General features: G+C 41.9%; 154 protein-coding genes and 1 tRNA gene (1 of these 155 only partly in view). 52 read left to right on the forward strand and 103 right to left on the reverse strand.

Features of this window, described 5'->3' with window-relative positions; genetic code table 11:
* Together ACE38W_RS20355 and ACE38W_RS20360 are read left to right on the forward strand one after the other, a co-directional pair.
* On the forward strand, positions 1-571 hold the 3' portion of the coding sequence (locus ACE38W_RS20355; protein ID WP_375833923.1) for an SMI1/KNR4 family protein. It extends 17 nt beyond the left edge of the window; 571 of the gene's 588 nt are visible here — the last part of the coding sequence; the start codon falls outside the window, past its left edge; its stop codon occupies positions 569-571.
* Between the two features lie 249 nt (positions 572-820).
* Positions 821-1,135, forward strand: a complete 315-nt coding sequence (locus ACE38W_RS20360; protein WP_375833926.1) for a hypothetical protein — start codon at positions 821-823, stop codon at positions 1,133-1,135.
* Positions 1,136-1,234: 99 nt separating this feature from the next.
* Here ACE38W_RS20360 and ACE38W_RS20365 read toward each other — a convergent pair whose 3' ends face one another.
* The 3 genes from ACE38W_RS20365 to ACE38W_RS20375 form a co-directional block, all read right to left on the reverse strand.
* Entirely contained in the window at positions 1,235-1,699 is a 465-nt protein-coding gene (locus ACE38W_RS20365) for a DUF983 domain-containing protein (RefSeq protein ID WP_375833929.1), read from the reverse strand.
* 19 nt (positions 1,700-1,718) lie between these two features.
* Positions 1,719-2,597, reverse strand: a complete 879-nt coding sequence (locus ACE38W_RS20370) for an AraC family transcriptional regulator (RefSeq protein WP_375833932.1) — start codon at positions 2,595-2,597, stop codon at positions 1,719-1,721.
* 141 nt (positions 2,598-2,738) lie between these two features.
* Positions 2,739-5,132 (reverse strand): alpha/beta hydrolase family protein, encoded by a 2,394-nt coding sequence (locus ACE38W_RS20375; RefSeq protein ID WP_375833934.1) that lies wholly within the window; start codon positions 5,130-5,132, stop codon positions 2,739-2,741.
* Between the two features lie 165 nt (positions 5,133-5,297).
* Here ACE38W_RS20375 and ACE38W_RS20380 point away from each other — a divergent pair, with 165 nt between their 5' ends.
* The 13 genes from ACE38W_RS20380 (at position 5,298) to ACE38W_RS20440 (ending at position 17,315) form a co-directional block, all read left to right on the forward strand.
* Positions 5,298-6,083, forward strand: a complete 786-nt coding sequence (locus tag ACE38W_RS20380; protein ID WP_375833937.1) for a glycine-rich domain-containing protein — start codon at positions 5,298-5,300, stop codon at positions 6,081-6,083.
* A gap of 56 nt (positions 6,084-6,139) precedes the next feature.
* On the forward strand, positions 6,140-6,811 hold the full coding sequence (locus ACE38W_RS20385; RefSeq protein ID WP_375833940.1) for a FadR/GntR family transcriptional regulator: 672 nt from the start codon (positions 6,140-6,142) through the stop codon (positions 6,809-6,811).
* A gap of 74 nt (positions 6,812-6,885) precedes the next feature.
* A complete protein-coding gene (locus ACE38W_RS20390; RefSeq protein WP_375833943.1) occupies positions 6,886-8,118 on the forward strand; it encodes an MFS transporter in 1,233 nt (410 codons plus the stop codon).
* Between the two features lie 46 nt (positions 8,119-8,164).
* Positions 8,165-9,052 (forward strand): DMT family transporter, encoded by an 888-nt coding sequence (locus ACE38W_RS20395; RefSeq protein WP_375833946.1) that lies wholly within the window; start codon positions 8,165-8,167, stop codon positions 9,050-9,052.
* Between the two features lie 143 nt (positions 9,053-9,195).
* Positions 9,196-9,846, forward strand: coding sequence for a tetratricopeptide repeat protein (locus tag ACE38W_RS20400; RefSeq protein ID WP_375833949.1), 651 nt, complete (start codon positions 9,196-9,198; stop codon positions 9,844-9,846).
* 118 nt (positions 9,847-9,964) lie between these two features.
* Positions 9,965-11,911 (forward strand): TonB-dependent receptor plug domain-containing protein, encoded by a 1,947-nt coding sequence (locus tag ACE38W_RS20405; RefSeq protein ID WP_375833951.1) that lies wholly within the window; start codon positions 9,965-9,967, stop codon positions 11,909-11,911.
* A gap of 15 nt (positions 11,912-11,926) precedes the next feature.
* Positions 11,927-12,523: a DUF6580 family putative transport protein gene (locus ACE38W_RS20410; RefSeq protein WP_375833954.1), complete on the forward strand. Its 597-nt coding sequence runs from the start codon at positions 11,927-11,929 to the stop codon at positions 12,521-12,523.
* Positions 12,524-12,733: 210 nt separating this feature from the next.
* The gene (locus tag ACE38W_RS20415; RefSeq protein WP_375833957.1) at positions 12,734-14,065 is read left to right on the forward strand and encodes a DUF5074 domain-containing protein; all 1,332 of its coding nucleotides are present in this window, start codon (positions 12,734-12,736) and stop codon (positions 14,063-14,065) included.
* An 8-nt stretch (positions 14,066-14,073) separates the two neighbouring features.
* Positions 14,074-14,595 carry a bifunctional adenosylcobinamide kinase/adenosylcobinamide-phosphate guanylyltransferase gene (locus ACE38W_RS20420; RefSeq protein ID WP_375833960.1) on the forward strand — a complete coding sequence of 174 codons (522 nt, stop codon included), beginning with the start codon at positions 14,074-14,076 and terminating at the stop codon, positions 14,593-14,595.
* A gap of 41 nt (positions 14,596-14,636) precedes the next feature.
* The gene (cobT, locus tag ACE38W_RS20425) at positions 14,637-15,668 is read left to right on the forward strand and encodes a nicotinate-nucleotide--dimethylbenzimidazole phosphoribosyltransferase (RefSeq protein ID WP_375833962.1); all 1,032 of its coding nucleotides are present in this window, start codon (positions 14,637-14,639) and stop codon (positions 15,666-15,668) included.
* The gene (locus ACE38W_RS20430; RefSeq protein ID WP_375833965.1) at positions 15,665-16,441 is read left to right on the forward strand and encodes an adenosylcobinamide-GDP ribazoletransferase; all 777 of its coding nucleotides are present in this window, start codon (positions 15,665-15,667) and stop codon (positions 16,439-16,441) included. The genes cobT and ACE38W_RS20430 overlap by 4 nt, the downstream gene beginning before the upstream one ends.
* Positions 16,426-16,983 (forward strand): alpha-ribazole phosphatase family protein, encoded by a 558-nt coding sequence (gene cobC, locus ACE38W_RS20435; RefSeq protein ID WP_375833968.1) that lies wholly within the window; start codon positions 16,426-16,428, stop codon positions 16,981-16,983. Before ACE38W_RS20430 ends, cobC begins: the two co-directional genes overlap by 16 nt.
* Before the next feature lie 125 nt (positions 16,984-17,108).
* The gene (locus ACE38W_RS20440) at positions 17,109-17,315 is read left to right on the forward strand and encodes a twin-arginine translocase TatA/TatE family subunit (protein ID WP_375833971.1); all 207 of its coding nucleotides are present in this window, start codon (positions 17,109-17,111) and stop codon (positions 17,313-17,315) included.
* A gap of 87 nt (positions 17,316-17,402) precedes the next feature.
* Here the strand turns inward: ACE38W_RS20440 and ACE38W_RS20445 are convergent, their stop codons facing one another.
* The 4 genes from ACE38W_RS20445 to ACE38W_RS20460 all read right to left on the reverse strand — a co-directional run bounded on the left by ACE38W_RS20445 (position 17,403) and on the right by ACE38W_RS20460 (position 24,380).
* The gene (locus ACE38W_RS20445) at positions 17,403-18,728 is read right to left on the reverse strand and encodes a DUF5690 family protein (RefSeq protein ID WP_375833974.1); all 1,326 of its coding nucleotides are present in this window, start codon (positions 18,726-18,728) and stop codon (positions 17,403-17,405) included.
* A gap of 152 nt (positions 18,729-18,880) precedes the next feature.
* On the reverse strand, positions 18,881-20,461 hold the full coding sequence (locus ACE38W_RS20450; RefSeq protein ID WP_375833977.1) for a SusD/RagB family nutrient-binding outer membrane lipoprotein: 1,581 nt from the start codon (positions 20,459-20,461) through the stop codon (positions 18,881-18,883).
* 10 nt (positions 20,462-20,471) lie between these two features.
* Complete coding sequence (locus ACE38W_RS20455) at positions 20,472-23,681, reverse strand: SusC/RagA family TonB-linked outer membrane protein (protein WP_375833980.1); 3,210 nt, start codon at positions 23,679-23,681, stop codon at positions 20,472-20,474.
* Positions 23,682-23,795: 114 nt separating this feature from the next.
* A complete protein-coding gene (locus tag ACE38W_RS20460) occupies positions 23,796-24,380 on the reverse strand; it encodes a helix-turn-helix domain-containing protein (RefSeq protein WP_375833982.1) in 585 nt (194 codons plus the stop codon).
* A gap of 96 nt (positions 24,381-24,476) precedes the next feature.
* Between ACE38W_RS20460 and ACE38W_RS20465 the strand changes: the two genes are divergently transcribed.
* Together ACE38W_RS20465 and ACE38W_RS20470 are read left to right on the forward strand one after the other, a co-directional pair.
* A complete protein-coding gene (locus ACE38W_RS20465) occupies positions 24,477-25,043 on the forward strand; it encodes a MarC family protein (RefSeq protein WP_375833984.1) in 567 nt (188 codons plus the stop codon).
* A 48-nt stretch (positions 25,044-25,091) separates the two neighbouring features.
* Positions 25,092-25,163 (forward strand) — tRNA-Arg (locus ACE38W_RS20470).
* Positions 25,164-25,220: 57 nt separating this feature from the next.
* On the opposite strand, the gene ACE38W_RS20475 is transcribed toward ACE38W_RS20470, so the two are convergent.
* The 5 genes from ACE38W_RS20475 to gmd all read right to left on the reverse strand — a co-directional run bounded on the left by ACE38W_RS20475 (position 25,221) and on the right by gmd (position 32,331).
* Entirely contained in the window at positions 25,221-27,122 is a 1,902-nt protein-coding gene (locus ACE38W_RS20475) for an ABC-F family ATP-binding cassette domain-containing protein (RefSeq protein ID WP_375833987.1), read from the reverse strand.
* A gap of 287 nt (positions 27,123-27,409) precedes the next feature.
* On the reverse strand, positions 27,410-28,996 hold the full coding sequence (locus tag ACE38W_RS20480; RefSeq protein WP_375833989.1) for a hypothetical protein: 1,587 nt from the start codon (positions 28,994-28,996) through the stop codon (positions 27,410-27,412).
* A gap of 197 nt (positions 28,997-29,193) precedes the next feature.
* Positions 29,194-30,276 carry a mannose-1-phosphate guanylyltransferase gene (locus ACE38W_RS20485; RefSeq protein ID WP_375833991.1) on the reverse strand — a complete coding sequence of 361 codons (1,083 nt, stop codon included), beginning with the start codon at positions 30,274-30,276 and terminating at the stop codon, positions 29,194-29,196.
* Positions 30,277-30,278: 2 nt separating this feature from the next.
* Positions 30,279-31,217, reverse strand: coding sequence for a GDP-L-fucose synthase family protein (locus ACE38W_RS20490; protein WP_375833993.1), 939 nt, complete (start codon positions 31,215-31,217; stop codon positions 30,279-30,281).
* A 1-nt stretch (position 31,218) separates the two neighbouring features.
* A complete protein-coding gene (gmd, locus tag ACE38W_RS20495; RefSeq protein WP_375833995.1) occupies positions 31,219-32,331 on the reverse strand; it encodes a GDP-mannose 4,6-dehydratase in 1,113 nt (370 codons plus the stop codon).
* A gap of 144 nt (positions 32,332-32,475) precedes the next feature.
* Here gmd and ACE38W_RS20500 point away from each other — a divergent pair, with 144 nt between their 5' ends.
* On the forward strand, positions 32,476-33,762 hold the full coding sequence (locus tag ACE38W_RS20500; RefSeq protein WP_375833998.1) for a hypothetical protein: 1,287 nt from the start codon (positions 32,476-32,478) through the stop codon (positions 33,760-33,762).
* A gap of 94 nt (positions 33,763-33,856) precedes the next feature.
* Here ACE38W_RS20500 and ACE38W_RS20505 read toward each other — a convergent pair whose 3' ends face one another.
* The 20 genes from ACE38W_RS20505 to ACE38W_RS20600 form a co-directional block, all read right to left on the reverse strand.
* Positions 33,857-34,633 carry a glycosyltransferase family 2 protein gene (locus ACE38W_RS20505; protein WP_375834001.1) on the reverse strand — a complete coding sequence of 259 codons (777 nt, stop codon included), beginning with the start codon at positions 34,631-34,633 and terminating at the stop codon, positions 33,857-33,859.
* A 75-nt stretch (positions 34,634-34,708) separates the two neighbouring features.
* Positions 34,709-35,269, reverse strand: coding sequence for a WcaF family extracellular polysaccharide biosynthesis acetyltransferase (locus ACE38W_RS20510; protein WP_375834003.1), 561 nt, complete (start codon positions 35,267-35,269; stop codon positions 34,709-34,711).
* Between the two features lie 70 nt (positions 35,270-35,339).
* On the reverse strand, positions 35,340-36,230 hold the full coding sequence (locus ACE38W_RS20515; RefSeq protein WP_375834006.1) for a hypothetical protein: 891 nt from the start codon (positions 36,228-36,230) through the stop codon (positions 35,340-35,342).
* 148 nt (positions 36,231-36,378) lie between these two features.
* Positions 36,379-37,461, reverse strand: coding sequence for a DegT/DnrJ/EryC1/StrS family aminotransferase (locus tag ACE38W_RS20520; protein WP_375834009.1), 1,083 nt, complete (start codon positions 37,459-37,461; stop codon positions 36,379-36,381).
* 11 nt (positions 37,462-37,472) lie between these two features.
* Positions 37,473-38,150, reverse strand: coding sequence for a hypothetical protein (locus tag ACE38W_RS20525; RefSeq protein WP_375834012.1), 678 nt, complete (start codon positions 38,148-38,150; stop codon positions 37,473-37,475).
* Positions 38,151-38,219: 69 nt separating this feature from the next.
* A complete protein-coding gene (locus ACE38W_RS20530) occupies positions 38,220-38,591 on the reverse strand; it encodes an FdtA/QdtA family cupin domain-containing protein (protein ID WP_375834015.1) in 372 nt (123 codons plus the stop codon).
* Positions 38,592-38,593: 2 nt separating this feature from the next.
* Complete coding sequence (locus tag ACE38W_RS20535) at positions 38,594-39,655, reverse strand: glycosyltransferase family 4 protein (RefSeq protein WP_375834018.1); 1,062 nt, start codon at positions 39,653-39,655, stop codon at positions 38,594-38,596.
* Between the two features lie 193 nt (positions 39,656-39,848).
* On the reverse strand, positions 39,849-40,922 hold the full coding sequence (locus tag ACE38W_RS20540; RefSeq protein WP_375834021.1) for an EpsG family protein: 1,074 nt from the start codon (positions 40,920-40,922) through the stop codon (positions 39,849-39,851).
* 4 nt (positions 40,923-40,926) lie between these two features.
* Entirely contained in the window at positions 40,927-42,357 is a 1,431-nt protein-coding gene (locus ACE38W_RS20545) for a lipopolysaccharide biosynthesis protein (protein WP_375834023.1), read from the reverse strand.
* A 12-nt stretch (positions 42,358-42,369) separates the two neighbouring features.
* Positions 42,370-43,446, reverse strand: a complete 1,077-nt coding sequence (locus ACE38W_RS20550) for a TDP-N-acetylfucosamine:lipid II N-acetylfucosaminyltransferase (RefSeq protein ID WP_375834025.1) — start codon at positions 43,444-43,446, stop codon at positions 42,370-42,372.
* Positions 43,447-43,539: 93 nt separating this feature from the next.
* Positions 43,540-44,697, reverse strand: a complete 1,158-nt coding sequence (gene rffA / locus ACE38W_RS20555; protein ID WP_375834028.1) for a dTDP-4-amino-4,6-dideoxygalactose transaminase — start codon at positions 44,695-44,697, stop codon at positions 43,540-43,542.
* Positions 44,698-44,765: 68 nt separating this feature from the next.
* Positions 44,766-45,398, reverse strand: a complete 633-nt coding sequence (locus ACE38W_RS20560; RefSeq protein WP_375834030.1) for an acetyltransferase — start codon at positions 45,396-45,398, stop codon at positions 44,766-44,768.
* Positions 45,399-45,414: 16 nt separating this feature from the next.
* Complete coding sequence (locus tag ACE38W_RS20565; RefSeq protein WP_375834033.1) at positions 45,415-46,062, reverse strand: HAD family hydrolase; 648 nt, start codon at positions 46,060-46,062, stop codon at positions 45,415-45,417.
* Positions 46,063-46,077: 15 nt separating this feature from the next.
* On the reverse strand, positions 46,078-47,058 hold the full coding sequence (locus ACE38W_RS20570; protein ID WP_375834035.1) for a hypothetical protein: 981 nt from the start codon (positions 47,056-47,058) through the stop codon (positions 46,078-46,080).
* A complete protein-coding gene (locus ACE38W_RS20575) occupies positions 47,037-47,885 on the reverse strand; it encodes an NAD-dependent epimerase/dehydratase family protein (protein WP_375834038.1) in 849 nt (282 codons plus the stop codon). The genes ACE38W_RS20570 and ACE38W_RS20575 overlap by 22 nt, the downstream gene beginning before the upstream one ends.
* Positions 47,886-47,945: 60 nt before the next feature.
* Positions 47,946-49,619: a hypothetical protein gene (locus ACE38W_RS20580; RefSeq protein ID WP_375834040.1), complete on the reverse strand. Its 1,674-nt coding sequence runs from the start codon at positions 49,617-49,619 to the stop codon at positions 47,946-47,948.
* 56 nt (positions 49,620-49,675) lie between these two features.
* Positions 49,676-50,851, reverse strand: a complete 1,176-nt coding sequence (gene wecB, locus ACE38W_RS20585; protein ID WP_375834042.1) for a non-hydrolyzing UDP-N-acetylglucosamine 2-epimerase — start codon at positions 50,849-50,851, stop codon at positions 49,676-49,678.
* 21 nt (positions 50,852-50,872) lie between these two features.
* Entirely contained in the window at positions 50,873-52,162 is a 1,290-nt protein-coding gene (locus ACE38W_RS20590) for a nucleotide sugar dehydrogenase (RefSeq protein ID WP_375834045.1), read from the reverse strand.
* 22 nt (positions 52,163-52,184) lie between these two features.
* Positions 52,185-53,267, reverse strand: coding sequence for a hypothetical protein (locus ACE38W_RS20595; protein ID WP_375834047.1), 1,083 nt, complete (start codon positions 53,265-53,267; stop codon positions 52,185-52,187).
* A gap of 26 nt (positions 53,268-53,293) precedes the next feature.
* Positions 53,294-55,771 carry an SLBB domain-containing protein gene (locus ACE38W_RS20600; RefSeq protein WP_375834049.1) on the reverse strand — a complete coding sequence of 826 codons (2,478 nt, stop codon included), beginning with the start codon at positions 55,769-55,771 and terminating at the stop codon, positions 53,294-53,296.
* A 565-nt stretch (positions 55,772-56,336) separates the two neighbouring features.
* Between ACE38W_RS20600 and ACE38W_RS20605 the strand changes: the two genes are divergently transcribed.
* Positions 56,337-56,834 carry an RNA polymerase sigma factor gene (locus ACE38W_RS20605; protein WP_375834051.1) on the forward strand — a complete coding sequence of 166 codons (498 nt, stop codon included), beginning with the start codon at positions 56,337-56,339 and terminating at the stop codon, positions 56,832-56,834.
* 296 nt (positions 56,835-57,130) lie between these two features.
* A complete protein-coding gene (locus ACE38W_RS20610; protein WP_375834054.1) occupies positions 57,131-58,291 on the forward strand; it encodes an acyltransferase family protein in 1,161 nt (386 codons plus the stop codon).
* Here the strand turns inward: ACE38W_RS20610 and ACE38W_RS20615 are convergent, their stop codons facing one another.
* From ACE38W_RS20615 to ACE38W_RS20665, 11 genes are all read right to left on the reverse strand, one after another.
* On the reverse strand, positions 58,292-59,500 hold the full coding sequence (locus ACE38W_RS20615; protein WP_375834057.1) for a sterol desaturase family protein: 1,209 nt from the start codon (positions 59,498-59,500) through the stop codon (positions 58,292-58,294).
* A 221-nt stretch (positions 59,501-59,721) separates the two neighbouring features.
* The gene (locus ACE38W_RS20620) at positions 59,722-61,140 is read right to left on the reverse strand and encodes an RtcB family protein (protein ID WP_375834060.1); all 1,419 of its coding nucleotides are present in this window, start codon (positions 61,138-61,140) and stop codon (positions 59,722-59,724) included.
* Positions 61,141-61,159: 19 nt separating this feature from the next.
* Positions 61,160-62,239, reverse strand: coding sequence for an AAA family ATPase (locus ACE38W_RS20625; protein WP_375834063.1), 1,080 nt, complete (start codon positions 62,237-62,239; stop codon positions 61,160-61,162).
* A gap of 705 nt (positions 62,240-62,944) precedes the next feature.
* Positions 62,945-65,188 carry a DUF3857 domain-containing protein gene (locus ACE38W_RS20630; protein ID WP_375834065.1) on the reverse strand — a complete coding sequence of 748 codons (2,244 nt, stop codon included), beginning with the start codon at positions 65,186-65,188 and terminating at the stop codon, positions 62,945-62,947.
* Positions 65,189-65,205: 17 nt separating this feature from the next.
* Positions 65,206-67,089 (reverse strand): transglutaminase family protein, encoded by a 1,884-nt coding sequence (locus ACE38W_RS20635; RefSeq protein WP_375834068.1) that lies wholly within the window; start codon positions 67,087-67,089, stop codon positions 65,206-65,208.
* 137 nt (positions 67,090-67,226) lie between these two features.
* Complete coding sequence (locus ACE38W_RS20640; RefSeq protein ID WP_375834071.1) at positions 67,227-67,793, reverse strand: DinB family protein; 567 nt, start codon at positions 67,791-67,793, stop codon at positions 67,227-67,229.
* 575 nt (positions 67,794-68,368) lie between these two features.
* The gene (locus ACE38W_RS20645; protein WP_375834074.1) at positions 68,369-69,451 is read right to left on the reverse strand and encodes a PA0069 family radical SAM protein; all 1,083 of its coding nucleotides are present in this window, start codon (positions 69,449-69,451) and stop codon (positions 68,369-68,371) included.
* A gap of 73 nt (positions 69,452-69,524) precedes the next feature.
* The gene (locus tag ACE38W_RS20650) at positions 69,525-71,303 is read right to left on the reverse strand and encodes a hypothetical protein (protein WP_375834077.1); all 1,779 of its coding nucleotides are present in this window, start codon (positions 71,301-71,303) and stop codon (positions 69,525-69,527) included.
* Between the two features lie 91 nt (positions 71,304-71,394).
* The gene (locus ACE38W_RS20655; protein ID WP_375834080.1) at positions 71,395-72,828 is read right to left on the reverse strand and encodes a glycoside hydrolase family 125 protein; all 1,434 of its coding nucleotides are present in this window, start codon (positions 72,826-72,828) and stop codon (positions 71,395-71,397) included.
* 205 nt (positions 72,829-73,033) lie between these two features.
* Positions 73,034-76,435, reverse strand: coding sequence for a methylmalonyl-CoA mutase family protein (locus tag ACE38W_RS20660; RefSeq protein ID WP_375834083.1), 3,402 nt, complete (start codon positions 76,433-76,435; stop codon positions 73,034-73,036).
* Positions 76,436-77,230: 795 nt separating this feature from the next.
* The gene (locus tag ACE38W_RS20665) at positions 77,231-77,941 is read right to left on the reverse strand and encodes an NUDIX domain-containing protein (protein WP_375834085.1); all 711 of its coding nucleotides are present in this window, start codon (positions 77,939-77,941) and stop codon (positions 77,231-77,233) included.
* Between the two features lie 178 nt (positions 77,942-78,119).
* Here ACE38W_RS20665 and ligA point away from each other — a divergent pair, with 178 nt between their 5' ends.
* Positions 78,120-80,225: an NAD-dependent DNA ligase LigA gene (gene ligA, locus ACE38W_RS20670; RefSeq protein WP_375834088.1), complete on the forward strand. Its 2,106-nt coding sequence runs from the start codon at positions 78,120-78,122 to the stop codon at positions 80,223-80,225.
* A 12-nt stretch (positions 80,226-80,237) separates the two neighbouring features.
* Entirely contained in the window at positions 80,238-80,675 is a 438-nt protein-coding gene (locus ACE38W_RS20675) for a nucleoside deaminase (protein WP_375834091.1), read from the forward strand.
* A gap of 71 nt (positions 80,676-80,746) precedes the next feature.
* Here ACE38W_RS20675 and ACE38W_RS20680 read toward each other — a convergent pair whose 3' ends face one another.
* The 3 genes from ACE38W_RS20680 to ACE38W_RS20690 all read right to left on the reverse strand — a co-directional run bounded on the left by ACE38W_RS20680 (position 80,747) and on the right by ACE38W_RS20690 (position 83,066).
* Positions 80,747-81,679 carry an SPFH domain-containing protein gene (locus ACE38W_RS20680; protein WP_375834094.1) on the reverse strand — a complete coding sequence of 311 codons (933 nt, stop codon included), beginning with the start codon at positions 81,677-81,679 and terminating at the stop codon, positions 80,747-80,749.
* 175 nt (positions 81,680-81,854) lie between these two features.
* Positions 81,855-82,064, reverse strand: a complete 210-nt coding sequence (locus ACE38W_RS20685; RefSeq protein ID WP_375834097.1) for a hypothetical protein — start codon at positions 82,062-82,064, stop codon at positions 81,855-81,857.
* A gap of 297 nt (positions 82,065-82,361) precedes the next feature.
* Positions 82,362-83,066 (reverse strand): LuxR C-terminal-related transcriptional regulator, encoded by a 705-nt coding sequence (locus ACE38W_RS20690; RefSeq protein ID WP_375834100.1) that lies wholly within the window; start codon positions 83,064-83,066, stop codon positions 82,362-82,364.
* 263 nt (positions 83,067-83,329) lie between these two features.
* Here ACE38W_RS20690 and ACE38W_RS20695 point away from each other — a divergent pair, with 263 nt between their 5' ends.
* Together ACE38W_RS20695 and ACE38W_RS20700 are read left to right on the forward strand one after the other, a co-directional pair.
* Positions 83,330-83,932: a superoxide dismutase gene (locus ACE38W_RS20695; protein ID WP_375834103.1), complete on the forward strand. Its 603-nt coding sequence runs from the start codon at positions 83,330-83,332 to the stop codon at positions 83,930-83,932.
* 78 nt (positions 83,933-84,010) lie between these two features.
* Positions 84,011-84,721 (forward strand): FkbM family methyltransferase, encoded by a 711-nt coding sequence (locus ACE38W_RS20700; protein WP_375834106.1) that lies wholly within the window; start codon positions 84,011-84,013, stop codon positions 84,719-84,721.
* A gap of 84 nt (positions 84,722-84,805) precedes the next feature.
* Here ACE38W_RS20700 and ACE38W_RS20705 read toward each other — a convergent pair whose 3' ends face one another.
* Together ACE38W_RS20705 and ACE38W_RS20710 are read right to left on the reverse strand one after the other, a co-directional pair.
* Positions 84,806-85,594 (reverse strand): DUF1080 domain-containing protein, encoded by a 789-nt coding sequence (locus ACE38W_RS20705; RefSeq protein ID WP_375834109.1) that lies wholly within the window; start codon positions 85,592-85,594, stop codon positions 84,806-84,808.
* Positions 85,595-85,612: 18 nt separating this feature from the next.
* The gene (locus ACE38W_RS20710; protein WP_375834112.1) at positions 85,613-86,995 is read right to left on the reverse strand and encodes a Gfo/Idh/MocA family protein; all 1,383 of its coding nucleotides are present in this window, start codon (positions 86,993-86,995) and stop codon (positions 85,613-85,615) included.
* A gap of 268 nt (positions 86,996-87,263) precedes the next feature.
* Between ACE38W_RS20710 and ACE38W_RS20715 the strand changes: the two genes are divergently transcribed.
* Positions 87,264-87,578, forward strand: a complete 315-nt coding sequence (locus ACE38W_RS20715; RefSeq protein ID WP_375831153.1) for a hypothetical protein — start codon at positions 87,264-87,266, stop codon at positions 87,576-87,578.
* A 23-nt stretch (positions 87,579-87,601) separates the two neighbouring features.
* A complete protein-coding gene (locus ACE38W_RS20720) occupies positions 87,602-88,420 on the forward strand; it encodes an IS3 family transposase (RefSeq protein ID WP_375834114.1) in 819 nt (272 codons plus the stop codon).
* 50 nt (positions 88,421-88,470) lie between these two features.
* Here ACE38W_RS20720 and ACE38W_RS20725 read toward each other — a convergent pair whose 3' ends face one another.
* The 21 genes from ACE38W_RS20725 to ACE38W_RS20825 form a co-directional block, all read right to left on the reverse strand.
* On the reverse strand, positions 88,471-90,153 hold the full coding sequence (locus tag ACE38W_RS20725; protein WP_375834117.1) for a S41 family peptidase: 1,683 nt from the start codon (positions 90,151-90,153) through the stop codon (positions 88,471-88,473).
* A 42-nt stretch (positions 90,154-90,195) separates the two neighbouring features.
* A complete protein-coding gene (gene yidD / locus ACE38W_RS20730; protein WP_375834120.1) occupies positions 90,196-90,426 on the reverse strand; it encodes a membrane protein insertion efficiency factor YidD in 231 nt (76 codons plus the stop codon).
* An 18-nt stretch (positions 90,427-90,444) separates the two neighbouring features.
* Positions 90,445-90,876, reverse strand: a complete 432-nt coding sequence (locus ACE38W_RS20735) for a ribonuclease P protein component (protein ID WP_375834322.1) — start codon at positions 90,874-90,876, stop codon at positions 90,445-90,447.
* An 11-nt stretch (positions 90,877-90,887) separates the two neighbouring features.
* Positions 90,888-91,043, reverse strand: coding sequence for a 50S ribosomal protein L34 (rpmH, locus tag ACE38W_RS20740; RefSeq protein WP_012788729.1), 156 nt, complete (start codon positions 91,041-91,043; stop codon positions 90,888-90,890).
* 198 nt (positions 91,044-91,241) lie between these two features.
* Positions 91,242-91,751 (reverse strand): OmpH family outer membrane protein, encoded by a 510-nt coding sequence (locus ACE38W_RS20745; RefSeq protein WP_375834126.1) that lies wholly within the window; start codon positions 91,749-91,751, stop codon positions 91,242-91,244.
* A gap of 52 nt (positions 91,752-91,803) precedes the next feature.
* A complete protein-coding gene (locus ACE38W_RS20750; protein WP_375834129.1) occupies positions 91,804-92,319 on the reverse strand; it encodes an OmpH family outer membrane protein in 516 nt (171 codons plus the stop codon).
* Positions 92,320-92,388: 69 nt separating this feature from the next.
* Positions 92,389-95,148: an outer membrane protein assembly factor gene (locus ACE38W_RS20755; protein WP_375834131.1), complete on the reverse strand. Its 2,760-nt coding sequence runs from the start codon at positions 95,146-95,148 to the stop codon at positions 92,389-92,391.
* Positions 95,129-95,890, reverse strand: a complete 762-nt coding sequence (locus ACE38W_RS20760; protein WP_375834134.1) for an isoprenyl transferase — start codon at positions 95,888-95,890, stop codon at positions 95,129-95,131. The genes ACE38W_RS20755 and ACE38W_RS20760 overlap by 20 nt, the downstream gene beginning before the upstream one ends.
* Positions 95,891-96,107: 217 nt before the next feature.
* The gene (locus ACE38W_RS20765; RefSeq protein WP_375834136.1) at positions 96,108-96,974 is read right to left on the reverse strand and encodes a DUF6089 family protein; all 867 of its coding nucleotides are present in this window, start codon (positions 96,972-96,974) and stop codon (positions 96,108-96,110) included.
* A gap of 64 nt (positions 96,975-97,038) precedes the next feature.
* Positions 97,039-97,935, reverse strand: coding sequence for an NAD kinase (locus ACE38W_RS20770; protein ID WP_375834139.1), 897 nt, complete (start codon positions 97,933-97,935; stop codon positions 97,039-97,041).
* A 13-nt stretch (positions 97,936-97,948) separates the two neighbouring features.
* Entirely contained in the window at positions 97,949-99,367 is a 1,419-nt protein-coding gene (locus tag ACE38W_RS20775; protein ID WP_375834142.1) for a POTRA domain-containing protein, read from the reverse strand.
* Positions 99,368-99,415: 48 nt separating this feature from the next.
* On the reverse strand, positions 99,416-100,078 hold the full coding sequence (locus ACE38W_RS20780) for a CBS domain-containing protein (protein WP_375834144.1): 663 nt from the start codon (positions 100,076-100,078) through the stop codon (positions 99,416-99,418).
* A gap of 119 nt (positions 100,079-100,197) precedes the next feature.
* Positions 100,198-100,974: an alpha/beta fold hydrolase gene (locus ACE38W_RS20785; protein ID WP_375834147.1), complete on the reverse strand. Its 777-nt coding sequence runs from the start codon at positions 100,972-100,974 to the stop codon at positions 100,198-100,200.
* Positions 100,975-101,046: 72 nt separating this feature from the next.
* Positions 101,047-101,589, reverse strand: coding sequence for a CvpA family protein (locus ACE38W_RS20790; protein ID WP_375834150.1), 543 nt, complete (start codon positions 101,587-101,589; stop codon positions 101,047-101,049).
* Positions 101,590-101,631: 42 nt separating this feature from the next.
* The gene (locus ACE38W_RS20795; RefSeq protein ID WP_375834153.1) at positions 101,632-102,081 is read right to left on the reverse strand and encodes a GatB/YqeY domain-containing protein; all 450 of its coding nucleotides are present in this window, start codon (positions 102,079-102,081) and stop codon (positions 101,632-101,634) included.
* Positions 102,082-102,099: 18 nt separating this feature from the next.
* Positions 102,100-102,456, reverse strand: coding sequence for a gliding motility protein GldC (gene gldC / locus ACE38W_RS20800; RefSeq protein ID WP_375834155.1), 357 nt, complete (start codon positions 102,454-102,456; stop codon positions 102,100-102,102).
* A gap of 30 nt (positions 102,457-102,486) precedes the next feature.
* The gene (locus ACE38W_RS20805; protein ID WP_375834157.1) at positions 102,487-103,689 is read right to left on the reverse strand and encodes a glycosyltransferase; all 1,203 of its coding nucleotides are present in this window, start codon (positions 103,687-103,689) and stop codon (positions 102,487-102,489) included.
* A gap of 36 nt (positions 103,690-103,725) precedes the next feature.
* The gene (locus ACE38W_RS20810) at positions 103,726-104,142 is read right to left on the reverse strand and encodes a hypothetical protein (protein ID WP_375834160.1); all 417 of its coding nucleotides are present in this window, start codon (positions 104,140-104,142) and stop codon (positions 103,726-103,728) included.
* A gap of 71 nt (positions 104,143-104,213) precedes the next feature.
* A complete protein-coding gene (locus ACE38W_RS20815) occupies positions 104,214-105,344 on the reverse strand; it encodes an ABC transporter permease (protein WP_375834162.1) in 1,131 nt (376 codons plus the stop codon).
* A 12-nt stretch (positions 105,345-105,356) separates the two neighbouring features.
* Complete coding sequence (locus tag ACE38W_RS20820; RefSeq protein ID WP_375834165.1) at positions 105,357-106,499, reverse strand: glycosyltransferase; 1,143 nt, start codon at positions 106,497-106,499, stop codon at positions 105,357-105,359.
* Positions 106,500-106,505: 6 nt separating this feature from the next.
* Positions 106,506-107,282: an alpha/beta fold hydrolase gene (locus ACE38W_RS20825; protein ID WP_375834168.1), complete on the reverse strand. Its 777-nt coding sequence runs from the start codon at positions 107,280-107,282 to the stop codon at positions 106,506-106,508.
* A 188-nt stretch (positions 107,283-107,470) separates the two neighbouring features.
* Between ACE38W_RS20825 and ACE38W_RS20830 the strand changes: the two genes are divergently transcribed.
* Positions 107,471-109,264 (forward strand): acyl-CoA dehydrogenase family protein, encoded by a 1,794-nt coding sequence (locus tag ACE38W_RS20830; RefSeq protein WP_375834171.1) that lies wholly within the window; start codon positions 107,471-107,473, stop codon positions 109,262-109,264.
* A gap of 116 nt (positions 109,265-109,380) precedes the next feature.
* Complete coding sequence (locus ACE38W_RS20835; protein WP_375834174.1) at positions 109,381-111,123, forward strand: N-acetylmuramoyl-L-alanine amidase; 1,743 nt, start codon at positions 109,381-109,383, stop codon at positions 111,121-111,123.
* A 119-nt stretch (positions 111,124-111,242) separates the two neighbouring features.
* Here the strand turns inward: ACE38W_RS20835 and ACE38W_RS20840 are convergent, their stop codons facing one another.
* Positions 111,243-113,453: a transferrin receptor-like dimerization domain-containing protein gene (locus ACE38W_RS20840; protein WP_375834176.1), complete on the reverse strand. Its 2,211-nt coding sequence runs from the start codon at positions 113,451-113,453 to the stop codon at positions 111,243-111,245.
* Between the two features lie 233 nt (positions 113,454-113,686).
* On the opposite strand from ACE38W_RS20840, the gene ACE38W_RS20845 reads away from it, so the two are divergent.
* Complete coding sequence (locus ACE38W_RS20845) at positions 113,687-114,031, forward strand: carboxymuconolactone decarboxylase family protein (protein WP_375834178.1); 345 nt, start codon at positions 113,687-113,689, stop codon at positions 114,029-114,031.
* A 65-nt stretch (positions 114,032-114,096) separates the two neighbouring features.
* Entirely contained in the window at positions 114,097-115,131 is a 1,035-nt protein-coding gene (locus ACE38W_RS20850; RefSeq protein WP_375834181.1) for a 2-oxoacid:ferredoxin oxidoreductase subunit beta, read from the forward strand.
* Between the two features lie 81 nt (positions 115,132-115,212).
* Here ACE38W_RS20850 and ACE38W_RS20855 read toward each other — a convergent pair whose 3' ends face one another.
* Both ACE38W_RS20855 and ACE38W_RS20860 read right to left on the reverse strand, forming a co-directional pair.
* The gene (locus ACE38W_RS20855; protein WP_375834183.1) at positions 115,213-115,851 is read right to left on the reverse strand and encodes a LysE family translocator; all 639 of its coding nucleotides are present in this window, start codon (positions 115,849-115,851) and stop codon (positions 115,213-115,215) included.
* A gap of 30 nt (positions 115,852-115,881) precedes the next feature.
* Positions 115,882-117,420 (reverse strand): GH3 auxin-responsive promoter family protein, encoded by a 1,539-nt coding sequence (locus ACE38W_RS20860; protein ID WP_375834186.1) that lies wholly within the window; start codon positions 117,418-117,420, stop codon positions 115,882-115,884.
* Positions 117,421-117,530: 110 nt separating this feature from the next.
* Here ACE38W_RS20860 and ACE38W_RS20865 point away from each other — a divergent pair, with 110 nt between their 5' ends.
* Both ACE38W_RS20865 and thiL read left to right on the forward strand, forming a co-directional pair.
* Positions 117,531-118,301: an inositol monophosphatase family protein gene (locus ACE38W_RS20865; protein ID WP_375834188.1), complete on the forward strand. Its 771-nt coding sequence runs from the start codon at positions 117,531-117,533 to the stop codon at positions 118,299-118,301.
* Between the two features lie 2 nt (positions 118,302-118,303).
* On the forward strand, positions 118,304-119,338 hold the full coding sequence (gene thiL / locus ACE38W_RS20870; RefSeq protein ID WP_375834190.1) for a thiamine-phosphate kinase: 1,035 nt from the start codon (positions 118,304-118,306) through the stop codon (positions 119,336-119,338).
* A 57-nt stretch (positions 119,339-119,395) separates the two neighbouring features.
* On the opposite strand, the gene ACE38W_RS20875 is transcribed toward thiL, so the two are convergent.
* The 15 genes from ACE38W_RS20875 to ACE38W_RS20945 form a co-directional block, all read right to left on the reverse strand.
* Positions 119,396-121,060: an ArnT family glycosyltransferase gene (locus ACE38W_RS20875; protein WP_375834192.1), complete on the reverse strand. Its 1,665-nt coding sequence runs from the start codon at positions 121,058-121,060 to the stop codon at positions 119,396-119,398.
* 36 nt (positions 121,061-121,096) lie between these two features.
* Positions 121,097-122,194, reverse strand: coding sequence for an N-acetylglucosamine-6-phosphate deacetylase (nagA, locus tag ACE38W_RS20880; protein WP_375834194.1), 1,098 nt, complete (start codon positions 122,192-122,194; stop codon positions 121,097-121,099).
* A 4-nt stretch (positions 122,195-122,198) separates the two neighbouring features.
* A complete protein-coding gene (locus tag ACE38W_RS20885) occupies positions 122,199-122,597 on the reverse strand; it encodes a VOC family protein (RefSeq protein WP_375834196.1) in 399 nt (132 codons plus the stop codon).
* Positions 122,598-122,671: 74 nt separating this feature from the next.
* The gene (locus tag ACE38W_RS20890) at positions 122,672-123,469 is read right to left on the reverse strand and encodes an amidohydrolase (protein WP_375834199.1); all 798 of its coding nucleotides are present in this window, start codon (positions 123,467-123,469) and stop codon (positions 122,672-122,674) included.
* A 62-nt stretch (positions 123,470-123,531) separates the two neighbouring features.
* Positions 123,532-123,996: a regulatory protein RecX gene (locus tag ACE38W_RS20895; protein WP_375834201.1), complete on the reverse strand. Its 465-nt coding sequence runs from the start codon at positions 123,994-123,996 to the stop codon at positions 123,532-123,534.
* A 5-nt stretch (positions 123,997-124,001) separates the two neighbouring features.
* A complete protein-coding gene (locus ACE38W_RS20900; protein WP_375834325.1) occupies positions 124,002-126,347 on the reverse strand; it encodes an ATP-dependent helicase in 2,346 nt (781 codons plus the stop codon).
* A 412-nt stretch (positions 126,348-126,759) separates the two neighbouring features.
* Positions 126,760-127,260, reverse strand: a complete 501-nt coding sequence (locus ACE38W_RS20905; protein ID WP_375834203.1) for an RNA polymerase sigma factor — start codon at positions 127,258-127,260, stop codon at positions 126,760-126,762.
* A 284-nt stretch (positions 127,261-127,544) separates the two neighbouring features.
* On the reverse strand, positions 127,545-128,075 hold the full coding sequence (locus tag ACE38W_RS20910) for an HdeD family acid-resistance protein (protein WP_375834205.1): 531 nt from the start codon (positions 128,073-128,075) through the stop codon (positions 127,545-127,547).
* Positions 128,076-128,710: 635 nt separating this feature from the next.
* Positions 128,711-130,243, reverse strand: a complete 1,533-nt coding sequence (locus ACE38W_RS20915) for a M28 family peptidase (RefSeq protein WP_375834207.1) — start codon at positions 130,241-130,243, stop codon at positions 128,711-128,713.
* A gap of 107 nt (positions 130,244-130,350) precedes the next feature.
* Positions 130,351-130,809: a ribose 5-phosphate isomerase B gene (gene rpiB / locus ACE38W_RS20920; RefSeq protein ID WP_375834210.1), complete on the reverse strand. Its 459-nt coding sequence runs from the start codon at positions 130,807-130,809 to the stop codon at positions 130,351-130,353.
* A 48-nt stretch (positions 130,810-130,857) separates the two neighbouring features.
* Positions 130,858-131,721, reverse strand: coding sequence for a twin-arginine translocase subunit TatC (gene tatC, locus ACE38W_RS20925; RefSeq protein ID WP_375834213.1), 864 nt, complete (start codon positions 131,719-131,721; stop codon positions 130,858-130,860).
* A gap of 781 nt (positions 131,722-132,502) precedes the next feature.
* Positions 132,503-133,765: a hemolysin family protein gene (locus ACE38W_RS20930; protein ID WP_375834216.1), complete on the reverse strand. Its 1,263-nt coding sequence runs from the start codon at positions 133,763-133,765 to the stop codon at positions 132,503-132,505.
* A gap of 42 nt (positions 133,766-133,807) precedes the next feature.
* Positions 133,808-134,377 carry a guanylate kinase gene (gmk, locus tag ACE38W_RS20935; RefSeq protein WP_375834218.1) on the reverse strand — a complete coding sequence of 190 codons (570 nt, stop codon included), beginning with the start codon at positions 134,375-134,377 and terminating at the stop codon, positions 133,808-133,810.
* Positions 134,378-134,470: 93 nt separating this feature from the next.
* Complete coding sequence (gene murA, locus ACE38W_RS20940; RefSeq protein ID WP_375834221.1) at positions 134,471-135,778, reverse strand: UDP-N-acetylglucosamine 1-carboxyvinyltransferase; 1,308 nt, start codon at positions 135,776-135,778, stop codon at positions 134,471-134,473.
* The gene (locus ACE38W_RS20945; RefSeq protein WP_375834224.1) at positions 135,778-136,494 is read right to left on the reverse strand and encodes a DUF4290 domain-containing protein; all 717 of its coding nucleotides are present in this window, start codon (positions 136,492-136,494) and stop codon (positions 135,778-135,780) included. The genes murA and ACE38W_RS20945 overlap by 1 nt, the downstream gene beginning before the upstream one ends.
* Before the next feature lie 366 nt (positions 136,495-136,860).
* Between ACE38W_RS20945 and ACE38W_RS20950 the strand changes: the two genes are divergently transcribed.
* On the forward strand, positions 136,861-137,568 hold the full coding sequence (locus ACE38W_RS20950) for an alpha/beta fold hydrolase (RefSeq protein WP_375834227.1): 708 nt from the start codon (positions 136,861-136,863) through the stop codon (positions 137,566-137,568).
* Here ACE38W_RS20950 and ACE38W_RS20955 read toward each other — a convergent pair whose 3' ends face one another.
* Positions 137,569-138,501, reverse strand: a complete 933-nt coding sequence (locus ACE38W_RS20955) for a tryptophan 2,3-dioxygenase family protein (protein ID WP_375834230.1) — start codon at positions 138,499-138,501, stop codon at positions 137,569-137,571.
* Positions 138,502-138,558: 57 nt separating this feature from the next.
* Positions 138,559-139,026: an Lrp/AsnC ligand binding domain-containing protein gene (locus tag ACE38W_RS20960; protein WP_029465139.1), complete on the reverse strand. Its 468-nt coding sequence runs from the start codon at positions 139,024-139,026 to the stop codon at positions 138,559-138,561.
* A gap of 518 nt (positions 139,027-139,544) precedes the next feature.
* Between ACE38W_RS20960 and trmB the strand changes: the two genes are divergently transcribed.
* From trmB to ACE38W_RS20995, 7 genes are all read left to right on the forward strand, one after another.
* Positions 139,545-140,255 carry a tRNA (guanosine(46)-N7)-methyltransferase TrmB gene (gene trmB, locus ACE38W_RS20965; protein WP_375834234.1) on the forward strand — a complete coding sequence of 237 codons (711 nt, stop codon included), beginning with the start codon at positions 139,545-139,547 and terminating at the stop codon, positions 140,253-140,255.
* Positions 140,227-140,427 carry a DUF5522 domain-containing protein gene (locus ACE38W_RS20970; protein ID WP_375834236.1) on the forward strand — a complete coding sequence of 67 codons (201 nt, stop codon included), beginning with the start codon at positions 140,227-140,229 and terminating at the stop codon, positions 140,425-140,427. The genes trmB and ACE38W_RS20970 overlap by 29 nt, the downstream gene beginning before the upstream one ends.
* 213 nt (positions 140,428-140,640) lie before the next feature.
* A complete protein-coding gene (locus ACE38W_RS20975) occupies positions 140,641-141,084 on the forward strand; it encodes an IPExxxVDY family protein (protein ID WP_375834239.1) in 444 nt (147 codons plus the stop codon).
* An 87-nt stretch (positions 141,085-141,171) separates the two neighbouring features.
* Positions 141,172-141,402 carry a 4a-hydroxytetrahydrobiopterin dehydratase gene (locus ACE38W_RS20980; RefSeq protein ID WP_375834241.1) on the forward strand — a complete coding sequence of 77 codons (231 nt, stop codon included), beginning with the start codon at positions 141,172-141,174 and terminating at the stop codon, positions 141,400-141,402.
* Positions 141,403-141,422: 20 nt separating this feature from the next.
* Complete coding sequence (locus ACE38W_RS20985) at positions 141,423-143,507, forward strand: histidine kinase (RefSeq protein ID WP_375834244.1); 2,085 nt, start codon at positions 141,423-141,425, stop codon at positions 143,505-143,507.
* Between the two features lie 34 nt (positions 143,508-143,541).
* A complete protein-coding gene (locus ACE38W_RS20990) occupies positions 143,542-144,288 on the forward strand; it encodes a LytR/AlgR family response regulator transcription factor (protein WP_375834247.1) in 747 nt (248 codons plus the stop codon).
* Positions 144,289-144,574: 286 nt separating this feature from the next.
* The gene (locus tag ACE38W_RS20995) at positions 144,575-145,180 is read left to right on the forward strand and encodes an outer membrane beta-barrel protein (RefSeq protein WP_375834250.1); all 606 of its coding nucleotides are present in this window, start codon (positions 144,575-144,577) and stop codon (positions 145,178-145,180) included.
* 207 nt (positions 145,181-145,387) lie between these two features.
* Here the strand turns inward: ACE38W_RS20995 and rho are convergent, their stop codons facing one another.
* Complete coding sequence (gene rho / locus ACE38W_RS21000; RefSeq protein ID WP_375834252.1) at positions 145,388-147,115, reverse strand: transcription termination factor Rho; 1,728 nt, start codon at positions 147,113-147,115, stop codon at positions 145,388-145,390.
* Positions 147,116-147,586: 471 nt separating this feature from the next.
* Here rho and asnS point away from each other — a divergent pair, with 471 nt between their 5' ends.
* From asnS to chrA, 4 genes are all read left to right on the forward strand, one after another.
* The gene (gene asnS / locus ACE38W_RS21005) at positions 147,587-149,026 is read left to right on the forward strand and encodes an asparagine--tRNA ligase (protein ID WP_375834254.1); all 1,440 of its coding nucleotides are present in this window, start codon (positions 147,587-147,589) and stop codon (positions 149,024-149,026) included.
* A gap of 162 nt (positions 149,027-149,188) precedes the next feature.
* A complete protein-coding gene (locus ACE38W_RS21010) occupies positions 149,189-149,713 on the forward strand; it encodes an ExbD/TolR family protein (protein ID WP_375834257.1) in 525 nt (174 codons plus the stop codon).
* 108 nt (positions 149,714-149,821) lie between these two features.
* Positions 149,822-150,778, forward strand: coding sequence for an isopenicillin N synthase family dioxygenase (locus tag ACE38W_RS21015; protein WP_375834260.1), 957 nt, complete (start codon positions 149,822-149,824; stop codon positions 150,776-150,778).
* 386 nt (positions 150,779-151,164) lie between these two features.
* On the forward strand, positions 151,165-152,325 hold the full coding sequence (chrA, locus tag ACE38W_RS21020; protein ID WP_375834327.1) for a chromate efflux transporter: 1,161 nt from the start codon (positions 151,165-151,167) through the stop codon (positions 152,323-152,325).
* Here chrA and ACE38W_RS21025 read toward each other — a convergent pair.
* The 4 genes from ACE38W_RS21025 to ACE38W_RS21040 all read right to left on the reverse strand — a co-directional run bounded on the left by ACE38W_RS21025 (position 152,317) and on the right by ACE38W_RS21040 (position 155,543).
* A complete protein-coding gene (locus ACE38W_RS21025) occupies positions 152,317-153,660 on the reverse strand; it encodes a sigma-54-dependent transcriptional regulator (RefSeq protein WP_375834262.1) in 1,344 nt (447 codons plus the stop codon). The genes chrA and ACE38W_RS21025 overlap by 9 nt on opposite strands.
* Positions 153,661-153,766: 106 nt before the next feature.
* Positions 153,767-154,369, reverse strand: coding sequence for a DNA polymerase ligase N-terminal domain-containing protein (locus ACE38W_RS21030; protein WP_375834264.1), 603 nt, complete (start codon positions 154,367-154,369; stop codon positions 153,767-153,769).
* Positions 154,366-155,172: a Ku protein gene (locus ACE38W_RS21035; protein ID WP_375834266.1), complete on the reverse strand. Its 807-nt coding sequence runs from the start codon at positions 155,170-155,172 to the stop codon at positions 154,366-154,368. The genes ACE38W_RS21030 and ACE38W_RS21035 overlap by 4 nt, the downstream gene beginning before the upstream one ends.
* 164 nt (positions 155,173-155,336) lie before the next feature.
* On the reverse strand, positions 155,337-155,543 hold the full coding sequence (locus tag ACE38W_RS21040) for a hypothetical protein (protein WP_375834269.1): 207 nt from the start codon (positions 155,541-155,543) through the stop codon (positions 155,337-155,339).
* A gap of 221 nt (positions 155,544-155,764) precedes the next feature.
* Between ACE38W_RS21040 and ACE38W_RS21045 the strand changes: the two genes are divergently transcribed.
* Both ACE38W_RS21045 and ACE38W_RS21050 read left to right on the forward strand, forming a co-directional pair.
* Positions 155,765-157,216: an ATP-binding protein gene (locus tag ACE38W_RS21045; protein ID WP_375834271.1), complete on the forward strand. Its 1,452-nt coding sequence runs from the start codon at positions 155,765-155,767 to the stop codon at positions 157,214-157,216.
* 66 nt (positions 157,217-157,282) lie between these two features.
* Entirely contained in the window at positions 157,283-158,722 is a 1,440-nt protein-coding gene (locus ACE38W_RS21050; RefSeq protein WP_375834274.1) for an ATP-binding protein, read from the forward strand.
* A gap of 107 nt (positions 158,723-158,829) precedes the next feature.
* On the opposite strand, the gene ACE38W_RS21055 is transcribed toward ACE38W_RS21050, so the two are convergent.
* From ACE38W_RS21055 to ACE38W_RS21065, 3 genes are all read right to left on the reverse strand, one after another.
* The gene (locus tag ACE38W_RS21055; RefSeq protein WP_375834276.1) at positions 158,830-160,263 is read right to left on the reverse strand and encodes a sigma-54-dependent transcriptional regulator; all 1,434 of its coding nucleotides are present in this window, start codon (positions 160,261-160,263) and stop codon (positions 158,830-158,832) included.
* A gap of 66 nt (positions 160,264-160,329) precedes the next feature.
* A complete protein-coding gene (locus tag ACE38W_RS21060; RefSeq protein WP_375834278.1) occupies positions 160,330-160,755 on the reverse strand; it encodes a response regulator transcription factor in 426 nt (141 codons plus the stop codon).
* Positions 160,700-162,973: a glycosyltransferase gene (locus ACE38W_RS21065; RefSeq protein WP_375834281.1), complete on the reverse strand. Its 2,274-nt coding sequence runs from the start codon at positions 162,971-162,973 to the stop codon at positions 160,700-160,702. Before ACE38W_RS21065 ends, ACE38W_RS21060 begins: the two co-directional genes overlap by 56 nt.
* 555 nt (positions 162,974-163,528) lie before the next feature.
* Between ACE38W_RS21065 and ACE38W_RS21070 the strand changes: the two genes are divergently transcribed.
* Positions 163,529-163,807 (forward strand): hypothetical protein, encoded by a 279-nt coding sequence (locus tag ACE38W_RS21070; RefSeq protein ID WP_375834283.1) that lies wholly within the window; start codon positions 163,529-163,531, stop codon positions 163,805-163,807.
* A gap of 248 nt (positions 163,808-164,055) precedes the next feature.
* Here the strand turns inward: ACE38W_RS21070 and ACE38W_RS21075 are convergent, their stop codons facing one another.
* The 6 genes from ACE38W_RS21075 to ACE38W_RS21100 all read right to left on the reverse strand — a co-directional run bounded on the left by ACE38W_RS21075 (position 164,056) and on the right by ACE38W_RS21100 (position 170,965).
* The gene (locus ACE38W_RS21075; protein ID WP_375834286.1) at positions 164,056-165,084 is read right to left on the reverse strand and encodes an NAD(P)H-dependent glycerol-3-phosphate dehydrogenase; all 1,029 of its coding nucleotides are present in this window, start codon (positions 165,082-165,084) and stop codon (positions 164,056-164,058) included.
* A 100-nt stretch (positions 165,085-165,184) separates the two neighbouring features.
* Positions 165,185-166,564 carry an efflux RND transporter periplasmic adaptor subunit gene (locus tag ACE38W_RS21080; protein ID WP_375834289.1) on the reverse strand — a complete coding sequence of 460 codons (1,380 nt, stop codon included), beginning with the start codon at positions 166,562-166,564 and terminating at the stop codon, positions 165,185-165,187.
* Between the two features lie 23 nt (positions 166,565-166,587).
* Positions 166,588-168,039, reverse strand: coding sequence for a TolC family protein (locus ACE38W_RS21085; protein ID WP_375834292.1), 1,452 nt, complete (start codon positions 168,037-168,039; stop codon positions 166,588-166,590).
* 148 nt (positions 168,040-168,187) lie between these two features.
* A complete protein-coding gene (locus ACE38W_RS21090; RefSeq protein WP_375834294.1) occupies positions 168,188-168,853 on the reverse strand; it encodes an ABC transporter ATP-binding protein in 666 nt (221 codons plus the stop codon).
* Between the two features lie 140 nt (positions 168,854-168,993).
* Positions 168,994-169,683: an ABC transporter ATP-binding protein gene (locus tag ACE38W_RS21095; RefSeq protein WP_375834296.1), complete on the reverse strand. Its 690-nt coding sequence runs from the start codon at positions 169,681-169,683 to the stop codon at positions 168,994-168,996.
* 34 nt (positions 169,684-169,717) lie between these two features.
* Positions 169,718-170,965, reverse strand: coding sequence for an efflux RND transporter periplasmic adaptor subunit (locus ACE38W_RS21100; protein WP_375834299.1), 1,248 nt, complete (start codon positions 170,963-170,965; stop codon positions 169,718-169,720).
* Between the two features lie 209 nt (positions 170,966-171,174).
* Between ACE38W_RS21100 and ACE38W_RS21105 the strand changes: the two genes are divergently transcribed.
* From ACE38W_RS21105 to ACE38W_RS21125, 5 genes are read left to right on the forward strand one after another with little or no spacing between them, the layout of a single operon-like run.
* The gene (locus ACE38W_RS21105) at positions 171,175-172,530 is read left to right on the forward strand and encodes a sigma-54-dependent transcriptional regulator (protein WP_375834302.1); all 1,356 of its coding nucleotides are present in this window, start codon (positions 171,175-171,177) and stop codon (positions 172,528-172,530) included.
* Between the two features lie 2 nt (positions 172,531-172,532).
* The gene (locus tag ACE38W_RS21110; protein ID WP_375834305.1) at positions 172,533-173,873 is read left to right on the forward strand and encodes a PAS domain-containing sensor histidine kinase; all 1,341 of its coding nucleotides are present in this window, start codon (positions 172,533-172,535) and stop codon (positions 173,871-173,873) included.
* A 14-nt stretch (positions 173,874-173,887) separates the two neighbouring features.
* Positions 173,888-174,571, forward strand: coding sequence for a lysoplasmalogenase (locus ACE38W_RS21115; RefSeq protein ID WP_375834307.1), 684 nt, complete (start codon positions 173,888-173,890; stop codon positions 174,569-174,571).
* Between the two features lie 57 nt (positions 174,572-174,628).
* On the forward strand, positions 174,629-176,227 hold the full coding sequence (gene nadB / locus ACE38W_RS21120) for an L-aspartate oxidase (protein WP_375834309.1): 1,599 nt from the start codon (positions 174,629-174,631) through the stop codon (positions 176,225-176,227).
* A 51-nt stretch (positions 176,228-176,278) separates the two neighbouring features.
* Positions 176,279-177,166: a lysophospholipid acyltransferase family protein gene (locus tag ACE38W_RS21125; protein ID WP_375834312.1), complete on the forward strand. Its 888-nt coding sequence runs from the start codon at positions 176,279-176,281 to the stop codon at positions 177,164-177,166.
* Positions 177,167-177,327: the final 161 nt, after the last annotated feature.

Consider the following 177,327-nt stretch of genomic DNA (forward strand, 5'->3'; position numbering starts at 1 on the left):
AAGATGGGAGAACTGGATGCACCATCACGCCCCAAAACTGGTTAGTATCCTTAATCCCGGCGCATCATACGACGATATCGCTGAATTGGAAACCATTACTGGCATTGCCATGCCAGACGCGTTCAAAGTTTTCTATGCGATCCACGATGGGCAACAGGTTTCCCGGGCGGGCCTCGTCAATGGCGACAAGTTACTCAGTATCACTGAAATAACAGATGAATGGATCACCTGGAAAGAAATGCAGGATAATGGCGCCTTTATTCATAATGATGAAACGCTGAAATCAGAACCTGATACAGGTATCAAAGATGACTGGTGGAATTCACGTTGGATACCATTTACTTATGATGGCCTCGGCAACCACCTCTGCCTGGATTTTGACCCAGCACCTGGCGGCCAATACGGACAGGTTATCGCCTTCTGGCACGAAGATAACCACCGCGAAATCATCGCTCCTTCCTTTGAAGAATGGATACAAAACTACATTCAGGCGATGGAAAATGGAGCATACGTCTACCAGAAAAAATGGGGAATCGTCAGGAAAGATAGTAGGTACAATTTTAAAGATTAAATCCCAGGCACCTATTTCCCTTCTCCATAACCTCTCCGATTATACGAAAACCACCCACCTTCATAACCCTGCCCCTAACCTGCTGTAATTAACAGGCAGGAGAAAACTATAATTTATTACAGGGAGATCTATTTTTTAGTAAATCATCAAGTGTTCTGTTTTTATTTTTTTAACAATTAATTGATAATCAATTATTCATTTCTTCTGGCATCATTGTTGAACTTATTTGATCAGCTAAAACCAAAGTTTATGCACACTCCAAAGCATTTACCATTGTTTCTGATTGCAGCAGCCGTTGGCTTAGTTACGTCATTATCAGGTCAGCGGGCATTCGGACAAGGAATCGAAAAAGCCGCGAAGAAAGTAGGTAATGCTACCGCTTCCGTCGCAGTAAAAGGCACCTCAGCAATTACAGACAAAGTTTACAAAGGAAAGGAAGGTCCAAACGGTGAAGTAGTCTACATCGATAAAAAGGACCGAAAGTTTATTGTAGATGATAAAGGAAAGAAAGTTTATCTGAAACCAAATCAGATACACAACAAGCCGAGTAAAAAAGACAAATAGAAAAGTAGGTGCTCTCTAGCCATCGCCAGTTTTAGTCGAATATAAAAAGCCGCCTCTACTCAGTAGAGACGGCTTTTTCGTTTAATATCATACAGACTATTACACCACGCCATTAAAAGTTGCGTTCGTTCTTCCACTTCCTTCCGGAGGCCCCTGATGCCAGTCTTCATCATAATACACAAAGAATGCCATCCAGATAGTGCGGGATAAACGCATAATGATCGGTTGTAAAATCAATAGCAATAAACCATTGAATCCTAACCACCAGAAAATTCGGTTATCATTTATGGAGAACCCTATGAATAACCACCAAGCTATCAAACTTGCTACGCAAATCGCAATAGACAAGGCATAACTTACATAACCGGTACCATAGTAAAATCCTACTTCTACTTCTACCTTCTGTCCGCACACAGGGCAAACTTCAGGCATTTTCATGAAATTCTTTAAATCATAAGGATTCTTAGTTTCATAAATATCTCCACGGCGACAACGGGCACATTTATTTCCCAATAAAGCTTTAAAGAAATTAGGTTTTTTGTCGTGACTTTTATCTGCACACATTGCTAAATGTTTTATATAATCAAATGATATTCTTTCTAAACTCTTCCGGCGTAACACCAGCATATTTCCTGAAGAACTTCGTGAAGTAGGAATTATCTGCAAAGTTAAGCTGGTAGGCGATCGACGAGATGCTCGTATCTGCCATTACCAGTAACCGTTTCGCTTCCAGCAATACCCTGTCGCGAATAACCTCTCCTGCAGATTTCCCTAACATATGCTGACAAAATGCATTCAGATAATTAGGTGTTACATATAACATGGCGGCATAGTCTTTCGGTAATCGTTGCTGCATGTAATGCTGTTCTACCAACTTTCGGAAGTTGCGTAACAGCAGGTTATTATGCAGCATCTCCTGTTTTATAGGACCATGATGGGTAAACCTGCTTACTTTGATAAACAGTTCCAGTAAGAGCAATCGAAGCATATCGAGGTTATAGGGCTGATCAGTGCATACTTCACGCAGCATGCCTTCAAATAAGTGCGCGATCTCTGGTACGTGCTGCTGTGTTAATTGCACCACGCCTTCCGTGGCCACTCCACTGAGGAAAGGAAAACGCTCAATATAATCGGCATCTTTCAGGAATACATTGAAGAAACCCGGGGAGACATTGATTACATAACCTTCCAGCTTCCCTTCAAAATACCAGCCATGTACCTGGCCAGGCACCATGAAGTATAATTGCCCTGGTTCCACAGAAAATCGCTCAAAATCTATAGTGTGCGTTCCGTGACCACTGGTAAAAAGTGCCAGATGGTAAAAAGAATGACGATGCGGGAAATGAATATCCCTGTGCGCCGCCAAATAATCTGAAAACCTGGCTACCACCACATCTTCCTGATTAGGCTTCCCCATTACAAGGGAACAGATATCATATGTTGGAATCGCTGCCTTTGCCATGATGATACAAAGGTACTGCGCGTAAGACAAGGACTATTGTGAAATTAGGGGCTTTAATGGTACTTTTTACCTATATCCGACATTTGGGGTATAAAAAGCCGATCCCTGATTAGTAGAGATCGGCCCAATATGATATTTTATTTATTTAACATACTTCATCAACCACTCGTCCATTTCCCACAGCATGTGGAGAATGCTTTCTTTAGCGGCATAACCATGGCTTTCCTGCGGCAGGAATACCAATCTTGCAGTACCGCCATTTCCTTTGATAGCATTATAAAAACGCTCGCTTTGAATAGGGAAAGTACCGGAGTTATTATCTGCCTCACCATGAATCATCAGGATTGGCGTTTTCAGTTTATCGGCGAAAGAGAAGGGCGCCATGTTATAGTATACATCAGGTGCCTGCCAATAAGAGCGCTGTTCGTTCTGGAAACCGAAAGGAGTCAAGGTACGATTGTAAGCGCCACTACGTGCAATACCGGCTTTAAACAGATTCGTATGTGCCAGCAGGTTAGCTGTCATAAATGCGCCATAAGAGTGACCTCCAACCGCAATGCGGTTTCTGTCGCCCACACCCATATCGGAAATCTTGTTGATTGCCGCTTCAGCATTCATCACCAACTGGTCCAGGAAATTATCATTTGGCTCTTTATCACCTTCACCAACGATAGGCATTTCAGTAGCATCCATAACCGCAAAACCGCGAGTCACCCAGAAGATCGGAGAACCGTAAGTAACACGGGTAAATTTATAGGCAGATCCTCTCACCTGTGCTGCATCGCTTGCTGATTTGTATTCACGTGGATAAGCCCACATCAGCACTGGCAAACGGCCATCTTTCTTAGGATCATAACCTTTAGGCAGGTACAGCATTGCTGTCAGGTCCACGCCATCTTTACGTTTGTATTTCAACAGTTCTTTCTGGACGCCTAGCAGTTGTGGCTGCGGATGAGGGAAAGCAGTTAATGCAACAGTTGATTTCTTTTTCAGGTCCTGTAAATAGTAGTTTACGGGAGATGATACGGACTCGCGCGCAGTAACTACCACGAGTTTAGCCGGATCGATCACATCTTCTACCTGCTCATAATATGGAGCCTGGCTACGCCAGAGAATATCTTGTTTTTTAGTATTGATGTTATAACGTGACAGGAAAGGACGGTCACCTTCCGGAGAAGCGCCAGCAGCACGCATCAGGATATCGCCGGCAGGAGTAACATACAGTACTGATTTGTTGTATTGATTCTTCACCAGTACAGGCGTGCCTGGATCGTTATAACGGTCATTCTCAGATCTGTCGATTACCAACACTGGCGCCTGACCTGGATGTGAAGGATCAATTTTGCTCACTTTCACGCGTTGCTGGCTGCTATTCATTTCTGTGATCAGCGCCAGCTGATTGTTTGCCCAGGTAACATTTGCAAAACGTTCAGGTGTTTGCACCAACACTACTGGCTCTGCGCTGAAAGGCGCTTCCAGGCTATTCAACGCATCTCTGAAAGGAACTGATTTTTTTGGATCACCACCATCCAAGGCTTTTACCCAGGTAATAGTAGCCGCGGCATCTGCACGCCAGCCAAAACGACGAGGAAAGTTAGATGTAGCATCAAATCCTTTAGGACGGCTTTCATCCAGAGGTTTATTAGATAAAACTTTTACTTTTTCGCCAGTGAGTTTCCAGATTTCTGTGTTAGTTGGGAAACGATCTTCACCCACGAGATAAGAATAAGGACGATGACGCTCTTCTACCAACAAATATTGTTTGTCCGGAGAAGGCTGAACACTGGCGAAGATACCAGGCTTGCTGATCACCTCTTCTTTATTACCATCGGTTATTACCAGTTCAGACTGGAAATAATAATCGAACAGCTGCTCATCAAAAGGATTTTTGAGCATATCCTGGAAAGTAGCTGCAGGAGCTGCTTTGCCAGATGTTTGCTGTACAGTAGGCCCTTCTGGTGTTTGCGGTTGTAGTGGCGCTTTACCGATAGTAGCAGGAACTGCAGACAGAAGGAATTTATTTTCATCTAGCCATGCATAAGCATTTCCTTCTATACTGTTCAGTTTACGTGCGCTTACCTGCTTAGCTACACCGGTATTAACATCAGCCTGCCATAAGGTTACGCTGTTATTGTCGCTAACGAGGAAAGCAATACTTTTCTGTGCCGGCGACCAGGTAATGTTGCTGATACGTGCATTAGCCGGAAGTCCGGTTACTGCAAATTCTTTCTTCGACGCGATTTGCTTGATTTTGATTGCAGTCACATACGGTGAGCGGCTTAGACTAAAGTTAGCAGGATTGATACGGGAACCCGCCAGGCGGTATTCCGGTTGCGACAGCTCTTCGATAGTTGGATAACTGGAACGGTCCATGATCAGCATAATATCTCCTTTTCCGCTGAAATCAACAGTAGGAGAAGGCGTTGCCATGGCCAATTCCAGAATGCTTTGCGGAGGTGTTTGATATTTTAGTGCCTCCTGTCCATATACCCTGAATGTGATCAATAGGGATAATGACAATACAAATTTTCTCATATAGCAGTTAAATTAATAAGCAGTTAGCATTTGTACGTAAGTACACATAGGTCGATCTGGACAAAATAGAACTAAATGCCTGGAATACAAAATGATTTGTGATGAGTGCAGATTGTGATTTATTGGATGAAAAATAATAGCTTGCAATAACCTATACTATGTTATATGATGACGAATGCAGAAGATGAACTGTGGCAAAAGCTGCAGGCATTCCAATTTGATGAACCCGACACCTCTTTTACTTTCGTAAAACGTTTAGCCAGAGATAATTACTGGAATGATGAATTTGCACAGCGGGTACTGGAAGAATACAGGAGATTTCTGTTGCTCTCTGCTACCACCAAAAATAGCCTAACCCCTTCCGATCATGTAGATCAGGCCTGGCATCTCCACTTATCTTATACAGATAACTATTGGAATAAGCTATGCAGGGAAACTTTACAAAAGGAACTCCATCACAATCCTACCAAAGGAGGTGCGCAGGAAAATGACAAGTATGCTGATTGCTATGACTTTACTCTCCTGCAATACGAGGTTAAATTCGGGCATCCGCCTCCTGCAGACATCTGGCCCAAAGGTGATGAACGGTTTTCGGACATTGATTTTGTGCGGATAAACAGGCGGCATTTCAGGTTGGTACGACGTCCGCTGTCCAGCCAATTCCAGTTTCAGGTATTGGTTGCTGCTGTCACAGCTGCTATGTTGCTAACGTTATTCACACAATATTTCATTTTTATTCCACTGGCACTAGTTTTCAGCATAATTTTTTACATAGTCAGTATCAGCAGGCCGTACGACTATGAACCGATCCCCGTTGGTGATTCTGGTGGTTTCGGATGCGGTACAAGTGGCTGTAGCGACGCTGGTGGCGGCCATGGATGTAGCAGTGGCCATGGATGCTCCTCGTCGGGTTGCAGCGGCTGTTCTTCTGGTTGCGGCAGTAGCCATTGATTTTTTTGTTTGCATTTCTCCGGAAAAAATAAATACTTTTGCAAACATCAGATGATATGATGAATATAAGTACTCCAGTAAAAAGATTATCGCTGGCCGAAGAAGTTGCCGGCAGGATACAGGACCTGATCGTTTCGGGTAAGATCGTTGTGGACCAGCAGCTACCTACGGAACCTGAGTTGATGGCGCAATATGGTGTTGGAAGGTCTAGCATCCGGGAGGCAATAAAAGTACTGGTAAACAGAGGATTCCTGAAAGTACAGCAAGGCCTGGGCACTTTCGTAATTTCACAGTCGGGCTCGGGAGAGCCGCTGACGACTTTATTACAGCGTGCCGACTTTGAAGACCTCAATGAAGTACGATTGATCCTGGAAGTGAAGATAGCCGAAAAAGCTGCTATGCTTCGCTCCCAGAAAGATGTGGAAAAGATGAAAGGCTTCCTCAAAAAGCGATATGAATATGCTGTTGCCAATAATCTGGAAGCTTGTATTCAGGCAGACATCAACTTTCACAAGTCGATCGCTGACGCAGCCAGAAATGAAGTGATGATAGACTTATATGCCAGTGTTGCCGATATGTTGAAGAAGTCGTTCGTATTGCGGTATGGCACCACAAAAACCTTTGTAGATACGCAACACCTGCATGATGCGCTGCTGCAGGCTATTATCGACAAAGACCCTAAAAAAGCCTGGTCTTGCGCCACCAGGATTACCACTCACGGGAAATGATCATATAGCAGATAAATAAGTAGCCTAAAATTTTATCTTTAAACATCAGATGATCTGATCACAAAAAACAGACAATGTCAACAACTTTAACCGAGCAACAACAGGAAACCCAATCCGCTGCCGAAAAGGTAGCCCAACAAACGGTATTCTCGATATTGATTGCGCTGAGTTTTACCCATTTACTGAACGATGCCCTGCAGTCATTAATTCCTGCGATCTATCCACTGGTAAGAGATTCCCTTAAATTATCGTATTCTCAGGTAGGTCTGATCACCCTTACCTTCCAGATGTCTGCATCTATTTTGCAGCCGTTGGTAGGATTTTTTACAGACAAAAAACCGCAACCTTATTCCCTGGCTATAGGCATGAGCTTCACCTTATTAGGATTGGTAAGTTTGTCTATGGCACATAGCTTCCCAATGGTGCTGGTATCAGTTGCATTGACTGGCGTTGGTTCAGCGATATTCCATCCAGAAGCTTCAAGGCTGGCACACATGGCTTCTGGCGGCCGTCATGGTATGGCGCAATCCTTATTCCAGGTAGGCGGTAACGCTGGCAGTTCCCTGGGACCATTACTGGCAGCGGCCATCATCGTACCTTTTGGTCAGTTCAATGTGATCTGGTTTTCGCTGGCAGCGCTGCTGGCTATTATCGTAATGTTGCGCATCAGCAAATGGTACATGGCACAGCCTCAAAAGCCCAAAGTGAAAAAAGCAATTCAGCATACAGACAGGCAGCAGTTATCCACGCCTAAAGTGGTTTTCTCGCTGGGTATTCTACTGGTACTTATCTTCTCCAAATATTTCTATATGGCGAGTATGACCAGCTATTATACGTTCTACCTGATCAATAAATTCCATGTCAGTGTACAAGGCGCGCAGATATACCTGTTCGTATTCCTCTTCTCTGTAGCTGCGGGTACTTTTATTGGTGGCCCTGTGGGCGACCGCATTGGCCGTAAGTATGTCATCTGGATCTCTATCCTTGGCGTAGCGCCGTTTTCCTTGCTGCTGCCACATGTAAATCTCGCCTGGACAGCCATACTAAGTGTATTCATTGGAATTATACTTTCTTCTGCCTTTTCCGCTATTCTCGTATATGCGCAAGAGTTAGTACCAGGTAAGGTAGGCATGATTGCAGGCTTGTTTTTTGGGCTGGCCTTTGGTATGGGAGGTGTAGGTTCTGCGCTGCTGGGCCGCCTGGCAGATCAAACCAATATTGCATATGTATATCAGGTATGTGCTTATCTCCCGTTAATAGGACTGTTAACAGGATTCCTTCCTAACCTGGAAAAGCGTAAAAAATAGCTATTCGGCGATTTCAGCTACATTCGCAGCAAATTATTGAATCATCATGTGGAAAGGGATATTGCTCGTGTTATTAGGTGCATGTAGCTTTGGAATATTATCGACAATAGTTAAACTAGGATATCAGCAAGGCTTTACGTTGGGAGAACTTTGCAGCGTACAAGCCGGCTTCGGGATGGTAGCACTCTGGTTCATACATATGATCTCTGGTGCTACCACCTATGGGCTTAAAAATAAAGATGCAAGAACATCGTTTATACTGGGCAGTTCTACTGGGCTGGTAAGTATCACCTATTATCAGGCGGTACAATATATTCCTGCCAGTCTGGGTATCATTTTGCTCATGCAGTTTACCTGGATGAGCATGATGGTAGAATGGTTAATTTATAAGAAGAAGCCCACTGGTCGCCAATGGCTGGCAGTGGTGCTGATACTGACCGGCACTTTCCTTGCCGGAGGGATATTGAACAGTAATGGCGCTACCCTGAACCTGAAAGGCCTTGGCTTTGGTTTGCTGGCAGCCTTCTTTTATACCATATTCATCGTGGTGAGTGGCCGCGTAGGCCGTGCGCTTACCCCGGTGTTGAAAAGTGCCTGGATCGTTACCGGGGCTTTCATCATAATCACCCTCATCTTTCCGCCGCTTTACTTAGTAAATGGTCGTTTTACGGAAACCGGACTTTGGATGTGGGGAATGCCGCTGGCCTTATTTGGTACGGTACTTCCCCCCTTCCTGTTTTCTAAAGGTATGCCACAAACCGGCGTGGCATTAGGAGCCATCCTCAGTGCCGCCGAGCTGCCAGTAGCCACCATCGCAGCTACCATCTTTCTACATGAAAGAATAACGCCTGTCCAGATACTGGGTGTGGGCATTATCCTGGGCGCAATTGCACTGGCAAACCTTAAATTCGGTAAGCGCCAGGCCACAACATAAGCCGAAAACCAGACTGACAAAGGCTAGAACATAGTCATTAAATTAATATTTCCCCCGATCTGCTCCTGGCAACACTAGGGTGTATTTTTTAATTATCTTTGCTGCCTCGTATTAGAATTAAGTGAATTACGAACAGAATTTCCATGAAAGCATTTAACTTTTTTATTTTATATCGTTTCCCAATCGGCATTGTGCTGTTTTTGGGCGGTATTGCCCTGGGATTTACAGTTGGCTGGTGGGAAGCTTCCCTTGTATTGCTGCTCGCCGTGATCTGTATTGTAACACATGTGCTGTTTGGACCAATGAGATTGGTGCAGGAAGCTGTGGAAGCTGGTGACCTGGAAAAAGCCACCGGGCTTATGAATCAAATTAAATGGCCTAGCCTCCTTTATAAACCTATCCGTTCCGTATACTACTTCATGCAGTCTAACATGGCCATGTATACCAACGACCTGGATAAGGCCGAATCTACTATTCGTCAGAGTATCAAATCCGGCAGCCCAATGAAGGAATATGAAGGTATGCAGTATTTCCAGCTCGGAAATATCGCTTACCAGAAAAATGACCTGAAATCAGCTGACCAGAACCTGAAAAAGGCCATCCGTATGGGTTTACCTGATAAAGAGAATACCGCTGCTGCCCTGCTGACCCTTTCCGGTATAGCCATGAGCCGCCGCGAATTCAAATCTGCAAAAGAATACTTCCGCAGAGCAAAAGCACAAAAACCTACTACCTCACAGATCGTGAATCAGATCAAAGAAATGGAGAAACACATCTCTCGTCTCCCTGGTTGATCCTACCATATTCAAAGGGATATCGACAGATATCCCTTATTTTTTGATTACGAATTACTGATTTTTTCGCAAGGGCGTCCGACCGAGTTAATCTGTAATTCGTATTTTTTTTATCAAGATGTTTACGAGAATACTTACAGCAACCATCATCTTATCCGCCGCGGCACCTGCCATGGCACAGGATTCTACCGCTAGCCGACAATTATCAGAAGTTACGGTTACCGCTTCTAAAGTACCGCTGAAAGCCAGCGAAACGGGCAAAGTACTGACCATCCTCTCCCGCCAGTATCTGGAAAAAAATAATGGCAAAACAGTAGCTGATATCCTCAATACGCAGGCCGGATTAGTCATCAATGGCGCTAACAATACGCCAGGAACCACGCCCAGTGTATTTATGCGCGGTGCAAGCGCTGGTAATACACTCATACTTGTAGACGGTATGCCTGTTAACGATGCTTCCCAGATCTCCGGCGCATTTGATCTCAATTTCATTTCCCCACAGGAAATAGAACGTATTGAAATCCTCCGTGGTAGCCAGTCTACACTTTATGGTTCCGATGCTGTTGCGGGTGTTATCAATATTATTACCAGGAAAGCCGGCGATAAAAAATTCGGCGCCAATGCCTCTTTGGGTTTCGGCAGCTATAATGATAAACAAGCAGGCATCAATCTGCATGGACATCTGCAAAAATTCTCCTACCTCCTCGGGTATAAATTTGAGAAAACAGATGGCTTCTCCGATGCCACCGACACTACCGGACATGGCAACTTTGATAAAGACGGATTTCGCCAGCACAGCGTATTTGCAAAGCTTGGATTGGAAGCTGGCAAAAGATGGAACCTCCAATACCTCTTTAACTTCAACGACTACCATCATGCGCTGGATGAAGGCGCCTTCATCGATGACCGCGACTATAACGGCAAATACCAATATCTCCTCAATTCTTTCAGCAGCACCTATAAATTCAAAAAAGGAGAATGGCATTTGCTCTATAGCTACCAGCAAAATAAACGTAACCTGATCAACGATAGCGGCTATGTGGCCCCTAATGGTTATTCCAAATACGACAACACCCATTTGCTGGCACGCACTCACCAAATAGAGAGTTATGCCAATGCAGATCTCACCAACCAGATACGCGTAATCGGCGGAGCGGCATTCACAACCTCCCGCACCGGCCAGGATGATTACCTCATCAGCTCTTATCCAGCCAATGCGGCACCTTATATCACCAGCATTCCAAAAGACAGCGCCCATGTAAACCAGGTGAGTGCCTACGCATCCTTGTTGCTACATAATATGGGCGGCTTCAACCTCGACCTGGGCGGCAGATATAATCACCACCAGTTATACGGTAATAATTTCACTTATTCCATCAATCCATCTTTCCTACTGAACAACCAACATAAGTTCTTTGTCAATGTGGCTTCTGGGTATAAGGTACCTACATTGTACCAGCTGTATGCGCCTGGATATGGCAACAGTGGCCTGAGTCCGGAGGTTACCACCAGTTATGAAGCAGGTTATCAGCTGTACCTGCATCGTGTCAATTTCAGGGTAACAGGTTTTTGGAGAGATACAAAAGACCTGATCATATTTTATTCTGACCCGGTAACCTGGATTGGCGGTTATAAAAATGCTAATAAGCAACAGGCATCTGGGTTAGAGGCAGAGTTTAGTGCAGAAATTATCCGTGGCCTGGACTTTACCATCAACTATAGTTATACCGATGGTCATGTTACGGAAACGGCATCAAACGGTAGTAAAACGACTTCTTATAATTTGTATAGGATTCCCAGGAATATGGGAAATGCTACTTTGGGATATCAGATTACGCCTGCATTTTATGCAAGCGCATCCTATAAATATATAGGCCAGCGTTACGAAGTAAGCCATCCAATGGGAGATTATTACACGGTAGATCTGTATGGTGAGTATAAATTTGGTAACTTGCTTAAAATTTTTGCCGGTTTCCGAAATATAACGGATTATAAATATTTCGATATAACAGGATATAATTCGAGAGGCTTTAATTTCAATACAGGTGTTATCTTTAACCTTTAAATACTAAACCAACATATGTCTTTAAAGAATCTTAATCCGCAATTTGGTGTGCTGTTGCTGTTTATTCTGGCAGCAGGTGTTATCAGAGTTGTGTTGGGCGCAGATGCTAGTATGTCGCCGATTGCAATGTTTTCACCATTAGGAGCGATGGCGCTGTTTGGCGGTTCTACTTTCGCTAAAAGCTGGAAAGCATTTGTATTTCCTTTGCTGGCGCTGTTCCTCAGTGACTTAGTGCTGATGCAGGTGTTTAACAAGCAATATGCACAGGGCTTGCTGTATAGCGGCTGGTATTGGACATACCTGAGCTTTGTACTGATCGTATTGGTAGGTCAGGTGATGATTAAGAAAATTGCCGTTGGCAATATCGTGGCGGCTTCTATTGTTGCGGCTATCGTTCATTGGGTAGTTTCTGATTTCGGCGTTTGGATTGCTGGTGGTACTGATATGACTACCATGCAGCCATACACTAAGAACATGGCAGGCTTTATCAGCTGCTATGCCCAGGCAATTCCTTACATGAGATTTTTCCTCGCTGGTACCCTCATCTATTCTGCTGTTTTCTTCGGCGGTCTGGTACTGGTTCAGGGCAAAAAGCTGCGTACTGCGCAGTAATGCCTGTTAGCGATAAATATTAGTTAAGTTTAGAGATTTATTACGCGTAGTACCCTAAAGGTTTTACACGTAATGAATCTCTAAATCTTTTTTGGGGAAACCCGATTTCCTATCTTGCATAAGTTCAACTCTGTCTATAGCACCGGGTATGCACGTTTCCAACGACAACGGGTATACGCATCGGAAAATCGTATAAAAAATCAATAGCTCATGCGTAAAATTTCACGCTCACTTCAGTTTCCCCTGGTACTCGTAGCATTGGCCATGATGGGAATCACCGCCTGCCAGAAAAACGAGGCGGGTATTACTGTACCTGCGGTTGTTTCCCCGGGATTGAATAATAATGGGAATGGAAATGATACTATTTATATAGGCGATTCCAGGACTATTCGTCCGCAGCTGGGCAATGTTACTGGCACGCCAACTTACCAATGGCTTGTAAATGGTGTTGAGAAAGGAACAGATTCTACTTTCACCTTTAAACCTACCGAAAGAGGTGATTATACTATCTCCTTTAAAGTATTTTCAGGTAACAGTCTTTCTGGTTACTACTATCGTATTAAAGTACTGGGACCATGGGAAAACGGCTTCTATATCGTGAATGAAGGCAACTGGCCTTCTACCGGTGAGCTGAATTTTTATCGTAATGGTGCAGACAGCGTTTATCAGAATATCTATGGAAAAGTAAATGCCGGTAAACAACTGGGTGTTACTTCCGAATATGGTGCGATTTATAACGGCCTGTTATATATTGTTTCCAAGCAAGGTCCATTGGTGATTGCGGATGCTTATAACCTGCTTGAGAAAGGCCGTACTGCTCCACTGCCAGCTGAAGGACATGCTTTCTGCGGCGTGGATAATTCCCGTGGCCTCGTAAGCACTACTGACGGTGTTTACATTATGGACCTGAACAGCTTCACCCTTACCGGTAAAGTAAATGGTATTACCGGAGAAGCTGGTAGTATGCTGAAATCAGATAATTATGTGTTTGTATTAACAGCAAACGACGGTGTGGTTGTATTAAATGCATCAGACCTCAGTGTTGTCAATAAACCAGTGAAAGCTTCGGTAGGATTTGCGAAAAGCCGTGATGGCCGCATCTGGGCTGGAGAAGGTAAAAACCTCTATGCAATTGATGGTGGTACCCTGGCCGTACAGACTTACCCTATCAGCTTTGATATTTACAGTACCTGGGGCTTCTGGAATGCAGGCTCTTTCTGTGCATCACGTGCTGAAAATGCGATCTTCTTTGCACAAACCGGCCAGTATGGTGGTGGTTCCAATGTTTATAAATTTGTACCAGGTATAGATAGTACCCTTACTGTTCCTATCGTGAAACTACCGGCAGACAGAGAACTCTATGGCGCTGGTGTTAGATACAACCCGATAGATACTACACTGGTAATTACAGCCATGAAACCAGGCTATGGTGTGAACTCTAAAGAGAACACGCTGTTTATATATAACGCAGTAACAGGTGCTTTGAAAAAGAGTGTTCCATATAGCGGATACTTCTTCCCTGCCATGCCAGTATTAAACTAAACTTATTCATGATATATTTGATCACAGGCGGTGTTAGGTCCGGAAAAAGCAGGTATGCACAAAACCTTGCGCTTTCATTAAGTGCCAATCCGGTTTATGTAGCCACTGCGCATATCTGGGATGATGATTTTGCAGAAAGAGTGCAGCGGCATAAAGATGACCGTGGCGCCGCCTGGATCAATTATGAAGAAGAAAGAAAAGTCAGCAGCTTACCCCTGGAGGGCCAAACCGTTGTAATAGACTGTGTCACACTTTGGCTTACCAATTTATTTGAAGATTCGTCGCACGATATAACACCAGCCATGGAAACCATACAGGCTGAGATAGATGCAATTCACCATAAAGCCGGTACCTATATCATCGTATCCAATGAAATCGGAATGGGTATCCATGGCGAGACTGTTGTCGCCCGCAAGTTTGCAGACATGCAGGGATGGACCAACCAATACATAGCCCGTTTAGCCGATACTGTTATACTGATGGTTGCCGGGATTCCCGTTATTATTAAAGATGAAGCTGGCAAGCGATAGCGAATTATTTTTTGTGTTGATATAAAAAGAGGAGAAATAAGATGATTACACCCGTATCTACCTTACTGAAGGAACCCTTGCAAGAGAAAATTAATCAGAAAACAAAGCCTCCAGGCTCTTTGGGCAAACTGGAACAAATAGCGCTCCAGGCCGGCTTAATCCAGGAAACACTTACACCAGCATTGCATCATCCGGCCATCATAGTATTTGCCGGCGATCATGGCATTGCGGAAGACGGACTTGTAAACCCTTTCCCACAGGCGGTTACCGCTCAGATGGTGTACAATTTCCTGAACGGAGGCGCTGCAATCAATGTTTTTTCCCGACAGCATAAACTGGACCTCAGAATAGTAGATGCCGGCGTTAATCACAGCTTTGGTACCCATCCACAGCTTCGCGACCGGAAGATAGGTATGGGCACAAAGAATTACATGCACCAACCAGCCATGAGCAAAGAGCAGTGCGCCGCAGCTATGGACGCGGGCGCAGAAGAAGTATACCAGTTATTTCAAGAAGGCTGCAATATCATTGGCTTTGGTGAAATGGGTATTGGCAATACCTCATCAGCGGCATTGCTGATGAGTCATTTTACCGGCCTTCCCATCGATGAATGCGTAGGCATTGGCACAGGCTCAAATATCCAGCAACTGGAGCAAAAAAAGGCCATATTACGTCAGGTACAGGCATTCCACCCAACACCAGGTTCACCTGTACAGGCATTGGCGACTTTCGGAGGCTTCGAAATTGCCATGATCTGTGGCGCTATTATCCAGGCCGCAGAATTTAAGATGATGATCGTGATAGATGGTTTCATCGTGTCGGCAGCCCTGCTGGCGGCAGCAGCGATGTACCCTGCAGTATTGGAATACTGCATATTTGCACACTGCTCCAATGAGAAAGGTCACCAGGCCATGCTCAAATACCTCCATGCCGATCCACTACTCCAACTGGATATGCGCCTGGGCGAAGGCACCGGCGCAGCATTAGCTATTCCACTGGTACAAAGCGCAGTAGCCTTCCTGGAGGAGATGGCCAGCTTTAATAGTGCTCAGGTTTCAAATAGGTCGATATGAGGAAGCAATGGCAACTGATCCTTACTGCCCTCATGTTCTATACCCGTTTACCCGTTACCGTTAGCGAACCTTATGATCCCGAATCACTAAATAAGGCCACCCGTTATCTGCCACTGGTAGGATGGATTACCGGCGGATTTATGTTATTGGTAGTATGGGCACTGGGAGATATAGCCCCCAAAACACTTACCGCATTACTCTGCATTTGTGTGAGTGTATGGGTTACAGGCGCCTTCCACGAAGATGGCTTCGCCGATATGTGCGACGGCTTCGGCGGCGGATGGACCAAAGAACGTATACTGGAAATCATGAAAGACAGCCGTATAGGAACTTACGGCATGCTAGGCCTACTCCTACTCATAGCCACCAAACTGGTGTCGTTGATGTGCCTGCCCTTACATGTACTCATGATGGCCATCATTGCTGCTCAGCCACTGAGCAGGTTTACAGCCATCACCATCATCTATACACAACAGTATGTAAGAGAAGATGAACTGAGCAAAGCAAAACCTATTGCAAAAGGTATTACAGGAGCAGATATGGTGATCGCCTCCTTCTTTGGGATCACCCCTTTCCTGGCAGTTACCTTCCTTTTACATAATTATTCCTTATTACTGACTATCCCCGCCCTGGTGTTGGTGAGGATGTATATGGCAAGACTGATGCTCAAATGGATAGGCGGCTATACCGGCGATTGCCTGGGTGCCGTACAACAGGTAGCAGAAACAGTCATATATTTGTGTTTTTGCATTCTGGCATGGAAATATACCTGATCCGGCACACCACTCCGGCCGTAGAACGTGGAATTTGTTATGGTTTTGCTGATATAGATGTAGCGCCAACTTTTGAGACAGAAGCTGCCCGTATAAAGGGCCTTATGCCTGATATGCCGCTGGTAGTATATTCCAGCCCGCTCCAACGCTGCTTTAAACTGGCCACTTACCTTTTTGGGGACCAATTTACCACAGACGACCGCCTCAAGGAACTGAATTTCGGAGAATGGGAAATGAAGCGATGGGATGATCTGGGACCGGATGCCCTCCAGAAATGGATGGACGATTTTGTTTATGAAAGGGTGCCTGGCGGCGAAAGCTATGTAGACCTGAGAGATCGTGCAGTGGCCGTTTTAAACGAAGTCATCAACAAAGGAGAAGATGCAGTTATAGTAACGCATAGTGGTATCATCCGGGCTTTGCTGGCTCATATCACCGAAACACCCTTGGAAAAATCGTTTGAGCGCCGTACAGAATATGGTAGGGTAGCCCGCTTAAAAGTGGAAAATAAAGAGGTAAAGATTGATTTTTATAATTCATAATCATCTGAAATATAAAAATTTATATATATCATTGTAAATATCTCGGCTAAACTCTGAAAAAACAAGATTTCGTACTAACTTTATACAAATATTTACCGTAAAAGAACACACTAAAACCTGGTATAATGACAACATCATTCTTGAATATTCCGCTTTTGTTTTTGCAGGAAATTGGTATCAAGGAATTACTGCTGATTGCTTTGGTAATTCTGTTATTGTTTGGTGGTAAGAAGATTCCTGAATTGATGCGTGGCTTAGGTAGCGGCATTCGCGAATTCAAAGACGCGAAAGACGAGCCTACCACTAAAAAGGCTTCAGCTGACAAAGAATAAGATCAGTAATCTCTTTCAATAAAAAAAGGTAAATCGTGCATGAATCAATCACGATTTACCTTTTTTATTTTCGCCTGACTCCTCATTTCAGGCTGCTATCTGCACCTCTCCATTGATGATTGGATGCGTATCGTTGTTCACTGTCAGATATTTATTTCTAAAATAGAAGGAAGACACCACCATCAGCACCATTCCCACCAAACTCACTCCCAGCAAGGCATCTATAAAAAACTCGCTCCACGACATCTTCATATTATAAAAATTCCTCGCCAGCATTACCAATACGCTTCCCAGGTATCCAAAAGAATCCGCTACATACATGATAAAACCCACGTTGCTCACGTATTTAAATACGGCTATCAAACGTTCAAAGAAAATACAGTTAAAAGGGATGTAGCCCATATATAAACCGAGTCCGGTCAGGGTCATCCACCAAACAGGCCCCATATGATGAGCCTTGAATAATATCGTACTAGCCAGCGCTATCCCAAATCCCAGCACTACGATAAAGTGATTCAGCATAAACGCTTTATAGTTATTCTTCACAAATACCAGCATACTCATAATCGCTATAATGGCCAGCGAAACTGGTATTTCTGTTTGTGTGAAAATCCCAGAGGTAGCGCCATAGCCAAGATCTTTCCAGATATCCGCAGAAAAATTATCTCTGATATCACGTAATACTGTTAGCATCACATAACTGGCAATGAGAAGGATAAGCCCTGGTAAGAATGCACGCAGAAACTTGCGACGCTCTTCTTTGTCCATGGGGGCGCGTTTCGTGCGCAACTGCTCATCTTTCGCGGATGGTGGCGGGATTTGCTCCAGTAACAACACAAAAATCAATATGGGAACAATGAATACCAGGCCGGTCACAAAAGGCATCCAGTTTTCTTTAACGCCCCAATCAAGGATGGTGGACTTACCTACCGATTTCACAAATCCTGAAGAGAAAATAAAACTGATAGAGAGTACAGCACCCATAAACTCCGTGCTGCGGCGGCCTTCCAGATAGCTGAATACCAGCCCCCAGATCATTCCCAGCGGAAATCCATTGATAAACAGGAAAGGAATATTGTAAGGCGCCGGAACGATGGCAAATAACAGTAATGATATCCAGGAAATAAGTATCAGCATCAGGATGCTGGCTGCTCTGCGCTGGCCTTTCATCTCAGCAATAAATCTTATCCCATAAAATTTACTTGCTGCATAACCCAGGGTTTGACTGATAACCAGCCATATTTTGTAGTCAATACCACAAAAGCTCATCCCTTCAAAGATGGCAGCGGTGAATGGCTTCCTGAAGGCATACATGCAGGAATAGGTGCCAAAAGCCACCAGGGCGGCATATAGCGAAAAGGTCAGGTTGCTGGCCCCTTTCAGCCGTTGTTCAATCCATGGGATTTTCATCATTAATATTCACTGTTTGAATCAAAGTTGCCAATCCAATGTGAACTTAATGTTAACCCATGCTAAACTAATTGTTAAGTATTATTAAACAAAAAAGACTTTCCCGGTACATGGGAAAGCCTTTTTGTTTAGTATTCCTAAAATATTGCCCTGCCTTATTTAATCAGCCACATAGCGGCATTGATATCGTCAGTTCCGCTACCAAACTGGCTTTGCAGCGAAGTAGTCCAGTTAACGGTATTGGCTGTACGCTCACTGTCAGGATATTTCCAACGAACAGGGATCACACCACTGTTACCCGTACCTGTACCCATACTGAAGGTAGGTACTCCGGTACGGCGATAGTTGAAATACGCCTCCCAGCCTGAGTTTTCAAAGAATGCCAGGTATTTCTGCTGTAATATCTGCGTTAAGCCCTGTGCATTATTGCCACTATACTTCACCGAAGCCTGCGTATAGTAGGTACCCTCAAAATCGAAAGGAATGGTGTAATTAACGCCTCCATATGTTTTGGAGACATTACCCTGCAATGGGATACCATAGAAGCCCAGAGAGGCTTTAATGCCGTTTTTATAATATGATTCGGCATCGCCTGTAATCCAACCACGGTTGATTGCCTCTGCAATGTTGAAGCAAACTTCCGGATAACCGATCAATACACCAGGTTCCGCGGCATAGCTGCTGTAATAACGCGCCCTGCTGCGTACAGAGTAAGTCGCAGTATCCACGCTGGACATCGCCGAAGACATATCTTCCTGGCTTTGGCCGGAAGGTGCGCCCACATAAGCAGTGATATCTGCCGGTGTTTTATGCTTTACATTCACCTGCTCGGTTGCCGGTTCGGCAGTAATATAAGCTCTTGGATCGTTTAAGGATACCAATGTATTCAGATAAGTTGCAGACATATTATAACGTGTAGCATCATTACCCAGGTTGTCCGGGTTAGATGGATATTTGTTAATACCGTTATAAATGAATTGCAGGTTTCCGTCCATACCTTCTATCACTGGATATTTGGTAGGATTGGTAAACATATTCTTGAACTGTGCAGCCACCTGCAGGTCAGTGTCGGCGGTCTTTTTGCTTAATGCAATCAGTACACGCATATGGAAACTATTCACTGCACGTTGCCATTTAGTAAGGTCGTTGCCAAAATAGATATCACCTTTTAACACCTGGCCTTCAGCAGTATTACTTTTATCAGGATTAGCGATCATCGTGCCCAGATCGGTGTTGGCATCTTCCAGCCATTTGAGTATCTGCACAAAAATCTCTTTCTGAGATGCATATTTAGGAGAAGCTGTGGTTAGTCCTTGCAAGGCGTCGTTCAGTGGCAGATCTCCTACCAGGTTGGTCATTCTGTAATAGAAATACGCACGGAAAAACTTACCCAGGGCGCTATATGGATTCACCGTTTTACCTCCCAGGCGGGTTGCTTCTTTTTCCATCTGCAATACGTTGGTCAGGGAAAAGAAGCTACCCAGATCGGCACCGCCCCAATCATAGCGCTGGTCACCGTAATAGTTATAGTTACAGCAATCGAACTGGTTCCAGCGCATTACACTGCTCCATGGTTTGTCAACGTTCATATCTGCCAGTACGCCACCGATAACCATACTTGGCGGCACCGCAGCAGGGCGGTTTTGGTTTACACCATAATCATCGAACTTTTTATTGCAGCTGCTAAATGCAATGCCGGCAAGTACTGCGAGTGATAATATTTTAAGAGATTTCATTGTCAGATAATTAGAAGGTGAGGTTTACATTAAAGCCATAGCTGCGGGTTGTAGGTGTCTGCAGCGTTGAAGAACCCTGATCTGCACCTGGATACTGGTCCATGTCCACATCTTTGTGTTTAGCGAAGTACAGGAGGTTACGGCCTACAAAAGAGACATTCGCGTTGCGGATGAAAGTGCCTCTCAGTAAGGTTTCTGGCAGTGCATAACCGATGGTTACCTCACGTAGTTTCGCAAATGTTTTGCTTACGAGGTTGGCTTCATTGGTTTTGTAATACACGCTGATATAATCTTGCAGGAAGGTTTTGGTAGAATTTGGCGCAAACTGCATCTTATCTGCGTTGGTAACATTACCATTATTATCATATTGGATAGGTACACCGTTTGAAATCACGACACCTTCTCCCTGCCATGATTTAACGCCTTTATAATCCTGGTAACGGGCATCACCCATTGCACCTTGAACGGTAAGAATATTACGACCACCGCGGAAAGTCTGCTGCTGGATATAATCGATCATGTTACCACCAACACGTCCATCAAACTGGAAGCTCAGTGATACGCCTTTATAGCGGAAAGTATTATTAACGCCCCAAACCCAATCTGGATTTGCATAACCAAGTTTTTGGTTGGTTGGATTTACAATAGGACGGCCATCGTTACCATTGATAATTTGTCCATCTGGCGTACGAACGAATTTAGTGCCATAGAATGCATCCACCCTATCCCCTACACCAACAAATGGCGTCAGCTTTGTCTGATTTCCATAGATACTAATATAATGTTCTTTAAATGTAGACCAGTTGGCGGTTACATCCCATGTAAACCCTTTCTCTGAACGGATTGGAGAGCCATTCACTGCAACTTCCCAACCTTTCTGGCGAGTAGTAACACCATTCACCAAAGCACCGGAATAACCAGTAGAAACAGGTAAAGGCAGGGTATAAATTCTTGGGCCATTTGTATTATTATAATAAGTAACGTCTACGCCTAAACGATTTTTCATAAATCTCAAATCCATACCAGCCTCATATACCTTACTGGTAAATGGTTGCAGGCTCGGATTCGGGATCAGCTGCGTATAATAAGCACCTGCCTGGGTTTGATAAATTGGTGTTACTGAATAGTTTGCAGAGTTCTGGAAGGTAGGACCATCATAAGAAGATTGATACTCTGTACCATAACCTAAAGGATAGGAAGCCATTGGTGTAGCACCGATCGTTGGTTGAGTAAGACCGCCTTTTACGTTAGCATAAGAACCTCTGAATTTCAGGAAAGAAATAAACGCCGGCAGGTTTACATAATCGGATACTACGGTGCTCAAGGCCACAGATGGATACCAGTAGCTATTGTGACCGGAAGGCAGGCTGGAGTTCTTATCCAGACGATCTGTCAAGGAGAGCGTTGCATATTTTCCTAAATCAATATCTACAAAACCATAAGTACTCAACACAATCATTTTAGCTAGATAGTTGGTTGCATACAACGGATCGCGGGAGTTAGCGAAGCTATACCATCCTGGTGCATTGAGGTAGTTAGTAGAAGTAAAGCTGCTATTGAATTTATAAGAGCGGATATTACCACCTACAGAAGCGTGCACACCAATTTTATGCGGGAAGATATTGGTGTAAGTTACCAATGCATCTGTGTTGTTTTCAAACAGGGTGCGTTTATCTTCTCTATAGTCGCCCTTGCCTTCTTCGCGGCCATAAGGGTGTGCAGAGTAAGGCATTTTCTCATTACGCATCAGGTCATAGGCAGTCACCTGGGTACGCACGAGGGCTTCTATCTTATCAGTAATTTTATAGTTCAGTTTCACATAGCCGTTGAGGTCAGTTTTATAGTGACCGCGCAGCCATTCATAGGTCATGAACCAAGGGTTGTGATAACGCTGATATTCAGCGTAGATAGACTGAATACCTTCTTTACCAGGCTGCCAGTAGTTGCGCATATCGTCCATGCTCCAGTCGGCGCCTGCCCAGATGAGTGTATTATAGATAATACTGTTTGGCCCGTAGGTCACATCAGGGAAGTTGTCTGTGTATTGGCGGTTATAGTTCAAATAGGCATCCAGTCGGAGGCGTGGGTTGAAGTTATAACCAGCAGAGATATTGAAGTTGGTGATATTCAGTTGTGTATTTGGCACCAGACCTTTCTGGTAGGAATGAGACAGGGAGAATCGGAGATCTGCTTTGTCTGTATGACTGGAAACCGCGAGGTTATTGGTGCTGAGCATACCTGTTTGCAGGAAGCGCTGGAGGTTATTTTTACCGCGTGCGATCCATGGCGTACCTGTTCTTTTACCAGTGGTAGGGTCTACAGGGCTATCATATTGAGGGATCAGCTGACCTTCGAATTTAGGTCCCCAAATATCGTAATCGGCATCATTGATACCGCCGCCTTTACCATCACCGAATGCATATTTACCGTGGTCGCCGGGGCCGTATTCATCCTGTACTTTAGGGATGGCGATAAAGCCTTTATTGAACATGGTACTGGAGTTGAAGTCGATGGAGAAGCCGCGTTTATCTTTAGATCCTTTTTTAGTGGTGATCATGATAGCGCCATTCACGCCGCGGGAGCCATAAAGAGCGGAGGCGGTAACGCCTTTAAGTACAGTATAGCTTTCGATATCATCAGGAGAGATGTTCCAGGTATCGGAGTTGATGGGCACACCGTCTACTACATAGAGGTTGATGTTGTTACCACGGAGGAGAACCAGTGGTGGGCCTAACAGTTCGGCGGAAGCGCCTACGGTGAGGCCGGCTACTTTACCTACGAGGCCATTGACAGGATTGGGTTCGCGGGCTTTGATGAGGTCCGCGCCTTTAACTTCCTGAACGGCATAGCCTACACGTTTTACTTCTTTACGTATACCCAGTGCCGTTACCACTACTTCATCAAGGGCTTTTTTATCGCCCTGGAGTTCGATGGTAACATTGTTTTGTCCATTGAGTTTGTACTGTTCGGCGGTAAATCCGATGAAGCTCACCAGCAGGGTGGCATCGGGAGCGGCATTGATAATAAAGTTTCCGTTTACGTCACTAACAGTTCCTTTGGAAGTGCCTAGTACTTTGATGGAAGCGCCAATGATGGCTTGTTTATCTTCCTTACTAAGCACTTTCCCACTGATGACCTGCGCGTTTGCTGTGGCTGCGGTCAGTAACAGCAATAGAAAAGTGCATAGCCGTGCTGCGGCTCGTTGTAGATTTGAATGCATGGCAATTTAGATTAGGGGGGTAAAATTTACCATGCAAAGGTTATGGTCGAATATGACCAAAATGTTAACCTATACTAAAATTTATGTTAAGTATTTATAAATACACTTCCCTCCTTATTTATCATTATCGAGGAAGAAATACACGACGAGGATTTGGGCATCTGTATCGCCGATATTGGCGGGTTTGTGGCCCAGACGGCCATCGAAGAAGAGGGAGTCGCCCTCTTCGAGGAGGTATTTTTCGTTATCGATGAGATATTCTACCTGTCCTTTAATGATATATTTATACTCGTAGGCATCTGTTTTAACGAGTTGTGATCTTCGGGCACCTTTTTTTAGCTCCAGCAGTACGATATCAACCGGGAAGTTCTTCACATTTTTTGTGAGGACTCTTTTGTATTGAAATCCTTTAGCCGGTTCTTTTTCAAAAGCCTGATAGGAGGCTTTTTGTTTTACGATGACTTTAGCGCCTTGTCCTTGCTGATCGATTTCGTTGAAGAATTCGTTCATATCCAGGTTGAGCGCTCGGATAATATTGATTAGCACCAGCAGAGAGGGCACGGTACGGTTATTTTCGATCTGCGAAATCAGGCCTTTACTAACATCGGCTTTATCAGCCAGTTCCTGAATGGTAATGCCTTTAGATTTTCTTTTTTCTTTGATTTTATTGCTGATCTGAATAATAATATCCTCTGTCATATTCACACTTATATTAAACAAATATAACCAGAATTGGGACTGTACTATAGGAATTCTGGGCGTTCTGCATATATTTAGGGAACTAAAATAACCTTGATGTTCAATATTGGCCAAATTCTGACTATTACCTTTACGTTATTTGCGGTAATTGATATTTTAGGATCAATCCCAATTCTTGTATCCTTAAAGGAAAAGCTGGGCCACATAGATGCCGGCAAAGCCACTTTGGCTTCGGGAGTGTTGATGATATTGTTTTTGCTGGCGGGCGAGCCATTTCTGCGGTTGATGAGTGTGGATGTAAATTCATTTGCTTTGGCGGGATCTATTGTGATCTTTATCATTGGTTTGGAAATGATATTGGGCATTGAACTTTTCAAGAGCGAGAAAGATGCCAAGGCTGGAAGTGTAGTCCCAATTGCATTTCCGTTAGTGGCTGGGTCTGGGACGCTTACAACTATTATGTCTTTGAAAGCCAATTTCGACACTTACAATATTCTTACAGGTATTGTGATAAACCTCATCCTGGTGTACGTTGTGTTGAGGAGTCTGAGTTATATAGAGCGGCTGTTAGGCAAGGCTGGCCTGATGGTTATTCGTAAGTTTTTTGGGGTAATTCTGCTGGCGATTGCAGTGCGGATATTCAAGGCAAACATCAATCTTTAATGTAATTTGGGATTATTGGGCAGAAAATGTAGTTTTGCCATCCTTCATGGCCTCGTAGTACAATGGATAGTATAAGAGTTTCCGAAGCTCCAGATCCAAGTTCGATTCTTGGCGAGGCTACAAAAAAACCGGTTTCAATGAAACCGGTTTTTTTATTTTATAATAATTCAACATCTTTTAACCAGCCATCTCACTTAATTCCAGCCAGCGCATTCCTTTTTCATCCAGGAGAGCGATTACTTCTCCAATGCGGCGGGACAGCGGTTCTATCTGTTCATAAGGTAGTGTTCCGGAAGATAATTGCTCATCGAGCTGCTTTTTCTCTGCTTCTAAAGATTCAATTTCTTTTTCTAACAACTCCAGTTCTCTTTTCTCTTTAAAAGACATCTTCTTGGCTTTAGTATCTACAACAGGAGTAGTTGCAATACTGGCTTGCTTTTCAGGCTCTTTCCTTGCTTCCGTAATTTTACGTCTTTCGTCTTCTCTCTCTGCTTCTCTATATTGGGTATAGTTTCCAGGATAATCTCTGATATTTCCTTCTCCTTCAAAAACAAACAAGTGGTCTACTAGTTTATCCATGAAATAACGGTCGTGGCTCACGATAATCACACAGCCTTGGAAATCCTGGAGGAATGACTCAAGTATGCTAAGTGTTGGCAGGTCAAGATCGTTGGTAGGTTCATCTAGTACCAGGAAATTCGGATTGCGGAAAAGTATACTCAGTAGGTGCAGACGGCGTTTTTCACCGCCACTGAGTTTAGATATAAATGTATATTGCTTTTCTGCAGGGAACAGGAACAATTCCAGGAACTGCGCTGCACTTACTTTGGTGCCATCCGCCAGTGGAAAGTTTTCGGCGATATTTTTCACAAATTCTATCACGCGCATATCTTCCTTAATTTCCAGGCCAGACTGTGAATAATCACCAAATACAATGGTTTCACCCACATTGATTTTACCAGAATCTGGTTGTTCCTTTCCGAGGAGCATATTGATAAAGGTAGATTTCCCTACGCCATTTTTACCAACTACACCAACACGTTCACCTTTTTTGAAAGTATAGTCAAAACCTTTCAGGATAACGAGATCGCCATAAGCTTTATAAACTTTTTTAAGTTCAAGGATTTTACCACCGAGTCTCGTCATTTTCACGTTCAGTTCCAGCTGTTGATCCTGAATGCGTGTAGTAGCTTTTTCCTTTACTTCATAGAAATTATCCTGTCGGGATTTAGATTTGGTGGTACGGGCTTTAGGTTGTTTACGCATCCACTCCAGCTCTTTGCGATAGAGGTTACGGGCTTTTTCTACAGAGGCTTTATCACTATCTTCTCTGGCAGCTTTCTTCTCCAGGTAGTTTTCGTAATCACCTTTGTAAATAAAAAGCTGTTCCTGATCCAGTTCCATAACCTCATTACAAACACTATCGAGGAAATATCGATCGTGGGTTACAAGCAGCAGGGTTACTTTTTCCTGGTCGAGGTAATTTTCCAACCATTCGATCATTGCTACATCGAGATGGTTGGTAGGTTCGTCCATAATGAGGAGAACGTGTTTATGTTCAAATCCTATATCAATCAGTACTTTGGCCAGGGCTACCCTTTTTTGCTGGCCTCCTGACAATGAACCGATAGGTTGATCAAGTTTATGAATATTAAGTTTACCAAGAATCTGTTTCACTTTAGAATCGAAGTGCCATGCATTCAGCTCGTCCATTTTTGTTATGGCAGCAGATAACTTTTCAGGGTCAGGTTCTAATCCTTCTTCTGTGAGTAGTTCATATTCTTTGATGGCATTCAGTACCGGATGAGAATGATCGAATATATTTTCAATAACAGATTTAGAAAGATTGAAGTCTGCCTGTTGTTCCAGCATGACAACAGTTACATCTTTATGAATCCAGACTTTCCCTTCATCCGGAGCTTCTTTTCCGAGGAGGATTTTAAGCAATGTGGATTTTCCTGCCCCGTTTAAGGCTACCAGGGCTATTTTATCGCCTTCTTCTATATGGAATGAAATATTCCGGAATAAAGGTTTTACTCCGAACGATTTTGTAAGTCCTTCTACTGTAACGTAATGCATTTGGCGAAGTTATAAGGATAATTTCAATAATCCAGCTTAGCACCCAATGAGAAATGGAGGGGGACCTTGGCTATTCGGATATTTTTCGTATATTCCATAAAGGATATGTGAAGATTGGTCGCTGGTTTCTATCCTGCACCTATTGATTAAGTTTTTTCTTAATAAATATAGTTCTGCTACGGCAGCAATTAGCATCGGCCTTAGTCCATTATCCTTGCCCCGATCCGCTCAAGATAAAAAGCCCTTACGTAACAACGTAAGGGCTTGCGTACTTTTATAAAGGACTGTTAAAAATCGTAGTAGAACTGCCTGAAGGTGCTTCTCAATCCGATACTGAAGATGAGGTCAGTAGATTTATTAAGATCATTAGTCACTTTTCTTGCTGCTAAGGAGGTTTCTATTCTCAGGTTGTACTTAGGGTTAAGTACATAAGCGATAGTACCTTGTGCATAAAGCAGGTTGGTTTTTACGCCTTGTCCGATGTAGTTACCATAATCATGCACCCTGTTTGTATAAGGTTTGGAGATGTCGTGTCCGTAATTGGTAGAGGGATCTGGATCATCACCATATTTGGAGTACATGATTTCTCCTCTGCCATACCACCTTTTATATTTATAAGTTGCGATACCCAATACTTCCCAGAAATTGGCTCCTAGTGGGTGAGCCAATGATTGGTTATAATGCTCATAGTTAATCAATGTGCTCTTATACGAGTATGTATAAGGTCTTACAGCGTTATATTCTCCTTGCAGGTCTAAGTTTTTCACTTTAAACAAGTCAAATGAGCGGAAACCTAACTGCCATGATTGTTTGTTGGCCCACCAGCCTTTACCGCTAGTCACCTCTTTCAGTTTGAATTCGTCTAGTACCAGTTGCCCATATAGTGTGGTTTTGGGCAAGACTTTGTATTTCATATTTGCTCCTACCAGTGCATTATCTGAAGAACCTTCAGAGAATTCAGCTGAGCGGAGGAAGATGATTGGGTTCATATAACTCCAATCAAAGCCTCTTTTTCTTCCGGAGGAATCTGCATCTGGCCAGATAACGGCGTCGAACAATCCGATTGTAACTTTCTTGCTTACATTCCAATCAAGGAAGTGGAAAACGCCCCATTTCTTATAATATCCAAGATCATCATATGCCTGAGCGAAGTCTTTGCTATGTTTATCCATGAATTGCGCCCACATGGCTGTGTATTGTACGCTTCCCAGTGTTCCGGTAATTTTCAGGTAAGGATAGCTGAAAGTAATATCGGAGAGGATAAGTGATCTGTAACCATCACCGATGAAGTTAGTACCATAACCTGCGGTCAGGTTAAGGTATTTATTAGGTGTATAGGATAGTAATGCATTGGCATAGTTGAAGTCAAAAGCTTTACCGTCGCTATAGTCTTTGATACCACCTTGTCCTGGAACGATTTGGTTTTTCCTGATATATTGATCAAGATAATAAGGGAATTTTCCCTGGTTCTCGTAGAAAGAAGATTCGAAATAAAATTTGGTCCCAATATTTGCCTGTATGATAGCTCCACGGGTATTCAGCCAATTGGTTCTGCTTCCGTCTCTGGACTTACCTACTTGAAAATCCGGGAGGAAATCTATGAATACGTTAAAGTCTGGCTGGCGGAATTCCAGCAGATGTTCATCAAATAATTTTCTGTGGACAAGGCTTCGTTTAGTCGTATCCGGATGGGTATACATAGCGCTTGTATCCACATGAAGTATTGGTTTAAATGCCGTATGATGATTACTGGTATCGATATACAGTTCACGAATATTCTGATAATTATACGGCAGGATAACTGGTAATTTTTCTTGAGCGAATGCTGCATTGGAGAGGAGTAGTAATACTACAACCCTGGCTAGATACTTCATTAATTTTGTTTTGAGATAAAGGATTGGCTACACAGAATCAGGCTACACAAACACATATTTGACAATCGCTGGTATGACGTAACAGTCTTCCAGTGCTTCAAAGATAATGTTTTCGTAAGAATGAAGTGACAGTAAGGGATCAATAAACAAATATCGTACATCCGGTAACGTTACCGAATGTACGATAAAAAAATATGTTAGAGGAATTTCTCCAGGTTTTGGTTTTTCAGTATTTCAGTAACTTTTTTGATTTCCTGTTCATCCTGTTTGGGATAGATGAGCAGGACATCACCATCGTCGACAACGATATAATCTTTTAAACCTCTTATTACGCCGAGTTTTCCGGCAGGCAGATGGATTATACTGTTATAAGTATCCTGGAGCTGAATATCTGGAGCGCTGCTTACGTTTTCCTGTTCATTTTTTTCTGCCACATCATACAGCGATGCCCAAGTACCTAAGTCGCTCCAGCCGAAGTCTGCAGGAATGGTATATACGTTATCTGCTTTCTCCATGATGGCATAATCAATAGAAATATTAGGGGATTTTGGATATTCCTGATTGATAAAATGCTGTTCCTGGTCGGTATTATACTGATTATTTCCTGCGGCGAAGAGGTCATATATTGCCGGCGCATGGTGGCGGAAAGCATCCAGGGCTGTTTTTACATTCCAGATGAAGATACCACCATTCCATACATATTCGCCACTGGCAAGGAATTCCTGTGCTTTTTCCAGGTTAGGTTTTTCTGTAAATTGTATTACTTTATGAACGCCGTCGGTTCCGGTTTTATCATATTTAATATAGCCGTAACCGGTATCAGGACGTGTTGGTGAAATCCCTAACGTTACTAAATATGGTTGTTGGGCTGCTGCTGCAAGACCTTTTCTAATATTCTCTATAAAGATATCTTCATAGAGAATAAAGTGATCAGAAGGGGCCACTACCATATTAGCATCAGGATTCATGGCAGCCAGTTTGCTGGTTGCATAGGCGATACACGGAGCGGTATTATTCCTTGATGGTTCACAAAGAATATTTTCATCTTTTATACCTGGCAATTGTTCTTTCACCAATGCTTTGTAGGTGCCATTGGTAACGATGTAGATGTTGTCAGCCGGACATAGTTTAAGGAATCGGCTGTAGGTAAGTTGTAATAAGGATTTACCTATGCCAAGAATATCAATAAACTGTTTGGGAAAGTTATTCCTGCTTTTAGGCCAGAAGCGGCTTCCCACTCCTCCGGCCATTATAAATACATAGTTTCCAGTGTTTTCCATACTTATTTCGTGGACCAATTATTATTTTTAACTTCTTCGTAAACTTTTCTTATTCCTTCTTCCAGGCCAATAGTAGCTTTCCATCCATAACTATTTAATTTGGTAACATCCATTAATTTGCGTGGTGTACCATCAGGTTTGGAGGTATCAAATACTAGTTTTCCTTCAAAACCAACAATTTTTTGGATAAGGCGAGCCAGGTCACCGATACTGATATCTTCTCCTACCCCGATATTAACAAGGCCTTTTTCATTATAATGCTGCATCAGATAGAAGCAAGCATCGGCCATATCATCTGCATGAAGGAATTCACGTTTAGGAGTTCCTGTTCCCCAGATTACAACTTCTTCCTGATTATTCACTTTTGCCTCGTGCATTTTTCTAAGCATTGCAGGCAGCACGTGGGAATTATTCAAGTCATAATTATCGTTAGGGCCATACAAGTTGGTAGGCATTACAGAAATGAAGTTACAGCCATATTGATCGCGGTAAGAGTCGCACATTTCAATTCCTGCAATTTTTGCAATTGCATATGGCTGGTTGGTTGGTTCCAGGAGACCGGTTAGCAGATATTCCTCCTTTAGTGGCTGTGGCGCCAGCTTAGGATAAATGCAAGAAGAACCCAGGAACATTAATTTTTTGACGCCATTAAGATAAGCATGATGGATCACGTTATTCTGGATCATCAGATTCTCATAAATGAACTGGCCTCTGTAGGTATTATTGGCGATAATACCTCCTACTTTTGCTGCCGCTAAAAATACATGATCTGGCTTTTCTTCGCTGAAGAACCTGGCAACTGAAGCCTGATCTCTCAGGTCCAGTTCAGACGAAGTTCTTACAACGATATTATTAAACCCATCTTTTTTCAGTCTTCTTACAATGGCAGATCCCACCATTCCTCTGTGACCGGCAACATAAATTTTATCCTGACTGTTCATGTTATTCAAATTGATTTAATACTTTATAGCCATTATCCTTCAGCAATTTCTCTCTTCTGAACAGTTCTACGTCTGCCTCCATCATTTCTTTTACCAATGCTGGCAGGTCATATTTAGGCTTCCAGCCCAGTTTGGTAGAAGATTTGGTAGGATCTCCTATTAAGAGTTCTACTTCCGTAGGTCGGAAATAACGAGGATCTATCGCTACTACTTCCTGTCCAGGTTTCAATGGACAATCCGCATTTTTATTTGCTTTTACGATACCTTTCTCATCAACGCCTTCCCCTATAAATTCAATTTCTACACCGACTTCCTCAAAAGCCATGCGGATAAAGTCTCTTACAGTTGTTGTTACGCCGGTAGCGATAACGAAATCCTCTGGCGTATCCTGTTGGAGGATCAGCCACATTGCCTCAACATAGTCTTTAGCGTGCCCCCAGTCTCTTTTTGCATCCAGGTTACCCATAAAGAGTTTGTCCTGCATACCCAAGGAAAGCTTAGCAACACCACGGGTGATCTTCCTTGTTACGAAAGTTTCGCCGCGGAGCGGGCTTTCGTGATTAAAAAGAATACCATTGCAAGCAAACATTTTATATGCCTCACGATAATTAACCGTGATCCAGAATGCATACATTTTAGCAACAGCGTATGGAGAGCGAGGATAAAAAGGTGTTCTTTCTGATTGAGGAACTTCCTGTACCAGGCCATATAATTCGGACGTAGAAGCTTGGTAGATACGGGTTTTATCGGTAAGTCCAAGAATACGCACGGCCTCCAGAATCCTCAACGTACCAATGCCATCCACATCTGCGGTGTATTCAGGGGCTTCAAAGCTTACCTGAACATGGCTCATGGCTCCAAGGTTATAAATTTCGTCAGGTTGAACTTCCTGTATAATTCGGATTAGATTAGTACTGTCTGAGAGGTCTCCGTAATGTAATTTGAATCGAACATTACTTTCATGCGGATCTTGATATAGATGGTCTATTCTATCGGTATTGAATAAAGAGCTGCGCCGCTTGATGCCATGAACTTCATAATTTTTTTTCAAAAGAAATTCGGTTAAATACGCGCCATCCTGGCCAGTTATACCTGTGATAAGGGCTCTTTTCATTAAAAAGATATTTAAAAATTTATGCTGACAAATTTAGGGCATTATAGTTTTTATTCAATAGTTATAATAAAAGGTCCCCAATTTTAACGGAGTTGCTTTAAATTTGAATAAATATTCTCCAAATATAGCTCAAAGTAAAGTCTTATGAATAAAAAAACAGTACTCCTTGGATTAAACGAATTAAATTTTGAATATATCAAGATTTATTGTGAGCAGTCTCTTTTACCAACTTTCAACTATTTATTTAAAAATTTTGGCTTTACTGAAACGACCTCGGAATCTGAGTACAAATTGCTGGAACCTTGGATCCAATGGGTTTCTGTGCATACTGGAAAAACATACGCTGAGCACCAGGTATTCAGATTAGGAGATATTACTGAAAGAAAAGACCTCAAACAGCTGTGGGAGATATTGGAGGAGAAGAACAAATCTATCGGCGCTATTTCCCCATTCAACGCGGATAACAGGCTGAAGAATCCAAAATTCTTTGTACCAGATCCATGGACGTCCGCTCCTTCCAGCGGTAGCTATTTACTCAAGAACTTGTCCATGGCGGTGCAACAAGCCGTAAATGACAATGCCCAGGGCAAACTTACGGTTAAATCTCTGCTCACCTTATTGGTTGCCTTAGGCACCTATATCTCCCCGGCTCGTTATAAAGCTTACCTGTCCTTGATAAAGGATCGTAAAAAAGCGGGTGCTAAAGCCATCATTCTGGACAATATGCTCAGCGATGTATTCATTTACCAATGGAAGAAACATCAACCCGATTTTTCTTCTCTTTTCCTGAATGCAGGCGCTCATATTCAACATCACTATCTTTTCAACTCCAGTTCTTATGATGGACAATTTACAAACCCTGAATGGTATTGTCCTAAAGGCGAAGACCCACTGCTTACAGTTCTTACGCATTATGACAACACCCTCAAACAATTACTGTCACTGGATGTAAATCTTTATATCGCCACAGGGCTTCATCAGAAACCTCACAAACACTTGACATATTACTGGAGGTTGAAGAACCATATTGAGTTTATGAATATCATAAATATCAAAAACTACACAACACTTCTTCCAAGAATGTCCAGGGACTTTCTGATTGAGTTTGGAACTCCCAATGAGGCCTTGCAAGCAGCGGAATTACTGGCATCCTTTACCGCGACTACAGATGGTAAAACCATTTTTGAAATCGACAACAGAGGCAACAGCTTATTCGTAGAATTAGTATATCCTGAAAATATTGAGAAAAACTTCAGTATCACTTCTCCCAAAACTGGTGAAATAAAGAATTTTGAAAACTACATCGCATTTGTAGCCATCAAAAACGGAGAGCATGATGGTATCGGATACTTAATGGCTAATAAAAAATTAGATGTCAAACCGCAGATACCACTGACCGAAGTACACCATTTATTACTCAACGATATTTAATTTAACTACAACAAAAAGGGAAAGCTGAAATACCGGAGATGATCTCCTGTTATTTCAGCTTTCCCCTTTTATATTTTATTACGTGCCTAATTTATTATCTTACCCGCTTTGAAGCAAATACCGGGTTAATAACCTCAAATACTTTCCGGAAATATTTAAGCGAGAGGATAAACATATTTGTTGAAATACCATTTTCCTTACAAGCACGTACGATTTCCTGATTCAGTACATATCTGCTCTTAATAGAACTATTACTCACGCCGCCTGTACGCATATATACGAGACAGTCATCAATGTATTTATACCGAACTTTGTTAACATAGATGAAGCGAATTAACAACTCATAATCGGCACAAATTTTATAATCAGGTTTGTAATCACCCAATTGCTTATATAATTCTCTTTTTACATAAAAAGATGGATGCGGAGGCATAAACCCTAGTCCAAACTTTCCAGGCTTCCAACCTTTGGAAGAATAATATCTTACAACCTTGTCTAACCGGTTTGGATTGACAAAGGCAATATCAGCAATGACAGCATCCAGTTTCGTGTCTTGATTAAATGCATCAACAATGTTCTTCACTACGTTCTGATGTACAAAGAAATCATCTGCATTCAAAATCCCCACTATATCTCCAGTTGCCATAGCAATTCCTTTGTTGATGGCATCATATAATCCGTTATCTTTTTCAGAGACATACTTTGCGATACCATCTTTATATCGCTCAACAACGGCCATGGTATCATCTTTAGATTTACCATCAACAATAATGTACTCTATATCATTATGCGTTTGAGATAATACAGATTCAATGGTAGAAGCTATAGTGCTAGCTGCATTATATGAAACTGTAACAATTGAAACCTTCATACACTTTTTTTGTGGTGGTCATTTCATTTAAGTTTTAAAAATGCCCGCTTATTATTATAGTAATCTATTTCAGCATTAACCTTCAATCTTTCTTTTTCTAACCAATACAGCAGGAACTCCAGTATAGATACCATATGCTTCCATATGTTTACTGGTCATTGAATTGACTGTCAGAATTGAATGTGATGCACAAGTAACTCCAGGACAAACGGTACTTTTTGCCCCTATCCAAACGCCATCTGCAAGGGTAATTTCGCCTACGATCAGATCAAAGGATGCTTTTTTATAATCATGGTTCCCTGTGAGCAACATTGCTCCTTGAGAAATACAAACATTATTTCCAATGGTAACCTGGACTAGGTTATCAATCCAAATATTTTCTCCAAGCCATACATTGTCTCCAATGGTAAGTCTCCAGGGATATTTGATATTAACACCAGGTTTAATAACAACATTTTTCCCCACCTTTGCTCCAAACAATCTTAACAATCTTACTTTAATTCCTGACAACGGATTCAGTGGATTGATAAAACACAAGCAGTTTACAAAATACCATAAAGTCTGAACCAAGGTCGACTTTCCTGGGACATAATCTCTTTTAGTATAAATGTCGAAATTGACATTTCCTTCCTGCATAAAATTGATTCTTTTTAATAGTCTGAAATTCATTTCAGATTAAGATGGTTCTACAAAAAGCTCCATTGTCTTAGATGCTGCCCCCAATGCCTTTGGGCTGATCGTATCTGGACTTCTTTACTGCATAAAAAATCGATCTTACGATTTTAAAGCGTTTAAGCTTTAGCTTAACGAATGCTGATATAGATTTGGAGACTGTTCTTGTAAATATAATGGTCCTTTCTACAGGTTTTTTCCCAGTAACCATATCTTGTGCAGCAGCAAGTAATTTTATGTAGGGAGTGTACGTATACTTTAACCAGTCTGAAGAGATTTTCATGAAAGCAGCATCAGCCTTAATTTCATTGCCATCATCTACAAATTTAAGTCCTTGATAATGATAGAAAATTACAGGCATTGTTTGAATCGGTGCTTTCTTTGTTGTTAACAATACCTGACCATTACTTTCATGGGCTTTAAATAATGCAAAATTCCAGGGAGCAACGCCTACGCCCGGATGCGTAATTACACATACATTATTGAATTTTTCTTCAAAGTATTCCAGGTATTTCTGATCGCCATAGCGCACATCTTCCAGTCGGGCGTAACACCACTCAATGCAGCTTTTTCGCCACCAGTCAAGTGCAGCCATTCCATCTTTATCATTTCTGAAGAAAACGAATTGTACACAATATTTACCATATACCATGTAGGATTTTTGATCTGGGCTAAAATTGTGAGAAGTAATACCTACAGACTTATTTTCAAGTTCCTGGTAGATGGGATCTGGAGAGGAAAAAAACAGCATATCAGCATCCAGATAAGCACAGTTATCAAGGCCGAAGTGTTTGATAGCGTGCCATATGGTAGATGCAGTGCATGTCCAGCAGTATTCCGCAATCGTCCTGTCGGATTTTACTGCTAATAATTCTGGTGTTTCAAATTCAGCTTTGCTAATTATTGTTGCATGTTTCAGATTCAAGCTATTCAGAATTGAAACGGCTTTATCATCAAAGGCGAAGATATAGAGATGAAAATCTTTGCAATGCTTTTCAAGTGATTGATATAAAGTGATTCCCCTAGTTAGGTAATAAGAATCAAAAAGTGTACAAAAGTTATATCTCATCGTCTTAAAAATTATTTGCGGTTTCAATTACTTTCATCACATCCTCTTTTGTATGAAAATATGAGATGGGTAAACTTAAAGTGGTAGCATGAATTTCTTCTGAAATAGGGAATTCTCCTTCAATTATTCCTTTCATGGCTAATTGCTTATTAGGAGAGATTGGATAATGAATTTCTGTTTTAACCCCATTTTCAAGCAAATAATTGCGAAGTTCATCTCTTCTAGGATGTCTGATATTAAAGATGTGGTAAACATCGAAGTAATCAGGATGCACAACTGGCTTAATGAAATCGTTGTTCAGATGTTTCAGATATAGATCAGCTAATTCCCTTTTATGAACGTTAATAGAATTTAAGGATGCTAGTTTAACAGATAGAAACGCAGCTTGCAATTCGTCGAGGCGGGAATTGAAGCCAACATAATCGTTGACATATTTTACTTTGGAGCCATAATTGCGCAGTGCTTTTAATTTTTCAGCATGTGCATCATTATTAGTAGTAACTGCACCCGCATCACCCAAAGCGCCAAGGTTTTTGGTAGGATAAAAACTATGAGCACCAAACGCACCGAAGTTACCAGCCATTGTTGATTTGAATGTGGCTCCCTGTGCTTGGGCGCAATCCTCGATTACATGAAGTTCATATTTTTTTGCAATAGCCAATATGGCATCCATATCACAGCATTTGCCATAAAGATGAACAACCATAATGGCTCTTGTTGCTGGAGTAATTTTTTCTTCGATCTTTAGCGGATCAATATTATAAGTATTAATGTCTGGTTCTACGAGTACAGGTTTCAGTTGATTTTGAACTATTGAAAGGATTGTAGCGATATAAGTGTTTGAAGGAACAATTACTTCTTCACCTTCATTTAAATCTAAGCTCCTTAGCGCAAGACTAAGAGCGTCGAGGCCAGAGGCCACCCCGATACAATGGCGGGAGTTGGTAAAACCGGCATATTCTTTCTCAAATGTACTTACACTGTTACCTAGGATATACCAGCCAGAATGCAGTACATCCTTAAACCGGGATGTGTATGATTCAAAAAACGGCTGGTTTAGTTTGCCTAGATTCTCGTACTCAATCATTAAAATAATTTTTATATTTTCTTTAAAAAATAAAATTCACGATCTGTGAAACATTCTTTTGAAATAGTATAATATCCATTCCACAGTTTACTAAAGGCGGCCTTACTCCGAGAATAACCGCAAAAAACCCTTGATTTTCCTTTTAGCAAACTTATTAGAATGACTTTTACTTCTGACAGCACAGTGTTGGAAGTAAGGAGTTGTGCCGGGATAAAACAGATATTTTGGATGTTGGATTTACTGCAATTTTCAAAAATTGCTTTTAATTGTTCATCTTCAAATTCTGTATCGATCCGAGGGAACAAAACCAATGTTTTATGATCAGCAGGCAGAGGATCCTTCAATGCATCATACCTAATTACATCATCAAAAATACCAAAAGTTTTCAGTCTTGATACGGATGGATTATAATCAGATACCACCACATGCAGGTCTGATTGATTCTTGATCTGATATTCCTGCGCCGCTATACCTGAGCCTATGGAAAATACTTTATCAATTCCCAATCCAGCGGCTTCATTAATAATTACTTTTGCGGTTTCAGCATGCAATCCACAGCCCATTTGTTTGATATACTCTTCCCGCTTATGTGGGAGAAAATAAGAAGGCTCGGTTTCATCATTTCGTAAATTTTCCCAATTAAGTGTTTTGTGCTGTTTGTTGAATACGCCGTAGTGTTTTATTTTCATAAGGAAGTAATTTTCAGATTTAACGAATAACCTCAAAATCCTCAAATGCACTCCCTCAGATGGTATATTCTATTTATAAGGTTCATGGATGTAGTCGTTCGCATCAAAATAATCTGAGGCGAAAACCATTAGGATACAGTCCTTGGTGAAATTATCCATCCAGTGATAATCTTCAGGATTAATGATTAGACATTTTGAAGGCGTGTCTAAATGAAATGCTTCAGCTGGTAATCCATCTCCGGATTTGTTCATAATCCTGCAAGCTCCTTGAATCGCAATTGCAGCCTGAATAGTTTTCTTGTGTCTATGGTTTCCTCGTACAGAATCGTCAACCCCGTAAATGTAAAATACTCTTTTTATGTCAAAAGGAATAACTTTTTCTACAACTGTAAGGTTTCCTCGTGCGTCTGTATACGTTTTCAGATCAATTATGTTAGCCATGCCTATTTTGATTTTACATAGTTTATTGCATCTACAAACCCAGCAACCATATGTTCTGGGGTGCGGTTATTATAATAGAATTCCTTTGCGCTTTCTCCCATTGTAATATACTTCTTACCATTATCCTTGATATCAGAAAGTATTTGTACTAAATCCTGATATTCTCTATAAAGTATTCCTGTTTTATTATTATCAATGTTTAAGCGTTCGCCTCCTGTTATTGCATCATGGCGGGTAATAAAAGGCACACCATAAGCCATACTGGTCAGCACCGAAAGTCCTGCCTGACTGGGTGAAATACAAGCAAAAGCCCTCATGAAGTAAGATTCAAGCACGGTATTATCGTAAATAGGGCCCAGTAACTTAATCTGATTCTCTAACCTATTTTCCTTTACCCAATTTGAAATATTCTCTAATTCATCACCACCACCGATAATATTCAGTATTGGTAGGTTGGTAGATTTATTAAATGCTTCCTGATAAGCTTCCAGCAATTCGGAAATTCCTTTTTCTTTATACAGGGTTCCTACAAATAGGATACTGTCCTTTGTCGGTGTATCCTTTATTGTAGGGTTAACGGCCACCGTGTTGTGGGCTACAAACAAACTTTCTTTGGAGAATCCTTTCTGAGCATATTTTTCCACGGGATAATTGGAATAAAAAACCAAAGCATCCGCTTTCCGCATAAAGTAATAACGAAGAAAATCCCATCGCTTATTTTCATCAAATTTATTTTTGTAGGATGCCGAAACACCAATACCCCAATAAATCAATTTATATTTTCTTTTACCTCGCCCTAGCCCCATGAGCGACAACCAGCGTATATCTCCCATACAGATAACTACATCATAATTATCGGCTATTTCGCGTATATTCTCCACAGAAAATTGAAACGGACCTTTCTGCTTATTCTGTAATACGATTTCCTCAAACCCTTTTTTACTATCCTCCTTCTTCCCATAATGTGCAACAGTCAAGGAAATGCCTGGTTCGTTGCTTAATAAATTATATATTGGCAAATTATACCTGGCGATAATATTTTGGATAAGTAAAACTTTGATCATAATTAAAAGATGTTTGCATTCAAAATAGCGTAATTCAAATGAGCGCCCGCCCATTCACAGGCATAGATATTTTCAGCAAATATACAGCAGCCGCTGCTGACAACATATCTCTGACTTCCCCCTATTATCACTTCACTTAAATACTTTCAATAATTCATTTAAAATAAATGCAGTCAAATACTGATGTAAAAAACTAATAACCTTGTATTAATCTGATTGTCAGCATGATAGCACAATAAAAAATCAATAATAAAGTCCCAATAAACCTATTATAATTCCATTCCAGTGATTCAATGTATTTTGCAATGATCATGAATTTGAAAAACACAAAAAAGTAGTTCAATCTATATATAAATGTATATAAATCAAATAGATATATATAAATAAAAATATACAGTATTGCAAAATTGAAGCATACATTCAGGAATGAGTCATATTGGCCTTTCTTGATTAGCTCCTTTCTAGCCCAAATCAACAAACAAAATACGATTGCATTTTCGAAAATACCCTGTGTAAACTTGCTCGGAGCGCCAAGCTGTTTATTCTGAAATAAGTAGAATACAAGCTTATCGCCAATAGAAGGGAGGAAAATGTTTGCAGTTCCTTCTAAAAGCGTAAGTGGTGAGAACGGGATTATCTGCATATATATCATTAACCCAATCCCAAAGATGATCCACAACAGCCGGTTAGAAAACTTTCTATTTGCTAAAAAATAGAGTGGTAAAAGGAATAATGCAGTACGGTGAAATAGCCCAGCTAATATAATTCCAATTGCATATCTCCAAAAATCTTTGCTTATAATAAACCTGATACAAAAGAAAAATATGGCGATGGAAATCGCTTGACGTATAATACCAACTTGTATAGAGATAAAAACAAAAACAAAATAAGGTAGTAAAACCTTGTAACTATTCAGTGTTTTTTTCCTGATAAAAATATATATGAGTAACAGGATGAAAGCATTCGAAAATATGTATAGGATGGCCACATGCGCTGTAAACATTTTAAAAAAAGAGTTCAGCAGCGCATACCCGATTTCAAACTTTTCTTCTGTATCGAAAGAAGAAAAATCCCAATGTCTTAATACGGTATATAAGGGTTGTACTTTTTCATAATAACCTTCATAAATAGGAAAGTCGGAAGATTTGGAAGATAGAAAAATAGATATGCCGGCCAGGAATATCATGACCAGTTTGATCGTCAAGCCATTATCCCTGCGATAAAAACTAAATGCTGATAAAATGAGGAATATAATAACTATTAGCATATCACTATTTTTCCGGAGCCTGGGACTTAAAAATTAACGGCTTCAGATCATGCAGAATATTCTTGAAATAAAAGATTACAATAAGTCCAAGCAGCCCAACACCAATGATTGTATTAAAGATATTCCAATCAAAAAATGTACTATACCATGCGTATCCAAACATAAGCGCCAATAGCATATAAACTTTGCTAAGCTTATAGTCTACCGCAAAATATTTTATCGAAAATTGTGTACGTAATATAAAAAATAAGATGGAAGACACTGCAATGGAAATAGCGGCACCTTTTCCTTTATAAATAGGTACCAGTAAGTAGTTTCCTGCCACAGCCACCAATAGGGTAATTAATGAAATAACCATTATCACTTTTACCTTCTTGTAGAAGTTCAACCCTATAGTTGTAGTTTCTGTAAGTGTATACATCACTGGCATGAAAACCAGGAACGGAATAAGCGACACTCCGGCCTGAAACTGCTTGCCAACAATCCATCCAAACATTCCTTTACACATAATCAGTAGCACGCCTCCTGATAACATGACTAATGTGGCACCCTGGCTAACTTTACTAAAAAATGTTTTATTGGTTTCTTCTTCTCCATATTTATGGAATCGTTCATAAGAAAGCGGGATCCAATAGGTTGTAAAGGAAGTCTGCACAATCTGCAATACCAATACGATACGAAATGCCGCGGTGTATATTCCCAAATCAGTAATTGTAGCTGCTTCTTTTAATGCGAGTTTGTCAATAGACTGCAAGGCCCAGGCAATAACATTCGTAATTGCAAGCGGGTAGCTGAAATAGAAAATTTCAGATAAAGAATGTTTGCTGTCTTTATGATTGAAACCAACTCCTGCCCAGGTTTTCTTGGTAATGAACATGGCATAGAGTGTTACAACCAACAACGTTACAGACTTTGCATATACCATTATGGTATAATCCTTTTTCATAAACAGCAGAAACAGTACAATGAACACAAGCTCAAACAGTCTCAATCCAATTTGGATCATAGAATATAAGAACCCTTTTTGTTCCATGCGGACAATAGAAACTGCATAACTATTTAACACATTGATGATAGTCGTTAGCCCTAGCAAAAGGATCATCTCAGGCACGTATTCATCAAACAAATAAATAGATATCTCTCGTCTGAAAAGGAATAGGAATGCATTAATTACCAGGTATACGCCTGATGTCAGTATTAAGCATTTACTTAATAATTTATCTGTCTCTTCTTCATAAAAAAAACGGATAAAAGCCTGGTCAATACCAAACAAGGTGAACAACATCATCATGTTCAATGCCAAAGCAAACATTGATGCTTTGCCAAAGTCTGCAGGCGAGAAAAAATGCGTCAGTAAAGGAATAGTGATAACCCCAATGATGGCACCAATCCATGTTCCTATTGAAAAAGAAAGAAATATTTTTAAAACCTTCATAAATGTAAAAGGCTACTTATTAAATAAAGCGGCCCATAAATTAATAATATGTTCTTCTTTCAGCACCGCAGACACCATTTGTTTATTTTGTGCTGCAATATTATCATTAAGCGAACTGAAAGTTTGAAAATCGAGTGTTTGTATAGATGAAGTCTGGAGTAGATTAATTTTATACTCCTCTGTAAATGTATACCACAGGGTACTTTCCTGGTTAAAGAAAATCTTTTTTTTCAGGTAGGTAGCGAGAAATAGATTTCCTATAGCCTGCTGCCTGCGATGATTAAATATTACTATATCCATCTGATTCATGAAACTTATGAAGTCATTGAAATTCATATAGTCCCGAATTGCTACAAACTTATCGCCAAAGTATGCTTTACCCTGTGCAATAACGTCATCCGCATATTGATCTACCACACCATATGAGAGCAATGCGAATATTTTAATGTTCTCCTGCTGATATGGCTTAAGTAATTCCAGCATTTCAAAATGGTTATTTTCGGGAGCAGCCGAATTGCCAATCTGAATATGGAGGACGTCTCTCTTTTCCTGTTGTACAGTTGCCGCTACATTGTCTATTTCCTCCGTCTTTAAGGGAGTTGAGTACATAGCATGTTTATATGCACCAGTAGCGTTATACCATTTTTTCGCCAGATCATAGTCTCCCTTAATGGTAATCAACTCCGAAAAACGCTTAATACAAAATCTTCTGAGCCGCTCCTCAAACTTATCTTTGAGACTAATTTTCGGATATTGATATCCATATAAATCACCTCCCCAAACTGCCCAACTAGACTTTCTCAACAACCAGGGTTGTAATCTTAATAGTAGCAAGAGCAGGGGGCCAAATAAGCCATGTATGAAGATTTTCTTACTGCTATTCAGATTCCTGATAAGTCGGAAACCATACTTTAAATTTCCGAGCTTATTAATAGGATATACATTATCCTGTACAGGTATTTTTACCTTGTCCTCTGACCAACCTCGTATCACAAAAAACACATGTTCAGAAGAGTCGAAATTCTGATTTATTAAAGTAATAAAAGGAGCCGTATAAGCAGTATTTACAATTACATGCACATATTTCATTTTCCCATTGTTTTTTGTCTTTATTGTAAAACTGTCAGTTTAAAAAATACTGAGCAATGACTCCTTTCAGGTGTACAATTTGCTGAAGATTTATCAATCAGCATATTCATCAAAGAATGTTTTAATTGTATTAATGATGTAGGTAACATCCTCCTTGCTTAACTCGAAGTAAAATGGCAACCTTAGCAGACAATCAGTAAAGTTGTCGCTTGCTGGCAATACCCTTGCTGCCTGCAATGGATTTACTGTGGTATTATATTCACTTTTATGTAAGCTGAGGTAGTGGAATACACTGAAAACATTTCTTTCTTTAAGGTAGGTAATGAGATTACTACGTGTTTGCAGATCATTACATACTATATAAAACATATGCGCATTGTTGGTTGCATAGTCTGGGATCTCAGGTAATATCAGTTCTCCTTTTGCTGCAAGTTCCGCCAATCCTTCTGCATACATTTCCCAGATTTCTTTTCTTTTATGTTGAATAGCATCCAGGTTTTCCAGCTGGGCATACAGGAATGCTGCTACAATCTCTGACGGTAAAAATGAAGATCCAGTATCTACCCAACCATATTTATTGACTTCGCCTCTAAAGAATTGTGCACGGTTAGTACCTTTTTCCCAGATAATTTCTGCTCTTTCAGCAAAACGTGGATCATTTACTACCAGCATTCCACCTTCTCCAGAAATAATATTTTTGGTTTCATGGAAGGAAAAGGCTGCCATATGGCCTATAGAACCTAAAGGTCGGCCTTTATAAAATGCATCAATTGCCTGCGCAGCATCTTCAATAACCAAGAGGTTATATTTATCTGCCAGCGCCATGATTTTATCCATATCACAGGCAATACCAGCATAGTGTACCGGAACAATAACACGTGTCTTTTCCGTTATCAGTTCTTCCAAAGCATCAGCATCCATGTTAGGATTGTTCTTACCACTATCCGCAAACACAATTTTTGCACCCTCACGAATAAACGCAATTGCGGATGAGACAAAAGTGTAAGAAGGTACAATCACTTCATCTCCCGGCTGAATATTAGCTAATATTGCTGCCATTTCCAGGGCATCTGTACAAGAAGTTGTAAGTAATGTTTTTCTAAAGCCATAACGCTCTTCAAAAAATGCCTGACACTTTTTAGTATAAACACCGTTACCAGAAATTTTTCCAGAATAAACTGCCTGGTAAATGTAATGCGCCTCTTTTCCTGTTAAATATGGCTTATTAAATGGTATTAATGTGTTTATCATTGCTATATTATTACTAAACAATAAATATCAAGATGGTATTATAATCATCCCAATCTGAAGGGATATGCTTATCGGACAAAACGAGCAGGCGTTCCAACATAAAGGCCTGCTTGTGTTAGGTTATTGATTACAGTAGTTCCGCCACCTGTCTGAACCATATCCACAATTTTCAAGTTGTCGATAATAGTTGAGTTGATACCGATATTGCAGCAGGAACCTATCTCCACAAAACCCGCTACGGCAACGCGTGGCGATAAAAATGAATGGGCACCGATAACGGTATCATGTGCAATACAAGACCCTACATTGATCAATACGTTATCCCCGATCACTACCTGCTGGTCCAGCACTACTCCAGGTAAAATAAATACGCCTTCTCCAATGGTGCAGGAAGGGTCCACATAACTGGCAGTGTGCAATACTTTTCCGAATGGGATTATACCTTTCCAGGTATTAAAGCATTCTTTTCTTTTTTCAAAATGTTTATAGCCTATCCCAATCATTAAACAATCAAAATCCCCTTGGCTAAACAAAGTAGCTATATCTCCGGATTTCCCCAGTATCACATGTTCTCCGACTTTTTCGCCAGCATTTTTGAAATCATCAAAAAAACCTGCGATTTCATAATGGCCATCTGTAGCTGCATGATATGCAATCTGCTGTCCTAAGTCGCCAGAGCCGATTATAGCCAATCTCTTCATTTTGATGGAATTAATTTTATACAATTTCACTTAACGCGTTCAGGGAAGAAATTGACAATCCCCCTGCGGTGAATAACTCCAGACGATCGATCAGTAAAACACGCCATCCCATTTGTTTTCCGGGTATTATGTCCAGAGACAACGAATCGCCGATATACAATATTTCATCCGGTTTTAAACCAACAGCATCTTGCGCCAATTGGTAAAAAGCCAGATCAGGTTTTCTCAGTTTTTTTTCTTCAGAAACAATAATATCTTGGAATCTATTTCCGAACAAGCCATTAAGTATCCCAGACAAGCCATTGTTGAAATTGGACACCACACCAACTGGAACGTTTAATTTATCCAATACATTTGTATCTTCAAACTTCTCCCATGGCAGGTAAGTGCAATACTCAAAAATGCAGTTTAATAGCTCCTCTTCCGGAATAATTCCCAGTGACAAAAGCAGATCTGCATTGAATTTACGATAGAAATCTGCCGAAGTTTTATCAGGAAACTCGATTACTTCAGACAATAATTTATGATTCGTTTGTAAGCGTTTCATATCTACCTCGATTCCAAACTTCTGAAATGCGGCATCCATCTTTGTCCATAATTGTGGTTTATGGATAAGGGTATTGGCCGCATCGAAAAGTATATATTTAATTGTCTCTTTTCCCATTATTTTACTACATTCTTAATACAAGTAAAATCCTGCACTACTGTCCTTACAGTCTGCATAGTCTTCTTTCCCTTGGTAGATAACGTCCATCAGTATCCTTACGGCTACGCCGGCAATAATTGCTGGCTGGTCGGGTTGCTGATTGTATAAATATTCCTGAAGCGTGTATTTAACATCTTCAAACCCGAAATTGGCACGAATAGAATTTGTTCCAGAAATACGGCAATTCACTTCAAATGGTACGATTGTTCCGTCTTCCGTTACAATAGCCTGTAGATTGGCTGCTCCGCGGAAGTTAGTATGTGCTATCATTTTCTCCAGCATCGGTTTTAATGCTGCATCATAATCAAATACTACCTTACACTGCGCTGTTGCGCCATTCTCCAAGGATCTCAGTAAAGTGATGAACCCGTGCAGTTCACCAGCTTTATTAACATAAAATGCAGTCGTAATTTCCTTTCCTTTATGGAAAGGTTGCACCATATACTCTTCATCATTAAAGCCCACCCAGCTGGTTGGGTTTATGTGTAGTCCTCTTGATCCACGACCTTTTCTGGGCTTCAGAATAAATTCATTAAAAGACCCATCATATGCAGAAGGCAACACAGACATTGCAAATGGAATATCATGCTGTTGATGATGTTCCCAACTCAGGTATTTATCCAGATAGATGGCGGCGGTATCTGCCTTTGAAGCAGCCAAAGCCGCACCTAATATTGCTTCATTTGCGGCAAGATAGTAGACCTCATAATCAGTTGATGGAATAATAAGGTCAATCTTTTCTTTTTCTACTATCTCACAAATTGTCGGAATAAAGTTTTCATCATAGGCATATGGTACTTTGTAGAATACATCACACAAATGATTTCCCGCAGAAAAGTCGCTGATATTTGTTCCTACTATTGCTATGTCAAATTTTGTTTTAGCAATATTGCGAATAATCCCCTGACCAACATTACCTCCGACGCCTGTAACTAAAACTTTTTTTCTTTCCATTTTATCATTTCTTTGATTCCTTCCGAAAGGGATATAATTGGACGATAATTTAATTCTTGATTAGTGGTGCTATTATTGTAGCGAAAAGATAATGCGTGATCATTACCATTAAATGTCACCGTACTAGCAGTCTGACTTGCGATCAACTCTGCCAATGCACGATTACTTACACTCTCCGTTGCACACGCCAGTAGAATCTCATTCTTGTTATGATTAGCTGCAGCTATCAGATAATTCACTGCATCCTGGACATGAAGATAATTCTGTAATCTTTCTCCCTTTCCAAACACTACTATTTCTTTTTTTTCTGTCGCCTGATCAATATATGCAGGTATTATGGTGCCGGGGTTCATGCCTTTACCATAGATTGAAGAAAAGCGTACAATTGCATGGTTTGGAGTTGCTGCTACAATCTTTTCACTCCATCGTTTAGATATACCATACTCATTGAGTCCCCCAATGCTGCTGTTTTCCGATATGATACCTGGTTCTAAATCATAAACAGAAACAGAAGAGCATAATATAATTCTGGCATTGCTGAAACGTCTGCATATCCGCGCTACCATTTCTACATTTACCTTATACAGTTGTTCCCGATCTTCATCAGAAAGTGTTCCTGTTCGGATAAATGCACTGACAATATAGACATGATCAAAGTTTGGTTCAAGCTGATAGAGCTCACCAATTGAAACATAGGGGACATCAGCTACAAGGCGATCTCTGGAATGGTTATAAACGCCAGTAACATCACTTGTTTCAGCCAAGGATGTTATCAAATTACTACCGATAAAACTGTTGGCGCCAATCACCAAAGATCTTGCATTCATATGTACAAATTTGAAAGTCAACTGAATGCTAATAATGTTCTGTTAGCAGACTTTAATAATCTAAAGTCCATTTAGCAAAGTATTTCTTGTGGCATCTGCCATATTAATATCATCAGGATTTGACAGTACTTTTCTGCTAAGCTCTTTGGCCGCATTAAGGCCGTGCTTTTGGGCATACATGCTTAATATATAATAGTCTTCCATTCCAAGTCTGAATGCCTCCCATCTACGACTATTAATGAAGGTGTTCTTATAATCATACACCGCATTATAAGGTTCATATTTGCCTTTAAAATCATTCCATGCAGATCCTCCAGTCGGAATATCTGCGAAGTTCCAGAATCCAATACCTCCATATCCTTTATAAAAAGCTTCCCAAGCCATTAAACGGAAGGAGGTATAAGGAGGCATGGTTTTGTTTTTGGTATCATAGATCCAGATCTTACGCATATTGCTGGCGGTAGCCTGTACACCCAGCACAGTATTACTGTAAATCTGTACTACGTCCAAAATTGGCAGTAGAATAGCCGTGCAAGTGGCGTTATTACTTGTAGAAAACAATTTTGCATCTGGAGCAGCCGTACGTATCCAAGCAGTAAACTTGCTCATATAGTCCATCTCATCTGGAGTTGGCTCATCAGACAACATCAGCATTATCTTTTCTTTGGGTATGCCAAATGATTGATAACGATTAATTGTAAAAGCATACCATTTTAAAAATTGTGCCTTCCATGATGGCGAAAGGTAATCGGCAGCTTTTGCTTGTCGTCTTAAATCGAAATCCAGAATCAGATGCTGGTAATCCTTGCAGAGCAATGCGTATTCATCAAAAGCTGCCGTGTTGGATAAATCCTGAAATAAGGGCAGTTTGTTTACAGTAACCACCAATGAATTGATATAATGTGTCTGCAGATTTTCTGAAGCCGCTTTTTCTTTACCATTCATAATTGGGTAAAAGAAGTAAGGCCAGGTTATAGCATTCAGATTAATGGCACTACGAGTTACGGTAATACCGAAATTTTGAATACTCAATGGTATAATGCTACTTCCATACTTGCCGGAAATAATAACCTGATTACTTTCAGTTCCTGGTTTTACACCATCCACAGCAACATAAAATACCTTTACTTCACCTGGCGCCATTACACTGGAGCTAACAGGTACCAGGGCATCTGGAATGTATTTCAAATTTCTGCTAAGCTGAAATTGGGCGTCATAAAAACTTACCTGGGATAAGCCCCCTGTTTTGGCACATTTAAGCGTTACAGTTTGTGGTGCATTATCCAGATTACATACCCAGAAAGCAGCATATTGCCTTCCTTTAAGGATATTTTTTATTTGAATACCCTTACTAACAGCAGCCGTATTGTTAACAGGAAATAGATCAGTCGAAATATCTTTCCACGGACTAACGAGTTCAGTATAAAGTTTGTTGGTTGGTATACTTATCTTTTTCTTTAACACATCAAGATAAGCCAATCTGGTTTGCTGCATTAATGCAGCATATTGCTGATCTGTTAAGTTCTGTTGTTTGTTTCGTGTTACACTGTTTACCTGCGATAAACCTGAGGCATCTCCCCCCATCGACTGGATTGCAGTCCATCTGTTCGCCAGATTTTGTTTGTAGGCTTCATTCTCTGTTAAATTTTGAGAATGTAAAGTACAACTCACTAATAAACACTGCAGCAGAAATACCACAGTGCCAAAACAGTAAGAACCTTTAATTGTCTTCATACAATAGTGATTGGGAGCAAATTTGTAATTATTCGCAGGTTTAATCGGACCATCAATTAATCCGTGATTGGTTCACATGCCTTTTTCGTTATACTTTCAATTTGTCTGACGATTCGTTGCGCAGTTTTTCCATCCCAGAAGTTAGGAACTTTACCTTTTTTTCCTTGTCCATTCAGTATCAGAGATACCTCCTCAAGAATATCTTCGATTTTGATCAGCTTATTACTTCCTTCCCATACTGTGACAGGTCTTTCTGTATTAGGTCTTACGGTAAGGCATGGAATATTCAGGTAAGTAGTTTCTTCCTGTATTCCTCCAGAATCCGTGAGTACGAAACGAGCATTTCTTATAAGTGAAATGAATTCAAAATAACCTAAGGATTCGATGAGAAATAATTGATCATATTTATTGACCTCCTCTAACAATCCGAATTCTTTAATATGCTTAAAGGTTCTTGGATGGATGGGGAAAATCAGCGGTATGTTTTTACTAACTTCTCCCCAAATATTAACTAATTGGGAGAGTTGTTCTTTATCGTCCACGTTGGAAGGACGGTGGAAAGTCATTACAGCATAGCTTTCCGCAGGGAAGTCTGTTGCCAGGTTTATTTTACGATCTTTGTTAAGTAGTGCAAATTCAGTAGCAGCGCCATTTACATGCGGAAGGTTTGTGATGAGCGTATCAATCATCAGATTTCCTACCATATGGATTTTGTTAGGATCAACACCTTCACGAATGAGATTTTCATCAGCATCAGCACTGGTTGTAAAGAAATAATCACTGATACTGTCAGTAACCAGGCGATTAATTTCTTCTGGCATAGAACGGTCATTGCTTCTTAAGCCAGCTTCATAGTGTGCAGTGCTGATTCCAAGTTTTGAGGCGACTAGTGTACAGGCGACTGTACTATTTACATCTCCTACTACCAGCACCATGTCTGGTTGTTTCTGAAGACATACTTTTTCAAATCCTTCCATTATCCTGGCGGTTTGTACGGCATGTGATGCAGAGCCTACTTCCAGGTTAATATCAGGCATTGGGATGTTCAATTGTTTAAAAAACAAATCAGACATCTTTTCATCATAATGCTGTCCAGTATGAACAAGTATTGGTTGGATAAACGGATGACCATTTAACGCTTGCATCAGTGGAGCAATCTTCATAAAATTGGGTCTTGCTCCTGCGATCAATATTAATTTATATTTTGAATTATCCATCTCAATTTGTTTCATAGTGTTATAATTAAGAGCAACTTATAATCTTCCATCTACAGCTTCCCTTTCCAGGAAGGATTTCGTATCAAACACTACGGTGTTGTCACCAGATTTCAGTTCGGAAAGATCAATGCTTAAAAATTCTTTGTGCGCTACAGCCAAAATTATTGCCTCATAGTCTTTACCAATGTCGGATGTCAATTTTATTCCATATTCATGATTCACATCAGCAGCATGCGCGTGTGGATCATAGATATCTGTTTTAATGCCGAACTGTACTAATTCTTTATAAATATCTATCACTCTTGAATTGCGTACATCCGGGCAATTCTCTTTAAAAGTAAAACCTAAAATCAGTGCGCGGGAGCCATCAATTCTGTGACCTTTTTTGATCATCAGCTTAACAACTTTATTAGCCACAAACATGCCCATGTTATCATTCACTCTTCTACCAGAAAGTATTACTTGTGGATGATAACCTAATGACTCAGCTTTATGAGCGAGGTAGTATGGATCGACACCAATACAATGCCCACCAACTAAGCCAGGTTGAAATTTCAGAAAGTTCCATTTTGATCCGGCTGCTTCAAGTACGTCATTGGTATCAATACCAACACGGTCAAAAATCAGGGCTAATTCGTTCACAAAGCTGATATTAATATCGCGTTGTGCATTTTCAATTGCTTTGGAAGCTTCGGCTACCTTAAGGCTTCTAGCTTTAAATGTACCGGCCGTAATGATGCTTTTGTATAATTCATCTACCTGATCAGCAATTTCAGGTGTTGATCCGGAGGTAACTTTTTTGATTTTAACCAGTGTATTATGCTTATCTCCTGGATTTATTCTTTCAGGAGAATATCCGCAGAAGAAGTCTGTATTGAATTTCAGCCCTGAGTATTTCTCCAGTACTGGTACACAATCCTCTTCTGTACAGCCTGGGTATACCGTTGACTCATAAATAACAATATCACCTTTTTTTAATGCAGAAGCCACTGTTTCAGAAGCTTTCAGCAATGGCGTGAGGTCTGGTTTTTTAAAGTGATCAATGGGTGTTGGTACGGTAACAATGAAAATATTATAATCTTTCAGTGCCTTCGGATCATTGGAAAAATGCAAGCCAAAATTCTTGCCTTCTTTATATCCGTTTGCTGCAGTTTGTAAACCTTCCAGGTCGGCTTCCTTGGTATGATCTTCTCCTCTTTGTAATTCCTCAATCCTTGATGCGTTGATATCAAAGCCTAATACCTGGTATTTTTTACCAAATTCGATTGCAAGGGGTAATCCAACATAACCCAGCCCTATAACAGCTATTTTATTTGAAAGAAGCATTTTATTGTGTATAAAGATTTAATTACTGCATGATCTTCTTAAAAAGTCTTATTCCTAATAACCCCAAACTGGTTAATATTACTGCCAGTAAAGCTCCTCCAATCATGCTGGTCAGCTTTCCTTGTTTCTTTTTTTCAAGGGGTAATATTGGGGAGTCAATTACTTGAATGATTGGGGTTTCTTGGGCCATGGTCATCTTACTCAGTTCAAGGTTTTTTACTACCTCGGCATACATCGTTTGTAAAACCATTTTGTCTCTCAGGTCCAGTTCTGTTCGAACAGTGGCGATACGCCTGGCAGGGTTCTGGTTCAGGTCCTGGGAAAATGCAGTAGCGTAGGTTTTCTTGTTTAATAAGGTTTCAAGAGAGTCTGCCTGCTCCTGAAGTCGATCTACACTATGCTTTGAGCGCTTTGTTTTAGTTTCTATATAAAAGGCGGAAGCGGTACTCACCAAAGTTTCAACAAATGCTTTTGAAAAATTTTCATTTTCAGTTTTACAGATTACCGAAATGAAATTAAGTTTTGAATCTTTCTTGGTAATGGTGAGGTTTCCTTTGACAATGCTTTGTTGAATTTCATTAAGGATACTATCTTTTTGTATGGAGAATCCTTTTCTCGATTCTGATGGCGCAAACTGAATACTTTTTAACAGGGGATTTTTTTGCCATTCTGCTCTCAAATTTTTAAAATCTATATATAGATCAATTAGAGAGATTGTTTTTCCGTTGTACTCAACAGGAGATAACAGTGCTTTCTCCACCATCAACCGGGATTTCAGGAACTGCATGATGTTATCGCCTTCGAAAATACCGCTGGAACCTTTCCCTCCCATATCTAAGCCCAGCTGGCTGGCAATTCCAAGATAAGCACCTATACCGCTACTACTTTTATCGTCCACCACAAATACTACTTCACCGATGTACTTGGGTTTCGTTTTTAAAGCTAGAAGCAACCCTGCGCCAATACCAACTGCGGCAGCCAGGATAATTACTAGTTTTTTACTCCATAAATACCGGCACCATTCAAACAAGTGTAACAACAGTTCCTTGACGGTTAATTCATCTTTCTGAACTTCAGGCTGCTGGAGATCCTTCTGGACATTCATAACAGTTATACCTTTACCTAATTAAATTACTTGGTTGCATTTATGATGGTCACAATTACCAGTGCCAATGAAGCTAATCCACTTGCAAGACCTACGGCCTCCCCACTTGTTAAACCACGCTTTCCTTTTTTCGCTGGCACATACACTTCTGCTCCCGGCTTTACTTTTGGATAACTATTAAAAAACATCACCTTCTTTGTATTCTTCACCTCTCCATTCGCGTAAACGATATAACTTCTTCTTCTTAATGCCTGAGAAGTAAAACCACCTGCTCCGTGAATATAGTCCCTGAACTTATATCCTTTGTCAAATCTCACTTTCTTCGGGAAATATATCTCCCCGAAAAGCTGAACAGTTTGTAATTTTTTAGGTACCCGGATGATATCCCCTTCTTCCAGGATCAGATCATATTTAGAACCAGGATTTTTGATAATCTGATCTAAATTGATACCTAATAGTTGCTCATGTCGATTTACTGCCTGCCTTACACGGGCAATATCTGCACTATCCTGGAGCTTATTAATGAATACTTCAAGTTTGTTAGCTAAAATCAAACTATCACCTTCATTGATAAACGTTTTTCTCAGCATTACAGCACCTTCAGCGTATGCCTCCGGGCGCAAACCACCTGTACGTTTGATCAGATCTGAAATGCGCTCTGATTTCGTGTTGATCGTATAGTCTCCAGGATACACAACCTCTCCCCCAATAGAAACATTGGCTTGCGAAGAATATACCGGTGATTTACGAACAGTGATCTCATCAAATGGTAATAACACAAAACTCTTTGCAGAAGCACTGAGATCAGCGTTGATATCGTAATACTGTACAATTGCTTTAGCAGAGTCCTGAGGATTGTAAACCCCGTTTCTGATACGGCGGGCAACTTCTATACGTTGTGTGGATGCCGCATCTCTTAACCCTCCAGCCAGTAATATCAGGTCTTCAAGGTGCATGCTGTCACCATATTGGAAAAAACCAGGTTTATTAACCTCACCTTCTATACGAACTTCATAATCTTCCCGAAGATCAAGTTTAGAATAGATAATAACCGAATCTTCCTTCTGCAAGGTAACAGTAGATCTGCCAGCCATTGCATCCTGAACGTTGAAATTGATATATGCAGGTGTATAATCTGCCTGTAAACGACGTACTAATCCACGAGTCATCGTTGCATCCTCTTTCACACCGTCAGCTCTCTTAATAAGATCTGCAATCTGCATATTTGGCTCCAACGCATAATTACCTGGATGAAACACCGCACCAGTGATCGTCACTCTATTGCTAAATCGGGTTAATACTGAATCAATAAAGAACTGATCACCTGATTTTAGTTTGAAACTAGCAATGTTATCAGCAGGTATATTTACTACTTCTCTTTCTTTATTATTGATACGATATCCACGAATCACATCTGTAAAAGCCTTGTCAGTAAATCCTCCCGCATAATCCAAAACCTGCTGCAGTGACTCATTTTCTTTCGCCTCAAAAATTGCCGGACGTTTCACCTGACCAGTTAATTCAACCCTGGTTTTATATGGATTTACCTTAACAATATCCTGGTCCTGTAAAACAATATTCTGAGTCAGATCTCCATGGGAAAGAAAATCATAAAGATCAAATGTGGATACTACAGCTCCGTTCCTGATTACCTGAATGTTACGAAAAGATCCATTCTCATTGGGTCCACCTGAAACATAAAGCGCATTGGCAACCGTTGCCAATGAAGGTATCGTATACGAACCCGGTTTTTCAACTTCACCAATCAACAATACTCTTATGCTACGAATGCTTCCCAGGGTTATTTGTACAAATGTATTACCAGACTTAATTCCAGAATATATACTTGATAGCTGCTTCGTAATCCTGTTTCTGGCTTCCTCCATTGTAAGGCCATTGACATAAACAGGACCAATATTAGGAATGTTGATATAACCATCAGGGGTAACCTTTAAGCGATGTTGTACTTCTGAATAGCCATATACATCAATCATTATCTCATCATTTGCCGCCAGCCTGTAATTTGGTGGCGTCGCCATTCTGAGATTAGGTTCAAATGTCAGGTTCTTATTAGAAAATAACTCAGCTCCAAATATCCGTTTCCTGAGTTTTTCACGCTGTTGTTCTTCTGGTGTCAGTTTGCCCTCGGTCGATGAATCCTTCGATTCGTCATTTATCTGCCTGTCATTACTATTGCTCTGGTTGCCAACACTCTTCTGTTTCTGCGACAATTCCTTATCTAGTCCCATGGATCGTATCCTATCCTTTAGCTTAGATACCTCTATATCTGGAATACCCTTTTGCTGAGCATAACCGTCGATATCATCCATACCCACATTGTTCTTCTTCATCTCCGCTATTAACTGCCGAATCTGATCATCACTTAAATTCTCCACCTTCATTTGCTTCATCTGTTCCTTCGACATCGAAGAAACCTGAGCACTCACATTAGCACTATATACAATAAACAGGAACAGCTGAATCAGCAATAATTTTCTAAACATGTATAATAGGATCTATTCTTTCTCGAATTTCGTTTTTAGGCTTCAATATCGGGCTTATATGGCTGAATTTCCACCGAATAAGCTGCAAATCTATATAAAATAACATATAAATGTTACTTTCATAAAAAACAGTTTAACCGCCGTTATAACACTTATTACAGCCTTTTGTTGCTTTCCTGACATAATAGTGCCAAATTTCATCTTGCTCTCTCAAAAATCTAATTTTAAGCAAAAAATAATATATGATTATTTATAATATATAATTATTCATATATAGCTTGAATTGAACCAATCCGATTATTTATATTCTTCGTTAATATCATAAAGTAGGGATCACTCAAACTAACATTTTTGTTTCATCATCATTAATCCTAAGGATAAAATCATCGTCAATATAACGGCTAGATGTCCCAATTCATGTGAATGCAACCTGAAACCCACTCCACCATTTATGAAAATGGAATGGGGACAGTTTCCTCCGTTATTTTAATATTTAAGTAATTAAACTCCAGTTGTTTATCGAAGTAGTAATTGTTTGAAATCGTTAACACAAAAACTTCACATCATGTCATCTGTTGAATTTAACACCTTACTGGTCGGGAATGTCGACTTTCTTAAACCCTTCGCTTATACCCTGACAAAAGACAACGAACAAGCCAAGGATTTATACCAGGAAACTATCATGCGGGCACTTACCAACCAGGATAAATACCTGGAAGGCACCAATATCAGGGCATGGTTGTTTACAATAATGCGCAACATCTTTATTAACCACTATCGAAAACAAAGCAAAAGTAAACTGATCTCCGAACCGGCCCTCAGCCAGTTTTTCCTTAACTACCAAAAAGGTGTAGTAGGCAATACCGCTGAAACCAATATGCGCACCAAAGACGTCCAGATTGCCATGTATCGTCTCCCGGTCATTTTCAAACAGCCATTCCTGTTATACCTCGAAGGCTACAAATATTTCGAAATCGCCGCCATACTCGACGAACCACTTGGTACCATCAAAAGCCGTATTCACTTCGCCAGGAAAATATTGAAAACACGCATCCAACGATAACACGTCTTTAATACTCCTGGTTAATCGAAGTATCTACACCTTTTGCGACTGAATATCCAAAACCCTTAAACAACCATTATCCAAAACCCATATCATAAAATTGTAGTAATGATTACCTGTTAATAATCTTATCTAGCGATCTACGTTTTTTCTAAACATTAATTTATATATCAGAAATAAAATTACTATTTCTGATACGGTCAGCTATTGCCCTCTCCTGCATACTCTTAGCTATGCTGACACCCTCTTTTTGTATATTTTAGCAGAACAATCCCAAATACCTAAACAAAATATTCATGCCAGCCGCCAAGCGATTCACCGCTTTAGACAGTCTACGGGGAATAAGCGCCATCCTGGTGCTTTGCCTGCACATCCGCGTATTAAACAGTATTACCGAAACCCAGTTTATACGCAACGCATTCTACTTCGTCGAATTCTTCTTTGTGCTCAGCGGCTTCGTTATGTATTATACCTATAGCCGTCAGCCATTTACCAAAATAAAGTTTAAAAACTACCTGATTGGTCGCTTCTTCCGGCTCTATCCCCTACACTTCGTAATGCTGGTGGTCACCGTTATGATAGAGTTTTTCAAACTTTATATTGCCAACAAAGGCTATGATGTACAAACGCCTGGCTTTATCGATAAAGCTGACCCGGCATACCTCCTCCCCACCATACTACTGCTACAAGGATGGATGAATAACGTACCCTCCGGCGCCTTTAACATCGTAGCATGGAGCCTTAGCATTGAGTTTTATGTAAATGTCTTTATGGGAGTACTGCTTTTCAAACCAACCAAAACCAGGACCTTCGTATTTATCCTGCTTACCCTGCTGCCTGTCATCATGCTCTGTACTGGTAACCACCTCCTCAAAAATGAAGTATACCGCGGCGTAGCCTACTTCTTCGCTGGCTGCATGACCTATCAGCTCTTCGCACGCACACAACACCTGAAAAGAAACCCGGTCCTCTTCTCTTTCATAGAAATTGTTCTTGTACTAGCCATGTATTTCATGGTAACTTATCTACCTGAAAATAATTTCAAAAGCCCTATACTAGCCCTGCTCTTCTCCTTATCTGTGTGGACTTTCGCCGGAGAAACAGGGATTGTTTCCCGTTTACTAAATATCAAACCGTTATTAACAACTGGTAAATTATCTTTCTCTATCTATCTCATACATATCAAGCTATGGTTCTGCTTTACGGCACTCACACTCATTATTGCCAGACTAACACATTTCAACATAACCGCCAATATGGTTATAAATAAAGAGCTCGTCAGGATTATCCCAACGAGCAATATAGTTACCGGCAATATCGCCTTGTTTTTATTTGTTCTGCTTACAATGGCTGTGGCCAGCTTTACTTATAAATTTGTAGAAGTAAAATGGATAGAGAAAGGGAAAAAATTCAGATCTAAAGAGGCCACCACAGCACCTCAGCAGGTTACCGTGTGATTAGACTTTATAAACCAAACGCAGATACCTGTCTCTAAGTACGCTGTGAAAACTAAATCCTAACACTATAACTAATACGGATAAACTGAATACTAACGGTCCCGGCCACACGTAAAATAATGCAGCTACAATCGCTATGTAGCGGGCATACTCAATATAAAATACCCAACGCTTCTGTTCCAGTATAGCACCACAGTTAATCAACGTCAGAACAATCATCAGGCTGATGCATACCTGTATAAATAATGGCACATAGTGTTCCAGCAATAAAAAAGAAAAGAGCAACAACAACGTCACCGACAGTTGCCATACTACATAATTATTCAGCTTAGGCGTTTCTTGCTGTGTACCTGCAGGCATAAGGAAACGGGCTTCCAGTGCAGGTCTTGCTTTCTCGTCCACATTATCAGGTTTTCCAAAGATGATCCGCAATTTGTTACCAAAACCATTTGCCCGACGCACAGAATAAACCATCTCCAGCAAAAAATGAAAATGCTGCCAAAGGAAACTATTACTTTCTAATGGTTTGGTCAGCCCATATACCGGCTCTTCTCCTTCTTTCACAAAAGTGCCGAAAAGCTTATCCCAGATGATAAATACATCTCCATAATTTTTATCAAGATATTGTGGATTGCTCGCATGGTGTACCCTATGGTGGGATGGCGTTACCAGGATATATTCCAATAAACCAAGCTTTCCAATGGTGCGTGTATGTATGAAGAATGGATAAAGACCATGCACCAATAACATACTGGTAATCATAGCTGGCGGAAAACCCAGTATAGGTAGTATACTCCAAAAACCAGTGCGCAGAAATGCCTGGAATACAGTGATCCTGGCTGAAACCGTGTAGTTAAACTCCTCACTCTGATGATGCACTACATGCGCACACCAAAATAAAGTTACCTCATGTGCCAGGCGATGATACCAATACCAGACAAAATCTGTACAAAACAATAATACAATCCATAACAGTACACTAGACTGTATATTGAAGATGGCATAATGTTCATACAGGTACGCATACACGAAATAAAATACGCCCACCGTAAAGGTATCGGATAATCGCTCAGCGATACCGACACAGATATTCATTACGGAATCGTTAAAGCGGAAATAAGTTTTCCCCTGTTTACTCGCCACCAGGTATTCCAATCCCATGAGCGTCAGGAATAAGGGAACCGCAAATGCCAGATAATTTAAATGCACTACGAAAAGCTTTTTATGTCAGGAAATACAAGGCCTAGTCTGTACGCCGTGCGCAGCGCGACATACATCCATTTTTATTTTTATACTGGTGGTGGTAAATCTCAACAATATTAATAAAAAATTATTATCCTACAAAAATAGTAGACTATTATTTAAGGCATAAAAAGTGCACCGCCAAACGGCAGGTGCACTCCATATTTGCATAACTAAAACAACACTGGTTAATCTTCCGCCGGGCCAGGATCCGCCATTCGCACGATACGAGGAATGAATCTGCCCACAATATCTACCAGCTCCTGTTGTGCGGCCATAACGGTATTGATATCCTTATAAGCCATTGGCGCCTCATCCAGGCCGCCACCAATCAGCGTCACATTATGGTCTCTCAAAACAGTACGCAGCTCATGGCCAGTAATGCTTTTCAGGGCTTTACTTCTGGACATCTGGCGACCGGCGCCATGACTGGCAGAATTCAAGGCTGCAGCGTTGCCACGTCCTTTCACGATAAAACCAGGAGCTGTCATAGAACCGGGAATGATGCCTAACACACCTTCGCCGGCAGGCGTTGCACCCTTTCGGTGAACGATTACCTCTCTTCCATCATAGACTTCCTTCCAGGCAAAATTGTGATGGTTTTCTACTCTTGCCAGTATATTTCCACCTATCGCTTTTATCAATCTTTTATGAATCAGGTGATGACATGCGGAAGCATAATCTCCTGCCAGGTTCATCGCCAGCCAATACTCCTGGCCCTCTTCGCTGTTGAGGTCCAGATAAGCAAGGTGTTGTACATGCGACGGCAGCGGACATAATTCCCTTGCCAGCTTCGTATACTCTCCTGCTACCTGGGCGCCTAATCCACGAGAACCTGAGTGCGACAACAAGGCTACATAGCGGCCACGAGGCAGCTGTAAACCATTATTATCATCCGTTAATTCCACGATTCCCCATTCCACAAAGTGGTTGCCCGAACCGGATGTCCCTAACTGGGCCACCGCTTTATCTTTCAGTCGTTTCAGCAAGGGTATTTCATTGAATTCGTTACGTTCCAGCACCGGATCTTCTTTGGCAATATTTAATGCACCGCCAGTACCGAAAACAGTATTCTTTTCCAATTCTTTTTTAAACTTGTCAAACTGACCATCCAGGGCTACTTCCGGAAGATCAATGATGCTCATACACATCCTGCAGCCAATATCCACGCCCACACCATAAGGAATGATGGCGTTTTCGGTAGCCAACACACCTCCTATTGGCAGGCCATATCCCTGGTGCGCGTCGGGCATTAATGCGCCCGCAACGGCTACTGGCAAGTGTACAGCACTATTCATCTGTGCTCTGGCACCTTCTTCAATAAAAGAAGCGCCATACACTTCATAAGGCACTGGCTTTTCCAGCAGCTTACGTTCTATGCGTTCCGGTTCCTCTTCCGGCGCCAGCTTCACCGCTATCTTCGACAGTGTTTCATGTCCAAGATAGTTGGCCGGGGCCGCAAGCACAGCAGTTAGTATGCTTTTTACTTCCTCTTCGCTGCTGTGCTTAAAATGCATATTTATAACGGTCATGGCTACACTAACAACCGGGCCCTGTGGGTAACCAAGTGCAAGCAACCATTTTCCATTTATCTTAAATTTTCCCATTTAATGCTAATTGATACTATTAATTTACTAATTCTTCCTCCACAATCCTTCTAAAACCAATAACAGCTTTCTGGGTCTTTTGGGTTATTTCGTTAGGATTGGTAATCTCTGCAATGCTCATTGGCTGCGTGATCACCTGCTTAAGGCCTAAACTATCTGAGAGTCGCTGTGCTTTTGCAACAGGAAGTTTACCAAATTCATAACGTGCAATCAACCTGCCTTTTCTAAGTAATGCGCTATCAATAGCAGATAATTCGCTATTAAAAGAACAAACGATCTGAATATTCAGACAGTCACTGAGCAAGCCATCAGAAAGATTTAGCAGGTTAGCAACAGCTGCATTACCAGAAATTTTTCTGTCAAGGATTACATTTTCTGCATCTTCAATAATCAGAATTGAATTGGGATTTGCAATCAGTAATTCCATGAAACCAGGTTCGATAATATTCGTAGCCATTTCAGATGAAATAAAGAGCACTCTCTTTTTCAATTTACCGATCAGGTAACGGAGATAGGTTGTTTTTCCTGTTCCAGGAAGACCATGCAGCAATACGATGCCTTTGTCTTTATCTTTTTTCAAACGTTGTTGAATCAGGGAATCTATTTCTTTAAAATCATCTCCATAACACAAATCTAAATCGAGTTTGGTACGTTTGATCTCCATGCTTGTCAGTTCATAGCTACCTCTTTTTACTGTAACCAGGTTTATTTCATGCGGCTGCCTTTTCGCTCTACGCTTGGTTTTAGCCGCTATATCGGTAAACTTGTTAATGAAAGTGGTATCATCAGTCGCATAATATAATTCCATATAGGAATTTGTCATGAAGATCATGCGATTATCAGTGAGCATGTAGATAACATCATCAACTTCATATTTCTTTTTCTGCGAATTGTATTCCAGATTTCTAAACGCTTGTGTTATTTCATCTTTCAACTCTACTTCTATCTTCGCTGCCATTTTCTCAATATCTATGTTATAGAGTGTATTGATATTTGGCAGCACATTGAATTGGTGGACAAAAGCAGCTTGAGGATTGATAAAAGAATCACTCAGTATATTGATATTATTATGTATCGGGTTGTTATTTAACTGTCCCATTTTTGTATATTTATTATAGTTAGATAAAGACTTACCGGAGCCGACTGCTCCGGCAAATCACACTTATCATTAGTGGCTGAAACTCATCAACCACGGGGGTTAGGGTTAAACTCAAACAGAGACGAAAAAATATATCTTTAAAGGAAGTTTTAACTATATGGCAGGACAAGATTATCCTGCCGTTACAGTGTGTATTTACCTCCTCAATAATTCATTTACATAAAAAAACCCGGCCTGTTTTTCAACGGACCGGGCTACTAACGTTAACGCATATACTACGTTACGACATACCTTCTCCGTTTAGTTATGCCTGAGGCAAAACTATCTCTGAACCATTTACCACAGCGTGTTTCAGCGATGTTAAATAGCAGGCCTAATGATTTTTGATTAATTACATGCGGTTCCGTCATCGAAAACTGGCAACAAAAAAAGCCCGGATCAACGATCCGGGCTTCTGTTTATTGTTACAAATATATTAATCTACTTGTAAAAGTAAAACGCCCGGAACCCGCGACCACCCAGCTCTGCGCCAGGGTTTGCGATGTTCGTTTGTTGATTAAAGCGTTTCATTTTTATAAGTTTGATATTGTTATTATTTATTTGACGATGCAAAGATAAATACTAAAGATTTGATATTGCAAATTTTTGACAGATTTTTTTTGTTTTTTTTTCAAGTATCCGTAAACGTTGATTGCTATATCGTTTTTATGCTTTTTTAAACAGCACCTTCTGCCCAAGAAAATCATTCGCCGCATCAATCACTTGTAGCAGATCGTTCCAGCTGTCTGTCTTCTCGAAGGAATGCTTGTAAACCTTTCTGATACTGAGATACAATTTATCTCCATCTATCTTACTATCTACTATAAATGAACCGGTTGCATTGTCAACCTTCCTTGTCAACTTATCTACTCCTTCTACTTTATATCCTGCTGGAATCGTAACTGTAATTTCGTGTTGATAGGAACGGGCAAATGGTTCATATACATCAACACTACGTGTACGTTGCTCTGCTTTCACTTGTAGTTGTCCACCAATGATCCGGCCTATATCGAAAATGTAATTATTTCCCGCCTTTTTCAAATAGCCTTCCATACTGAATTTGGTGTCATACACGAAATCAGGATCAGTATGACGTAAACCCATCTTACTAATCTTATAAGAAGTTACTTCCTTAGGTTCTACTTCAAACTCACCTTTGATCTCTTGCTGGAATGCTTCCTTCTGGTCTTTACGCGCCTGCGCAAATGCATTCGTATATTCATCAGCGAGAGAACGATTTCTTTTACTATCTGCAAACTCCTCCATGAATGACTGCTGTACACCTAAGGCCTTTCTTTCCTCATCATAGTAATCTTCAAATAACAACAAGCCCTTCTGGCCATCCAATCGCAGGCCGCCTTTCAGCGTGGTATTACGATCTATCAATAGCAGCGACATATTGTTATCAATAGCAATGTTCAGCTTTTCAATATGTGCATTCTGATCCGCTGTAGTAACAGGAATCTCTACCTCTGTATCGTATTCAGGATCGTTTCTCTTGATTTTACCGGCAGCAACTGTAGAAGCTGGCGCCTTCTGTCCTTCATACTCCGCAAGCATTTCAGAACATTGTGTAAATACGCCTTCGGCAGACAGGTATACAGGTTTCTTGGTTCTGGTACGCAACACATATTCAAAATCGTCCGCATTGAATGCTTCTTTCTGTGGTGCGCCATATCTGGAAGTTACCAGTAATATATCACTGTGAATCCCCTGAAACTTCAGCACATCATCCAGCAGCATCAGGAACATACGATTATTGGAAGTGCGGTAATTTCTGCCTAAACCTACATTAATCTTATCGTTTGGCTGCACACGATAGAAGGCCATATACCTAAAAGCATAATAAGCATAGTAAGGAATGCTATCTTCTGGTATATCACGTTTTACATTACGGCTATATGTTTTCAGCATATCATTTACTGTGCGCTTATAGTTACCTACACCTGCACTCGCGATATATCTTAAAACTTCTGTTGTGTATAAATCAGCGGCTACACGCACATCTGTATACGCCGGATTTTTCTTGAAGCTACCCGCGTTGGTAATAACGTCCAGTCCACTACCCATGCCAAAACTAACTTTCATGCGGATCAATGGGATCTGTCTGTATGGCGCCATCCATAAGTCTGTTGGGCGACTTGGCAAATCCTTCACCAGCAAATCAAAGCTACTACCATCCTCTTGCTTGTTTATTTTCAAATCTGGTGCGCCATTCATCAATCTATAACGTACTGAATATTTATCACTGATATCACCATGAACTGAATATTGTTTCATCGGTTTATCATCACCCAACACAAAAAGCTGTTCATCGATGCCTGTATCAGGCGTGTGTATTTGTTCTACTTTTACATAGTAATCGATCACATCACCTACTTGTAAATCCGGAATCGCGAGTTTACTTTTTTGTAATTTGTCATCATCTTCTTCATTCACTAATTCTTCGGCCACTTTAACTTCTTTGGAAGTGCCATCAGGTTTAATGATACGCACGCCAATAAAAGTGGCCGCGTTGGCGGTTCTACGGTGATTAAAGCCTACCGTCTGCAGTTTCTTGAAGCTAAATTGTGAATACTCGTCCAGGGCTACTTTATCATTTATTTTCACCATTTCCCTTACCGTCCTGGAATAGTAGATATCTCGTCCACCATAGGGGCCGAAGGATGTCATGTCGATATCCTTCACTCGCCATAGTTTGAAATCAATATGCTTAGCCAGCACTACTGCGGATTCTTTGGTATCGATGTTGGTAAGGTCCGGATGCTTGAATGCAGGAATGTTCCAGTTCCAGACTTCGTTTCTGACGATGGCAGCACGTTCGTTGTACCGATCATAATTACGTTTGCTCTGTGCAAATCCTTGTATGGCAAGGATAGTACAGACAATAGTCAGTTGGAGAAATTTCATAAATAATTAGGGATAGATTATTTTTTACTAAGGGTTACTTGTTCCAGATATGCTTTATCTAATGATTGAATGTCGTTGTTCCATTGTAAGAATGATGCTTTAGGCAACCAGTTATTTTTGATAGTAAGTTCTTTTCGGTAGATCACCTTTGCACCGGCTTGTTTGTAGGAGAGATGAAAGGCATAACCATCTCGTTCTATCTTCAGTTCCTGTGGCAGCTCTGCTTTATAACCCGCAGGAATATCCAGGCTGGTTTCATGTATGAGGTGGTGTTTGTAGGAAAACAGATAATCGGATTTTCGTTTAGCCGTATCGATGCTAAAACCAGAGAACTCCTTTCTGAAATCCATCTCAATAAACATATCATCACCGAAGCCACTTACCGCATCCTGGTATTTCAGGTCATAGTTGATGTTCAGACGTTGGTTCCAGTTGTTCATATCTGAATTTTGCAGATTGGAGATAACATATTTCTCGTTATTTTCATTCAGATAACGTTGTAGGGCATTACTCACTTTTTCTTTTCTGATACCATTTACCTGTGTAAGCAGAAACTCCTTGCTTTCTCCGTCCCATTCGTGTTGTACTTTACCAACCAGCGCATTTCCTTCTACATGGATATTTCGTTTTTCTGTTTCAGTATTCTGTAGGTAAGAACAGAGTGGCACACGGTCAAGTATATACGAATTTCCATCCTCTATCATTACCTGGCGGTTCTGGATACGCTGTGCGTATTGATTCAGCCCGATGTAAGTTTCGGTAGCGTCCAGGAAAATCCTTTTGCCTTTATAGGTAAGCGCACATATCATGTGGTTGTCCACTGCCATGCTGGGAATGGAGTAATCGTAGGCGATATGATCAGTACCTATCCAGCACAGACGTGCATCAAAGCCGAGCGCTTTCAGAAGGCCTCGGGTGAGATTAGCCATGCCTTTACAGTCGCCATACTTATGTTGTAATACCGATTGGGCAGCTTCAGGTTTAAATCCAGCCAGGCCATCTTCAAAAGCGATATATCGGATATTATCCTGTACCCAGTTATAAACAGCTGCTATTTTGGCTGTATCGGCGGTAATTCCATTGGTGATATCTAGTGCTTTGGCTTTGATTACATCGTCTTTATCACCGATTTGTTTTGCCAGTGAGTGATACCAGTTATAGAGATCCGCAGTTTTATTGAAATATTGTTGAATTCCTTCTTTAGTATTGGCCGACTGGCTAAGCACTAACAGGTGAGGATATACGTAGCTTGGGCCAGGAGCTTTATCATCCTGGGAAATAGCGGGTAAGTTGGTAGCCGTAAACGTGTATACGTCAGCATCTTTGCGGCTATTATAGGTCACTTCCTTTTTTATATTGTAGCCATTGAAATTCATTTCTTTAAGCTCTACTTTCATCCATTTAGGGACGATGATGGTTACCGTCTTGGTGGCTAATGGAAATGCTTCTGTGAAATATATACTGGTAAGATAGCGAGGGTCCAGGAAGGTTTTCTGTAGTTCTACCCTGCTCTCGCTTCCTTTTTTTATCAAGTCGAGTTTGATGCCACATATTTTGGCGTCAGAATAGAAGATATCGTCTACTGTATAGTTTGCATAAATGGGTTGGATGTCTTTACGTCTGTCGTTATTGACATAAACTCTAACCTCATCTATCCGGCTTTTATCATCATAAAATTCGGCGAATGGAATGGTGGTGCGATACTGATTGCAGAGATAGGCTACTTTTAAGTCCTGTCGGATGTTTACGGGGTTTTCCTTTTCGCCGGACAAAACAAATTCGTATTGTTCTTCCTGACTGGAGATGGTTACATTTTTATCGTTATCATCAGCGGCAAAAGTAGGTTGGGTGCATAGCAAAATGCTGATGCATAGGAATAGGTAGTACAGAGATCGGCTCATAAGTATACTGATTACTACTAAATATACACATAATAAAATTATTTTAATAAAAAGCCGACTCTACTGAGTAGAGTCGGCTAGTAATCAGCATACCAAGGAATTAACAAGAATAGATGACCTGAATGGTCGACCTCAAATTATATTAATACCGCGCTGTCTTCGAACTGTTTTTCCACTCTTTGCATTTGGCGGATATGACGTTCGATATGTTTGGTAAGGAAATAGATGTATTGATAGATATCCAGTTTACCCAGGTGGTTAACGGACATGTTGGTAAATACCAGCACACCTTCACCATTTTTGAGTAGGGATACATTGTACATGCATTGCGCATACTGTTGTTTCAGTGTGGCTTTTATTTCAGCGAGGCTTTTCAGGCCTTCTGGCTCCATGTGTTCGGGTCTTACCCATCCAAATGATTTACTGCCTATCACATCGATCTGCGCGAATTTATCTTCATAATCGGCAGGTACGATTACGGCATGACCTGTTCTTTTACGTTCCAGGGCACGGCGTGTTGCTTTATTAATGATCAGGAGCAGGAAGTAGTTGGTGAGTGTTATATGTTCTAACACTTCTCTGATACTCCATTGATCTGTTTCTGGTTTGAAGTCCAGCAATGCCTGATCTTTTTCAAACCATTGGTCTAACTCCCTGAAATTGGTGAGTAAAGCCTCTCTTACTACTTGGATTACATTCCTCATGGTGCTTCGTTTTTGGGGTTATGTACTCTACCTGGCTTTCACGGGTTAAGCACATAATGTATTTATAATAGAGATTTCCCGTTGTTAAGAGGGTCAGGGGGAAACAATAAGGCCTGACCGCAATTACGGGCCAGGCCTAATAATGTAAGGGTAGGTTACAAAATTATATACGCGGTCCGTATGGTTTTTTCAAGGCAAAACCATCCTGTTTACACCAGGCTTGTTTTGCTATGGTGTAAAAAAACTTATTAGTTATCTTCTGAATAATGTTACTATTCAATGTCGTCATCTCTAACTGCTTCAAAAGCAAAAAGGTCCCGCTTATTCAGCGGGACCTTTGTTTATATCGTTTGATAACTTACTATCGTTAACAATCGGTGCAACATGCCCGCAATCCGCACTTGACCTGCTTCTTGCAGGCCATCGCTTGAATCTTATATGTTGAAAAAAGTTGCACAGTTATGTTTAATTGAAACAAAGGTAATTTTTATTTTTTATCAATCATAAAAAATCACCCTACTTTTTTTGTAGAGATAACAATTAATTCATATTATCCTACGTTGTCGATTGCACAATCAAAATAAACTCAACTGTGAAGAAGGACGTTGAAACGCATCGGTATTAAATTCGAAACGTTCCTGGTTTAACCCATGCTTCTTTATATGTATACGAAATTGTTGTCTTATCAGATCTGCAATATTTCCTTCACCTCTCATTCTCCGACCAAATTCACTATCGTTTACATTGCCACCATGCAGACTTTCAACGAGATGCCATACTTTGTCCGCGCGGTCAGGAAAATTTTTATATAGCCAATCATTGAAAATAATTTTTACGGCATCATTTAGTCTGACAACGGTGTACCCTGCAAATTTCGCTCCATTAGCTGCAGCAGCTTCCAGTAATCGTGGAATTTCATGATCGTTCAAACCTGGAATAATGGGCGCAGTCATCACGCCTACAGGTATACCTACATCGGATAATTCTTTTACTATTTTAAGTCTTTGTGCTGCAGTAGTAGTTCTAGGCTCCATTTTTTGGCGCAAATCCTCATCCAGCGTGGTAATGGAAACATATACACAAACCAGGTTTTCTGCAGCAAGCTTCTGCAGGATATACCTGTCCCGCAATACCAATGAGTTTTTAGTGATAATACCTACCGGCTGTTTATATTCCAGGGCTATTTCTAATAGTTGCCTTGTCAGCCACATCTTTCGCTCTACGGGCTGATAACAGTCCGTATTCCCTGATAAGGAAATAGGCTTAGGTACCCAGTTCTTATTATCCAGGAACTTCCTGAATAATTCAGGGGCATTATGTTTCACAATGATTTTACGCTCAAAGTCCATTCCTGCACTCAGTCCCCAGTACTGGTGCGAATTACGTGCATAACAGTAAATACAGCCATGCTCACAGCCCTGATAAGGGTTCATGGAATACCACATCCCTACATCCGGACTATCTACTTTATTGACCAGCGTTTTTGCATGTTCTTCGAAGATCTGTGTCGGAACATCAGCCTGCCACCATTCATCAATACCTTCCACGTGCTCTTTCACATATTCATCCGTCAGGTATTTATTCTTTGGATTGATCTGTGCACCACGTCCTTTGTAGTATTGGGTTTCAGGCACCCCCTCCTGGAATGGCAATGTCATACACTAAATATTTTAGTAAAACTACTAAAATATTTAGTTATTATTTATATTTTTAGAGAGATTTTTTATATAGCTAGATGATCTGCATTTGTTTCATCAGGAAAGTCGCATTCTTATTCCTCGCAATACCTTCCCTGATCCGGTAGTCAAAGTATAAATGATCGTCCTGAATAGTGCTCTCAAAGCAGTAATTCTTTATCCTCGTTGGATAGGCATCTTCCATATGCCCGAGCTCCAGGTCATGCGTGGCTATCATTCCCAGACACTCATATTGTATGAAGTGCTCTATCAAACTACGAGAACCGGATAACTTATCTTCGGAATTGGTTCCCTTTAATATCTCATCCAACAACACAAACACTCTTTTTCCCGTTTTTAACGCCGAAATAATATGCTGCAACCGCAGCAGCTCCGCCTGGAAGTAACTGGTATGACTAGCGATAGAATCTTTAATACGCATAGACGTCATGATGCCCATAGGTACGAAACTGAATTCCTTTGCACATACCGGCGCACCTACCATAGCCAGTAACAGGTTACTGCCTACACTGCGTAAAAAGGTGCTCTTACCAGACATATTGGACCCTGTTATGATCAGGAAATCTGCTTTTACACCTACGCTGCCATCATTGGCCACACATTCCGATGCAGGGATCAAAGGATGCCCCAAAGCTATAGCCTCCAGCTGTAACTTACCATCAGATGCTACAGGCCAGCAGTATTCGGGATGATTAAAGGAAAATGTAGCCAAGCTATTCCATACTTCCAGCTGGGCAACAACTTCCAGCCATTGATTCAATTGATCCTTATACTGCTGCTTCCATTTCTCCAACCCTGTTATGCAATGAAGATCATACATCACTACAGGGTTCAGCACAAAGCCTACCAACAAGTTCATACGCTGGTCCAGTGCCCCGGCAATCTTGCCTAATTTGCGTAATGCGGTACCCGCCTGGTTGGCAATTTCCTGTTGCTCCTTTAGTAATTGTGCATTTCCAAACGACGCCTCTCTGATAACCTGAAGAATAGCATCAAACTTACCAAGGATACGCGCCTTATGCGCCATCAGGTTATGTTGTGCCAATACTTGCTTCTGTGCCGATAACAACAGCATATAGTTTACCAGCAACATTATCAACGCCCAAACATATACTCCCGTCAACGCATATACGACAATAGCACTTATCATTAACACCGGCGCCCCCCATCTTACCACCTGCCAGAAACGTTTACCCAGAAATTCCAACGGCATCTGCAACCAAAGGTTGATTTCTTTCTTGTCACTCTGTTCTTCTCCTGATAAAGTGGCCGTAGCCGACAACAGCTGCCTGAATTCCAATGCTGGCGCCAAGACTTTCAAGGATTCCTGCACCGCCACAATATCTGCTGATTGACTTAAAGGATTACGTAAGCTATCCGCCAGCAAATTACTGCCAGAAATACTCCCTGTACGATTGATATGCTGATAGATAGAAGCATGGCCGAATACATCCAGATCACTGGTAAAATCATGTTTTTCATCTACATATCTTGCCCCATCATCAAAACCAGCAACATTAGATATCACCAGCGCCAATTCCTTCTCATTCAAGGAAAGCAAGGCTTTATTTAGCTCCAATTTATCTTGCAGGCGTAAATAGGCTTTTAGCAGCCACCCAAATAATACGAGACCGATGAACCCCAGTGGCAATAAGATCACATAATCTGTCCTGAAATACTGAATAAAGCCATAACCGGCCACCAGGAATGAAAATAACCGTAACCAGCCCAATCTGCTGAGGCGGATCTTTTCATCTGTAATTGTAGTCGTCAGCGTATTAATCCGCTGTTGGTATATCTCTTCCAAGGTCATTTGTATTGGGTTATATACATGAAAAAGGGAGCAAAAACCCAAAGATATTTAAATCTCTGGGTCTTTGCTCCCTATACTATTGTTGTGAATATTAGATAGAATACTGACGCTTCAACAGCTCAGGATACTCATTGCTCACTTTCAGTATCAGTTCTCCAAACAAAGTATTAGCCCATGCAAACCATTTACGTGTATACTTGGTAGGATCATCTTTTTGATAAGACTCATGAATGAATCCTGTGTTACCGTCGGTGTTACGCAATGTTTTGATACAAGCGGCGATCTCCTCTTTATCATGACTGGTCAATGCTTTCATGATGATGCTCATTGGCCAGATGTAGTTTTCGCCAGTATGCGGGCTACCAATACCATCACCAAACTTACCTTGATAATACCACGGATGGAAAGTACTCCATACAAAGTGGCGGGAAGCCTGATACAGTGGATCTTCCGCGGTAGTGTAGCCTAGATAAGGAATAGAAAGCAGACTAGGCACGTTGGTATCGTCAATGAATAAACGATTGCCGTAACCATCTACTTCAAAGCCATACATATGGCCCAATTTCGGGTGCTCCACGATGGCATAGGCTTTAATGGCGCGGTCCACCTCATCAGCCAGGGCATGACATTCCTTCGCAAAGGCATCATCTTTATAAACAGATTCACTGATTTCTGCCAGCTGACGCAGCGACACCACGGCAAACATATTGGAAGGAATCAGGAAAGGAAATACAGTAGCATCATCTGAAGGCCTGAAAATAGAAACGATCAGTCCTACAGGCAGCATAGGAGAACCCCAACCCGCATTAGGCACAGTGTCTGACTGCCAGGCAGTAACACGTTGGAACTTATAAGGTCCTTTGCCATCTTTACGTTGTTGTTCTTTGAATGTTTTCACAATCAGTTGTGCAGCCTTTTTGTACTGTTCATCAAAAACAGTAGCATCACCGGAGTTTTTCCAGTAATGGTATGACAGTCGAACCGGATAGCAGAGAGAATCGATCTCCCATTTGCGTTCATGCAGTTCAGGCTTCATATCAGTCAGATCTTTTTCCCATTCACTACCAGTAGGACCGTCGTTGAATGCATTGGCATAAGGATCTATCAGGATGCATTTAGCCTGACGGTGAATAACACCTTGTACTAGCTGCTGCAATTTTTTGTCGTCTTTCACCAGCGCCAGATATGGCCATACCTGTGCAGATGAATCGCGTAACCACATGGCGTTGATATCGCCAGTGATAACGAATGTATCCGGTTTTCCGTCAATTACTTTGAAGTTAACAGTAGTATCCAGGGTGTTTGGGAAACAGTTCTCAAACATCCAGGCAAGTTTGTTGTCGGCAATTTGTTTTTTTACTGTTACTATAGTTTTTTCTACCGCTTCGCTGGTAAACTTACGCTGCGCCACTGGTGGACGCTGCCCAGTATAACCATCCCATCCAAACACTGTCTTCGGTAATCCTATACTTGCAGCTCCTGCCAGCAGGGCACTGTTTTTTAGAAAATCTCTCCTTGCAACCATACTGTTTTAATGTTTATGAAGATGTAAAATAAAAAAGTTTTCCGGATTTGCTAAATCGATTTACATATTTTATTATTTCTCGCAAAGCAGCATAAGCAGCAAAGCAGCCAAGACTTATGTTTATTGACCAGAGCGGGATTCCACTCGATGAACAAAACACAATCCTCCGCTGCTTTGCTGCTTATGCTGCTTTGCGAGAAAAAAATTACATATTACGTCTGTACTGCCCTCCCACCTCATACAAGGCATGGGTGATCTCCCCAAGCGAGCAATGTTTTACAGTCTCCATCAGCTCATCAAACAAGTTACCGTTATTCACCGCTACCTGTTTCAGATGCTTCAGTGCTGCTTCACGCTTCGCCTGATGACGATGCTGGAAGGTCTCCAGTGTTTTGATCTGGAATTGTTTCTCTTCAGTTGTAGAACGGATTACCTCCGCAGGAATCACCGTAGGAGAACCATTTTTATTCAGGAAAGTATTCACACCTACAATTGGATATTCGCCAGTATGTTTCAGTGATTCATAATAGAGGCTTTCTTCCTGTATTTTGTTACGCTGATACATTCTTTCCATAGCACCTAATACACCGCCGCGTTCTGTAATACGATGGAATTCAGCCAGTACAGCTTCTTCAACCAGGTCGGTCAGTTCTTCGATGAAGAAGGAACCTTGAATCGGGTTTTCATTTTTAGCAGTACCCAGCTCCCTGTTGATAATCAGCTGTATTGCCATCGCTCTGCGTACGCTTTCTTCTGTAGGCGTAGTAATGGCCTCATCGTAAGCGTTTGTATGCAATGAGTTACAGTTATCATAGATCGCATACAGTGCCTGCAATGTAGTACGGATATCATTGAAGTCTATTTCCTGCGCATGCAAACTACGACCGCTGGTCTGGATATGATATTTCAGTTTCTGTGAACGATCGTTTCCTTTGTATTTATTCTTGATAGCCTTCGCCCAGATACGACGGGCAACACGGCCAATCACCGCATATTCAGGGTCCATACCATTACTGAAGAAGAACGAAAGATTCGGTGCAAAATCATCGATATTCATGCCTCTGCTCAGATAGTATTCCACATAAGTGAAACCATTAGCCAGCGTGAAGGCCAACTGTGTAATCGGATTTGCACCCGCTTCCGCAATATGGTAACCCGAAATACTTACTGAATAAAAGTTTCTTACCTTCTGATCAATGAAATATTCCTGCACATCTCCCATTAATTTCAATGCAAACTCTGTGGAGAATATACAAGTATTCTGTGCCTGATCTTCTTTTAAGATATCTGCCTGCACGGTACCTCTTACTGTACTTAAGGCATGTGCTTTGATCTTCGCATATACTTCTTTATCCAACACCTCTTCGCCAGAAATCCCCAGCAACGCGAGTCCCAGTCCATCATTACCGGCCGGCAGATCACCGTTGTAGTGTGGTAAAGGATAATCTTTAAATTTATCTTTAATGGTAGCCTGCACTTTTTCGGTCAGACCATTTTCCTTGATATATTTTTCACACTGCTGATCAATGGCCGCATTCATGAAAAAGGCCAGCAGTATAGGCGCAGGGCCGTTGATAGTCATGGATACGGAGGTCTTAGGATCGCAAAGATCAAAGCCACTGTACAATTTCTTGGCATCATCAACGGTAGCAATGCTTACGCCGGAGTTACCAATTTTTCCATAAATATCCGGACGTACCGCCGGATCTTCCCCATACAGTGTCACGCTGTCAAATGCAGTAGACAAGCGCTTTGCTGGCTGATCTAATGACACATAATGGAAGCGTTTATTTGTTCTTTCTGGCCCACCTTCTCCAGCAAACATACGAGTAGGGTCTTCACCTTCACGCTTGAGCGGGAATACGCCTGCTGCATAAGGGAATTCGCCCGGTAAGTTTTCGGTTAACTGCCAACGGAGAATATCGCCCCAGTCGCTGTATTTAGGCAGACTAACCTTTGGAATCCGGCTATGGCTCAGGCTCTCCGTAAATAAAGGCAGTTTAATTATTTTATCACGCACTTTAAATTCGTAGAAATCTGCGGTGTACTGTTGTACAATAGCAGGCCATCCTTCAATCAGTTTAAGACATTCAGGATGGATTTCTTTTTCCAGATGTGATTTGATATCATTGAGTGCGTTGAGCTGTACGTTATCCAGTTGCAGTTTCATTACGCCCTGCAGCTGATATAGCTGAGATGCCAGCTTACATTGTTCATCCACCCATTTGCTATAGTCGTCGATGCTTTCTGCAATCTCTGCGAGATAGCGTACACGTGCCGGAGGAATGATCTGTGACTTAGTAGTAGTTGACTTCAGGCTCTCATGGCGGATTTCGCCAAAAGCAATACCTGCTTTCTCCTGAACTTTTTCCATCACCCGTTCAAATAACAGGTTAATGCCTGCATCATTAAACTGGGATGCGATTGTACCTACAACAGGCAGCTCTTCATCTTTCGCTGTCCAGAGGTTATGGTTACGTTTATATTGTTTGCGTACATCGTGCAAGGCATCGAGGGCGCCGGCTTTATCGAATTTGTTGATCGCGATTACATCTGCATAATCCAGCATATTGATTTTCTCCAGCTGAGAAGCAGCACCATATTCTGGCGTCATCACATACAGGGAGACATCACAATAGTCCGTGATGGCGGTATCGCTTTGTCCTATACCAGAGGTTTCCAGGATGATAAAGTCAAAAGCTGCTGTTTTGCAGATGTCGATAGCTTCCTGGATATGTTCACTGATGGCCTTATCACTCTCTCTAGTAGCAAGGGAGCGCATATAAGCGCGAGGGTGATGAATGCTATTCATGCGGATACGGTCGCCGAGAAGTGCGCCGCCTGTTTTCTTTTTGGAAGGGTCCACAGAAATAACTGCAATCGTTTTATCGGTATAGGCGTTGAGAAAACGACGTACCAGTTCATCTGTTACACTACTTTTACCAGCACCACCGGTACCTGTAATACCCAGTACTGGCAAGCCTTCTGAAGGTGCGGTAGTAGTGAGTGTAGTTTCGCCTTGATCAACGGTAACGGCTGTACGAGTTTTACGTGCGCTCAGCAGTGCTACTGGCATATCATTCTCCGCTAAGCTGATAGCTCTCGCAATCAGTTTGGCATTTTTATCTTTTCTCAGTTGTGCGGTATCTTCTCCGCCTTTGCCTTCTGGCAGCGGCGTTACAGCTACATCGCATCTGTTGATCAGATCTTCGATCATACCTTCGAGGCCCATCTGGCGGCCATCATCAGGAGAATAGAGTCGTGCGATACCATAAGCATGGAGTTCATCCAGTTCGGAAGGAAGGATTGTTCCTCCGCCACCGCCAAAGATCTTGATATGCCCACATCCTTTTTCTTTCAATAAGTCATACATGTACTTAAAGAACTCTACGTGTCCCCCTTGATAAGAGGTAACAGCAATCCCCTGTGCATCTTCCTGGATGGCACAATCCACAATTTCTGCAGCAGACCTGTTATGGCCGAGATGAATCACTTCAGCGCCCTTTGCCTGCATTATACGACGCATGATGTTGATTGCAGCATCATGACCATCGAATAGTGCGGCGGCAGTTACTATGCGAACCTTGTTTTTTGGTGTATACGACATATAATAAACCTGATTTATAGCGCACCCGCTGGTGCAATCTGCAATTTACCGGTTTTCTCGCACAATGCATGACTGTAGTGCAGTGAAACGCTCTTGCCAAGGATTGTTTTGGATAGATTTCTAAAAATGAGGAAGTAGGTAGCAGTACGCTTAATGTAGGGTAGTTTTTAGTGAGATTGATTAAGGAGAGCGCGGGATTTTTTTAAAAAAACAAAATATAGAAATTCATTATGTGAGATAATAAAATTGAACGAGTGAAGGCCTTTGCCTCATCTCTGCAAGCATTGCAATCCATTTCCTCTCCTAATAATAACGAGCAAAAAAATCCCCTGCCTTTACAGACAGGGGATTTATACTAAAGAAATCAAAAATTAAAAGACACCTGGCAAAAGTGCAAAGCAGCCTTTTCGTTTCATAACGTGGAATTATAAAATCAACTATAGAAAAATTTTAATTATTTATTATTTGTAAGATGAATTAGAGAGAAAAAACTCTGCTGAATAACAAGGAAACTTCTACATTTTGGTCACTACATCGTTGCTCAAAAAATATCTATTGGCACAATCATCTACCGATGATTTTCTTAGGATGTGTATATCTTACACAATCTTAATTAAATTTTTGTTAAAAACAAACTTTTTCGCTCGCTTTTTTGAAAATAAACCCCTGAAATGAAAAAATAGGGACAAACGCCCCCTAACCCTTTACTGCAAAGGATTTGAATGCTAATTTATTTTAACAGGAAAAGTAAAGTTTACCCTAAGTAATGGAGAAAAAAATATCAGGGCGCGCGAATTAAAAACCGATCCCCAGATAGCGCTTTTTCCGCTGATCGTACTTATCAAAATTGAATTTATAGAGTTTCGCCGGACGATGTGGCACATCCTCCTCCTCTTCATTGAGGTCCATCAGCAAATCCATGGAAAGGAACTTCTTACGGAAGTTTCGCCTGTCCAGCTCCACATCCAGAATAGCTTCATAAAGATTCTGTAATTCACGTAAGGAGAATTTCTTGGGCAACAAATTAAAGCCGATAGGTTGTACCATCACCTGCTGCTTCAAACGCTCATGGCAGGTATCTAAAATCTGTTTATGGTCAAAAGCCATATCCAGTACATCTTTTACACTATGCCAGTGTAATTCATTGTTACTGCTTTTCAGCTCTACGTGTTCAATATTTACAAGCGAATAATAGGCTACTGTTATCACTCTACCAGCCGGGTGACGCTGTATCGCGCCAAAGGTCTGCACTTGCTCCATATACACATTATCCAACCCCGTACGCTCTTTCAATACACGATAGGCCGCCTCGTCCAGTTCTTCTTCGGGCCTTACGATATCGCCTAACAACGACCATCGCCCCTTGAATTCTTTTAGATCCGACTCTATCAGTAATACCTTCAGCTCATCATTATTAAAGCCAAAAATGACGCAGTCGACAGAAATGGCGACCTTGAAATAATCCTTTATTTCAATAAGGTGTGTATTGATGTTCTTTGTGGACATGGAAGACATCATAGAAACGTGGAATTACAGTAAATTTCTTGCTTTATAGATTGTTTAGTCAAACTAAAGAAAAAAATATCACATTTTTAATAATTAACAGAGTTTTTTTTGTTCCAGCACTTGTCGGCCTTCGCTGTCAGAAAAGATAAGTTTATTTTTACGGCTCAGTATTATTTATATGTATACAAAAGATATAGAAATTACACTCGATCAGCTCGCCAAAAAACTGCTGGCCAATCACCAGCAACAGCAGCTGTTGGATTCCATTGATGAAACCCTGGAAGCTTTACGCCGCGTTATTACGTATAATGATTGGCGTTATTACGTGCAAAGTGACCCTGTTCTCAGCGATTATGAATATGATCAACTGTTTGCATGGCTCAAAAAACTGGAAAAGGAAAACCCTGACCGCATTAGTCCGGATAGCCCTACTCAACGCGTAGCACGCGGCCTCACAGAAGAATTCCCTACCGTTCAGCACCTCGTTCCCATGCTTAGCCTGGAGAACTCCTACAACGCAGATGACCTGATCGACTGGGACCGCAAAGCCCGCGAAGCAGCTGGCCTCCAGGAAATTGAATACTGCATCGAACCTAAATTCGATGGCGCCAGTATCTCCCTCATATACGAAAACGATATGCTTACGCGTGGTGCTACCCGCGGCGACGGCGTTGCAGGGGAAGATATTACCAATAATATCAAACAAATACGCACCATCCCACTCTCTGCTAAGTTCTCCAACTATGGTATTCAGCAAATAGAGATACGTGGTGAAGTATTAATCAATAAAAATACTTTCAAAGCTTTCAACGAAAAAAGAATCGCTGAAAACCTGCCACCACTGGCAAATCCACGCAATGCTGCTTCAGGATCCTTACGTATGAAAGATACCGCAGAAGTGGCAAAACGCGGCCTAGAAGCCTTCCTCTATCATATGAGCTATCATACCATGGAGCCAGGCAAACAAGAACCTGCACAACTGCTAACCCATAGTGGCACGCTGGACCTCCTTAACACACTCGGATTCAGAAGTCCGGCCAAAGAAAAGAAAGTAGTTAAAGGTGTACAGGCAGTAATCGATTATGTATTGTGGTTCGAAAATGAAAGGGATAATCTCCCTTATGAAATCGACGGCATGGTAATCAAAGTGAATGATTATGCGCTCCAAGATAAGCTGGGCATGACTACTCACCACCCACGCTGGGCCATCGCCTATAAATTCAAGGCGCGCCAGGCTACCAGCAAACTGCGCGCAGTAGAATTCCAGGTAGGCCGCACCGGTTCAATCACGCCTGTAGCCAAGATTGATCCTGTTCATATCGGCGGCGTAACAGTCTCCTCCATCTCTCTGTTTAATGAAGATGTTATCCGTGAAAAAGATCTTAAACTCGGTGATACCGTACTGGTAGAAAGAGCTGGCGACGTTATTCCTTACATCGTGAAATCCAATGCTGATATGCGCGACGGCAGCGAAACGGAAATAGTATTTCCTACACATTGCCCCGTATGTCATGATAAACTCTTTAAACCAGAAGGAGAAAGCGTTTGGCGTTGCGTGAATATTAATTGCGAAGCCCAGGTAGTAGAACGTATCATTCACTTCGTCAGCAAAGATGCCATGGATATTAAGAGCTTTGGCGAAAGCAATGTGCGTAAGTTTTTCTCCATGCAATTACTGAAAGATATTCCTGGGATTTATCAGTTAGACTTCGATAAGATCGGCTCCCTGGAAGGGTTTGGAAAGAAATCACTCAGTAACTTGCAAACAGCTATTGAGCAATCCAAAACACAGCCAATACATCGCCTCATCTTTGGCTTAGGTATTAGATATGTTGGTGAAACTACTGCCAAAACCTTAGCCAACGCAGTTTCCAACGTAATGGACCTGAAAAACTTTACCGAAGAACAAATTCTTGCACTGGAAGATATCGGCCCTAAAGTAGCTGGTTCCATCCTGCAATTTTTCAGTAATGAGGATAACTTACATATGCTGGAAAAGCTGGCAGAACTAGGTCTTAACATGGAAAACACCAAAACTGCCAGTGTCGGTATCGGTGAGTTAAGCGGACAAACATTCCTCTTCACTGGTACGCTCGCAAAACTGAAACGCAGCGACGCAGAAGAGATGGTAGAACAACACGGTGGTAAAATTCTCAGTGGCGTAAGCAGCAAACTGAATTACCTGATTGTTGGAGAAGATGCCGGTAGTAAACTGGAAAAAGCGAAAAAAATCAATACTATTAAAATTCTTACAGAAGACGAATTTCTGGAGATGATCAAATAATCATGCTGTAATATGGATGATCTGTATTTTATGAAACAGGCGCTGAATGAGGCCCGTAAAGCCTTTGAAGATGGAGAGGTTCCCATTGGCGCTGTGGTGGTGTTAAATAACCGTATTATAGGCAGAGGATATAATCTTGTAGAAAAACTAAATGATTGTACCGCTCACGCAGAGATGATCGCCTTAACATCTGCATTTAATACACTCGGTAGTAAATACCTCATGGATGCTACATTGTATGTGACCGTCGAACCATGTCTCATGTGTGCCGGCGCCCTATACTGGAGCAAAATTGGCAGGATCGTATATGCAGCCGCAGATGATAAAAATAGTTATAGAAGGGCCACAGGAGAGAAATCACCGTTTCATCCCAAAACAAAACTGGAACAGGGTCCTTGCAAAGAAGAGAGTCTGACACTGATGAAAACTTTCTTCGAATCCAGAAGATAACGTTAACATCTTAATAAACGAAAAGCCCGTTTCTACCAGGTAGAAACGGGCTTTTTCTATTGAGATAATGACTATTTCTTTTGTCCTGGCTCCATCAGAGAATGCATGCCCATCATCTGTTTCATGGAATGCTCCATTCCTTCAGAAGAACCATCCAGGAAGATAACGTTGCCTTTACCATTTTCAGCGAAATGTTTAATGGCTTCTGTCCACATAGAGAAGAGGATTACAGAGGTATCGAGGTTAGCCTGCTGCATTTCTTTAGCGGCCATGGTCATACCTTTGGCCACTTCTTCACGGAAGAGGGCGACACCCATACCACGCAGCTGCGCCGCCTGACGTTCTGCTTCAGCAGCAATTTTGATCGCATTACCATCCGCTTCAGCAGCTTTGGTTTTAGTGATCAGTAAAGCCTGACCTTCATTTTCAGCAGCAGCTTTCAGGTTATTGGAAGCTACTACTTGCGCCATTGATTTCATAATGGCTTCATCAAAAGTAATATCATTCATCTGAAGATCTTGCAAATGATATCCCCAGTCTTCCAAAGTTTTATCGATTTGTTCTTTTACGTGTTCGGTGATGTCACGGCGAAGTCCCAGTACTTCAGATTGTCTTTTCGTTGCTACAAAACCACGGATAGAACCTTCGATAGTACGTACCAGTGCCTGCATGAAGCTTCTTTCGTCCATGAACTTGAAAGCTACGTTTTTAATCGTTTCTTCTTCCTGGTTCCAAACAGAATACAACAGCATTGCTTTAAAGTAAACGTTAGCCTGGTCAATGGTAATTGCCTGGAATTCTAACTCTACTGAACGGTTTTGGATTGAAACACGTTTGAATACCTTTTCAATTACAGGCATTTTGAAGTTAAGACCAGGGAATAGAATGCGGTTGTACTTCCCGAAGATGGTGGTTACAGCAATAGTACCCTGTTGTACAGTAACAAAACAGGACAATAGCACCATTAGAACAATGAATCCTAATAAATAAGGTACGAATGGCATAAAAATATAGTTTAGGTAGGTATAAGTAGTAAATATAAGCAATAAAAAGGTACTGCCATCGTGGGTTGACAGAAAAACAAAGGGTTACAAGAGAAGTAAATGTTTGTAAGAAGACAAACAATGGATGAAAAACTGAGCTTAAAATATACGATGAATGAAAATCAAGTAAGCCTAGTTATATCCTTTGTTTTCTTCTGAAAAATATAAATACGTCGTCCAGTTCAATTTGTTTCAATTGATATGCAAGCCGGGTTCTCAGGTCTTCTGTATCATCTTTTATTTTTCGATACTGATCCTTCAAACTTTCATAACGTGCCACTATTTCTTCAGCAGTAGCCGTTTGTTCCAGTTGCAAAATATAGAATGCTCTTTCCTCGGTTATCATAGTGATAGGGGTGTTTCAGCCAATAATCATATAAGTATGTTTAAAAAACATACATAATATTATTATACTAAATTAGTGGAGATTCAAAAACGAGCAAATACCCAACCTTGGGTATTTTTGGAACTTTTTTAGCAAAGTTTAGCAGCGCCGGTTCATGTCTTTGAGTTCCTTAGTCTTTGGTTGTCAGAAAAATACGCTTTATATTAAATATTTTTAATATGTATTGTAAAAATTCTCATTTATTCATTCAAGAGAAAGAAGTGCTCAAAACTGATAGTATTTTAACAAAAGATCATCTTATTGGAAACCTATTTTCCTAGCGAGGGATACTAATTCTGTACTATTTCTAACTTTCAGTTTCAGTCGGATATTTTTTCGATGAGTTTCTACGGTATAACGGCTAAGATTCAACGTAGTGGCTATTTCCTTATTATTCAAGCCTTTCACAGCAAGTGCAAGAATATCTTTTTCGCGTGCGGTTAACTTATTCAGCAGGTTTTCATTTTGCTTACGCAAAATCTCAGACAATGCTTCTGTCAGCGCTACGTTGGTGTCCATAGCGCCAGTAAGGTCCAGGAAAGCACAGATAATCTCCACAACTTCCCCGTTTTCGTTATGTGTAAATGGAACTTCCAGTCCTAATATCCAACGGTAAGAAGATTCGCCCTTCTTTTTTACACGGGCAACACCCCCAAACTGTCGTTTATTATTACGGAACGATTGCTGGGCAACAGTAGCTAACTTAAAATCGTCCGGATGCATTATGTTCCTGAAAAAATCCATTCCCAAGCCGATCATCTCTTCCGGCATATAACCGAAAGCCTCTGCCAATCCCTGGTTGCACCAGGTAATAGTCTTCTTGTTATTATCATAACTGTAAAGCATGGCAGGCGCATGATGCAGGATTCCTTCCAGCCATTGCACGCGCTTCTTTAATTGATCGTTCTCCTTTTGCAGGGTGGAGAGGGAAAAGTTTTGCCCTAAATCAGAGGCTGTCTGCATACTAAACGTTTTAAACAAACAATAGGTAACTCACAACTGTCAGGCATACACGAAAACTGCCTGTTGTTACGTCCTGTTAAACCGAGTACATGTAAATTTAAAATAAAATTTCATATGAGCAAGCCCCGCCATTTTTACAATTAACAATTATATCAATATAATTGATCGGCCTATTGAAATTCTAAATTGATTTTTAGCCAGATAGGCAGTAAATTTGGCGACTATCTCTAAAATTATATTATAAACCCATAAAACATTTAGTTATGGCATTTACACTTCCGAGCTTACCATACGCTACAGACGCGTTAGAACCACATATCGACAAACTGACTATGGAAATCCACCATGGTAAGCACCACCAGGCTTATGTAGACAATCTGAACAAGGCTATCGCTGGTACAGATAACGAAAATAAATCCCTGGAAGAGCTGGTAGCTAATGCCGGTAAAATCTCCCCTGCTGTTAGAAACAACGGTGGTGGTCATTGGAACCACAGCTTCTTCTGGACTAGCCTGGCACCTAACGCTGGTGGCCAGCCTACTGGTAAATTGGCTGATGCTATCAACAGCACCTTCGGTTCTTTCGACGCTTTCAAAGAAAAATTCAACGCTGCCGGCGCTACTCGCTTCGGTTCAGGTTGGGCATGGCTCATCGTGAAAGACGGCAAACTGGAAGTAACTTCCACTCCTAACCAAGACAACCCGCTGATGGATGTTGCTGAAGTTAAAGGCACTCCTCTCCTCGGTGTTGACGTTTGGGAACACGCTTACTACCTGAAATATCAGAATCGCCGCCCTGAATACCTGGCTGCTTTCTGGAACGTAGTAGACTGGAAAACTATCAACGAGCGCTTCGAAAAAGCTTAATGATAACTCACTCCGAAAATCCTCCAGGTAATGTTGCCCGGAGGATTTTTTATATCTTGTAGCCAGACAATGACTTCCATGACAAATAACAGTTCCGGCAACGCTAAATTCAAAAAGATCCGCCGTTTTCTTAAAAACTTTACCGTCGATAACCTTCGCCATAGCCAGTTTTCCTTCGCTCAGGAAGGTGAAGACATGATCCTCCGAAGGTTCTTCGATAACAGAAAAGAAGGATTCTTCGTCGATATCGGCGCCCATCACCCTATCCGATTCTCCAATACCTACCGCTTCTACCTCGACGGATGGCGCGGCATCAACGTAGACGCCATGCCCGGAAGCATGGAAGCTTTCCGCAAAATCCGCCCAGAAGATATCAACCTTGAAGTACCCGTATCAGACCAAAAACAAGTACTCAAATTCTATATCTTCAACGAACCCGCTCTCAATACCTTCTCCGAAAAAGAAGCCAAAACAAAAGATGGCCTCAACAATTATAAAATCGTAGACGTCAGAGACCTGGAAACAGTTACCCTCTCCGAAATCCTCGATAAACATCTTCCTGAAGGCAAAAAAATCGACTTCCTCTCTGTAGATGTAGAAGGCCTCGACCTCCAAGTTCTTCAATCCAACAACTGGGAAAAATACAGACCTGAATTCGTACTCGTAGAAGATCTCATGAGCGATGTGTCCGACTCCCTGGAAGGCCCGCTCTATAAGTATCTTCAGTCAAAAGATTACAAACTGGTAGCAAGGTCCTACAACACTGCTTTCTATCGCAACAAACGATAATCATCTACCTGAAAAATAAAAAAAGGGCTGACTAAAAAGACCTGTTCGCTTATTAGTCAACCCTATTTTTTTATGCTGTAAATTCTATTGTAGTTCTTTCAGCTTTACATTCTTAAACCATATCTCGCTTCCATGATCTTGTAAAGAGATATGACCTTTCTTTGCTGCCCCATAGCCTTTGGCATCTTTCCACTTACCTGTCGCTTTATTCTTTTTCCACTCCTCACTACCAATGGTATAATCAGCCGTTTTCTGACCATTCAGCCAATGTTCAACATGGCCTTTATTGACAATGATCTTGGTATGGTTCCATTCTCCAATTGGGTTAGAAGCCGCTACCAATGGTGGATTCATTGCGTAGTTAGCGCCAGTTTTCTGCCAGTCTTCCAACTTTTCCGGGAAGTTCTTATCATCGATGATCTGATATTCCGGACCACTTAAATAAGGCGCATCAAATTCTTCTGTTACCAGGTAAAGAATGCCGCTGTTACCTTTCGGCGACAGCTTCCAGTCAGCATCCAGCTCAAAGCTTTCGTATTCTTTGGCTGTAGTCAGATCAGCGCGTTTATCACTTTTATCAGTAGCACTTCCAAGGCAATGCAGCAAACCTTTTTCCACCACCCAGGTTTCAGTAGGTTTGCCTTTATAGCCTCTCCAGCCATCTTTACTTTTACCATCGAACAATAAAACCCATCCACCTGTTTTTTCCGCATCACTTAAAACGTTATCTGTGCTCGCTGCTTCTTCCGCAGGTGCGCTAACTGAATCTGTTTTTACAGTAGTAGAATCTTTAGCAGTACTGGCGCTGCCATTACCACAAGAACTGGCGGCAATCGTCAATACTGAAAGTACGGGTACGATTAATTTTTTCATATCAATGTTCCTGTTTTGTTAGCTGATAACTTTAAGATTATTAGGGTCCCAGCGAATGATCTTATTACTAAAGTAGCTGTCGTTGCAAAGCAATGCAGGCGCGGCTGCACGGAAACCAAATAAAGGATCTTCTGCTACTTTACCATTATTACGCATGGCGTTGAACAGGTTATAGAAGTGATCGAAATGAGCACCTTTATAACCGTCTTCTGCTGCATATATCAGCTTGTCTGGGTCTAACATTGTCTTACGGTCATAGACATACGATTTTCCACCGCTGGTATTCTTCTTGCCTGCATTCAGCGGATCATTGGCATCCACCTCATTACGGTTCCTGAGCAGGGTTACCTTATCCCATTCTACTGTCATTGAACCTTCGCTGCCCACCATACGCAAGTAATTGGTGCCACCAGTACCATCTACGAAATTGACACGAAGTGAAAGATTAAACGCCGGATGAACAGCCGTTTCAGGATAATCAAACATACCCAGCATGATGTCTGGCACTTCTCTTCCATCTTTCCAGTAACGCAAACCACCAGTAGCCATTACTTTCTCAGGTCCAATGGAACCAGTTACAAAATGTAGGCTGGAAAAGAGGTGTACGAAGAGATCACCAGAAACGCCGGTACCATAATCGCGGTAATTGCGCCAGCGGAAGAAACGTAATGGATCGAAATCACGCTTAGGCGCATGTTTCAGGTACATATCCCAATCCACTGTTTTAGTAGAAGCATCCGCAGGAATTGGATATTGCCAGGCGCCTGTTGGCGACATACGTGCCCAGAAACCTTCTGCGTAATTCAGTTTACCAATAGCGCCATCCTTGAGTAATTCCCTGGCCTTTTCGTTACCGAGAGAGCTCATACCCTGGCTACCTACCTGGTAAACAACTTTGTTACGCTGTTGTGCATCTACCACTGCCGGGCCTTCGGTAATATCATGTACCATCGGCTTCTCACAGTAAACAGATTTTCCTTTGTTCATCGCTGCCACAGAGATCTCCTTATGCCAGAAGTCAGGTACAGCAATGATTACCGCATCTATATCTTTGCGGTCAAGAATTTCATTGTAATTACGGGTAGTGTAGATATCATTTCCCCATTTCTTTTTTGCATCAGCCAGGCGACCATCATACAAATCGCAGGCTGCTACCAGTTTTACGCCCGGTACAGTAATAGCGGTGTTTGCATCAGCGGTACCCATACCACCAGCCCCGATCAATGCTACGTTGATCTGGTCATTAGGGCCGTATTTTTCGTTTAGACGTGAGAGTGACTGAATGTTTCGTCGTTTATCCGCTGCCGTTAGTATCGTAGGCAACATGGAAGCGCCTACTACTCCTTTGGCAAATTTGCTGATAAAGTTCCGGCGAGAGTTTTCGTTGGAATTTACTGGCATGATTACCCTTTTGTTTAGGTGATAAATTGATGATTGGTTAATATAAAAACTATCGGGCAATAATGCAAGAACGAAGTATAAACGGCACCCGTATTTGCGAGATACCGCAATAACAAAGAGGGAAGACCGGTAGTCCTCCCCCTTTGTTATTTATGTGTCCCGTCCTAAAATAAGTTGACATTGAAGTAACTTACCAATGGGATATCGAATACCCGGCAGTGATCGCCGTAGCCAAAGAAATTATAGCCTCTCCCTAAAATTGCAAATAGTGTCAGAAATAGAAAGAGGGGAGCTTAGTTTTAGACAAGCAAGTACAAAATATGGCATTCAGGGAAGTAGTACAGTGTCAAAATGGTTTAAAAAACATAGTAACTTAGACTGGAAAGAACTACCTACTATGTCTAATCAAAAAACACCTGAACAACGTATTAAAGAGCTAGAAACTTTGCTGGCAAAGGAGAAGGAAAAGGTGAAAGTGCTGAATATAGCTATCGATATAGCAGATGAAATGCTAAATACGGATATTAGAAAAAAGTATTCGCCCGAACAGTCCAGCAAGCCCAATACCAAGCCAAACTCATAGGTATCAGTGGGATATGCAGCTTGTTGGGATATACCCGGCAAGCCTATTATAAAAACAGGGCTGATCGGGTCCGGCGTTTAGAAGACCTGAAGGTCGTTAGAGATCAGGTAATGAGCATCAGAGGCATTATGCCGCGATTGGGTACCCGTAAACTATATTATCTAATAAAACCATTAATGGATAAGCAATCCATTAAAATGGGAAGAGATACATTATTTAATTTTTTAAGAGCAGAACATCTGTTAATAAGGCCCAGGAAAACATATACACGTACAACCAACTCAAAGCACTGGTTAAAGAAATATCCTAATCTAACTAAAACATTGGTTATTACTAAGCCAGAACAACTGTGGGTCACGGATATAACTTATCTTAAAACCACGGAAGGCAATATGTATCTCAATATGATAACGGATGCCTATAGCCGAAAAATAGTAGGGTACAGCGTTAGTAACGGAATGGAAGCCAGTAGTATGGTACCTGCACTCAAAATGGCCTTACAGGCCAGAATATATAAGCACACATTGGTGCATCACTCTGATAGAGGGCTACAATATTGCAGCAGAGAGTATACCGATATAGCAGTAGGCGCCAATCTGAGAATCAGCATGACTGAAAATGGAGATCCATATGAAAATGCACTGGCCGAAAGAATGAACCGCACTATCAAGGAAGAGTTCTTATTGGATGAAATCAGGGCATCGGCTGGTAATACCAAAAAAATAATCGACCAATCGATTTATACCTACAATCACAAAAGGCCTCACCTGGCGTTGAACTTTAAAACTCCAGAAAGCCTCCATAGAAGGAAAAATCCCGGCCGCCAAAGGCAACCGGGATAATTATTTAACCGTCAACTTTTTCAAGGACGATTCAATCTTTTAGTGAGATATTAATTCAGTGAGCTGGTAGATAGCAATTGCTTATAAGCAGAAGGATCAGATAAAATACCAATTGCTTTGTTCACGTCACTATCATTGACAAGTCCTTTGGCAATACGGCCTTCCATCATATAATACCGACTGGCGATTTCCTCTTCCAGCAATCGTTTGATCTCATCTTTATTTTTAAGAAGATCTTGTTTTTTATCGTGCTTCAGTTTCTGTTCCAGTTGCTCAAGATCTTTTGAAACAGCATCATAATATTTTTCTTTCTGAGCAGTACTTTTGAATGTCTCTAAAGCATCTTCACTACGGGTTTTGTAGCTGTAGTCCTTGGAATCCAGGTAATGTTCAAACTCATCGAATTCTGGTTCTGTCAGTTTAAAGGCAGATGCAGCAGCGATTTGCTTATGCTTGTAGTAATACTGCGTAGCATAATCGAAGATATACTGTTTACGCAAAAGCGTAACGGCCACCTGGCTGAGATACATAGGATCTACTTTTGCATCTGGCTCAATACCACCGCCATCTTTCACCGTACGACCACCAGCAGTTTTGAACGTTTTACGAAGTGAATCCGGTACATAGTCTACACTACCATCATCGTTGCGGCGAGAGTAGTCGATAGCTTGTATACAGCGGCCGCTAGGCGTGTAATACTTAGCAGTAGTTACTTTCAGCTTGGTGTTATAAGGCAGCTGGCGTGTTGTTTGCACCAATCCTTTTCCATAAGAACGCTGCCCGATGATAACACCACGATCCAGGTCCTGCATAGAACCAGCAACAATTTCTGATGCAGAGGCAGATGATCTGCTTGTTAGGACTGCCAACGGAATCCGTACATCCACTGGTGTTCCTGGCGTTTCATAGGAACGATCCCAGTTTTTCACTTTTCCTCTGGTGCTGACGATGAGTTTATTTTTATCTACGAATATGTTGGCTACCACCACGGCTTCATCGAGTAATCCGCCTGGATTACCTCTGAGGTCAAGGATGATGCCTTTCATAGCAGGATTGGTTTGTTTGAGTTGTTCAAAAGCTTTGCGTACCTGGTCGCCACTGGACTCGGTAAATTGGGTCATTTTGATATAGCCGATATCGTTTTTCACAAAACCTGAATAAGACACAGGTTTTACGTTGATTTCCTGACGTACGATCTTTTTGTTGGTAGTGGTTCCGTTGATAGGGTTTTTGAAAACGATATCGAGGGAGGTGCCTGGTGTTCCTTTGAGCATTTTGCTTACGCTGTCTTGCGGAATATTTTGCATGGATCGGCCGTCGAGTGTTTGGATGATATCACCAGGTTTAACGCCGGCTTTATCCATTGGGCTGTTTGGGTAGATATCACTTATACTGGTCCATTCGCCATTTGTGTTGATAGATGCCCCTACGCCGCCGTATTTACCGGTGGCCATGTATTTTAGGTCATCGAGGTTATCTTCGGAAATAAAGTCCGTAAAAGGGTCGGTTTCGTCCAATATGGCGGAAATCCCTTTTTGGATGGTTTTTTCGGGCGGAAGATCATCTACGTAGTAAGTATCCAGCTCATGATAGAAAGCGGCGAAAATATCGAGGTTTTTAGCGATCTGGAAGTATTTATTGTTTTCGTCGAAGGCGAATATGCCTACCGATGTGATAAGTAACACACTTAGGACGGTGATGAGTTTCCTTTTTTGGCGAAAAAAGTTACGCATATCAATAGCGGGTGGTAAGATGAAAAAATAATCGTTGGCTTGTTATGGCACTGGGTCGTACCCATGGCCACCCCAGGGATGGCAGGACAAGATACGTTTTATAGTAAGAAAGCCACCTTTAAAGAGGCCATATTTTTTCAGTGCTTCTAGTCCATAAGCGGAGCAGGAAGGAGTATAACGGCATTTAGCTCCCAGCCAGGGGGAGATTATCCATTGGTATAATTTGATGAGGAATATAAATGGTAAGCCCAGCCAACGCACTACACGATTCATAAACAGCTTTTATCAAGATTAGGAATGGGTGGCAGGAGGTATTTCAGAAGAATTACCGGTTGCTGCCAGTTTCTTTAAAATTACCGAAATTTTGCTGTGTATGGTGGAAAAGGGCGCTATATTTTTATCTGTATAGACAAGAAATACGGCCATTTTGCGGGATTGGCTATTGAGTTGATCGTAGAGGGATTGTTTTTGCATGCGCCAGGCTTCGCGGCTAAGGCGTTTGATGCGGTTACGATCTGTTGCGCGGGGGAATTTACGGGTAGAGGCGCTAAATCCTACTTGCACAGGGTATCCATTTACCGGCAGCTTGTCCAGCGGCATGTAAACGACACGATAAGGAAAAATAGAAAACGCTTTTCCTTCACGAAAAAGCGTTTCAATAAGTTTCCTGCTTTTTAGCCTTTCTTCCTTTTTAAAAGAATAAGTCTTTATGGCAAATAGTATTTAGCTACTAATTATTTCAGCTTACGCTCGTCAGAAACAGTCAGCTTCTTACGACCTTTAGCCCTACGGGAAGCCAGTACCTTACGGCCATTGGCAGTTTCCATTCTCTTTCTGAAGCCGTGAACGCTCTTTCTGCGTCTGTTATGCGGTTGAAAAGTACGTTTCATTTCTTTTTTTTGTTTTTACCTGTACTATTACTAAAACCTCCGACGAAGGAGGAGCTGTTTTTTAAAACGGAAGGCAAAGGTAGCAGAAATTATTTGAAAAGCGAAAAAAATCCCAAAAATCTCTATTTCACATGGCCGTCAAAATTAAAAATGGAATGTGGGAATTCCACATTCCATTCGTAATATATTGAAATTCAATTATTTAATACCCAGTTTGGTTTTAACTGAAGCGAGGATATCATCGCCAGTTGGAGCAACCAGTAACATACCATTGCTGTTGTCGATTACATAACCGTAACCTTTTTCTTTAGCTACATCTTCGATAGCTTTACGTGCTTTATCGTAGATAGGTTTCAGCAGAGCAGCTTGTTTTTCCTGGATTTTTTGCTGAGAAGCATCGCTATAATCCTGGATTCTTTTCTGGATATCCTGCAGATCTTTAGCTTTGATCTCTTTCATGTTATCAGTCATGCTGGCTGCTTTATCATTGAACTCCTGCATTTTTTTCTGATACTCATCGTACATCGCTTTACCATCTCCTTCGAGACTTTTAGCGAAAGTTTGTAATTCAGTTTCTGCTTTTGCAGTTTCAGGCATAGCCGTAACCAGTGCCTGAGCATTGATATGCGCTATTTTAGCCTGTGCCATTGCGTTTACGCTAAACAAACCAGATACTGCCACAAAAGCAATAATAACGAACTTCTTCATGATGTTGTCTGTGTTTAAAATCTAATACTTATAGTTAAAAATAGGTGCCAGTTTATTTTTTCACACCGAGTGATTTCAAAATATCATCACTTTTATCCAATTTCGGATCAAAGAAAATCAATGTTACCCCTCCTGACTTATCAAGTACAAAATCATACATTCTGCTGGCGGCCAGCTTCTGAATAGCGTTATATACTCTGTCCTGGATAGGCTTAACCAACTCTTCTCTTTTCTTGAAAAGATCTCCTTCATAACCGAAACGCTTCTTCTGCAGGTCCTTGGCATCCTTCTCCTTCGCCACTATTTCATCTTCACGCTTATGTTTCAACTCCTCGGTGAGCATTACTTGCTCCGCCTGATAAGACTTATACATCTTATCTACCTCCTGAAACTTCGCGTCAATCTCTTTCTGCCATTGGTCTGCAACTGCATCCAGTTTTTTCTGCGAATCCTTGTATTCAGGTATATTATCAAGGATATATTTTGTATCTATCACACAATAGCGCTGTGCGTTGGCGCCAAACGCTGCAGCCAATACGATAGCTGCTGTAATAAATAGTTTTTTCATGCTACAATGGATTTTAACTGCATCCGGTTTGTTCCGGTTAATTCCTGCAATATATAATTTATTTTCACATTATTCAGGTTCGAAGCCGAGCATAAAGGTAAACTTAGCCGCATTCTTCAAACCTTGTCCAGGTTGCAGTCTGTCAAATCCTATACCATAATCAAACCCGAGCAATCCAAACATCGGCAGGTAGAAACGCATACCCAAACCTGCTGAACGACGTAATCTAAATGGATTATAATCCTGGATATCACGATATCCGTTTGCAGCTTCCAGGAAGGCCAGACCAAAAATGGTGGAACTTGGATTCAGACTGAATGGATAACGTAACTCCATCACGTACTTATTAAATACAGTGAATCCTTCGTATCCTGCTGGCTGACCGCTTTCTGGATTTACACTAGGATTGGAGGTATAATACACCGGATAACCTCTCTGAGAGATGATATCACGGTCATAGATCGCAAAGTTACTCAAACCATCTCCACCCAGCTCAAAGCGACCGAATGGCGACAAGGTAGTACGGTTGTTGTAACGGCCGATATAACCAAATTTAGCCGCCACTTTCAACACGAAAGTTTTGTTATCGCTACCCACTGGTTTGCTCAAAGGCACATACCACTCTGCATTGAAGCGATATTTCTGGTACTCGATAAATTTGAATTGTTCTGCAATTGGTTCTGCCTTATAGTCCTTATCAGGATTGAACAGAGAATAAGGAGGAGTAAACTGACCAGACAACATGAAGCTGGAACCACTACGCGGGAAGATCTGTTGGTCCACAGATGAACGAGCCAGGGTCAGTTTCAAGTTGATGTTATTGGCATTACCATTGGAGAATCCAGGAATACCAAAGTAGTTATAGTTCTTCAGTCTGTACTGTTGATAGTTCACAGAGTAAATCAGAGAGAAATAGTCATCAGGCCATTTCAACTGCTTACCCAGCGATACGGAAGCACCCAGTACGCGGAAGCTACCATTTGGTGAGGTAGTAGTATCGTTATATAACTGTTTGTAATAATCGTTGTAGGCATATGGATTCTGGTAGCTGCTGTAGAAGCTTACAGAGAACTGATTTCTCTTCTTACCACCTAACCAAGGCTCAGTAAAGGAGAAGTTGTAAGAGCGATATGCTTTACCGTTAGAGGATACACGCAAGGAAAGTTTCTGGCCATCACCACTTGGTAACGGATCCCAGGTTTCTTTCTTGAAGATGTTACGCAGCGAGAAGTTATTGAAGGTAACACCCAGTGTACCTGTCAGACCGATATAACCACCCCAACCTGCGGAAAGCTCCAGCTGGTCGTTTGCTTTTTCTTCCACGGTATAATCGATATCCACAGTACCATCCTGTACGTTAGGCACCGGGTTCATACCGATTTTTTCAGGGTTGAAGAAGCCGAGGTTTGCAATCTCACGGTTAGAACGGATCAAATCTGCACGGGAGAATTTCTCACCTGGAATAGTACGCAGCTCACGGCGGATTACGTGTTCGTTGGTTTTTTCGTTACCAGCGATACGTACTTCTTTAATGGTTGCCTGCGGACCTTCACGTAATCTGATTTCATAATCGATGGTATCACCATGAATGGCTGTTTCAACCGGATCGATCTGGAAGAAGAGATAACCATAATCCATGTACGCTCCGGTGATATCACCACCTTCCTGCGACATTTGCTTACCGATTCTTTTTTCCAGCAATTCCAGGTTATAGACATCACCTTTCTTAATACCCAGCATTTTGGTGAGTATAGAGTCGGAGTATCTTACGTTACCTTTCCAGGTAATATCACCGAAATAGTATTTTTTACCTTCAGAAACATCGATATCGATGTTGAGATTTTTATTGGCAGATTTATAGGTAGTATCTTTTACGATCAACGCATCTCTATAACCATTCTTGTTATAATAGGCTATGAGCTTGCCTTTATCTTCGATATACTTTCCTTCATTGAACTTGGCAGAGCTGAAGAGTTTAAAGCGGAAATAAGGATCCAGTTCTTCCAGAACTCTGGTAGGTTGCAGGAAACCGTAGGTTGTCCAGAAATCACCTTCTTGTGGAATAGAATCTTTATAAATCACTTCTTTGTCAGGATACAGGGTGATGTGTGTCATCTCCTTAGTACCTTTCATGCGTTTTTTCAGCTTATTATCCGTCAGGTGGTAGTTATTAACGATGTTGATATTGTTGATACGGGTTTTATTTCCTTTATCAACCGTAAACACGATAATAGCAGTATTGATGGTGCTACTGTCTATACGCTGGTTAACTTCTACGGTAGCATTACCATAGCCTTTATCTGCGTAATATTTGTGTGCAGTACCGATTACGTTTTGTTTAACGCCTTCACTTACGACATTCCCTTTACGAAGGCCGGCTTTGTTGGCGATTTCGTCAGCTTCAGTTTTTTTGATGCCTTTGAATGAGAAGCTACCAATACGTGGCATTTCGACGAGTTCTATTTCCAGCCAGATTTTGCCATCTTCAATTTTGGTAACGTTGATGGAAGCACCGGCAAACAGGCGCTGAGACCATAAGCTTTGCAGGGCTTTTGCGAACTGGTCGCCACCTGGGAATACTACTTTGTCGCCTACACTTAGGCCGGACAGAGACAGCAGCAAAGACTTATCGAGGTATTGTGTACCGGCAATTGTGATATCGGCAATCTCGTATTGTTGCGGTGTACCCACATTGCTGGGAAATTCAACCTGTGGATTAGCAGGTGTTGGAGCTGGCGGAATGGTATCCTTCTGTTGAGCGGATACACGCATCCCTGCGCCACAACAAATTGCTATAGCCAGTAGGCCCTTAGGAAATAATTTCTTCATTCTGCTGAATTTGTTCGCTTGTTTTGCCAAAACGCCTTTCTCTGGTTTGGTAATTTAAGATGGCTTCGTAAAGATTCTCATTGCGGAAATCCGGCCAACGGGTTTCTGTAAAATACAGTTCCGCATATGCCAGTTGATATAAGAGGAAATTACTAATCCTGCATTCTCCACTGGTCCGGATTATTAATTCAGGGTCTGGCATGCCAGCTGTACAGAGATAATTCTCGAAAACATTCGCTGTAAGTGTTGCTGGGTCCAGGGTTCCTTTTTGCGCATCAGCTGCTATTTTTTTGGCCGCATTCACGATTTCCCATCTGGCACTATAGCTAAGGGCCATGACAAGGGTCAATCCAGTATTATGGCTGGTAAGCGCGATGGCTTCCTCCATTTCCTGTTTTGCCTGAGGAGGTAACATTCCCAGGTCCCCGATCACATTCAGCCTGATATTATTTTTAGAAAGAGTATTCACTTCTTTTCGGATAGTGTTTACCAGTAATTCCATGATGCCATTCACTTCGTAAACTGGGCGGTCCCAGTTTTCGGTTGAAAATGCGTATAGGGTCAGGTAGCCTAATCCAAGTTCTGCACAGGCCTCCACTATTGTCCGCACACTCTCCACTCCTTCATGATGCCCATACAGCCTGTCTTGTCCCCTCTCTTTTGCCCAACGGCCATTCCCATCCATAATGATGGCAATATGTTTCGGTAGCCGTTGTAAGTCCAATTTATCCTTCAAACTCATTTGTGTCAGGCGTATTATATCAGATTATACAGATTTACTAAAAGTGTGCAAAGATACAAAAATAGAGTAATGACTTTTTTGGCAAAGCCCGGCAGGGGGTTTTAACGTAGTTTTAACAGCGAATACAGCACCATAGCGCTTTTCGGGAATTCTGGCGGTGATGTTCGACCGTTTAACGGGAAAGTTAGCCCTCTGGTAGAAAGTCGGGCAAAGGTATCTAAAATTTACAGTGATAGGAGGTAAATAATATGCTAATTGATAACTCTATCGTCAAGTACTGGTCCTTATCCCGGCTATTGCCACGCTGGCGGCCTTGTACACCGATTGGGGTACCCACAGCCCCCGACCTGTCTTGCAATTGAGAGGCTACAGACGGCTGACCGTCCAACCCTGGCGGAAAAGCGCCGGGTCCCGCATACGTTGTACTTACATCATCCAGGTAGTCCGTTTCGGTGTACCTGTACAACGCCTCAATAGCGACATTAACTTTTCTTGATAGATTATATTTGAATCCTCCCCCTACCAACCACGCATAGGACAGCAGGCTGTAAGGCTTTCGGTCGGGATACAAAGCTGTTCCCTGACCTTCTGTATGTAATGGTTGCAGATAATATTTCTTGCCATCCAGATAGGCGTAAGGGTTAAAGTGAAAACCACTCACCCCTCCCGTAAAGTATGGCGAAAACCGCTTGTCAAGGCTCCCAGGCTCAAATCTGAAAAAATTAAAATCTCCCTGTAATGCCAGTTCGAACAAATCAGTATTAAAACTCAGGTTCCTCCTGTGCTGAAACTCATTCTTATTATATGTATCTGAATAACCCAGCTGCATATACCGGAAATGAGCCCTCACCCCAATGTAGTCATTCATATACTTACGATAGTATATACCTACAGCAGGTTTCATAGCATTTAAAGCCCTTCTGGTATTCAGGTCCCCGAAATATTGTGCTGTTCCGGCTGATATCCCCAGCTCCCCTACATACTGCAGCTCATTCTGAGCGGCAGCCCGCTGTACCAGCATAGGGACTGTTGCTAACAGTAACGCAAAGACGAATTTTCCAGGATATAAAAAAGTTTTCAGCATAAATCAGTTATACTTAAACGCAATAATGCCCTATTTATTTAATATGAGATGGTGGAAATTTTTGTCAGCTGTTTATCTTGATCATATTTCGGGCATCTATACCCCACAACAGCTTATTTCTCAGGGTATGCAGGAAATTACTGTCATCCAGTCTTAAAAGACTCAGTTTGAAGGTCTCTTTTCGTATAGCCAGCTGCACACTGCTGCCGATTGTTTCCATACGGGAATCAAGGGTACACAAAAATTGGTCACTACGGCCCTCTACCTCGAAAGATATCACATTATTATCCGGAACTATAATTGGCCGAACATTCAGATTATGGGGTGCTACCGGGGTAATTACAAAGTTTCCGGCATCAGGGAATACGATAGGTCCGCCACAGCTAAGAGAATAGCCCGTAGATCCGGTGGGAGTAGATACGATCAGCCCATCGGCCCAATAGGTATTTAAAAATTCACCATTCAGGTAAGTATGGATCTTTACCATCGCAGAGGTGTCCTTCTTGTGGATGGTAAACTCGTTCAGGGCATATGGGATTTCTCCAAACAAAGGCATATTGGAATCCAGGTGCAGGAGACTACGTTGATCTACGATGTAGGTACGGTGCAACAGCGCCTGTACCAGGTCATGAATTTCATCTTTGCCTATACTTGCCAGGAATCCAAGTCGCCCGAAATTGATACCTATCACCGGGATATTAGTATCTCGGACATAGCAAACAGTATCCAGTAAGGTACCGTCGCCGCCTAAACTGATCAGGAAGTCGATCTTACCAGGAAGATCTTCTGCACGGGAGAATACCTCCAGGGGCTCTTCAAAGGTAATATGTTGCTCCAACGTACGCAGGAATGGTTCGTAAATTATGGACGATATTTCAGCACGTTCCAGCTCATCCAACAATAAACGGATGTTAGAAATATCTTCAGTAATAAAACCACGGCTATAAAGTGCTACCTGCATATCTGTTTTTGCTTTACATATCTATACTCGCATGTAAAAATAGTCCTTTTTGCCCTAACTGGTTAAAGCTGTATTCAATACGGAGACAGGTATCATAGAAAGAAACGATGTCCATACCGAATCCACCGGAATACAACATCCTGTTACTGAGGACGCCATTCCCTGGGAATTTATCGTAACTATAACCAGTATCACCATAGATTTTGAGGAAAAGGCGAAGCGGCACATATGCAAATTTCTTAGGCACAATGGGCAATTTGAAACGGGTTGAAAAGACCTCCTGACGGGCGGTTGCTTTCAGTATGGCGAAACTGGTTCCATCCACTACATAATACTCCAACCCTCGTAAGTAATCATCATTGTACCCGATTGCCTGCTTATTCATATAAGGCTGGTCGGCGCCAAACTTAACCAGGCTCCGTATCCCCATCGCGAAAAAGGTTTTCTTATATACCTGCCAGTACTTGGCTACGTTTAGGCGTATATGTACATCATGTACATCATTCAATCCGAAAAGACCACGCTTTCCTATCTCTCCCAGCACATGAATCCCTTTTAACGGATATACCCAGCTATCTGCATGTATATAATTTATTCTATATATCAGATCGATATAATTCACACTCGTCCGTCCATTACCGAGATAGTTGGGGTTCAGGATAGCGACGGAATCGGCTACACGCTCGTAGTTATAGTTCAGGAATACCTGGTGCCTGGTATTAATACCCGGGCGATAGCTATAACTGAGTCCGGCAGTATAAATCTGCCTTACATAATCATCTTGCTTAAAAAATACTTGCTTATTAAAGGAAGTACTGTCATTTACCTCGTGGTTCCTGCTGTAGGAAAACAATACTCCCAATCCATGTTTATAGCTTTTATCTATGTAGGGAACACTGTATTGTAATTGTAGTCGCTGCGTATAGCCGAACTGGATAGCGGCATTGAGGGCATCATTGCGGCCGGTGAGGTTTCCCTGGGTGCCTCTAACGCCAATGTTTACACGACTAAGACTGTGCCCCTGCTCTACCCACCACTGGTTAAAGTTTCTGTCGGCCAGCTTAAATATGGGCATAGCAATGGTATACCAACGCTCCCAGACATCAAAAACCAGGTCGGCTTCTTCTCCGCTCCAGTTTTTCACATTGGCAGTTACGTTGAGGAACAGTGATGTATTAAGGATTTGCTTACGGTGTTTTTCCAGCGTTTCGGCGAGGTCCTTCAGGTAGATGGTATCTCCCGGCACCGTATTTATTTCACGAAGAATAATGGAGGTCCGGGTTTTCTTATTACCTGTGATGATTACACTTCTGACGATCAGAAAGCCGCCTTTATCTTTATCGCTTGTACCGGTAGCATCCTGAGCTGCCACAGGCAACACATTTCCGAGCAGGCATAGTAAAGCCAGCATAAAGCAGCAGCGTCTCAGCATGTAGGCGTTAGAAATTAATGAACAAAACCAAATATAAGGAAATGGGAATTACATACTGATATAATTCATCAGCAGGTCGTAATTCTTTTTAACGGCATCCTCTTCAGGAGATTCGGAGATGAGATATTTGATCTGGTAGTTAAATCTTTCGAAGGTGGCTACAAGAGATTGCAGCTCCATGCGATTGGTTTTAAGAAGTACTTCCAGTCTGCCGGTTGCAGGATCAGTAAGAGTTTGCACGCTAAGAATACTGATATCGTTGGATTCTGCGATCCTGGCGATTTCACTGAGACTATAATCTCTGGGATCGAGGTCTAAAGCTAGCAGGCCACCTACTTCTTTAACGCCGTTAAATTGAGCGAGTGCGCCTATCAGTGTTTCTTTTGTAACAGAACCGAGGTAGTCATTTTCTTTGGAGACTACAGGCAGTACAGCTAATTTAAATTCGTTGAAGAGTTTGAGTGCTTCAAAGATATGCGCCTGTTCTGGAATTGCGGGTTTAAAGCCATCATTTTCTATGGACGCCAACGTGATGTCTGGATTGTTGAGGTCCAGAAGGGCATCTTCGTCGAGGAGGACCATATACTTATTATCCACTACCAGTGGCAGTTGGGTAAGATGTAACTCGTTCATCAACCTCAAAGCCTCCACGCCTGTATCCGAAGGATGCAGTACGGGTATGGTGGTAGATATGAGTTCTCTGGCAATCATCGTCGTGTATTCTTACTACAATAATAACAAAGAAATTCCCAACAGAAAAAGAAATTCCACGAACAGGCACGTTAAGCGACACTGCATTAACATAGCGCAGTTACACTATTCTATACCAATTAGTTGGCACTTTTGTTCTTTAAACGCTCTAAAAAGTTATGGAGGATTTTATTGAATTCTTCCGGTACTTCCATCATTGGCGCGTGTCCGCACTTATCGATAAACTCCAGTTCGGAATTAGGGATCAGTTTTTGGAACTCTTCAGCAACCATTGGTGGTGTGATGGTATCGTTTTTACCCCAGATCAACATTGTAGGCTGCTGGATCTCGCGCAGTTCATCGCCGAGGTTGTGGCGGATAGCTGATTTAGCGAGGGTAATGATTTTAATAACTTTAAGTCTATTGTTCACGATCTCGAACATTTCGTCTACCAGTTCTTTGGTAGCGGTTTTCGGATCATAGAAAGTGAGTTCTGCTTTCTTACGGATATATTCATAGTCTCCGCGTTTAGGATAGGTTTCACCCATTCCATTTTCGAACAGGCCGGAGCTACCAGTAAGGATCAGGGATTTTACCGGGGCTTCTGGATGTTTCAGCAGGTATACCAGTGCTACGTGTCCACCCAGAGAGTTTCCGAGGAGGTGAATATTAGTATAGCCTCTGGCTTCTACGAACTTGTGTACAAATTTAGCCAGTCCGCCAACAGACGTTTCCAGAATATTTAAATCATACAGGGGCAGCATCGGGATCACTACCTTGTTATATTGCTTGAAATATTCGATCATATGCGAGAAGTTACTTAACGCACCGAATAATCCGTGTAACAATACCAAAGGTTCACCTTCTCCTTCTTCTATAAAACTAAATTTTCCCTGAGTTTTGATTTCGTAATCCATTGCCAAATCTTGAAAGTCAATTTTACGCTAAAATAATTCTTTTTATTAATCTAAATAATCTTTGCAACGAAGTCATTCAGACGGAATATGGTGAGCTGCTCTATCAAAAAATGCCTGGAGTTGGTCAAATATATTATGGAAAAAAGGGATCACTTTTCCCATATGATCTATTACCCAAGGGCCGGTTTTTTCAATATAAGGATAAACCACAGACTGCATTTTGGTTTCAGGACTCAGCAGGTACAGTTGGTTCGCCATCCACAGCACAACGCTGTAAATTATCATAAATACCGCGGTATACAATAAAATTCCCGCAAGTTTATTCAGCCAACCCAAAAATACCAGCTCTACCATTCCCTGAAGGGCGGTAGCTCCAAGTCTGACCAATAACACCACACCAGTGAATAGACAAAAGTAGCAAAGAGCGGGCAGCCAAATGAAGTTCACTTTCCAATGGTGCTGCACATATAATGCTGTAACCGAACTGAGTTTTAGTGCGACAGCCATCCCCAGGATCAGGCCTGCCAGAGAAAATACAGCCACGATGAGGCCTCGGGTGTACCCTTTGTAGATGGCAAAAACCAGTATAATGGCAAATACTACGTCTATAGGCATTTTGCAGAGAATAGGCAGGCCATTACCGGCCTGCCAGCAGGATTATTTCAATAATTCCTTTACCATGGCGGAAATAGCCTTACCATCTGCCTTACCGGCCAGTTGTTTGGTAGCTGCTCCCATCACTTTACCCATGTCAGCAGGAGAGCTGGCTCCCACTGCTGCAATAATATCTGTTAAGGCTACACGAAGTTCGTCTTCTGTCATCTGTTTAGGCAGGAAACGCTCGATTACAACCAGTTCTTCTTCTTCTTTGATAGCAAGATCCTGACGATTCTGTTGCTGGAAGATTTCCAGAGAATCTCTGCGTTGCTTAGCAAGCTTTTGTAAAAGCTTGGTTTCATCCGCTTCGGTCAGGTCGCCAGTAGCGCCTTCCGCTGTTTTAGCCAGCAGAATAGCCGCTTTGATCGCGCGCAATGCACGCAGATCTGCTTCTTTTTTTCCCAGCATCGCAGTTTTGATCTCTGCGTTGATGTTCTGTTCTAATGACATATGGTTAATTTTAATGGATTATCGTTTATTTTCTTCAGCCAGTTTCGCCTGTAACTTTGATTGGAAGCCTTTTGCAAAAGTGCGGAGCTCATTCGCCTGCTCTCTTCCAAATTCTCCGGTTGCTCTATCAAAGGTATCAGCCATGGTCATCATGGTTTCAAAGAAGAAATCAGCCATTTCGTCTACCATCATGTCTTTAGTCCATAAATCGATACGTAAGGCCGCTCTCTCAGCCGGATCCCAGAAGGAAACCATCATCGCTTTCGCTTTAGTCATTCGCTCTTCTTTGTTATCCGTTGCACTCCAGTGAATCGTCTCCGGCCATTTATTTTCATCCAGACCAACCTGGATTTTTATATTAGATGTTGTACTCATGATTTTCAATTAAGGCCACAAAAATAGGCATCATTTGGGGATTTTCGTTCCATTGTCGCTAATAGGGCCTGTCATGGCGGCCCACAGCTCCTCTGCTGCCTTCTCCCAGCTACTGAAAGCCTTCTGAGGCGGGATCTGTGACAACAGCCAGGAACGCAGCTGCTCATCTTTATAGATCCTGCTCATTTTATCGGTAAGGTCATCGATATTGCCCGGGTCAGAAAAAAGGGTACTATCTCCTCCTGCTTCTCTCACCGCATCACCATCAATAGCAATTACCGGCACCTGACACTGTTGCGCTGCATATATAGGCAAAGGCAGGCCATCTAACCTGGATGGATATATCATTGCATAGGCGCCACCAGTAAGGCGTGCGAGCGTAGCATCGTCAGCATCCTCGATCCAGACCACATCATTCCTGAACTTATAGGAAGGCATAGCAGCAATAATTTCCTGTCCTGCTGGTGTTGCTGAACCTACCAATACCAACTTAATACTGGACAGCTGCCGCTTTTTCAACGCTGAAAATGCCTTGAAAACAGGCATTATATTATTACGGGGATGAATAGCTGCAGGCACCAGGAAGTATTCCGCACCGCCGGCAAACTCTTTCTTCACCGCTTCTCTCTCTTCCCACTCCAATGGCTTATATAGATTGCTCAAGCCTATATCCAGCACGCTGAGTTTATTTTTTATAGATGGTGCAAAGTCCAGTAATGCTTTCTCGCCAGTTTCAGATAAAACGGCCACACTCCTTGATCTCCACAGGTAATCTATCAGATGCTTCTTCAGATTTCGTTGCTGCTTGGGCGATTGAAGACCTGCATCCAACAAAAAGGAAAGGTCCCTAAACAATATAGTAGCAGGTATCTTGCTCCTTAAGGGTAATGTACCATCCAGTCCCAGGTAGATATCCGGATTAAATGCTTTCATGGCGCGCGGTAGCTGCCATTCCAGCCACCAGTATAGATGCCAGGCCTTTTCTCCCCTGATGGGTAATACCACAGGAGTTACGTTTGGCGGGAATTCCATACCAGCGGGAATATCTCCATCAAAAAAGAAGGTAAACGTGTGCTCCGGCTGCTGCCGGCATAAGGTAAATATGATCTGAGTGGCTACTGCACCTGTATCAGCGGGTAAATCCCTCCGCAGGCAAGCAGCATTAACAGCAATTTGCATAAAAGGATGTCTTGGTCTGCCAGCTTGCAAACCTAAAGCATTTTCCCCGTTCATACTATAGGGGAATTGCTGTCAATTCACTTGCGCCAGTTATAATGGCTTCTTGTTGGTAATATAAAAAATCTTCGGCGGGGCGGCATTGCCGGTATTTCCCAGGGAAGAAACGGTAATGGTCACCTTATATGTTTTTAGCTCCTTCAGATGCTTTAAAGTCACATCATAGGTGGCATTTTTGCTTGCTGAAACAGAATCCTGGTCCAACCCTACCCCAGCCGGATCTGAAACTACATTGATCTTTGTAGCTACGCCGGCTGCCGGCAGTTTAGATGTAACTGTTACTTTAAAGGTAAACGTACTATCCAATGCCTGGTTATATGCACCTTCTTCCACACCGTTCAAAGTAAATACCAGCGCCTCTTCCTGGGTATTACCAGGATTAGCTTCTGATTTATTGTTCTTCTTGCAGGAAAGAAAAAATATCGAACATAGAACTGCTAGAACAGGCATAAGGGTTCTCACTGGCATATTTTAGTCGATGATATGGTGAGCTATAAAATTAATCTTTTTTATTATGTGTGTCAAATTTTACTTCGTACATCCAGTGCATCTCTCAGCCCATTTCCTAAAAGATTGAATGCCAATACCAGCAGCATAATAGCGATTCCGGGAGCTAATGCCAGCATTGGGTTATGTGTGATGATGAAGTTATAATTTTCTTTAATCATCAGTCCCCAGGATGGTTGCGGCGGTTGAACACCTACTCCCAGGAAGCTAAGTCCTGCTTCTACAACGATAGCCGTAGCAAAATTACCGGCAGCCACCACCATCACAGGGCCCATAATATTGGGCAGTATATGCTTTACGATAATCCTGAAATTTTTATAACCCAATGCCCTGGCGGCTTCTACGAACTCCAGTTGCTTCAGAGAAAATATCTGCCCACGGATAATTCTTGCCACACCTACCCACATGGTAAGACCAACAGCTATAAACACTTGCCAGAAGCCTCTTCCAAGGGCTAACGTCAACGCAAATACGACAAGTAAGGTAGGCATTGACCAAACTACATTCACCAGCCACATCACCATATCATCCGTACGACCACCGTAATAACCGGCAACAGCCCCTAACAATACGCCTATGGTGAGTGAGATGATCACCGCAATGATACCCACGCCCAGACTCACTCTCGTGCCAACCAAAAGCCGGCTTAGGATATCACGGCCAAATTTGTCGGTGCCCAGCCAATAGGTATGCTTGAATATCTGATCTGCCGTAATTTTTTGTTGAAGTAACTTCCAGTCCTGGTTTGAAGCGTGCTGTATTCCGGATGTAATAACATCCAGCCTGTAAACCTCTCTTGCCGAAGTTGTTTCGTCTATATATCGTTGTACTTCCAGTAAAGAATCTTTAAAAGTCCAGCTGCGTATAGGCACCCAGGTATAAGCTGATGGTTGTCCAGATATCATCTTGCTAAAAAAATTCCTTTCTGGTACCGGCTGTTCTTTTTTTATAGCAAGTATATCTATAGAAAATCCAGGACGCTGGCCTTCTACCTCCAACAACATCCTGTTAGCATCTGGTGTGCCATCTGGTGAGATGAAATAAGCGAGTATACTGATGAATACAGACAAGCCGATGATTAGCAGCCCACCTAATGCACCCTTATTTCTCAATAATCTTTTAAGTATGGTTTGTTGTGTAGACAATCCCTGGAAATTTTAATTCACTTTACGTCCTTTCCATTGGTAAGAACCAAACTTACCTAGCCATCCTGCCAGAACAATATACGGAATATGGAAAATCTGGCCGGGAATAAAATACACAAGCAATCCGGTTTTGTTGAAGAATTGCGCCACTGGTAAGAGGAAATAAAGTTCCATTGTTACTTTAAAGAGCAACAGGATCAGCAGCCATGGCCATAAAACAGGGAGGAAGATGGCCGTTAAGCCCATCGCCAGCAGGCCTACATTAAAGAAATATACTAACAACAACACCCAGAACAGGCGCTTATCTTCATATTTATCTGCTTTTGAAGACCAGCGGATACGTTGGTTCATAAAGCCTTTCAGGGTGTCTACCGGTAACGTACGTACGATAGCATCTTCAGACCTTAGGTACATTACGCCCTCAGGGTAGGCATTATAGATTTTATACATCAACAGCATATCATCTCCGGAAGCGATTTTATCGATCCCAGAGAATCCACCAACGTCATAGAATGCATCCTTTTCATATGCCAGATTAGCGCCATTACACATAGTACCAGACTGCAATTGCGCCACAGCACCAGTGATACCTTGCATACTCATAAAGTCCAGTGATTGTAACTTTTTGAAGAAATTATCTTCCTTAAAAAAGCTTACAGGAGCGGCGATGAATTTCGGGCGCCTGTCTTCGTAAAACTGCACTATAGTTTCAATCCACTTAGGCCCCATTACACAATCCGCATCAGTGGTTACAATAAGAGAGCCGCTGGCCTGGCCGATAGCCATTTCAATGGCTTTCTTTTTATATGAATTTAATCGCTGCGATTTGTCGAGCAGCTGGCTCATTTGCAGCAACTTAATATTCGCAGCGCCCAAACTACGTACAATGTCAGCAGTATTATCGGTAGAGAAATCATCAATAATTATGATTTCCAGTAGGTTAACCGGATATGTCTGGTGTTTCAATGCGTCCAGCAATGAGGGAATATTATCCGCTTCATCTCTGGCTGGAATGATTACGGTTACAGGGGTTGTACCTATACGTGGTACTGGAACAGTATAATTTTTCAGGCGCTTCCAGCCGAGACTGTACCATAACATCAGTACACCATAGCCCAAGGCCAGCGTCACCATGAGAATTAAGAAAAAATACATCCGGGTTTATAAATTTGATTTGATAACTAGCCCCAATTGAGTGGATATAAGTCCATGTCCTTTATCCAGTATAAGCATTTTACTAGGAAACGTACTATCGATAAAGCGTTTCCCAAAGTCTGGTGGTATAACACGATCATATTTACCAAAGATCAGCAGCGTATTAACGTTATAGCGTGCCAATAATTGTTTGCAAAGTTTTTTATCAGGCATCATTTTTCTCAGGATAGTCCAGATTTCATATACCTGTATTCGTTTTTCAGGTTGGTCCATTCTGTTCATGACGAATTTATAAATGCTTTCATTTAATAAATTCAGTTTTCGGGAGATTTTGACCAGAGAGAAAAAGAAGCTGGGATGGTAGGCGTTGTATTTAAAGATTTTATTCCCGATGATTGTTTGGGTGACAAACAAATGCCAGGGATTATTTCTTAAACCGTCGCCAGCAACCATGATGAGGTTATCAATACGGTCCGCCAACTTTTCTACAGCACAGAGTGCGAGTCGGCCCCCCATGGAATATCCCAGCAAAGAAAAGCGCTGAAATCCATATTGTTGCATAACCATTTCGAGCAGTGCGCTCAAGTCTGTTTTTTCAAAAACCTTTTTTTCATTCCAGATTGTCTGACCATGTAAAGGCATGTCCAGACTGACAATGATGAAATCTTTTCCCAGTTCTGCAGTCAGAGGCCTGAAACTGGCTGCAGACTCACCGAAACCATGAATACATATGAGCAGCTGACTTCCATCACCCTCACAGGTGCCATGAAATCGGCTATTCATATATGGTAGATAAAAGTCAGACATAACCTAAAAGGGGACAATGATAAGCAAATAATGGCGATTTATGAATGTTAAGGACTCGCCACAACATCGTTAAGGTTATTCTAAAACTATAAAAACGTTGCGAAACTGCCATTCATAATTCGCAATTATTTAGTTAAATTACAGAACTACCAAAAACAGATATCATGGACGCAACAGTTGAAAATAAGCAGGCGCTGAAAGGCGCAGAGTTCCTAGTAAAAGAAAGTGCTCCTGAAGATGTATTTACTCCAGAAGATTTTTCAGAAGAGCAATTGATGATCAAAGACATGGCTGACCAGTTTATCGAAAAAGAAGTTACTCCTTTAGTGGAAAGACTCGATAAACAAGAAGAAGGTTTGATGCAATCATTGTTGGAGAAAGCCGGCGAACAAGGCCTCTTGGGAGCTGCATTTCCAGAAGAATTGGGTGGGTTGGGTAAAGACTTCGTCACTGCCACTATTATCAACGAAGGGTTAGGTGCCGGGCACTCTTTCTCTGTTGCAATGGCTGCACACACAGGTATCGGCTCCTTGCCTATCCTGTATTTCGGTACAGAAGAACAAAAACAAAAATATATCCCTAAACTGGCTACAGGTGAAATGAAAGGCGCTTATGCCCTCACTGAGCCAGGTTCCGGCTCTGATGCACTCGGCGCTAAAACCACCGCCAAACTTACTGATGATGGTAAATTCTATCTGCTTAACGGTCAGAAAATCTGGATCACAAACTCCGGCTTTGCAGATGTATTCACCGTATTTGCTAAGATAGATGGTGATAAATTCACAGCATTTATCGTTGAGAAAAATACGCCAGGCTTCACATTAGGCCCGGAAGAACATAAAATGGGTATCAAAGGATCTTCTACCCGTCAGATCTATTTCCAGGATGCTAAAGTTCCTGCAGAAAATGTATTAGGCGTAATCGGTAAAGGACACCTGATTGCTTTCAACATCCTGAACATCGGACGTCTGAAACTCTGTGCTGCCGCTCTGGGCGCAGCCAAACAATGTATCACCACCTCAGTACAATATGCCGTAACACGCGAACAGTTTAAACAACCTATCGCAAACTTCGGCGCCATCAAACATAAAATGGCCGAAATGGCCATCCGCGCCTGGGCCTGTGAATCAGCCCTTTTCCGTACCGCTCAACTGATTGACGATAAGGAAAGAGAACTCCTGGCCGCCGGCAAACCCTTCAACGAAGCACTGCTCGGCGCCGCTGAAGAATACGCAGTAGAATGCGCTATCCTGAAAGTAAATGGCTCCGAAGTACTGGACTTCGTTGTAGACGAAGGTGTTCAAATCCACGGTGGTAACGGATTCTCAGATGAATACATCATCTCTAAATCATATCGCGATTCCCGCATCAACCGCATCTTTGAAGGTACCAACGAAATCAACAGACTGCTCACCCTCGATATGACACTCAAACGTGCCATGAAAGGAAAGATCGATCTTATGACGCCAGCAATGAACGTTCAGAAAGAACTGATGAGCATTCCTGATTTTGGTAGTGATGATGAAACTCCGTTCAGTAAAGAGAAAAAGCAAATAGCCAATTTCAAAAAAGCGATACTCATGGCCGCAGGCGCTGCTGCACAGAAACTCATGGCTAAACTGGAAACAGAACAGGAAATCCTCATGGATATCGCTGACATGGCCATCGAAACTTTCGTTGCAGAAAGTGCTCTACTGCGTCTCATCAAACTAACAGAAAAACAAGGCGAAGCTGCTTCCGCATTACAAGCTGATATGGTACGCACCTACATCTACGATGCAGCAGATCGTATCAACAAATCTGGTAAAGATGCTATCAACGCTTTCGCTGAAGGTGATGAACAACGTATGATGCTCCTCGGCCTCAAACGCTTTACCAAAGCAGAACCATTCAATGCTAAAGATGCCCGTAGACGTATCGCCGATAAACTGATTGCCGATAACAAATACAGCTGGTAATTATAACATCTCTATATAAAAACCGCCTCTACACAATAGAGGCGGTTTTTTGTCCTGCCCCTTTCATACCTTTGCCCTCTTGCAGAAAAACTGGCCAGAACAAAAGAAAAAGGCGCATGAAGCATCTAGCTCAATTACTACTATCGCTATTCACGATCTTATCATTTCCATTACTGGCACATGGCCAGGCATCTATTCGATTATCTATTCCTTCCCGCGACCAGAATAACGTTAGCAGCAGTAAACAATTTATTGCCGGACGTACTTGTATTGGTTGCACAGTCACCATCAACAACGACAGCGTTTATGTATACCCTACCGGCACCTTTGCTGTTAAAAAAGAACTCGTCCAGGGAAAAAGTACTTTTGTTGTTAACGCTCAAGACTCTACCGGTACCAGATATACGAAAACTGTTACTTACTACTATACACCTGCGCCAGCACCGCGGCCCACAACAACTTTCAAAATAGATTTTATAGAGATCCGACCTTCTGGCAACCTTGAGCTACTGGAAGGCGATACACTGAAAATAAAGACCAAAGCCTATCCCGGCGCTACCGCCAGTTGGTTTAATAATGAACAGTTGAAAGAGCTACCAGCATCACAGTCTGGTGGTGTGCCTGGTTACTACGTTGGTACACATATAATAGGTGCGGAAGATTCTTTACTGAACGGAAAAATAACAGTTACCCTTCGCACAAAAAACGGCGAAACGGCTTACCTGACAAGTCCTAACAGGTATCGTTATCTGCGAAATGAAAAGATAACTACCGGAAGAACTATCGATAACATGACCTACATCACCAGCACAACAGAAGGTGATCGTCTGGGCCCCAACAAACTCGGATATCTGGATAAAAATGTTTTATTACAGATCGTAGGTAAGCAAGGAGAATATTATAAAGTAAGACTCTCTTCCAAACAAAATGCGTTCATACCTATCCCCTTTCTTGATACAGAGATTGCCCAGGAAGGCGTACCAGTAAGCATTATATCAGATGCAAAAATCTGGGGAGATGATAAATATGATTATATCTCCGTAGAACTTTCTGATCGTATGCCATACATAAGCACACAACTCAATGATCCAGGAAAAATAATTGTGGATGTACATGGCGCATATGCAGAGCAACGTGTCAATAACGCATTACAAAACACACAAGAGATTTCTCAGATAGCCTGGGGACAGCCAGCACCAGATGTTTTCAGAATGATGATATCGCTGAAACATAATGTGTGGGGCTATAAAATTTACTATGAAGGCAACCGACTAACGGTAAGGATTAAACGAATTCCCAAAAACCTGTCACTCAACAATATGACAATTGCAGTGGATCCCGGCCATGGTGGTAGTAATCCGGGAGCTACCGGACTAACAGGCGCCGTAGAAAAGAATTTCACGCTTGTGCTTTCTCTTTTGCTTAAAAACGCATTGGAAAAAGAAGGCGCCAAAGTGCTTATCACCAGAACTACAGATCAGTTTGTGAATAATGAAGAGCGGCTTTCATTTTACAGACAAGTAGATCCTGACCTACTGATGAGCATACATCTCAACTCTTCTGTCAATCCTGTAGATGTATTTGGTACTGCAACTTATTACCGGCAGCCATTCTGTGAGGCATTCTGTGCAGCTATTCATAAACGCTTGCTGGAAACAGGTCTGAGTGATTTTGGTAACAACGGAGACTTCAATTTCATCTTGAATAACCCTACAGAATTTCCAGATGCATTGATTGAAACATTATTCCTCAGCAATCCTGGCGACGAAGCCGCCTTACTAGATCCGGCATTTCAGCAATTATTAGTGCAGAAGATCGTACAGGGGGTTAAAGATTATGTACAAAGCGTAAAAAGATAAAAAATCGGATGTATCAAAAGCCATCATTGGGCGCTAGCCTACCGCGTTTTCTACCCAGTAGAGATCAGTTGCAAAAACAAGTAATGGCAAGAAAAAACTTTTGATACATCCTTTTATTTTTAATGAATATTTTGCTTCAAATAATCAGACAAGCGCGTAATCGCTGCGGCTACAATTTTGATCTGTTCGCCCGCTTCATGCCAACGGCGTTGCTCAATCGCTTCTCTTACACCAGGTACCGTTTTAACACCATAGCCTGTGTAGAACCCAGGTGCATACAAGGTATGCTTATACCATGGCCTGTTGGGCAATCCCTCATTATATAATAACTGCTGTTCCGCCTGATACAGTGCCTTGTTTACAGCTGGCGTATTAATCGTTCCTTTCCTTGCTGCCAGTTGCTGCGTAATCGTATCTAAGCCAGTAAGTGCATTTTGCAATGGAGAGAAATCAATGAAAGGCACCGGATCTTTTACAGAAGGAGGCGCCAGATGCTTTGCTGTATCTGTAGTATACAGGTATTTCTTTTCATTGATCAATCTGTTCTCTATGGTGGTGGCCTCTCTCATAGAACCAGCCAGATCTGCCAGTTCTGTTGCGTAAACATTTACTGTTTCATATAATTTACGAAAATCAAAAGGCAGGTTAACGGAGTTGGCTATACGCAATACAGTATGACCGGCTGCTTTCGATAAGGCCACGCCATAATCAAAAGTAGGATCTTTAAAACGACGATAATCATCATAAGAATCGTAAATAGAGTGATACTCGCCCCCCTGATCTTCGCCACCAAAGCCGTAATCCAATGATGGTACGCCCAGATGCTGTAAGAAGGAGGAGTAATCACTACCAGAACCCATCGCATTGATATTGAGGGTACTCTTGCCTAATTTATCGGCTTTCAATTTAGGAGTGGCAGCACGCATAACGTCCATCGCTAGTCTGCGATCGCGGATACTGATATGTGTCTGCGGGTCTTCAACATCACGACTCACTTCATTTACGAGTGTTTCCAATGCATGTGAACCGCTGGCATTAAAAAAACCACGGCCATTGTTGTCAGAGTTGATATAAGCCACTGCTTTCTGTTGCAACTCGGAAGCATGGTCTTCTACCCATTCTGTAGAGCCCAGCAGCCCTGGTTCTTCGCCATCCCAGGCGCAGTATACGAGCGTTCTTCGAGGGCGATTACCTGATTTCGCAAGGTCGCCGATAGCTTTGGCTTCTTCCAACAACGCGGCGAGTCCACTGATAGGGTCAGCGGCGCCGTTTACCCATGCATCATGGTGGTTGCCGCGGATAACCCATTCATCGGGAAATTCGCTTCCTTGTAACCTGGCTACCACATCATGACATGGACGCAGTTGCCAATCGAATTTAAGTTTAAGATGCACTGGGGAGATGCCAGGTCCTACATGGTAAGTGAACGGCAGTCCACCTTTCCAGTCATCTGGAGCAACAGGGCCTTCTAGGGCCTGCAATAGTGGTGCGGCGTCATGATAGCTGATAGGCAGTACAGGAATTTTCAGCAGGTTAGTTGCCTCCTGACGTTCCAAACGCTTAGCATCAGCCGTAGCGCCGGTATTGGGTGTCAGCGGATCTCCAGGATAGATTACCATATCCATTACCGAACCACGTTGTACACCATATTCATTTTTGAAAGCCCCTTTAGGATATACCTCACCACTCACATAGCCGTCGTCTTTAGGATCGGAGTAGATAATACAGCCAATTGCACCGTGTTCCTGTGCCACTTTCGGCTTGATTCCACGCCAGGAGCGACCATATTTAGCAATAACGATCTTTCCTTTCACATCCACGCCCATTCTGGCCAGGTAGTCATAATCCTCTGGCAGGCCATAGTTTACAAAGACAAGATTGCCGGTAACATCTCCATCAGGACTCCAGCAATTATAGGTTGGTAGCTGGCCTGATTGCCCGGAGGTAGCGTCTTCCTTCAGGGCCGGCTCTTTCAGCAATGCTTTATAAGGTTTGGGGCCAGTAACTTCCAGTATTCTTTCCTGGGGTATGGGGAAAAGAACCTGGTAGGTCACTATTTCTGCCTGCCAGCCATAGCTATTAAACCTGCGCTTAATCTCTTCGGCAACTTCTTTTCCTCTGGCAGAACTAATGTGATGTGGCTGTGACGAGAGTTCCTTGATAGTAGCCCCTATATTGGCGGCACTCAGTTGTTGGTCAAATTGCTTCTCCAGCTGTACCTGTTTGCTAACAAGACTATCGGGGAATCCTGTCAGCTTTTGTTGGGCATTGGCATATCCGCTGAATAGCAGGAACCCCGCTGCTATTCGGACAAAAGGCATTTTCATCATAATGATTCAGATATTGTTGGTTGAAATGGGTTTATACTTTCAAGATACAAAAGTCTATTAAATTCCTAGACTGTTTTTAACCGATTTCTAAACGATATAACTTTTAGTTATGATCCATAAATACAGGTTATAGGGCAAACAGTCTACTTAACAAGTAGATTAATCTATATTTGTGATTCCTTTCATAGCTTAGAGCCTGAAATGAATTTAAATCACATAGTAAAAGCATATATATGGGAAAAGCAATTGAGGAGTTTAATGACTATAGAGCGAAGATGAATGAAGTGATATTGGGCAAGCAGAATAAGGTGATCAACCGCCTGTTCAACCTTGATACCAATACTTATGCAGAAGGGGCTTTGAGCACTAAAACCAAGGAGATGCTGGGTTTGGTGGCATCGATGGTATTACGTTGTGATGATTGCATCAAATATCATCTTGGAAAGTGCCATGAACAGGGCATTACAACCGAAGAGATGTACGAGATTTTTGCAGTGGCCAACATTGTGGGCGGTACTATTGTGATCCCTCATACACGCCGGGCTGCAGAGTATTGGGAAGAATTGACAGCACAGTGATAATGGATTTACAGTCTTCTGTCGTAACTTTACAACATAGATCAATATATATTTAACTCATACAAATGTCAACAGCAACTATAGCTCCGCAGGCTCTAACAGCAAAAGATTTTGCAACTGACCAGGAAGTACGTTGGTGCCCTGGCTGCGGCGACTACTCTATATTAAAACAGGTTCAGACAATCATGCCTTCACTGGGAGTACCACGTGAAAACATCGTTATAGTATCCGGTATTGGATGTTCGTCTCGTTTCCCTTACTATATGAATACTTATGGTATGCACTCGATCCATGGTCGTGCTACCGCCATTGCTTCAGGTCTGAAGGCTGCACGTCCTGAGCTGAGTGTATGGATTGTAACTGGTGATGGCGATGGTCTGTCTATCGGTGGTAACCATACCATTCACCTGCTGCGTCGTAACTTTGACGTGAACATCATGTTATTCAACAACCAGATTTATGGTTTGACCAAAGGTCAGTATTCACCTACATCTGAAGAAAATAAAGTTACCAAGTCCACACCATTCGGCAGTATCGATCATCCATTCAATCCCATGGCCCTTGCGCTCGGAGCAGATGCGACCTTCATTGCCCGTAGTATGGACCGTGATCCTAAGCATTTACAGGAAATGCTGAAACGTAGCCACGCACATAAAGGTGCTTCCTTCCTGGAAATCTACCAGAACTGTAACATCTTTAACGATGGCGCTTTCGAAGTATTTACGGAGAAATCCAGCAAAGGAGACGAAACTATCTTTGTAGAGCAGGGTAAACCACTGGTATTTGGAGCACAGAAAAATAAAGGCGTCCGCCTGGATGGCCTGAGACCAGTAGTAGTGGAACTCGGCACGGAATACAGTGAATCAGATCTCTGGATTCATGACGAGAATGATTTCTACAAAGCGCAATTGCTTACCCGCATGTTCGATGATCCTCGTGTGGAAGGACATTTACCACGTCCTTTCGGTGTGTTCTATCAGGCACATCGTCCTACTTACGAAGATATCATGGCGTTCCAGGTTTCCGATCTCCTTGAAAGGAAAGGCCCTGGCGACCTTGATAAACTGTTTGCAGGAAACGAAACATGGACGATCAGGTAACATTGCTTTATTTCATAATATCAAAAAGGGCTGTCTCTACTTAGTAAAGACAGCCCTTTTCATTTATCTGGTAAAATTAAATTAATGTCCTAATCCTGTTGGATCAAAGAAAATTTTGTACAGTAATACGGCTCCGAAGATAATCATACTGGCACCTGAAATCCTGTTTAACCAAGTGACATTGTTCAAAGTCAGCTTATGACGCAGCTTGTCAGAAACAAATACCTTCAGGATATCCATAGAAACCACCATGATAAGGCAGATACCATACATCGCTACTTTATAGGATGTAGGAAATCCACTGTTAGCTATACAAATGGGTAACCAGAAGATGATCACGCCCGGGTTGAGCGTATTCATTAGAAATCCGGCCAGCCATATTTTAAGGTAATCATGGGTGCGGAACATTTCTGGCTTTTCATCGCCAGTACTGATCTTTACCTTCTTGAAGAGAAATGAGTATAAACCCATGCCTATCAATAAGATACCACCACAAATACCGATATAACGGTTATATTCGGTCAGGTCAGCAATGAATGCTGTAGAAAGGTTTCCTACAGTAACAAACATGATATCGCTGAAAGAAACACCCAGCGCAAAGCTGATACCTGCCTTAAAGCCGTTGTTAACGCTGTATTTTATTATGGCGAAAATCACCGGGCCTACCGACACTGACAAAACTAATCCCAGTCCCAGCCCCGCTACAATTGCTGTAATCATGCTTTAAAGTTCCTGGTCTTCGTTGGTAGATTATTGCTTTACGGTTTTCCCTTCCAGAAATTTCTCCCAATCCTTCAGCTTGTCACCCTTCATTACTCTCGGGAACTTATTCATGGCGCCTTCCTTGCCTTTGCAACGAAGGTAGTCTATGAAAACATCGTTAGGCAATACTTCTACAAACACCTCTTTAAGTGCAGAAGTTCTTTCCACCGCATAGTCATCATTCACATCAGCCAGGGTTTGATCAATGATCTCGCGTACACGACTGGCATCTACATTAACGCTGTCTGTGCCAATATACCAACGATGCGCGAACAGGTTCTCATACGGGAACCCAGCCACTGTAAACTCTTTAATAGTAATACCCAGTTTTTTCTGGACATTATCTATTGCTTTATTCATGTTGTCGATACTCATATGCTCCCCGCAAAGGCTAAGGAATTGCTTGGTACGACCAACAATAACTATTTCATGTTCTTTTACAGAAGAGAATTTCACTACGTCGCCAATCAGGTAACGCCATGCGCCGGCACAGGTCGACAACATCACTGCATACTCCACATCTTCCACCACTTCATTGATCATGTAGGCTTTAGGATTCGGTTTTACCTCTCCTTCTGCATCGAAGTTCTCTTCATTGAATGGAATAAATTCAAAGAAAATACCCGCATTCAATACAAGCTTGATCCCTCTGGTTCCTGGACGGGCCTGGAAGCCGAAAGATCCTTCAGAAGCCATATAGGTTTCAATAAACGTAATTGGCTTTCCAAGCAGTTTCTGGAAACTTTCACGATATGGCTCAAAAGAGACCCCACCATGAATATAAATAGCCAGATTCGGCCAGATTTCGTGAATATGTTTAACGCCGTGGTACTTGATAATTTCTTCAAATACAATCTGTACCCAGGCAGGCACACCACAAACAGTACCTACATCCCATTGAGGGGCCTTGCGTACAATCAGCTTGATACGCTGTTCCCAATTGGGTTTACGGGAGATTTTACCACCAGGCTTATAGAAACGACGGAACCAACGGGGAATATTCTTGGCTTGGATACCACTCATATCACCCTCATAGTAGTCGCCTTTTTCAAAGAGAGAGGTTGTACCTCCCAGCATTAATATCCCCTTTTCGTAGGATTTAGCTGGGATGTTAAAGTTTGCCATGGAGTACAGCTGCTTCACACCTACCTTCTTCACAGTCTTTAACATATCTCGGGTAACCGGAATATGTTTGCTGGCCGACTCAGAGGTACCTGAGCTCAGCGCAAAATATTTGATCTTTTCGGGCCAGCTAACGTTTTCTTCCCCTTCCAGACAACGATACCACCATTCTTTATGCATTTTGGTGTAGTTGTGCACAGGTACTTTATCCTTATAAGCGCTGATAAAGTTTGGGTTATCCAGCACTTCCTGGAACGAATAGTGGCGTCCAAATTCAGTATCCTTGGCCTTCTCCAGCAACCGGTGTAACACCTGCAGCTGGTACTGGCGCGGTGTTCCTAATTTAAATGTGAACTTTTTCCTGATCCTGAGCGACCTGGAAATAAGATTTCCTATAATGGCCATTAAAATGTCTATTAAACTGCAAAAATATCGAATTATATGACCACTTGCGTATCACCGCTTAGTGGTAGAAATCCGCCTTCTTTTTCGTAATTCATAATTACCTTTGCCTCATGTTAAAAGCAACATTGCTCAAAGCTACTGAAGCCGGCGCAGAAATACTTAAACAATATTTTAACGGCCCTTTTGAGGTTAGCAGCAAAAGCTCCCTCAACGACCTCGTTACAGAGGCAGATAAAAAATCTGAACAAGCTATTATTAAAGTGATCCGCGAGGCATTCCCCGACCACTTCATCCTCAGTGAGGAAGCGGGTGCCATCCCTTCAGAATCCAATGTTAAATGGATCATCGATCCTATAGACGGCACCGTCAATTTCGCCAATGGAGTACCTCTCTGCTGCGTATCAATCGGTGTGGAAAAAGATGGTGAAATGATTCTTGGTGTAGTATATAATCCTTTCATGAACGAATATTTCTTCGCAGAAAAAGGAAAAGGCGCTACACTCAATGATAAACCTATCAGCGTTTCACAGAACGGCAACTTTGACCAATGCCTGCTGGTAACCGGCTTCCCTTATAAATGGGAAGAATCAGCCAATAACCCGCTTGTCATTTTCGAAAGAATCATCAAAAAAGGTCTTCCTGTACGCCGCCTCGGCTCTGCAGCCATCGACCTTTGCTGGGTTGCCTGCGGCCGCTTTGATGGGTTTTATGAACATCACCTCCAGGCTTGGGATTCCGCTGCAGGATTCCTCATCGTAGAAGAAGCCGGCGGTAAAGTAACCGACTTCAACGGCAACAGATATTCACCTTACCAAAAAACTATTCTGGCCACTAACGGCCATATTCACCAGGCCTTACAAAACCTTGTAAACGGCAAATAACTATGGAACAGGAAAGAACAGAAATTAGTGATCTCGGTGAATTTGGTCTCATCGACTACCTCACCAGAAATATCGAAATACAAAACGCCAGCACTGTACTCGGCGTTGGCGACGATGGAGCCGTGATTGACCACTTCGGTAAACAAACCGTTATCAGTACAGATATGCTCGTAGAAGGTATCCACTTCGACCTGATGTATGTGCCCATGAAACACCTGGGCTACAAATCAGTAGTAGTAAACCTTTCCGATATTTACGCCATGAATGCTACTCCTACTCATATTACTATGAGCCTGGCATTCTCCAACCGCTTCTCCCTCGAAGCTTTAAACGAATTCTATGAAGGCGTTTATGCTGCTTGCGAAAAGTATGGCGTAGACCTCATTGGCGGCGATACCAGCAACTCACAGAAAGGCCTTGTGATCAGCGTTACCGCCATCGGCGAAGTAACACCGGATACCTTCGTGAAAAGGTCCACCGCACAAAACAAAGATCTCCTCTGTGTATCCGGCGACCTCGGCGCGGCCTACCTCGGACTGACACTCCTCGAAAGAGAAAAGAAAATATATCTCGAAAATCCACAACTAGCGCCAGATCTCGAAGAACAAACCTATATCATCGGCAGACAACTGAAACCTGAAGCCAGAAAAGATATCATCGAATTTCTCCAGGAAAGCGATATCAAACCTACAGCCATGATGGATGTTAGTGATGGCCTCAGCTCCGAAATCCTTCACATCTGCAAACAGAGCAATCTGGGTGTAGTACTGTATGAAGAAAAAATTCCTATCGCACAGGAAAGCAAAGAAATAGCACTGAAATTTGGTCTGGATCCTACTGCCTGCGCTTTAAGCGGTGGCGAAGACTATGAACTGCTGTTTACCATGAAACAGGAAGACTATGATAAAATTGTGCTGAATGAACAAATCAGCGTGATTGGATATATGACAGACATAAGTGAAGGCGCACATATCCTCACTAAAGGCGGCAACAAATTCAAACTGGTTGCTCAGGGCTGGAATGCCTTTGAGCAATAAGGTCTCCATATAATTCGAAGGGCTGACTAAAATAATTTTAGTCAGCCCTTTTTATTTTTATTCCACTGTAACCTGGATTACATGGCTATTATGCGTTGGTGGCAACGGCCACTGAAACACACTGCATTTCAGCTGGTATCTCCCTGGTTGCTGCGGCATGATGATATCAATTGTATTCAATCTTCTGGTAATGGCTGTTGATAAAGTGAGGTTAGTTTTTACCGGTGCATAAGAAGAATCTTTTGTGGTAAATCCATATCCAATCACAGCTTCATTCTTCCAGTTAATTGGCACTGAGCGGTGGTAGCCATTCTCCGGTTGTATCACCAGACTTACATGCTCCCCTTTCCTTGCTTTAATTTTAGTCATGGCTGGCTTAAACTGGATCAGACTATAAGAATAATAAGCCGAATCAAGATAGTAATCCCAGGTACCATGGCCGGTTTTAATGCTGTCAGTAATTGGCAAATCACTACCAATCACTATTACAGGCTTACCCCATAACTCAGTTTCTGTGTCCCAGAAATTATATTGGCTTCTCCTGGAATAGCGTGAGTTCAGACTATAAGACAGATGCCCGGTGTAGAACATATATTTAGAAGGCAGCTGATAACTGTTGATAAACACTACTGGCTTATCCCCTGCCACAGCAGCCACTTTGGAGGTCCATTCTTTATTGTTGTGTATCTCTGGTCTGATATCCAGTCCTGGCGCAAAATCCCAGATCATATATATTCTCACCACCAAAACCAGCAACAGTGATATCGGCAACGTATATACGAAAATACGGCCTTTCCAACCTTTACGTTTAATCGTTTGATGGGCCAGGATTACCGCCGGTGTAAATAGCATCACCGTCCAGTTGGCCTCTACCCTTCCTTTGAAAGTGCTGATCAGGAAAAACACCAGTACACCTACCAATGAAAATTTCAAGGCCCGTTCGAAGGTATGTTGTATTGGACAGATGATCGCGTAGTATAATAGCAGCCAGCCCAACAGCGGCCCAAACAGCAACAGCTGTCCGCCCAGATAATCCAGCGTATAGCTGATATCATAGCTGCTGGCATTTCTTTCTATCAGATGATATTGAAGAGAAGGAAAATCATGTACATACTGCCACACGATATGTGGCATGAAAAGCAAAGTGGTTATTATACAGGCAACATAGAACTTCCAAACACGCAACAGACTGAGATTGGACAATACCGTGAAGAACACCAGTAATACACCGTGGTATTTGCTGTAAAACATTAATGCCATGGAAATCGCCAGTAACAAGGTATTTTTCCAGCTTTGCTCGTCAATGAAAACCTTATAGGCCCAGAAATACAGAGCAGCAAAGAAAACAAGCGGCACATCAGGAACTGCCAGCATACCACCGATCTGCATGGCTCCCATCGAACCCAGTATCAGGTAATATAAACGGTTATCTTCTTTTGTTAATAGTTTGGCCGTAACCCACAAGGTGAGTGTATTTACCAATACTACCAACAAACGAACCCCCAATTCATTATGGAAAATGCTGTAGCCTATTTTGATGAAGAGCGCGATCATGGGCGGGTGATCGAAATATCCCCAATCGAGATGACGAGAATATACCCAGTAGTAGGCCTCATCGTCCCAGAGCTCAGAAAAGCAGGCCTGAAAGAGGCCCAGCAAGAGCCAGCCCAATAAAAACAGGTTGCGGTATTGATTTTTTGAAAAGAAATGAGGAATACCCATGCGCGCTAATGTAAAAGTTTAGTGCGAAGATAGTTATTAACAGTAAACCACTGTTTCTCCATTCTCCGGGATTACCAGGAATGAAGCCTCACAGCCTGGCGCAATGCGACCAATGCGGTTCTCCAGGCCCAATGCCTGCGCAGGATACAATGATGCCATCCTGATTGCCTCCCGCATACTGCAAACTTTATTTTTAGCGCAGTTACGCACGGCTTGTAGCATCGTGAGTCGGCTACCAGCCAATACGCCAGCATCATTTACAAATCGATCTTTTTCTTTCAGGTAGATATAAAAATCTCCTTCTTTATTTTCCTCCACTGCATCTGTAATGAGGTACAGTCTGTTGCCCATTATTTTTTTGCTGATACGAACCGCCGCAAAATCCACATGGATACCGTCAGCAACTATGCTGGCATATACTGATGGATGATCATAGATTGCACCAACAAGGCCAGGAGCCCTGCTTTCCAGTGGCGACATGGCATTAAATAAATGAGTAGCATGATGAATACCATTTTGAAACGCCGTATAGGCTTCTCCGTAAGTAGCATTACTATGCCCGGCATAAATGATAATACCAGCATCTTGTAATTGCTTCACCAGCGCAGAATCACAACATTCTGGTGCCAATGTGATCATCTTCACCACATCTTCATTCTCCAGAATCATATCTATATCTTCCTGCGTAGGCTTACGAATATACTCAGGGCGATGTGCACCTTTCTTTACAGGGTTAATGAATGGGCCTTCCAAATGTAGCCCTAGTACGCCTTTCCCACCTTTTTCCCAATATGCTCTGACGGCCCTTATTGCATCCAGTACTATATCATCTGAGATAGTAGCAACGGTAGGCATAAAATAAGCAGCACCTCCTTTCTTACAAGCTTCATAGGTCGCTTTCAAAGATTTTACACTAGGATAGAGGGAGAACACCTGTCCGTTGCCGCCATAGACCTGCAGATCTACTAAAGCTGGTGCCATGTAAGCGCCTTTCAGGTCAATAATCTCATGATTATCGTTAACTTCTTCCGTGGGTACGATACTGGTAATCAAACCATTATCGACATTTACAGCGTGGTTCTTCAGTAGTACCTCACCAGTAAATATAGTGGCATTAACATAAGAGGTGGGCATATCGTCAGCTTTTAGCGTTTATCTCGTATAACTCTAAAGGTAACCCATCGGGATCAGCAAAAAAAGTAAAACGCTGATTTGTATGCGGATCAATTCTTATTGGCTCTGTGACTACACCTTTCGCCGTTAGATCTTTCACAGCCAATTCTATATCAGATACAGCAAAAGCCAGATGACGCAAACCCTGTGCCTCAGGCCGGCTTACACGCGCGGGAGGATCAGGAAAAGAGAAAAGTTCTATCACATAGTGATCACCTATAGCAAGGTCCAGTTTATAAGAATCACGCTCTTCACGATATACTTCGCGGATGATATTCAATCCCAATACTTCTGTATAAAACTTTTTACTACGTTGATAATCAGCGCAGATTATAGCGATATGGTGTATGCCGTTCAAGATCATTCTGGTAAAATTAAAAAGGGCTGATACAAGTATTTATCCTGATCAGCCCTGGAATATGTTTAATGATATGTTTATTAGTCAAGGATGGTAAAGACATCAGCATCTTTCAGGAAAGGAATTTTTTTCCTTACATCATCTAGGTGCTCACGTTGAAGGGTATACGTAAATATATCCTGATCATGCGCTTTTTCATAGATGATTTCTCCCATTGGGTCGATCAGGCTGGAATCGCCACTATGGTAGATATTGTTACCATCGTTACCAACACGGTTTACGCCAATAGCGTAGCATTGATTTTCGATGGCACGTGCACGCAGCAACGACTTCCATGCTGTATTACGACGCTCCGGCCAGTTGGCCACATATACCAGCACATCATAGGTAGGAGCACCAGTTTCAGGCTGTAATGTATTTCTTGCCCATACCGGGAAACGCAGGTCATAGCAAATATTGAGGTTGATCTTCCAGCCTTTTACAGAGGCGATCAGGCGTTTGCTACCACCTTCATAATGCTCATGCTCTCCAGCATAACCAAAGAGATGACGTTTATCGTAAGTACCATAGGTCCCATTGGGCAGCATCCATACCAGACGGTTCAGATAGTGACCATTTTCTTCGATGATCAGACTACCGGTTAAAATGATGTTCTTTTCAGCCGCCTTCTTCTTCATCCACTGAAATGCTGTTCCATCCATGGTTTGTGCAAGTCGCTCTGGCGCCATGCTGAAGCCGGTGCTAAACATCTCCGGTAAAAAAACTACTTCCGTCCGCTCTCCAATGTTGTTGATCTTCTCATCAAACATGCGAAGGTTGGCATCTATATTCTCCCAATATAGCTCGGACTGGATAAGTGTTACTTTTAAATCTGACATCTTAAAAAATTATAGCTACAAATTTACAATCAGACTGATTAGAAACTTTTTAAATTATGCCTTTACAATTCGCCATTATTTGCGATTTGTTCAAGCGCCTCACTGATAAGTTCCTGTTCAAAGCCTCGTTGTAAAAGATATTGCATGGTCTTGTATTTCCTCTTCAACGGAATCTCTTTGCTGAGTGAATGATACTTCTTCTCGGTCAATTGCTGCAGTACTTTGTAATAATCTTCTGCGTCAATCTCCTCCATTCCTTTTCTGATGCAGTAATCAGATACCTGTTTCAGTTTCAATGACTGACGGATCTTCTTTCTACCCCATTGCTTCATCCTGAATTTACCGCCAGCATAGGCTTTGGCAAATCTTTCCTCACTCAAAAAATTCTCTGCAATCAGCGCAGCAATAGCCTCTTCTACTTCAGGTCCTCTCATGCCGAGTTCCAATGCCTTGTACTTTACTTCAGAATGACATCTTTCCTGGTAGGCGCAGTATTGTCGTAGTTTTTCCAGTATTACCTCAGACATTCAAATTATCTTACAATGCGCAGTTTAGCGTAGTTAAGCATGATTTTCTTTTCGCCCCCGCCTTTAGGGAATACTACAGTGGCGATACGATTATTAGGCGCTCCTTCCATAGCAGTAATGGTACCGAAACCGAATTTCTGGTGTTCTACCTGCATGCCAGGCTCCATCGTTGCCGGATCATCAGGCGCAAAACCAGGTGTAGGCACATGCGTAGATGCAGGTCCGGATGCAGGTTTTGGCGCAGGACGAGGTCCGGATGGCTGCTGTTGCGGTGCACTTGCAGGCGCTTTTTTCTGCATTCTGTCAAACATATTGCTACCACCGCCAGCGCCCCAGCCACCGCCATTGGTGCTGCCAAACGCATTACGAATAGCACCGCCGCCAGCATAGCTGCGATCTATAAATTTCTCCGGCATTTCCTCCAGGAAACGGCTAGGTTCATTTTGTACAAGATTTCCGAAACGATAACGGCTATTAGCGTAAGTAAGCCACAGTCGTGCTTTGGCACGGGTTATAGCTACGTAAAACAAACGTCTCTCCTCTTCCAGTTCTTCACGGGTATTAATAGACATACCACTAGGGAACAAGGTTTCTTCCAATCCCACCGTAAATACAACTGGGAATTCCAATCCTTTCGCCGCGTGGATAGTCATCAGTTTCACCACGTCGCTATCTTCTTTACCCTCGTTGTCCGCATCAGTGAGGAGAGTAATCTGCTGTAGATAAGAGCCCAGGCTCTTATCTAACAGTTCACCTTCTTCATCAGGGGTTTCAGTGAACTCCTTGATAGAGTTCAGTAATTCCTGCACGTTTTCATAACGGGCAAGCCCCTCCGTAGTTTTATCGTTAAAGAGCTCTTTTACAATGTTGGTAGATTTTCCCACATTAACAGCAATGTCATAAGCATTATGCTTACCCAGCATTGCCTGGAAGCTGCGAATCATAGTCACAAATCCATCTATGGCTTCCAGTGTACCACCTTTGAAACCGAATTCCTTTGCACGTTCCAGCACTTCCCACATGGTGATGTTATGCTCGTTGCTAAAGACAATGGTTTTTTCAATAGTCGTTTTACCGATACCACGCACTGGATAATTGATGACACGTTTGAGACTTTCCTCATCACGGGTATTCATCAAAATGCGGAGATATGCGACAAAATCTTTGATTTCCTTGCGTTGATAGAACGATACGCCACCATAAATACGGTAAGGAATTGCTTTTCTGCGTAGGCTTTCCTCAAAGGAACGGCTTTGCGCATTGGTACGATAAAGGATAACAAAGTCGCGGTTATCGTAGTGATTACGCAGCTTTTGTTCTGCAATAGTATCCGCTACGAATTTACCTTCTTCATTGTCTGTATTGGTACGTACCAGTTTAATCGTATCACCGTCACCGTTATCAGTCCAGAGATTTTTTTCTATCTGGCCTTTGTTATGTGCGATTACCTCATTGGCAACGTTGAGGATAGATTTAGTACTACGATAGTTTTGCTCCAATTTCACTACACGTGCATCATCATAATCTTTTTCGAACTGGAGAATATTCTGAATGGTAGCACCTCGGAAGGAATAAATACTTTGTGCATCATCACCTACCACGCAAATATTTTCGTGTACCGCACCAAGTAATTTGATGATTTCGTACTGAGCAGGGTTGGTATCCTGGTACTCATCGATCATGATATACTTGAATTTGTGCTGATATTTATGAAGTGTTTCTGGGAAGCTTTTCAGGAGCACATACATTTTGAAGAGCAGGTCATCAAAGTCCATAGCGCCGTTTTTAAAACAGCGTTTGGCGTACATATCGTAGATTTTACCAATAAGCGGGCGGTTAGCACGCATATCTTCCTGCTGTATATAGTAATCGTGCTGATACTCTTCTGGTCCCATCAGGCTGTTTTTAGCAGCAGAGATGCGATTATAAACGAAAGCCGGTTTATAGTGTTTATCGTCGAGATTCAGTTCGTTGATAATCGTTTTGAGAACGCTCTTGGCATCATCCGTATCGTAGATGGTGAAATCATTCGGATAACCGAGTCTGTGCGCTTCTGCACGGAGTAAACGGGCAAACACAGAGTGGAAAGTACCGATATAGAGGTTTCGCGCTTCATTGCTACCGAGGATACGCTCTACACGTTCTTTCATTTCACGTGCAGCTTTGTTGGTGAAGGTAAGCGAGAGGATATTGAATGAATCTACACCGTTTCGCATAAGATGGGCAATGCGTGTGGTGAGCACTTTCGTTTTACCGGATCCGGCGCCAGCAACGATCATCAAGGGGCCATTGATATGAATAACTGCTTCGCGCTGCCGTTCGTTCAGCTCATCTAAATAATTTGCCTTCATCACGAAAAATGGTATTTATAAATATTTTGTTAGTTGTAGATATTCGAAGGGTGTAAAAGTACAAAAAACCTTCGGAAGAAAAGTTCCGGGGAGAGTAGGATATGGAGAAAAGTGGTAATGTTCCAAACAAGTACGGGGAAATAATATGAGGCATAGCTACTTCAGATAACTGAAGCCCGCAAACAACAGAACAATAATGACGTTCCGGTTATCTGTTTTACGGTCGAAACAGATAATCAGCATGGCTTTCCTACACTTTTTTGCTCACTACAGGGTAATCATAGATTGTAGCGGCTACATACTTTAGGTATTGCCGAGGGTTTGCAGGCTTCCGTTATCAAAAAGCCCTATATATAACTTCTTTAATTGCGTGTCGCTTAAGGTAAATCTCGTTTAAACAATTTTCAGCAGATCAGTGTCTGGTTATTCTTGTTTTCAGCATTTTACGGGCAAAATGGATACGACTTTTCACGGTTCCTAGTGGTTCGTTTAGAATAGCTGCAATTTCATAGTATTTATACCCTTCAAAATAGAGCAGGAAGGGTTGTTTGAAAATGATAGGCAGATTATAAACGGCCATCTGAACGTCTTTTACACGGTGCTCTGATTCTGCGAAATTACCGACAGCAGAAGGCTGATGACTGAGCAGGTAGTCACCAACAGCGCTATCGAGTAATCTGTACTGACGATTCCCTCTTCTGTAATTGTTAATAAAGATGTTACGCATAATAGTATACAACCAGGCCCTGATATTGGTACCTGCGAGGTATTTGTCGCGGTTAGATAGCGCTCTGAAAAGGGTTTCCTGGTAAAGGTCTTTAGCCGATTCAGAGTCTTTCGTTAGTGTAACTGCGTATGGACGCAGAAAATCGGCGTTTCCTAGTAACAAATTGTTGAATTCGGTGGATGACATAACGGTTAACTTTAAATTTTTCGAAATACACTACAGTAAGCAACTCCTCTTTGGGAGCAGGGAGAAATGGAAGACTTGACAGAGATGGTAATCACCGGGGCTCCAGATCGGTGCAGCTGCCTGTCTGCGATGGCTATTTAAGTCGAGGAGGTATCAGCACCTGCTTATTAGCCTTTTATCGTGCCGTTAATCTGGTGTTTTTAGTTTCATAGTGATGCGTTTTAGTTAGAAAATATGCTTGCATATGGGGCAATCGAAAAAAATAAGGGTAAAATCCGCGGGGCTCATCCTTTACGGAGCCTTAATGACAAAGAGATCAACATAATTCCCGAAACAATCGCATAAAAGCCAAAGATCCAGGTCAGGGTAATGGCAGCAGCCACCGGCTTAGATATCAGCATTATGCCAAACAAGATAGTTAGAACACCACCAAGAATGTACCAGCCTTCTCCTGTGATTACTTTCCTCAGTCTGATAGCAATTACTAATTCAAACAAACCGGCTATGATAGCCCAGAAAGCGACCAAATAAATGAGCGCCGCCCCTGTTGCAAAAGGATTAATTATAGTCAGGACTCCTAATACTATACCAACAATTCCGGATAAAAGAAACACCCCCCAATTTTCAGATGACTTTCGGGCTGCGAATGCACCCGCAATAGCGAAGATACCGGCAATGAACAGATAGGCACCCAGGAATACTACCAAAGTTGTGAAAGTGGCACCAGGCCAGAAAATAGCCAATACGCCCAAGATCAGGGCAAATATTCCCCTTAGCAAAAAAATCCACCAATAAGCGCTATAAAAATTAGGCATGCATTCCTTGGTTTATGGTTTCACAATCCGCTCTATTATTCGGTAGGGTATGCGGTTACAGTGTCATTAGACTTTTTTCGAAAAACAATAACAATCTCATGAAAATCAGAATGTTACTACCAGTTCTTACATTCACTACTTTGTTGTGCGCAAATAGGCTTTTTCTTGCATCCACAGTATGGAGTTTTTACCCCATTTTGTATATAAGCACAGCAGCAGGTGTTTTCATTTGGATATTTTAGACATATAACTGGGGAGTGGAGTATCGAAATTTGCTATTCCAACATGCTTAGCCCCTCCTGAAACAGTTAAATACCAATTGAACAACAACAGGTTAATCAAAAATGTTTAACAGGTGCTTGACTCTCGAAAAATTAAATCGCCGTAATTCACACAACTGACAGCAAAAATCATCTAATAGATTCACATACTAATAACAACATATATGTTGTTTCTTTAAGACTAGGACTCTATTATAAATTTATAAAATTTTGTTAAAATAAACAAAACCTTTTAGGGCTACAGACTTCCCAAATTTTCTGACCTCCATGATTTTGCACGGGTCACTAACTGTAACGGGCATACGAAAATAATTTTGTATGTAATGGTTATTTTGATGCTGATGCTTTCGCTTTTTATTTTTCATCCAGGTCCACCACCAACCGATCTGTCCTATTAGCAATCAACCAGGCCGTATAGTATACCAACTGTGCTCTCCTGGCCAATAACGAAAAGTTGATCTTATCTACTGTATCACCCGGCTGGTGATAATCCGCATGTGTTCCATTAAAATAAAAAATCACTGGAATTCCCTGCTGTGCAAACTTATAGTGGTCTGACCTTCTGTAAAAATCTTCCGGATCATTGGGGTCGTTATATTTATAATCCAGCTTGAACTTCGTCAACCCGTTCGCCATTTCATTCAATGGCCTTAACGCTGAACTCAACTTGTTATCACCAATGACATAAATATAATTAGTATCCCGTTCATGTGCAGGATCTATTCTACCAATCATATCAATATTAAGATCAGCGACCGATTTTGATACAGGATACACAGGATGACTAATATAATATCCAGATCCTAACAATCCTTTTTCTTCTCCTGAAAACAACATAAATACTATACTTCTTCGAGGTCCATGTCCTGCAGCCTTCGCCTTCGCAAAGGCGGTAGCAATCTCAATTACAGCTGATGTTCCTGAGCCATCATCATCTGCACCTGGATATAGATGATCATCAGATATACCTAAATGATCATAATGTGCAGTCACAAAAACAACTTCCTCTTTCTTATCTGTTCCTTCTATATAACCAAGTACATTGGATGGACGATAAACATTGCTTTTCTTATCAAGCTGAATATGAATCGGCACCCTAACGTGGACAGGTATACGTAGATTCTTATTTCTGCTGTCAAACAAAGTATCATCATATGGTTTCCCAAGCAAATCCGCAGCCATAGCGGGTGTTATAAAATACATGTTAGGCGCAGTACTCTTTTCACCAGGCATGTACAAACCTGTACGACGTATACGTTCCGTACTTAATAAACTATAATTTTTTGCATGTGGGGAGATGACCAATAAAGCTTTTACACCAGCGGCTTTGGCTGCTGCCAACTTATTATACGAACTGCCCCACTCACGCGGCAATCCACCAGGTACGCCTTCTCTTATTAATACAACTTTGCCTTTTACATCAAGTCCAGCGTAGTCATTAAAACGCGCTGTATTCAAGCCATAGCCAATATATTGAATATGATCTGCATCAATATTTTCTGCCTGACTATCGAATAAATCTGTTATAAAATCTTGTCCAAAATAATAATCCTTATCTCTGACACGAATAATACCTGTAAGAAGTGTATCGGCATACATTTCATAAAACTGTTCCCATTGGCCATTATTACCCGGTTGTAAACCTGCATCACGGAACTGCCTGATAATATATGCTGCTGCTTTTTGTTGTCCACGGGTAGCTGTTTCACGTCCTTCCATCTGTGGGCTCGCAATTACTTCCAGCTGGCGACGTAAGGCTGCGGGTGTGATTGTTCCGGCATAAGGTATTGCTTGGGTTAATAACGCTGAATCAGCCTCCTGTCCGGTACATGATGTAGCAATGATCAGACTTAAAAAATTTACAACAACAACACGGGAAAGTTTCATGGAGCGTATGGTTTTGCAATGGAATCCGCTTATCATAACACGAAAAAGAGCCGGGATGTTCCCGGCTCTATCAAAATACAAAAATTTATAAGAATCTCCTGCTACTGTTACAAGCAGGCCATTTTTCTAACACGATCCTGATGGCGGCCACCTTCAAATGGTGTATTGATAAATATTTCAACCATCTGCGTTGCCACCGGGATATCTACAAAACGAGCAGGAATACATAACACATTTGCATTGTTATGTGAGCGAGCCAGTCTTGAAAGCTCTTCTCCCCAGCAAATCGCTGCACGGATGCCCTGGTGTTTATTGGCTGTAATAGCTACACCATTTGCGCTTCCACAAACGAGGATGCCAAAAGAGGCTTCCCCGCGTTCTACAGCTGTAGCCACCGGATGTGCGTAATCCGGGTAGTCTACAGAATCTTTAGTGTATGTCCCAAAGTCTTTTACTTTCAGGCCTTTTGCTTCAAGAAATGATATCACTTCCTCTTTATATTCAAATCCTGCATGATCAGAACCTATCGCTACTGGCAGAACAGGATTAAAGGTATTTTGTTCCATAACAACTAAAATTTACAGTTTAAAGCTGGCTACTCATTTACTGATCCCTTAAGACCATTCTTCAATCTCTTCTTCTTTTTTACCTTGCTTCGCTTCACGGTCACGTAATGCTTTTCCTGATATGAAGATGCTGATTTCATACAGCAGGTATAATGGCGTAAATACGATCAGCTGATCAATAATATCCGGCGGCGTGATTACGGCTGCCAGGATCAGGATTACTACTACTGCATGCCTGCGATATGAACGAAGGAATTTAGGGGTAATAAGACCAAATTTCGTTAAGAAAAATACCAGTACCGGTAATTCAAATAAGATCCCCATACCTAATACGATCTGGGTCATCAGGTCAAAATAGTTATCGATCAGGAACTGATTGATTGCTTTTTCAGTAACGGTATACGATGCCAGGAAGTTGATGGTAAAAGGGGCCATCAGGAAGTAGGCAAAGAATATTCCGAGGAAGAACTGGAAAGATACCCAGAATATCACCCCTCTGGCACCTTTGAGTTCTTTCTCTTTTAAAGCTGGCTTCACGAAACGCCAGAACTCCCAGAAAATATATGGGAAGGCACACACAAAACCGATTACAAATGCCAGTTTGAATTGTAACATGATCTGCCCAACCATTTGGGTATTCATGAACTGCACCTTTACAGGCGTGATACATAATGCATCTTTAAGTCCAACGGCATGACCCAGGTTACAAAGTACTCTATATGTAGGGAAGGTCGCATTGGTAGGCCCGAATATCACGCCATCCAATATCTCTTTTGTATATAGAAAGCCAAATATGCTGAATGCGACAATTGCCAGTACTGACCTAACGATGTGCCAGCGGAGATCTTCCAGGTGATCGAAGAAAGACATCTCTGCCTTATCGTTATTTTTCGCGAAAAATTTCTTTAACATGTTCTAATCCCAAACTGAGTTGAAAACGGTTCTAATAAGGATCACAAATATAGCTGATGGAAGGTAGAAATTACAGAACTGTTTTACGAGGGAATCATTCTTAGGATAGTGTTAGCGGAAATGCCATGCTATATCGATTTTCTCGCAGTGTTTGCAATCGGCGGAACTGCGCGGCAGACTTGCATTCACGTACGCGGAAATAGAGATGATAGCGTCCAAAACCAACGCCATGGCGACAATTAATATTTGCTTAAAAATATATCAGCGGTTATATGGAGATGTGTAGAGATGGTATGATACACTGCAAATTCTTCGAAAAACCAGTGCTATAGCGATTTAGCGGAGGTTGATATAGGTACAAAAAAAGAGCCAGCCCGAGAAGAATCAAGAGCCGGCCTTTCATCCATTGTTTGTTAACCCCAAAAAAGTTGAATTCGAGAATGTCTTTGGCTTCCAGATCAACTACTTACCTAATTGATGGCAAGCGTTCAGAATAAGTAAGAATCTCTGGTTGCTTTTATTTTGTAGTACAAAAATAACGAGAAATATTTTATTATCAATGTTGGAACACTTTTTTTACAACCTTTTAACAAAAATCAAATCATTGTGTTACATCAACGATAGCAAATGTATACATTCCGTGTTAAATTCCTACTACTTTTTCAAAAAACGTTTTTGCAAATTATGTTATTGTTCCGTTAATACAAATATTATAAAAATATTTAAATAATTGCATTTTTTATTATGAACGGTTAAAATTAATGCAAAAACTGCGATTTTTCTATCCCAGGATCTTCATTTTCACCATTTCTATCCTTGTATCTGTCACATTTAAGATATCAAACTCATAATCATCTATTATGATACGCTCCTTTATTTTTGGAATTGTTTCGTGATGATTGATGATATATCCGGATAAAGTCTCACTTTCATCCTCAGGAAAATCCAGTCCGTATTTTTCGTTTAAGTAATCAAGTTCGAGTCGGCCTGAGAAAATGTACTCTTTCTCCGCAATCTGCTTCTCTACAAATTCCTCTACATCATGCTCGTCTTTGATCTCTCCAAAAATCTCTTCCAATACATCTTCTATAGTCACAATGCCCGCTGTTCCTCCAAATTCGTCTACTACCCAGGCAATACTCTTTCTTTCTTTATTAAACTTGCTTAGCAGGTCAATAGCGCTCATCGTTTCCGGCACTGCAAGAATAGGATGTATCATATTCCTGATTTCCTTAGGCGCCTTAAACAAGTCCAGCTGATGAATATAACCAAGGATGTTATCAATGCTCTCTTCATAGATAATTATCTTGGACAGCTTTGTTTCCATGAATTTATGCCTGGCATCTTCAATAGGGCTGCCAATTTCCAGGGCTTCGATTTCCTTACGAGGGATCAGGCAGCCTCTGATTTTTACATGTGCCAGCGAAAGTGCATTTTCAAATAACTCGGTGTTCAGTTCCTGGTTTTCAGAAACGTGTTGTTGCGACTGGCGGATGAAATTCTCTACATCTACGCGGGTAAATGATTCGCGATTCTCCAGCAGACGAACATTAAAGAGATATTTCAGCATCCATTCTGCGACGGACACCATTACATTACCAATAATATAGAGCGGTTTGGCGATCAGGGAAATCGGCAATGCAAAAAAGCTAAGCAGGCCTTCTGGTCTTGATCTGAAGATGGCTCTGGGGATGAAAAAGCCCAGAAACAATATCACAAGCGAGGCCAGCAGTATTTCCAGGAAGATAACCAGCGGCTGCATGTTGGCAATTTCAGGGGCTGCCACTGCGCCCAGCGGCTGAATAGCACCTGCCATCATAATAGCATAGATCACAATAGTGATCGTAAACCCTACCAGGCTGGTAGCCAGGAATCTGCTGGGGTTCTCATTAAATGAGGCCAATATTTTGCCGGTAGTCCTACCCTGCTTCTTCCTGAGTTCGATGCTAAGTTTGTTTACGTTTGCAAACGCAGTTTCAATACCGGCGAAAAAGCCGGCTAAGAGCACCAGAAAGACTAAAATGATAATTGTGTATCCGTCCATCTCAACAAAAATAACAAATTAGGAAAACCAACAATCACAGCGCTATTTTATATGTAAAAATTCTGTTACCAGTTTTTTCACTTCTTCATAGGCTCTCTCCAGCACATCATTAACAACGATTGTATCAAATTCATGTGAAAAGGATAGTTCATAGCGGGCCTTTGCCAGTCGCTCATCCATGGAAGCCTGCGTTTCCGTACCACGTTCACTGAGGCGCTCACGCAGTGCATCGATAGAAGGTGGTTCTATAAAAATAGTCAATGCTTCCTGGTGATATTTTTCTTTGATAGATAAAGCACCTTTTACATCGATATCCACCATTGGAATCTGCTCATTATTCCAGATCCTTTCCAGTTCACTTTTCAGGGTACCATAGTATTTTCCTGCATATACCATCTCATATTCAGCAAACGCATTTTCATCAATTTTCTGATGAAATTCATCTGTGGACATGAAATAATAATCTTTACCATTGACTTCATTAGCACGTGCTTCGCGGGTGGCTGCAGAAATAGAAAATGCCAGCTGCGGCATTTCTACCAACAGTCTGCGTGTGATGGTTGTTTTCCCTGCACCGGAAGGAGCAGTAATAATGATGATCTTTTTTTCCATATTTTTTTGCCAGTTACCCCAAATACAAAACCCAAAAACCAGCATGGATCTGGTATTTGGGCTCTGAGTTGGTGGTATGAACTATTTGTAAAATTAAACGCGTTTGATATCTGCTCCCAGCTTTCTGAGGCGTTCATCAATGTATTGATAACCACGATCTATCTGGTCGATATTCTGTATGGTGCTCTTTCCTTCTGCGCTGAGGGCAGCGATCAACAGGGATACACCGGCACGGATATCCGGAGAAGACATGGTGATACCACGCAGTTTGTGCTGACGGCCAAGGCCGATCACTACTGCGCGATGCGGGTCGCAAAGAACGATCTGTGCACCCATATCAATGAGTTTGTCCACAAAGAACAGACGGCTTTCAAACATTTTCTGGTGTATCATCACACTGCCTTTTGCCTGTGTAGCTACTACCAGAACTATACTCAGCAGGTCAGGTGTAAAGCCTGGCCATGGGTGATCTGAGATCGTAAGTATAGAACCATCAAGGAAAGTCTGGATTTCGTAGGTATCCTGACTCGGAATATAGATATCATTTCCACGGATTTCGAGGTTGATACCCAGCTGACGGAATTTTTCCGGGATGATACCCAGATGTTCCACGCCAGCGTTTTTGATAGTGATTTCGCTCTGTGTCATGGCTGCAAGGCCGATGAAAGAGCCTATTTCGATCATATCAGGCAGCATGCTATGTTCGCAGCCACCCAGATATTTTACACCTTCGATGGTAAGTAGGTTGGAACCAATGCCCTGAATGCGTGCTCCCATGCGGGTCAGCATCTTACATAGCTGTTGCAGGTAAGGTTCACAAGCTGCGTTGTAGATGGTAGTAGTACCTTCTGCCATTACTGCCGCCATTACAATGTTAGCAGTACCGGTAACGCTAGGCTCGTCCAGCAACATGTAGGTTCCTTTCAGACCAGTAGTTTCCAGACGGAAGAAATTATCATCGGAATCATAGATGAACTTAGCGCCCAGCTTTTCGAAACCGATAATATGTGTATCCAGTCTGCGACGACCGATTTTATCGCCTCCGGGTTTTGGGATGAACGCTTTTCCGAATCTTGCCAGCAATGGGCCGGCGATCATAACGGAGCCGCGTAAACGACCAGACTTCTTTTTAAATTCTGCACTCTGCAAATATTCCAGGTCGATATTATCAGCCTGAAATTCACAAACATCTCTGCTGACACGGTTAATTTTTACACCGGCGTCGCCTAGCAATTCAATCAGGAGATTAACATCCACGATGTCGGGGATATTAGATATGGTTACCTTTTCAGGGGTAAGCATTACTGCACTGATGATTTGTAAAGCTTCATTTTTGGCACCCTGGGGTACAATTTCCCCTTGCAGACGGTTGCCGCCTCTTACTTCAAAAGCACTGCTCACTACTTATTCCTGTTTTTATTGAACTTGTTATTATGCTTGTTATTATTTCCTTTGCCGCCGTTATTGCCTTTGAACTTGTTGTTCTGCTGGAAATTTTTGCGTTTGCCGCTGTTGGTACGGAATTGATCGCTGTTACCAACATTGGAGTTGCCCTGTGAGAAGTTTTGGGTAGATGCAACACTATTGCTGGTGCTGGCGCCAGGATGATAATCTAGTTCATTACCGGTGATAGACAGTAATTCAGCACGGATAGCATCATCATGTACGCTTTCTTTATGCCAGTTGCCATAAGCCAGTTTCATGTAGTTGGCTACGGTTTGGGTAAAGCCTTCTTTTTTCTCAGGATTTTCTTCCTGAATAGCTTTATCAATCACCATTTCCAGGTTTTTACCGAAGTGACGGTTTCTTGGGTATTTTTTAGGATACTCCAGTCTTTCTGGTCTGGCTTTTAAAGTTTCTTTAGTTGGGATTGGATATGGGGATTCCACCTTCAGTGAAAAACCGGAGATATTGAAGATATGGTCCCACAGTTTATGCCTGAAATCCTCCACATTTTTTAAATGTGGATTTAGCGTACCCATCAGTTCAATTACAGCCATAGAATTACGCTGGCGATCCATATCGTCCTCAATTGTAAGCAGGAATTCCACCATTTTCTGGATATTTCTGCCGTACTCTTTCATTATCAGGTGATTACGCGTGGTATTGTATTCCATTACTATTGTTTATAAGTATGATTTGATGATGGGACATCTAAAAATGTGCGTATGTAAGTACGCTCAGTGAAGAAGTTATTCGGCAACATCATTGCAAACATAATAAAAAAATATGAGGAACATTTAAGACACGTGCATTGTTTATTAAAGCAAAATATACGATTCAGGTCTGTAAATATTAGTACCAGTTACCAGTGCCATCGATGGATTGGGTCTCCTTTCCATCTACCCGGTCAGGCAAGCCGGAAGGTGTGGTGATATTATCCTGTTTCCGAATCACTGCCCCTGATCGCGACCGGTGTTATAAACCATTTAAAAAATGGTTGGTGGCCAGGTAATTTGGTTATTTTTTTCTTAGTTTTAATTATGCAGCATACAAAAATCCCCATTCTTCTGTTACATGGCGCCTTAGGGGCCGCCCCACAATTCGACTCTCTGAAATCCTTACTGGAAGCACATTATGATGTACATGTACTGGAATTCAGTGGTCATGGCCAGCAACCATTTTCTGCTGAAGGCTTTAGCATTCCAGTATTTGCCGGAGAAGTGCTGCGTTATCTGGAAGAAAAATCGTTAGACTTCATTCATATTTTTGGGTACAGTATGGGCGGATATGTGGCCTTATATCTTGCCAGGCATCAGCCTGAGCGGATAGGGCATATCATTACACTGGCTACCAAATATAACTGGAACGAGGCTACGGCAGGCAGAGAAGTGAAACAACTGAACCCAGAATTGATAGAAGAAAAGGTACCTGCTTATGCCCGGGTACTGGAAGAACGTCATACTGCATCTGATTGGAAAGAAGTTGTGAACATGACTGCTATCCTGATCGAGGATTTGGGTCATCAGTCACTGTTACGGGCCAACGATTATGCGCAGATAGCATCTCCTTGTTTACTGATGATGGGAGATAGAGACAACATGGTATCTTTCCAGGAAACGATTGAAGCGTTTAAAGCCTTACCAGAAGCACAGTTTGCTGTTTTACCAGATACGGTGCATCCACTGGAAAAAGCAGATGCCCCGTTGCTGGCATATCATATCAGACGATTTACTACACAGAAAATTTAATTACTCATCTCCCATTGCAATACGTCCCCAATTATTCAGTTCTTCTTCTGTCCATAATTCCGGGAAGAAAACAATCCGTTTATTTTTTGGCGGCAAGTATTGCTGCCAGTTTGTACCACCTGTAGCAGCGATATCTTCAGGTTTTTTATGGAGATATCTTACTGCAGATTTATAATGCATCAGTGGCCATCGGACATTGATGTTCAGATCGTATTCCCGCAACAATGGCGTTACTTCTGCCTGTTCTGCGGGAGTAAGTTGTTGATAACGGAGCTGAATATTGTTATCCTTATGGTTGTCTGCCGTTTTGCGGAATGTATCCATATATTTCAGCTCAAACTGGCGCAGCGTAAGGGTTTTCTTGCCTGTAGCCAGTTCTGTTGCTCCGCTTCTCCAGTAAATTTTTTCCAGAATATCTTTTAAATCAAGTCCCTGCACTCCTGCTCGTTGCGGTTCATACACCAGATTGGGTAAGCTGGTGGAGCATATTTCAATGAGCCGAAACTGGCCGCTCTGAAAACCGCTGGCAGGTAATAAAGCCATACGGAATTTGAGAAACTGTTCTTTATCCATTCCATCGACCATAATTTCGAATGAACTAATCAAGGTCTTGAAATAGTTATTGATTCGTTTCAACTGTGTTTTAAAATGTTCTACGGACAGTACAGGTGCATGGCAAATCTGTTCGATTGCCTGCAGCGACAGTTTAAAATACAGTTCCGTTATCTGGTGGTACATTATAAAAATGCTCTCATCCGGAAACGGCGTGCGGGGATGTTGCAGGTTAAGCAGTACATCCAGTTGTATATAATCCCAATAAGTAAGGTAATCCGCGTACAGCAGCCCGTCCAGGTAGGAGGACAGATCTTGACCCATCGCGGCATATTTTTCTTCGAGCCGTTTTATTCTTTCGGCAATTTCTGTTGTAACCATGACGGAATTTAATCATTAAGAATGAAAAGACGTAGCCGTCTGTCATTCCATCTGACCTTATTCCACCACATTAATTGTACGGTAAAAACTTTCTTCCAGAGAGATCAATGTTTCAGTTCTTTCTATTCCTTTGATTTTCTGTAATTCGTCGTGCAGGATGCGGCGAAGCTGGGTAATATCTTTACAGATAATTTCTGCGAACATACTATAACTACCAGTAGTATAGTTGAGGCGAACCATTTCTGGGATCTTACGTAATTCTTTGGCCACAGTATCGTACATAGAGCTTTTTTCAAGATAGATACCAATAAAAGCAATTACATCGTAGCCAATCATTTTTAAATCTACATGTAATTTAGTACCTTTAACTATACCTAGTTCTTGCAATTTCTTCATTCTTACGTGGATAGTGCCTCCCGAAACAAAAAGTTTCTTCCCCAGGTCTGCATATGAGATCTCAGCATTATTCATCATCTCACTGATAATCTGCAAATCGAGTTTGTCAATATTCAAATTGTGGCTCATTTTTACAATTTGTTTTTGAATGTTTTAAAGTTATATGCAAATATTTAAAAAATATCGAAAATTCAAAAATTTTTCTTAAAAAATTTGCAAAAAATAAGCACTCTATTTAGATTTGCATCATAATCATTACAAAAACGGCTGACAAAAAGTGAACGCAAGTATTGATTATCAAAACTTTGTGGGATGATGAAACTGGCAGACATGCCCTCTTGTCTCGGGGGTGGGGATCACAGGACAAACATGGTATAATTGGGTTGACCACTAATCTTACTTGTACCAAGGCTAACTGCTCCGTGGAGGTTCGACTCCTCCTCCTACAGCTGAATTGGTTTAAAGAGTCCGTGGGTTACGCTCGCGGGCTTTTTATTTTTATGAGAATTTCTGGCGCCTATGGCGCCTTTTTTATTATGTATAAGACATTCATCTGTCAATGAATGCCATGGCCCATCGTTCAAGCACCTTATATACTCCCATCTCCCAAAGAAAAGAAAAGAAAAACCTCGTAATTTCGCATCCAAATGGGACAAAAAAAATTACAACGCTTCGCAGAGATAGAGACTTTTCCTAATGTATTGATATACCCGGAAGGGATGCAGGGAAAATGGCATGAATTCTTTCATAATAATAACCCGGTAGTACTGGAACTGGCCTGTGGTAAAGGTGACTATACCGTTGGCATGGCCCGCATCTTCCCGGACAAAAACGTTATTGGTGTAGACCTGAAAGGTAACCGTATCTGGAGAGGTGCTAAAACAGCCCTGGACGATAAACTTAATAACGCAGCCTTTCTCCGTACCCAGATCGATAAACTTACTAATTATTTCAACCCTGGAGAGGTATCAGAAATATGGATCACCTTTCCTGATCCGTTTCTGCGCCAGTCTAAATCTAAAAAAAGACTGACACACCCAAGGTTTCTGCAATTATACCAACCATTGCTGGCGCCGGGTGCTACCATCAACCTGAAAACAGATTCTGCTGAGCTCTATGCTTTCACAAAAGAAGTAATTGAAGTAATTGGTTGTGAAGTAGTTGAAGATATTGCAGACGTTTACGCCATGGCTGAAATCCCTACCCTGCTGCGTATCCAGACGCATTATGAAAAAATGCACCTCGCCGATGGACGTACTATCAGGTACATAAAATTCAAACTGCCTGAAGCTCCGCTCCCACACTGGCGCACCATTAAATTACCATCTGATGAAGCAACCGTTGGTGGAGAAGATTGATTTTTACTATAACGAACAAGGATATATGGTCTTTACCGAAAAATTTCATCTCGACAGGGGCTATTGCTGCGGAAATGGTTGCAGACATTGCCCTTACGATTTCGAAAAAGTACCGGAACCTAAAAGAACTCTCCTTCTTGCTAACCGCAAAAGAAGAGAAGAAGACAAATAAGCGCTTCCTATTATATTTTTTATAAATAATTTTTTCAGAACAGGCAGGCAGCAATGCCTTGCCTGTTTATTAATCAAAAATTAGTGGCAGCAATGCATTTCATGGCATCTGACCGTTTCCCCGGAAAATTTGATTACCCAAAAAGATGAAAAAATATCTTAAAATTCATCTTACTTACAGTCAGATGCTATTTTTTCCCCAATATCTTTACGTATGACAATACTTAAACTGAAGCTGGACCAGGATCAATTAGTAGAGGACTTCTTCGAAAGCGCCCACCTTATCGGTATTGCCTCCACAGCCCGTGACTACCAGCTCTGCTGGCAGATCAATAAAAATCTGCACACCAACTTTAGAGTCAACAACTCACTGGAAGTAACCCTTTCCAAAAAAAATCGCTCCTATCATTTTCCAGTCTTTGAATACCATGAAGCAACCAATGCTGTAGTACATTATTGTTATAATAACCACTGCCAGGCCGAATTTTTGCTTCCGGAACTCAAACAGATCCAGTATCTGTGGATGATCAAGGGAGATTATTACCAGGTAGAAGACGTTAAAAAAATAGTAGAAGAATTACGGCATGTTCCGCAGGTACAATTAGTATCTTTACTGGATACCAGGGAAATTAAAAATAGGATGAACCTCATATTCTAATGCCAGGACATAATCATAAGTACAGTTTAACCGGATCCTCACAGAAAAACCCTGCTAGTAACGAATTATCAATAAATTTTCCTCAACATGTGGGAAGAAAAAAATAATCAGCTCTATAGGGCATTTACGTTCAAAGACTTCCGGGAAGCCTTTGCCTTTATGACCAAAGTAGCATTAGCAGCTGAAAAAGCAAATCATCATCCTTATTGGACAAATGTCTATAATAAGGTGGAAATATATCTGTCAACACATGATGCCGGCAATATCGTCACTGATAAGGACAGGAAGCTGGCTGCCACTATCGACCAATTGTTATAATATAATATATACGCCACTTTGTGAAGCGCTCTATGCTATTGCTGCTGTTACTTTTCATTACAGCAGCTGCCCTTGCCAACAATCGGGTAATACCCCCCGATACACTTACGATAGAACCCTCTGCGGCTCCTGTCTCAATTGACTTACGCCCATTTGCCGGCAGTCTGACAGATAGCTCCGGGGAGCTAGGTATTCAAGATGTCATCCATCAATCATTTAATATTAACAATGCGCTGTTTCATAGTGCGCCACGGAATAATAGTCGTGTCAACAATTGCTGGCTGAAGTTTAGCATACATAATCCAGGAAATGTAGCGGCGCCGTGGCTTTTGTTTACCGGGTGGCATGATTTCATGTATTGGTATGAACAGATTCCTGGCGACAGCCCCAGGTTATTGATGCAGACCGGGCTAATGCTAGACAAAGGCGGTGTAGAACGATGGAATAACTATGGATTTGTGGCAGATGTTCCGGCACATAGTACACGGACATTCTATCTCCATATCGTTAATAAGTCATTCAATGAGCATCCGTTTATTCCAATATTGTATAACTCTCCCGCCTATGCTAAATTTCAGACCATTCAGCTGGAAAGTTATCGGCGGGAATCCGTAGTGATATTGGTTCTCCTGGGAATGCTCGTCGTTTTTCTCAGCATATCCATCATCAACTATATGCAACTACCTGACCGGTCCTATCTGTACTTTGCCATCTACATGATGGGGCTGATCCTCTTTTTTGCATTAAGGTTGGAAAGCAAGCCTTATCAACTTTCTTTCTTTCATAGGTGGCCCATGTTGAAGTATTACTGGGATATTCCGGGGTTGTTATTTTGCTTCTACATGATGTACCTCCTATTTGGTAATACCTTCCTGAATCTGAAAGAGCGATATCCATTGATGGAAAGGGTTTTCACCTGGGTTGCAGCAGTGGTGGGCGGTCTTATCATCATCTGTATATATTGTATAACCGAAGAACAATATCATCTCCCTACTATTATTTATAGTTATGTTTATTTTGGAACGCTGGTACCTTTGCTTGTCATTTATGTAGCACTGGCAAGGCGTTCGCAGCATCATCCGCTAGTGCGTTTTTATCTTTTGGGGAGTGTTTGCCTGTACCTGGCTTGCCTAGGATCCTTCCTGATTCACGTACGTCCGTTGGGGTTAGTAGGTGCCATGGGAGAGCTCTCCGCCCCTACCATACTACTTATCGGAGGTATATTATTACAAGCGCTATTTGTTTTGGCAGGACTAAGTTATCGAAATAAGCTGGTTCACCTGGAACGTACCCGCACCCAGGAAATGTTAATTAAACAATTAAATAAGAACAAGGAGTTACAGCGCAAGCTGAATGAACAGCTGGAGGAATTAGTAAAAGAACAGACGACAGAAATATTACGAAAGAAGCAGGAACTTGAAGAGCAACGTAAGATCCAGTTGGAAACAGAATATGTGAAGAAGCTAACAGAGATTGAACTGAAAGCCATTCGTGCACAGATCAATCCACATTTTATCTTTAACTGTCTGAACTCAATTCAATTGTTTGTGATGCAGCGTGACTTTGAGTTTGCGCAGAAATACCTGTCTGATTTTTCTTACCTGATACGTAAAACACTTGATTTCTCCCGACGCAATTTTATATCTCTTGCAGATGAAATTACTTATCTGAATACTTACCTGGGATTAGAGAGAATGCGTTTTGAGAATAGAATGGAGTATGAAATAAAAGTTGATCCCGATATAGCTACAGCCGAATTAGAGATCCCGGCTATGTTATTGCAGCCTTATGTAGAAAATGCCGTAAAGCATGGAATGACTAATACCAAACATGCTATAGGTAAGCTTTCCGTGCGATTTGTGCAAACGGCTTCTGATATGCTGGAATGCATAATAGAAGATAATGGCATTGGCATTAGCAGGTCGAAAGCCTTGCGTACTTTACCCAAACACCACCAATCGTCTGGCATGGAGATTAGCCAGAATAGGGCTGAGTTATTAAACAAGATGTATAATACAGAGATACAGATAGAGATAATTGATAAGTCAGCTACCGATGAAAGCGACAGTGGCACTGTTGTTAGGATCCTTATACCCCAACTCTGAGTATATTCATTAACGTTAGTAAGTAATCATGTGTATGATTAAGGCAATTATTATAGATGACGAAAGAAACAGCAGGGACATTATTGCCCTTATGCTTGAAAAATACTGTCCTTTTGTGACGATTGCTGACATGGCGTCAGATTGCACTGATGGCATTGAAAAAATACGGAAACATCGGCCGCAATTAGTGTTTCTGGACCTGGAAATGCCTGATGGCATAGGTTTTGATATTTTGTCGGGCACGCAGGATATTGATTTTGAAGCGGTATTTGTGACTGCCTTTGAGAAGAAATTCCTGCATATTATCCGGTTTAGTGAAGTAGAGCTTATACTAAAACCTATAGACAAAGAGAGCTTATTACTGGCTGTAAATGCAGTAGCATCAAGGATTAACCAGTATCCTGCAACTGCCAGGTACCAAGTATTAATGGATAATTTCAATAATACACGGACACAAACCTGGAAAATGATTTTGCCAACTAATAGGGGTGAACAGGTAATAAACTTGTCTAACATAGAGTTCTTTGAAGCAGAGCAGGAAAATTGTACGTTCCGTATGGAAGGTGGAATAGATCATATTGCACAAAAACCTTTCAGATATTACCTGGAACTCTTTACTGCACTGCGTTTTTATCAGATCAACAACACACAGATGGTACAATTATCGAATGTTGGGCAAGTTGCCGGCGATAGTGGAAAAGTGATTTTGCGTAGCGGAAAAGTGTTAGAGATTACAGAAAGAAGGAAAAAAGATCTCCTTTTGAGGCTCCACGGAGGATAATATATTTCGTTAATAAATATCCAAATTCAGTACTATGGCTTCTTTAGACCTCAACTACCCCCTGTAAATAATCTAAATAATACAAGTGCGCGAAGGATACGTAACAATTTCTTAACAAAAAAATTTGGTAGAACAGGAATTGCTCGTACATTTGACCCGCGAAACGAAAAAGTCAAAAGGTCAGAAATGATACTTGGCTACGATCAACCAAGGAATGGCACGACAAGTATGTAGAAAAGCAATAGAAAGGAAGCACAGTTTTAATGAATATTTAAATTAACGAAAGATGAAAAAGTTGATTGTAATGGCCGCAGTAGCACTGTTCGGCACACAAGTAGCAAAGGCTCAGATTCAGAAAGGCGATATTTTATTGGGCGGTAACGTAAACGTGTTAACTCACTCCGACAAAGTAAAAGACAGCGACGCTAAAAATACCCGCACTTCTTTTGGCATCAGCCCTAAAGTAGGTTATGCACTGAACTCTAATTGGGTTGTAGGTGTGTTTGCAAATACCAACTTCAGCTTCGACAAAGACAAAGCAGGTGTTAAAACTAAAGGACTGGACATTAACCCAGGTCTGTTTGTACGTAACTACCATATGCTGGGTCAGTCTAAATTTGCATTCTTCGCTGAAGGTAATGCATCTTACGGCTTCGGTAACAACAAAACCGGCGATACCAAAACTGACAGCTACAACCAGTTCAATGTTAACGTACAACCAGGTATCTCTTACTTCGTAACTAAACACTTCATGGTTGAAGGTATGTTCGGTGGTATCGGTTACAACTGGAAACAAACTAAAGATGAAGCAACTGGTATCAAAACCAACAACAGTGATTTTGGTTTCAACTTCACCAACCAGTTTGCACTGGGCGTAAACTTCTTATTCTAGTAGTTGCGTCTGTGTGACTTATGTGAAAAATTTTATGGTAAATAGAAACGGCCCTGGTGCATCGCACCAGGGCCGTTTTGCTTTCTGCTGCTAGATATAATTCTTTTATTCAGAGACTAATGTCATGCCACCAAAATTATCGGCAAAAGAAAAGCGACGATCTAAAATATTAGATCGTCGCTTTAATGATTAGTTATGATTTACTGATTATCCATTCATAGAAATCAGGAACTCTTCATTGTTTTTAGTACCACGCATATGTTGCAGCATGAAGTGCATAGACTCATCTGTATTCATATCTGCGAGGTGATTACGGAGGATATGGATACGTTTGAGTGAATCTTTATCCAGTAACAGATCATCACGGCGAGTAGACGATGCAGATACATCGATCGCAGGGAAGATACGTTTGTTAGCCAGTTTACGATCCAGGAGTAACTCCATGTTACCAGTACCTTTGAATTCTTCGAAGATAACCTCGTCCATTTTAGAACCGGTATCGATCAATGCTGTAGCGAGAATAGTGAGAGATCCACCATTTTCGATTTTACGTGCAGCACCGAAGAATTGTTTAGGTTTCTGCATGGCGTTAGCTTCCACACCACCACTCAATACTTTACCAGATGCAGGAGCAACGGTGTTATGTGCACGAGCCAGACGAGTGATAGAATCCAGGAGGATGACTACATCATGGCCACATTCTACCAGGCGTTTTGCTTTTTGCAAAGCTATAGCGGAAACTTTTACGTGTTTTTCTGCAGGTTCATCGAAAGTAGAAGCGATGACTTCTGCTTTGACGCTACGTTCCATATCAGTTACCTCTTCCGGGCGCTCATCGATGAGAACGACCATCAGATAAATTTCAGGGTGGTTAGTAGCGATAGCGTTTGCAACTTCTTTCAGGAGCATGGTTTTACCTACTTTAGGTTGTGCCACGATCAATCCACGCTGTCCCTTACCGATAGGTGTAAACATATCCATGATACGGGTAGAGTAGTTATTGGAAGTTGTTGTCAGACGCAGTTTTTCGAAAGGAAACAGTGGAGTCAGATAATCGAAAGGAACGCGATCGCGTACTTCTTCCGGAGACTTACCATTGATGGTTTCAACTTTCAGTAATGCAAAATATTTTTCGCCTTCTTTTGGAGGACGTACTGCACCTTTTACGGTGTCGCCGGTTTTGAGACCGAATAATTTAATCTGAGAAGGAGATACATAAATATCATCCGGAGAGCTCAGGTAGTTATAATCAGAAGAACGCAGGAATCCGTAACCATCAGGCATCATTTCGAGTACACCTTCACTTACGATTACACCATCGAATTCGATGTTGAATGCTGGTTCTTTTTTATTGTTTTGAAACTTAGTTTTCTGCGCTGCAGGAGCCGCTGGTTCATGTTCTTCAGGCATCACAAAATCATCATCGTCTTCTTCGTCTTCCTCTTCAGTAGCTGCTATTGGAGCTGATGCTACAACTTCTTCTTCCTCTTCTTCTTCATGTTGATCTTCAGTGAATGAAGGAATGATAATATCATCATCATCATCGAATGTAAGAGAAGGAATACTGTCGAGGTCTATATCGAAATTTTTTATTTTGGATTTTGGAGCTGGTTCAGAATGTTCTTCGGTTTCCTTTGATTTGCTTCCGGAGGCTTTTTTGGAGGTTACTTTTTTAGCTGGTTTCTCTTCAGTGTGAGCTGCTTCTTCAGCTGCATGGTTTTCGTCTTCTTTCTTTACGGGTTTACGTTTGCGTGATTTCTTTTCTTCTCCGTTTGCCGGGTTATCTGCGGAAGCCATTACAGCTTGTTTATCAAGAATCTTGTAGATAAGGTCTTGTTTGTTCAGTTTCTTCGCGTTGGGAACGTCCAGTTTTTCTGCAATATCAAGAAGCTCTGGAACGAGCATGTCGTTCAATTGTAAGATGTCGTACATCATCTGAGTTGTCAAATTTTAGAAGTAGTGTTGTGAGGCGGGTACCACTGCTGCATACCAACATACACCAATTACAAATAATTGTTTTGAGTCAATAAATTTAATTTGATTATTAAATTTGATAGGGAATGCTGAGTTCAGGAACTGCTGATGAAGGTGGTAAATTAAGCTTGATCAGACAGATTGTAACGCAAGATTAATACAAGTTTCTTTATTATCCAAAAAAAATTAGCGACCCCCACAGCCCTCCGATCCCTTTTCCAGCTTGATTAAAGCTCCTATTTCACCCCCCAAATCTGGCTTTTGGAAGGACCCGCTGCCTTTATTTTTCCAGGTTTTCTCGATAACATTATATCAATTTTTAACATTTTATTGGCATTCATCGCTTGCAAATCTCTCTGGGAAAGCAGTTTTACAGGAACTATGCACTCTGAATATTTCCACTTATTTTTGCAGTCCTAAAATTTATTTATTATGAGCCAAAGGGTAAAAGTCAAACAAATCCTGTCGGACGACAGGGCAAACTACGAAGTTACAGTAAAGGGGTGGGTGCGTTCTTTCCGCAACAATCAATTTATCGCTTTGAATGACGGCTCCACTAATAATAATCTCCAGATCGTAATAAACGCCGAAAATACGGACCCTGCTACGCTGAAACGTATTACCACTGGTGCTTCTATCAGTGCTACAGGGGAAATTATCGAATCTCAGGGTAAAGGTCAGAGAGTAGAGCTCAAAGCCACTACCCTGGAAGTACTGGGTGATTGCGATCCTGAAAAATACCCGCTGCAGCTGAAAAACAAGCCTAGCCTCGAATATCTGCGCGAAATCGCTCACCTGCGTTTCCGTACCAATACATTCGGAGCGATTTTCCGTCTGCGTAACTCTCTCGCTTTCGCAGTTCATAAATTCTTTAACGAAAAAGGATTCGTTTACCTGCACACGCCTATTATCACCGCTTCTGATGCGGAAGGCGCCGGCGAAATGTTCCGCGTAACCACGCTGGACCTCAACAAACCGCCACGCACTGAAAGTGGCGACATCGACTTTAAAGAAGATTTCTTTGGCCGTGCCACCAACCTCACCGTATCCGGACAACTGGAAGGTGAACTTGGAGCAATGGCCCTGAGTGACATATACACCTTCGGCCCTACCTTCCGCGCCGAAAACTCCAACACCGCCCGTCACCTGGCGGAATTCTGGATGATCGAGCCGGAAATGGCCTTCTATGAGCTGGAAGATAACATGAACCTTGCTGAAGAATTCATCAAGTACGTTATCGCATACGCTTTAGAACATAACCGCGAAGACCTCGACTTCCTCGCTGCACGCCTCATTGAGGAAGAAAAACAAAAACCTCAGCAAGAACGCAGCGAATTGGGCCTGATCGAAAAACTCGAATTCGTAGTGAACAACGAGTTTATGCGACTCACCTACACAGAGGCTGTCGCTATTCTCAAAGACAGTAAGCCTAACAAAAACAAGAAATTCCAATACCTCATCGAAGGCTGGGGCGCTGATCTGCAGAGTGAACACGAACGCTATCTGGTAGAAAAACACTTCAAAAAACCAGTTATTCTTACAGACTATCCAAAAGAAATCAAATCCTTCTACATGAAACTGAATGCAGATGGAAAAACAGTAAGAGCAATGGATATTCTATTCCCTGGTATCGGTGAAATTGTAGGCGGTTCACAACGTGAAGAAGACTACGACAAACTGGTAGGACGTATGCAGGAATTAGGTGTACCTGTTGAAGAACTGAGCTGGTTCCTAGATACCCGCCGCTTTGGTACTGCTCCGCACTCCGGATTCGGCCTCGGTTTCGAACGCCTTGTACTCTTCGTTACTGGTATGACCAACATCCGCGACGTTATTCCGTTCCCTAGAACACCGAAAAACGCCGAATTCTAGTTCAATTATTTTCTTCCATAATAAAGGGCTGTCTCTATTGAATAGAGACAGCCCTTTTCAATTTCTCTGTTGAGAAAAAACTTTTATGGAAATCTGCCTATTCCTCATCTATACTACTGAAAGCGCTTTCAACCATTTTCGTATATTCTAAACAGTTAGATCATGGCTGAAATAAACACCTCCGGCAACAGTAATAAACAACAAGGCAAAAGAAGAAGTATAAAGAAATCTACACGCGTAGATATGACTCCCATGGTGGATCTTGGCTTTCTGTTGATAACTTTCTTTATGCTTACCACTACGATGGCCCAACCTAAAACCCTCGACCTGGTAATGCCACGTACTGACGGCCAACCCTCACCTTTACCAGAAAGTAAAGCGTTGACGGTGGTTCTCGGACCCAATAATAAAATTGCCTGGTATGAAGGCACTCCTCCAGGGTCAAATGCCCAGCCAGAGATCCATTACACCAACTTTGGCAATAAAGGTTTGCGCGATGTCATCATCAACAAAAAAGAACAGGTACAGCAACAATATCATAAAAATGATCTGATGGTATTGATCAAAGCTGATAAGTCTGCCAATTATAAAAACCTCATTGATGTGATGGATGAAATGCTCATTAACAAGATCGATCGTTATGCAGTGGTGGACATTACACCAGAGGAACAGGCTTATTTCAATTAATCTTCAGAATGCGTTAGATTTTAACCTTATGTAAACATCCGGGATGGAGTGGCAGCCAGCCATGTGGATAGGATTTCATACCTTTGGCCTTCCAAAACAATAGTTATTATGGCAATTACTCACTCCATCCCATCCGTGGATCTCGCGGATTTCACGTCAGGTGACGCCAGTCGCAAGGCTGCTTTCGTGCAGCAACTTGGTAAAGCTTATGAAGAAGTTGGTTTTGTAGCGGTTAAGAATCATGGCATCTCTGATGAGCTGATTGCAGACCTCTACAACTATGTACAGCAGTTCTTTGCACTGCCTTTCGACACAAAGCATAAATACGAAAAGCCAGAACTGGCCGGCCAACGCGGTTATACCTCTTTCGGTAAAGAACACGCAAAAGGTTATGAAGCACCAGATCTGAAAGAATTCTTCCAATTCGGCCAGACAGTAGAAGATAAAGATCCTATTGCTGCTGAATATCCTGATAACATTCAGGTAGATGAAGTTCCGGCTTTCACTCCTACATTCTTCAAAGCTTACCGTGGCTTCGAACAATCTGGCCGCGCACTGTTACAGGCTATCGCGCTATACCTGGGCCTCGACGAACATTATTTCGACGACAAAATCCATAACGGTAACTCCATTCTGAGAGCAATACACTACCCTCCTATCACGCAGGAGCCTAAATCCGCTATCAGAGCTGAGCAACACGAAGATATTAACCTGATTACCCTGCTGGTAGGCGCTTCTGCAGATGGCCTGCAAATCCTGGACAAACAGGACAACTGGGTACCAGTAACTTCCCTGCCTGAACAAATCGTAGTAAACGTTGGCGATATGCTGCAACGTCTTACAAACAACAGGCTGAAATCTACCACTCACCGCGTAGTTAATCCTCCGCGTGAAAAATGGAGCACCTCCCGTTTCTCCATTCCTTTCTTCCTGCATCCTAAATCAAATATGAGACTGGATAGTCTGGATAGCTGCATCACCGCAGAAAACCCACTGGCCTATGAACCCATCAGCGCCGGTGAGTATCTCGATGAGCGCCTCCGTGAGATTGGTTTGAAAAAATAATTCTCCGGAAGGAAAATTAATAAAACTTAAAGTCCCGGAAAGTGTTAACCTTCCGGGACTTTAAGTTTACACTACATTACAGTAGCTAATATTCTTTAATGGTTTCCAGTGATCAATATGGCTATAATAAGGTGCTTTCGCACTGTTAATCTCGAGGCTACACGACGTCCAATTTCAGGCAGAATACAACGGATAAAAGGCCCTTATTCGGTATTACAGGACGCCATAATGCAACTACCGTGCCTGTATTAACCGCAAATACTAGCTTTATTAGCAACACTGTTGTATTTTGCGCTACTTTCAGGTATAAATAATTGAAAACCATAAAAGCTTAACCAACCCGGCAACTAACTGTGTTTCTACGTCATATTCCATTTTTGAAAGCAGTGCTTTTCCACAGCATCACGGCCTACGGAGGTCCGCAAGGGCATCTGGCAATGATGATGAAAACCTTTGTTCAACAACGTAAAGACGTAACAGAACAGGAATTAATGGAGTATAACGCGTTCTGTCAACTGTTGCCCGGAGCTTCCTCTTCCCAAACGCTCACCCTTATTGGTTATAAACGTGGGGGTGTACCGCTGGCCATACTTACCCTTCTGATCTGGATCACGCCCGCTTGTCTGCTCATGGGCTCCCTCAGCTTCCTCTTACAGTATTTTGATAAGTCTGCATTACATACAGATATATTCAAATACGTACAACCGATGGCTGTTGGATTCCTGGCCTATGGCGGCTTTAAGGCCTTCAAAATCAGTATTCGTAACTTGGCTACCTTTATCATCATGGGCGTATCCATGGTCATGGCTATCAAGTTTAAATCGCCCTGGACTTTTCCGGCGCTCATTATATTAGGTGGTATCGTCTCTAACTTTAGTAATAAACGAATCCCTGATATTCCTGAAAAGCCGAAAAAAATTCAATGGGGAAACATCTGGCTTTTCGTTCTGATATTCATACTCGCGGGGTTTTTCTCTGAGTTGGCACGTACGCATAACTGGATTACCAGAAGACCTTTCAACTTATTTGAGAACTTCTACCGCTTCGGTAGCCTTGTTTTTGGTGGCGGCGATATTCTCATCGCCATGATGCTGGAACAGTATGTAACAAGGCCCAAAAGTGCCTTCCTGACAGCAGAAGAATTGCTCACAGGAGCAGGTATTATGCGGGCTCTTCCGGGTCCAACCTTTTCTATTTCTGCTTATGTAGGTGGCATGGCAATGCGTAACCTTGGTATGGGCTACCAATTCCTGGGATGTGTACTGGCGCCGGTAGCCATATTTCTTCCCAGTTTATTACTCGTACTTTTCTTCTTCCCGATATGGCATAACCTAAAAAAATATGTGGTCATATACAGGGCCCTGGAAGGGATTAACGCAGTAGTGGTGGGCATTATGTGGGCCGCAACCTTTATTCTCTTCTTTGCAATCCCTACAAATCCGATCAATCTCGCGATCATGATCTGCACGCTGCTATTATTGTTATTCAGCAAAATGCCGTCGCCATTTATTGTATTGGCCTGTGTTTTATTAGGTTGGCTACTCTAGCAAGATATTATATTCCTTGATTTTATTGTAAAGTGTGGTAAGACCAATATCCAGTAATTCAGCAGCTTTGGTTTTATTGCCTTTAACATGCGCCAGCACTCTGGTGATATGATGTTTTTCCAAGTCCGACAGGCGCATAGATGAAGGCTCTCCTGCCATTCCCTGCTGGAAATCGAAAGGCAGCACTGCTATGTCCAGGATATCACTATCCGTAAGGATGGCAGCTCTTTCTATCACATTCTTCAATTCCCGGATATTACCTTTCCAGGAATGCTGCTGCAATGCCTGTTGGAAAGCCGGGGTCATGCCACTAATCCGTTTATTCAGCTTAGGTGCTACCTGTTGCATAAACCATTCTGCCAGCACAGGTATGTCTTTCTTACGCTCGTTCAACGATGGCAGGTTAATCTGAAACGCAGAAAGTCTGTAAAATAAATCAGAACGAAAATGTCCTGCATTGATCTCCTGTTCAAGGTTTCGGTTAGTGGCAGCAATAATACGTACGTCCGTTTTCGTTGGTTTAGACTCGCCTACTTTATAAAACTCCTGTGCTTCCAGCACACGTAACATTTTAGCCTGTAGTTCTACTGGCATTTCTCCTATTTCATCCAGGAAGATGGTGCCTCCTTTGGCTTCTTCAAAAAAGCCTTTTTTATCTTTTACAGCACCAGTAAAAGCACCGGCTATATGCCCAAAGAGTTCACTTTCCAGGATGTCTTTTCCAAAAGCGCTGCAATTGACGGCTACAAAGGGTTGTGGATGGCGGCTGCTGGCCTGGTGAATAGCATGCGCAAATACTTCTTTACCAGAACCGGTTTCTCCTAATAACAGGACGGTCATCTCTGATAAAGCCACTTTTCTTGCCAATGCTATCGCTTGATTTATTTCAGGAGAATTCCCTAAAATGCTGTCAAAGCTGTACTTCCCACCGAGCTTTTTTTCCAGGTCGCGGATACGGAACTGCAACACGGCTTTATCCATCGCTTTACTCACCAGTGGCAGGATACGATTGTTATCATCTCCCTTGGTAATATAATCGAAAGCGCCATTCTTAATTGCCTGCACGCCATCAGCAATATTGCCATAGGCGGTAAGTACAATGACTTCGGTTTGCGGATACTTCCCTCTGATAGCCTGCACCAGTTCTACGCCATTTCCGTCGGGCAACTTTACGTCCGAAAGCACTACCTGTACCTCTTCCCTTTCCAGGATTTTCATAGCATTACGAACATTAGATGCCTCCTGGATAACATATCCTTCAAGAGATAATAAACGACCCATCAGCTTCCTGAGCTGTTCCTCATCGTCGATAATAAGAATGTGACCTTTAGCCATAGCTCTGCAAAGATAACAGAAAGCTACATGCGCCGATTAGAATGATCGGCGATCAATATTATTAAGTTTATGGAGAGATTTACTACCAGGAGTTTTCAGGTAGATGTTAGTGTTTTGTCCTGTTGGTGGCAGCCTTTTTTTCAGCCTCTTTATATCGGAGGCCGGCATCTTTCACCCGCTTTGGCGTATAGTCTTCACTGTTATATTCATCAGTGGCATACTTATCTTTATGCTTGATCAGCAACCAAGCGTTTTCTCCCCTTCCTTTCATGTGCACCAATGCAAATTCTCCTTTGAGTTTTTTACCTTTCAAAACAACCTTTAAATCCCCTTCTTTCAGCTCCAATAAAGCTTCTTTGTCAAAGCTTTTATTACCAGGATTCATCAACTCGAAAGTACCTTTATCCCAGATATAAACGGTACCAGCGCCATAGTTACCCTCAGGAATCGTTCCCTGGAAATCTTTGTAATCATAAGGATGGTCTTCCACCTGCATGGCTAGCCTTTTATCGCTAGGATTCAATGACGGGCCTTTGGGCACTGCCCAACTTTTCAATACCCCATCAATTTCCAGTCGAAAGTCATAATGCAGCTGCGTAGCATGATGTCTTTGCACTACGAAAATATGCTTACCTGTAGAGGGATTTCCCGCCACCGGCTCCGTAGTTTCATTGAAATTTCTTTTGGCTTTATATTTAACCAGACTCATGATGCACGTTTTTTACGGGTGGTGCTAGCAGCAGCTTTTTCAGGTTTGTTATGTAAACTCGCTTTCAATTGCTCAAAAAGATCGGTACTCTTCGTATGTACTACACGAAGTTTTTTAACAACTGGTTTTTTGCCACTGGCTTTAGCTTTAATTATTTTCATCAATTCGTTGGTGTATTCATCCTTATAGGCCGCGATATCGAATTTTTCCGTGTATTCTTTGACGAGAGCCGCCGCCATGTCTATTTCTTTCTTGTCCAGCTTAATACTCTTCGGAAGATCCAGGTCCTGTGCAGAGCGAAGTTCTTCCTGGTAGCGTAGCTGTTGCAGCAATAAATAGTTTTCTCTTGGCCGTATTACCGCCAGGTGCTCGGATGTGCGCAGCACAAAGCTGGCCAGGCCCGCCTTCCCTGTTTTCTCCAGCGTTTGACGTAATAATTCGTATGCTTTTTCGCCTCCCTTTGCAGGTTCAATAAAATAAGGCGCTTCGAAGTAAATATCATCAATATCATTCTCCACAACAAAAGAGGTGATTTCAATGATCTTACTCTTCCTAGGGCTGGCTGCTTCAAAGTCTTCATCTTCTAAAACCACATATTCATCATTGTACAGGTAGCCTTTCACTATCTGTTCCCAGGGTACTTCCTTGCCTGTATCTTCATTTACACGTTTGTACCGGATATGGCCCAGGTTTTTACTGTCCAGCATATCAAGGCTCAGATGACTATCTTGCGTAGCGCTGTAAAGTTTAACCGGAATATTCACCAGCCCAAAACCTATAGCACCTGACCAAATGGCTCTCATAATGTATGATTTTGTAAGATGGATAACACATAAATAATACCACCTGTTGCAGATATATGCAGTTAGATGATTGACAGCTTTATCAGAAAAATCATCTGCCTATCATAAGTTCAGCAAACGCAGGTACATCCTTTGCGGAAGAAGCACATTTATACAGGATATGATTAATTTCCGGTTTGTGGATTTGCGGGTACATGTGGTATCTGTCTGTCCGGAATTTCCTGCGGAATTGGTTCGTTCTCTGGTTTTTGAGAAGGTGGTTGTAAAGGAGGAATGGGATCAGGACTACCAGGCTCCGGCTTTCCTGGCGCTGGTTTCTCTGGAGGAATATTAGGATTCGGTTCTCGGTTTTTATCTGGATTTCCTGGCATAATCTAAATTTTAATCATGAATTATTACTTATAAAAAATCAAAGTTCATTCCAGTTAGGTGCGCTGCTATGGTAGATTTAAAACAGTTGGACGCTGTAGAATATATCGGCATAGTGTGGAAATACTTGCGCAGCTACACATTAGAATCGGTGTTTTAATTTTTATTATTCTCCCTAATAATAATTAACTTCAGAAGCTTTCGCAGTAACAGTAAGGATAATATGCATTTTTCAGTACACAAGAAGATACAAATCGGTTTCGTCATTGCTTTCACTGTCATTATCATGGCGTCCATCTTTTCTTATCTGGTGGCGAAAAACCTGCTGGATAATGCCGCCAGGCTCAATCATGCCATCGAAGTATCCAAAAGACTGGAGGTCATCAACAAACAGGTAAAAGAAGCGGAAGCTGCCATCCGCGGCTATAAGCTGACAAAAGACAGTACGTTCCTGGACCCAACCATGAAAGAAAGAAGTCTTCATATTGAAAAGGAATATCAAATATTACGTAGAGTCACCTCCGATAGTCGTATACAACAATTGCATCTGGATACATTGCGGCATTTACTAGCCATTAAATACGAGCAATTACTACAAAGCAATATTGAGCTAGATCCCGCTACAGATAAGGCTTCTGTCATTTCCAGTGAAAAAGTGATGGACAGAATCGACAAAACAGTACAGTTAATGACACGAATCGAGGAAAGTCAGGTACATGAAAAATCAGAACTGTTCAATTTCTTCTCCGGCTTATGGGTGCCAATGATCTTCATATCTTCTCTGGCAGCTATTATAATTGGCATCTACTCTTATATAACCCTTACAAAAGAGGTACGCCTGCAGCAACATATTGAATCTAAATTAAAATCTTATCAAAGAGATCTTCAACAGAATATCTCTCTTTTAAACAAAACAAATCAGGAGCTCGAACAATTTGCGTACGTAGCCTCCCACGATTTGCAGGAACCACTGCGAAAGATATCCACATTTTCGGACAGGCTTCAGGTAAAGTACAAGGAGCAGCTCCCTGTGGATGCATCTCAGCTGATAGACCGTATGGTGGCTGCTGTATCCAGGATGCGCGTGCTGATCAATGACCTACTGGTATTTTCACGAGCAGGCAGGATTGTGCCGGAAAGCATTGTCCCTGTTGATATGAATGAATTGATACAGGAAGTAATCAGCGACCTGGAAATTACGCTGGAAGAGAAGAATGGCGTGGTTGTAGCAGATGACCTACCTATTATCGAAGGTAATCCTACCTCCTTCCATCAGCTGTTCCAGAACCTCATTGCGAATGCTATTAAGTTTGCCTATCCAGGAAGACAATTACAGATAAATATTCATCATGAAGTGGTAACTGGCCAGCAGCTTGGCTTTGTAAAAGAAGATCGCTGGAATGATATGTTTTGCAGGATTGCTGTAGAAGATAATGGTATTGGTTTTGATCAGGTATATGCAGATAGAATTTTTCTCATTTTCCAAAGACTACACGGTATCAGCGAATATAGCGGTACCGGGATAGGTCTGGCTATCTGCAAAAAAATTGTAGATAGTCACCATGGCTATATCACAGCCAACGGAGTACCTGATCAGGGCGCCACATTTACTGTAATTCTTCCACTACTTCAAGCATTAAAAAATGAAGAATATGAAACAACATCTAAAGCTTAGCACCGTTATTGCTGTGGTTTTTTCTGTTAATACAAACCAGGACAGACGCTAATTCCAGTTACAACGATGAGTGAGTTACCTGTTAATATTCTTATGATCGATGACGACGAAGATGATTTCTTTCTTGTCAATGAATTGCTGCACGATATTTCTCCGGGACAATACCAATTGGAATGGGCCCCTACATTCGAAAAAGGCAGGCAGGCCATTAATGCCATGCAGCATGATGTATACCTGGTAGATTACCGGCTGGGACCATTTACAGGACTGGATATTTTGCACTATTTCCAAACGCTCAAATACCAGGCGCCAGTGATTATGCTTACCGGCAAAGGCGATTATGCCATCGACCAGGAAGCTATGCAGGCAGGTGCTTACGACTATCTGGTCAAAGGAGATATTACCGCCGACCTGCTGGAACGCTCCATCCGCTATGCACTTGATGAATACAGTCACCTGCGTACCATAGAAGAAAGTGAAAAAAAATACTTCGGCATTTTTGAAAAAGCACATGATCTTATCATCCTCACAGATAGCCATAAAAATATTATAGATGCTAATCCGGCCGCACTACGCACGCTGAAATACAAAAAAGAAGAACTCCTCCGTAAGCAACTTCGCGATCTCTTCATCAACAAAGAGCATGGCACTTTCTTCATCAACAATATTTGTGAAGATAGCGAAGCCCAAAAGGAGTTCGACTTCAGAACTAAAGACGATCAGAAACTGGTAGTGCAAATAAATGCCGTTATGCTGGATGAAGCAGCACAAATATTTCTTTGTGTTATCCAGGATATTACCGACAGGAAAAGAGAAGAGCAGGAAAAGCAGCATCAGGAAAAATTCGTTATCACCGGACGCATTGCCAGAGTGATTGCACACGAAGTAAGAAATCCACTTACTAATATATTACTTGCAGTGAGTCAGTTTAAAGATGATGCAGTTGTGGTAGCCAGTGAAGATGCAATGTTATATACCGACATTATTGAGCGTAATTGTACACGTATTAATCAACTCATCACAGAGCTATTACATAGTACACGTATGATGGAACTGCACGCCAATGCAGTATTCCTCGATAAACTGCTAAACAGCACATTACAGCTTTCAGAAGATCGGATCAAACTGAATGAGATCCGGCTGGATCTTAAACTTGCAGATGATAATTTACAGGTATTGGTAGATGAGGAAAAGGTTGTTATCGCCATTCTGAATATCGTTATCAACGCCATTGAAGCAATGACACCAGGAAAAGGTATTCTAACCATTACTACCAGGCGCATTCACGATAAAGCGTTAATAAAAATTGCGGACAACGGACCTGGTATTCCTCAAGAAATTCAATCCCGCTTGTTCGATCCGTTTTATACCAGCAAGCCTAAAGGAACAGGACTCGGACTTACCAGCACGCAGAATATTTTATTAAATCATAAAGGCACGATACATGTAGAAAGCGAAATGGGAATAGGCACTTCCTTTAGTATCACATTACCACTAGCACCATAGGAATTCCACTATCACTATAAATTAAAATCTCCTGGATATTAACCCTGTAAAGGATTATCCCAGGAGATTTTTTTATCGTTCACTGTTATAAACAAAAATATTTTTCTCTAATAATTTATGTTCAGTAAACGTAGTTTATTATAGAGCGTCTTTCTGTCGATATTGAGCAGCTGTGCTGCTTTTGTTTTATTGTATTTCACTTCTTTCAGCACATTAACGATCTTGTTATATTCAGCTTGCAGTGCAACGCTCTTCAGGTCGTTTTCATTGGTTAGAATAGCAAGATCGCTTGGCAGTGGCATTTCTTCCTGTGGCTGTGCAAAAGACTCCTTCATTTCCAATGGTAAAGCCGCCATGGTGATATCTTCTCTTTCTGGCGTGAGCAAACAGGCGCGTCTGATCACGTTTTTCAGCTCACGGATATTTCCTGGCCAGCTGTACTGACGGAAACATTCCCAGACTTCACTGGATATCTTTCCGCAATTTTTATCTAATTCTCTTTCTACCTGCTTCACGAATGCTTCTATGAACAGTGAAAGGTCTTCCTGGCGTTCACGTAATGGTGGGATATAGATGGTGAATTCATTGATACGATGAAAAAGATCTTCTCTGAATTTGCCTTTCTGCACAGATTCTGAGAGTTTTTCATTGGAAGCAACGATGATCCTGACATCTACAGGCACTTCTTTCAGACTACCTACTTTCCGTATTACTTTTTCCTGCAAAACACGCAGCAATGCTACCTGTATATCATAAGAGAGATTGGAGATTTCATCCAGGAAAAGAGTACCACCCTGCGCCTGTTCGAAAGCACCAATTTTGGTGTTGATAGCACCGGTGAAAGATCCTTTTTCATGACCAAACAACTCACTCGCAGCAAGTTCTTTTGACAGCGAGCCACAATCCAGCGCTACAAAAGGTTGGTCATTTCGTTTACTGTGATAATGAATAAGATGAGCCACAGACTCTTTACCAGTACCGGTTTCACCGAAGATAATCACACTATAATCAGTAGGTGCCACGAGTTTAATCTGTCTGATCAGCTCTAGTGAATTGGCACTTTGGCCATATACATATTTATCACTTTTTTCCTGTTGATTACGTTGCAGCAGCGTTTCTCTGGCGATGGATTCGTCAGTTGATTCTACAGGTTGACTTGCAAGTCTTTCCTGTTCTGCTTCTTTATGTGCAAATGCTTTATGTACGAGATTAAGAATTTCGTCTGGATATAATGGTTTGGAAAGATAGTCATATGCACCGTTTTTCACCATTTCAACGGCTACACGAACATCAGTGTAACCAGTGATAATAATAACGATGGTATTAGGGCTGATCTGACGGATATCCTGCAATAGCTGCGCACCATCTGTATCTTTTAACCTGTAATCACACAGCACCAGATCGAAAGGTTTTTCTTTCATCATTTTGAGGGCGGCTGTACCGGTCATAGTGGTTTCCACAGCGAATCCGTGCTTCGTAAGAAATTTACTTAGCAGGGTGCAGATATTTATTTCATCATCTATTATTAGAATATTTCTCATCTGGATTTGGTGATTTATGGAACAGCTTACTTAAAATTACTAAATACTACGCAATCATGCGGACTACTAACTTTTTATACGATTTAGTAGTTCGTCTACACTTCTGACATTGAAAGGTTTGGCCAGGAAAAAGGAGGCGCCGGTAGTCAGGGCCTGCTGCTTCTCGGATTCATTGTCATATGCACTTATAGTAATTATGGGCAAAGAAGGATCTAATGCCTTGATCACAGGCAATGCTTCTAATCCTGAGCCATCCGGAAGATGGATATCCAGGAAAAGTAAGTCTGGTTTGTGATTCTGTAGATATTGTAGCCCATCGCGTAAAGCATGGACATACCTTACAGCATATCCATGCCTTACCAGATTAAGCTGCAGTAATCTGCAGATATCCGGTTCATCATCTATTATCAGGATATTGGGTCCTGAAGTTCGTTTATCAGTTGAAACCGATTCTGATCGGTTCCATGCTGTTGTCTTGTCGCGATGTAACATATTTATGCTTGTTCCATTCCTCCATTAGCAGTCTGGACATCAGGTAGCAGACGGTTGATTCTGCGCCCTGATTCTGGTTGACATTGTTCCTTTCGAGGCCGTCAAAGCATCCGTAAGTAAGTGGATTATAAACCAGTTGTTTAAGGTGGTTATTACCCAGGAACCAGCTGAAAGCTAATCGTAACCGCTCAAGGTAGGAACGATTTTTTGTGAAATTATAAAAAGTATGAAGGGCCAACATAGTATAAGCGACTTCTATTGGTTGTTCACCGCCTTCAGCTACTTTCGCCTCTTTGCGGTGATACCACGACTTATTACTAATCACCTTCATGTGATTATGGTTATAGGTTTTTTCCCACAGAAATGCCAAACTTTCTTCGGCAGTACGTCTATAGGCCTCTTCTCCTGTGATGGACCAGGCCATCATCATAGCTTCCGGCAAAACGGCGTTACCGTATGTAAGATATGGTTCATACCATTTCCAGGCATCATCCGCTTCCCGGTCATAACATTGCTGCAATCTATAGGCCAATGTTTTAACAATATCTTCGGCAATCTCAGATTTCCGATATTGCCGGTAGTAAAAAAGGCCCTTTATGGCAAATGCCATCGCTCTGGGTGACTTCAAATGCTCTATCCATTTCAGGCAAAGTCTGAATATCGCATTTACCTGCTGTAACAGATCGAAAGGCAGTTTATTGAAAGTATATAAAGCGTAGCCGAGTGCCCACACAGCGCGGCCATTTGCGTCTTCCAGATTTACTTCTTCATTCATCTCTGAGAAAGTACCATCTACATTCACGTAGTTAAGGAATTTACCAGATGGTTTCTGGCAATATTCTATGACATTGATGTATTTGCGGCAAAGGGAATATATGAAGGAAGTAGGTTGTAACTCCTTCATATACATACACATAGTAATCAATGCACGGGCATTATCGTCCAAAGTATAGCCCGACTCCGGATCAGGAACCTCATATTTAGAGAATTGGAGCATGCCGAACTCAGTGGTCATTCTGTCGATATGATCGAGATAAGGAGCGGGCAAATTAGGGAGGAGCGGTTTATCCTCCTCAAATACCTGGCTGATAATGCTCATATGGGCAATGGCTACATTTTCCCAGATGGAGCTGCGTGTTTTTTCAATAGCCGCTGTGCTCATTCTTCCTCTCAGTTCAGGATCACCGAGCAATTGGATTGCTTCTGTTGCCAGCTGCTGATCATTATTGAAATCTATAAGTCGTCCGCAATCACTGTCCAGCATTTCATTTGCCTGTACAAAGGAGGTGGAAATGATGGCACATCCTGCGCTCATAGCGTATACAAAAGTGCCGCTTACCGCCTGGTGCGGGTCTTTGGAGGTGAACAGGTAGATATCCGTTAAAGCCAGGTAATCCAGTAAGGTATTTAGAGAAAGATAATTGTTTACAAATCGTACATTATTTTCCAGCTTATATTCAACTACCAGCTGTTCGAGATAATTTCTGTATTTCTCGCCCTGGTGGGTGAATACAACAGGATGCGTTTTTCCCAGAATAAGATAAATGGCATTAGGATAATGTTGCACAATTTCTTTCATGGCTTTTATGCCAGTTTCAATACCCTTGTTTTCACTCAGCAAACCGAAGGTACTGAGAACCAATTTGTTTTGCAGATCGTATTGTTGTTTAAGCCCTTCCGGATCATCCACGATGTGTGCATGTGTACCATGCGGTATATGCACAATTTTGGACGTAGGCACATGGTATACCTCTTCCAATAATTTAGCAGAAGAATTAGTCATTACCATCACTTTTGCAGCTAATGCGCTGATCAGGCTCACCACTTTGATACATTTAGGGTCTGCGAAGGGTAATACCGTATGGAATCGGACAATAAAAGGTTTGTCAAGCATGGAGAGCATTCCTAAGAGATTATGCCCGTAATCTCCTCCCCAGAGGCCAAATTCATGTTCAATGCAGATAAGATCGATTTTATTGTTTCCATTTACCCTTTGTGCAAAAGCGATACAATCGTCGATATCGAATGGATTAAGCGTGTAAGTTACTTCCGGCTGATGCGGTGCGATTGGTTTCCCAGCCTCCTGTAAGGCACAAACCTGGATTTCTAATTTGCCTTCAAAACTTTTGCGCAGGGCGTTGATGAGGTCCTGTGCAAAGGTGGCAATTCCGCATTCACGAGGAGGATAAGAAGTAACAAAAAGCAAGGTTCTGGTCATAGTCCACATTTTTTTTCGTTTATAGAATACAGCCGTACCCTTTGGCGAGTTCAAATTTCAATCCATCACTTTTATGTGGAAATAAGCAAATTGAGCAGGATCTTTTGATGACTTTTCTCCACACTTTTTGGTCTACACTGAGGAACACCGGTGCTTGTCTGATTTGATAATTTTTTTTGCAAATTTTTGGTTAATCGGGGATTTCGTTAACATCTGATAAAGGTTTGCTATAAACAAAATTGTTTATTTCGTATCACATTAACAAACCAGTAACGCTGTATTCACAATGATATTCAGATGATCATTTTGATTCTATAAATATCGCACTGTACTGGGAATAAGGGATTAAAAGTGGGTAGTATTGTCAATAAGGAGATTATACAACTATCATAATAATAGTTATATAAAAAATACATCCAAGGTATGTTGTCCGTTTACGTATAATTTCGTGATTACGGAATAACAGAGCACCCAAGGAAACCTTAATAAAATGATGATGAAGCTTACCAAAATCGGGAAGGAAAAACCATTTGTAGAAATTCAAAACATACCCTCATGCGAAACATTTCTTGCACTTTCAATGTAGATGGTGTACCTACCAAGGTCATCCTAAGAAAAATTCCTAAAGAAAGAAGATTCTCCGTGTCATTAGATGGTGTATCAACTGAATACGTGATTTCTGATGAAACAAATGAAATCGAATACTATGACGGCCCCGTATTAAACGACTATTTTTTTAGCCGTGTTGTATGGCTGATCAGACAGTACTTCCCTAACGTACGTGCTATCGTGAAAGCTGGGGAAGATGATTATGAAGATTATGATGATTACTAGTATAAAAGAGATTTATTACATCCTTTCTAATCTATTTATGATTGTCATGTCATTATATAACCCGCATATATAATAAAGAAATTTGTAACCGGGGGAATTGTACTAATTCTTCACAGTTATATTTTAACCCCAATATTCCGAATTTACCTTTCGGCTTTTTTCATTTTGTTTCTCATAAGCAAAACAGCAGAATGGAGTGATCCGTTCTGCTGTAATTTTATGTAGCTGATAATCTTATTTATATCTACTTAGATAAAGCCCTTTTCCAGTGACAGGAAGGCTTCTGTGGGATTCACCTGCTGCCATAAGATAGCAAATACGGCTTGTGCCACTGGCATAAAAGCACCGATATTCCGGTTCATCTCATGCATACACTTACTGGCATAATATCCCTCTGCAATCATATTCAGTTCCAGTTGTGCGGCTTTCACAGAATACCCCTTGCCAATCATATTACCAAAGGTACGGTTACGACTATGCAAGGAGTAGCAAGTAACCAGCAGATCGCCGAGGTATGCGCTTGCACTGTAGTTATGAATTGTGCATTCCACTCCTTCTTCAGCAGCTTTTGCATTTTCATATTTCTCCAGAAAAGTCTGCATCTCCCTAAAGCAATTCGTAATAAAAACGCTCAGGAAGTTATCGCCATACTCCAGTCCATGAGCGATACCAGCGCCTAATGCATAAATATTCTTCAGCACAGCAGCAAGTTGCACACCAATAACATCTGTGTTGACGATGGTTTGCAGGTAGCTGTTAGAGAATTTATCAGCAATAGCCTGTGTTCTTTCAGGTATTAATCCGGAAAAGGTAAGGTAGGACAGCTTTTCATTCGCCACCTCTTCAGCATGACAAGGCCCTGTAATGGTGAAATACCTGTCTAACGGCAATTTGAAACGATTGGCCAGATATTCATTTATCAGCGTATTGGTACTAGGCACCAACCCTTTAATTGCTGAAATCACATGTTTATTATCGAAGGCATTCTCTGGTAAATCTACCAATACTTCTTCCAGGAAAGCGGAAGGTACGGAGAGTACTATCTGGTCAGCGGCGCCAACGATATATTCCAGGTCGCTGCTTAACTCCAGCAGGTTGGTATTAAAATGTACAGAAGTCAGGTAATGCTTATTGTGATGACGCAACTGCATATGCCTGATGGTATCTTCATTACGAATCCACCAGTAAATGCGATGTCCGTTATCTGTCAGGATCTTGGCAAGTGCGGTTGCCCAGCTTCCTCCGCCAATAATTCCTATACTGGTATCCTTACTCACAGTGCGAATTTTTACGCAATGTAACGAAATTGCCTCTATTGGAAATGAGAAAGCCGTCTCTATTGTATAGAGACGGCTTTCTGCAATACATTATAACGAATTATTTCTGTGTTCCTTCAAACAGCTGGGTCTTAGGCACCACTTTCACTTTTTTACCATTGGAAAGGGTCTTGCTTACAGCGCTGTAAGGGGCACTAATAATGGTATCTCCTTCTTTCAGGCCGGTTAATATTTGGATATTGGTATCGTCCTGAACACCGGTAGTTACAGTTACCATTTTAACGGTGTTGTCTTTTTCCAGTATAAACACCACTTCATTAAGCTCAGGCTTGGTGCTGGCTGAAGAAGAAGGCGTTGTATTATCCTGTTCTTGTTTTTTACCTGTTTTGGCACTATCAAGATCACGTGTGGTAACAGCGTTGATAGGAATAGCCAGTATGTTATTCACGTGTCTTGTCTGGATATCTACGCTGGCACTCATTCCTGGGCGGAAAGGATATACTCTTTTCTGACCATTGGTAGTAACAACGAGATCCTGGTAGCTGCTAGGCAGGACACGAATATGTACGATATAGTTGGTCACCTGTTCAGCGGAGCTGGTAGAGGCGGCAGTCTGCGAAGCTGCATTTTTGCTGGAGCTGGCAATCTGTGTAACGATGCCTTTGAATTTACGATTGTTATAAGCATCTACTTCAATGATAGCAGTATCACCGTATTTCACTTTAGGAATATCATTCTCTCCTACATCTACCTGTACTTCCATTGCGTTCATATCAGCGATACGCAGCATTTCTGTACCGGTCATTTGTGCTGTACCTACCACGCGTTCACCTTTCTTAACGCTCAATAGGGAGATGATACCACCCATTGGTGCGGCAATAGTAGTTCTGCCGAGGTTTTTATTAGCTTCTGTAAGGTTGGCCTGTGCGCTGGCAACCGCGAATCTATTACTATTGATAGATTGAACAGCTGCGTTGTAATCCGCCTGAGAGGCGAGATAAGTAGCTTCTGCGGTTTCAAACTCAGAACGGGAAATTACTTTCTGTTCGAGGAGGGATTTATTACGATCATATGCAGCTTTGTTTTGATCGAGACGAGCTTTATAAGAACTCAATGCGGCATTGGTGTTGGCAAGCTGGGCTTGCGACTGGCTTACGGAGGCAGCGGCTTTGTCTACCATGGAGCCGTAAATATCTGCATAGATCCTGGCAAGCACCTGGCCTTTTCTTACAGAATCGCCTTCTTGTACAAGCAGGTCAGTGATTTCACCGGAAACATCGGAGCTTACTTTTACTTCGATTTCAGGATAAATTTTACCGCTGGCGGTAACCACCTCGATAATATTTTTCTTTTCCGCTTTGTCTACTGCAACTTTAATCCCTTCTTCTTTTCCAATAACTCCTGCAGATTTTAATACAAGAAGTAGAATAACGAGTGAACCAAGAATGCCTATGAGCCAATAAAGTGTCTTTTTCTTCATAAAGCTGTTATTTCCTGGACAGACTACAGGGAAATTTTCTGATCTCTGTAGAATTCCAGCAATTTCATTTTAAATATATAATCATACTGTGCAGACACCTTATCGATTTGGGCTCTGAACAGTTTACTTTGAGTGGTGATATAATCTATGGTGTTCATCAAACCAAGATTAAAACGCTTGGTTGCAAAGTCATAGGCTTTTTGGGCAGCATCCACACCTTTTGTGGCTGCGTTGAATTTCTGTAATGCTGCTACAGCATTGGCATGGGCAGTATAGATATCTTGTCTGAGCTTCTGAATATCCTGATCACGGTTCAATCTTACATTTTCGAGGTTCAGGGCAGCTTTCTTTGAATTAGCTTTTGCCTGCCATCCATTAAAGATAGGAATACGAAGGCTCACTTGTACATACTGCTGGAAGTTATTACTGATTTGGTCCCAGAAAGGCGTCATGCTAATGGCGCTAGAAGGAAGTGTAAAACCTGGCTGTACTACATATTGTGATGGATTGCTGGCTAAGAAACCAACGGTATCAACCTTTGCAATTGCCTGTGACAGATCACTGGTTTTAATATTATTGGCAAAGCTAGATCCAAGTCCTGCCGTCAAGCTCAGGTTAGGATATTGCTGTGCTTTTACAGATTTATAATTATACTCTGCTGATTTGATCTTCATTTCATCGGACTTCAGCAGTGGATAAGTAGTGGTGGCGGTGCTGTATACCATTTCAGGTGCCATTTCATCCAGGCGTGCCATCTGTAGATCGAAGATGTTTTCCGGCACTTCTGGCTGGAAAGGGATTTCGAAGTCCAGATTCAGGTAAGCCTTCATCTGTAGGATAGACAAGGTCACATTATTCTGGGCTGTTACCAGGTTAACGCTATCTGAGGCCAGTTGAGCTTCCAGGTCGGCCTGGTTACTTTCTGGAACAGATCCTGCGATTACCAGTTTTTTGGTATTACCAAGGTTAGAGTTGGTCAGTTTCACCTGTACCTCATTCACCTTTACCTGTTCTATGTTCAGTAATATCTGGAGGAAAGCCGTTGCTACGTTAAAAGCAAGATCATTGCGGGCTTTATCCATCAGGAAGATATTAGACTTCAGGTCCATCATATTTGCTCTTACCTGATTTTGTATTGAAAACCAGTTGAATATGTTGACGGAAGTAGTCAATCCACCATTAGCAGAGTAGAATGATTGCTGAATATAGGTGTTGGTAGCCGGGCTGGGGTTACGACCTTCGTTAAAAGCACCACCAAGGTTGCCACTTAAGGAAGGTATCCTGCTAAGCTGACTCTGTTTTAGGGTTAACTCGGCCATACGTTTCTGTATGTCCTGCTGTTTAACCTGGATATTATGTTGCAATGCATAATCCACACAACGTTGCAAACTCCACGTATCCTGCGCCTCTGCCGGTGAGATGTTAGCAAACATGAACAAAAGCAGGACCCAGCCTGCGTATCGGGATAATCTCATAGCATTACAAAAATATAATAATTGTGATGATACTTTCATCTTCTTATTGACAGAAGGCAAAATTTTCGTAGGTATGGCAGCATACCTCGAATTTTGAGTGTACAACATACTGTATTTTTATCAGATTCGCTAAAAGCAACCAGAAATATTATGCTTGTATTTGTCCATCACGAAGCTGGATGATACGATTGCCATAGGTTGCATTAAGATCGGAGTGGGTAACTTGTACAATGGTGATTTTATCTTGCTGGTTAAGTTCTTTAAATAACTGCATGATTACTTTAGCCTGATCAGAGTGTAAATTACCAGTTGGCTCATCGGCCAGGATAACTCTTGGTTCTGACACCAGCGCCCTGGCAATACCTACCAGCTGTTGCTGGCCGCCGGACAGTTGATTAGGGAAAAGGTCTTTCTTGGCAACTATATTAAAACGGTCAAGGATATCCGCAACTTTACTCTTACGCTCCGAAGTAGGCACGTTCTTATATAATAATGGCGTTTCGATATTTTCATAAACCGTCAGCTCATCAATCAGATGATAAGCCTGGAATACAAAGCCTATGGCTCCCCGATGCAGCAATGTGCGTTTCTTTTCCGATAGTTTATCCACCTGTTCATTCTGGAAATGGTACTGACCTGCAGAAGGTTCCTCCAGTAAGCCCATAATATGGAGTAAGGTAGATTTACCTGAACCCGATGGTCCCATGATAGAAACAAACTCTCCTTCCTTGATTTCCAGATTGATATCTTTTAAAATTTCATTCTTTCCAAATCCTACAGGATAATGTTTGGATATATGCTGAAGCTGTATCATTGTAATATTTTTAAGAGATAAAAAGTGACAGCGTGTGTGGATACACCCGCTGGTTTGCTGTTTCTTGTTATTCTACTCGTATTAAAAAGTTAGTAACGTCAAAGATTATACGCAGAAATTATGATCTCTCCCCTATTCCCTTACACGTGAAATTGCTCACGGATATTTTCTGTTACCACACGACCGTCGAAGAGATTGATCACACGATGCGCAAAACCGGCATCATAAGGCGAGTGCGTCACCATTATCAGGGTGGTACCTGCATTATTCAGTTCCTGGAGGAGTTTCATTACCTCTTCCCCGTTGGACGAATCCAGGTTACCGGTAGGCTCATCCGCGAGTATCAGGTTGGGCTTTGCTACCACCGCACGTGCAATGGCTACACGCTGTTGCTGACCGCCAGAAAGCTGCTGTGGGAAGTGATTACGTCGATGCATAATATTCATGCGCTCCAGCACTTCTTCGACCTTCTGCTTTCTTTCATGGCCTGGCACTTTCAGGTACAGCAAAGGCAATTCTACATTTTCATATACCGTAAGTTCATCTATCAGATTGAAACTCTGAAAAACGAATCCTATGGCTCCTTTGCGCAGTTGCGCACGTTGGCGCTCACTCATTCTGGCCACTTCTTTTCCCCAGAAATGATATTCTCCATCAGAAGGATTATCCAATAAACCCAGGATGTTCAGTAAGGTGGACTTACCACAACCGGAAGGCCCCATGATCGCTACAAATTCTCCATCCTGCACTTCCATGTTGATCCCGTTTAGCGCAGTGGTTTCTACTTCTTCTGTAGTAAACAATTTTTGTAAGTTAACGGTGCGTATCATAATTTCTTTTTAAGGGATTTGAAATATAATATTACTAAAAGGCTAAGACATCTTTGTTACCAAAACTCTCATAAGATGAGGTGATTACCTGATCGCCAGGATGCAGGCCATCCAGGACTTCAAAAAACAGTGGATTTTTACGACCCAGGGTGATATTACGTTTTACAGCACGTTTTCCTCCCTTGTCTACTACATAAACCCAGTTGCCACCGGTGTCAGAGAAGAAGCCGCCCAATGGCAATAACACTGCTTCTGCCGATTTACCCAATACCAGACGAATAGGGCTGGATTGTCCACGACGAATACCTTCCGGGGTTTGTTTCTCGAAGTTCAGATCTGCCTGGAAACGGCCGTTCTTCACCTCCGGATATACTTTAGTGACGATCATGTCGTAATTCTTACCATCAAATTCAAAAGAAGCTCTTAGCCCTGCAAATACCTGTGAAACATAATGCTCGTCTATATCTGCTCTGAGTTTAAACCCATTCAGATCATCGATCTGACCAATGTTTTGTCCGGCGGTAATGCTGGAACCTACTTCTACATCTATTGATGACAGCTGACCTGATACAGGAGCCCTTACTATCAAACTATTAAGGTTCTCTTTCATTAAGGCCAGGTTACGTTGTGTGCGAACGAGCGTACCTTCCAGCTGGGAAATCTGACGCACCGCATTTTCATCCTGGTATTTCTGTGATTGCATTTGGATGTCGCGTTGTTTCAGCAGACCTTCCAATTCAAATTTATTCTTGTTAAACTCTTGACGCGCAACGATCTTCTCCTCCACCAACTGCTTATTTCTATCATAAAGATCCTGTGCTTCTGCAATCTTCGCATCCATCTCATAAATGGTTTGCTGCATAGTAAACTTCTGCTGACGAATGCTTAACCTGGTATTCTGCAACTCATTCTGCAAACGATATATCTCCGTTTCATGATTTACAAAGTCCATCATGAGCCGCTGGTTATCAAGTCGTAATATTGAATCTCCCGCTTTTACCATGCTGCCTCCTTCCAGGTATTTATGGCTTACATAACCTCCTTCGATAGCATCCAGTCGGATCGTTTTCAATGGCATCACCACTGCAGTTACAGCGATGTATACGTCAAAAGTTCCTTTGGTAACGGGAGAAACGGTTATTTTATCTTTTTCCACATTCAAGGTGGAACGATGGTCGGCAAAGATGAGATTATAAGCAAGCAGTAATACTACCAAGCTTGCACCTCCTATCATCAGGATGCGTTTTTTAGACCAAAACTTCTTTTCTATTTTTCTATCCATGATTTACAGATAATTTGCTGTCCGGTATAAGTCAACCGATATGCCAGAATAATAAAACACTATTTATCAACATGTTATAGCATAATTACAATCGTATAGATGTCCTGTGCCGGACAGCCTTCGTTCACATTCGGACACTTTTAAATCTTTGTATTTCTCCGGAAAAAATTTCTTTATTATTGTGTCAAATACCCAACATAATTACCGCTATGACCACATTGCAACAGGGGAAAATCCTTATAATAGATGATGATGCTGATGTTTTACGAGCAGCCCGATTATTACTCAAACGTCATTTTGAACAAGTAGATTTCGAGAAGAATCCCCAAAAGATTCCTTACCTCGTAACCAACTTCGACTATGATGTCATTTTGCTAGACATGAACTTCACCCGTGACCTCAACAGTGGGAAAGAGGGCTTTGAGTGGCTGGATCGCATCCTGGATATAAAACCTGAATCAACAGTAGTGCTGTTTACCGCCTATGGTGATGTGGAAATGGCTGTCAGGGCGATTAAAGCCGGAGCTACTGATTTTGTGCTTAAGCCCTGGGAGAACGATAAACTATTAGCGACTATTCAGGCAGCGTATAACAAACACCAGGCTGGCAGCAGCAAACCCAATACCGTTGCGGCGCCGCCCCAAAATGGCAACTTGCTGATCGGCAAAAGCCCTGCCATGCAAGAAGTTTTTGACACCGTAGAGCGTGTAGCCGGCACCGATGCCAATATCCTTATACTCGGTGAAAACGGAACCGGTAAAGATATGCTGGCACGACATATACATCAGCTCTCTCATCGTAATAGCAAACCCTTCGTGAGCGTGGACCTGGGCGCTATTGCAGAAAGCCTGTTCGAAAGTGAACTGTTTGGGCATGTAAAAGGCGCCTTCACAGATGCACGCGAAGACAGAGCCGGACGCTTTGAAGAAGCCAATGCAGGCACCATTTTCCTGGACGAAATAGGCAACGTAACAATTCCTCTTCAAGCCAAACTATTGACGGTTTTACAAAACAGGAATGTTACCAAAGTAGGATCGAATAAAAACATCAATATAGATGTAAGGCTGATATGCGCCACCAATCGTAATCTGCCACAGCTGGCCACTCAGCATCTTTTCCGTCAGGATTTACTTTTCCGTATCAATACCATTGAAATAAATCTGCCTCCCTTGCGTGAACGTATAGAAGATATTGTGCCACTGGCAGAACACTTCTTAACTATATACAGAGACAAATACAAAAGGCCTGTTAATAGCATGAGTGACTCACTCATTAACCAGTTACAGAAATATGACTGGCCTGGAAATATCCGTGAATTACAGCATGCTATTGAAAGAGCAGTCATCCTTTCTCAAGGAAAAATCTTGCAACCTAAGGATGTATTCACAAAAAGTAACAGCGTTACCGATCAACCAGCCGATACTGGTTACAACCTGGAAGACATGGAAAGAAACGTGATTACCCAGGCAATGAAAAAATGTAACGGCAATATCACAGAAGCTGCAAAAGAGCTAGGACTCAGCAGGGCCGCACTTTACAGAAGACTGGAAAAATACAACATCTAATCATGAACGGATTTAGTATCAATATATCATTGAGGGTAGTACTCCTAACTATTACTATCACTGCAGGCGTATGGGTATTCCTGGATATCAACACATCCCTGGCATACCTTTTCCTGCCATTGATATTGATACAGATGTATGGTATCTATTATTATCTCAATAGGATTAACCGCAAACTCACACTATTCCTAGAGTCTATCAGATATGAAGATTTCTCTATCAGGTTCAGTGCGGATAATAAATTAGGCAGAAGCTTCAAATTGCTTAACCAGCAGTTCAATGAAGTACTGGAGGCTTTCCGCCAGACAAGGGCCGAGAAAGAAGCCAATCTCAAATACATTGATACGATCGTCCAACATATCAGTATCGGTGTGCTATCTTTTGATGCCGAAGGAAAAATCGAGTTGATAAATCCGGCTGCATTCAGGCTGCTAGGACTTTACAGGCTACGTAATCTCGTTGAATTAAAGAACATTCATCCAGGCTTGTATGATTTATTGCTTGAACTGCCTGCGAATAACAAGGCCTTATATGCCACCAAACAGCAGCAACAACTTTCTATTCATGCCACTGCAGTACGATTGCAGGGCAGATTGATTAAGTTGATCTCTATACAAAATATCCATTCTGAGCTGCAGAAGAAAGAGCTGGAAGCATGGCAAAATCTGACGAAGATCTTACGTCATGAAATCATGAATTCTGTAACGCCTATTGTATCACTGATTGGTACTATGCGTGAAATCGTTGATGTAGACATTGCTCCGAGTGCCAATAACAAGGAAGGGATTGCGGATCTGCGCGAAGCCTTGGAAACAGTGGAAAGCAGAAGTAAGGGCATCATGAATTTCGTGAATGCCTACCGCGATTATACTACATTACCGCAGCCTCAGTTCACCAATATAAATGTTCGTACGTTGGTAACTGGCGTTAGTAGTTTGTTCCAGCCAGATATGAAACAGGCAGGTATTCAGTTTTTGTTAATGGTAGATGCAGATCAGGCAGAATTACATGCAGATGTTTCTCAACTACAGATGGTATTGATTAACCTGATCAAAAACGCCATGGACGCGCTGGAGCATACGCACGAACCAGCAATAGAAATGAAAGTTTATCAACCTGCCAACGGCCAGGTAATAATTGAGGTAACGGATAATGGCCCTGGCATTGACGAAGGCGCCATGGAAAAGATTTTCATACCTTTCTTTACCACAAAGAAAAAAGGTTCCGGCATTGGACTTAGCTTATCACAGCAAATCGTTCAATTGCACGGTGGACAACTAAAGGTAAATAGTCCGGGTAATAACGGTAATGGTTCTACGTTTTCTATTTCTTTAAATATCTGACCAAAACAAAACATATGCTAAAGTCCAGGTGGTTAATCATTTTCCTGATAGTATTAGTAGCAGACGTAGTATTTACCGGGTTGCACCTTGAAACCTATAGATATATTAGTAAACCACTATTAACCATCATTTTAGCCATATATGCATTAAGTGAAGGAAAAGCAATTCGTGGAAGTTTTAAAGCCTTTTTACTGCTTGCATTATTATTTTCATTTGGGGGAGATGTATTATTGATGTTTGAGCATATCAACCCGATATACTTCATGCTGGGATTGGGAAGCTTTCTGCTGGCACATGCCATGTACATCACTTTTTTCCTGAAGATCAGGTATAGTAACCTTCCTGCACCTTTTTGTAAATATCCGCTAATACTATTACATGCGGCCTTCCTCATCTGGTTTATACTTTTCTTGTTCCCTCATTTGGGAGCGCTTCGTATACCCGTGATCATTTATGCCTTAACCATTTCAGTAACGGTGCAGAGTGTACTGCATGCATTCTATTTCAAATGGCAACCTGAAGGCTGGTATTGTATTATCGGAGCTGTTCTGTTCATGATCTCTGATAGCCTCATTGCTGTAGGGAAATTCTATCATCCACTACCGGCAAACGGCGTCTGGGTAATGCTTACCTATGGTCTGGCCCAGCTAGGCCTTGTGTATGGCGCGGTTAGGTTCTTTGATGAACACCGGCGCTAAATCTTCTGATTATTTAGCACTATTAGCTTTCGTAGTTATTCGTATTTTTGTTGCCTTATGCAACAAACAGATTTTCTTGTAATCGGATCAGGTATAGCAGGACTGACATATGCGCTGAAGGTATCACAGCAATGTCCTGACAAAAAGATTACGATCATCACCAAGAGCAGAGAGGATGAAACCAATACGAAGTATGCGCAGGGTGGTGTGGCAGTAGTAAACGATCTGGAAAATGATAGTTTCGAGAAACATATCGATGATACGCTGATTGCCGGAGATGGACTTTGTAATCCCAAAGTGGTGGAAATCGTTGTCACCGAAGGCCCGGAGCGAGTGAACGAGATCATCGAATGGGGCGCTAATTTCGATAAAAACTCTAACGGTGATTTTTCTTTGGGTCGCGAAGGCGGACACTCTGTATTCAGGGTAATTCACCATAAAGATATTACCGGCAAAGAAATAGAAAGAGCGCTGCTGGAAGCTATTCACCGTCGCCCGAACATTGAACTGGTAACCCATTGTTTTGTTGTAGATCTCATCACCCAGCATCACCTGGGATACCTCGTTACCAAATCCACTCCTGATATTGAATGTTATGGTGTTTACGTTCTCAATCGTAAAACCAACGAGATAGAAAAAATTCTTTCCAAAATTACCTTACTTGCTACTGGCGGAAACGGACAAGTATATCGTAGTACTACTAACCCTACGATTGCTACCGGCGACGGCATTGCCATGGTATATAGAGCCAAAGGAAGGATTGAGAATATGGAGTTCATCCAGTTTCATCCTACCGCTTTATACCAACCAGGCGTAAGTCCAAGCTTCCTGATTACAGAAGCAGTAAGAGGTGATGGTGGTATTCTACGTAATATCCATGGCGAAGACTTTATGCATAAGTACGATCCTCGGCTATCGCTCGCACCACGCGATATCGTAGCCAGAGCAATGGATAGTGAGATGAAGATCACTGGTACCGAGTTTGTATACCTGGATTGCAGACATATGGATCTGGAAAAGTTCATTCAGCATTTCCCTAACATTTACGAGACCTGCAAAACAGCTGGCATCGATATAAAGACGCAAATGATACCAGTGGCTCCTGCGGCTCATTACAGCTGCGGAGGCATTAAAACAAATGAATGGGGCTTAACCTCTATCCGTAATTTATACGCCTGTGGCGAATGCGCCAGCACCGGCCTTCATGGGGCCAACCGCCTGGCCTCCAACTCTTTGCTGGAAGCCATGGTATTCGCTCACCGCTGCTTTATGGATGCCACCAGTAAGATCGATACGATCAATTTTAGAGATAATGTGCCAGACTGGGATGCCAGAGGTACACAGGCGCCGAAAGAGATGATCCTTATCACCCAAAGTCTGAAAGAACTGCAACAGATTATGAGTGATTATGTAGGTATAGTGAGAACTGACGTACGTTTGAAACGTGCCATGCGAAGACTGGATATGTTACATGAAGAAACAGAGAACCTCTATGAACAAACAGAAGTTTCTCCACAGCTTTGTGAGTTGAGAAATATGATCACAGTGGCTTATCTGATTGTCAAAGGAGCAGCATTCCGCAGAGAAAGCCGTGGATTACACTTTAATACCGATTATCCGTTTAAATGCGAATTAATCCAGAACATCGTTTTGTAAGGCTTAGTTAGGGTTTCGTACCTTTGGGCCATCAATTCAATTAGCGCAAGGATGTATTATATATTGCTAGCCATTTGTTATGGTATTTCGTTGCTGCCATTGCGTGTGCTATATCTGCTGAGTGATTTCCTTTACCTGCTGGTATACTACGTTTTCGGTTATCGCAAGAAAGTAGTGTTTGAAAATCTTCGTCAGGCCTTTCCTGACAAGTCAGAAGCGGAGATCAGCAGTATTGCCCGCAAATATTATCGAAACCTTACTGATATGATGGTGGAAACCATCAAGCTGCTGACGATGCGTAAGTCAACGCTGAAGAAGCGTTTTATTTGTGACCTCACCGTTTTGAAGGACCTTTATGCAAGAGGCAAAAGCTGCCAGATGCACCTTGGTCATAACTTTAACTGGGAATGGGCCAATTTGTATTGTATGCAAGGTGTTTCATATCCTTTTCTGGTAGTGTATATGCCACTAACCAATAAGTCCGCGGATAGGCTATTCCGCCACTTCCGCGAGAGGGCTGGCTCTATATTGCTGCCTGCAAATGATATGGGCAACAGCATCAAACCATGGTTGGATAAACAATACCTGATTGCACTCGTAGCAGATCAAAACCCAGGAAACCCGCGCAGCTGCTTCTGGTATCCGTTCCTTAATAAAATGACGCCGTTTTATAAAGGCCCTGAAATGAGCGCCAGACGTCATAATATTCCTGTTGTTTTTGTTGATATCAGAAAGACAAAACGTGGTTATTACCATGCAGAGTTAAAGCTGATGTTTGAAGAACCATCAAAAGAACCTATTGGTAAGATTACAGAGACATTTGTGAATTACCTGGAGAAGAATATCCACGAACAGCCGGAGGTTTGGGTGTGGAGTCATCGCAGATGGAAACACAAATATGAAGACTGGGTAAAAGATGAACCTAAAACAATTTCATAAAAAAACGAGGGTGTCTCAAAAGGCACCCTCTTTTTTTTGGGGGGGGAAATCTCTTAGACAGTTTTTTCCGTTCGTATGATATGCCCAAAGGAAAAACACTCTCAGTTGTATTTAAAGCCTCCTTGCAACACCAGGCAATGCTTTTCCCACCAGAGATAGGT

Origin of the sequence: Chitinophaga sp. Hz27 (genome assembly GCF_042263525.1) — a bacterium.
Lineage (GTDB): Bacteria > Bacteroidota > Bacteroidia > Chitinophagales > Chitinophagaceae > Chitinophaga.

Excerpts from the sequence above, each read along its gene's own strand:
- ACE38W_RS20360 (WP_375833926.1), top strand. The coding sequence starts at position 821 with ATGCACACTCCAAAGCATTTACCATTGTTTCTGATTGCAGCAGCCGTT.
- ACE38W_RS20365 (WP_375833929.1), bottom strand. The coding sequence starts at position 1,699 with ATGTGTGCAGATAAAAGTCACGACAAAAAACCTAATTTCTTTAAAGCT.
- ACE38W_RS20370 (WP_375833932.1), bottom strand. The coding sequence starts at position 2,597 with ATGGCAAAGGCAGCGATTCCAACATATGATATCTGTTCCCTTGTAATG.
- ACE38W_RS20375 (WP_375833934.1), bottom strand. The coding sequence starts at position 5,132 with ATGAGAAAATTTGTATTGTCATTATCCCTATTGATCACATTCAGGGTA.
- ACE38W_RS20380 (WP_375833937.1), top strand. The coding sequence starts at position 5,298 with ATGATGACGAATGCAGAAGATGAACTGTGGCAAAAGCTGCAGGCATTC.
- ACE38W_RS20385 (WP_375833940.1), top strand. The coding sequence starts at position 6,140 with ATGATGAATATAAGTACTCCAGTAAAAAGATTATCGCTGGCCGAAGAA.
- ACE38W_RS20390 (WP_375833943.1), top strand. The coding sequence starts at position 6,886 with ATGTCAACAACTTTAACCGAGCAACAACAGGAAACCCAATCCGCTGCC.
- ACE38W_RS20395 (WP_375833946.1), top strand. The coding sequence starts at position 8,165 with ATGTGGAAAGGGATATTGCTCGTGTTATTAGGTGCATGTAGCTTTGGA.
- ACE38W_RS20400 (WP_375833949.1), top strand. The coding sequence starts at position 9,196 with ATGAAAGCATTTAACTTTTTTATTTTATATCGTTTCCCAATCGGCATT.
- ACE38W_RS20405 (WP_375833951.1), top strand. The coding sequence starts at position 9,965 with ATGTTTACGAGAATACTTACAGCAACCATCATCTTATCCGCCGCGGCA.
- ACE38W_RS20410 (WP_375833954.1), top strand. The coding sequence starts at position 11,927 with ATGTCTTTAAAGAATCTTAATCCGCAATTTGGTGTGCTGTTGCTGTTT.
- ACE38W_RS20415 (WP_375833957.1), top strand. The coding sequence starts at position 12,734 with ATGCGTAAAATTTCACGCTCACTTCAGTTTCCCCTGGTACTCGTAGCA.
- ACE38W_RS20420 (WP_375833960.1), top strand. The coding sequence starts at position 14,074 with ATGATATATTTGATCACAGGCGGTGTTAGGTCCGGAAAAAGCAGGTAT.
- cobT (WP_375833962.1), top strand. The coding sequence starts at position 14,637 with ATGATTACACCCGTATCTACCTTACTGAAGGAACCCTTGCAAGAGAAA.
- ACE38W_RS20430 (WP_375833965.1), top strand. The coding sequence starts at position 15,665 with ATGAGGAAGCAATGGCAACTGATCCTTACTGCCCTCATGTTCTATACC.
- cobC (WP_375833968.1), top strand. The coding sequence starts at position 16,426 with ATGGAAATATACCTGATCCGGCACACCACTCCGGCCGTAGAACGTGGA.
- ACE38W_RS20440 (WP_375833971.1), top strand. The coding sequence starts at position 17,109 with ATGACAACATCATTCTTGAATATTCCGCTTTTGTTTTTGCAGGAAATT.
- ACE38W_RS20445 (WP_375833974.1), bottom strand. The coding sequence starts at position 18,728 with ATGATGAAAATCCCATGGATTGAACAACGGCTGAAAGGGGCCAGCAAC.
- ACE38W_RS20450 (WP_375833977.1), bottom strand. The coding sequence starts at position 20,461 with ATGAAATCTCTTAAAATATTATCACTCGCAGTACTTGCCGGCATTGCA.
- ACE38W_RS20455 (WP_375833980.1), bottom strand. The coding sequence starts at position 23,681 with ATGCATTCAAATCTACAACGAGCCGCAGCACGGCTATGCACTTTTCTA.
- ACE38W_RS20460 (WP_375833982.1), bottom strand. The coding sequence starts at position 24,380 with ATGACAGAGGATATTATTATTCAGATCAGCAATAAAATCAAAGAAAAA.
- ACE38W_RS20465 (WP_375833984.1), top strand. The coding sequence starts at position 24,477 with ATGTTCAATATTGGCCAAATTCTGACTATTACCTTTACGTTATTTGCG.
- ACE38W_RS20475 (WP_375833987.1), bottom strand. The coding sequence starts at position 27,122 with ATGCATTACGTTACAGTAGAAGGACTTACAAAATCGTTCGGAGTAAAA.
- ACE38W_RS20480 (WP_375833989.1), bottom strand. The coding sequence starts at position 28,996 with ATGAAGTATCTAGCCAGGGTTGTAGTATTACTACTCCTCTCCAATGCA.
- ACE38W_RS20485 (WP_375833991.1), bottom strand. The coding sequence starts at position 30,276 with ATGGAAAACACTGGAAACTATGTATTTATAATGGCCGGAGGAGTGGGA.
- ACE38W_RS20490 (WP_375833993.1), bottom strand. The coding sequence starts at position 31,217 with ATGAACAGTCAGGATAAAATTTATGTTGCCGGTCACAGAGGAATGGTG.
- gmd (WP_375833995.1), bottom strand. The coding sequence starts at position 32,331 with ATGAAAAGAGCCCTTATCACAGGTATAACTGGCCAGGATGGCGCGTAT.
- ACE38W_RS20500 (WP_375833998.1), top strand. The coding sequence starts at position 32,476 with ATGAATAAAAAAACAGTACTCCTTGGATTAAACGAATTAAATTTTGAA.
- ACE38W_RS20505 (WP_375834001.1), bottom strand. The coding sequence starts at position 34,633 with ATGAAGGTTTCAATTGTTACAGTTTCATATAATGCAGCTAGCACTATA.
- ACE38W_RS20510 (WP_375834003.1), bottom strand. The coding sequence starts at position 35,269 with ATGCAGGAAGGAAATGTCAATTTCGACATTTATACTAAAAGAGATTAT.
- ACE38W_RS20520 (WP_375834009.1), bottom strand. The coding sequence starts at position 37,461 with ATGATTGAGTACGAGAATCTAGGCAAACTAAACCAGCCGTTTTTTGAA.
- ACE38W_RS20525 (WP_375834012.1), bottom strand. The coding sequence starts at position 38,150 with ATGAAAATAAAACACTACGGCGTATTCAACAAACAGCACAAAACACTT.
- ACE38W_RS20530 (WP_375834015.1), bottom strand. The coding sequence starts at position 38,591 with ATGGCTAACATAATTGATCTGAAAACGTATACAGACGCACGAGGAAAC.
- ACE38W_RS20535 (WP_375834018.1), bottom strand. The coding sequence starts at position 39,655 with ATGATCAAAGTTTTACTTATCCAAAATATTATCGCCAGGTATAATTTG.
- ACE38W_RS20540 (WP_375834021.1), bottom strand. The coding sequence starts at position 40,922 with ATGCTAATAGTTATTATATTCCTCATTTTATCAGCATTTAGTTTTTAT.
- ACE38W_RS20545 (WP_375834023.1), bottom strand. The coding sequence starts at position 42,357 with ATGAAGGTTTTAAAAATATTTCTTTCTTTTTCAATAGGAACATGGATT.
- ACE38W_RS20550 (WP_375834025.1), bottom strand. The coding sequence starts at position 43,446 with ATGAAATATGTGCATGTAATTGTAAATACTGCTTATACGGCTCCTTTT.
- rffA (WP_375834028.1), bottom strand. The coding sequence starts at position 44,697 with ATGATAAACACATTAATACCATTTAATAAGCCATATTTAACAGGAAAA.
- ACE38W_RS20560 (WP_375834030.1), bottom strand. The coding sequence starts at position 45,398 with ATGAAGAGATTGGCTATAATCGGCTCTGGCGACTTAGGACAGCAGATT.
- ACE38W_RS20565 (WP_375834033.1), bottom strand. The coding sequence starts at position 46,062 with ATGGGAAAAGAGACAATTAAATATATACTTTTCGATGCGGCCAATACC.
- ACE38W_RS20570 (WP_375834035.1), bottom strand. The coding sequence starts at position 47,058 with ATGGAAAGAAAAAAAGTTTTAGTTACAGGCGTCGGAGGTAATGTTGGT.
- ACE38W_RS20575 (WP_375834038.1), bottom strand. The coding sequence starts at position 47,885 with ATGAATGCAAGATCTTTGGTGATTGGCGCCAACAGTTTTATCGGTAGT.
- ACE38W_RS20580 (WP_375834040.1), bottom strand. The coding sequence starts at position 49,619 with ATGAAGACAATTAAAGGTTCTTACTGTTTTGGCACTGTGGTATTTCTG.
- wecB (WP_375834042.1), bottom strand. The coding sequence starts at position 50,851 with ATGAAACAAATTGAGATGGATAATTCAAAATATAAATTAATATTGATC.
- ACE38W_RS20590 (WP_375834045.1), bottom strand. The coding sequence starts at position 52,162 with ATGCTTCTTTCAAATAAAATAGCTGTTATAGGGCTGGGTTATGTTGGA.
- ACE38W_RS20595 (WP_375834047.1), bottom strand. The coding sequence starts at position 53,267 with ATGAATGTCCAGAAGGATCTCCAGCAGCCTGAAGTTCAGAAAGATGAA.
- ACE38W_RS20600 (WP_375834049.1), bottom strand. The coding sequence starts at position 55,771 with ATGTTTAGAAAATTATTGCTGATTCAGCTGTTCCTGTTTATTGTATAT.
- ACE38W_RS20605 (WP_375834051.1), top strand. The coding sequence starts at position 56,337 with ATGTCATCTGTTGAATTTAACACCTTACTGGTCGGGAATGTCGACTTT.
- ACE38W_RS20610 (WP_375834054.1), top strand. The coding sequence starts at position 57,131 with ATGCCAGCCGCCAAGCGATTCACCGCTTTAGACAGTCTACGGGGAATA.
- ACE38W_RS20620 (WP_375834060.1), bottom strand. The coding sequence starts at position 61,140 with ATGGGAAAATTTAAGATAAATGGAAAATGGTTGCTTGCACTTGGTTAC.
- ACE38W_RS20625 (WP_375834063.1), bottom strand. The coding sequence starts at position 62,239 with ATGGGACAGTTAAATAACAACCCGATACATAATAATATCAATATACTG.
- ACE38W_RS20630 (WP_375834065.1), bottom strand. The coding sequence starts at position 65,188 with ATGAAATTTCTCCAACTGACTATTGTCTGTACTATCCTTGCCATACAA.
- ACE38W_RS20635 (WP_375834068.1), bottom strand. The coding sequence starts at position 67,089 with ATGAGCCGATCTCTGTACTACCTATTCCTATGCATCAGCATTTTGCTA.
- ACE38W_RS20640 (WP_375834071.1), bottom strand. The coding sequence starts at position 67,793 with ATGAGGAATGTAATCCAAGTAGTAAGAGAGGCTTTACTCACCAATTTC.
- ACE38W_RS20645 (WP_375834074.1), bottom strand. The coding sequence starts at position 69,451 with ATGACATTGCCATTCCAGGAGGGGGTGCCTGAAACCCAATACTACAAA.
- ACE38W_RS20650 (WP_375834077.1), bottom strand. The coding sequence starts at position 71,303 with ATGACCTTGGAAGAGATATACCAACAGCGGATTAATACGCTGACGACT.
- ACE38W_RS20655 (WP_375834080.1), bottom strand. The coding sequence starts at position 72,828 with ATGGTTGCAAGGAGAGATTTTCTAAAAAACAGTGCCCTGCTGGCAGGA.
- ACE38W_RS20660 (WP_375834083.1), bottom strand. The coding sequence starts at position 76,435 with ATGTCGTATACACCAAAAAACAAGGTTCGCATAGTAACTGCCGCCGCA.
- ACE38W_RS20665 (WP_375834085.1), bottom strand. The coding sequence starts at position 77,941 with ATGTCCACAAAGAACATCAATACACACCTTATTGAAATAAAGGATTAT.
- ligA (WP_375834088.1), top strand. The coding sequence starts at position 78,120 with ATGTATACAAAAGATATAGAAATTACACTCGATCAGCTCGCCAAAAAA.
- ACE38W_RS20675 (WP_375834091.1), top strand. The coding sequence starts at position 80,238 with ATGGATGATCTGTATTTTATGAAACAGGCGCTGAATGAGGCCCGTAAA.
- ACE38W_RS20680 (WP_375834094.1), bottom strand. The coding sequence starts at position 81,679 with ATGCCATTCGTACCTTATTTATTAGGATTCATTGTTCTAATGGTGCTA.
- ACE38W_RS20685 (WP_375834097.1), bottom strand. The coding sequence starts at position 82,064 with ATGATAACCGAGGAAAGAGCATTCTATATTTTGCAACTGGAACAAACG.
- ACE38W_RS20690 (WP_375834100.1), bottom strand. The coding sequence starts at position 83,066 with ATGCAGACAGCCTCTGATTTAGGGCAAAACTTTTCCCTCTCCACCCTG.
- ACE38W_RS20695 (WP_375834103.1), top strand. The coding sequence starts at position 83,330 with ATGGCATTTACACTTCCGAGCTTACCATACGCTACAGACGCGTTAGAA.
- ACE38W_RS20700 (WP_375834106.1), top strand. The coding sequence starts at position 84,011 with ATGACAAATAACAGTTCCGGCAACGCTAAATTCAAAAAGATCCGCCGT.
- ACE38W_RS20705 (WP_375834109.1), bottom strand. The coding sequence starts at position 85,594 with ATGAAAAAATTAATCGTACCCGTACTTTCAGTATTGACGATTGCCGCC.
- ACE38W_RS20710 (WP_375834112.1), bottom strand. The coding sequence starts at position 86,995 with ATGCCAGTAAATTCCAACGAAAACTCTCGCCGGAACTTTATCAGCAAA.
- ACE38W_RS20725 (WP_375834117.1), bottom strand. The coding sequence starts at position 90,153 with ATGCGTAACTTTTTTCGCCAAAAAAGGAAACTCATCACCGTCCTAAGT.
- yidD (WP_375834120.1), bottom strand. The coding sequence starts at position 90,426 with ATGAATCGTGTAGTGCGTTGGCTGGGCTTACCATTTATATTCCTCATC.
- rpmH (WP_012788729.1), bottom strand. The coding sequence starts at position 91,043 with ATGAAACGTACTTTTCAACCGCATAACAGACGCAGAAAGAGCGTTCAC.
- ACE38W_RS20745 (WP_375834126.1), bottom strand. The coding sequence starts at position 91,751 with ATGAAGAAGTTCGTTATTATTGCTTTTGTGGCAGTATCTGGTTTGTTT.
- ACE38W_RS20750 (WP_375834129.1), bottom strand. The coding sequence starts at position 92,319 with ATGAAAAAACTATTTATTACAGCAGCTATCGTATTGGCTGCAGCGTTT.
- ACE38W_RS20755 (WP_375834131.1), bottom strand. The coding sequence starts at position 95,148 with ATGAAGAAATTATTTCCTAAGGGCCTACTGGCTATAGCAATTTGTTGT.
- ACE38W_RS20760 (WP_375834134.1), bottom strand. The coding sequence starts at position 95,890 with ATGAGTTTGAAGGATAAATTGGACTTACAACGGCTACCGAAACATATT.
- ACE38W_RS20765 (WP_375834136.1), bottom strand. The coding sequence starts at position 96,974 with ATGCTGAAAACTTTTTTATATCCTGGAAAATTCGTCTTTGCGTTACTG.
- ACE38W_RS20770 (WP_375834139.1), bottom strand. The coding sequence starts at position 97,935 with ATGCAGGTAGCACTTTATAGCCGTGGTTTTATTACTGAAGATATTTCT.
- ACE38W_RS20775 (WP_375834142.1), bottom strand. The coding sequence starts at position 99,367 with ATGCTGAGACGCTGCTGCTTTATGCTGGCTTTACTATGCCTGCTCGGA.
- ACE38W_RS20780 (WP_375834144.1), bottom strand. The coding sequence starts at position 100,078 with ATGATTGCCAGAGAACTCATATCTACCACCATACCCGTACTGCATCCT.
- ACE38W_RS20785 (WP_375834147.1), bottom strand. The coding sequence starts at position 100,974 with ATGGATTACGAAATCAAAACTCAGGGAAAATTTAGTTTTATAGAAGAA.
- ACE38W_RS20790 (WP_375834150.1), bottom strand. The coding sequence starts at position 101,589 with ATGCCTATAGACGTAGTATTTGCCATTATACTGGTTTTTGCCATCTAC.
- ACE38W_RS20795 (WP_375834153.1), bottom strand. The coding sequence starts at position 102,081 with ATGTCATTAGAACAGAACATCAACGCAGAGATCAAAACTGCGATGCTG.
- gldC (WP_375834155.1), bottom strand. The coding sequence starts at position 102,456 with ATGAGTACAACATCTAATATAAAAATCCAGGTTGGTCTGGATGAAAAT.
- ACE38W_RS20805 (WP_375834157.1), bottom strand. The coding sequence starts at position 103,689 with ATGAACGGGGAAAATGCTTTAGGTTTGCAAGCTGGCAGACCAAGACAT.
- ACE38W_RS20810 (WP_375834160.1), bottom strand. The coding sequence starts at position 104,142 with ATGCCTGTTCTAGCAGTTCTATGTTCGATATTTTTTCTTTCCTGCAAG.
- ACE38W_RS20820 (WP_375834165.1), bottom strand. The coding sequence starts at position 106,499 with ATGTATTTTTTCTTAATTCTCATGGTGACGCTGGCCTTGGGCTATGGT.
- ACE38W_RS20825 (WP_375834168.1), bottom strand. The coding sequence starts at position 107,282 with ATGAATAGCCGATTTCATGGCACCTGTGAGGGTGATGGAAGTCAGCTG.
- ACE38W_RS20830 (WP_375834171.1), top strand. The coding sequence starts at position 107,471 with ATGGACGCAACAGTTGAAAATAAGCAGGCGCTGAAAGGCGCAGAGTTC.
- ACE38W_RS20835 (WP_375834174.1), top strand. The coding sequence starts at position 109,381 with ATGAAGCATCTAGCTCAATTACTACTATCGCTATTCACGATCTTATCA.
- ACE38W_RS20840 (WP_375834176.1), bottom strand. The coding sequence starts at position 113,453 with ATGATGAAAATGCCTTTTGTCCGAATAGCAGCGGGGTTCCTGCTATTC.
- ACE38W_RS20845 (WP_375834178.1), top strand. The coding sequence starts at position 113,687 with ATGGGAAAAGCAATTGAGGAGTTTAATGACTATAGAGCGAAGATGAAT.
- ACE38W_RS20850 (WP_375834181.1), top strand. The coding sequence starts at position 114,097 with ATGTCAACAGCAACTATAGCTCCGCAGGCTCTAACAGCAAAAGATTTT.
- ACE38W_RS20855 (WP_375834183.1), bottom strand. The coding sequence starts at position 115,851 with ATGATTACAGCAATTGTAGCGGGGCTGGGACTGGGATTAGTTTTGTCA.
- ACE38W_RS20860 (WP_375834186.1), bottom strand. The coding sequence starts at position 117,420 with ATGGCCATTATAGGAAATCTTATTTCCAGGTCGCTCAGGATCAGGAAA.
- ACE38W_RS20865 (WP_375834188.1), top strand. The coding sequence starts at position 117,531 with ATGTTAAAAGCAACATTGCTCAAAGCTACTGAAGCCGGCGCAGAAATA.
- thiL (WP_375834190.1), top strand. The coding sequence starts at position 118,304 with ATGGAACAGGAAAGAACAGAAATTAGTGATCTCGGTGAATTTGGTCTC.
- ACE38W_RS20875 (WP_375834192.1), bottom strand. The coding sequence starts at position 121,060 with ATGGGTATTCCTCATTTCTTTTCAAAAAATCAATACCGCAACCTGTTT.
- nagA (WP_375834194.1), bottom strand. The coding sequence starts at position 122,194 with ATGCCCACCTCTTATGTTAATGCCACTATATTTACTGGTGAGGTACTA.
- ACE38W_RS20885 (WP_375834196.1), bottom strand. The coding sequence starts at position 122,597 with ATGATCTTGAACGGCATACACCATATCGCTATAATCTGCGCTGATTAT.
- ACE38W_RS20890 (WP_375834199.1), bottom strand. The coding sequence starts at position 123,469 with ATGTCAGATTTAAAAGTAACACTTATCCAGTCCGAGCTATATTGGGAG.
- ACE38W_RS20895 (WP_375834201.1), bottom strand. The coding sequence starts at position 123,996 with ATGTCTGAGGTAATACTGGAAAAACTACGACAATACTGCGCCTACCAG.
- ACE38W_RS20900 (WP_375834325.1), bottom strand. The coding sequence starts at position 126,347 with ATGAAGGCAAATTATTTAGATGAGCTGAACGAACGGCAGCGCGAAGCA.
- ACE38W_RS20905 (WP_375834203.1), bottom strand. The coding sequence starts at position 127,260 with ATGTCATCCACCGAATTCAACAATTTGTTACTAGGAAACGCCGATTTT.
- ACE38W_RS20910 (WP_375834205.1), bottom strand. The coding sequence starts at position 128,075 with ATGCCTAATTTTTATAGCGCTTATTGGTGGATTTTTTTGCTAAGGGGA.
- ACE38W_RS20915 (WP_375834207.1), bottom strand. The coding sequence starts at position 130,243 with ATGAAACTTTCCCGTGTTGTTGTTGTAAATTTTTTAAGTCTGATCATT.
- rpiB (WP_375834210.1), bottom strand. The coding sequence starts at position 130,809 with ATGGAACAAAATACCTTTAATCCTGTTCTGCCAGTAGCGATAGGTTCT.
- tatC (WP_375834213.1), bottom strand. The coding sequence starts at position 131,721 with ATGTTAAAGAAATTTTTCGCGAAAAATAACGATAAGGCAGAGATGTCT.
- ACE38W_RS20930 (WP_375834216.1), bottom strand. The coding sequence starts at position 133,765 with ATGGACGGATACACAATTATCATTTTAGTCTTTCTGGTGCTCTTAGCC.
- gmk (WP_375834218.1), bottom strand. The coding sequence starts at position 134,377 with ATGGAAAAAAAGATCATCATTATTACTGCTCCTTCCGGTGCAGGGAAA.
- ACE38W_RS20945 (WP_375834224.1), bottom strand. The coding sequence starts at position 136,494 with ATGGAATACAATACCACGCGTAATCACCTGATAATGAAAGAGTACGGC.
- ACE38W_RS20950 (WP_375834227.1), top strand. The coding sequence starts at position 136,861 with ATGCAGCATACAAAAATCCCCATTCTTCTGTTACATGGCGCCTTAGGG.
- ACE38W_RS20955 (WP_375834230.1), bottom strand. The coding sequence starts at position 138,501 with ATGGTTACAACAGAAATTGCCGAAAGAATAAAACGGCTCGAAGAAAAA.
- ACE38W_RS20960 (WP_029465139.1), bottom strand. The coding sequence starts at position 139,026 with ATGAGCCACAATTTGAATATTGACAAACTCGATTTGCAGATTATCAGT.
- trmB (WP_375834234.1), top strand. The coding sequence starts at position 139,545 with ATGGGACAAAAAAAATTACAACGCTTCGCAGAGATAGAGACTTTTCCT.
- ACE38W_RS20970 (WP_375834236.1), top strand. The coding sequence starts at position 140,227 with ATGAAGCAACCGTTGGTGGAGAAGATTGATTTTTACTATAACGAACAA.
- ACE38W_RS20975 (WP_375834239.1), top strand. The coding sequence starts at position 140,641 with ATGACAATACTTAAACTGAAGCTGGACCAGGATCAATTAGTAGAGGAC.
- ACE38W_RS20980 (WP_375834241.1), top strand. The coding sequence starts at position 141,172 with ATGTGGGAAGAAAAAAATAATCAGCTCTATAGGGCATTTACGTTCAAA.
- ACE38W_RS20990 (WP_375834247.1), top strand. The coding sequence starts at position 143,542 with ATGATTAAGGCAATTATTATAGATGACGAAAGAAACAGCAGGGACATT.
- ACE38W_RS20995 (WP_375834250.1), top strand. The coding sequence starts at position 144,575 with ATGAAAAAGTTGATTGTAATGGCCGCAGTAGCACTGTTCGGCACACAA.
- rho (WP_375834252.1), bottom strand. The coding sequence starts at position 147,115 with ATGATGTACGACATCTTACAATTGAACGACATGCTCGTTCCAGAGCTT.
- asnS (WP_375834254.1), top strand. The coding sequence starts at position 147,587 with ATGAGCCAAAGGGTAAAAGTCAAACAAATCCTGTCGGACGACAGGGCA.
- ACE38W_RS21010 (WP_375834257.1), top strand. The coding sequence starts at position 149,189 with ATGGCTGAAATAAACACCTCCGGCAACAGTAATAAACAACAAGGCAAA.
- ACE38W_RS21015 (WP_375834260.1), top strand. The coding sequence starts at position 149,822 with ATGGCAATTACTCACTCCATCCCATCCGTGGATCTCGCGGATTTCACG.
- ACE38W_RS21025 (WP_375834262.1), bottom strand. The coding sequence starts at position 153,660 with ATGGCTAAAGGTCACATTCTTATTATCGACGATGAGGAACAGCTCAGG.
- ACE38W_RS21030 (WP_375834264.1), bottom strand. The coding sequence starts at position 154,369 with ATGAGTCTGGTTAAATATAAAGCCAAAAGAAATTTCAATGAAACTACG.
- ACE38W_RS21035 (WP_375834266.1), bottom strand. The coding sequence starts at position 155,172 with ATGAGAGCCATTTGGTCAGGTGCTATAGGTTTTGGGCTGGTGAATATT.
- ACE38W_RS21040 (WP_375834269.1), bottom strand. The coding sequence starts at position 155,543 with ATGCCAGGAAATCCAGATAAAAACCGAGAACCGAATCCTAATATTCCT.
- ACE38W_RS21045 (WP_375834271.1), top strand. The coding sequence starts at position 155,765 with ATGCATTTTTCAGTACACAAGAAGATACAAATCGGTTTCGTCATTGCT.
- ACE38W_RS21050 (WP_375834274.1), top strand. The coding sequence starts at position 157,283 with ATGAGTGAGTTACCTGTTAATATTCTTATGATCGATGACGACGAAGAT.
- ACE38W_RS21055 (WP_375834276.1), bottom strand. The coding sequence starts at position 160,263 with ATGAGAAATATTCTAATAATAGATGATGAAATAAATATCTGCACCCTG.
- ACE38W_RS21060 (WP_375834278.1), bottom strand. The coding sequence starts at position 160,755 with ATGTTACATCGCGACAAGACAACAGCATGGAACCGATCAGAATCGGTT.
- ACE38W_RS21065 (WP_375834281.1), bottom strand. The coding sequence starts at position 162,973 with ATGACCAGAACCTTGCTTTTTGTTACTTCTTATCCTCCTCGTGAATGC.
- ACE38W_RS21070 (WP_375834283.1), top strand. The coding sequence starts at position 163,529 with ATGCGAAACATTTCTTGCACTTTCAATGTAGATGGTGTACCTACCAAG.
- ACE38W_RS21080 (WP_375834289.1), bottom strand. The coding sequence starts at position 166,564 with ATGAAGAAAAAGACACTTTATTGGCTCATAGGCATTCTTGGTTCACTC.
- ACE38W_RS21085 (WP_375834292.1), bottom strand. The coding sequence starts at position 168,039 with ATGAGATTATCCCGATACGCAGGCTGGGTCCTGCTTTTGTTCATGTTT.
- ACE38W_RS21090 (WP_375834294.1), bottom strand. The coding sequence starts at position 168,853 with ATGATACAGCTTCAGCATATATCCAAACATTATCCTGTAGGATTTGGA.
- ACE38W_RS21095 (WP_375834296.1), bottom strand. The coding sequence starts at position 169,683 with ATGATACGCACCGTTAACTTACAAAAATTGTTTACTACAGAAGAAGTA.
- ACE38W_RS21100 (WP_375834299.1), bottom strand. The coding sequence starts at position 170,965 with ATGGATAGAAAAATAGAAAAGAAGTTTTGGTCTAAAAAACGCATCCTG.
- ACE38W_RS21105 (WP_375834302.1), top strand. The coding sequence starts at position 171,175 with ATGACCACATTGCAACAGGGGAAAATCCTTATAATAGATGATGATGCT.
- ACE38W_RS21110 (WP_375834305.1), top strand. The coding sequence starts at position 172,533 with ATGAACGGATTTAGTATCAATATATCATTGAGGGTAGTACTCCTAACT.
- ACE38W_RS21115 (WP_375834307.1), top strand. The coding sequence starts at position 173,888 with ATGCTAAAGTCCAGGTGGTTAATCATTTTCCTGATAGTATTAGTAGCA.
- nadB (WP_375834309.1), top strand. The coding sequence starts at position 174,629 with ATGCAACAAACAGATTTTCTTGTAATCGGATCAGGTATAGCAGGACTG.
- ACE38W_RS21125 (WP_375834312.1), top strand. The coding sequence starts at position 176,279 with ATGTATTATATATTGCTAGCCATTTGTTATGGTATTTCGTTGCTGCCA.